Raw genomic sequence first — 230686 nt, forward strand, 5'->3', positions numbered from 1 at the left:
TCAATTGTCATTGCCATGGCAGGCGCTGCACTTGTCGGGATGCTGGTGGAACGGATTGCCTATCGTCCCATGCGCAATGCACCCCGGATTGCTATTTTGATTACGGCAATCGGTGTTTCTTTCTTCCTTGAAAACGGGATGATTCTTCTCGTATCTCCGCAGCCCCGTACTTTCCCGGCGGTTTTTTCCGCTACGGTCTATAATCTGGGTGGTCTTGTTATCAATAACCAGCAGATTATCATTCTGGTCAGCACGGTGGTATTGATGCTGCTCCTGACCTATATCGTCAATAAAACAAAAATTGGCAAGGCAATGCGTGCCGTTTCCTATGATGCTGATGCAGCTCGTCTGATGGGTATCAACATCGACCGCGTCATCAGCATGACTTTCGCTCTTGGCTCCGCTCTGGCAGCAGCCGGCGGCGTGCTGGTCGGTATTTATTACAACTCTATCGATCCCCTCATGGGCATGGCTCCTGGTATCAAAGCGTTCGTGGCAGCAGTACTGGGCGGTATCGGAATCATCCCCGGCGCTATGGTTGGCGGGATTATCCTTGGCATCGTGGAAGCACTTGTATCCGGTTTTATTTCTTCAACGTTCCGTGATGCAGCTGCTTTTGCAATCCTGATTTTGATTCTTCTCTACAAGCCTACAGGCCTGTTCGGCAAGAACGTACGCGAGAAGGTATAAGGAGGGACAGAGATGAATGAATTAAGAAAATACGATCTCAAAACCCTCGTGCTCTGTGCCATCCTGTTTGCCATCATTCAGGTTTTGCTCGACGTGGATATTATCGGGCCTTTCTGGGAATTGAATCTGGTACTGATCGGCATCAATATTATCCTGGCAACGAGCCTCAATATGATTAACGGGTACACAGGTCAGTTTTCCATTGGGCATGCCGGCTTCTTTGCCATCGGCGCCTATATGGGAGCTATAATGACTGTAAAACTCGGTTACGGCATTGTGGTTGCCTTGATTGTCGGAACGGTTTCTGCCGGTATCGTCGGGTTCCTTGTCGGTCTTCCGACGCTGCGGCTCAACGGGGACTATCTGGCTATTGCTACGCTGGGCCTTGGCGAAATCATCCGTATCTGCATCCTCAATATCGACTATGTCGGAGGTGCGGCAGGACTGATGGGGATTCCCCGTCTGACCACTTTTGCCATGACGTTCTGGATTATGGTTGCCATCCTGTTCTTTATCAAGAACTTCAAAAATTCGGCTCCCGGCCGTGCCTGCCTGGCCATCCGTGAAAATGAAATCGCTGCGGATACCATGGGCATTGACACTACCAAATATAAGGTAATGGCCTTTACGCTCGGTGCTTCTTTTGCCGGAACGGCAGGAGTGCTGTTCTCCCATTATTTCTTTATTGCGCATCCTGCTTCCTTTACTTTCATGCGTTCTTTTGATATTTTGACCATGGTAGTACTCGGAGGACTGGGTTCCATGACAGGATCCATCACGGGGGCTGTTCTGCTGACGTTTATTTCGGCAGCACTGTCTGACTTCCCGGAATGGCGTATGCTGATTTATTCCATTGCCATGATCGTCCTCATGCTGCGTCGTCCGCAGGGACTGTTTGGCGACAAGGAATTGTCCCTCAGTATGTTCCGTCGTTTAAGAGTAGGAGGTAAGAAAAATGCCGAATGAAGCTAAACATCTCCTGGACCTGCGGAACGTATCGATTGTATTCGGCGGCCTGCGGGCTGTATCCAACGTCAATATGTATATTGACGAACATGAACTGGTCGGACTTATCGGACCGAACGGTGCCGGCAAGACGACGGCTTTCAATATGATTACCGGCGTGTACGTGCCGACTGAAGGCGAGATTGAATTTGACGGGAAACTGGTTAACGGGAAAAAGTCCTATCAGGTCACACAAATGGGCATGGCCCGTACCTTCCAGAATATCCGTCTGTTTTCTGAACTGTCCGTGCTGGACAATGTAAAAATTGCTTTTAACATGCACGTCCATTATAACCTCCTTGAAGCTGTCATCAGGGATCAGAGATACTTCAGGGAAGAAGCGGAAATTACAGAAAAAGCCATGCAGCTTTTGAAGATTTTCCACTTGGAAGAGCATGCCGATGATATGGCCAAGAACCTGCCTTACGGGGCGCAGCGCCGCCTGGAAATTGCAAGAGCCCTGGCGACTGAGCCGAAACTTTTACTCCTTGATGAACCGGCAGCCGGCATGAACCCTCAGGAGACGCATGAACTGATGGAAATGATTCGCTGGCTGCGGGATAATTTCCATTTGGCCATTCTGCTGATTGAGCATGATATGAGCCTTGTTATGGGCGTATGCGAACGGATTTATGTACTTGAATACGGCATCTGCATTGCTAATGGGACTCCGGAAGAAATCCGCAGCAACAAGCGTGTTATTGAAGCTTATCTCGGCGGGGAGGTGTCATAATGCTGAAAGTAAAAGATCTTAACGTATATTATGGTGCCATCCACGCTGTAAAAGGCATCAGTCTGGAAGTCGGAGACGGAGAGATCGTAACTCTGATTGGCTCCAATGGTGCCGGCAAGACGACTACGCTGCAGACGATTTCCGGAATTTTGAAACCCAAAACCGGCTCCATTGAATTTAACGGAGAGGAACTCGTAGGCGTTCCGGCCCATAAAATTGTGGGTAAAGGCCTTGTGCATGTACCGGAAGGGCGTCACGTTTTTTCCAATATGACGGTCATGGAAAACCTGGATATGGGGGCTTATCTTCGGGCCGATAAAGACGGTATTGAAAAGGACCGCAAAAAAGTCTTTGAATTATTTCCCCGTCTTTATGAACGCCGTGAACAAATGGCAGGTACCTTATCCGGCGGCGAGCAGCAGATGCTGGCTATGGGACGGGCGCTGATGAGCAAGCCGAAAACACTGCTGCTGGACGAACCTTCCATGGGGCTTGCACCGCTTCTGGTAAAGGAAATCTTTTCGATTATCAAAAGTATTCACGAACAGGGCACGACTGTTCTTTTGGTAGAACAGAATGCAAATATGGCGCTTTCTATTGCCGACCGTGCTTATGTGCTCGAAACGGGCCGCATTGTCCTGTCAGGAACGGCTGCAGAAATGGCAGCCAGCGAAGAAGTCCGTAAGGCTTATCTGGGTGGTTAAGCTCATTGATCAGCACTTTTCCAGGAGAAAGGGGTAGCACCATGAAAGTCGAAGAATTGATGACCAAAGTTGTAAAAGTAGTAAAAGCTGATCAGTCCCTGCTTGAAATCAGGGAACTGATGCTGAATAATAACTTGCGCCGGATTCCGGTCGTAGATAAGGAAGGCCATCTGAAGGGTATCGTGACCGACGGGGATGTATCCCGGGCTACACCGTCCGATGCCAGTACACTGGACCGGTATGAAGCCAATTATATTTTGGGCAAACTGAAAGCCCAGGACTTAATGACAAAAGCGGTCATTACTGTGAAAGCGGAAGACGGGGTAGAAACCGCGGCCTATCTGATGTATAAGAATAAAATCGGGGCATTGCCGGTCGTCAATGAGAATAATGAGATTGTCGGGATTATTTCCGATACGGATATTTTCAAAGCCTTCGTTGATCTGTTGGGATATGCGAAGACTTCGACCAAGATTACTATCGATACGCTCGACCGGGTGGGCGTTCTCGCCGATTTGACCCAGATTTTCAAGGATCGCGGCGTCAATATTATTTCTGTTATTACCCGCAAGCTTGGACCGAAACGGGCAGCCGTTACTGTGCGCGCCAATCTGACCAATGCCATGGACATCATTCAGACAATCAGGGATGCCGGATTTGTGATTACCGAAATCTCGACACTGAAGGTGGATGACAGACATGAAAGCTGACACAGATTACAAAGTAGGAGACATCGTGCGGATGAAAAAAGCCCATCCCTGCGGATCCTATGAATGGGAAATCCTGAGAACAGGTATGGACTTTGGCATCAAATGCCGCGGCTGCGGACACTTTGTCATGCTTCCGAGACAAAAGTTCGAAAAAAACGTGCGCGATGTACTGCTGCACAAAGAGTAATAAAAGAGGCTGTGAAACAATGAGCAATTACTGTTTCACAGCCTCTTTTTTGCAGTCTGCAGCCTGACAGATCAGCGACCTGTTAGCGGCGGCTTTACTCCTTGTGTATTTTCTTATATTGCTTTTCCACAGCGGCACCGACATATTCGCCATATGTATCTTCCGAAGCCAGCCATCTATCTTTTTCCGCGTTATTTTCTGTCATGTATCCCTGGGGATTGATCACACAGAGATATTTTGTCAGTGCTTTTCCTTTTTCCACATCGTACTCCGTGAGGGAAATAAGCCATTTCGCCCGGCTTGTCGGGTGGTTTAGTTTTGTTTTTTCCCAAACCTCGTACTTGCGTGTGCCTGTCTTGCGGATCGTTTTGGGATTGATCCATTTCCGACCCACATTGGGCAGCGTCTTTACAAAGGTCCAGGGACCCTTGACCCGATAATAATCACGGTAGTAACGCGCATGCGTCATCGTGTCTGTCATGGCCATTAGTGGCTGCCAGGGGCCGATTTTCTTAGTTCCTGAAATCTTGCGGCCGCGGCTGTTTACTACATAGGAACTCCGCGTACGCCATTGCTTTTTCTTTAAATCATATTCATTGTGATACAGGTGTCCCTGCTGTTTTTTATCGAAAGGAATGTAACGTTCCCAGACTTTGACGGTAGTGTCGTTGTTAATCAGTTTCAAGCTGCTGACTTCAAAAGACAGTGTACCCGAAGCATCTTGAGCAATCGTTGACCAGCGGGATGCAGAAACGGGCAGGCAAAGAAGGCAGCAAAGCATTGTAAGAACCAGTATTTTTCGCAGCTGCATACCCATTCCTCCTTCACTGACTTTGGTAGTCACATTATAGCACGAAATGGGAAGCAAAAGGAGGCAGAAGTGTATACGGAAGCTTTATATCCGTCCGCCTGCCTTTCATCATTTTCGCACCGGTTCTTTTTCTAAAATTTGCAGGATTTTCAGAGACTTATGCTATAATAAGGAAAATTCGTGATGATTACTGAAGTAAAGGAGAAATACAATGAAGATTTGCCCTCAGTGTCATGCTTCCTGTGCGGATACGGATACTTTCTGTCCTAAATGTGGAGCGCCCCTGGCAGAAGAAAAAAATTCAGCGCAGCAGGCGTCTCAGGAACAAGAGAATCCGGCGATGAAGGATGCCGCAAAAGAAAATGCAGGCCAAACTACTGAAAAAAGAGCCGAGGTCATTTCAGTGACTACCCAGGAACAAGAAAGGCAAGAATACGCAGAACAGGAAAGACAGGAACAAGGAAGACAAGAATGGGAAAGACAGGAGAGAACCGATTCTAAGGGATTTTTCCAGATGGTTAAGGAAAATCTTCCCAATTCCAAAAATTGGCAGCAGATGTATCTGTCCTTTGAAGGAAGAATTTCCCGCAGCCAGTTCTTTATCCGGTGGCTGCTTGTCAACATTGTGGCTGCCGTGTTTGTTCCGCTGCTTGCCGGCGTTCTGCCTGTTTATGTGGTCTTTTTTGCAATCAGTCTGTTTATGCAGGTGTCTCTTTGCATGCGTCGTTTTCACGATGCAGGACACGGCGGTATCTGGGTTTCGGTGATGCTGATTCCTTTTGTTAACATTATGGCGGTGATCTATCTGCTCTTTGCCAAGAGTGAACCCAGGGAGAACGAATACGGTCCGCAGCCGCAGTGAGGTACTTCATGGAACAGAAAACGACACTGAAAACCTATCACATGGTAATGGGAGCCGATCTCAATCCCAGAGATAATTTGTATGCCGGAAGTTGCGCAAGGTATATGGTTGAAACAGGATTTCTGACCGTTCAGGCCTTTCTCGATTCACCACATATCGTTTGTTTCGGGCTGACGGGAATGAAATTTTTGAAACCTGTAAAAAAAGGAACTTCCGTCTGTTTCACGGGCTATATCGTATATACAGGAAAAACCAGCGTCGGGGTCTATATGGAACTTACCGAAATGCTGGGCGGCAGCAAAGCTGCGGAAGCGTATCTGACGTTTGTCCATATAGAAGAAGCTACACAGCGGCCAACGGGCCATGGCAAGACTTTGGAGAATATAGATCCGGAGCTCCTGCCGTATCAAAAAAGATACGCGGCGCTGAAGAGTGTACGGGGTTGAAATATAGCCGTAAAAAAGCGATAGACTATAGAGGGACTGTGAAAAATGAGTATCTTTTCACAGTCCCTCTGTTTTTTATACTTGCAAGGAGAGAAAGCTTTTAGTGAGGGCCTGAAAGGACAAAAAATAAAATTGTAAATAACGTAACAAAAAAATTAAAAAAGTGCTTGCTTTTTTTCTGCAAAGAGAGTATAGTATCTACTTGCCGGCGGGAAACAAACCCGATGGCAAAGCCTGCGGAGGCTCCTGACAACGAAAAATTTCAAAAAGAAATTTTAAAAAAGATGTTGACAGGGAATCGCTTCCGTGGTAATATATAAAAGCTGTCACCGATGAGGTGCTCAGCAAGGAATGAACCTTGAGAACTGAATATTGATTGACAGATGTGCGGGTCAAGTCACTTTTAGTGACGCGACCGAGTCACTTCGAGAAAACGAAGTAAAAAAACAAGAAGCTAGTATTTCAAGAGCCAAGCGGCTCTTCAAAATAATCCTATTTTGGAGAGTTTGATCCTGGCTCAGGACGAACGCTGGCGGCGTGCTTAACACATGCAAGTCGAACGAAGAACTTATTTCGGTAAGTTCTTAGTGGCGAACGGGTGAGTAACGCGTGGGTAACCTGCCCTCCAGTTGGGGACAACATTCCGAAAGGGATGCTAATACCGAATACGATCCCTCCACCGCATGGAGGAGGGATGAAAGATGGCCTCTGCTTGCAAGCTATCGCTGGAAGATGGACCCGCGTCTGATTAGCTAGTTGGTAAGGTAACGGCCTACCAAGGCGATGATCAGTAGCCGGTCTGAGAGGATGAACGGCCACATTGGGACTGAGACACGGCCCAAACTCCTACGGGAGGCAGCAGTGGGGAATCTTCCGCAATGGGCGAAAGCCTGACGGAGCAACGCCGCGTGAGTGATGAAGGTCTTCGGATTGTAAAACTCTGTTGTCAGGGACGAATGCATAGCGAATCAACAAGACGTTGTGTTGACGGTACCTGACGAGGAAGCCACGGCTAACTACGTGCCAGCAGCCGCGGTAATACGTAGGTGGCAAGCGTTGTCCGGAATTATTGGGCGTAAAGAGCATGTAGGCGGGCTCTTAAGTCCGACGTGAAAATGCGGGGCTTAACCCCGTATGGCGTTGGATACTGGGAGTCTTGAGTGCAGGAGAGGAAAGGGGAATTCCCAGTGTAGCGGTGAAATGCGTAGATATTGGGAGGAACACCAGTGGCGAAGGCGCCTTTCTGGACTGTGTCTGACGCTGAGATGCGAAAGCCAGGGTAGCAAACGGGATTAGATACCCCGGTAGTCCTGGCCGTAAACGATGGATACTAGGTGTAGGAGGTATCGACCCCTTCTGTGCCGGAGTTAACGCAATAAGTATCCCGCCTGGGGACTACGATCGCAAGATTGAAACTCAAAGGAATTGACGGGGGCCCGCACAAGCGGTGGAGTATGTGGTTTAATTCGACGCAACGCGAAGAACCTTACCAAGGCTTGACATTGAGTGAAAGACCCAGAGATGGGTCCCTCCCTTCGGGGACACGAAAACAGGTGGTGCATGGCTGTCGTCAGCTCGTGTCGTGAGATGTTGGGTTAAGTCCCGCAACGAGCGCAACCCTTATCCTATGTTACCAGCACGCAATGGTGGGGACTCATAGGAGACTGCCAGGGATAACTTGGAGGAAGGCGGGGATGACGTCAAGTCATCATGCCCCTTATGTCTTGGGCTACACACGTACTACAATGGTCGGCAACAAAGGGCAGCGATACCGCGAGGTGGAGCAAATCCCATAAACCCGACCCCAGTTCGGATCGCAGGCTGCAACCCGCCTACGTGAAGTTGGAATCGCTAGTAATCGCAGGTCAGCATACTGCGGTGAATACGTTCCCGGGCCTTGTACACACCGCCCGTCACACCACGAAAGTTGGTAACACCCGAAGCCGGTGAGATAACCTTTTAGGAGTCAGCTGTCTAAGGTGGGGCCGATGATTGGGGTGAAGTCGTAACAAGGTAGCCGTTCGAGAACGAGCGGCTGGATCACCTCCTTTCTATGGAGAACCAATCAGGACGGAGGTCCTGGTTCAATCTCTCGTCGACGCACATCTGTCCGGTCAATATTTGGTTCCCAGGGCTTGTCCCTGGAACATGAACCCTGAAAACTTCATAGAAGAGACAAAAAAAGTCTTGTATGTTGTGATGAACATGCAAGCACCTCTGATCTAAATGCGAATTTAGAAATGAGTTTAACGAGAAAAGAACCAAGGAACAAACGTTCCTTAGTACTTGAACTCGCAAGAGAAATCTAGCGAGAATTTCACGAAGAGAAATCGGATGAATCCGAGGAATGCCGAGCATGGCGAGGGAGATAATACTGAGGTATATCGACCGAGGTACGCGGAGGTATGACGAAGGAGTCGCCGATTTATCGAAGTGAAAAGATAAGTCAAGCTACTAAGGGCATACGGTGGATGCCTTGGCACTAAGAGCCGATGAAGGACGCGGTAAGCTGCGAAAAGCCACGGGGAACCGCAAGCAGGTCTTGATCCGTGGATGTCCGAATGGGGAAACCCACCAGCCGTCATGGGCTGGTATCCTTCGGGAGGGGAACCCGGTGAACTGAAACATCTAAGTAGCCGGAGGAAGAGAAATCAAACGAGATGCCCACAGTAGCGGCGAGCGAAGAGGGCAGAGCCTAAACCGGTCATCTTCGGATGACCGGGGTTACGGACCTGCATAAACCGAGTCAGGCCCAGCCGAACTACCTGGAAAGGTAGGCCAGAGAGCATAAGAGCTGCGTAGGCGAAGGGCAGAGCGAGGCGGCAGGTATCCAGAGTACCACGAAGCACGAGGAATTTTGTGGGAAGTCGGGGGGACCACCCTCCAAGGCTAAACACTTCTTAGTGACCGATAGCGTATAGTACCGTGAGGGAAAGGTGAAAAGAACCGCGGGAGCGGAGTGAAAGAGAACCTGAAACCGTATGTCTACAAGCAGTCGGAGCGCAAGCGACGGCGTGCCTATTGAAGAATGAGCCAACGAGTTGCGGGCACTGGCGAGGTTAAGCAGGAAATGCGGAGCCGTAGCGAAAGCGAGTCTGAACAGGGCGAGTAGTTAGTGTTCGCAGACCCGAAACTGTAGTGATCTACCCATGATCAGGTTGAAACGCAGGTAAAAATGCGCGGAGGACCGCACCGGTGAGTGTTGAAAAACTTTCGGATGAATCGTGGGTAGCGGTGAAATTCCAATCGAACGCAGAGATAGCTGGTTCTCCTCGAAATAGCTTTAGGGCTAGCCTCAGGCAGTAAGCACAGGCGGTAGAGCACTGATCGGGATAGGGACCATAAAGGTTACCGAACTCTGTCAAACTACGAATGGTTGTGCTGCAGAGCCTGGGAGTCAGACTACGAGAGATAAGTCCCGTTGTCAAAAGGGAAACAGCCCAGACCATCAGCTAAGGTCCCCAATGCCATACTAAGTGGAAAAGGATGTGGGGTCTCACAAACAACCAGGATGTTGGCTCAGAAGCAGCCACCATTTAAAGAGTGCGTAATAGCTCACTGGTCGAGAGGCCCTGCGCCGAAGATTCCCGGGGCTAAAGTATGGAACCGAAGCTATGGATGCGGTACTTGTACCGCGTGGTAGAGGAGCGTTCCCATCGGGCTGAAGTCGTACTGTAAGGTACGGTGGACTGGTGGGAAGTGAGAATGTTGGCATGAGTAGCGAAAAGATAGGTGAGAATCCTATCCACCGAAAGCATAAGGATTCCTGAGCAACGATCGTCGTCTCAGGGTAAGTCGGGACCTAATCCGAGGCAAAAGGCGTAGGAGATGGACAACTGGTTGATATTCCAGTACCGGCTGCGATTGTTTGAGCAATGGAGTGACGCAGGAAGGCAGGTCCGCGCGAGAATGGTAGATCGCGTGCAAGCGTGCAGGCTGGTGCACAGGCAAATCCGTGCACTGAGGCCAAGGCGTGATGCGGAGGGAACTTGTTCCCGAAGGGGCTGGGCCTACGCTGCCGAGAAAAGCTTCTAGTGAGAGAGCAGCCGCCCGTACCGTAAACCGACACAGGTATGCGGGGAGAGGATCCTAAGGTGCGCGGGAGAACCCTCGTTAAGGAACTCGGCAAAATGTACCCGTAACTTCGGGATAAGGGTAGCCACAAGCGTGAAGCGACTTGCTCGCGGAGCGCGATGTGGTCGCAGAGAAGAGGCCCAAGCGACTGTTAACCAGAAACACAGGTGCCTGCGAAAGAGAAATCTGATGTATAGGTGCTGACACCTGCCCAGTGCTGGAAGGTTAAAGAAGGATGTCCGGGTTCGACCCAAAGCATTTGACTGAAGCCCCAGTGAACGGCGGCCGTAACTATAACGGTCCTAAGGTAGCGAAATTCCTTGTCGGGTAAGTTCCGACCCGCACGAAAGGTGTAACGATTTGGGCACTGTCTCAACGAGGGACCCGGTGAAATTGAAATACCTGTGAAGATGCAGGTTACCCGCGACTGGACAGAAAGACCCCATGGAGCTTTACTGTAACCTAATATTGGGTTCTGATATTCGACGCACAGGATAGGTGGGAGACTTGGATGCATGCCCTCCGGGGTATACGGAGTCACCGTTGGGATACCACCCTTTGAATATCGGGATTCTAACCGCAGGAGCAACGATCCTCGGGACAGTGTTAGGCGGGCAGTTTGACTGGGGCGGTCGCCTCCTAAAGAGTAACGGAGGCGCCCAAAGGTTCCCTCAGCGCGGACGGAAACCGCGCGGCGAGTGTAAAGGCAGAAGGGAGCTTGACTGCGAGCCAAACACGGCGAGCAGGTACGAAAGTAGGGCTTAGTGATCCGGTGGCATCCTTGTGGAAGGGCCATCGCTCAACGGATAAAAGCTACCCTGGGGATAACAGGCTAATCTCTCCCAAGAGTCCATATCGACGGGGAGGTTTGGCACCTCGATGTCGGCTCATCACATCCTGGGGCTGAAGTCGGTCCCAAGGGCTGGGCTGTTCGCCCATTAAAGTGGTACGTGAGCTGGGTTCAGAACGTCGTGAGACAGTTCGGTCCCTATCCATCGCGGGCGTAAGAGATTTGAAGGGGGCTGCTCCTAGTACGAGAGGACCGGAGTGGACGGACCGCTGGTGTACCAATTATCCCGCCAGGGGTATAGTTGGGTAGCTACGTCCGGAACGGATAAACGCTGAAAGCATCTAAGCGTGAAACCATCCCTGAGATGAGATCTCTCACGGAGTGATCCGGTAAGACACCTTGAAGATTACAAGGTTGATAGGCAGGATGTGGAAGCACAGCAATGTGTTAAGCTGACCTGTACTAATATGTCGAGGGCTTGACTTAAGCTCGAGATAGAAGATGTAAGAAGTCTCTTCATGAAGTTTTGAGGGCTCATGCCTTCAGTAAATCCGGTGATGATAGCCAAGGGGATCCACCTGTTCCCATGCCGAACACAGTAGTTAAGCCCTTGTACGCCGAAAGTACTCGACTGGAAACGGTCCGGGAGGATAGGGCGTTGCCGGTTGGATTGACTCCTGAATGACGAATGTCGTTCAGGAGTTTTTCTTTTGCCTGAAAAAGCTAGAACACGAGTTTATCTTTGTGTAACTTATATTAAATTTCTTTTAATTCCTTTTTTCCTTTACTTGTGAATTTCCTTTTGGAATGCTATACTTTTCGTGATGTAAATAAATTATATTTATAAATAAAAAATATTTTTAGTATACAGAGATACATTTCTTGATGGGATTGGAAAGAAGGGGATTTTATGGAGAAAAAAGTGAAAATTAAGATACTTCTGGCTGTGCTTGGGCTTTCATGTCTGTACGTGCCACCTGTTTTTGCGGATCCGTTGAATTTGACTAACAATTCAAATGATGTTTCTTATCCGATTATTCTTTCTGCTAGTAATGGAAATGCGGGAGATAATTCTATCGTAGCTACAACAGGGAAGAATACGATTACTGCTTCTTCGGGTTCTTATGCTGTCCATACGTTTACTGATTCCTCACAGAGAACAAATCCTGTCAATCTTACCATAGAGGGCAAAACGGGTAATGAAATTATTTCGGAGAGAGGCTCAGGTGTTGTGGCTGGTTACTATGATGTCGAGGGGAGTACGTCTAATTTTGGTTATGGCGGAACCCTTAAGGTGATTGCAGATACAGGAGATAACGTAATTCAGGGGAACGGTGATCAAGGATATGGTGTGGCTGCCATTAACTCTATCGATGCGAACTCCGGTGTTACCATTGAATCAGTGACGGGCAATAACAAAATTACGGGATCTGCCGATGCGGCTGCAGCTGCAAATGGTATCCTCATTATAAAGGCGGACCAGAGCTCTAACTATTTAGAGGGAAACAGATCAGACAACCTGACTGTTGACAGCGAAGGCCATGCACTTCATGTGTCTAACCCAAACAATACCTTTAATTCCACGGACCGCGGCGTGGGGTATAGTCTCATAGAGGTGGATGCCGGTACATCCAATACATTCATTGGTAATTATGATATGGCTATCGTCGCTAATGGCGAGAATGCGACGGCCAATATTTCCGCCGGGACGACCAATACGGTTAAACTTGAAGGCAATGCGCAGCGCACGGCTGGCGGCACAGGAATTTCTCTTGGCAGTGACAATGTTTGGGCCGATTATGCTACAGATACGGCTGAAACGGCCGCTATCTTTGCAGCAAACGGTGGTACAGTCAATTTGAGTGGACAAGAGGGAAATACCATTACCGGCGGGGATATGGGTATTTGGGCATTGACGCAAAACCAGAAAGATGTTGATGAAGATGTTGCCGCAACGGTGACCGTGACTTCAGAAGAGGGAACCAACACGGTGTCCGGTTCCATCTATGGGATTTTGTCTGATCGTTCTTTCGACGGCGAGATAGATTCTTCCCATGTACAGATGATTACGGGGCTTTTTGAAAGTGAAGAAGTAATATATAATGGCGAAACGCATACGGAATACCATTTAGGAAATGCCGTCAAGCCGGCTCCTTCTGTGACTCTTGAAGGGATTAATAATAAAATAACAGGGACGAATGGCGCCGGCGTGCGGGCTGATGATGGAGCTAATGTCTCAATTATAGCTGGACAAGATAATACTATTTCCGGGCCTATAGGAATTCAGTCAGAAGATAGAAGCAGCGTGTCAGTCACAGGACAAAGAAACAACACTATCAGCGGCAGTAATGTTGGGCTCTATGCGAAAAGTCAGATAACATATTGCAATTTTTCAAGTGGAGGGGCCTCTAGCCATGGGTACTGGACACATTATATTGACCCTTCTTCTATCTCGATAACTTCTAACGGCGGTACGAATTTAGTCGAAGGAACGAATATTGGAATCCATGTGACTCGGACTCTTAATAGTACGGGAAGATACTCTAGAAATAGCGACTATGATTACAATAATAAACAGTATAATTATTATCTTGTTTTCAGAGAGGGGAATTCTCCAGGCTCGACGGTGCTGCTGGATGGGGTAAATAATGAAGTTTCCGGGAAGATAGGAATCAAGGCGGAAAACGATGCCACGGTGACTCTGAAGGCCACAAGAGAAAATAAAGTATCCGGCAGCGATGCAGCTATTGTGGCACTGACAGGCAGCAAGACGACGGTGTCTGGCGGTAGTGCGGATATTGTCGGTGATTTGCTTGCGGCTCATGGTTATACTTATATTCAGCACGGTTTGGGTTCATTGCCGGAGGAGACGCGGCAGTATCTTTCTACTATTGATATAGGATATGGCGCCGACAGCACTGTCAATGGCGATATGAGAGCTTATAAAGCAGGTAGCATCACAGTGGCTCCGGCAGAAGGGGAAATGGGTTCTATCGCGATTACAGGGAATGCCTATGCCTATGGATCCGATAGTGACCTTCCAGCATCAATAGATACCAGTGACATCGGTCTTGTTATACCTGATGAAATCTATTATGGCAATGAAATTAATACGGATACTCCGGCAACCGGTACCGTCGACATTACGCTCTCTAACGGTTCCACTTGGAGCGGTACGGCCGATACGGGACTTATGGCATACCAGGATGGAGATATAACGGAAGACAAGATTGGCACAGTCAACTTGGAGCTCAATGACACTTCCATCTGGACCATGACCGATTCCAGCGCTATTACGGATCTTTCCGGAAATGGAGGGACAGTCTACTATCATGACGGCGGCGATGCGCTTCAAGTCGATACTGTCACCGGCTCTCACACCTGGGCTTTGGACCTCAACTATGATGATCATTCACAGAGTGACATGATTTACGTGGTAAACGGCACGTCCGATACCCAGACACTCGTCGTAAAGAACCTGAGTGAACTAAACAGCCAGATGGATGACGGCGACGCCGTGCGCTTTGCCACGGTGAAAAATTCCGGGGGCGGATTCAAGGAAGGGACATCGTATTATCTGACAGACGGTCTTTATAATGATACGCTGACCATCGATAACCGTACGATTTCTGAAGATCCTGATGCGGATGAAAATTACAACGGCGGTAATAAGCCGTCACAGGAAACAGTCGCCAGCCTCTATGGCGGTGACGATGCTACGAACATTTATCTCGTTAAGACGGTCGATGCAGAGGAGAATGCCGGTGCTGTTACTCCGGATAAATCCCGCGACATCGTATGGCGCTACGTAACGGATCTGGATACCTTTACGAATCGTACCGGTCAGAGCCAGTACTTCACGCCCGGCGCGGACCAGGGCGGCTGGGTTCGCCTGAGATACCGCAATCTCGGCGTTGATGGTGTCGGCGAAGTGGACGGCAATACGTATGAACTGGGATATACGGCCGTAACCCGCCAGAATGACGAACGGAAGGACCGCTTCAGTGCTTCTGTGTCCTATGGCAAAGAAACGGGCAGCTGGGAAGGCTATGGCGGCGACCTCGAAATCCGCGATTTTACGGTCAGCCTGTTTGATACGCATGAATATTATCCGAGCGCCGAAGAGATGGCAAAGAAACCGGCCTGGAAGCAGGGCACTCACAGCTACTGGGATAACTACTTCAAGTATCATCATGTGAAGACCGAATACGGTGCTGTCGATCATCATACGGGCCTCAAATATGACGGCGACTACAGCCAGAACGTGTACAGTCTCTCTACCGAATACGGGCGGATCAATAAGCTCGACGAAAAGTGGAGCATTGTACCGCAGGCGCAGCTGCAGCTGTCGTATCTCGGCGGCTATGATTATGTGGACAGCCAGGATATCCACGTGGACGGCGACCACGACTGGAGCCTTATCGGCCGTCTTGGCTTTGACCTGGTGGATTATCTCGACAAGAAACAGGATAACAAGATCTATTTCAAGGCCAGCCTGCTGCATGAATTCTTCGACGGCAACGACGTGACCGTGAGTGCGCTCGGTGACAGTCTCCGCCATGAAGGCGACCTGAGCGGAACCTGGGGCGTCATCGGTCTGGGCTACAGCTCCAGGATCGGTGAAAAGCAATACTTCTATCTGGATGCGGAACGCTACATCGGCAACGACTTTGACAGGACGTACAACATCCGTGCCGGCGTGAACTGGAAGTTCTAAAGAACTGCTGGTTGTGTGTCGCGGGTCGTAATGCAGGCTGAAAATCAAAAAACTAACATCTTAAAAAAAGGAATGTCGCAAAAAATGCGGCATTCTTTTTTATGCTTCAAAACATTTACAAACTTCCCGTCACTCACTGCATTCAGACAGTAACAAATCATTGATATATTTTGATTAAATAGAGATATCTCATAGAGATGTCTCTATAATTTATATGCGACATTAAGTATTAGAAATTGTTAGAATATTCATTTAAACTAAAAATCAATAAAGATGCATCGGTGCTTGTTTTGTTTATAGAAGGGAGTACGCAATGGAAGAAAAAAGAGATCAAGTTCCTTATTGCAGCGGCAGAAATTTTCCTAAGGTCACAGTTCCTCAAAACGCCTGCGACTGTCATCATCATATTTATGATCCGGTTCATTTCGCATATCAGCCGACGGACGTCCGCAATCAGCCTCCTGCGACGGTTGACGTCTACCGGATGCTGCAGCGGAAACTGGGGCTTACGCGAAATGTCATTGTGCAGCCTTCTGCTTATGGAACGGATAATCGCTGTACTTTGGCAGCGCTCAAAGAAATGGGAAAGCAAAAGACGCGGGCCATTGTGGTAGTGGATGCCACGATTACGGAACGGGAGTTAAAGGATTATGACGACCTCGGGGTCAGAGGAGTCCGGTTCAACATTAATTGTGGTTACGATGGCAATTGGACCAAAATCCAGGAAATCTGTGAAAAGATTGCTGCTTTTCATTGGTGTGCCTGTTTCTGGATGCCTGCAGATCTCTTGTGGGACGCACGGGATGTGATTGAGAATCTTCCCTGCACGGTAGTTCTCGATCACCGGGGCCATCTGCCAAGCAATATGGGCATGCGGCACTCGGCTTTTTCTCTTATCTGCGACTGGCTGAAAAGTGGAAAGGTTTATGTAAAATTGTCCGGTTTGTATATTGATACGGTGACCCCGGATTACAGCGATACCATGAAAATCGGAAAAGCATTTACAAAGATGAATAGTAATCAAATTCTTTGGGGAACTGATTGGCCGCATCCTTCGTGTTATTCCAAACTCAGACCAATGCCGGATGATGCGTATATGCTGGATTGCTTGATGGATCAGGCCGGTACGGAAGAGAATTTCCGAAAAATCCTGGTGGATAACCCGGCAAAACTTTTTGGATTTTAAAGAGAAAGGATTGTAATCATGGATGAAAATAAAGGTCTGACTATTTACGGAATGGACTGGAAACTCTTTGCTTTTTTTGCCATCATTGTCATAGTTTCCGGCTGCTTGGGCATTATTCCCAACCAGATGATTGGTGGGATTGCTGTGATGTTTACTCTCGGCATTATTTTTGGGGAACTGGGAGAACGACTTCCTATATGGAATAAATACTGCGGCGGCGGTGCTATTCTTGCGTTCCTTGGCTGCGGACTTTTGACTTACTTTAATATTATGCCGAAAAATATCATAGCCATTTCCAAGGGATGGATGAGTACCTATAGCTTTTTGAACGTGTTTATCTCCATGCTGGTTGTAGGCAGTCTTTTAGGGCTGGACCGCAAATTGTTAATCAAATCCGGCTTGCTGTATCTGCCGGCACTCCTTGCTTCATTAGGTGTAGCTGCCCTTTTTGGAGTCCTTGGAGGGTATATTTTCGGAATTTCTCCTGCGGAAACGATTACTGCCTATGTACTGCCTATTATGGGCGGAGGTGCCGGAGCGGGCGCAATCCCCATGGCTCAGGTATATCAGGATGTTACCGGTAAAGACTCTTCTTCTTATTTGAGCTTTGCTATTGCTATTCTGGCAATCGGGAATATTCTGGCTATCGCTTTTGCCGTCGTTCTGGATAACCTTGGCCGCGTTTTTCCCAAATTAACAGGACACGGCAAACTGGTCAAAGCTGATTCTTCAAAGATAGAAACGGAAGAGAGTGCCGAACGGGCAAAAATTAATCTGACTATGGACGATATTGGCTCGGCCATATTCCTTGTCGGAGGATTCTTTGTGCTGGCTCAACTGATGGCTAAAAAGATTCTTCCTTCAGTATTTGGAGTTGCAATTCCTAATTTTGCCTATTTGATTATTTTTGCAGCGCTGGCTAACATTTTGAATCTGATACCGGAACGAAACAAACTGGCTTGTCAAAAGCTGCAGGTTTTTTGCGGCAATAAACTGGTGTGGATTCAGATGGCTGGCTGCGGGATTACTTTAATCAACTTCAAGCAAATGATTAGTGTAATGAGTCCTGCCAACTTGACGATGGCGCTGCTGATCGTCGTAGGATGTATTATTGGGTCAGGTGTATTCGGGTATCTGGTCGGTTTCTATCCTATTGAATCGGCTATTACTGCCGGTCTTTGCATGGCTAATATGGGCGGTGCCGGTGACCTTGCCGTATTGGGGGCTGCAAAACGTATGGAACTCATGAGCTATGCTCAAATTTCTTCTCGTATCGGCGGAGCCATTGTACTTTTGGTCGGTAGTTTTATTTTCCAATTCTTATAAGCGGTAAAAAGAGGTTATAACCATGAGAAAATTCAGAACGGTTTATATGCGCGGCGGTACAAGTAAAGGCTGTTTGTTTCATCGGGAAGACTTACCGACAGATCCTAAGGAATGGGATTCTATTTTTCTGCAGGTAATGGGAAATCCTGATCCGAAGCAAATGGATGGTATGGGAGGGACAGTCTCTTCCAACAATAAAATCGTTGTGATTTGGAAGAGCCAGGAACCAGATGTAGATATTGAATATCTTGTCGGACAGGTTATCGTTGGGAAGAGCCAGGTGGATTATAAATCAAACTGCGGCAACATGACGGCCGCGGTGCCGGCTTATGCTGTTGAAGAAGGTATGGTTCCGATTGTAGAGCCGGTTACGATGGTTCGTATGCTGAACAAAAATACAGATAAAAAAATCAATGTTACGGTTCCTATCGATCCAGAAACGCATACCTTTGCCCAGAACGGAGATTGTCATATTGCCGGTATCGATGGTAACGCCGCAGAACTAAGGGTTAATTTCCTGGACCCTGCCGGTTCCAAAACCGGGAAACTGCTGCCGACCGGCCGCGTACTGGAGGGCCTGGATATTGATGGTAAACGCATTGAGGCCACCCTCGTAGATGTTTCGAATCCTTTGATTTTGGTTCGGGCAGAAGATGTAGGGCTCATGGGAACGGAGCTGCCTGCTGAGGTTGATGCCAATAAAAGAGCTGCCACATTGCTTGAAAAAATTCGCGGTACCGCTGCTGTCATGATGGGTTTTGCCAGAAATTTGGAGGATGCCAAAGCGAATTCTCCAGCGGTACCTAAAGTAGGCGTTTTTACCGGCCCGAAGACGTATAAAGGGATTGGCGGCGATACGATAGAGGCAGCTTCGATGGATGTATGTGTCCGCGTGATTTCCGTTTTTAAATGCCATAAAGCATGTCCGCTTACAGCTGCTAATTCAGTGGCAGTAATGTCCAAGCTGAAAGAATCCATCATCGATAAGACGCTGCATACCGCTGATGCACTTGCTGAGGGTGTCCGCATTGGCCATCCAAGCGGTGTCATGACGCAGTATGTGGATATGGAAGAAAGTAACGGAACGGTAAAGGTGAATGGGGTCGCCGGGCAGCGTACGGCGCGCCGCATTATGGATGGCTTTGTTTACGTTAGAAATTGAGGGACAGGAGTCTCGACCTGATAGATGACTTTTAAAATAAAGGGCTGCCGCAAAAACGCGGCAGCCCTTTATTTCTGCTGGTTATATGTTCTCTAAGGACGTATCTTTGAATTCATTTCTTAATAGCTGAATTAAGTATAATTCAGCCTTATTAAGATATGTTTCTTCTTTGTATAAGATAGAAATTTCTAGTTTTAAGGGATTTTCAGCATATTTATAACAGTACTTCTGATATTCCGGCCCCAAGATTTTAACGCAGCGGCCCGGTACGATTGTATACCCCAGGCCTCCGGCCGCCAGCTGGGCAGCAGCAATGCTGCTTTCTACTTCCAAAATCGTGTGAGGAATGATTTGCGCTTTTTCGAAAACATAGGTTACTTCTTTTGTGATGGAATGCCGCTTTTTGATTCCTATATAAGGTAAAGCAGCAATTTTTTTCAAATCCAAGATACGTTTATTTTTGTTCAGATACATTGCGTCCATAAAAGCATTTTCGGCAGCAATGAGCTGAACCGGCTCATCATAGAGCTTTTCTTTGGCGATTTTAATGGGGGCATCACTGTTCCATGGGCACACGATAAAGGAAACTTTGTCGGTCTTCAGCATTTCAATCAAATCGTCAGTGCCGGCTTCCTTCATTATGATTTCTGAGTCCGGATATTTACGGCGAAACTCAGGAAGGATATAAGGGAGCATATAGCCTCCTCTTTCTGCCGGTATTCCCATATGAATCCGGCCTGACCCGCTGTTTTTTAAATCGGCAAGGCGGTTGTATAATTCTGTATTTTCCCGCAAAATAGAACGAGCTGTGTTGACGTAGAGGCGCCCCGCTTCCGTAAGGGTAATCGGCTGGTGTGATCTTTCAAAAAGTTTCAGGCCGACTTCTTTTTCTATCTGGGAAATGGCATAACTCAGGGATGGTTGGGCAATATATAGCTTGCGGGCTGCTTTTGTTACGCTTTTACATTCAGCTACGGTAATGACGTACTGAAGCTGGTGCAGATCCATAAGTTATAAGCCTCCTTCTATTATATCTGCAGCGGTTCGCAATCATAATCTATGGTTTACTGTTTAGTCCCATCGGTCATCGCTTCCGCTTCTTCCACACTCTCCCAGTTCATGCGCAGTTCCGGAGGACGTTTGACGTTATGGTCCGTCTTCTGGGTAAAACCGCGGCCGAAGACTTCGTTGGCATCCTGGATGGTCATAAAGGCGAATGGATCGTAGTCACGGACAATTTTTTTGACGCGTGCGACCTGCGTCAGCTTCACGACGCAGAAAAGAATCTGACGTTTATGATGGGTATAGGCGCCTTCTGCGTTGATGTAGGTAACGCCGCGGTCGATGGTCTTCATGATGGCTTCGGCGATTTGTTCATTTTTTTCGCTGATGATGAAGACGTTTTTCTTATAGTTAAAGCCATCGGCAAAGGCATTGCTGACTTTGGCTACGAAGAAATAGGCTATTAGTGTATACAGGGCAGGTTCAATGCCAAAGAGAAAAGCTTCCGAACAGAGCAGGATCACATTGATGGCAAAGCCGGTCGTACCGATTTCAATGGAATAAAATTTCTGTACAATCGCTCCGATGATATCCGTTCCGCCCGTACTGCCTCCGACCCGGTACAGGATTCCAAGCCCCATGCCGTGCAGTGTACCTGCTGCGATGCAGGCGAGCATCGGATTCTGGACGACTTTGGCCGTGCTGAGGAAGGAAAAGATATGCAGGAAGAAGGAAAGGCTGAGCGTGCCGTAAATGCCGCTGATGAAGTAACTGCGGCTCATGAGTTTATAAGCCATGAAAAACAGCGGAATGTTGATGACAATATTGGTCACGCTGACGGGCCAGCCGAATAAGTAGTAGAGAATCATACCAAGCCCTGTAATGCCGCCGCTGAGGAGTTCATAGGGCATGAAGAAGGCATTCATGGCAATTCCGGAAAGGCACGTGCCAAGGGTGATTGTGAGATAGCGTTTGCATTGCTGCTTTATTTTTGTGTCCACGTAAACCTCCTATGACAGTTCCTAGGCTTTGCGAAGTGACAGCAGGACAATCGACAGCAGCACCAGGATGATGCCGGCCAGATTGATCATACCGGGCCACTCCCCGTAGACGATGACACCCAAAAGGGCGGCTACGACAGTTTCTACGGAAGCGATGACGGGAACAATACTATTTTCCTGAATTTTCTGGACGCCTAAATAATACCATAAATAGGCAAGACAGGTGGGAATCAAGGCATAGAAAAATCCGATTGTGAGCAGGATCGGTTTACCTGCCGGGAGCCATTCGTCAGGGCGTACAAAAAACAGCAGGAAAAGAGCCGCAAACAAGTAACTGTAGGTACTCATGACAAATGCATTTGTCCGGCTGCCTGCAATTTTTCCGATAACGGAAGTCAGGGAATAGCAGAACCCGGCTCCGATTCCGTAGAGAATCCCGGCTGCCGAAAGTGTCTGCGGATCAAAGGACCCGCCGGTAACAGCAAGAATGCAGCCGACAACGTCGAGTACAAGCGGCAGAATCTTGTGCCGGCCGATTTCTTCGTGAAACAGCACATGCGCCTCGATGGCAGCAAATACCGGAGCTACGTTCAGCAGGACAGCGCTTGAAGTAACGCCGGCTTTCACGATGGCCTGGCAATAGAAAATATTATAGATGCCCTGGCAGATAAGCCCCAACAGGGCACAGACTGCCAATGTCTTTTTATCTATACGTAAGCTTTGGATACCACAGCGTACTGCGGTCATCACAAACATAATCCCCGCGGCAAAGAGACTGCGGAGAAAGCTCGTGAGGGTCGCCGAGGCTCCTTCCTGCGCCATGGCCATCACGAAGAAGCCGATGGAGCCCCAGACGGCAGCACCAATGAAGACCTGAAGATACCCTTTTTGCTCTGTCTCTAATGATTTCATAATGACTCCTTTTGTGCATAAGATTCACTATACCACGAAAACGAGAAAGTTGAAACAGGGCAAAATGGATTCAACGCTTTTCTTTTGGCACCGGGCTTGAAACCTTGTTCGACTGCCGCATGCCAGCAGCAGAAAACAGGTGATTGACTTCATTGCAGCATCTCTCGTAACAAATGTAACGGTCATATTTGTGGTAAAATTAATCTGTAAATTTGCATTGACAGCGAATTTGATAAATTTTACACTAATAGAATACTATAAAAATTTATGTAGAACTTACGATAAGAAAGGAAGTCTATGGGATGGAAAAAGAGATGCCCGAATTGATTACGGTGGAATCCGCACGGGACAGTCACCGGTGGGTGGCCATTACGGCTCTGCTGCTCGCTATCGGTGTTATTCTGCATACCATCAGCCCGAACGTGGGCGGTGTTACACCAAACTGGACAATTGCCATGTATTCGATTACGACGAATCTGACGCATCCGGGAATCTTGCGCGCTCTTGGCACTGGTTTTGTGGCTGGTCTGACTATTATACCTTCGTCCAAGTCCGCTTTCCCGATGGGCAATATTGCCAGTGAGCTTGCCGGCTCATTGACGGCCTGCCTGATTGTGAAGGCTTTTGTAGCGGTTCATTTGGGCAAGTTCAAACTGCTGCCGATTATTATCGGTTTTTTTGCAACGCTCGTCAGCGGTTCCGTATTTACCAATATTCTCTGCGTGGTTCTGGGACTGCCCTTCTCCACCTGGCTCAAGGTTATGCTGCCTGTCGTTACGGTAGTCGCGGTGCTGAACGCAGTGATTACGCAGGTGCTTTACAAGCCGGTTGAGAAAGTATTCTACACGACGGGAGGCAGCCAGGATGAGTGAGACAGCAATTCAAGTCACCGGGTTTTACTACGCCTACCCGAAAAGTGACCTTATGCTGAAAGATATTAACCTTACTATCGAAAAGGGCAGTTTTACCGCGATCGCCGGACCCAGCGGCGCAGGCAAGACAACGCTCTGCCGGGTGATGACGGGAATCGTGCCATACTATTATGGCGGCCGTTATGCAGGTAAGGTCGAAGTATTGGGCGAAGATATCAAAGGAAAGAAAATTTCCGATGTGGCTATGCGTGTCGGCATCATGCTGGATGACTATGAAAGCCAGATGGTTTCTCTGACAGCAGGGGAAGAAATCAGTTTCGGCCTGCTGAACCATGGCTTCAGCCCCGATGAAGTGGATGCCCGCGTCAGTGAGGCGTTAAACGAAGTGGGACTGCCGGGCCGTGAGAATTACCAGCTGGATGAACTTTCCGGCGGGCAGCGGCAGCGTCTTCTTCTGGCCTCCGTACTGGCAACGCGTCCGGAAGTCCTGATTCTGGATGAACCGGTATCCGCTATGGATCCGGACGGGGCCCGTTCTCTCTACGAATTGGTTTACCGCCTTCATCAGCAGTTTGAGATGACGGTCATTGTAGTAGAACATGACCTTAATTATCTGCTTCCGTATATGACCCATCTGGTACCCCTGGAAGACGGCAAAATAGCAGTGTCCGGGCCTTATGAGGAAGCGGCCCGTGAGGCCTTTGAGCATCCGACGCTCTACAGCAATCTGCCGGAGTTATGGCAGGTCAAGCTGGGCCTTGAAAAGAAGTATCATGTGAAGCTGGGCGAGTGGCGCGGTGAAGAGGAAGCCATGGCCGAACTTCAGAATAAATTTAAAGGGGGTGCCCAGGCATGATTGAAGCAAAAGCAGTCAACTTTGCTTACCGCCGCGGTATCCCGGTGTTGAAGGATATCACGTGCACCATTGCCGACGGGGAAGCTGTGGCCCTTTTGGGGCATAACGGCAGCGGCAAGACGACGCTGAGCCGTCTTTTTATGGCGCTGAACCATCCCCGGAGCGGGCAGGTACTGGTCGACGGCAATGATATCATCAATTTTGAACCGGCCGATCTGGCGGATAAAATCGGCTATGTATTCCAGAACCCGGATTTGCAGATTTTAGGGGATACGGTGTATGAAGAAGTGGCCTATGGCCTTAAAAATAAAAAACTCCCCAAATCGGCGATCGATCGCCAGGTTCGGGATGCGGTCGACGTCATGGGGCTCACGCCTTTCCTTGACCGGTACCCGCGTTCCCTGTCGTTTGGACAAAAACGCCGTCTTGGCGTTGCTACCGCTCTGGCCCTGCAGCCTAAGACACTGATTCTGGACGAAATTACGAACGGCCAGGATGAACAGGAAAAGCAGCATATGATGGCTTATCTGGGAAAGCTGCAGGAAGAACGCCATATGACGCTGATTCTGATCACCCATGACATGGATATTGCGAGAACTTACACCACACATAGTCTGGTGCTCAAAGACGGGGACCTCGTGTATGACGGGTCCACGCAGGAACTTTTTGACGGAAAGCGTCCTGTGGAGGAATGGGGCTTGAAACAGCCCGCGCTGTCAAAGATCTGTGCACTGCTTAAAGTGAAGGGTGTCCGTACACCGGAGGAACTCTGCAGCCGTCTTGTACCAAAGGAAGGGGTGAAGTAAGATGAAATTAACTGCCTTTACCCGTCTGATTCTGGTGCTTGCCGTGACCGCCTGGGTATTTCTGCTTCCGATTCCGGCTGTGGCGACGATCCTCGCCCTGGAACTTGTAATCCTGCTGTACATCAAACGTGATCGTATGACTATGGCTGCTATCGGGACCCTGACTGTGTTTACAGCTATGATGGTGGTGCTGCAGCTGCTTTTTGGTTCCAAGCTTTATGTAGCTCTTACGGGCGGTCTCCGGATGTTCGTCATGACGACGGCCTTTCTCTGCCTTCTCGCCTCGACAAAAATTCAGGATATTGCCCAGGCTCTCGTCGAAAAGTTCCATATGCCCTATGAATACGCCTTTATGCTGACTACGGCTCTGCGTTTTGTGCCAGACTTCTTGTCTGACAGCGCTGTTACGCTGGATGCCCAGTCCTGCCGCGGTTATTCCAACCGGGGCAATGCACTGAAACGGCTCTTTGCGTACCTTGCCGTAGTGAAGCCGCTCGTGATGAGGGCTGTAGCTAAGTCTGACACGCTGGCGCTTTCGATGGAACTTAAGGGATTTGGCCCGAATACCTACAAGAATCGCCGCCCAATGAAACTGGGTCTGTTTGATTATGTAGTACTGTTCATTACGATTGTGCTTTGCGCTTATCCGTTCTGGGCCAAGAAAATAGGATTGTAAATTTAAAAGGGATTGTGAAATAGTGAACGTTCATTATTTTACAATCCTTTTTTCGCCGCCCGCAGTTCGTTTAAAACAGCTTCTTGAACCCAATATGCCGTCTGCCGTCCCTTTCAAGATTTTACTGCGGCAGTTTGTCCCTATGATTGTACTCATTATGATTCCCCGTCTGCTTGTCACTGGTCAATAAGGTAAATTTTTGAAACTACAAATTGGACGAAAGTATACGAAGTTTTCGTAAAGATACATAAAATTTTCATATTTTTCTCCGAAAATATTGTATAATAGAATAAACTGTTACTCTGAGCCATTTTTGTACACTGAAAATGAGCTGGAATGGCCAGTCCAGTTTTTTGAATTATTTGTCGCGAAGGTGGTGAGACCATGTCCATGCTGGAAGATATCAAAGCGGCGGAAAAAGCTGCCGATGAAGCTAAAAAGGAAGCGCAGACCGAAGCCCGTGCTGTAATGCGTGATGCCCAGGCAAAAGCCAATGCCGAAGCAGAAGCAATGATTGCTGACGCCCGTAAACAGGCGAAGGAAACCGTAGCCAAGGCGGAAGCAGAGGCAAAAGAAAAAGCACAGGCCCTGATTGCCGACAGTCAGGCCAAAGATGCCGAGGCGGCAGAAAAGGCTCGCACGAAGGTCGATGAAGCGGTGAAGTACATTATGGAAAAGGTCGTGATTGAATGTTAGTTCCTATGCAAAGACTAACGCTCTACGCCTTGAAATCCGACCGTGATGCACTTCTCCTGGCTCTTCAGAAGGATGGCAGCGTGATGCTGGATCCCGATGGGGAGAAAAGCGGAGGAACGGGAGCGGAGGCAGTGAGCTCCCAGCTTGAAAAAGCAAGCCTCGTCCTGCGCTTCATGGAGAAAAACGGAGGTAAAAAACCTCTCATTACACCGCGTCAGGAAGTTTCCTATGGTGATTTCCTGAAAACCAGTGAGGAAGGCCGCTCGGTGACAGAAAAGGTGGATACCCTTTCCAACCGAATTGCGGCAATGGACAGTGAGGCCGCAGCCTTGAGAACGCAGGCTGAAAGTCTGGAGCCCTGGAAGGATCTGGAGATTCCCCTGGAACAGCTGGGACTTACAGAAACAACCCGTATTTATGCAGGATTCCTTCCTGATAAAGAGGTTCCTGTCGTCCAGGATGCCATTAAGGACCTTTTGGCCGAGATGAAGCTCTATGGAATCGGACCTGACGGACAGGCTGTGGTGGTTGTTGCTCACGTGGATGCTGACAGCGACGTAAAGCGCATTTTGAAAGAAAACGATTTTTCCGAGGCCGTCCTGCCTAAGCGCAGCGGCAAGGCCGCGGAAATCATGAAGGAACTGAACGCGGAAGCAGACGAACGCCTCGCCAAGGCGGAAGCCTGGCGCAAAGAAGCGGTATCGGCAGCTTCCGGAAAGCAGCAGGTGGAATTGTATTACGATCAGCTTGCCGCAGAGGGCGACCGCCTCGCGCATAACGGGACGGAGACAGATAGTGCCTTCATGATGACCGGCTGGGTGCGTAAGGACCGGAAAAAACGTCTGGAAGAAGTGGTTTCCGGAGTTACCGATGCTTACCAGCTGGAATTCAGGGATCCTACCCCTGATGAAGTTCCTCCGACGGTACTGCAGAACAACAAACTGGTCAGACCGTACGAATCAGTAGTCCAGCTGTATTCCCTGCCGGCGGCCGGAACCATCGACCCGGACTGGATGGTGGCTCCGTTCCACTTCATCTTCTTCGGAATGATGATGTCTGATGCCGGATATGGTATCGTCATGACGATTGCTTTCTATATCGCCATGAAGAAATTCAAACCAAAAGGATTCAGCGGCAACCTTACAATGGTTGCGTTCCTGGGCAGTATTTCTACAATCCTCTGGGGCGCACTGTTTGGCGGCTGGTTCGGTGCCGAGTGGCATCCGCTGCTCTTTGTGCCGATGAATGAACCGACGAAAATGCTGGCTCTCTGCTTCCTGCTGGGTGCCCTTCATCTGGTTGCCGGGATGTTGACCAAGGCTTACATGATGATTCGTGACGGCGACGTCGCGGGCGCGTTCTTTGACGAATTCAGCTGGCTCATTATGTTTGCCGGATTCCTTCTCATGGCGTTGCTGCCGGGCCCTGTAGGCAAGTACATGGCCATTTTCGGTGCTGCCGTGATTGTATTGTTCGGCGGGCGTGACCGCAAAGGAATTTTCGGCCGTCTGATCGGCGGACTCCTGAGCTTGTACAATATCAGCGGATATCTGAGTGACCTGCTCAGTTATTCCCGTATCTTTGCTCTGGGTCTTTCGACCGGCGTTGTCGGTATGGTCATTAATACTCTTGCAAGAATGCTCAGTTCGGCCGGTTCTCTCGGTACGGTGGGGGCAGTAATTATCCTCATCGGCGGGCATTTCTTCAACATCTTAATCAATATTCTGAGTGCCTTTGTGCACAGCAGTCGTCTGCAGTACATTGAGTTCTTCGGAAAATTCTTCGAACCTGGCGGCCGTGCTTTCCAGCCCCTGGCATTCCGGACCAAGTATACGGACATTGTGAAATAACTCATTACAAGGAGGAAATAAACTATGATTACTTTAGGTACAGCCTTGGCTTTTGGTGGTGCTGCTCTGGCAGCCGGTTTTGCGGGTGCAGGCAGCGCTATGGGCGTTGGTATTGCCGGTGAAGCGGGCAGCGGCGTCGTCAGTGAAGATCCTGATAAATTCGGCCGTGTACTGGTGCTGCAGGCACTGCCTGGCACGCAGGGCATTTACGGCCTGCTGATTGCTTTTATCATTCTGCTGAATCTCGGAGTTATCGACGGTAATATCAAAGAGCTGACCACTCCTCAGGGGTGGGCCTTCTTCTTTGCGGGCCTGCCAATGGCTATCGGCGGCTTCCTGTCCGCTATTTATCAGGGCAAGGCTGCTGCTGCCGGTATTTATCTGACCGCAAAGCGCCCGGAAGAAACCGGTAAAGGTATCATTATGACCGCTATGGTTGAAACGTACGCTGTATTGAGCCTTCTGATTTCCTTCATCATGGTCAGCGGCATCAAGATCTAAGTGAGGGGGATGCGTTGTGGCAGGCAATAAGATTATCGAAAAGATAGAAGAGGAAGCGAGACAGAACGCAGCTGCCATCAAGGCTTCGGCCCAGAAGAAGGCAGAGGCGGAAAGTGCCCGCATCCTGGCAAAAGCCAAAGCTTCCGTAGAAGAAATTACCAAGAAAGCTCAGACGGATGCAGCGGAAGCGGCAGGCCGCCTGACGCTGGTTGCTGAGCTGCAGAACCGCAAGGCTTCGCTGGCAAGCCGCCGCGAGGTTTTGAAGGAAGCGTTTGACAAGGCAGCCGATGCGCTGGCTCATTTGCCGAAGGAACAATGGGAGAAACTGATTCTCCAGATCATTACTACGTCCGATGTGACAGGGCATGAAGTGCTGTATGTTCCTGCCAAGGATCGTGACGCCTATGAAAAGGGATTCCTGGATACGATCAACAAGGCCCTCAAGGACCAGGGCAAAGCAGGTAAACTGACCCTGGCCAAGGAAGCGGCCCCTATTGACGGCGGCGTTTTCCTCCAGGGTGAGGACTGCGATTTTGATGGCTCTTTTGCCACGCTGCTGGAAGATGTTCGCACCGAGGAGGAGTATCGCGTAGCAGAGATCCTGTATGGTGCGGAGGTGAAGTAATATGCCCCAGCCCAGTTATGAATTTGCCCTGGGCCGTATCGGGGTTCTGTCCACGCATTTGCTGAGTACCGCTCAGGTCCGCCGGATAGCCGAGGCTGGCAGTGCCAAAGAGGCACTGAAGCTTCTGCTGGAGACCGGGTACGGTGAAAACGTGGCAACGGAGCAGGAAATCGCGCAGGGCGATGTTGATTTGATTATCCGTGACCAGCTGCAGCTGACGCGGAAGAGAATCAAGGAACTGACCCCGGATCCGGAACTGACGGGACTTTTCCTCCTGCCGGTCGATACTCATAATATCAAGGCACTGCTGAAAGCCCGCCTTTTGGGCACGAATGCCGATGCTATCCTGCGGGACGGAGGAAACTTTCCTCTGGATACACTGAAGGATATGATTCAGACAAAATATTATGAGGATCTGCCGCCGGTTTACCGGGATGTGATGAACAAAATTGAAAGCGGTTTTACCCGCGGCGAAGCGGATCCGCTGGTTTTCAGTGCGATGGTGGACGGTGCTATGTTTACGCATGCGCAGCGCGTACTGGATGCTCGTAAGGAGAAAGGCTTCATTCGTGATTTCTTCTCCCTTTGGGCGGATTTCCAGAATACGCTCAGCGTAATCCGGGCCCAGAACATGCATTGGAGCCTGAATCAGCTTAAGACGGTGCTGCTTGACTGTGGTTCCATTGAGAAATCTGTTTTTGAAGACAGTCTGTCTACACCGCCGGAACAGCTCGGTGCACGTCTCAGTCAGGGTGCACATGGCATGCAGCTGAATCAGGCCATCAACGAATTTGCCCAGACCAACGACATCGGGGTAATTACCAAGCAGATGCAGGAAGGTCTGATGCATATTATCCGCAATGCCAAGTGGCAGGCTCATTCCCTTGGACCTATCGTAGGGTACCTCATGGCCCGGGAAGCAGAAGCCGAAGCACTCCGCCTGATCTTCGGGGCACTGCAGGGTGGTTTCGAACCGCAGCTGCCCGAAATGTACGCGTAAGATGATGAGAGGCTTGGGAGGCGTAAGATGAAGAAAAATAAAATAGCAGTCGTCGGTGATCCCAGCTCCGTCATGATCTTCAAGGCGGTCGGCTTTGATGTGTTCTATGAAGAAGAGCCGGACAAGATTAAACGGCGGCTCCACAAATTGGCCGATGAAGGCTACGTGGTCATCTATATTACGGAAACCGCAGCCCAGGAGGCCGGTGACGTAATTGAAGAATATGCTACGGCAACCTATCCCGCCATCATTCCGATTCCTGCAGGGAACCGTTCCCTCGGACTTGGGATGAAGCGTGTGAAGGAAAATGTGGAAAAAGCCGTAGGTGCCGACATTCTATTCAAAGAAGGGTAGGGATATAACCGATGAGCGGAAGGATCGTAAAAGTATCCGGCCCGTTGATCGTTGCTGAAGGCATGAAAGACGTCCAGGTCAACGACGTGGTTCGTGTCAGCGACAAGAAACTGATTGGCGAGGTCATTGAATTAAGAGACGATAAGGCTTCTATCGAAGTCTATGAAGAAACGGCCGGCCTCGGGCCGGGCGAACCGGTAGAATCTACTGGTTCCCCGCTGTCTGTCGAACTGGCTCCTGGTCTGATTGAAAGTATCTTTGACGGGATTCAGCGTCCGCTGGAAGAAATCTACAAAAAAGCCGGCGACCGCATTACCCCGGGTATTGATGTGCCGAAGCTGGACCGCGAGAAAAAGTGGACCTTCGTTCCTGTTGCCAATGTGGGCGACGAGGTCAGCGGTGGCGATGTCATCGGTACGGTTCAGGAAACACCGGCCGTACTGCATAAAATCATGGTACCGCCCGGAAAGAGCGGTACAGTAGAGTGGGTCTACAGCGGTGACGCAACCATTCTGGATCCGGTCTACAAATTGAAAGAAAAGGACGGCACGGTCAAAGAGTATCCGATGCTCCAGACCTGGCCTGTTCGTAAGGCAAGACCTTACAAAGATAAATTAGCGCCTGATGAACCGATGGTTACCGGTCAGCGTGTTATCGATACGCTGTTCCCGATTGCCAAAGGCGGTGTGGCTGCTATTCCTGGGCCTTTCGGTTCCGGTAAGACAGTTACGCAGCATCAGCTGGCAAAATGGGCCGATGCCGATATCATCATTTATGTAGGCTGCGGCGAACGCGGCAACGAAATGACGGACGTACTGAACGAATTCCCGGGATTGAACGACCCGCGTACGGGACTTCCTCTGATGAAGCGTACCGTACTGATTGCTAATACGTCCGATATGCCGGTAGCAGCACGTGAAGCTTCTATTTACACGGGCATTACCATTGCGGAGTATTTCCGTGACATGGGCTACAAAGTCGCTATCATGGCAGACTCGACGTCCCGCTGGGCAGAGGCCCTGCGTGAAATGTCGTCCCGTCTGGAAGAAATGCCAGGTGAAGAAGGCTATCCTGCTTACCTGTCTTCCCGTCTGGCCGAATTCTATGAAAGAGCCGGCGTAGTAGACTGCATCGGTAAGGAAAAACGCGTAGGCGCTGTTTCCGCTATCGGTGCTGTATCGCCTCCTGGCGGCGATATTTCCGAACCGGTATCCCAGGCAACCCTGCGTATCGTCAAGGTCTTCTGGTGTCTGTCTTCGGAACTGGCTTATGCCCGTCACTTCCCGGCTATTGATTGGCTGCAGAGTTACTCCCTCTATTCCGATCGTCTGCGGAAATACTATGACGCGCACGTAGCGCCTGACTGGTCGAAACTGGTGGGCGAGACGATGAATATCCTTCAGGAAGAAGCTAACCTGAACGAAATTGTTCGTTTGGTTGGTATTGATGCACTGGGCTTCAAGGATCGTATCACGATGGAATGTGCACGTTCCATCCGTGAAGACTTCCTGCATCAGAACTCTTTCGATGAAATTGATACGTACACGTCTCTGGAAAAACAGTATGATATGCTCAAACTGATTATTTCCTGGTATGAAAAGGCGCTGTCCATGGAGGACAAGCACGTGCCGCTCGATAAGCTGATTGAAATGCCGATTCGTGAACAGATTGGCCGTGCCAAGTACATTCCGGAAAAGGAACGGAAAGAGAAATTTGCCCAGCTGAACAAAGATCTGGATGAAGCATTTGCTCAACTGACGGAAGAGGGTGACGACAATGCGTAAGGATTATAAGACAATCCGGGAAGTTGTTGGCCCTCTGATGCTGGTCGATCACGTTTCCGGTGCCAAATATGATGAACTGGTCGAAATCAGGGAAAGTGACGGCTCAAAGCGTGACGGTCGTGTCCTGGTGGTTGATGGTGATAAAGCGCTGGTGCAGCTCTTTGAAAGTGCTTCCGGACTGCAGCTGAGCAGTTCCAAGGCACGTTTCCTGGGGCATGGGATTCAGCTTGGTGTGTCCCCGGACATGCTGGGCCGTATCTTCGACGGAATGGGCCGCCCGATTGACGGCGGTGCCCCGATTATTCCGAAAGAATACCTCGATATCAACGGTGTACCTATGAACCCGGCTGCCCGTGACTATCCGTCCGAATTCATTCAGACGGGTGTCAGTGCTATCGATGGCCTGAATACGCTGGTCCGCGGGCAGAAGCTGCCTGTGTTCTCCGGTTCCGGCCTGCCGCACGCCCAGCTGGCTGCTCAGATTGCCCGTCAGGCTAAGGTACTCGGCACGGATGAAAAATTCGCCGTTGTCTTTGCCGCAGTAGGTATTACTTTCGAAGAAGCAAACTTCTTCATGGAAGACTTTAACCGTACCGGCTCCCTGAGCCGTGCCGTCATGTTTATCAACCTGGCTAACGACCCGGCTGTAGAACGTATTTCTACGCCGCGTATGGCTATTACGGCTGCTGAATATCTGGCTTTTGAGATGGACATGCACGTTCTTGTTATCATTACGGATATTACGAACTACGCCGATGCACTGCGTGAAGTCTCCGCAGCTCGTAAAGAAGTTCCGGGACGCCGTGGTTATCCAGGTTACCTGTATACGGACCTTGCCACGATGTACGAACGTGCCGGCCGTATCCGCGGCAAGAAGGGGTCTATCACGATGATTCCTATCCTGTCCATGCCGGAAGATGATAAGACGCACCCGATTCCTGACCTTACCGGATATATTACGGAAGGACAGATCATCCTGTCCCGTGAACTTTACCGCAAGGGCCTGAAACCTCCGATTGATGTACTGCCGTCCCTGTCCCGTCTGAAGGATAAGGGCGTCGGCAAGGGCAAGACGAGAGAGGACCATGCAGATACGATGAACCAGCTGTTTGCCGCTTATTCCCGCGGGAAATCGGCTAAGGAACTGGCTACCATCCTGGGCGACTCGGCCTTGAGTAAGGTAGATAAACTCTACGCCAAGTTTGCCGATGCCTTCGAAAAGGAATATGTATCCCAGGGCTACGAAACGAACCGCTCCATTGAAGAAACGCTGGATATCGGCTGGAAACTTCTCGGTATCCTGCCGCGTTCCGAGCTGAAGAGAATTCGTGACGAATACCTGGATAAGTACTACAAACCGGCAGAAGGCAGCGAGGGGGAATAACCCATGGCTACGACTGTGAACCCGACCCGAATGGAGCTGACGCGGCTGAAACGCCGGCTCGCAACCGCTATCCGGGGACATAAACTGTTAAAAGATAAACGCGATGAAATGGTGCGGCAGTTTATGATTTACATTCGCCGCAACCATGAACTGCGCATCAAAATGGAAAAGTCACTGAAGAATGTGTCTCAGCACTTTGTCCATGCCAAGGCGGAAATGGGTTCCCTTTATATGAGTGAAGCCTTGATGTATCCGGCCCGCAGTGCGCAGTTTGAAGTCGGTGAGAAAAACGTCATGAGCGTGGATGTGCCGACTTTGACCTACACGGGCGCGACTGCCGACGACACGACGAACGTGCCGTATGCTTTCACGTTTACTTCTCCGGAACTTGATACAGCCGTTATGGATCTTACCACGTCCCTGCCGGAACTGCTGGAACTTGCCGAAGTGGAAAAGACCTGCAATATGCTGGCGGACGAAATCGAAAAGACGAGACGGCGTGTCAATGCTCTCGAATATGTTATGATTCCTGAAATGCAGAAGAATATCAAATACATCACGATGAAACTGGCAGAAAACGAACGTGCCAGCACGGTTCGTTTGATGAAGGCCAAGGAAATGATGGCAAAACAGTGATTGTATAATGCAGATCTGCCTTTCAAGGGGCTGTCGCTTGCTGCGGCAGCCCTTTTTGCAGATGTAGGGAAATAAACAAATGCGAGTCATGAAACGCAGGCTTGGTTTTTGAGAGCTTGCGGTACTGATTATCAATATACTTCCTGTGTATAGTCTACGATTTAAAGTAAGCATTAGCTATTTCATCCCTAATCTCGTATAATACAGCCAACAAGGAATAGATGAGGAGGGTGATTGCTGTGAATCGCCGTCAATTTACGATCTCTACGCTGGTTATTTCGCTGCTTTTTGTAATCGGTGTATATCGTTATATGCCTTGCCTGCATGAAATTCTTTCTTATTTTAAGGTACCTGTCTGTCTGCAGGTACAGGCTGCCAGGAAAGGTCAGAAAGTAATCAGAAATACGGTCGTACCGCAGCTTGATAAAGGTAAAAATGCCTTGGCGGCCATCCGCGTACTGCCGAAGACTTCCAGCCAGCCAACGGCTCAGATAATCCAGGCATCCGGAACGCAGAGCCTTTCTATTTCCAATCAGCTGACGACGCCGGCAGGCGAGCCGCCGGTTATTTTGAGCCATTTCACCAAGGAGAGCCCGGCGTCTCTGAAACCGGTGCTGCGCTGGGAAAAAGTCAAGGGTGCCGTAGTTTATGAAGTCCAGATGGCCCGTGGGGAAGAGATCTTTGAGGATAACGCCTATATTTATATCAATGGCTATAATGCTTCTCTTCCGGAAGGGTATGATGCCCCTTCCTTCCGGTGGCGCGTACGAGCCCTCAATTTGGACCGTACAGCGATTTCGCCTTATTCAGCCTGGGAAACGGCCTACGTAGATTCCAAGATTCCTGTCTTTCAGCGGCCCGTGCCCCTGAATGTCTATAATCAGGAAAAAGGAACTACTCTTTTGTATCCGGTCTATGACTGGATACCGGTCAAAGGTGCGGTTTCTTATGAGATTGAAATCTTAAATAGTCTTCCGGCCCGCAGTGATGTGAGGGCTCCTATTTCACAGCTGATGGGGCGTGGTACTACGGAATCGGGAGAGTGGTACGATAATGATAAACGCGTTTCCACTTCTCCGATGTACTGGCGCGTCCGCGGCCTTGATGCGCAGGGACGCCCGGTTGGATTCTTTTCCGTTCCGCAAAAAATGGTGACCAATCCGGATGATAATTGGGAAGTTGCCACGCTGGGAGACAGTATCTACCATGGCGGCGGCAGCCTTACCTATAGTCCCAACGACTGGGAATACAGCTTTCAGTATTTCTTAAAATTTGATTCCATCAATCTTGCTCAAAGCGGGGATACAAGTGAAGATACGGCTAATCGTTTTGAGGCGGATGTCGTACCGTTTCACCCGCGCTACCTTATCATTATGACGGGTTCCAACAGTCTGCGTGCCGGTGTCGACCCGGACGACGTGATCAATGATCTGGAAACCATTAAAAATAAGGCTGAGGAGAATGGAATTCATCCGATTTTTATGACCCTGCCTCCTATCAATCCTGCTAATATCCAAAAAGCTTTTAAGGAACCGACCGCAGAAGATTGGCAGGAACGGTTTGCGAAGGTTAACGCCTGGATTCGTCAGCAAGTTCATATTGATTTAGCCGGTAAAATTGACGAAAATAAAGAATTGCCGACAGAACTTGCGACTGACGGACTGCACTTGGATACGGACGGGAAAAAATTGATGGCTGAGGCTGTAAATGAGCAGTGGGACCGGGTGATTGCCTCATTTGGTAATTAATAATAGTGCAAGTTTATTCAAAACTTTTCTGCTTTGACGGCAGGAATAAGGAGAATTAATTTATGCAGCGAATTCACACCTTGTTTTCGGTAGGTTTATCTTTGTTTATGATATCCGGATTAGGCTTTCTGCCCGAATTTGGTCCTTTCTGCAGTGCGAAAAAAAGCGCGGTGGCGGAGGCAAAGGCGTACAGGGTGCCTACATCTCTTACGGATCCGTCCGTAATTAGTGCTTCCGGAACGCAGCCCATGAATGTATCCAATCAAATCACCACGCCGGCTGCTCAGCCGCCGGTTGTGCTTTCTCGCTTTACAAAAGAAAAACCGGCTTCGCGGAAACCGGTGCTGCGCTGGGAAAAAGTGCAGGGTGCCGTGGTTTATGAAGTCCAGTTGGCACAAAACCAAAGAATTTTCCTGACGGACGATGAAATTTTCATCAATGGATATAATGCAGTGCTGCCATCCTCTTTTACTGGAAATCAGTTTAAATGGCGTGTGCGGGCCCTGAATCTGGAGCGGCAGCCTCTGACTCCTTTTTCTGATTGGCAGACGGCTTACGTGGATTTGCGGATTCCTGTTTTGCAGCGCCCTGTACCGATGAATGAATTTAATAAGGGCAATGGTACCACGCTGCTTTATCCGGTATATAACTGGATCCCTGTAAATGGAGCCAGAACTTATGAAGTTGAAATCTTAAATAGTCTGCCGCAGCGGGCAGACACAGCAGCTCCTGCATCCCAGATTATTGGAAGAGGGAAATCCACGGGATTTGACTGGTATGATGATCATAAGCGCGTTTCCACTTCTCCGATGTACTGGCGCGTCCGCGGTCTGGACGGGCAGGGAAAGCCGGTAGGCCTTTTTTCCGATCCGCAGCAGATGGTCACAAACCCTTATGATAACTGGGAAGTAGGTACGCTGGGAGACAGTATTTATCACGGCGGCGGCAGTCTTTCTTATTCTCCGTCTGACTGGGAATACAGCTTTCAGCACTTTCTGAAATTTAATTCCATCAATTTGGCGGAGAGCGGGGACACAAGCGCGGCTACCGCGGAACGGTTCGACCGCGATGTCCTGCCATTTCATCCTAAGTACCTTATCATTATGACGGGAACGAACAGCCTGCGTGCCGGGACTGATCCGAACGATGTCATCGCCGATTTGCAGACAATCAAGGACAAATGCGAGGCAAACGGTATTCATCCTGTATTTATGACCCTTCCTCCGATCAACCCTGCCAATATTAAGCGGGCTTTTGGGGAACCGACAACGTGGGACTGGATGAAGCGTTTTGCCGCGGTCAATGCATGGATTCGTCAGCAAGTCCATATTGATCTCGGCGGTAAAATCAATGAATATCAAGAGCTGCCGACGGAGCTGGCCCTTGATGGAATTCATCTGGATACCTCCGGAAAGAAACTGATGGCTGAAGCTGTCAATGAACAGTGGGACAGTGTCATAAAGGTATTTGAGTGAGGAGCCGCGCAGAAAAGGGCAAATCGTAAACTGGTTAAAAGACTAAAGAACAGAGTGAAGCGACGAAAAACCGTTTCACTCTGTTTTTTATTGAGGCTGTCTGCCAAATGCAATTTACTGTCCATCGCAGGCTTTCGCCTAACAATCCGTCTCTTCATTTTTCTTTTCTTTTTTTCATTTCCGTGCTACAATTTTTCTATATTATTTATAAAAAAAGAGGCACAGTATGGCTACTGTTTTTAATTTTTTTCCACTGCCGGAAAAGGGCCCGCTTTATCGTCAGCTGGCAGGCTATTTCCGGAATGAAATTACAGATGGTCATTTTGCGGCAGGTGATTTGCTGCCGTCGATTCGCACTTTAATGCGTGACCTCAAAATGAGCCGGACTACAGTGGAAAATGCCTATGAGCTTTTGATTGACGAAGGGTATGTTCAAAACCTCCCAAGCAGGGGATATCAGGTAGCTGAGTACCATCCTGTTAATAAGGATGAGAAGCAGCAGGTATCTGACACTGCGATTCCGCTATCGCGGTCCATTCGTTATAATTTTTCTAACCGCTACGTTGACGCAGCTGCCTTTGATGCAGCCATTTGGCATCGCTGTCTGAATAAGGTACTCAGGGAGCCGGAAGCGATTGCCGGATATGGTGATCCTCAGGGGGAAGAAAGACTTCGGGAAGTCCTGGCTCGTTACAGTTATGAAGCCCGCGGCGTCGTCTGCCACAAGGACCAAATTCTCGTGGGAGCCGGTCTGCAGGCTCTTTTGATGCCTGTCCTGCCGCTTCTGCCCGTCCGGGAAAAGCGCATCGGTTTTGAGGCACCGGGCTTTCCCCAGGCTGAAGAAGTGGCCCGCCTTATGGGCTGGGAACCCGTCACGTTTGACCCCGGAGAACCGCAGGGACACTGGCCGGAAGTCCTGATGATCAGTCCGACAAACCCTTACAAAGGACGTTCCCTGTCCAAGCTGGAACGCAACAACCTGATTGTGGCCACACAGCTCGAACGAGTATATCTGCTGGAGGATGACTACAACGGAGAGTTTCGGTACCTGCATCGCCCCGTGCCGGCCCTGCATAGTTTCGGCAACCGGGAGCAGATTTTATATGTAGGATCTTTTTCCCGGATTTTGCTGCCTTCCCTGCGTATCAGTTATCTGGTACTCCCGGAAAAATTGCTGCCTGCATATCGCCGTGTTTCTTATCTTTTCAACCAGACCTCGTCGACGATGGAACAGCTGGCTCTCGCTCATTATATTGAAGAAGGGCATTTAGCGCGGCACGTAAAAAAATTACGGAAGCGGTATCTGGAAAAAAGTGCTTTGCTGCAGGCAGCTTTGGAAGCTGTTTTTGGGGATAAGGCACGGATTGTCCGGCTGGAATCAGGTCTCCATCTCCATATTGCCCTGCACTGTCAGGGAGATGCCGAGACACTGGCCCGCAAGGCACTTGACGGAGGCGTCATGGTGATGCCGGTAAGAAACGGCAAGAAAGAAAATCCTGAATTTTTACTGTCGTTTGCCGGCATTGCCCAGGAAGATATCCGTCTCGGCGTCGAAGCACTGAAAAAAGCATTGGAGGAGTAACACGGCAAGCGAATAATCAGAAAGGGAAAGAATAGCCGTTTTCTCTTGTTGCCCTTTTGCGGGAAGTTTTTTATAATGAAAAGAACAATTGACATCCTCCCACGAATAAATTCGTAGGATTCCTGAGTGACTAACGCCCTCTGCTACCCTGCGATAGTCTTACGAGGACTCCTGCAGCTGGACGATGCCCCGCCCAGTATTGTTTACTTCAGGCCGATTCAAGTATTCGCAGGCCTTCCTGATGGATATTACGGGCAGCATTCCTGTCCCTGTCATGATGTGAACCACAAGCAGGGCAAACCCATTCGCGAATACGGAGATCTTTCATCTCAGGATTCTTATAGCTGCATTCCGAGCAGAGTTGGCTAGACGGGAAGTATGGATCTACTTTAACGATTCTTGTACCAACCTGTCTGCCTACATAAGCGAGGATATTCTCGAACTCAGAAAACCCGTAGTCCATAACCTTTTTCCCGTGGCCTTTCTGCATGAACTTCATATTCAAGTCCTCAAGACAGATGACTGCGTAGCGGGAGCATAATTCTCTTGCCAACTGCCAGTGAAAAGCATTACGCTGATTCGCAATCCTACGATGCAGACGACCCAATTCCTGGCGAGCCCTGCACCGATTGTTTGACTGCATACGTTTCCTGGACAGCTTGCGATTGGCACGGGCAATTTCGTTCCTGGCTTTGCGGAAAAATCCTGGTTCCCGGATATCTTCCTCCGGATTTTCAGCTATGAGCATTTTGCCATTGAAACCGAAATCGAAGCCGACGCTTTTACCTGTTCGTGCTCCTACTTCGATATCCGGCAATTCGCAGGTGAAATAGAGATAGATATCACCAAGGCTGTCCCGTTTGATAGTCAATATCTTAATTTTGCCTTCGATGTTGCGGCTTTTCGCATAGCGGTATTTCTGTTTTGCGATATAGACAATACCATGCTCCTGATCCAGTTTCCAGCCAGCCTGTTTGAGCGTATAGGATTTATACTTTCGTACCTTGCGGAATCCTGGTGGTGCCGTCTTCCGCTCCCGCTTCAGGTTTTCCCAGAAAAGCTTATAGCCCCTGTCAATGCGTTGAGTAACATCTTGCAAGGCTTGCGAGCCAATCTCTTTCAGATAAGCAAAACGCGGTATTTTCTTAAGCTTCGTGAGATGCTTCTGGAGCGCATAGAGGTTCAATGACTTATGGTACAGTTTCCAATATCTCTTATGCAGGGCGATGCAATGGTTATAGGCTATTCCGGCAGCATCAATCTGCCGATGCAGTTTTTTGTTCCGCTTAGCACGGAACAGCTTGAACCCGAATGTCCTGACCATTGCTTTTCACCCCCTGGTTTTTTGAGTATCCATATAGCGTTTAATCGTTTCGCTGCTAACATTGCCGGCCGTCGAAACAAAATAGCTCCTGGTCCATAATGACGACATACCACTCAGTTGAGGAAATTCATTTCGAAGTCGATGGGAGGAAGCTCCTTTCACCTTCCTCATAATTTCGGCAGGGGACTGCTTCGGCCAGCACCTTAAAAACAAATACACATGGTCGATATGGCATTCCATGGCAAGGATTTCAATTTTAAGTTCCTCGCATATCTGCCGTGTCAGCTCCTTGAATCTCTCCTCGACATGAGGAATCAAGAATATCTTGCGACGGTATTTGGGACAGAATACAAAATGATAGTTGATGAAAGATACTGTTGTTTTTGTCCTGAAATATTTATTTTCCATGATATTAATATAACACGTTAGTAGATAAAAGCAATTAAACATCTACAAGCATGCAAAATATCATTTTGTTTTTAGTGGACGAGTTTCATCCCATGGTTAAAACCAAGGGATTTCACTCGCTGGAGATTTGTAAAGGAGGGCTTTGCCCATGAAAAAGCAAATGGCCGCTGCGGCACTTCTGGCACTTTGTCTTGCCGGATACTCCGCAGGTGGGGAGGCGGCTCAGTTTTTTGCCCAAAAGTATGGCTTTAGTGCGGCCGGCACGCTGCAGCCGGCACTTGCCGTTAAATTTGATAAAGATACAGCTCGTCCGATTACGGGTTCTCTGGTTGCGCAGGACGGCGGCCGCCGCGTGATGACGCTCGCTTATCTGGACGGTGGAAATATCAAGCTCTGTACGTTTCAGCGGGGCGTGAATTATCTAATGTATAAACTCCATTTCCGGGAAGGCAAGGAGGACTTGCTGGTTCTTTCCTACGGATCCAAGGGAGCAGGGCGCACTATGTTGGAAGATGTTTCCGTCATTGGCAGCGATGCCATGGGGTACGTTCGTCTTCTGCCGATAGCCGGGTTTAATCCGGTTGAAGTCTTCAACAGTCCGCTGCAGATTCGCGGCAATGAAGCTGTTCTGTTCCTGGATTCAGCCGCTAAGGTCATGCGTATTGCCTGGGATGAACAAGGCGGTCAGTACGTAGTAAAGTAATTAATATCGTCCGAGAGACAAATCGTAAAAAATTTAAAATACGCTTTTGGTCTATGGCATATAGCCTAGTAAAGTGGATTGTGGCTAGTGGAGAGAGTGGTTAGCACCGGAGTGCTGGCAGCTGCTTTGGCGGATTCTTGAGATAAAATGCAGCGGGCAGCTAGTAAAAAATAAAGGCGCTTTTGGCTTATGGCATTTAGCCTCGCCTGCAGCAGTGTGTTGAAGGTTTTGATTCAAATAAATATGATGTAAAACCTGAAATTTAGCAGATAACCTAAATTTCAGGTTTTATTTTAAAAAGGTGCTTTTAGCCTTTTGCTTATGGCATTTAGCATTGAATTGGTACTATCTTCCGCCACTTTCGTGGCCTCCTCCTTCCGACTGCGTGGAAGGAGATTCCAAAGGGATACCCAACCTGACGGTTTGGTTTAATGAAAGGCCATTTTTCTTCCACGGGCGGGCTGCGGAAAGCGTGAATAAGGGGCTGTCGCATTTTGCGACGGCCCCTTTTGTATCAAAAACAAGGTAAAAGCAAGGCGCGGCCTCATTGAATGAGACCGCGCCTTGGTGTAGAATTTAAATATGCAAAAAAACGGTTCTTCACGTTTTTTTCGGGAGTATACCTCTTACGGTTGGAATTGAGAGGTAGCGAATTAACGTGAAAAAGTACTCATCATCTCTGTATCCGTAAGCTCTTCTTTTGGCCACTTTTATCTTGTTGTTGAAGCCTTCAAGCTTCCCTGTGTTTATCGGGTACAGGGCATGGTTCACCAGTCCGTCTATCCTTGGCAGCTTAATCCTAGCAAACCTAACCAGGGCCGGAATCCCGCTGCCCAGTGCTGCTTCAAACCAGCGCTTCCATCCTGCAAGAGCCTTGTCATAGTCCCTTAATTCATAGAGGGCTATCATCTCTTCCTTCATGGAATAACATATTGCCAGCTCCTCGTGCTCTGCAAAGATGGCCTGCAACGCTTCTTTGCTCTTAGGATTCAACTTATCTTCATTGGTGAGTAACGGCCAGCGGACTTTCTTCAATGTGCGGTAGTTCTTCTTTTCTTCGGATATCCGCTCTTTTAAAACCGGCTTGTCTTCAGCACTTGCGTCTTTTAATGCTTCTTGCATGTTTCTGGCTTTATCCCTATGCATTCTGGCCTCATCAAGTCTTACTACACCTAATACTTCCTTCCCGAATTGAGCCTGCATGTGGTAACGATAATACACGACCTTAGCTTGCGGCAGATGTTCTTGTACCAGCTTGTTGTAGGAAGCGTTCATATCCATGGCGACTGCCTTGACCTCTGTCAGCTATCGCCCAACCTCTGCCGACCCAGAGAATATAACCTGTCGCTAAATCCATGACGCAAGTGGCATAAGTGTGTCCCTTATGGATAGCAAACTCATCGATGGCCAGAAAACGGGGCTTGTAAGAGGTCAGCTCCAATTCCATTTCATATTTATCGAGAGATTCGTCCATGAGCTGTTTGTGGACATAACGAATCGTGCTCCAGTGAATTCCTGACATCTTGGCAATTGCATTGGCAGGGATTCCATTACGAAGCAGCGTCTCAATCCAAAGGGAAGCCCTCATGGTAATGCGAGTCCCGGGATATTTAAAGGGAATAGGCTCAGTGATGGTTGCATGGCAGCAGGAGCAACGGAAGCGATGCCCTTCAAAGCGGATCATCCTGGTATGCTCAGGATACGCAGGGAAGCTTTTCAAGTAGATGGAAAATGGCTCGTAAGAATACATTTTCTGACCACATTTAGGACAACAGAAGTCGGTATATTTCTTTTCACTGCAAATAACAATCTCCTGGCTGTCATCAAAAGGGTCTTCCGACATGAAGACATTGTAAAAGACATCTTGACATTCTGCATTATTTTGAATAGTGTAATTAGTAAAGGACATTTTCTTCTCCCAAGGTATGGTTTCGTCGCTTATATTTTGGAGGAGTTAATGTCCTTTTTCAATAGTCAAATGTCTTCTAGTCCACAAATTTCCGTGAAGAACCAAAAAAACAAACCTACACAAAAGGATTATACAAAAATTGGCAGTTCTTATCAACTTTTTCTTCCTCTAAATTTTGAAGTACAAATCCCTAATGACGATCCTGTTCGCTTGGTGCGTGCCATGGTAGAAGGGATGGATGTAAAGGCATTGTATGACACGTATTCTCATGTCGAGAATAAATTAACGTCACCAATTCAGCTGCTGGAAATCGTCATTTATGCATGTATGGAAGGAATTCGTGGTTCGCGTAAGATAGAGCAATCCTGTAAAAGAGACACTCATTTCATGTTCCTCTTAGATGGGAAAAAAGCTCCGGATAATGCAACCATTGCAAGATTTTGTTCCCTCCATCTAAAACCATGTATCAAGGAGCTCATGATTCAGATGGATAAATGGCTGCTGGCTCGCGGGTTCATCACGCTGGATAGCCTGTTCATCGATGGGACAAAAATTGAATCTGTGGCAAACAAATACAAATTTGTTTGGAAAAACAGAATCTTAGGCAGCCAGAACAAACTCATAGAGAAACTGGAGCAACTGGTTCCCGAAATCGAGGAACGTTTCGGGATCAAGGTCTGTTACGGAAACACTTTCCACATCCGTCATTTAAAGAAGCTCCTAAAAAAACTGCTTGTCATAAAGCGGGCTGAGGGAATCGAGTTTGTTCACGGATGTGGGAAAAGAAAGACCATCCTACAGAAGTACTATGAGATTTTAGCTAACTATCTCAAACGCCTTAAGGTGTATACGAAGCAGCTTCATATCTGTGGGGAACGGAACAGCTTTGCCAAAACAGACCCGGATGCTACCTTTATGAGGATGAAAGAAGACGCCATGCTTAATGGCACCTTAAAGCCGGGATACAATGTCCAATATGCAAACAATTCCGGTTTTACCTTGTTTGCAGATGTGAGTGCGCATCCCACAGATATGCGGACACTCATTCCTTTTCTTGAAGGATTTGAAGCCCACTTCGGTCAGAAATTTGCAAACATTGTAGCCGATGCAGGCTATGAAAGCGAAGAGAACTTGGTCTGGCTGAAGAAGAATCAGTATACTTCATATATCAAGCCTAACAATTATGAAAGAAGCAAGAGGAAAAAGTATAAGAACGACATCGGCAAAGCAGAAAACATGACATATTTGCCTGATCAAGACATGTATATCTGTAAAGGTAGGAGACTGCTGAAAGTCAGCAAAGTAACCCAGGTAAAGAACCGGTCAGGATATGTGTCAGAGAAAACATATTACGAATGTAAGGACTGCAGCGGTTGTCCCTACAAGGAACAGTGCATCCATGGGAACAATTGCAGGACACCCATGGAGAAAAGAAACAAGAAATTAGTGGTCTCGAAGAATTTTGCTGCATTGAGGGCAGAATCCCTGAAGAACATTACTTCCGAATATGGTAAGGAACTGAGGATGAACCGCAGTATACAGGCAGAAGGAGCCTTTGCGGATCTCAAGGATTCATTAAACGTCAGAAGACTAGAAACCCGAGGCAAAGGAAATGCCCTGGTAACAGTGGGAATATGTGCCATGGCACGGAATGTCCTGAAGGTTCATCACAAAGTTCAAGACGGCAAAGAGGATTTGCACTTATATCCGCTGAAAAAAGAGGCCTAAAAGAACCTACAAAAAGAGCGCTCGAAAAAAGCAACTTAGGGTTGCTTAATTTCGTGCGCCCTTTTTTCATCTCAAAACATATTCAACTAAAAAGTAAGGCAAATTGGGGCCTTTAGCAAGTTATTTCAGGGATTAAAAATCGGTCACTTGCGACAGCCCCTTTGTTCTTCAAGAATTAATCTTATCTATATTCCATTACATCTTTCAATGCTTTTTTCGGCACATAATAGTCACGGTTGGCGTCTACGTAATAATCGAGATTTCCGTCTGCCTTGACCGGTACCATAGTGCTCTTGTGAGCCGGATAACCTAACCCGATGGTTAGAATGACTTCCTGATCTTCGGGTACTTGCAGCAGTTTTTGGATTTTTGCGCGGTCTATAGCTCCCAGAAGTACGGTACCTACCCCTTGGGAAATGGCAAGGAGGGCTATGGTATCAAAAGCAATGCCGGCATCGGCAAGGCTGAATGGGTTTGCATTTTTTTCACGGGTCATGACAATGAAGGCAACGGGCTGCTCACCGGGTTTCGGCGTACCGATTTCCTTAGGCAGGGCTGCTGCATAGTGGAGCAGCGGCTGCATGGCGCTGACATTCTCCTTGCTTTCTACGATATAGTAATGCCAGGGCTGGCCGTTGCGGGCGTTTGTTCTCTTGCGTGCCGTATCGACAAGGGTCGTCAGAAAATCCTTACTCAGCGGTTCCTGTTTGAAACGACGGTAGGTCCGGCAGATTTCATAAAGATCAATCAGTTCTTTTAGTTCCATGAAAAATCACTCCTTTGTTTTTTTCTTGGCTTTGCATTGTTCGCAGTAGCCGAAGACGGTCAAATCGTGGCCGACAATTTCGAAATGGGTCTTTTTCGCAAGTTCCTCATTGAATGTTTTGAGCGGGCAGCCGTGAATCGGGATAACTTTGTGACAGCCCAGACAAATGAGGTTATGGGTATGACTCATGGTAAAAAGCAGAAATCCGGATTTACGGGTTCCGGGAATCCGGACTTTTTCCGTAATCTTACGGTCGGTAAAAGTTTCCAGGGTACGATAGACTGTGGAAAAATTAAGCGTCGAACCTTTTGAAACAAGCGATTCATAGATTTCATCTGCCGTCAGAATTTCCTGGCGGGAAAGCAGCAGATTCAGGACTTGTTTACGGGGCGTTGTAAGTTTCAGGTTATACTGGCGAATAATGGCATCGGCTGTAAGCGTTTCTGTCATGAACGAACACCTCCCTGACGGCTTTGCCGGATCTCCTCACCGGCGATGACGAGGAGGAGAACGAGTACGGAAGCAATAGCCGTGATGCCGCCCGGTGCCGCTCCTACTTCGTAGGAGATGACGAGGCCGGCCATGATATCAATGAAGCTGAATACTACGGAAAGCAGCAGCGTGCGGTTGAAACCCTGGTGGAACTGGAGCGCCGTAGCTACAGGCAGTGCAATGAGCGAACTCATTACGAGAATGCCCACGATACGGATGGATACGGAAATCGTGGCGGCGACCAGGAGAGCGAAAATATAGTTAATTGCACGGCGGTGGACACCTGAAATGCGGGCACCGTCTTCGTCAAACGCGAGCATGACAAGCTGCGGGTACAGCGCACGAATTGTAATTACGGACACGGCCGTTAAAATGGCTACCGTGACGACTTCACCATGGCTGACAGTCAGGATACTCCCAAAGAGGAAAGAATCGATATTGGCTTTTACGAGGCCGGAACTGACGAGGGTAATGGCGATGCCGACAGAGAGCGACATAACGATGACCAGGGTCAGCTCAGCATAGCGGCGAAACTTTTCTCTCAGGATTTCAATCAGGAGACCAAAACAGGAAGTCAGGCAGAAGGCACTGACAATGGGACTGGTCTGGAACAGGAATCCGGCAGCTACACCGGCCAGGGAAGCGTGACTCAGGGCGTCGCCGATCATTGAATAGCGGCGCAGGACCAAAAAGGTGCCGATGAGCGGGCAAAGCAGGGAAATGAGCAGGGAAATGACGAAGGCATTCCGCATGAAAGCATATTCAAACATGGTGACGGCCTCCGTTCTCCTGCAGATATTCTTCAATATATTCTTCCGGCGTACAGAAGTGCCCGCGGCCATTTACCATATGAAAAAAGGTGGAAGCATTATGGGCGGCATAACGAAGATTATGCTCGACCGTGACAATGGTGACACCTTGCTTTTCGTGCAGGTCATGAATCAGCGGGTAGAGCTGATCCTGGGATTTCAGGTCCATCCCCGTCGAAGGTTCATCCAGAATGATGAAATCCGGCTCCCCGATAAGCGCCTTGGCAACCAGCACGCGCTGGAACTGTCCACCCGATAGAGCACCAACAAGATGACGGCGGAATGGCACCATATTGACCTTTTCCAGAGCGGCCGTGACAGCATCTTTGTCCTTGACCTTAAGGACGCGGCGCTGAAAATCGAGAAGTTCGTCCACCGTAATCGGAAACTGGCGGTTAATCAGGTCAGTCGGCTGGGGGACATAAGCTGTCCGGCGGAAGGTGCATTTGATGGAACCGTGCTTTGGTTTCAGGAGGCCGAGCATGACTTTGATGAGCGTGCTTTTGCCGCTGCCGTTTTCACCGACAACGGCGACATAATCACCGTCATGAATGGTCATGGTCAGATCCTCGAGCAGGTAAGGCCCGTTTTCATAAGCAAAATCTATGTGATTCAGAGAAATCATGAAAAGCTCCTTTCGTGTTGCTTTCCTATTATAGACAAAGCTAAACGGAAATGCAAGGCACTTGCATTTGTTGACGAGTAAAAGACTTCGTGTTAGAATAGCCTTGCTCTTGCAAATAATTTGCAATAAAACAATACGGAAAGTTTCACGGTGAGGCTTTAGATATGAAGAAATTGGCTGCTTTTTTATGTATTTTGTTTGTGCTGCTGGCAGCAGGGTGTACATCAGAAAAAGAAAAGAAAGTGAATGATGACGGCCGGATGGTCGTTGTTACGAGTTTTAATGCCATGAAAGAGTTGACACAGGCCGTAGGCGGAGAATATATCCGGGTCGAGACACTCGTGCCGGACGGGACGGGGCCGCATGGATTCCAGCCCACTTCGGATCAGATGAAAATGGTCCACCGGGCGAAGGTGCTGGTCGTCCATGGCCTCGGCATGGAACCATGGACGCAGGATGTGGTAAAGGCTGCAGACAATCCAGGACTTGTAGTTGTAGAAGCATCTCAGGGAGTGCACACGATTCCGCTTGTGGATGCGGAAGAAATTAAGGAGCATGGGGCCTATGACCCCCATGCCTGGCTGAGTCTCAAGGCGGCACAGGTTGAGGTAAGTAACATTGCTTCTGCGCTCATCAAGGCTGATCCCGTCCATAAAGAAATCTACCGGCAGCAGGCGGAAGCCTATAGCCGCAAATTGGAAGCTCTTTATCAGGAATATAAAAAACGGATGGCGCAGCTGCCCGGCAGGGAATTTGTGACGGGACATGCGGCATTCGGATACCTCTGCAGGGATTTTGATCTTAAGATGAACAGCATAGAATCTGTTTTTGCTGAGGGAGAACCGAGTGCTAAACAACTGGTCCGGCTGCTGGATTACTGTAAAGCGCATCATATCCGGACAATTTTTACGGAAAGTGGAGTCAATCCGAAGACATCCCTGACGCTGGCCAGAGAAATCGGTGCTGAAACCGTACCTATCTATACGCTTGAAACAGCGGAAAATGGCAAAGATTATCTGACGCGGATGCGGGAAAATCTGGAACAGATTTACGAGCACTTGAAGTAAGTAAGGAACGTGGCCAGCAACCTGTGACCTGCGTAAAAGGACCTGTGAAAAAATAAATTCATTTTTTCACAGGTCTTTTAATTATTTCTTTAAATATTCATCTACGTACTCAATAAACAGCTGCATTCCTTTGTTGAGCTGATATTGACTGCGGTAATACATCCATGCGTCGTACGGTACGGGCTCACCTTTCACTGATTGAATAGGTGTCACACAGAGGTCAGGTACTTCCCTGGCACATATTTCCGGCAGCAGGGAGAATCCAAGGCCCTGCTGCACCATTTTAATTGCTGAATCCATGGAAGCCGTCTCTATGCGGGTTCTCGGTTTTTCCCGGAATTTTGAATACCCCCAGTTATCCGTAAGGCTCCTGAGTGCCGTATTGCTGATACAGTGGATACACGGAGTCTGCGGCAGTTTGTCCAGGGAAATCGGATCCTTGCTGAACAGACACAGATTCGAGGACCATATTTTTCGTTTTTCCTCAGCCCAATTGAAATCGGAGTGAATGATGCAGACATCAAATTTTCCCTTTAGAAAATCTCCATAGCAGGTGGATCCGATACCAGATCTTACCGAGACTTCGACACCGGGATTTTCTTTGGTAAAACCACTCAGCAGCTGCGGCAGTTCGTATCTTGTTACAAATTCGGAGCAGGCAATTGTAAGGGAACCAAAGGTTTCTCCGACCGGGGAAGAAATCATATTCTTCACTCTGCGGTATCCATCATTGGTTTGATCTATGAATCGCATCAGCACTTCTCCCTGTGGGGTAAATACAATCCCTCTGGGCTGCCGGATAAAGAGCTGACAGCCGAATTCGGCCTCCAGACGCTTCAGCCGGTCACTGATGGCGGGCTGAGAGATAAACAGGCGTTTTGCAGTATGGGTAATGTTTTTCTCTTTATACAGAGTTTTTAATAGTACAAAATCTTTATCATCCATCTGTTTTATCCCTCTTTCTTATTTAAAGCTGATTTTTCATTATTATATACTAAAAATTATCATTTGAGACGCGTAGATATGTGAAAAAACTGAGACATCAAATTTTAAAATGATAAAAGATAAAATTTAATAAAATATTTTAATAATGAGTTCATCCGCTTTTCAATGCGAAGAATAATAGATTAAATTAACAGTTAACTTAGAACTTAATAAATTTCAGTAATATCTTCAGACTTGTTTAAATATAACTCTTTTCGTTTACAATTTATTCCAAGTTTTTTCATCCAGTCTTCATCTGTGTGACTTATGATGTCCCCAACAAAGCAAATAAGGGGGTCATCAATATGACTGAGATGAACAAATGGGAAACAATTAAAGGAGCAGCTGGAAAAACAGTTCAATGGACGCGAAGCGTCATTACTCCTAAAAGAATTAAAAAATGTGTAACTATTTTAGTACTTCTTGCTGTAGTTGGCGGCGTTGGCAGCCTGGGCGCCATGAAAGTAAAAGCACAGCGCCGCGTCGCTGAAGACACAGCTCGTACGGAAATGCTGCAAAAGGTTGCCGCTCAGCAGAACCGCAGCGTGCTTTCAACGGACGAAGTAAAAAGACAGGTCGCTGATCTTCTGGGAGCCGATCCGGATACTTTGAATTTTGAACGGATCAGCCTCAGTGATAAGCAAAAGGATTTCGGCAAGGATAGAAAAAGATTTGAGAAACGTGACAGGGATAAGGAGGACAAGAGAGAAGATAAGAAAGATGATAAGAGAGAGAATCGCAAAGAGCGCCGCTCCGGCGATAATGACAGACCCGGGAAAGACAACAGACCGGGTGCACAGCAGCGTGACTTCAACCGCGGTCCTGGAAAGGCAGGTCAAGGGAACCAGTCCGGCCGCGGTCCTGGGATGGCGGGCCTGGGTATGATGCCTGGCCAGCCTGTACCGAATGCCGCAGCTCCGAATGCCGCAGCTCCGAATGCAGTGGCTCCGAACGCAGCGGCACCGCAGCAGCAAGCGCCTGCGGCAGACGGAAGTACAGCACAAAATGCTGAAGTACCGAATGCTGCACTGCAGGCACCAGCTGCACCGCTTCCTCTTATGGGAAATGTCCCTCAGGGACCTTTTGGAGTGCCGGGACTGCGCAGGAATGGGCAGCAGCCTCTTGTGTACAACGTGTCGGCTGTCAAGGACGGAATGACGTATCGTCTTGCTCTTGACGCGGAAACGGGGAAGGTTCTTGGCAGCAAAGTACATCAGACTTCCCTGCTGGAAAGATTCCTCTTTTGAATAATTGAACAAGGGGTTGCCGCACAGCGCGGCAACCCCTTGTTTCGCAGCCGGCAGCCAACGGTTTTTAGAAAGGCTGCGGGTTTTAACAAAACGGAGCGCGAAACACTTTCCATCGCTTTGCTTTTATTCTTTCAAGCCGTTTACGGTTTGTTTCCGACGGTGCGACCAGCGGCCTGCGGCCAGCAATCAGCGTCTTTTTACCTGAGCATGCTTTTGAGGCATACTACAGCATGATAAACAAGTATTGGAATGAAACCGGCTTCTCCTTTATACTTTAATTGTAAGGAAATTACGAATGATAGTACTGCAAGTTAAGATAAGGAGAGGATTCAGATATGAAGAAAATCGTTCAAACCGCCGGCCGTGACGCACTGGGTCAATTTGCTCCGCTTTTTGCGGAAGCAAACGATGATTTCTTGTTTGGTAAAGTATGGAATGATCCGTCTGTAGATGTAAAGACGCGTTGTCTTCTGACGGTGACGGCTCTTGTAGCTTCTGGAATGACAGACAATTCTTTGAAGTACCATTTGCAGAATGCTAAAAATCACGGAGTGTCCCGTGAGGAAATTGCAGGTGCATTGACGCATGTAGGTTTCTATGCCGGGTGGCCAAAGGCCTGGGCAGCTTTTAATATGGCCAAAGAAGTGTGGAAGGACGCAGCACCGCTATCCGCCAAGGATCGCTTCCAGCAGGAAATCATGTTCCCCATCGGGGCTCCGAACGACGGCTTTGCTCAATATTTTGTCGGCCAAAGTTATCTGGCTCCGGTATCCACGGAACAGGTCAAAATCTTTAATGTGACGTTTGAACCGGGCTGCCGCAACAACTGGCATGTGCATCATGCCGATAAAGGCGGCGGACAACTGCTGATTTGTGTAGGCGGCAAGGGCATTTACCAGGCCTGGGGTGAAGAACCTGTGGTCATGACGCCTGGCACAGTTGTCAATATTCCGGCGAATGTGAAGCATTGGCATGGTGCTGTAAACGATTCCTGGTTTGCACATCTGGCAATGGATCCTGCCGGTGAAAATACATCCAACGAATGGTTGGAGGCCGTATCCGATGCAGATTATGCTAAAAGCTGTGAGAAGGCTTCCGAAATTTAAATGACTCTCCTCTGGCATCCCCGGCGGAGAGCGAAAGAAGGTCATCATAATGAAAAAAATTATTCTGTTTCTGTTAGGATTCGGAACAACAGGTGATGATTGGCTCCGCTAAGGGGCAGGGGAAGTCATGCGGCTGGAAAGGAGACTGCATGATGAAGAAAGCGGTAATGGTTCTATTGACTTGTATGCTGATGGTTTCCGGGGGTACTGTAAAGGCAGCGGCCGCAGAAGCGGTACCGCAGCAGCGCGAAAAAATTGTACAGACAGCCGGGCGGAAGCAGCTTGGTTCTTTCGCCCCGATTTTTGCCGAAGCCAATGATGATGTGCTCTTTGGTAAGGTATGGAATGATCCTTCTGTTGATTTGAAGACCAGATGTATCATTACGGTTACATCCCTCGTTTCTATGGGAGTTACGGACAGTTCTCTGAAATACCATTTGCAAAATGCCAAGAATCACGGCGTAACCCGTGAGGAAATTGCCGGTGTGCTGACACAAGTCGGTTTCTATGCCGGCTGGCCGAAAGCATGGGCAGCATTTAACATGGCAAAGGAAGTATGGCCGGAAGAGACTTCCGCAAAAAAATAAAGGAGAAAGATCATGAAAAAAATAATCGGGTTATTGGCAGTGCTGTTTACAGTGTTTGCTGTGGGCTGCTCCAGTGCCGGCAGCCAGTCAGCTTCCAAGAGCGAACCGGCAAAGGCAGCTCCGGCTGCTTCTGCTGCTAAGCAGGGTGAAGTGGCCGTTGTCTATTATTCCGCTACAGGTAATACGCGGAAATTAGCGACGACTGCGGCTAAGGCACTTAAGGCAGATCTTATCGAAATTAAACCGGCCCAGCCATATACGGACGCGGATTTGGATTATAATAATCCTGAGAGCCGTGTATCCAAGGAACATAAAGATGGCAAAGTCCGTCCGGCCGTAGCTAATCAGGCGGATTTGTCCAAGTATAAGGCCGTTGTGGTAGCTTATCCGATTTGGTGGGGTGAGGCACCGTCCGTAGTTTATACATTTGTTGAAAATGCAAAGCTGTCCGGGAAGAATGTGGGTGCTATTTGCACTGCATACTCCAGCCAGATTGGCGACAGCGGTGAAAACGTGGCTAAAGCAGCCGGCGCTAAGTATGTAGGCGGCCAGCGCTTCAGCCCGAATGCTTCTGAGGCAGAAATTCAGAAATTCTTCTCCGGAAAGCTGTAAGAGAAGTTTTCGTCGGTTGGCTTCCTATCAGAATGGAGGAAGGGACTGTGAACAATGAGCAATCATTATTTCACAGCCCCTTTTTGTATTGTCACCCGGCAGGCTGAGGTTCATAAATCAAAAGACACTGCGCAGGCAGGTGCTGTACGGGGTACTAGTACAGGCTGCTTTTGCAGTGTCTTTTGTTGTGAATGAAGATAAGACTTCATTCACGCAGAGTAGAGATCCTTCGTGGAAGATGGCTCTTCCACATAGAGGGCGGAATCAATTTTTATGAAGCTCCACTGGACTGCCTGTTGACTTTGAACAAGCAGCAGGAAAATCAGGCAATGGGTGGTTCTTCTTACTCATTCTTGTCATTATCATGCAGCCAAGGCATCATATCGCGCAGCTTGGCACCGACTTTCTCAATCGGATGTTCTGCATGCTGACGACGCATTGCCAGGAAGTGAGCGCGGCCGCCGGCACGATTTTCCAGCAGCCATTCTTTAGCGAAGGTACCATCCTGGATTTCGGACAAAATTTTCTTCATTTCCTTCTTGGTTTCGCTGGTAATGACTCTGGGTCCGCGTGTATAATCGCCAAATTCTGCCGTGTCACTGATGGACTTTCTCATCTTGGCCATGCCGCCTTCATACATCAGATCGACAATCAGCTTCATTTCATGGAAGGTTTCGAAGTAAGCAATTTCAGGCTGATAGCCGGCTTCGCACAGCGTTTCAAAACCATTCTGAATCAGGTGGGTAACGCCGCCGCACAGCACGGCTTGTTCACCGAACAGGTCGGTTTCGGTTTCTTCCTGGAAGGTCGTTTGGATGACGCCGGCACGGGTTCCGCCAATACCGCGGGCATAAGCCAGGGCGATATCAAAGCATTTGCCGGTAGCATCTTGTTCTACCGCGAAAACGTCAGGCACACCGCCGCCTTCCACGAAAGTACGGCGAACCAGATGGCCCGGGCCTTTCGGAGCAACCATGAAGACATCTACATTGTCTGGAGGGACAATCTGTTTGAAATGGATGTTGAAGCCGTGAGCAAAAGCCAGGGCGCTGCCCGGTTTCAGGTTCGGACCGATTTCGGCTTTGTAGACATCGGCTTGTTTTTCATCCGGAATCAGAATCATCGTAATATCTGCCGCTTTGACAGCATCGGGTACAGAAGCTACTTTCAGACCTGCTTTTTGGGCAATCTCAATGGATTTACTGCCTTTATACAATCCGACCGTCACATCGATGCCGCTTTCTTTCAGGTTCAGCGCATGGGCGTGGCCCTGACTGCCATAACCAATGATAGCGACTTTCTTGTCCTTGATTACATCCCAGTTAACGTCCTGATCATAAAATACTTTTGCCATGTTTTTTCCTCTCCTTTTCTGATGGCTGATTTGTTGGTGTCAGGGCTGGAATGATACATAAAAAAACTCCGTCCCTTCTAAAGGGACGGAGTAAAGTTCCGCGATACCACCCTGATTCCCGGTGCATTACTGCTTCCGGGCACTCTGCAACGTACCAACATACGCGTTCCCTCTAACGTGGGACCACCGTAAGCGCCTACTGAGAAATCCTTTTCAGCACTTCTCCTCGGGAACCAGTTTCACTGCTCTGTCCTCATCGGCTCGCACCTGCCGCCGACTCTCTGAAGATGGACTGGAGAAGCTACTCTTTCCGTCATCGGATTTGTCATATTTGCTCTTTTTGAAGAGCTTGAGTGCATTCTACAAAAACAAATTCTTTCTGTCAAGGATTTTTTCAAAAAAGTTTATAACAAAGTGAATCTGCGGGAGAGTATTACATATAAGTGTAACGTTAGTTACGTTTTCGTGCTATCGTCTGACTGGAATCCTGCCGCCGGCAGGTCTTGACGCGCCGCTGCCATAAATCGGGCGGGCCGGACGACGACGTGGCTTAACCGTGGTTATCACAGATTGGTTCGGCCGGGCCGGACGGACGAGATACGGGGTGGAAGACCTCTTCTGCGTGCTGCGCTGGACAGCGCTTGGCGATTTTACTGCTGTTGGCAGTTTAGCAAGCTTTACGGGCGGCGCTCCGAAAGGATCTACCACTACGATACGAGGATTATGGGGCAGGTATGGCCGTACAGTCGGACTTGCGGGCAGCGTCGGAGTAAAGTTTCCCAGTGTTGTTACTGGTTTCCAAACGGTAAGCTGCGTGGCAGCAAGGGCCGAACTCGTCATAGGAAAAAGACTTCCGCCGCCCGTTTCCGCAGCCATTTGTTCTGACAAATCACGGTGATAGGGCTGCAGGAAACCGGTGGAAGCTGCCGGTGATACGGGATTAGTTACGAAGGTTTTGCCGTCATGGGTGACTACGCGGGAACGGCGTGACAGATCGCCGTAGGACGCCCCGGAAGATAACCCACGGGCGGGAACCAGCAGGACTGCGGACGCCAAAAGGCAGCACAGCACTGTAGTATAGCGATGAATGTTCATGACAGCACCTCCTTTCTGGCTGCTGGAGATAAGCAGGTCATTCATGCTGCCGGCTGCTTAGCAGGCTTTTCCTCATTTTGCCTATGCACAGCAGCATGATATAATATAACTATTCTAAATTATACTATTATCATACCAAATAGGAGTGATAAACTCATGGCATTTTTGAAAAAAATCCTTTTTTTGACAACAGGCGGTACCATCTCTTGTCAGGTTACTGATGACGGTCTGGAACCGACTTTGTCTGGGAATGATATCTTGAACGCAGTCCCTGAACTGCGCCGTTTGGGAGATATTACCGTACAGGATCTGACTCTTGTAGACAGCAGTAATATCCATCCGGAACAGTGGTCTGACTGGGCCGGGGTCATCGGAGATAATTATTCGGAATATGATGCGTTTGTCCTGACACATGGAACCGATACAATGGCCTATACCGCTTCCGCACTGTCCTATATGCTGATCAATCTTGGCAAACCGGTTGTCCTGACGGGGTCACAGGTGCCGCTGAGTATGACAAACAGCGATGCCCGCAGCAATCTGGAACTGGCCTTCACCGTTGCAGCCAGCGGACTGCCCGGAGTATTCATTGCTTTTGGCAATAAAGTCATCAAAGGGGTATGCGCTAAAAAAATCTTCACCCGTAATTTCAACGCCTTCGAAAGTGTCAATGAATCGCCTGTGCTGTATTTTGGCAAGGATGGTGTCAGAAAAAATCTGCCGAGCCGTGAAGTCGTCGGCGGCTTCCGTGTAGAAAATAAAGTGGAGCCGAAGGTGATGGCGATTACCGTTACGCCGGGACTTAAACCGGATATCATTGATTACGCGGTGGCAAGAGGTTATAAAGGACTCGTACTCGAATGTTACGGCGCCGGTGGTGTCAATACGGCAAAGGACAACTTCCTGCCGGCTATCCGCCGGGCTATTAAAGCCGGCGTGCGGATTATCTGTGTATCTCAGTGCCTTTTTGACGGCGTGGATCTGTCTCTTTACCCGATGGGCATTCTGGCTGCTCAGGCCGGCGTGGAATCGGGCGGACCGATGACGCTGGAAGCAGCGCTCACCAAACTCATGTGGGCTCTTGCCAACAACCCGGTGGAAGAAGAGTAACAAAACGAACAGCGGAAAAGGTGATTTTGTGTTTAATGCAGACTCACCTGTCAGATTGCTTCCACGGGCGGGATGCGTAAAAGAGGCTGTGAAAAAAATAAAAAGCGCTTCTGGCATTTGACCTATGGCATTTAGCCTCGTCTGCAACAGCGTGTTAAAGCTTTTGATTCAAGTGAAATATGATATAAAACCTGAAATTTAGCAGTTAATCTAAATTCCAGGTTTTATTTTTATAAGTTCAAAGAAAAATACCTTGGTCATTTTGCTTCCACGGGCGGAATGCGGACGGCGGGCTGCGGAAAGCGTGAAACAGGGGCTGGGAAAGAATACGTATGCATTTCCCAGCCCCTTTGTTTAGCTATTGGTTCTTGAGGACGTTATCCCCTCGTACTATTTATTTGTCTCCTGCGCTGCGCGTGCAGCACGATATGCTTCTACGCGCTGACGAAATGTTGTTTTAGTCTGAGTATCTTTGGAAGATGTTTTCGTTTCCTGCTTTACTTTTTTATCCTGTTTTTCTTTTAGCTCCTTTGCCTCTCTGGCTTCCTTCTCCTGCTTCTCTTTTTGCTCTTTTTCTTCTTTTGCTTTCTTTTTCAGAAGCTTGTCATCTTCAGGCTTAACGGCCGCGTTGAGATTCTGAACCCAGGCTGCTTCGTTATCGCCTGCAGTAAAGCGCATAATGCGGGTCCCGCCAAAGTAAAGATCGGAACCGTCACTGGAGGCAGAGAGAACCGTTTCAGGCTGATCGTGGTACACTTTGGCAAGTCTGCCTGCAACAGTATAAGAACGTTCGCGTGCACTCATGGAAGAAGTGGCGGCCGGCTGACCGATGGTCTTTTTATTGACCACAACAGCACCGGACTCTTTATCCACTGCCACGTGGTCACCGCTGAATTCATACATCCGTTTTGCATAACGGTCGCGGCGTGCTTCGTTGCCCGGGTGATCGGAAGGATTGAATACGGAGCCCAGGAAAGACTGTTTCCGCGTTCCCATTTTTTCGATGACGCGCTGCCACAGGGCGGCACCGGCTCCGGGGTTGTAGCCGGCCTTGGAGGCATAGTCAAAACCGAGTACGTCCGCTCTTTTTTCCATCGGCAGAGTAATCATTTTAGCCGATCCCATATTGGCCAGCACATTGGCTCCGACGGCCTCCAGCATGTTGCCCTGGGAGCCGGCAACCGCGGCCAGAAGAGCCAGCGGGAAAGTCTTTTTCACACCGTTTGCCGGGTCATTTTTCTGACCGTGTCCAAGTTCGTGCCCCACGACAAAGGCAACTTCATCTTCATTGTAGTCCAGCATCTTAAAGAGGCCGATATTCACGGAAAGATTGTGGCCCAGCGTGCAGTAGGCATTAAAATTCTCGTTATTGTTGACAAAATAGTTATACGGTTTTTCGGCGAGCTTCGGATCTTCCTTACCGATGACCGTGGTCAGACGCCCCATGACGCGGTCCAGCATGGCGTTGGCCGCATAATCGTCAGAAACGCCTTCTTTGTCTTTCATCGACTGCAGAAATTCATGACGGCCCTTTCCATCGAGGTAGTTTACCTGATCGTTTAACATGGAATATTCTGCCGTGACGCCGATCATAGCACCGATTGCATCACCCCAGTCAAATGCATGTACTGTGGCAGGTGCCGCGGCTCCGCCAAGGGTCAGCATGACAGCTGCCGCAAGCGCGACCGCGCGCTGTTTAAACTTAAATTTCTTTACCATCGTAATCTCCTCCTATTGCGCAGGAAAGAACAATTTTGTTTTCTTTAATGATAATACAAACTGCCGGGTTTCGCCATAAAGAAGTCGAAAAATTTTGTGAAATATAACCTGCTGATGAATCTGATTTTTCTGTTAACATTTCCCCGATAAAGTAATCTCGTATGATGATTTCCGGCACTGTTTTATTGCCGCTTCTTTTACCTTTTCATCAAAAATACACTTGTATATGTTATAATTTGAATTAAATAATTGCAAAAATTGTTTTTTTTATAAACAAATTTTAAAAGCTTATTCCATAATGGGGAAAAGAAGGTGGCGCGAAAATGAAATTAGCCAAACTACGTTCGCAATATCTGCATAAATTAACAGAACGATTCGGAGGACGATCCCGCAGGAGTAATCCGGAACCGGAAAAACCACAGGAAGCGGAAGCTCCTCAAAAGAGCCTGAAGGACATCCTTCCGCCGCCTGACCAATATCGGGAACTGGCTATGCGCTTCTTCGAGGCCTGGCAGAAAGACCGGCAGAAAAAAATCAAGATTTGTTTGTTCGGCCAGCCCGGTGCAGGGAAGAGTTCCCTTGTTAATGAACTGACAGGGAAGAAACTGGCGAAGGTCAGTGAAGTAACGGATACGACCCAGGAAGCACAGATCATCGAGACGGATGATGTAGTCTATGTGGATCTGCCGGGATATAATACGGCCCGTTTCCCTGCTCATTCCTATTTTTCGACGTTCGATCCGCTGCAGTACGATTTGTTTCTTTGCGTGTTTGCCGGTAAATTATCCGATGCGGATACGGATTTCTTCAACCGACTGACGAGCCTTGGACGGGTATGTATTTTTGTCCGTAACAAAAAAGACGGACTTCCGCGTAATGAGGAAGAATTGGCGGATGCAGAATATGCAATCCGTAATGACGTGTTCCATAAAGTAGGACCGCAGGCCACTATTGTTTTCACAAGCTGCCGCAAGAACTGGGGTACGGCCGAAACGCGAGGCATACCGGAGCTGCAGAGCGCTATCATAGACCATTTGCTGCCGGCCCGGCGTGACCGCTATGTTCGCCATATCAAGGCCTATACGGAACAGACCCTTTTGGCGAAACGCCGTGCTGCTGATAAGCTGGTGCGCCGTTACACCGCTCTTGCCGCGGCAAATGGACTTAATCCTGTCCTGGGCATGGATGCGACGATTGATGAGCACATTTTGAGAAATATGTACCAGGGCATTCGTGACGCCTTCAGTCTTGGTGCCTGGGATGTACCTCCGGAAGGCAAAGCACCGGCCCTCATCCGTAAAATGGCCGGCGGCGTGACCGGAGAACGGTTGTCCAAGGCGCTGGGCCTGCTGCTCCGCAAAAAGGCCGGCGAGCGGGCTGCCAAATTGCTCCCCGTTGCCGGTGCAGCCACAGCTATGGGCATCAATGCCGGAAGTATGTACTATATAGGCAAACAATATGTCCGGACGTGTTATGACTTTGCGGATAAGCGTCTGCAGACAGAAATCCAGTGGGGTGCGCATGACAAGTGAAATTGATTCTTTGAAAGAAAAATTGAAAACTATAGATGAGGAGAATGTGACCATCGTTCTGTTCGGCCAGCCGGGCAGTGGTAAATCGAGCCTTATCAATGCTGTCTGCGGACGAAAAGCCGTGGAGACCGGGGAAGAAACGGATACGACGAAGGATGCCGTGGTCGTTGAAAACGGCGACGTGACTTTTATCGATTTGCCCGGATACGGGACAGCTGGTTTTCCGGAAGAGGCGTTTTTGGAGAAATTCCAGCCTTTTCAGTACGACTTGTTCCTCTGCGTCTTTTCCGATAAACTGCGGGCTGCCGATACGCGGCTTTTCAGACTTCTGGAAGCCATGAAAAAGCCATGCATCTTTGTCCGCAACAAGATCGATCTTATCTATGAAGAAGGCAGGACGCTGGAGGAAAGCGAGGCATCCATCCGGCGGGATATTGAATTCCAGCTTGGACGGAACGATTTTGACCTTGTCTTTGTTTCTACACGCAAGGATGACTGCCAGGGTATCGGCCACTTAAATGACGTTATTTTGAGTAAAATGGATGAGGCCCGGCGGGAAAAATATATCCTTACGGCAGAAGCCAAGACGAGGGAACAACTGGAAGAAAAGAAAAAAGCGGCGATGGGCTTTGTCCGCCGCAGTTCCACCTATTCGGCCTATAACGGACTGAATCCGCTGATGGTTCTTGATGTGACGGTGGATCTCATGATTTTGTATCAGATGTATACATCTATCCGGCAGGCTTTCGGCATTACGCCGGCTATGATTCGGGAAAGCAAACAGCTTTCGCTGAAAGATAAAAAACTGATCCTCGGCGGAATGAGCCGCGAAGGAATTCGCATGATCTTAAAAAATGCCAGCCGTCAGCTGGTGGCCCGGACATTTTTAAAAGTCGTACCGGTAGTAGGACAGGCAACGGCTGCCTTTATCGGCTACAAGCTTGTTTCCAAGACGGGCCGTGATTACGTGAATGCTTGTTATAAACTGGCGCAGGAGCGGCTGCTCAAGGCACTGGATGCCAAACGTCAATAAAAAGACAACAGGCTGCAGGACGTTAGAGTGCATAGTGCCATCAGAACAAGAAAGGGATGGGGAAGCGATGAGTGAATATCTGCCTGAAGCGTATGAGGAAAAATTGAAGGCTCTCAACAAGACCATCTGGGAAGCGGCGGAATTAAAGTTTGCTGAAAAAAAGTCTGCCCGTGCTATGATGGAATTCCTGAAAGAGGAAGGATTCACGGTGACGCAGCCCGTTTCTTACCTTGATACGGCCTATGTCGCAGAATATGGCAGCGGTCATCCGATTATTGCCATCTTGGCTGAATTTGATGCACTTTCCGGGCTCAGCCAGGAACTGGATGCGGCAGAAAAGAAACCCCGTCCGGGCTGCACTACCGGCCACGGATGCGGACATTGCCTCCTGGGGACGGCTGCAGTGGGGGCGGGCCTTCTGCTCCGGGATTATTTAAAAGCTCATCCGGGCGCCGGCACGGTTCGTGTCTATGGGTGCCCTGCCGAAGAAGGCGGCAGCGGCAAGACGTATATGGCCCGGGAAGGCTGCTTTGATGATGTGGATGCGGCTTTCACCTGGCACCCTGCAACTCAGAACAGTGTGGCTACAGGCAGTAACCAGGCTAATATTCAGGCAGCGTTTACCTTTACGGGACGGGCTGCTCATGCGGCAGGGGCACCCCAAAATGGACGTAGTGCCCTGGATGCCGTGGAACTGATGGACGTAGGCGTCAATTATATGCGGGAACATATGGCGGATTATGAACGCGTCCATTATGCAATCCTTGATACCGGCGGTGTGTCTCCGAATGTAGTTCAGCCTACGGCTGAGGTACTCTATCTTATTCGGTCGAAGACGAACGCTGAAACCAAAAAATTGTATGACCGCGTTGTCAATATTGCCAAGGGTGCAGCGTTAATGACAGAAACGACGGTATCCGTCCGCTTTGATAAAGCTGTTTCCAATCTCGTCCGGAATGATGTACTGGCGAAATTGATGTATGATACGATGGTTGAAGTCGGGGCTCCGAAGCGTACCGAGGCCGAAAAAGCTTATTACGACAAATTCCAGGCAACTGTGCCGGAATTCAACGTGATTCATGATCCCGGCATGACGCCGGTGCCGGATCCGACGATTTTGGAAGAACTGATCAGTAAGGATCGGTACGGAGAATTTATCGTGCCGTTCATGCCCAACTCAATTACCATGATGGGCTCCTCCGATGTGGGCGACGTCAGCTATGTGACGCCAACAGCCCAGATGTATGCGGCTACTTTCCCGGTCGGGACCAGTGCCCATACCTGGCAGTGGGTGGCAGAAGGGCAGAGCAGTACGGCGCTCAAGGGGTGCTTCTACGCTGCTAAAGTGATGGCAGAAAGCGCCCGTAAGGCAATGGAACAACCGCAGCTGATTGCCGATGCCAAAGCAGAGCTGAAAAAGCGGCTGCACGGTGAGAAATATGTTTGCCCGATTCCTCCTGAGATTATGCCTACGAAATACGCTAAGTAAATTAAAAAGGGCTGTGAAAAAATAAAAAGGCGCTTTTGGCTTTTAGCGCATGGCATTTAGCCTCGTCTGCAGTAGTGCGGTAAGGCTTTTGATTCAAATAAAATAATATAAACCTAAAATTTAGCAGATAACCTAAATTTTAGGTTTTATTTTTATAAGTTCGTTCAAAAATGCCCTGGCAATTTTTCTTCCACGGGCGACACGCGGCCAGCGACCTGGTGTGCTCCCCGTCAAGCGGAGACTAAAACATTTCAAAATCCTGCTTAAAAATGTATCATTTCTTACATATTCTTAAACAGCACTGGCATAGAAATTGTGGAACGCCATCGGGGACATTCTCATCAGTTTACGTTGAGTTCTCTTTGTATTGTAATATAGAATGTAATCCCGGATATCCCACTCCAGTTCTTCGATACTGTAGTATGTATGCATATAGATTCTTTCCCGCTTTAACATTCCCCAGAACCCTTCCATTGGGGCATTATCAAGGCATCTGCCGGTTCTGGACATACTTCTTGTTAAGTTGTACTGTTCTGCCATTTCCAGATATTCATTGCTTGTATATTGAAAACCCTGGTCTGTATGGACCAATGGATGTGCATTGGGATTCTGTTTGAAGGCTTTCCTGAAAGTCTCCATAACAAGAGGTGTATCATTACGGTCACTCATCGCATAGGATACAATTCTATGGTCATATAGATCTAAAATCGCGCTTAAATAGAGATGTTTAACAATATAAGTTCCACTGACAGGGCCTGGAATGTTAAGCCGGAATTCGGATACATCTGTCACCCACTTCTGGTCAGGCATGTCTGCATGGAATTTCCTGTTCAGTACGTTCTCTGCTTTGCGTGGACTGTTCTTGCCTACACGGCTATGGGTGCAGCCTTTTGGTCTCCATTTAATCTGGGAATGAATATGCAGCTTACGAAAAAGACGGTAACACCGTTTATCAGAGATATCGATGTTGCATTCTTCCCTTAATTTATCAGCCATCATGCGGTATCCCGCTTCAGGATATTTAATATGAAGCCTGAGAATATGGCAGCAGATCCCCTTGTTTATGAGCTCATTCAGGCTAAGGGGCGTCTTGCGCCAGCTATAGTAGGCAGAGGGGGAAACGTGCAGGATAGCACAACACTTTTGCACGGAAGCCCCATTTTCCTCGCAAACCTCTTGAATCGCTTCATACTGCTTACGATTACGAGTCAACGAAAGCGATTCCTTTTCGTCAACTCGTCCAGTTTTTTTAGAAGCAAAATCTCCAATTCGAGATCCTTGACTTTTTGTCTCAGGCGCACCAGTTCCTCATCTTTTGTTTCCTTGTGGGAAGGATCCATCGGCTTCTTCTTGGGTCTACCCTGATGGTTGGCCAGTCCTGAATTCCCGTCCTTTTCGTAGCGTTTAACCCAGTTGTAGACCTGACGATAGGAATAACCGTATTTTTCGGCTACAGAACGGTAATCACGGTTGGATTCCAGACATTCCTTGACGATTTTGCAGCGTTCTTCAAGGGTACTTGCCTTACCTTTCATGGATTTATCACATCTCTCTTGATAAGCGTAAGAATCTAATTCTCCATGAATATTATAATGCTTAACCCAGTCTGCAAGAACCCTGGGGGAACGGATCTTGTATTTCTTACAGATTTGAATGTAGCTGCCTTTACCATTCAGATAATCCTTAACGGCATTTTCCATAAGGGAAAGGGGATAGGTTTTCTTTCCCTTTTTCGGGGAAAAGGCTTCTGCACCCTCGTTCTTGTAATTCATTACCCAAACAGAAACGTTCTGCCGCCGGATACCAAGCTTTTTAGCCACTTGGTAGGTGTTGGATCTGTGTTCAAGGATATCTTTGACAGCGTTAAGTTTAATCTCAGGAGAGATGAATTTATTATTGCTCTTTACCATGACATGCCTCCTTAAAACATTGACATAATTTTTTTCTCCGTCTTAAGGGGAGCATATCAACCGGCGACCTGCGTAAAAGGGGTTGTGCAATAATGTGTACGCATTATTGCACAGCCCCTTGGTGCTACTTCAAATCCAGGCTGTCGGCCGTTTCTTTCAGAATGCGTGCCGATTCATGCAGAGCTGCACTTTCTTCTTCGTTGAGGGAAAAAGGCAGGATCTTTTGAATGCCGGTCTGGCCGATAATAGCAGGCACGCTCAGTGTGACGTCATTGAGGCCGTATTCGCCTTCCAGGTAGCAGGAGACCGGCAGTACGCTTCTCTCATTCCGGACAATGGCGGAACAGATATAACGCACGGCCATGGCAATGCCGTAATAAGTGGCTTTTTTGCGTTTGATGATTTCGTAGGCACTGTCCTTGACGGATTGGGCCAGGCGGTGCATAGAGGCCTGATGTTCATGGAAGCCGCGGATTTCGCAGAACGTGTTGAGGGGGATACCGGAAACATAAGCACTGCTCCAGACTGGAATTTCGCTGTCGCCGTGCTCCCCGATGATATAAGACTGGACACCGCGGTAATCAACGTTGAGGTGTTCTCCGATGAGGTACTTCAGGCGCGCCGTATCCAGCACTGTGCCGGAACCGAAGACACGATTGCGGGGGAAGCCGGAAAGCTTCAAAGCCACATGGGTCAGGATATCTACCGGATTGGAGACGATAAGGAGAATTCCCTGATAATCCCGTTTCGCAATTTCCGGGACAATCGTACCCAGGATGGCCGCATTTTTCTTTACCAGATCCAGACGCGTTTCTCCGACCTTCTGACTGGCACCGGCCGTGATGACAATGATGGCGGCGTCCATGATATCATCATAGCCGCCTGCATAGATATTCATTGGAGAGAGGAAAGTCATGGCATGGTTGATATCCATGGCTTCGCCTTCGGCACGTTCCCTGTGTGCATTGACGAGAACGATTTCCGAGAACAATCCCTGTTCCATAATCGTATAGGCACTGGTAGAACCGACCATACCGGTTCCGATGATGGCAATTTTCCGCATATTGATGGCTTTTGACATGGTTTTCCTCCTAAATGTATTTATTTTCGTTACAGTATTATTACTACGAGTATTTTAGAAAATCATTTTCCATAAATCAATAGCAAAACATATATTGAGACTAGCAAAAGTAGTTTGAAAATTACAAAGAAGCTGATTGCTCAGGGAGGATATCGGCAAAGATCGAAATAAGGTAATGGATGGTGCGCTGTGAAAAAAAACAGGCAGCCTTCTCCCGATTTTGGCATGGCATGAATGCAGCGGCTGCCTTTCTCTATTCTTTTGTTTCCGGCGTTTCGAAAAATGCAGAAAAGGGTCCTGCTTTGGCTCGGAACGCATCTATAATATTTCCTTTTTCGCCGCACGGCGTGAGACTTAGAACGTCTTGAATGAGAAACCGCAGCCCCATGCTTTACGGCAATCGGCGGCGCGGCTCTTGTTCCCCCAAACCCTGTAAAGTATGGTATAATAAGGGACGCAAAGGGGACTGAATTTGGATTTCAGTTCCGTGATATGGAACGGAGCGATATTTTAGGAGGTCTTACGATGAACAAATCGCAACCTATCGGCGTCATCGATTCCGGCGTTGGCGGCATGACCGTACTGAAATGGCTGCAGGAAAAGATGCCCCATGAGCACTTCATTTTCATAGGAGATACAGCAAGGACTCCATATGGTGATCGTTCTCGTGAAGAGATTATCAAGTTTGTCAGTGAGATGACGGACTATCTGGAACGCAGGCATATCAAAGAGCTGGTCGTGGCCTGTAATACCATTACCGTCCTTGGTACCGATGTCATCCGTGGTTCACACGATTTCGGCGTCATTGGCATGGACAAAGGTTCCCGTATGGTAGAAGGCGTCACAAAGAATAATCTTGTGGGCTTTATGGCGACGGATTTTACAGTTTCTACGGGAGCCCACAAAGCTGAGATTGAGCGGCTTGATCCGGAAGTCAAGGTATTCGGGCAAGGCTGCCCCAAGCTTGTGCCGCTGATTGAAAACGGTGAGTTCCATACGCCTGCGGTCAAAGCTGCAGTGAAGGAGTATGTAGATTTACTGAAACAGCATCATGTGGATACGGTGCTGCTGTCTTGTACGCATTATCCTTTTCTTCAGGATGAAATCCAGGCAGCTTTTGGCAGCGGAGTGACGATTCTCGATCCCGCGGAAATGACAACAGCGGATGCTATGGAAGACTTGAAGGAAAAAGATTTGCTGAATCCGGATGGTGACGGCCGCGCCGATGTCTGCTTCACGGCGGATCTTGAACGGGCAAAAGGTCTGGCTGCCCATATGCTGGACATGAATCGCTGCGATTTCCATCTGATTGATTTAAAAAAATAAGGGAAATGCTTGCGAATTTTGCAGAATTATGATAGAATCATCCCGTTGATGCTACTGTAGCTCAGTTGGTAGAGCGGCTGATTCGTAATCAGCAGGTCGCAGGTTCAAATCCTGTCGGTAGCTCCAGATGCAAGAACGGGCTCTCGAAATATCGAGAGCCTTTATTTTTTTGTCTTTATTTCCGTGATATCATAGAGACTGTAATCGGTGAAGCCCTCAAGGCTTTCGGCAATCGGGTCAGGAAAGGGGACATACCTCATGAATATTACAGTATACTGCGGTTCTTCTTTCGGCAATCGGGACAGTTACCGGGCAGCGGCTCAGGAGCTTGGCCAATGGATAGGCTCGCAGGGACATACCCTGGTTTTCGGCGGCGGAAAAATTGGCCTGATGGGGACGCTGGCAGATGCAGTGCTCGCTTCCGGCGGAAGGGTCATTGGTGTGATTCCTGAGTTTCTGCATACGCCGGAAAAAACACATACAGGCCTTACTGCTCTCTATACGGTGCCTTCCATGGCACAGCGCAAGGCGAAGATGATTGAGCTGGGGGAGGCTTTTATCGCGCTTCCGGGCGGCCCGGGTACTTTGGAAGAAATCTCAGAGGTAATTTCGCTGCGCCGCCTGGGAAAGACCGACGCACCCTGTTTCTTTTATAATGTGGACGGGTATTATGACCTGATGGAAACCTTTTTCCAACAGATTAATGACCGGGAATTCCTGGCGTATCCTTATACCGAAATCGTGCACTTCCCGACTTCACTTGCGGAACTTGCGGCACACCTTCCTGCAAAGAGTGGAAATTCGTGAATCTCCGGTCACCGAGGGAACGGATGTTTTTCCTATGATTTCCATTCGCTCCATGGTAAAATAAAAGGACATATAAAACGGTATGCAGTACCTTTTAATTAAGTACGAAAGGACTTTTTGTAATGGCAAAATCAACTCATAAACCTAATCTCCAGATTCTCCAGGGCGGTAATGAATCAACAATGTCGGAAAAGGATAAGGCCGACCAATTCCTTGATACTTTCCTGGCTCAGCTGCCTGACAAGGGAAATCCCTTGCCATTTTTGGAGGCAATCAAGGCTGAGTTCGGACAGGATCCGTCATGGCAAGCTGTAATGCCCCGCCTTGACCGGCTGATTGAAGAGGCTAAGGCTAAACAGCAGAATAAACCCCGTCCGACAGCCGGCGCTCGTGAAGAGTTTGCTTCCCGCTGCAATGAAAAAATCGAAGAGGCAGATCAGCTGATTGCCCGTAAAGACATGGCAGGGGCTGCCAAAATCATTTTCCCGCTGTTGGAAGAATTTGAGATGAACGGATTTTATGACGATAAAAAGGGAATGGAACTGTGCTCTCCCTGCGCCCCTTATGAATTTCCTCTCTTCCTTTCCCGTCATTACTCCTTATACGACAACGATAACTACGAATTCGTAGAAATTCCTGTCAGCACACTGTACGCAAAAATGGGTGCTATCGTCTGGGCTGCCGACAATGAAGAAATGGCGTCCGATCTCTTTGAACAGAGCATTGCCTGGAACCCCGTGTCGGCTCCGACATACCTGATGTATGCAGCACTGGAACAAAGTTATAAGCATTATGATAAAATGCTGACGATGACCAAGGCAGCTCATCAATGTGCCGTGCAGACGGAGATTATTGCCCATTGTTTTCTCAATTACGGCACCTACTATCAGCACCGGAAAAAGCCTCTCTACGCGCTTGCTATGTTCCGTATGGCTCGGAAATATTTCGGAGAACAGAAAGACGAAAATCTGGATCAGACCATCAGGGAGTGCGAAAAGAATCTCGGTAAGATTATCTCGGAAACGGATTCGGAAAATGAAGCACGGGAAATTTGCCGCCGCCTGGAAGTTTCCTTTGGTATCAGCGAATTCGTAGCGAGCGTGATTTGTACGAGTGTGGAAGAAGGCATTAAGGGAGATGCCCAATTGCCGCTGGAAACCTTCGGACCTATGCTGGAAAAGCTGAATTACGAAGGCGACGAGGCTGAAATCATTGAATTGATTGCTCAGACAAGACAAAAGTACGCTGCTTATAAAGAAAAACATTAAAAGACTGAAAAAATGAGGAACTGCTGCATCATATAGTTGCGGCAGCTCCTCATTTTTCAGATTAACAGTAGGCATTGAAAAGTAAAAGGCGCATTTGGCCTTTAGCATCTTGCATTTAGCCTCGTCTGCAGCAGTGTGGTAAGGCTTTTGATTTAAATAAAAAATAAAAACCTAAAATTCAGCAGATAACCTGAATTTTAGGTTTTATTTTTATAAGTTCGTAGAAAAATGCGCTGGCAATTTTTCTTCCACGGGCGACCTGCGGCCAGCGACTGACGACCTGCGAAAAAAGGGGGCTGTCGCATTTTGCGACGGCCTCTTTTGTATCAAAAGCAAGGCGCGGCCTCATTGAATGAGACCGCGCCTTGGTGTAGAATTTAAATATGCAAAAAAACAAACCTACACAAAAGGATTATACAAAAATTGGTAGTTCTTATCAACTTTTTCTTCCTCTAAATTTTGAAGTACAAATCCCTAATGACGATCCTGTTCGCTTGGTGCGTGCCATGGTAGAAGGGATGGATGTAAAGGCATTGTATGACACGTATTCTCATGTCGAGAATAAATTAACGTCACCAATTCAGCTGCTGGAAATCGTCATTTATGCATGTATGGAAGGAATTCGTGGTTCGCGTAAGATAGAGCAATCCTGTAAAAGAGACACTCATTTCATGTTTCTCTTAGATGGGAAAAAAGCTCCGGATAATGCAACCATTGCAAGATTTTGTTCCCTCCATCTAAAACCATGTATCAAGAAACTCATGATTCAGATGGATAAATGGCTGCTGGCTCGCGGTTTCATCACTCTGGATAGCCTGTTCATCGATGGGACAAAAATTGAATCTGTGGCAAACAAGTACAAATTTGTTTGGAAAAACAGAGTCTTAGGCAGCCAGAACAAACTCATAGAGAAACTGGAGCAACTGGTTCCCGAAATCGAGGAACGTTTCGGAATCAAGGTCTGTTACGGAAACACTTTCCACATCCGTCATTTAAAGAAGCTCCTAAAAAAACTGCTTGTCATAAAGCGGGCTGAGGGAATCGAGTTTGTTCACGGATGTGGGAAAAGAAAGACCATTCTACAGAAGTACTATGAGATTTTAGCTAACTATCTCAAACGGCTTAAGGTGTATACGAAGCAGCTTCACATCTGTGGGGAACGGAACAGCTTTGCCAAAACAGACCCGGATGCTACCTTTATGAGGATGAAAGAAGATGCCATGCTTAATGGCGCCTTAAAGCCGGGATACAATGTCCAATATGCAAACAATTCCGGTTTTACCTTGTTTGCAGATGTGAGTGCACATCCCACAGATATGCGGACACTCATTCCTTTTCTTGAAGGATTTGAAGCCCACTTCGGTCAGAAATTTGCAAACATTGTAGCCGATGCAGGCTATGAAAGCGAAGAGAACTTGGTCTGGCTGAAGAAGAATCAGTATACTTCATATATCAAGCCTAACAATTATGAAAGAAGCAAGAGGAAAAAGTATAAGAACGACATCGGCAAAGCAGAAAACATGACATATTTGCCTGATCAAGACATGTATATCTGTAAAGGTAGGAGACTGCTGAAAGTCAGCAAAGTAACCCAGGTAAAGAACCGGTCGGGATATGTGTCAGAGAAAACATATTACGAATGTAAGGACTGCAGCGGTTGTCCCTACAAGGAACAGTGCATCCATGGGAACAATTGCAGGACACCTATGGAGAAAAGAAACAAGAAATTAGTGGTCTCGAAGAATTTTGCTGCATTGAGGGCAGAATCCCTGAAGAACATTACTTCCGAATATGGTAAGGAACTGAGGATGAACCGCAGTATACAGGCAGAAGGAGCCTTTGCGGATCTCAAGGATTCATTAAACGTCAGAAGATTAGAAACCCGAGGCAAAGGAAATGCCCTGGTAACAGTGGGAATATGTGCCATGGCACGGAATGTCCTGAAGGTCCATCACAAAGTTCAAGACGGCAAAGAGGATTTGCACTTATATCCGCTGAAAAAAGAGGCCTAAAAGATACAAAAAGAGCGCTCGAAAAAAAGCAACTTAGGGTTGCTTAATTTCGTGCGCCCTTTTTTCATCTCAAAACATATCCAACTAAAAAGTAAGGCAAATTGGGGCCTTTAGCAAGTTATTTCAGGGATTAAAAATCGGTCACTTGCGACAGCCCCCTTTTTTAAGGTTCTTCACGGAAATTTGTGGACTAAAAGACATTTGACTATTGAAAAAGGACATTAACTCCTCCAAAATATAATCGTCGAAACCATACCTTGGGAGGAGAAAATGTCCTTTACTAATTACACTATTCAAAATAATGCAGAATGTCAAGATGTCTTTTACAATGTCTTCATGCCGGAAGACCCTTTTGATGACAGCCAGGAGATTGTTATTTGCAGTGAAAAGAAATATACCGACTTCTGTTGTCCTAAATGTGGTCAGAAAATGTATTCTTACGAGCCATTTTCCACCTACTTGAAAAGCTTCCCTGCGTATCCTGAGCATACCAGGATAATCCGCTTTGAAGGGCATCGCTTCCGTTGCTCCTGCTGCCATGCAACCATCACTGAGCCTACTCCCTTTAAATATCCCGGAACTCGCATTACCATGAGGGCTTCCCTTTGGATTGAGACGCTGCTTCGTAATGGAATCCCTGCCAATGCAATTGCTAAGATGTCAGGAATTCACTGGAGCACGATTCGCTATGTCCACAAACAGCTCATGGATGAATCTCTCGATAAATATGAAATGGAATTGGAGCTGACCTCTTACAGGCCCCGTTTCCTGGCCATCGATGAGTTTGCTATCCATAAGGGACACACTTATGCCACTTGCGTCATGGATTTAGCGACAGGTTATATTCTCTGGGTTGGCAGAGGTCGGGCGATAGCTGACTTCGAGCATTTCTTCAAGGAATATGATCAGACGAAGCTGACAGAGGTCAAGGCAGTCGCCATGGATATGAACGCTTCCTACAACAAGCTGGTACAAGAACATCTGCCGCAAGCTAAGGTCGTGTATGATCGTTACCACATGCAGGCTCAATTCGGGAAGGAAGTATTAGGTGTAGTAAGACTTGATGAGGCCAGAATGCATAGGGATAAAGCCAGAGACATGCAAGAAGCATTAAAAGACGCAAGCAATGAAGACAAGCCGGTTTTAAAAGAGCGGATATCCGAGGAAAAGAAGAACTACCGCACATTGAAGAAAGTCCGCTGGCCGTTACTCACCAATGAAGATAAGCTGAATCCTAAGGGCAAAGAAGCGTTGCAGGACATCTTTGCAGAGCACGAGGATCTGGCAATATGTTATTCCATGAAGGAAGAGATGATAGCCCTCTATGAATTAAGGGACTATGACAAGGCTCTTGCAGGATGGAAGCGCTGGTTTGAAGCAGCACTGGGCAGCGGGATTCCGGCCCTGGTTAGGTTTGCTAAGATAAAGCTGCCAAGAATAGACGGACTGGTGAACCATGCCCTGTACCCGATAAACACAGGGAAGCTTGAAGGCTTCAACAACAAGATTAAAGTGGCAAAAAGAAGAGCGTACGGATACAGAGATGATGAGTACTTTTTCACGTTAATTCGCTACCTCTCAATTCCGACCGTAAGGGGTATACTCCCGAAAAAACCGTGAAGAACCTTTTTTAATTACTCGTTTTTGTCATTATCATGCAGCCAAGGCATCATATCACGCAGCTTGGCACCGACTTTTTCAATCGGATGTTCTGCATGCTGACGGCGCATTGCCAGGAAGTGTGCACGGCCGCCGGCACGGTTTTCAAGGAGCCATTCCTTGGCAAAGGTACCATCCTGAATGTCTTTCAGAACTTCCTTCATAGCCTTCTTGGATTCCTGGGTAACGACTCTCGGACCGGAAACATAATCGCCGTATTCAGCCGTATCACTGATGGATTTTCTCATCTTGGCCATGCCGCCTTCATACATCAGGTCGACAATCAGTTTCATTTCATGGAAGGTTTCGAAGTAAGCGATTTCAGGCTGATAGCCGGCTTCGCACAGAGTTTCGAAACCATTGGTGATCAGCTGGCAGACACCGCCGCACAGAACGGCCTGTTCACCAAAGAGGTCGGTTTCGGTTTCTTCCTGGAAGGTCGTTTGGATAACGCCGGCACGAGTACCGCCGATGCCGCGTGCATAGGCGAGGGCCAGGTCAAAGCATTTACCCGTAGCATCCTGTTCTACGGCAAAGACATCAGGCACACCGCCGCCTTCTACAAAGGTACGGCGAACCAGATGGCCCGGGCCTTTCGGAGCAACCATGAAGACATCTACGTTTTCAGGCGGAACGATTTGTTTGAAATGGATGTTAAAACCATGAGCAAAAGCCAGAGCACTGCCCGGTTTCAGATTCGGACCGATTTCGGTCTTGTAAACATCAGCTTGTTTTTCATCCGGAATCAGGACCATCGTGACATCAGCTTCAGCAACGGCTTCAGCAACGGGTTTTACTTCCAGACCGGCTGCTTTGGCTTTTTCGATGGACTTGCTGCCCTTATACAGGCCAACCACAACGGAAACGCCGCTTTCTTTCAGGTTCAGCGCATGGGCATGTCCCTGGCTGCCGTAACCGATAATAGCAACTTTCTTATCCTTCAAAACGCTCCAGTTTACATCTTGATCATAATACACTTTTGCCATGATTCATTACCTCCGTTTAATTATTTTTGGCAGATTTTTATGTTGTAGGGAAATAAAAAATCCGTCCCCCGCACTGCGAGGGACGGATTTAAAATTCCGCGTTACCACCCTGATTCCCAGCCGGTTACCCGGACTGAGCACTCTACTACGTACTAACATACGCGTTTCTGTTAACGGTGAAAAGCCGTCTGTGCTTAATAAGGCTTCAGCACATCTCCTACGGGAGGATTTTCGCTAATCTGTGATTTACCGGCTTTCACCAGCCGCCGGCTCTCTGCAAATCAACCTGATCGGTTACTCTTTCCCATCATCGGATTTGGATATGAAGTTTTGTCCACTTGGAGAAGTCATCTCTCGATGAACACAAACGCATTCTAACGAAAAACTTTTAACTTGTCAACGGATTTTTAAAATATTTTTTTGAAAGTGTAATAAAAACGAGAATAGTGTTAAAAATAATACAATAGTGAAGGACACAAGCGTCACTAACAGTCAAACTGCAGTCAGAAATTCGTCAAACTGGCACAGTAGTTTTTCGTGAAAGTCTGCATCTGCGCGGATATATGCCTTACTTTCTTCCCAGATACCACCGCACAAACTGATGGGCAATGCGTCCGTTGCGGCCGGAGTGTTCCATTTCCCACCGTACGCCTTCAATGCGCAGCGTTTCAGGCGGCAGAGTAATCCCGGCCTTTTTCAGTTCGTTGTCGATCATTGCGAGGTATTCGTCCTGGGTCGGGGTCGAATAATACAGATGCAGGCCGAAACGGTCAGACAGGGAGATGGATTCATTCGTGCTGTCATCACGGTAAACTTCGTCCAGTTCGTCACTGCGGTCTTTCCACGTTTCCTTGAGCAAGTGACGGCGGTTTGAGGTAGCGCACAGCATGATATTCGAGGGCTGCGGAGAAACGCCGCCGTCCATAGCGGATTTCAGATATTTGTATTCAGTTTCATTCTCATCAAAGGAGAGGTCGTCAAAGAAGAAAATAAACTTTTTGCTTTTCAGGACACCCAATTTTTCCATCAGTTCCTGCAGCAGGGGAAGCTGGGTCCGGGTGACCTGGACGAGGCGCAGTCCTTCCTCACTGAAACGGCTTACAAGCGCTTTGATGGAAGTGGATTTGCCCGTCCCGCGGGCCCCCGTCAGGAGCACATTGTTGTAAGGACGGCCTGCCAGAAAGGCTTCCGCATTAGCGAGCAATTTCTCCTTTTGAGCGGCATATCCGATGAGGTCATCCCAGGCAAAAGGCGGAAAGGGGTCAATTCCGATGAAATGCCCCTCATCATCCAGACGGAAAGCGGTATAACGGGCAAGCGGCCCGCGTCCGCAGTGGATGTAGTGATTAATCAGGGCACCGGCAGCCTCTTCGGCATTTTTCTGGCTCAGTAATACATTTTGCAGCTTTTCACGATATGCCGGTACGCTGCCGCCGGCCGGTTCGTAAGCGTCGAACAGATCCGTACCCATATAGGTCGAGGGTTTTTCTACCAGATAGGGCCACAGGATGGCCAGGTCAGACGCGAAAGCTTTTTGGAGGCTGCTTCCGGCACGGCCGGCCTTTTCCACGGCCTCGGCGGCAGGAAAATTGCCTTCTGCAAGCAGATAAATCAGATAGGCCTGTACCGCATTTCCGGTGAGCGGCAGGTCTTCTGCTTTTTGCAGCAGCAGAGAGGCTGCTGCTGCCTGGGCGGCAGTCAGTTCGGACGCCGGAGCATTTTGCAGCGCCTCGATGCGGGCCAGAACCGGATCTTCCAGGAATGCGCGGCAGGCGGCGAGGCCATTCAGACTTTTGTTGTTATCCATAAGCATCATCCTCCTTCAGGTGACACGCAGGTGATACTGCAAGCAAGTTAATTTTACTTATTATAAACGCGAAAATCATGATTTTCAATGCATTCATCAGAGACTGCAGGCTGCTTTTTTGTCAGGAATTTATCATTCCTAAAAAGAATGGTAAAAATGAAAAATGACCATTTTACTGAATATTTGTAATCCTCTATAATGACAATTGAAGGAAGCCTAACGAATGTGATGGTAGGCACGAAGAGCCGAAAGAAAAGCCTTCATGGACGGCAGTTCCGATTGCCCGTGGGAAACCAAGACGTAGGTACTGCGCAGGAAAGGCGTTCCGTCGGCGTAAATGATAGGCTTCAAATTTCCTCTGAAAGTATCGAGACAAATCTTCGGAAGAATCGACCATCCCGTTCCCTTCTGGACCACATCCCGGCAGGCGTCAATGCTGCTGAGCCACATGGCAGCATCAGGCAGCGGCAGGTGATGCTCGAAAAACCAGCGGTCAATATGAAACATCGTATCCGAATCTGTCCGGTGGCCGATATAAGGCTCTTGTTTCAACATCTCCTGGGAAAGGGGATGGGTACTGACAAGGTAGAAGGGCTCCGAATCTAAAAGAATGCGGGTGTCCGACCACTTATATTCTCCGCGGATGACGGCCGCATCGAGCCGGCGGTTCAGAAGATCGCTGTAAAGTCTTTCGCTGTGACCGTCAATGACCGAGAGATGCACATAGGGGTACGCTTTTACGAAGCGCTGCAGCAAGGCCGGGAAATGATGGTTCATGTAGTTCAGGGAAAGCCCGATAGTGAGCGACCCGGTTACGGCATTTTCCGGAGCTGTGACAGTTTCACGAAAGCGGCTTTCAAGCTGCAGGATATCCCGGCAGAGTTTGACAAAGAGTTCTCCTTCCCGCGTGAAACCGACACCTTTGCGGGAACGGGTCAGGAGCTTGCAGTGATATTCCTCTTCCAGCGACTGAATCATCTTCGTCAGGGCTGACTGAGTGATAAAAAGTTCCTTGGCCGTGTGCGTAATATTTCGGTTTTCGTAAAGACGCAGAAAATATTCAAGTTTTTGAGTGTCCATGACAATTCCTTTCAGGAATGAAAAATAAAATATTTAGATTCTAATCAGAATGATTTTAACACAGAAAAAACGCGGGTGTCAAAACGCGGAAAACAGCATTGGCAAACAAACCGCACTGCGGTTTGTATATAAAAAATAAATTTTGTTGTGTAATTTTTAAGTCTTTAATCACTGTAGGGTTGAAGTGATCTTGCATTCAAGGAGGCAATGTAAAATGGCAGTAAGAAAGTTTCCGTGTGTGTATATGAGAGGCGGTACGAGTAAGGCCGTAATTTTCCACAAAGAGGACCTTCCGGCGGACAAATCCCAGTGGGATGAAATTTTCCTGAAGGTAATGGGAACTCCGGATGTCAAGCAGATTGACGGTATGGGCGGCACCGTTTCCTCAACGAGTAAAATCGCAATTATTTCCAAGTCGGAACGGCCTGACGCCGACGTAGATTACACTTTCTGCCAGGTGGATATCAAGCAGCCGACACTGGGCTGGAATGCCAACTGCGGCAATATCTCCTCGGCTGTAGGACCGTACGCAGTAGATGAAGGGCTGGTCAAAGCCGTGGAACCGGTTACTGTCGTTCGCGTTTTCAATACGAATACCAAGAAAATCATTGAAGAACATGTCCGCGTCAAGGATGGTCATGCAGAAGTATATGGAGATGCTTCCATCAAGGGCGTACCGGGAACGGGTTCCCCGATTGACATGTACTTCCTGGATCCGGCCGGTGCTGCTACGGGTAAGCTCCTGCCGACAGGCAACAAAAAAGATACACTCGATGTTCCGGGCTATGGACCGATTGAAGTCTCTATCCTGGACTGCTCTAATCCGGTTGTGTTCATCCGTGCAAAGGATCTGGGCATCAAAGGGACGGAGCTCACCGAACTGAATGCCAATAAGGACGTAATGGAGCATATCGAACGCATCCGTGACCTCGCTGCCGTGAAATGCGGCCTTGTAGAAAAATGGGAAGATGCCCGCACAAAGAGTACTTCCATTCCGAAGGTTTCTATTGTTTCGGCACCACAGGATTACGTTAGCATGGACGGCGTGACGGTCAAGGCAGAAGACATGGATCTCTGCGTCCGCGGTATTTCCGTGGGCTCTCTGCATAAGGCTTATCCTATGACCGTGACGGTCTGCACCGGAGCCGCTGCCCTCCTGCCGGGAACGATTGTCAATGAAATCGTAAAACCCGCACCGGGCACGCATAAACTTATGCTGGGTCATGCCAGCGGGGTGACGGACGTTGATATGGAAATGGACGGCGAACGTGTCGTGAAGGGCGGCGTTCTGAGAACGGCCCGCCGCATCATGGATGGCTATGTGTATATCCGCTGAAAGGGGAGCACGAAATGATTAAATTATACAGTGAACCGACTTACGTACTGAAAAACCAATGCATCCACACGGGCGAAGAAAACGTGGGGACAACCCCGGAGGAAGCCCGCAAGGAAACCATGACCTATCAGGTTTTGAAAGCACACAATCAGACCAACGATATGAAAAACCTGAACATCAAGTTCGATTCCATGGGTGTATATGACAATACGTACGTAGGAATCCTGCAGACGGCAATTGCCAGCGGCCTCAAGGAATTTCCGATGCCCTGCGTATTTACGAACTGCCACAACTGCCTGAATGCTGTCGGCGGTACCATCAACGAAGATGTTCATAAATATGCCCTTTCTGCCTGCAAGAAGTACGGCGGCATCTTTGTACCGCCCCACGAAGCCGTTATTCACCAGTACATGCGCGAAATGATGGTCAACAGTGGTGAAATGTCCATCGTTTCCGACAGCCATACCCGTTACGGTTCCCTGGGTTCCCTGTCCATCGGCGAAGGTGGTCCGGAACTGGCCAAAGCCATGCTCGGTAAGAGCTATGCGCTGAAGTACCCGAAAGTGGTCGGTGTCTTCATGACGGGCACACCGAAACCCTGGGTCGGCCCGATGGATGTAGTTCTGTCCATTATCGGTCAGGTCTTCAAGAATGGGTTTGTCAAAAACTGCGTCCTCGAATTTGTCGGTCCCGGCGTCAAGAATCTTTCTATGGACTTCCGCAACGGCATTGATACGATGACGACTGAATCGGCTTGCCTGTCCTCTCTGTGGACGACGGACGAAAAGACCGAGGAATATTTTGCCATTCACGGCCGCCCCGAAGGCTACAAGGAAATGAAGCCGGGCCAGGCAGCCCTCTACGATAAACTGATTGAAGTAGATCTCGATACGATTGAACCGGTCATCGCGCTTCCGTTCCATCCGAGCAATGTCTACAGCCTGGATGAAGTGATCAAGAATCCGAAGGATGCTCTGGCTGTTATTGATGCGAATGCTAAGAAAACCTTTGAAAACAACCCTAATGTACATTGGGACCTTGCCGGTAAGATCCATGATGACGGTAAGCTTTATGCCGATCAGTCCATCATCGCGGGCTGCTGCTCCGGTTCCTTCGAAAACATCTACGCCGTTGGCAAGATTGCGGAACACATGAACAAGGGCGTCGGCAGCTACAACTTCAACGTGTACCCTGCCAGCCAGCCGATTATGACGGCCCTGATGGAAGCCGGCACGCTGGAAACCCTGATGAATTACGGTGTCCGTGTCAAGACCGCATTCTGCGGACCTTGCTTCGGCGCCGGCGATACACCTGCCAACAACGAATTCTCCATCCGTCATACGACGCGTAACTTCCCGAACCGCGAAGGTTCAAACCCTGCTATGAACCAATTCTCCTGTGTGGCCCTCATGGATTCCCGCAGCATTGCCGCTACTTCCTTTAACGGCGGCCGTCTGACAAGTGCTGCCGACGTCTGGGAAGATTTCACTTATCCGAAATATCATTTTAACAGCAAGATTTATGACAACACCGTTTACAATGGCTTCAAAAAGCCGGAAAAAGAGACCGAAATGGTTTACGGGCCGGATATCCGCGACTGGCCGAAGATGACGGAGCTTGCCGATGATCTGCTGCTCCGCGTGACCAGCGTCATTCGTGATGAAGTCACAACGACGGATGAACTGATTCCTTCCGGCGAAACGGCTTCCTACCGTTCCAACCCGGAAAAGATTTCCGAATTCACCCTGATTCGTAAGGATCCGAAGTATGTCGGCCGCGCCAAGGCTGTCCGTGAGTATGAACGGGCTCGTCTGGCCGGTGACAAGGCAAAAGCTATGGAATACTTTGACATCCTGAAGAAGGCCGGCATCGAGGTCGATGAAGATCGCCTGATGAAGCATACCGGCATCGGCAGCGTCCTTTATGCAAAGCGCCCCGGCGACGGCAGTGCTCGTGAATATGCTGCCAGCTGTCAGAAAGTGCTTGGTGGATTTGCCAATATCTGCATCGAATATGCTACGAAGCGCTATCGTTCTAACTGCGTGAACTGGGGCATCCTGCCTTTCACTTGCGCTGATTACAAGATTCAGCTGGAACCGGGTGAATACATCTATCTGCCGGGAATCCGCAAGCAAGTGGAAGACGGCGTGACGGAAATCAACGCAACCGTTATTTCCCCGGACGGAAAAACCAGAACCCTGAAACTCAACCTGCCTGACGTGACGGAGGCTGAAAAAGAAGTTCTGCTGGCCGGCTGCCTGATCAACTACTACAAACTCAGTAAATAACAATCCATACTTCGCCGTTAATTCCCTGAAATGTGGGAGAAAGGCAAAAAGGGAAACGGGTAGTACAATCTCCCGTTTCCTTTTTTATACATTTTGAAAGTGAAGGTGACTGAATATGCAGGCGATTTCTTTGCTTGTGCTCATTGCATCTATTGCCATCGGCTTTGTCAAGAAAATCAACGTCGGTATCGTGTCCCTGGCTCTGGGCTTTGTGCTTACTACCGCGACCGGCATGAGTGTTAAAGTGCTTGTGGCGGGATTTCCGACCAAACTGTTTCTGACACTGCTTGGAACGATGTACTTCTTCGCACTGCTGCAGGATAACAAGACATTGGAACTTCTTTCGCAAAAAATAATCGGAATTTTTCGAACCAGACCTTTTCTTATGCCTGTTGTTATTTACGTTGTTTCCTATGTCATGTCAGCAGCGGGCCCGGGCGCTATATCCGTGCAGTCCGTTATGGTTATCTTTGCGGTAAGTCTTGCCGAGCAGATGCATGCCAATCCGGTGCTGCTTGCCGTTATGGCTATTTTGGGAGCAGTCGGCGGGACTGCTTCTCCGATTGCCCTCACCGGGATTATCGTTACGGATCTGACGGCTTCGCTTAATGTGCCGGGCATTGCCACGCCGGTTTTCTACGGTGTTACGGCAGCGAATCTCTTTATTGCAGTTGTATTTTACTTTGCCTTGGGCGGCTACAAGATTCGCATGGACGCTTCCCTGGAAGCCCAGGCAAGCACGGCCTTTACCAAGAATCAGAAAGTTTGTCTGGTCGGGCTGCTGGCCCTCGTTATCATGGTCGTTATTTTCCGGATGGACGTCGGATTTGTATCTTTCTTCCTCGCTTTCGTTCTGATGCTTCTCGGTGCAGCCGATAAGAAGCGCCCGGTCAAACTTGTTCCGTGGAACGTCCTGATTCTGATCTGCGGTATCAGCGTCCTCATGAGCGTCATTAAAAAAGCCGGCGGCATCAAGCTGCTCGCCGATCTCCTGGCCTCCATGATGACGGAGGGCACGGCAGCGGGACTTATCGTGGCAACGGCCGGTTTCATGAGCTGGTTCAGTTCTGCCAACGGTGTTGTTTTCCCGACTCTGATTCCGACCTTGCCGGAAATCATTGCTAAAGTAGGCGGTAACGTTCGCCTGGTGGATATGCTCGTCGGAGTAGTCGCTGCAGCGACGGTAGCTGGTATCAGCCCGCTGTCTACGGGCGGAAGTCTGATAATGGCAACGATGGCACAGGCGGAAGATATTTCGCCGAAGAGTCTTCGAAGCTCTTTTTGAAGCTGTTCCTCCTGTCTTTCTGCGCTGTTGTCTTGGTCGTGGTATTTGCCCTGGCGGGCGGAACCAAACTGATTGTATATTGAGTCACTGCTGAAAGGAGTATGCGAATATGTTTGCTTATATAGGCTGCCGGACTACAAAGGAACGCAATGCAACGGGAAAGGGCATTTCCGTATATCAGATTGGAAGTAACGGCAAATGGAACCTGATCCAACTGGTTCCCCACCTGGTCAATCCTTCGTTCCAATGTTTTGATGAAACAGGGAAATATCTATACTCCATCCATGGGGATTTCAGTGAAATCAGCGCTTTTAAAGTCAATCGTAAGAACGGACATCTGACATATTTGAATACGGCAAATACAGGCGGCACCAACCCCGTCCATCTGACCGTGGACCGCAATAACAAATGGATTTATGTCGCTAACCTGGCGACCGGCATGGTTTCGGTCATTCCTCGTCATGAGGACGGTACCGTCGGAGATTATCTGAACCGCTACGCCATTCCGGGCAAGGAAGAGGGCCATATTTCCCATCCCCATCAGGTGCTGCAGGATCCTTCCCGGGAATACCTGATTGTTTCCTGCCAGGGCAGAAAGTATGGGTATGGGCAGGTAGACGTATTTAAAATCAACCACGATGGTACTCTGACGCGTACGGACATTGTTCACAGCCGGGAAATTGCCGAACCGCGTCATATCGCTTTTACCGGACCTGAGACCTGCTATGGAGTCAATGAAAAGGATTATACCGTGACGGCTTACCATTTTGACGCCGCTGAAGGCAAGCTGAAGCCTTTCCAGATTGTGCCGACGCTGCCGGATACTTTTACCGATGACGGATGGGCAAGCGGAATTGTGGCCGGAAAAGATGGCCGGTATGTGTACGTGTCCAACCGTAAAGCGGATTCGGTCAGTGTCTTTGCTGCGGATCCTGAGTCCGGGAAACTCAGTCTCCGGCAATGGATGCCCGCGGGCGGAAAACAGCCGCGCTTTATTACATTGACTCCGGACGGAAAGAATCTCGTTGTCGCGAACGAGCTTTCCGCCTCCATCCGGGTATATAATATTGATGAAGAGACCGGAAAGCTGATGCAGTGCGTTGAAACCATTGAAACGCCCAATCCGGTGTGTGTGACTTTTGCCGAATAAGTAAATAGGGGATCTTGTGCTGAAAGGAACGTAAAAATGAAAAATCCTGTGAAGCTCGTATCTTGTGATTTACGTGATGGACAGCAGGCCTGCATTGCCACCCGTATGACGACGCAGGAAATGCTGCCGGTACTGCAGCCGCTGGATCATTTTGGCTTTGCGGCACTGGAAGTGTGGGGCGGTGCTACGTTTGACGCGTGCATTCGTTTTCTGAACGAAGACCCTTGGGACCGGCTCAAGACAATCAAGAAGTACTGCACCAGGACTCCGCTCAGGATGCTGCTGCGCGGACAGAACCTCCTGGGGTATGCACCGTATCCGGATGATATCGTCGATAAATTTGTTACGAAAGCTGCTGAAGACGGAATCGATATCTTCCTGATTTTCGATGGCTTGAACGATGTGCGCAACGTGCGCCGGGCGGCGGAAGCTGCCTTGAAGGCCGGGAAAAAGGTCGAAGCCAACATTCAGTTCACGTCCAGCCCTGTTCATACGATAGAGTCCTTTGTCAAAACGGCGCAGGACTACGTAGACGTCGGAGCGACGGCACTGCATCTGGAGGATATGGGCGGTATGATTACGCCGCGGGCAGCTGCGGCAACGGTCAAGGCACTTAAAGAAAATTTTGATTTGCCGGTGCACTATCACGCTCACTGCACGGGCGGTATGACAGATGTCACCTATTGGGAAGTCATCCGGGCCGGAGCAGATGTCGTGGATGTGGATACAGCCGCATTTGCACTGGGGACGGGCCAGCCCTGCGCCGAGAGCATGATTGCGATGCTGCAGGGAACGGAGCGCGATACGGGACTTGATTATACAAAATTGACGCCGATTTCGGATTATCTGAAGCTGGTCAGGGCCAGTCACCCCAAGTATGAAACAAAGCTGAAAGGCGTCGATATCAACGTCGTCCGGCACCAGATTCCCGGTGGGATGCGGTCCAATCTGGAATCGCAGCTGGCCGATATGAAGGCACTCGATAAACTGCCGCAGGTGCTGGAAGAAGTCGTGAATGTACGCCGTGACCTTGGCTATCCGCCGCTGGGAACACCTTTCTCCCAGATGTGCGGTGCCCAGGCCACGATGAATGTCATGAGCGGCGAACGCTATAAAGTTATCATGAAAGAAATCAAGGACTATGTCATGGGGAAATACGGAAAAGCACCGGGACCTGTGTCGGAAACCTTGAAAAAAATGATTTTGAAGGATGGGCAGCAGCCGCTGACGTGCCGCCCGGCCGATCTGATTCCTCCCGGATGGGATAAGGCAGTTGCGGAAAGCCGCGCTTTTGCCCGCAGCGAGGAAGATGTATTGACATATGCTCTATTCCCTCAGGTGGGAAAAGAATTTTTGCAGAAAAAATATCATATCAGGAGTTAATAGCATGGAGAAAAAACAAGCCTATCATTGGAGATTGATGGAACAGGAAAATCCTGAACTCTATACGAAGGTTCAGGCCTGGAGAAACGAACTGAGCGATAATGACGTGATTCCGCCTAAATATAAGCAGCTTATCATGCTTGCCATGGCGTGCGCACTGCGCTATGAAAGGGGCATCCGGACGCATGGCCGGATGGCACTGGAAGCCGGGGCCACGAGGGAAGAACTTTATGCCACGGTAGCACAGTCCATGACGATTGGCGGCATCCCGGCCTATCGGACCGGCTGCGATGTGCTGGAAGAAATATTTGGGGAAGCATAAAAAGCACCTGGCCAAATAGAGTCCTCGGCTTGTCTCGGACGTCTATTTGGCCAGGTGTTTATACAGATGTTTTAACAGGCAGGCTGCGAAAAAAGGCGCATTTGGCTTTTGGCCTATGGCATATAGTCTTCTCTGCCACAGTGTGTTAAAACTTTTGATTCAAAGGGCGCTCCGCGGTCAGCGACCGGCGACCTGCGTAAAAGGGGCTGTGAATATAATGCATGTGCATTATTTCACAGTCCCTTTATAAATTTCACGTATAAACAGAATTTTAACTAAGAACTACCTTACTGTCACAGAATAGGAAAATTACGCTCCTGGGGCAAATTTCACGCTCATAAGACCGTTTTCTTTTATGAACTGGCTTTGCTGAATTTGTTTGCCTCTGACATAGCCCGTTTTATGTCTGCATTCCGGCTGCGAAGCTTCGCTTCAAGGGCACTGCAAAGGCGGGCAAAAGTTTCCGTCCGCAGCGCTTTCCTGGGCAGATGAATGACCGCGATGCCCTTCTTTCCGAATGATCTGGTCCGTTGGGCGGCCGGTGTCGAACCTCTTTGAAAATCGTGCTTTTTGGCATTGATTTCGATCACAACTTTCAGGGAGGGAGAATAAAATTCGGCAAAGCAGCCTTCAATCCACGTAAGGCGGTGGAAACGGCCGGGATGCTTTTTGAGAAAATGCTCCCACAGAAGGCTTTCTTCCGGTGTCATATGATTTTTTCTTGCGTCTGCGTAGCGCATGCGTTTTTCGAATAAAGGATTGGGATTGGTGTTCATATAAATTCCTCCGATTGGACTGGGATGCGGGGTGGGAATTGAGTGGGAAAAGGGCGGCGCAGTGCGGGCAGTTACCAGTTGCCCAGGTAGACAAAGTGCAGATATTTAGTGGCTTCTTCCTTGAGTGCCATGAGGGTCTGGTCCGGTGTCATGGGGATGCTGCAGTGCCAGCGCGGGAAATAGCGAGACAGATGGAGCGGCAGATCGGGAGACAGCAGGGAAAGCCACCGGGCCTCCCGGTTCATATCTTCCAGACTGTCATTTTTGCCCGGGATGACCAAGGTCGTCACTTCGACGTGGACGCCGGCATAATAGGCGGCCTTGATGTTTTCTTTGACCGATGCGAGATCTCCGTGGCACCAGTCGTAAAATTCCTGTGTAAATCCCTTGAGATCAATGTTCATGGCATCGACCAGAGGGAGCAGCTCGCGGAACTTATCCGGCTCCAGACAGCCGTTCGTCACGAGGACGACGATGAGATTCTTTGCTTTGAGCAGTGCGGCTGTTTCTTTGACAAATTCGAAACTCATCAGCGGTTCGTTGTACGTAAAGGCAAGCCCCAGATTATGGCTCTTGATGTGGTACTCTTCCGCCAGATCGGCCAGTTCCTGCGGGGTGGCCACCAGCTGTGAGGCCTCGGGGCCGGCCTGGGAAATGGTATGATTCTGACAGAAAGGACAGCGCAGATTGCAGCCGAAACTGCCGACGGATAAAATAAAGGAACCAGGATGGAAGCGGGCGAGCGGCTTTTTTTCGATGGGATCAAGAGCGAGGCTGGTAATCTTACCGTAATTTATCGATTTAATCTGCCCATCGAGGTTAGCCCGGGTCCGGCAGAAGCCAACGGCACCGGGAGCCAGTTTGCAGTGATGGAAACAGAGCGGGCAGGTAAGTGTCTCTGTATCAGCCATATCATCATCCCTTTCAAAAGACGCAGGTCATGGGCACCGGGCAGCTTTTTTAACAGGTACCATGACCGTCAGCCGATGACAATCAAAAATTCAATGGTGCCTTGTGACCGTAAACCGCCAAAGCTTGATCGGTTCTTTCGGCCCGATATTTCCCTTCTGACGAGCGATACTGATTTGCTTAGCAACTGTGTCAACGCCATCCAAATCAGGCAGGAGAAGCCCTCTGCGGCTGTCAGAAGCAGCCTGGACAATGACACCATACTTCTTAACGTCCAGAGCTTCCGGACCGGCAATGGGTTCGGGGTCTTCCAGCACATCGACGCTGTATTCCAGATCCGGCAGCTCATCGGGCCGTACCGGATAGAAGCGTGGATCCTGGGAGCAGGCGGATATCCCATTGTAGAGGATTTCCTGAGCCACATTCTTCCTCACGGGCGAAATTGTCCCGATGCAGCCGCGCAGCTGCCCGTAAAGGTGCAGGCTGACAAAAGCACCGTGACGGGCGGTCAGCATTTCCGGCGGCAGATTATCCGGGAGTGAAGCAGGGCTGCCGGTCCTGACATACGTCTCTACGCTGCGGCGCGCCAGTTTTACGTAGGGATCTTCATTGTTTTTCCGGATTTCCCGGCGGTGAAACATGACATCGTGAAGCTGTTCATACCAGTTGTTTTCCGGATCATCACCCTTGATGGTGATGGCAGCGACACCATAGCCGACACCGAAGACGTCTTCGTGGGAAAGCACCTTCGTGCTTACGGCTTTGCGGTCAAGCGCCCCCGTCATAATCCAGAAAGAGCGGAGACCGCATTCGGCCGCGCGTTCGCAGAGACTGTGATCCATTGTAAGAAGGGCCAGAAAATCGCCGCGGGCAATGGCATCCATGCAGTCACGGTCGAAAACAGGGCCTTCCGGGGCAAATCCGTAGGGCCCATCTTCCTTGAGCTTGTGGGATAAGTCGCCGCTTGCGATAAAGACGACCCGGCGGTTCAGCTTATCCGCACATTCGGCAATCGTTTTGCCCAGGCGGTAATGCTCGCCGGCAGACTGCCCGGAGAGTCCGATACGGACGACTTTGACCTGATCGAGCGGCATGAACTGGCGGAAGAAATAAAGCGGAATCATCGTGCCGTGGTCGAGCTCATCATGACGCGTAGCTTCGAGTCCGGCAGGAATTTCTTTTTCCTTGCAGGCCTTGGCAATCGTTTTGGCCAGCTCTTCATCGTAGGTTACGTGGATTTTGACCTGAGGTGCGCGGAACTGACCGAAGTCGCCGTATGCCTCCCGGCCCGGTGAGATGGGATGATAATCCAGATAGGCATCGGCATGCGGGCTTGTGATGACAAGGGTATCCGGCTTTAATTCAGCCGCAGCTTTCATGACCTGACGATACGCTTCCGTAGTACGCGCAATTTTCTTTTCTTCACCGCGTCCGATTTCCGGCAGGATAATCGGGGGATGAGGAACAACAAAAGCAGCTAAAATCGCCATGGTAACACTTCCTTTTTGAAACCAGCAAATACAAGTCAGCAAAGGGTAAAGTACTGCTATTTTCCCATCTTCCATTGTAACATAATTCTGACAGAAATTTTAACGGCGCAAGGGGGCTGTGAAAAAATAAAAAGCGCTTTTGGCTTTTAGCATATGGCATTTAGCCTAGCCCGCAGCAGAGTGTTAAAGCTTTTGATTCAAGTAAGATATGATATAAAACCTGAAATTTAGTACTTAACCTAAATTTCAGGCTTTATTTTTATAAATTCGTAGAAAAATGCCCTGGCAATTTTTCTTCCACGAGCGACCCGCGGCCAGCAACCGGCGACCAGCGGAAAAACAAAATCCCGTACGGAATGATTTTGCTCCGTACGGGATTTTTGTATTCGCAGGAATATTGCTTTAGAAAAGAAAGGAGTCTAAGATAAACTGTGGTGTGGTCACCCCTTTAAACAAAATTGTGGTCGGTACTGACCTATAGCATTTCTGTGGTTTGCTTTAAATTATCCTGTGGTCATACCTTTAACGAAGCTGTGGTTTTGCGTTTTAAAGGCAGGCGGGAAAATTAGTCTGAAAATATAAAGAAACCTCTTCCATTAAAATAGAAGCGCTTGAACTTCTATTTCTAATTAGGAGGTAAAACAAATGTCGTTAGAGCAGTTTATTTCAAAATTTTTAACGTAAAAACAACTTAGATTCAGAAGCTTATCACTGTTACCCTCGATAATGTCGTTGTTCTAGTTGATCTGTATTTGATGCTTTCAGTGTCTGAGACACTGATTAATACTCGCGATTTTACAAAAGCAAGAAACAGAATTTTGTATTGTTTCAATAAGGAGGACATTTCCATTATAATGGGTAAAAAGCCGGACTCAAAGCAGCATATGCTGCTTTGAGTCCGGCTTTGAATTTGCTTTAAATGGTGTCAAAACCACAATTTTTGGAAAGCACCCACCACAAAAATATTTAAAGCAAACCACAATTTTGATAAAGGGTACACCACAGTCGGTTTGGAGGGCCGACCACAGGAAAATTTAAATACCCGAAAAGAATATCAGAAGCTTCCTGCTTCCTTCTCAGCCAGGAATAACTTCGTCCGAACGACTCGGTGAACAGCTTCATCCACTCGTGCTTTATCAATTTTGCCGCTTTCGTAAGCTGACAGAAGTCCATCAAAGACCTCTTTCATATGGTCATAATCATGGCAGACAAGAACGATATCAGCGCCGCTTTCTACGGCACGGACACCCATTTCAGAAAAAGCATAATGCTTGGCCATCGCGCCCATTTCCATATCGTCCGTCAGGATAATTCCCTCATAATGATAGGTGCCGCGCAGCAGCGTATTCATGACAGCCGCAGAAAGACAGGCCGGTTGGCGGGCATCCAGCTGAGGAAAGGTAACATTGGAAACCATCACATAGGTGTACTCCGGATGTGTCTGGGAAATGAGTTCCCGAAAGGGTCTGCCGTCTTCCTGGTTCAGTTCCTCACGGGTCAGCGTCACGACATCCCCGTCGTCATGAGGATCGGTCTGAACTTTGCCAATGCCGGGAAAATGCTTAAGGCAGGTGGAAAGGCCCACGGAAGAATAGCCGTCAATCGCGGCTTTGGCATACGGAACGACTTGCTGCGGCGTACTTCCGTAGGAACGATTTTTAGCACTGTTCAAATCCACGACGGGCGCAAAGTTCAAAGTAAAACCAAGATTTCGAAGGGAACCGCCGGTTTTTACGGCCCACTGCTTTGTCTGTTCAGGAGAAGTCTGCCCCAGGGCGCGGGCTGAAGGCATAGCCGGCAGATAATTCTTCATGCGTCTGACATAGCCGCCTTCCTGATCAATGGCAACGAATGGCTGCAGTCCGCCGCTGGTGTTTTTCATCGTCTTTTTCAGCTCCTGATTGAGTGTGCGGACCTGGTCGGGATTTTTCAGGTTGCGGTCAAATAAGATTACATTGCCGAAAGGATATTCCTTCAGCATCACCCGTGTCTCTTCATCCAGGTGGGAACCGGAAACTCCTATCATCAGCAGCTGCCCGATTTTTTGACGAGCGCTCATCGCGGACACTGCCTTATCCGCTTTATCGTCCCAGGTCTCCGGAACGGTGCCGGGAGGCGCCGCGGTCTTTTCCTTCGGCAAAGTATGACAGCCGCTGCCGGCAGCTGTCAGCAGAAGCAGTAAAAGTATAACGAATTTTTTCATCTAAATACGGGCAGGATACTCCCGCCTCTTTGGGCGGTGGGGTGGAATGCCCGCCTCACTTTCTTAAATATTGGATTTTGACAAAAGATATAATTCCTTGATGAAGCAATTGTGACCCATTGCATATCTAAAACACTCGTCGAGCAATATGGCAAAGACACGCTTTTCGTACTGGAAGACCTGACTATTCCGTTTCCACAATGACGATACCGGCCATAATCATGATCATGCCAATCAGAGTCTGCAGGGTTGGGATTTCGCCCAGGAAGATGATGCCGCCGGCGACACTGACGGCAGGAACTGCAAGCAGGGCGGTTGAGGCTTTGCCGGCTTCGGCATGACGCAGTACGATGTTCCACAAATACTGGATGTAGGCAGAAGGAATGAAAATGCCGAAGAGTAGCGTCCAGACGGCCGTGAAGTTCCAGATGACCGGTTCCTGCGGAGTGAGAAGATAATATAAAAAGAGCGGCACGGCGCCGGAACTCATCTGCCAGCCTGTGACAGTTAGCATGTTCTGACCGGTCATTTTCAGTTTGTAGATAATATTGGCTCCGGCCCACAGCACACCGCTCAAAAGACCGAGTAGCAGGGCAGATAAGTCACCGGAGGCGGAGACACCCATCAGTATGGCGAGGCCGGCAAAACTGAGCAGGATGCCGCCGATTTTGCGGAAGGAAAGGGATTCGCCAAGAAAGAAATAGGCAAGGAGTGAAACCCATAGCGGCATACTATAGTTCAGCACGGAAACCATGCCGGCGTCCAGCGTTTTGATACTGATTTGGACGGCCAGGTTGCACAGCGTGACCTGCAGAATGCCCGCTGCCACAATCCAGGGCCAGCATTTGCGTTCCGGCTGGGGATAATGGTTCAGCATCCCAAAGAGCAGCAGCACGGCGCCTCCCAGTCCAAAGCGGACCGATACGTAGAAAGCCGGAGGGAAGCAGCCGGCCGCCAGTTTCATGACGACCCAGTTGAGTCCCCAGCCCAGATAAATCAGGACCATTTCTTTCCAGAGCATCACGCACGTCTCCTTCCGCTGCCGGCTGCTGTTGCCGGGGATTGATTAAAAATATTTTAGCATACTATGAATGAAAAATCCGCAACCCGGGAAGGAATCACTAAGTGGTCAGTGATTAGGATTAGTGGTCAGTGGCCAGTGGCTAGTACAATAAGTAAAATATGAAATAAAGCCTGAAATTTAGGAGTTAGTCTAAATTTCAGGTTTTATTTTTTAAGTTCAAAGCAAAATGTCTTGGTCATTTTGCTTCCATGGGCGGACAGCGGACGGCTGGAATGCGGACAGCGAAAAATAGGCTGTGAAGAATAAAAATTCATTTCTTCACAGCCTATTTTTTATGCATGTCTTCTCGTCAAATGTTCAAAGAACGGGTAAGGCTTTTCTGATTTAAATTGATAATTCGGAACTGCTTCCAGGGCCTTTGCCTTGGCTGCCTGGAGATCATGGAAGACGTCCCACTTGGCGGCTGTCTGGGCCTGGCCATGGAGCCGCAGGAGATAGGATGGGTGATAGGTTGCGATGGTATCAAAGCCTTGATAGGTTTTGAACCAGCAGCCGCGCGCCCTGGAAATGCGGGCATCCGGTCCCAGCAAATAATGCAGGGCGACGTTGCCTAGTGCCACAATCACTTTAGGCTGCAGACAATCCAGTTCCTTGTACAGGAAACGCTTGGCACAAAAGTCTGCTTCTTCGATGGTAGGTGTACGGTTGCCCGTGGGCCGGCATTTGATGACGTTAGTCGTCAGCACCCGATCCCGCGTGATGCCGACGGACCAAAGTGCTTTATCGAGCAGCTGGCCGCTCGGCCCGATCAGGGGGCAGCCGTAGCTGTCCTCGACGCCGCCGGGGCCTTCGGCCACAATGACGAGGGGGCTTTCGGCCGCACCGAACCAGCCTACAGGGGCGATGCATTCGCCTCGCAGGTGGCAGGCTGCACAATCCTCCAATTCACGAGCAAGATTAGCGAGTACTTCTTCTTTTTTTGGATCTGCCACGACGGGTACCTCCCTTAGAGACACGTTTCAGAAAGATTCCGGCCAGGGTCCCTGTAAAGAGGCCGGTCGGGATGCCGATGGCGATAAGGACGGGCAGGTAGGTAATAATTGCTGTCGTTCTCATCAAAAACATAGCCACAATTAACTGGCCGCAGTTATGGGTGAAGGCTCCCAGTACACCGACACCAACTGCTGAAAACCAATTTCTGCGAATGGCTGCATCCATGGCTAGGAAGCTAAGAACTGCACCTCCGAGACCAATCAGAAAGCCCGGTGTGAAAAGGCCTGTAAACAAAAGGCCTGTAATCAGGATGCGCGTCGCTAAAAAGAGGGCACCGCGTTTTGTCCCGTACAGGTACAGGACGATGATCGTGACACAGTTGGCAAGACCTAAGCGGAAGCCGGGAATGGGCAGCAGGTAACCGGATGCCATTTCTACAAGACGCAGGGCAATGGCAGCGGCCAGCAGGACTCCCAACTGGGTAATATCCCGGGTCGTTAGTTTACCGGACGATGGCGTCATTCGCATTCTCCTTTTCCTTGTCGTTTGTAGTGAGCGTAATCAGGATTTTTTCAGGGACGCAGGCGATGGTTTGACCGCCGCGCGTGATTTTGCCCTGATGGATGCAGACTTTATCGGGACAGGGGGAAGAAAGGACGCGTGCTCCTTCCTGATCATACTGCAATACCAGCTGCCCGTCATCCACGGCGAGGGGCAGCTTTTTTTCCGAGGTTACTTTGCTGAGATCGATGCGTTGGACTACTTTTTGTTCTTTTTGGACAATCAGGATTTTTTGCTCTTTGCCTGCGCTGCCGCGCAGCGCCAGCCAGGCTGCTGCGCAGAAGACGGCAAGGATAGCAATGAGCCGTTTGTCGCTTTTTCTCATAGGTAATTTCTCCTAGCTGCCTTGCTTGAAAGAATCTTTCAGTCCCGATGATACGGTAATGGTACCGTCGGCAGCCACATAGATCATTTCAAGATCAGGCGTTGCGTCGACAAATTTCATGGCCGCGTCCGGTGTCATGACAAATAGCATGGTTGAATAATAGTCTGACATGGCCGCGGATTTAGTCACAACCGTTACGGCGTGGGCATGGCGGGCCGGCCATCCGGTCTTGGGATCGAGAATGTGATGGTAGCGGATGCCGTTCACTTCATAGTAGCGCTGATAATCGCCGCTCGTGGCAATGGCAGTACCGGAGGGTACGGTCAGGGTACCAAGCAGTTTTTCCGCATCAGCCGGGTCCTGAACGCCGATGCGCCAGGGCTTGCCGTCCGGCTTTTTGCCGATGACTTTGATGTTGCCGCCGGCATTGATAAGAGCGGAAGTGATGTTCTTATCTTTGGCAAGTTCCTGAGATACTTGTTCCACCGCGTACCCTTTTGCTACAGCCCCCAGGTCGAGCTGCGTACCGGCAGCAAGTGTCAGGGTCTTTTGATCATCAGAGAGTTCATAGTGCCCTTTTTGCGATGCATCGAGGGCCGCAGCGACTTCTTCCTTAGTCGGTACGGTACCCGCTTCTTTATGGCGGTTCCACAGCGAAATAGCAGGCCCCAGGGTGAGACTGATTGCGTCCTCGTGATGCAGAGGCTGCAGCATTTTTAAAAGGTCGTAGAGGTGAGGTGCTGCTTTTTGCGGGCCTTGTCCCGCTCTGCTGTTGATGGCATAAAGCATATCATCGCCCTGGGCCGTGTAGGAATCCGTTTCATCAGCAATCGTCTGGAAAAGCGTAAAAGCATTGTTCGTTGCTTCGGTCAGCGCTTTTTCGTCTTTACCGGTCGTCTGGATGGAAACGATGGTATCCATGACAAACCGGGTATCTTCATGTTTTTTCTCTTGAAAAAAGCAGCCTTGCAGAAGCAGGCTGCTTAAAAGAAGTATAAAACTCTTTTTTATGATGTGGTTCATTGTTGTTGACTCTGTTGTGCTTGGGCAGCCTGAGTCGGCTGTGCAGTCGCTGCAGGGTCTACAGCCGGTTTGGCAGCGGGTGCCGGTTTAGCGGCAGGGGCTTTCTTCGGCAGTTCTCTCGGCTGTACGGAAGGTTCCGGTTCAGATACCTTGGACGGGCAGCTTGCAGCAAGTTTGCAGGACTGGCATCCGGCAGCAACCGGATTCTTGACGACAACTTTGCCGCCTTCGATAGGAACCACTTTGACAAGGCACTTGCGCGGGCACTTCATAGTGCAGAGACCGCAGCCAACGCACTTGTCGTAGTCGATAACAGGGATACTGCCGTTCACGCCATCTTCAATGGTGATAGCTTGTTTCGGGCAGGTCTTGGCGCAGATACCGCAGCTGATGCAGGAAACGTTGCAGTTGGTCATAGCAGCTTTACCCTTTTCACGGTTGTTGCACTGAACCAGAACTTTGTTGGTAGCTTTCTGCATTTCAATGAGGAGCTGCGGGCAGGCCTTGGAGCAGGCACCGCAGCCAACGCACTTGTCATAGTCAAAAACAGGCAGGCCGTTTTTACCGATCGACAGGGCACCGAAGTTGCAGGCGTCAGCGCAGGCACCGAAGCCGAAGCAGCCGAAGTTGCATTTCAGGGAACCGCCGAAAGTAGCAGCTGCTACGTAGCAGTTCTTGATGCCTTCGCGGTTAGCAATCGGTTTACGGTTTACTACGCAGCCATTGCAGTGCAGGCGCGGAATCATGCGGACAGCGTTTTCGTCGTCGCCTTCATCCAGGCCCATGATGGCTTTAATTTGTTTTTTGTTTTCGGCGGAGCAGGCAGCGCATTTTACAGCACCCGGTTCCTTGCCGGAAACAATCGCATCAGCCATGGAAGCGCAGCCGGCGTAGCCGCAGCCGCCACAGTTGGCGCCAGGCAGCAGGCCGACGATCTGCCCGATACGGGGATCTTCTTCAACGGCAAATTTCTTGCTGGCCGTGGCCAGTACCAGACCGAAGACACCGCCCAGTACTGCGACCAGAATAGCAGCAGTTATAATCATAGTGTTCAGCTCCTAACTCAATGGATACCGCTCATTCCCATCATGGAGATGGACATGCAGCTGGCAGTGATCAAAGCAATAGGAAGGTTCTGCAGGCACTTGGGTAGGGCCTTTTCGTTCAGACGTTCACGGATGCAGGAGAACAGCAGGATAGCCATCGTATAACCGATGGAAGTACCGATGGAGTTCACGCAGGAATCGATGAAGTTGTAATTGCTTTCTACGTTGATCAGGGCAATACCCAGGATAGCGCAGTTGGTGGTGATCAGAGGGAGGTAAATACCCATTGCCTTATGCAGGGCAGGCATTGCTTTCTTCATGAACATTTCAACCAGCTGTACCAGCGTAGCAATGGCCAGGATGAAGACCAGGGTCTTCAAATATTCCAGATGGAACGGAACCAGGAGCAGGTGGTAGCAAGCGTAGGAAAGCATGGTAGCCAGCAGCATTACGAAGGATACTGCGGCGCTCATCCCTACAGAGTTCTTGAAGTTCTTGGACACGCCCAGAAAGGAGCACATACCAAGGAACCGGGACAAGATGATGTTGGAAACGAAGATGGAACTAAAGAGAATGCCAAAAGTACCGTTCATTAATGAGCACCTCTTTCCTTGAAGTAGTTAACTGCGGCGAATACAAAGCCCATGGTAAGGAATGCACCGGCCGGCAGAATGAAGATCAGGATAGGCTGATAGGATGCAGGCAGAACGACATGGTCGAACAGTTTGCCGGAACCAATCAGTTCACGGAAGAAAGCGATGCAGCACAGAGCGAAGGAATAGCCAATGCCCATGCCGATAGCATCGAGTGCGGAAGCAACAATTCCATGGTCGCAGGCGAAAGCTTCGGCACGACCCAGAACGATACAGTTAACAACGATCAGAGGAACGAATACGCCCAGAGCTGCATACAGCGCCGGAACAAAAGCGTTCATCAGCATTTCCAGTACAGTTACTACGGAAGCAATAACTACGATGTAGCAGGGAATGTGGATCTGGTCCGGGATGAGTTTCCGGATGGCAGCGATGATCATGTTGGTGAAAAACAGTACGAAGGTAAAGGCACAGCCCATACCGATTGCGTTTGTCAGGGAAGTACTCGTTGCCAGTGAAGGACATACACCTAACAGCTGAACGAACAACGGGTTTTCCTTGATGATACCTTTAGTTAATTCATGCAGCATATCAATCATTCCTTTCCGCCAGCATGGTTCTTCATGTAGTCCTCACGGGCCGCATTCAGACCGGAGACAACGCCTCTGGAGGTGATGGTGGCCGCCGTGATGGCTTTGACATCGTTCGGTTTAGCAGGATCTTGTTTGGTAACAACCAGAGCATCTTTCATAGGTTTACCCTTGAATTGCTCCTGCCATGCAGGGTCCGTGCTCTTGGCACCCAGACCAGGGGTTTCGCTGTGGCTCATGATTTTGATACCGGTCATTTTGTCTCCGTCCTTGGAGATGCCAAGCATGATGGTGATTTTTCCGCCGTAGCCGCTCGGGGTTACGGTGTAGATGTAACCATTGACTTTTCCGGACTTAGTGGATTGCTGCACGTCAGTGATAAGACCGCCGGGAGCCGGCAGTTTTTTCAGTTCACCAACGTCAGGAAGAACAACTTTGTAAGCGGCAAGAACATCTGCCTGATGTTTTTTAGCAATGGTATCCTTGGTGCCTTCGTTTGCGGCTGCGACCAGACCTACGCTGACGCCGCAGATGACGGCCAGGATGCCCGTGTATTTAACAAAGAGGTTACTCATTTCTTCTGACCTCCTCCGAAGGATACATTCCGTACGAAACGGTCAATCATAGGAGTGACCATGTTCATCATCAGGATAGAGTAGCAGACACCTTCGGTGTAGCTGCCACGCAGACGAATCAGAGAGGTCAGGACGCCCAGACCGATAGCATAGATGATTTTGCCTTTTCTGGTGATCGGGGAAGTTACCCAGTCAGTAGCCATGAAGAAAGCACCAATCATCAGGCCGCCGGCACACAGATGGTACAGCGGGAAGACGGAAGGATACCCCATAACGGCACCGTAAATGCCGGTCAGGATGGCTACTGTCAGCAGATAGAAGACAGGAATGCGCCAATCGATAAGTTTCTTGTAGATGAGGTACAGACCGCCAAGAACAAGGGCCGGTACACAGGTTTCACCGAGGCTTCCGCCGACATTGCCCATGAACAGGGCACCCAGATCGGGGAGCTTGGCGGCAGCAGCGGCACCGCCGCTTTGCCAGATTGTTTCAGTAGCTCTCATGACAGCCAGCGGCGTAGCAGCCGTCGTGCCGTCTACCGGAGAAATAAAGGTGGTCATCTGCTGAGGGAAAGATGCCAGCAGGATGGCACGGCCGATATGAGCCGGGTTGAAGATGTTGCAGCCCAGACCGCCGAACACAGCCTTGCCGATAACGATGGCAAAGAAGCTGCCGATTGCGGCGAACAGGGGAGAGAAGGTCGGGGGCAGGCACATAGCCAGCAGCAGACCGGTCAGAGCGGCAGAGCCATCACTGATCGTATTGGGCTTACCCATGACCTTATTTGCTAATGTTTCAAATACGATTGCAGAAATCATGCAAGTGACCATCACAATCACTGCATTCATACGGAAATAATAGATAGAAGCGAGAACTGCAGGTACCAGGGCCAGCATCACTTCTTTCATGGACTTGCTGATGGTCAGCCCGCAATGCATATGCGGGGAAGAGGAAACGAGAACCATCGGCTTTGGCTCTTTGATAGGTTCCATAGTTTATATCCAGTCCTTTCGCGTTATTTATTTACTCAGTTTATAGAACGGGTTGTGACCGCCGTCACCTTTTCCTCTGACAAACTGCTTACCCATACGGATGTATTGGACCAGAGGAATGTGTGCCGGGCAGACAAATGCACAAGAACCGCATTCGATGCAGGCGTGGCAGTAGAATCTTTCTGCTTCGTCCCAATCCTGCTTCTTGACGGCTTGTACAATTTCCGTCGGTTCCAGTCTCATCGGGCATGCATCTACGCAGCGTGCGCAGTGTACGCAGGGACCGGGTTCTACATAAACGGCGAAAGGAGATTTGCTGTTGAATACGAGCAGACCGCCGGAACCTTTGGTAATCGGATAATCCAGAGAGTTGACGGCAAAGCCCATCATCATACCGCCGGAAATAATCTTGCCGGGTTCACCTTCAAGACCACCGGCTGCCAGGTTGATGGCATCGCTGTAAAGCGTACCCAGACGGACAATGTAGTTGCCCGGCTTCTTGACGCCGTCACCGCTGATGGTAACGACTCTTTCCACCATCGGGATGTTCTTCTTCACAGCACGGTAGCAGGCCACAGCCGTTCCCACGTTATCTACGATAACGCCGGCATCGGCAGGAAGCCCGCGGTCAGGAACCGTACGGCCCGTAGCTGCGTAAATCAAATGCTTTTCAGAACCTTGCGGATACTTTTCAGCGCATACGCAGACTTCGATGTTCGGTTCATTGGCGACTTTTTCTTTCATCAGGGCAATGGCATCGGGCTTGTTGTCTTCGATGCCGATAACGCCCTTCTTTGCGCCGGAGGCCATCATAAAGTACTTCAGGCCCTGGATGATTTCATCCGGGTACTCAAGCAGGGTACGATGGTCGCATGTTACGAACGGTTCACATTCGATACCGTTCAGGACTACCGTGTCAATCGGACGAGCCCCTTCTTTAGGAGGCGCATACTTGACAGCGGTCGGGAAGGTTGCACCGCCCATACCGGCTACGCCGGCATCCCGTAATACCTGGCGGATGAGATCGGGAGTGATTTCACTGTCATCGCGGTCTTTAATCGTGTCACACAGGGTATCCTGTTTGTCATTCTTAATGACTACGCATTGGGAAATCAACCCGTTTGGACTGTAGCGATTTTCCAGTCTCATAACCATACCGCTGACGCTGGAATGGATATTCGTGCTGACGAAACCGCCTGCCTCACCGATGACCTGACCGAGCGTTACCTTATCACCAGGTTTGACAACCGGAGTTGCCGGTTTGCCAATGTGCTGGGATAGGGGAATATACACCATGTCAGGGGCGGGACATTTAGTAATGGCCACCTTGTCGGTTAAGGACTTGCTGGGAGGTACTGCGACACCACCCACAAAAGTTGCTTCTTGTGCAGACATGTAGTTCACCTCTAACCTTTCATGTGTCAACTTCAAAATAAAATTATATATTGTTAGGTAATAAAAAACAAGTATTAGACGTTAGTAAAATTGTAGATAAGCGATAATTAATAAAGGAAAATATTTTTCAAAAACGTTACAAAAATTGGTGTAAAAAAGTGTAAAATAGTTTATAATAATTAACACAATGCACATATGTCTATATAAGTGTGTGGTTTGTTCCCATAAATGAGCCATTATCATAATATATTGGAAAGAATTTTCCAGTGCTACAATAAAGAGGAGGGGCGGGACCATGTTTGGACTCTATTTCGATGACTATGATACGCCTGTTTTTCGTCCTCCCAGTGAGGCTAATAGCTTTATTCTGCGGGTAACGCGGGGGTGCGCCCATAATCAGTGTACGTTCTGCGCCATGTATAAGGATGTTGATTTTGCTGTCTGCCCGGATCAGGAAATTTCCCGGCAGATTGCGATGGCGGCCCATTATGCCAAGAATCAGGTCAGACGGATTTTTCTGGCAGACGGGGACGCGCTCGTGCTTCCTACTGAAAAACTGCTCCGGATTCTGGGTGCGCTTTATAATCTTTTTCCGAATCTGCAGCGTGTGACTTCTTATGCGGGACCGAAGGATATCCTGCGTAAAAGTGACGAAGAGCTCAGGACACTGCGGGAGGCGGGTCTCAAAATGTTGTATTTTGGCCTGGAAACAGGTGATACTGAACTGCTTCGTAAAATCAAAAAGGGTGTGACTGCCGAGGAAAGCATTGCAGCAGGACAGAAAGTCGTCCGCAGCGGCATGAAGCTTTCCATGATGGTTATTGCCGGCCTTGGCGGCAAAGCAGGCACCCATCAGCATGCCCTGGAGACCGCAAAAGCAGTGTCCGCAATTTCTCCCGATATGCTGAGCTTTCTGACCCTGCGCTTATACAAAGGTACGGAAATGCTGAGACAGTACGAGAACGGCGAATTTGAACTGCTTTCCCCAAAAGAACTGGCTGAAGAGGCGTATGAGATGCTGGCACACATCGATATCGCAGAAGGGCGCCATACGCTCGTACGCAGCAACCACATTTCAAACTATGTCAACCTGAAGGGAACCCTGCCGCAGGATAAGGAGAAGCTGCTGCAGGATTTGAAAACTGCCATTGCCCATTTGTCAAAATTGACGGATTGGGAAGTTTATACTAACATGGAGTATTGAGAGTCATTTGCGAAAAGAAGAAGTTGTAATTTGAAAGAAAAGAGGCTTTTTATGAATATTCGTAAAACGTTAACGACTATGCTGGTCGTATTCGTTGCGCTGCCTCTGTCTGTCAGTTTCGCAGCGACGAAAAATCGGCCTTTGAAAGTCGGGGATAAGGGTTGGAAGGTGAAAACCGTCCAAATCAAATTGAATACGCTGGGTATGAAGACTCCGAAGACGGGCCGCTATACCCGTGAGACGGAACGTCAGGTTCGCGCCTTCCAGCAGACTCACCACCTGAAAGTAACGGGTAAGGTGGATGATACCACCTATTTCCGGATCAACGAAGCGGCTTTTGAAAAGGAAGGTATCCACGGTATCCGGGGTAAAGATATCGTCAAGACGGCTTCCAAGTACAAAGGCGTGCCATACAGCTTCGGCGGTACGACGCCGCGGGCATTCGACTGCTCCGGTTTTGTGCAGTATGTATTCAAGAAACACAATGCGAAGCTGCCGCGCACGGCGGATCTTCAGTATCAGCAGGGGCTCTTTGTGACGCAGCGTCAGCTGCAGCCCGGGGATCTGGTATTCTTCACGACGTATGAACCGGGGGCTTCTCACGTCGGTATCTACGCCGGCAACGGACTTTTCTGGAATGCCACTTCTTCTCGCGGCGTCCAGCTGTGCAGTTTGTCTGATGATTATTGGAAGAGACGGTATTACGGGGCGAAGAGGGTACTCGTCCCAGTAGATAAAAAAAGATCATATCGCTAAATGATGAGGGAGGATCTTGATTTGTATGATAAGGGAACGGCGGAATAAAGAAAAACTGACAGGTTATTACAATAAGTTTATTGATGAGGGCATTATCGATCCTAACGTGCATCCGTGGGTTGCCGAATCCTGGCGCCGCTGCGACGCTCGTCAGCTGAACCACGAAACCATGCCGGTAGACGGCGTACGCCTGAGCCAGGAAGAACTGGCCGGCAGACTGGAACTGCACCGTGATGTGCTGCATTATGTGGATGGCTTGTTTGAACAAAACAAGCAGTATTTCAACTCCCACAACCTCTCCATGATTCTGGTGGATGAAGATGGGTACGTACTGAAGAATTATGCTCTGCCGTTTTTTCAGCGCAGTATCGAAGATATCCAGGGCATGCGCGTCCTGGAGGAGGATGTAGGTACCTCCAGTCTTTCTGTGGCACGCGCTCACAATGTACCTTTCCTGATGTTCGGCCCGGAAATGTGGATCCGCGAATGTCATTCCGGTGATGCGTGCTCCGCTCCAATCAGTGTAGAAGGTGAAGCCCGCTATTTTCTGGCTATGTTCTCTTTGGACCAGAACGAGCTCCCTTATGATATCCTGCTGAGTCTTCTGATGACGATGAAGTACTCACTGGAAAATTATCTCAGTATGTTGGAATATTGGAAAGCCAGCAGCTTGATGGCAGAAGATATTCCGGCCGCCGTGTTCTGGGTCAATCGTGACGGAAGCATCCGCTACTGTAACGAACGCGCCCGGAAACGTCTGGACGGCCATGAAAAATTGGAAGATGTCTTCCTGAATTATGAGCATATCCCTGTTCAGAAGGGATTTGAAGGTAAAAAAACAGTCCGCAAGGAAATTACCTGGATTACCCAGGATCGTACGTATGAAGATGTAACGAGCGTCCTGCCTGTTACCATCAGCGGCCGTGTCGACAGTGTGGTAGTGGTGACGATGGCTATCGAGGATTTGAAAACAACCATTGCTCACGCAACGGGATACAGCTCCCGGTACAGCCTCTACAGCATGGTCGGTAACTCCAGCGAGTTCCTGGCTTTGCAGCATAAGGCAGCCCGTGTGGCCCGCGGCGATAACAATATCCTTCTTCAGGGTGAACCGGGTACGGGCAAGCAGCGTCTGGCCCATGGCATCCATCAGGCCAGCCCGAGGGCAGCGGCTCCACTTATTACGGTCCGCGGTCACGAAGGCAATGAAAAAGAATTGGAAGAAGAATTCTTTGGTCACGATGACGGTGCCGGCCATGTAACGCCGGGCAGTCTGGAACTGGCTAACGGAGGAACACTGTTCCTGGATGAAATCGAGAAGTTTCCGACGGCCCTGGGCGATGTACTGGCAGATGCCCTGAAAAATGGTGTCCTCAATAAAGAAACCGGCGTCCGCCGTAAATTCAACGTGCGGGTCATCGCCGCCTGCGATTCTAACTTGAAACGGCTTACTGATAAGGGCCTGTTCTCCAGAGCCCTCTATGAACTCGTCATTGGTACGGTAATCCGTGTTCCGCCGCTGTGGGAACGCGGGGAAGATGTGGAAATCATTGCCAATCATATCCTTACGGAAATGGCAGCACGGCATAATCTGCCGGCTAAGACCCTTTCGAAGGAAGCCATGCAGCTTCTTAACACGTGCCATTGGCCCGGCAACATCAAACAGCTGCAGGGTGTTATTGAGCAGGCATTCTTCCATACGGCGGGCAGCGTAATCGAAGCTGATCAAATCAAGCTGCCGGGTGAACATCGCATTGAAAAGTCCTGGAAACATGATAAGGATGCCTTTATTGCTTCCTGGAAACAGGCCGGCGGTAATATCAGTAAACTGGCACTGATGCTGGATGTCAGCCGTGTTACGCTTTACCGGTACCTGAAGAAGTACGATTTAGGGCCTAAGAAAAACAAATAAAAAGCGGCTGAAAAAGTCGGGAAGATGCGCTTTGCAATACGACAAAACGCATCTTCTGTGATTTTAGGGGATTTTTAATCCTGCGGAAATTCGTTTTACGAATACGCTGCGCATTGAAGCCTATACTAGAATAAACAAGAAATCATAGGGAGAAAATTGTAATGAGACTCAGAAAGAAACCTTGGATGGCTCAGGCTCTGGAAGCTTATACAGGCAAAGAACTTCTGGAAGAGGGACTGGAGGAACATAAGGGACAATGGTCCGCTTTTATGGGCGGACGGCCGATTCGTCTGGAAATTGGCTGCGGTAAAGGCAAATTTCTGGCCACTCTCAGCGGAATGCATCCGGATATTGCATTTTTAGGGATGGAAAGCCAGCGGGATGTGTGTTACTATGCTGTCAAGAAACTGCGGGAGCAGAAACTGGATAATGCCCGTGTGCTTCGGGCCGATGCTGCTCATTTGCTTGACTGGTTTGAGCCGGGTGAAGTGGATATGATTTACCTCAATTTCAGTGATCCCTGGCCGAAGGCCCGTCATGCCAAGCGCCGTCTGACTTTCCACACGTTCCTGGCGGAATACAAACAGATTCTTAAGCCGCATGGTCATTTGCGTTTTAAGACGGATAATGATGATTTGTTTGATTTTTCCCTTGAGGAATTTAATAATTTCGGCGTGCAGATTGTAGCTCTTACACGGGATCTTCATCAGTCCGATATCTTGAATGAGGCTACTACGGAATATGAAGATCGTTTCAGTGGTCTGGGCAAAAATATTAATTTCTGTGAGATTGTGTTTTAACATAGAAAAGGAGCTAGAAAAAGATGTTGCGTAAGCGTTTCCTGATCTGGGATAACCCTAAGGATGCTATGGTGGCCTTTGTGCTTTTTTTAATGGGCCTTGGGGCTATAAATGTATTCAGCGCCAGCTTTGTCATGGCTGCCGCTTCAGGGTCGCCTTACCACTATTTGTTTCGTTATTTGATTTTTGCTGTCATCGGCGTTGCCGTGATGATTTTTCTCGGCAGGAAGGATTATCATATCTGGCTGAAACATGATCATCTCATCTATGGTTTCTGCCTGGTAATGCTGCTTGCGGTAGAGGTACTGGGCCGGTCGGTCAAAGGTGCCCAGCGCTGGATTATCATCGGACATTTTTCCTTCCAGCCGTCAGAAATTGTCAAGCTGGCCATTATCCTTGTGGGGGCCGCCTGGCTTGGCAAGATGATGGACAAGGGAGTCCGGCCCCAGCTCTTTTCACACACGATGCCGCCTATTCTCTTTATGACGCGTAAAGCAGTCCCCATGATTGCCACGTTGATTCCGGCAGCGCTCGTTTTTCACCAGCCTGATATGGGCACTGCAGCAATTATTCTTGCACTTATACTCATCATGTATTACCTTGCGGGGCTGGAAAAATGGGAGATAGGATTGATATTTCTGCTGCTTGCAGCCGCTGTCGTCATGGCCGTTAAGATGTTTCCGTACCGACTGAACCGCATTTATGTCTGGCTGGATCCATGGAAAGATGCCCAGAATTATGGATATCAGGCTGTTCAGTCATTCGTGACTATTGGCAGCGGCGGACTTATCGGCGATCCGGTGGGCATGGGATCCGGTAAGTTTTTCTACCTGCCGGAAGCACATACGGACTTTGCTTTTGCTATTTTTTGCCAGGAAATGGGCTTTATCGGTGCAGTGGCGCTGATTCTGCTCTTCTCTTTGCTCTCTCTTGCAATTTTCAATATTGGCCGGAATACGCAGGATAGAAGCGGATTCCTTCTCGTGACGGGGGTTAATTTCCTTGTCGTCGGACAAGCTTTTGCTAATATGGCCATGGTAACGGGAATTCTCCCCGTCATCGGTGTGCCCCTTTCCTTTATCAGTTACGGTGGTACCAGTCTGATTGTGAGTCTGGCTGCCATTGGCCTCGCTATTTCGGTGTACAGGGATGAAGTGCGCCGTGAAGAGGCCGAAATACCGAAGAAACCACCGGTACCGGTCTATCATGATTCCCATTATGTGGGACACAGACGTCCCGGCGGGAGGTGGTCACGGTGAAACTGAAGTTTCCGCACCTGGGAAAGAAGAAAGAAACGAAACCGGAAGAAACTAAGAATTCGGTGCCCCGCTGGCATCATCCGGGAGCGAGTGAATATCGGACCTTTCTCAGAAAAGAGGGTGTACGGGGAGATTTTCATCCCCAAAATAAGATTTTGAAACTGGAACCGGACAAGGGACTGCTCAGTCAGGGCAAGAACCGGGCTCGTCATATTGTTTTTGTCGTCGGAGCTGTACTTGTCGTAATTATAGGCCGACTTTTCTATCTGCAGGTTATTGACCGGGCCAACCTTCAGCAAAAAGCGGTCGAGCAGATCAGCGGGGAACATATGGAAGTTTCTCCCCGCGGCAGTATTGTGGACCGCAACGGGGAAGAACTGGCTGTCAGTATGATCAGCCAGTCCCTCTACGTGGACCCGCAGGAAGTTCGCGACAATCCGGAAAATTTCCCGGGCGGCAAAGCCCCCATTCGTGATCCCCGCCGCGTGGCGGCTCAAAAGCTGGCTCCAATTCTTGGGATGGAAGAAAATGACCTTTTTGAGCGTATCAGTTCGCCGGATCTCCGCTTTGTCTGGATCAAGCGTATGCTGGATCCTTATGAAGAACTGGAAGTCAAAAAGATGCTCAAGGAAGAAAAGCTTACAGGCTTCCATTTCCAGGAAGAAAGCAAACGTTATTATACAAAGAACAAACTGGCGGCCCAGCTTCTCGGCTTTGTCGGTATGGACGACAAAGGACTGGAAGGCATTGAATCGTCCATGGACGATGTGCTCAAGGGCAAGCCAAAGAAACAGAACAACTTCTTCGATGCTAAGGGCAACCGCATCGGCAAATCCGGGTTTAATGAGGTCATTACACGCCGCATGAACACAGTGGAACTTACAATCGATGCGAATATGCAGTTTATCCTCGAAAGAAGTCTGGACGATGCTATTGCCCGGACCAAGGCCGCCAGTGCGGCTGCCATCCTGATGGACCCGAATACAGGGGAAATCCTGGGGATGGCCAGCCGGCCGACCTTTGATCCGAACGATTTCAGTGAGGCCAACCAGGAAGCCTTTAAGAACAGGGCTGTCAATATCATTTATGAACCAGGTTCTGTCTTTAAACCTATCATGGGCTGCGCCGGGCTGATGGAAGGCATTATCACGCCGGATACTCCCTTTGACGACCAGGGATCCATTGATGTCGGCGGACGCCGGATCCGTAACTGGGATGGTCACGGCAGAGGACATATAAAATTTGAAGATGTTATCAAGTTTTCCATCAATACCGGTATGGCGGCCTTAGGCCTCAAGCTGGGCGGTGAAAAAGAAACGGAATATGCCAAGAGTTTCGGTTTTGGGGCACCGACGGGTACGGATGTACCAGGTGAACAGAGCGGCATCCTTTATGATCCGAAAGATATGGTACCTTCCGATGTGGCTACCATGGCTATCGGCCAGGGCATTGCCGTAACACCGCTCCAAATGATTCGTGCCATCTGTGCGATTGCCAACGGCGGGAAACTGGTGCGCCCCTATGTGGTGCGCCGTGTCATCGCGCCGAACGGTGAGGTCATCGAAGAGACTAAACCGCAGGTAGATCGTCAGGTCATCAGTGAAGAAGTAGCCGCAGAAATGCGGGATATGATGGAAAAAGTAGTTTCTGAAGGCGGCGGCAGGACTGCTCAGATTAAAGGCTATAAAATTGCCGGTAAGACGGGTACGGCTGAAAAATTGTCTCCCAAGGGAGGCTATATTCCCGGTGTTTACATCGCTTCATTTGTCGGATTTGTACCTAGTGATCATCCGCAGTATGCCATGCTGATTATGCTCGATTCCCCGCAGGGGGCTTTCTACGGATCTCAGGTTGCAGCGCCTATCTTTAAGGACACGCTGCAGCAGATCCTGGTGGCCAAGGGCGTACAGCCGAGTGATTCACGGGATCTTCCTTCCGTTGAATCCCTGACTTTGAAGAATCAGCCTGAACCTGTTGAACTGCCGGAACTTACGCCGGACGAGGAAGGAAATGTAAAACTGCCGAAACTGGAAGGTTATACCATCCGCCAGGTACAGACAATCCTCTACGGAGGCGGACTTTTCCTGGTACCGGAGGGCAGCGGAATCAGCTGGAAGCAGGATCCTCCGCCGGGCACGGTACTTCATGCGGGAGACACGGTGACCGTATCGTTCCGCTAGCGGGCAGCTGTTTTCCGGGGAATGAACCGGAGATAGCTAAACGGTGAGAAATCGAACCAGAAACTGGTAAATCTTGCCGCAGTTCGTATCTCGGCTGCCAGCGGCGGTCCGAGTGGAAAAGCTATTCTTTCCGGCCTTCTCCGTTTGCCATAGCTGCTTTCTTTGTAGTAAAATAAACCGACGCAGTAATGGGATGCAGATTCCATTTTGACAGACAATTTCTGATAGGAAACGGTGAAGCTGTGCCAATCCCGGCTGCGTAGCTGATGAGGAGGATGCAAGTTGAAAAGAACGCTCGTTCTCAGAGGAAAACCGGTTGCTGATGAAATTCGCAGCAGTTTGAAGGAAGTTTTTGCGAATTCGGAAGCCACGCTGGCAACCTATATTATTGGAGATGACCCGGCGGCCCATGTCTACAAGCGCAGTTTGATCAAATGTGCCCATGGGCTTGGCGTCAATACCCGTGATGTTGAACTGCCGGCTGATATTTCTCAGGAAGAAGCGGAAGCTGAGCTGATAAAACTCAGCGAGGACCCGACTGTGACAGGCATCTTGCCGCTTATGCCGGTACCGCCGCAGATCAGCCAGATGGCTCTGATGAATTGTATCGATCCCAGGAAGGACATGGACTGCCTGCATCCGCTGAACAGCGGGGAGTTCTATCTGGGCATCAGTCCCTGGGGACCCTGTACGCCAAGAGCCTGCATGAAAATCATAGATTACTACCATATTCCGCTGGTAGGCCGGCGCGTTGTCATGGTCGGCTACGGAGACGTAGTTGGCCGGCCGCTGACTTTAATGCTGGTCGATCGTCATGCCACAGTGACGGTTTGCCGCTCTAAAACAAAAAATCTGCCCAACATTTTGAGTCAGGCAGATATAATTTTCAGTGCTGTCGGAAAACCGAACCTGATCACTGAAGATATGGTGCGGGAGAACTGTGTACTGATTGATATCGGACTGTCCTCCCAGGACGGGAAACTGGTCGGTGACATCTCAGAAGGAGCAAAGCTCCATAAGGCAGCGGCATATACGCCGGTGCCCGGCGGTGTCGGTGTACTCAGTAACCTGATGGTCATGGAAACACTGACCCGCAATCTTTAAGTGGATTAGTCGTTGTATTTGGCAGCGAGCTTGGCCATGAACTTATCCTTTTTAACGAGGAAACGTTCGTGGGAGCCTTGCCCGATAATGCCATGTTCGTCGGAAGCTGTGACCTTGAAGGAAAGCTTTCTTCCATCCACGCCGACCAGGACGGCTTTGGCAGTGACTTTTTTACCGACGGCCGTAGGTGCATCGTGAGAAATGGAAACACTGATACCGACGCTGGTCGTGTCTTCATCGAGACACGGATCTACAAGTGCGCAGGCGGCTTTTTCCATGAGACCCAACAGGGCGGGCGTAGCATAGACATCGAGAGATCCGCTGCCCATGGCCTTGGCCGTATTCGTGTGCATAACCATTTCACTGGCTTCGGCGGCTGCACCGATTCTAAGTTCTTTCATGAGATTCACTTCTTTCCATAAAGTTTATTTTAGTTTACCGCAATCATTGTATTCGTTTTCCTGCGTGAAAGCAAGTTGAGCGCAGCGCAAGGAGGGGGTAGCGCGCATGCTGTTTTTTGATATTTATGCCAATCATCCTGATGAAGCAGAAGCCATTATCGATCAGGACCGTCATGTAACTTACGGAGAACTGCGGAGACTCGTTGATCAGTGGGCCGGCGTGTTCCAGAAAAAAGGTGTTCAGCCGGGTGACCGGGTAGGTCTGTTCAGTAAAAACTGTATTGATTTTATTTTGACGTATTTTGCGGTAGTGCGTGCCGGCGGGGTTGTTGTACCTATTAACTTCCAGCTGGTTCCGCGCGAAGTGGCCTATATTGTTCATGATGCAGGTATCAAGCTGCTTGTTGTTAAAAAACCGATGGCGCTGGAAGATCCCCTGAAAGAGATGGGCGGCCCTGAATGCGAGCAGGTTACGTTTGCTGAGCTTGAACAGGCTCCTGCGGAAACGCTGAAGGAAGTTCCGATGCAGCCGGATGATAACTGCAGCATTATTTATACATCCGGTACGACGGGCAGCCCGAAAGGGGCCATGCTGAGCCATACGGACCTGTGTGCCAATGCCCGGGATTTCACCATGGCTGTCCCATACAATGAAAAAGATACGGTCTTGTGTCTGCTCCCGATGTATCATTGCTTTGCCTGGACCGTGTGTGTTGCCAGCACCCTTCTGCACGGCGGACGCATTGTCATTCAGTCCGTTTATAACTTCAAGACCGCCATGCGGCTTGTGAGAAAACATAAAGTTACGGTGTTTACCGGTGTACCGGCTGTGTTCCGTCTGCTTTGTGAAAGCCGTGACCTCGAGTCGGTGGAATCGGTGCGCTTCTTTATCAGTGGTGCCGCACCGCTGGGCCTTGATCTCGGCCGCACGTTTGCTGTGAAATACGGGCGCCCCGTCTTTGAAGGGTATGGCCTTTCCGAAGCATCTCCGGTTGTTACTTTTAATTATCCCGGAAAAATCAAGATCGGTTCCATCGGAGTACCTATTCCGAACGTACAGGTGAAAATTGTCAGCCCCGACGGTAAGGAAATGGAACGCTGCGAACGCGGCGAAGTACTCGTCAAGGGACCTAACGTCATGTTAGGATATCTGAACCGGCCTGAAGAGACAAAGAGTACAATCGTTGACGGATGGCTTCATACTGGTGATGTGGGATATATTGACGAAGACGGTTTTGTGTTCCTTGTTGACCGGATCAAAGATCTCATTATTTCCAGCGGTGAAAACGTATATCCCCGGGAAATCGAAGAGGCCGCCTGCAAGTTTGAAGGCATCGCGGAAGCGGCTGTCATTGGTGTCCCGGATAAACTTCGCGGTGAATCAATCTGTATCTATGTGGTGCCGCAGGAAGGCATAAAGCCGAATCTGAAAGCGCTGCGTCAGTATTTGCTCGGTCAGGTTGCTCCTTATAAAGTCCCTCGCGAGTATTTTCTCGTTTCCGAGCTTCCGCGCACGGGACTTGGAAAAGTGCGCAAACCCGAACTGCGTAAAAAGGCGATTGCCGTGCTGTCGGAAAACAGGCTTGCCGGGAGGGTTTTATGAAAAAGCTGCTTGCAGCGCTCTGCGTATTGCTGGCCTGCCTCGTAAGCGGGTGTGCCAAGGGTGTCATTACTTTGGAAGTCACACGTCTCGGGGCAGCTGACGTGACGTGCCGCCTGACGGCACTTCCGATTTTGCAGCCGACGGCGCAGACTTTTGAGGAAGATTTCAGGAAGGACGGCTATCAGGTTCGTCCGGTGGATGATGGTGATTATAAGGGCTTTGAGGCTCATAAGCATTTCAACCAGCTGAAAGATATCAAAAAATCCAAGGTGCTGCGCACGTTTAATTTCAAGACCTGGGAAGAGGGCGCCCGCGGGGCACTCGGACAGGCGGATACGGGTAACGGCATTAATCCGGACGCAAAAGGCGCCACGAATGATGTACGGCCGAAATTGCCTGACAAAGAAGAAAAACCGATTGTGACGATGCACAGCGGACTGCTTTTTGACACGATTGACGTGAATACTACGATGGCCCTGGAATCTAAGGAAAGCGTCAAGGATGAAAACGTCAAGGCCGTATTGAAGAACCTGATGAGCCAGTTTGACCTGCGGTTTGTGCTTAAACTGCCGACTCGTGTGGATCAAAGCAATGCCACTAAAGTCAGTGATGACGGGCGTGTCCTCGTCTGGAAGATTCCGATGGGAGAAGATACGCCGCTTCAGGCGTCTGTGACTTATCTCAATCCCGTTAAAGCGGCCGGCTGGGTGGTCGTGCTGCTTGTCATCGGTGGTGTGGCAGCTGCTTATTCGCGTAAACTGCGCCGGCAAAAAGCTCTGGAGGAATGGACAAAGAAACAAGAAAAAAGTGATCATATATTGCCGCTTCCAGAAGAGCAAATCGATGATAATAGCGAGAAAGACGCTCATAAAGACGAAAAATTGTAAGTATATGTTACAAAATCAACAAATTTTTGCCAAAATTCCTATGTTATGCTAAAATACAGAAAAAAGGAATGGAGGGTAAAAAATGGCAGCGGAATTCATAAAATTAAAACAGCTTATTATATTCGTCGGAGAAGATTTTTTCTGTGGAGACAGACCTTTTTATAAGGTCATGCTGGATGTAGCAGCAAAGTATAAACTTGCCGGCTGCACAGTGTTCCGCGGCCTTCAGGGCTATGGCAGCCGTGTACGCGGCCGTGAGAGAAGAATGCTCATCAGTGTTTCCGATGCAATTAATCTGCCAGTCATCATCACGATCATCGATACGGAAGCACAGATTAACAGAGTCATTCCTTTCCTGCAGGAAAATCTGACCCATGGTGTTGCAATTGTTGACGATGTCAACATGCTGGCTACTGATTTTGTGAAAAAACGTTTCAGTAAAGCTGTGGAAGATCGTGAAAATCCTGCACTGCAGGAGTAAATCAGAATTGAAAACAAAATCAGCCGGTACTTGTATACAGGTGCCGGCTGATTACTTTTTAGATTTTGTCTCTTTGCTGAGATAGGGAAGTACAAAAGTGGGCTGCCGCGTTTTGCGGCAGCCCATTGTAAAGGAAAGAAGAAAGATAAAAGAAAGATAAAAGAAAGAAGAAAGAATAGAGAAAATATTTTATTTAACAGCAAGCTGCTGACCTGCTCCTTTGACAGTGACAATGAGAACCTGTCCGGGCTGGATGGCCTGGGTTTGGTCCAGTTTATTTTCTTTGACGATACGATCAATCACTTCGCGGACGTCTTCACCGTCGGCAGTCCGACGGCTGGCAATGCTCCAGAGACTGTCGCCGGAGTAGACCATGACGCGTTCTTTGTGGAATTGTACAGTGTCTTCTTTTGAGAATGCAAAACCAAGGCAGAAAAGTCCGGCCATGACCAAAAGTAAAAGACAGCTCAAACGTTTCATGATATTCACTCCTATCTAACGAACTTTCGTTCGGTTATTTGCATAATATCACTATGAATGTAATTTTACAAGAGAAAAAAACAAAAATTTGTTCGTTTTTATAACTAAAAAGCGTACAAGTCCTGAAAAATGACCACTTTATAAAAAATAGTTGCAAAGGTATGAAAAAAGTGATATAAAGATTAATTTTCTGACGATACAGCGGTCATCGAAAGGGAAATGAAGCCATATTAGTATAGATTTGAGGATGTTTCGGGCCACTGCCGAAAATGCAGCAGAAAAAATCGGATACTGCCGCAGAGGAAAGAATGAGTGTAAATTTGCATCTTCGTAAATTGGAAAAAGCGTGACAACAGTCTGTGCATGAGACTTGTCTTTAATCGCCCACAGTGCTGTTTTTCCCAATTGTCACAATTTTCCACATGCGGTATGGTATAATGTCACTAAAGAATGTCCACAAAGTGAGACAATATAGGAGGGATTCCTTATGAGTGAAGAAACCCGTGAATTTGACAATGAGAACCAGGCTGCTGCCGATCAGGCTGCAGAAGCTGCAGCGGACAAGGCTGCAGAGAATGCCGCTGATACTTCGGACGATGTTGTGGAAGCAGAAGCTGAATCCATTCCGGAAGGTACCCTTGTCAAGACAGAAACAGAACTTGATCCGCAGGACATTGAGAAAGAAGCCGAGAGCATCTGCCGCTGGGGTGCTGCCCGTGCCAGTGTCATTGTTATGACGCCGTTTTTAGGTTCCCTGGCCCTGATGGCAAACGAAGTCTATATGGTTGTCCGCCTGGGTGATCTGCGCGGTATTGAATTGGAGTCGAGCGCTATCACCGGTCTTATCAGTTCCCTGGGCGCTTCTTTTGTCGGACAGACTCTCTTTACTCTGATTCCGTTCCCGCCGCTTCAGGTTCCTATGGGCGTGGCAATTACTTATGCCGTAGGTAAGGCCGCCAATGCCTGGCTGAAAGCCGGCCAGCCTAAAGATATGGAACGGATCCGTGAAATCTTTGAAGAGGCCAAAAAAGAAGGATTGGCCCGCTTTAAAGAATTCAAGGAAGATCCTACCCGCAACCTGCCTCTGGGCGATGAGACAAAGCTGAAAATGAAGGAGAAAGCTCGTCCCATCTTCGATAAGATCAAAACGACAGCAGATGAAGCTGCTGATAAGGTTTCCAGCACTTATGAGGATATCCGCAATAGTAAGGAAGGCCCGAAGGGCAAGGTGGCTTCCGTGATGAATAACGTTGAGGAAGTTGCGGACAGTGTAGCAGAAAAACTGCAGCCTTATAAGGAAATAGCCACTCGTTGGATTTCCGTTCAAACCTGGGAGCAGCTGAGAAGCGGTGCCATTGTAGTCCCGTACCTGGATTTGTCCAAGGGAATCAGTGAAGCCTTGAAAGACAGCGATTTCAAACTGGCAGGATGCTCCTATTACGGCGATCATAAGCTTTCCCTCTCCGTAGAAAATGAAAAATACGGTACCATTACGGCCGTAATCGGTATTGAAGGATTTGCCCTCAATAATACGGCCTCCTACGGGCGTTTCAAGATTTATGATTTTGCAGTTGCTGATAATAAGCTTGGCGAATTGGTCGTCAAGCTGCTGGGTACGAGAATTATCATGTCCCTCGTCAATGCTGTTTTCAATATGAAAACAGTAAGCAAGGATGACCTGATCTGCACATATAATCAAAATACGTTAACAGTTGACTTTACAGACGTTATTAGAAAGAATAAAGTATCACAATACAAAATTGCGGACAGAAACTTGTTCGATGTTGTTCAGCTGACTGCTCTTGTACCCGATGAAAAAGGTATTCATGTATGCAGCAAATGGACAATTAAAAAATAAACAGGAATTTTTGAAAGGGCAGGAATTTAGACCTGCCCTTATTTTTTGTTCTGTTTGTCCTTTCTGGACCGGCAATTGTTTATTTGCCACATACAAAATTGAATGAAAAATCATAAAGATAATGAAAATAATAAAAATTGTATAGATTTTAAATTGTAAAGAGTCTATAATGAAAGGGTAAATGAAAAAGCGAAACTAAACTTTCGCAGAAGGGGGTTAATGTAATGATTAGCTTTTTTGTGTGTCTTGCTATCCTAATTCTTGGCTATTTCATTTACGGCGGGTATGTTGAGAGCTGCTTCCGTCCTCCTATCGATGACAGAAAGACTCCGGCATACAGACTGGAAGATGGCGTTGACTATGTCCCGATGGACACGCCGCGCGTATTCCTTATCCAGCTGCTGAACATTGCTGGCCTGGGTCCTATCTTTGGTGCTCTGGCTGGTGCAATGTGGGGTCCTGCCGTATTCCTGTGGATCACCTTCGGTACGGTGTTTGCCGGCGGTGTCCATGACTTCATTTCCGGCCTGCTGTCCGAACGTAATGACGGCGCCAGCATCGCTGAAATCGTAGGTAAGTACCTTGGCCCTACGATGAAGACGGTTATGCGTGTCTTCTCTGTTGTCCTGTTGATCCTTGTAGGTGTTGCCTTCACGACTGGCCCTGCCGGCCTGCTGACGAAGATTACGACTCAGAGCTTCAACTTCTGGCTGGTTGTTCTGCTGATTTACTATTTCGTCGCAACCTTCCTGCCAATTGATAAAGTCATTGGCAGACTGTATCCGGTCTTTGGCTTCTGCCTGATTTTCATGGCAGTCGGCGTTTGTGTAATGCTCTTTGCTAAAGGTTACAACATTCCTGAAATTGCTTTCGTCAATATGCATCCGAAAGGAACTCCGGTTTGGCCGATTATGTTCATCACCGTTGCCTGCGGTGCTATTTCCGGTTTCCATTCCACTCAGTCTCCTCTGATGGCTCGCTGCATCAAGAGTGAACGTGAATGCCATAAGATTTTCTACGGTGCTATGGTTTGCGAAGGTATCATTGCTCTGATTTGGGCTGCAGCTGGCTGCTCCTTCTACAATGGTACTTCCGGACTGGCTAAAGCTTTCGTCACCTACAAAGGTGCCGGCGGCGTTGTCTATGATATCTGCAAAGGCCTGATGGGCGGTGTTGGTACCGTTATCGCTATGATCGGTGTTATTGCCTGCCCTGTATCTTCTGCTGATACGGCATTCCGCAGTGCTCGTTACACCATTTGCGACTGGTTCCGCATTGATCAGAAGACTATTGCAAGCCGTCTGAAACTTTCTGTACCTATCATCCTGATTGGTGGTATTCTGACTCAGGTTGACGTAACCATTCTTTGGAGATATTTCTCCTGGACGAACCAGACTCTGGCTATGTTTGTTCTGTGGGCCGGTGCTATGTACCTGCTGGCTAACAAGGGCAACTACTGGATTGCTCTGATTCCTGGTACCTTCATGAGTGCAGTATCCTGCACCTACATTCTGATGGCTAAGGAAGGCCTTGGTCTTTCTACTACCGTCGCTTATCCTGCTGGTATCGTTGTCGCTATCATTGCAAACATCCTGTTCTGGAAGCGCGCAAAGAGAGTTGAAAAGGGCGAAATCGATCTGGCTGATAAACCTGTTGAAGGCTGATTGCTTTACAAGACACGAAAAACTGCGGTGCGAATGCACCGCAGTTTTTTTTATAATAAAATAATTCAGGAGGTTTTTGCTTTACTCCTGCAATCAGCTTCCGCATAGTCGGAAGCTGGGGAAACTTATTGAGGCAGAGGATTGTCATCAATCAGGGCAACCGGCACAGAAAATTTATCATTTTATAAAGGCGTTTTATTTGCAGCGTTCACTATGTGGGCACTCACCAAATCATAAAGAATTCATAAGAAAATTCACAAAAAAAACACAAAGTATTTATAATATATTCATGTTTTCTTCATAATTTAGATTTAAATTTATACCAATGACTGAAGAGTCAAGTTCTTTTAAATTGATGTCAAAAAGGAAAACGAGGAAAGAAGGCATTGGTATGAAGAAGAAGGTAGTTGTTGCTACGCTGATGGCACTCGTTGCTGGGGCTTCTATCGCCAGCGCAGCACCGCAAACAACTTGGGATCAGGGAGAATGGCAGCTCGATTTGGGCGCCTGGGATCCGAAAGCAAAAACCTATGGACATGACAGCGAGACGAAATGGAATTTCTATGGTGGCCTGGGTTACGGTATTTCCGATAAATGGGCTCTGCGCTATGACTATCATGGCCTGAAGACCGACGCCGGTGATTTCGATACCGATGGCGATGAACACGAAGTTAATCTGCTGTACAGCCTGGGCAAGAACGTTGCTCTGTTTGCCGGCTGGAACCGCATCAACAATGACTTTGGACATGGCTTTGACGAAACCAACAACGTGGCTCAATTTGGTGTAGCTACGAAGTTTGATCTTGCTAAGAACCTGGCTCTGTACGCTGAAGGCGCACTGGGCACGAAGAGCACTTCCCTGTGGGAAGCTGGTCTTTCTTACACGATCAATGATGACTGGGACATCAACGCCGGTTACCGTTATGTTGATACCGAACTGAATGATGACCACAACATCAAATATCGTGGCTTCCTGGTAGGTCTGTCCTATCGTTTCGGCGGCCATAAGGCAGAAGCTGCTCCTGTTGTTGAAGAACCGGCTCCTGTAGTAGAAGAACCGGTTGCTGAACCGGCTCATGTCTACAATGATTACTATCTGGACAGCATCCACTTCGCTTCTGACGAAGATCAGCCGCTTGCTTCTGAAAAATCTAAGATGGATAATATCGTTAAGGTAGCTAAGGATCATCCGGATTCCACCTTCAAACTGGTTGGCAATACGGACTCCGATGCTTCTGATGCTTACAACGAAGACCTGTCCAAGCGCCGTGTTGACAACGTAGCTCAATATGTTGCAAACAACGGTGTTTCCAGTGATCGCCTGACCCTGAACTATAAGGGCGAAAAGGATCCTGTTGCTTCCAACTCTACTGAACAAGGCAAGGCTGACAACCGCCGTGTTGATGTTTGGGAACACAAATAATTTAATAGAATGATGCCGCTTCGGCGGAGAAAAAAATCGTCTCAGGAATTTTCCTGGGACGATTTTTTTAATTAAATAAAGCAAACCGACAAAGGAGGTTTGCCTTTCCTCTGCCACCTCCTTCCACAAAGTCGGAAGGAGACGGACCACGAAGTGGTGGAAGAAAGTTCCTTAGTAAGCCAAGCCATTGGTTTGGCAATCCGCTAAACCGACGAAGGAGGTTTGCCTTTCCTTATCTCCAATTAGGGTACTAGGTTTCAATGCGGCCGGCGGCAAGCGACCCGCGACCAGCGAAAAAGTGACTATGGAATAACGAACAATCGTCGTTCCATGGTCACTTTTTATAAAATATTTACTTTTTGGTTGTTGTTACTTCGATGAAGCTGAGATCGGTTCTCGAATCGTGGCTGCCAGTCATCTTACCCGTTTCCGGGTCAATGATGATGGCGTTTACGTCGCCCATATAAGGTTTCACTGTCAGGTGATAGCCGCGGGCTTCAAGGTCAGCCTTATCCTTATCGGATAAACCGTTATCCGGTTCCAGCCTGATCTCGTCAGGCAGCCACTGCATGTGGAAGCGAGGTGCGGAGACGGCTTCATTGACGGGCATTTTGTGATCAATGACGTTGGAGATAACCTGGAGAACCGTCGTAATGATGCGGCTGCCGCCCGGGCTTCCGACGACCATGAAAATCTTTCCATCTTTGGAGATGATGGAAGGGCTCATGGAGCTGAGAGGCCGTTTGTAGGGGGCAATCGAGTTGGCATCGCCGCCGATAACCCCGTACATATTAGGAACGCCAGGCTTTGCTGAGAAGTCATCCATCTCGTCATTAAGGAGGAAACCGGCACCCTCTACAGCAACACCGCTTCCGTACCAATCATTGATGGTGTACGTGACGGAAACTGCATTGCCCAAACGGTCAACTACGGAATAGTGAGTGGTCTGTGTGCCTTCTTTAATCGGGCCCAGGCCAGGTTTTACAAGGCTGCTCGGCGTAGCCTTTGTAGCATCGATGGTTTCATAAAGTTTTTTGGCATACGCTTTATCAGTGAGTTCTTTTACCGGGACATCGACGAAATCAGGATCTCCGAAATACTCGCTCCGGTCCGCGTATGCGCGGCGCATCGCTTCTGCCATGATGTGGATAGTTTGCGGTGTCCCGAATCCGCTCTTTTGGATATCCGCATTTTCCATGATATTCAGGATTTCCGCAATGATGGGCCCTCCCGATGAAGGCGGAGCCATGGAAATAATCTTATATCCGCGATAGGTGGTCTCACTGGGCTTGCGCCATACCGGTTTATATTTGGCCAGGTCATCAGCTGTGATGAGCCCGCCATTTTCTTCCATATCCTTTACAATGAGCTTAGCCGTTTTTCCTGTGTAAAAATCACGCGGATCATCGGCAATACGGCGCAGGACTTTGGCCAGATCCTTCTGTACAAAGAGTTCGCCTTCCTTATAAAGGCTGCCGTCCTTGTGGAGGAAATATTTGCGGGATGCTTTATAAGGTGTGAAGCGTTCTGTTCCGACATCTTGTAAAGTTCCAGCCATGTTTCTTGAGACAGTAAAGCCTTTTTCTGCCATTTCGATAGAGGGAGCAATCAGTTCTTTCAGGCTCTTGGTTCCGTATTTATTGAGCATCTCGCTCATACCGGCGACCGTCCCGGGGACACCGACGGAAAGGTAGCCTACGCGGCTCTTGCTGCTGTCGACATTTCCTTCGTCATCCAGGTACATGTCACGCGTAGCCTTGCCCGGTGCGACTTCACGAAAATCAAGGGCCAGGTCTTCTCCGTCTTTCAAATGGATGACGGCAAATCCACCGCCGCCGATGTTGCCGGCATTGGGGTGACAGACGGCAAGGGCGTATCCTACGGCAACCGCTGCGTCGATAGCATTTCCACCCTTATTGAGAACGTCTTGCCCAATCTTGTCGGCCAGAGGCTGGGAAGAAACGACCATGCCCGAACCGTTACTGGTTAAAAGTTCGTTTGCCGGAGCGGCCATGGTGACTGATGAGCCTAAGAGCGACAGGACCAGCGCCATCGCTGTAAAGGCTTTCTTTCTTCCCTTTGCTTTTGCACAAGTAAACATACAATATCCCTCCTTATTAGAGCAAAACAAAAAAGAAGATATCTGACGATTAAATTATAATGTAAAGTCAGATGGAGAACAAAGGGAATGCAGTAGTAAGGGAAAATATCGGGAAAAGCTGTAATAAAAGATACACAGATGCACAACTGAAAAAACAGTGGATTCGCCCGTACAGTAATCTTTTTTTCAGAGGGGGATTTCTTTTTGACGGGACCATATTATAATGGAGTGGTAAGGACTAGAAAGGAGCGAGTCACTATGGAAACCGAAGAACTGCAGCAAAAGATTGAGACTTTGGCCCAGTGGGTCAGAGATAGCGACAATATTGTCTTTTTTGGCGGTGCCGGCGTTTCGACAGAAAGCGGGATACCTGACTTCCGTAGTGTGGATGGCTTGTATCATATGAAATATAAATTCCCGCCGGAGACGATTTTGAGTCATACATTTTTCTGTGAAAATACCGAGGAGTTTTATCGTTTTTATCGTGATAAAATGCTGTGCCTCGACGCGCAGCCCAATGCGGCACATAAAAAATTGGCTCAGTGGGAACAGGAAGGCAAACTAAAGGCTATTGTGACACAGAACATCGATGGGTTACATCAGGCGGCGGGCAGCAAGAATGTATTGGAACTGCACGGCAGTGTGCATCGGAATTATTGCACAAAGTGCCATAAATTCTTTGATGCTGCTTACATGAAGCAGACGACGGGAATTCCGCATTGTGATAAGTGCGGCGGACTCATTAAACCGGATGTTGTCCTCTATGAAGAAGGGCTTGATATGGATATCCTGGAGGCTGCAGTGCGTTTCATTTCTGACGCAGATATGCTGATCATCGGGGGCACTTCACTAGTGGTTTATCCGGCAGCCGGGCTGATTCGTTATTACCGCGGTCATAAACTCGTACTCATTAACAAGGGGAGTACGACTTATGACCAGGATGCTGATCTCATTATTCCGGATGCTATCGGTAAGGTCATGTCACAGCTGCCTTGATACGTCTGTACAGGACTGCCTTGATGGAGAGATGATAACCGGACGTATCGTTCCGGAAAAACTGCCTGTTTTATAGGCAGTGCCGATTTTCAAGCATTTTTCTTTACGGCTCAATTTGTGCTATAATGGGCACATGATACTATTTGGGGGTAATGACCATGTTAGATTTGAAATTTGTCCGTGAACATACGGATGAGGTAATCGAAGCCTTGAAGAACCGCCATACCGAAGTCGATATGGATGCGTTCAAGAAACTTGATCAGCAGCGTCGTGATTTGCTGCAGGAAGTGGAAGCAGATAAGAGCCTGCGCAACAGTGTTTCCGCGGAAATCAGCAAGATGAAGAGGAATGGGGAAGACGCTTCCGAGAAGATTGCTGCGATGCGGGAACTGGGCGATAAGATTGCCGAAGGCGATAAGAAGTTAAAAGATGTGGAAACCCGCCTTCATGATATTATGCTGACTATCCCGAATATGCCGGCTCCGGACGTACCCATCGGCAAAGACGATTCCGAGAACCCGGAAGTCCGCAAATGGGGTGAACCGACTCATTTTGATTTTGAACCGAAGGCCCATTGGGATATCGGGGAAGAACTGGGCATTCTTGATGCAGAACGGGCCGCTAAAGTATCCGGCGGCCGCTTCTACTATTATCTTGGCCTCGGTGCTAAACTGGAACGTGCGGTCTATAACTTCATGCTGGATCAGCACACTCAGAAAGATGGCTATACGGAAGTGATTCCGCCCTATATCGTTTCTCGGGAAACCATGACCGGTACGGGCCAACTGCCTAAGTTCCATGAAGATATGTATCGTCTTGACGGTATGGAAATGTACCTGATTCCGACGGCTGAAGTTCCTCTTACGAACTACTACCGCGATGAAATTATTGATGGCTCCAAGCTGCCGATTTACCTGACCGCTATGACGCCTTGCTTCCGTGCTGAAGCAGGTTCTGCCGGTCGTGATACGCGCGGTTTGATTCGTCAGCATCAATTCCACAAAGTGGAAATGGTCAAATTTACCAAACCGGAAGATTCTTATGATGAACTGGAGAAACTCACCAACAACGCAGAAGATATCCTGAAAGCGCTGAAACTTCCGTATCATGTCGTTTGCCTCTGCACGGGCGACCTCGGCTTCTCCGCTGCAAAGTGCTATGATCTGGAAGTCTGGTTCCCGGCACAGCACAAATATCGTGAGATTTCTTCCTGCTCCAACTGCGTGGACTTCCAGGCAAGAAGGGCCAATATCCGCTTCCGCCGCGACAGCAAGTCCAAACCGGAATACGTCCATACCCTCAACGGTTCCGGCCTCGCTGTTGGCCGTACGGTGGCCGCTATCCTGGAAAACTATCAGCAGGAGGACGGCAGTGTCGTAGTTCCTGAGGTTCTCAGACCATATATGGGTGTAGACGTCATTACGAAACGCTGAGATAGTAAGAAAAACGTTACAAGAAAAAGCTGTGAGAAGATGATTTTTCATCTTTTCACAGCTTTTTTATATAATGGAATCCAGCTATAAAAATAGTGAAAAAATCCTCTGCCCCTGATTTTCTTCAGGATGAGTTCCTCCTATTTTACGGGAAGTCATGAACTTGACTTAAAAATGCTCAAGAAGCATCGTTTTTTCGAAAAATGTATAAAAATTCATTGTGATTTTTTTGCAACATATACTTAAACTATTAAAATTACGCATAAATGTGTATGGATGGACAGAAAAAGCAGCACATTTTGCAGAATAATCGGGGCCCTTCATTGAGACCTATGTGAGAATATTCATTTTTCTGCCTTCTTGGATTTAAGTTTTTGGACGAATGAGGGCGTAAGAGCTTGATTGAGGCCGATTGAGCGAGTAAATGGAATAAAGCCTATATATACATAAAATTTAGCTTTTTTTAAGGATTTTTTATTGTTTTTCTTTTATCTCCTCTAAACTCCTTCATTTTCCTCAAATTTCCTATTGTGTTTTCTGCGCTCTGATGTATAATAAACTACGAAAAAAAAGAGCGTCACCAGACGCAAAGGAGGACGGATAATGAACGAACAAAGTTTTTTCCAATTGTCTCAAGATGCAGTAACTCAGTTAGCTGAACGCTATGGTACTCCCTTACTGGTGCTTTCTTTAGAACAAGTTGAGAAAAACTATGATATTCTGCAGAACCATTTTCCGCAGATGAAAATTCACTATGCAATGAAAGCCAATCCGGATCTGCGGATCCTGGAGACGATGATAAATAAAGGTGCTGAATTCGATGTCGCCAGTGACGGAGAAATCAATCTGCTGTCCAGCATCGGCGTGTCCGGTGACCGGATGATCTATGCTAACCCTATTAAGACCGAAAGTGGTCTGAAGGCCTGTGTGGAAGCCGGTGTGACCCGCATGACTTTTGACAGCGAAACCGAAATTGCGAAGATTGCCAAGTTTGTACCTCACGCAACGGTTCTGCTGCGTCTGCGTATCGATAATCCCAAGGCTCATGTGGACCTTAACAAGAAATTTGGTGCACCTCGCGACAGAGCTATTGCTCTTATGCTGAAAGCCCGCGAAGCAGGCCTTGATATGGCTGGCATTGCCATTCATGTCGGCAGTCAGGTGACGGTGGCAGATCCGTACCTGCACGCCTTTGACATTGTTAAAGGACTTCAGGAAGAAGCTGCAGGCTACGGCCTGGAGCTGCCAATCCTGGATATTGGCGGCGGTTTTCCGATTCCTGAAACGGGCGTTCATTACAATTTGTCAGCCATGCTCGACCAGATTGCTGCCCGTCTGTATGAAGATTTTCCGGATAAGGAAATCTGGAGCGAACCGGGCCGTTATATGGCCGGAACGGCACAGAACCTGATTACAAAGGTTATCGGCGTCAACGAACGGAATGGCCAGACCTGGTATTTCCTGAATGACGGGATTTACGGAACTTTCTCCGGTGTGATTTTCGATCAGTGGGATTTCAAACTGATCAGCTTTAAGGAAGGCCGCAAAATTCCGGCAACCTTTGCCGGCCCGAGCTGTGATTCCCTTGATATTATGTTCCGCGGTAAGATGACGGAACCGCTCGAGGTCGATGACCTCCTGCTTGTACCTGTCTGCGGCGCTTACACGTCTGCTTCCGCAACTACCTTCAACGGTTTCAAGAAAGCTCGTACGGTAATTTGGGAAGAAGTTCGCAAGGAACTGGGCTTGGAGCAGCAGGAACAGCTGTCCCTGGCTGTGTGATGTAGAATTTAAAAAAGGTACTGTCGCATTTTATGCGGCAGTCCTTTTTTATTTTCAGTTCAAATCAGAAGATTGAGCAACTGGTACCGCTCTGTCAAAGACCGAATCTAAGAAGTGCAGCCAATGGCCATTTTGCAGAATTCGTCTATCTATGGGTTGACGCTGCGTGGTATAATGACACGCGGAGAGGATGATTATTTTTATGCGAAAAATGAAGTACTTCTTTTTATTAATGATTGCGGCAGCGCTTGTAATAGGCGGCTGCGGCGGTAATACAAAACGGCAGGTCAATATACAGCCGGAAGATTATCCGGGATGGGTACAGGTGAAGGCCGGCGATGATGCTACGTTTGCAGTGCCGCCGCAGCTGGCGCCTGAGACGGATGAATTTCGTAATAATCTCATGAGGAGTCAGGATACGGATCTTTTTGTGAAGACGATTTTATCTCGTGATGAGATGATTGCCAAAGCAAATGGCAGTGCAATGCTCGTTTCGACGGACTTTACCAAGACACCGTGGGAACCGGGAACCCATTATGCCCGCGTGACTTTTCAGACGCTTACCAGTCCCATGAAAATGCCCCGTTACGGACAAAATCTGGGGATGGATGAAAAAGCTATCAAGGAATTCGATAAGGCAACACAGGAGGGTGTGCAATTTGCCGTAAGCCGCAGTCTTCCGGAAGGATATAAAATTGAATGCCGCAACTGGACACCGATGAAAACACAGATTGTCAATGGTATCGAGCATCTTTACGTGACTTATGACGAAGTGATTACGCGTGACGGCCAGCCGGTGATGATACTGAATGTTCGCCGCTGGACATTCCTTAACAGTGACCGGCTCCACGTACTTATTGCATATACTAACGCAGCCGATAAGACGTATTGGGAGGATCCGCACCGTAATATTTCTAACCTTGTAAAAACCCTTGTCATTACACCTTCCTGTGTGGAGGAAGAAGATAGCGGAATCCTGGGTAAGATAAAAAGTTTATTCTGATGAAAAAAGAAGCTGTGAAAAGCGCTTTTGGCTTTTTGGCATATGGCATATAGCACAGTAAAGTGGATAGTGGCTAGTGGAGAGTGGTTAGCATTGTAGTGCTGGCAGCTATTTTGGCAGATTCTTGAGATAGAATGCAGCGAGCAGCTAGTAGAAAATAAAGGCGCTTTTGGTTTATGGCATTTAGCCTCGCCTGCAGCAGTGTGGTGAAGGTTTAGATTCAAATAAATATTATGTAAAACCTGAAATTTAGCAGATCACCTAAATTTCAGGTTTTATTTTTTATAAGTTCAAAGAAAAATGCCTTGTCATTTTTTTCCACGGGCGGGATGCGGACAGCGGGCTGCGGAAAGCGTAAAAAAGAGCCGGTTATTTGCAAAACAATGAGTGTCTGTAGAATATTTTCTACTTTTTCACTAGCCCTTTCCTTTTACTTAACTTATAATGGAGACGGTAAGATTAATGATAAATATCAGCGCTCATACTTTGTCCCACGCGGAAAGGGAGGAGATCTACGTATGAAAAATATTGGATTTATCGGAACCGGCATCATGGGAAAATCGATGCTTCGTAACCTTAAAAAAGCAGGCTACACGATGCACTGCTATGCTCGTCACCCGGAGAAGGTGGCAGATCTGAAAGCAGAAGGCGTTACGGTTCATCCGACCATTGCCGAATGTGTCAAGGCCTGCGATATCATGATTACTATCGTCGGGTTCCCGAAGGATGTGGAAGAGGTATATTTTGGCAAGGGCGCTATTTTTGAAAGTGCTCATGAGGGAATGTACATCATTGATATGACAACGACGAGTCCGACACTTTCCAAGAAGCTCTATGCTCAAGGGAAAAAGCAGGGCCTTCATGTGATGGATGCTCCTGTGACCGGCGGTGATACCGGGGCTCGAAACGGGACCCTTTCTATTCTGGTCGGCGGTGATAAGGCTGATTATGAAAAGATGCTGCCTGTATTCAAAGGGATGGGGACCAATATCAACTACATGGGTGCAGCCGGAAATGGACAGCACGCCAAAATGGCAAATCAGATTATGATTGCCGGTGCCATGTCAGGTGTTTGTGAAGGCCTGAATTATGCCAAAGCAGAGGGCCTTGACCTTGAAACGCTGCTTAAGGCTGTTTCTACGGGCGCGGCCGGCAGTGCTCAGCTCAATGCTTTCGGAGCTAAGATGATTCAGGGCGATTTTGCACCGGGATTCTTCCTGAAGCATTTTATTAAGGATATGCGTATTGCTGTGGAAGAATCCGATGCCGTGGGCCTCAAATTAAACGTTTTGAAGCAGGTGCTTTCGGAATATAAGGAACTGTCCAAGGAAGGGCTGGACAGCGAGGGAACTCAGGCGCTTTATAAGTATTATCAAAAATGATTTTTAAATGAATCCAGGGGCCGTGAAGAAATGAAGTTTTATTTGGGTATTTAAATTTTCCTGTGGTCGGCCCTCCAAACCGACTGTGGTGTACCCTTTATCAAAATTGTGGTTTGCTTTAAATATTTTTGTGGTGGGTGCTTTCCAAAAATTGTGGTTTTGACACCATTTAAAGCAAATTCAAAGCCGGACTCAAAGCAGCATATGCTGCTTTGAGTCCGGCTTTTTACCCATTATAATGGAAATGTCCTCCTTATTGAAACAATACAAAATTCTGTTTCTTGCTTTTGTAAAATCGCGAGTATTAATCAGTGTCTCAGACACTGAAAGCATCAAATACAGATCAACTAGAACAACGACATTATCGAGGGTAACAGTGATAAGCTTCTGAATCTAAGTTGTTTTTACGTTAAAAATTTTGAAATAAACTGCTCTAACGACATTTGTTTTACCTCCTAATTAGAAATAGAAGTTCAAGCGCTTCTATTTTAATGGAAGAGGTTTCTTTATATTTTCAGACTAATTTTCCCGCCTGCCTTTAAAACGCAAAACCACAGCTTCGTTAAAGGTATGACCACAGGATAATTTAAAGCAAACCACAGAAATGCTATAGGTCAGTACCGACCACAATTTTGTTTAAAGGGGTGACCACACCACAGTTTATCTTAGACTCCTTTTTATTTCTTCACGGCCCCTTTTCGCTTTTCGCCGTCTGCAACCAGCGACTATTTGTTGGTAAATACATATGTCCTTCTTGTATAAACAACAAGTAACTATTCATAAAGCAATGTAAGATTAAGTAAATATTTTCAATATAAAAATAACATTCTGAAAAATCTACCGTTTTTTATTGAAGTTGTTAGGTGAATTATATATAATAAAGGGAGGCTCATAATGGTGTGCGCTATTTGAAAAGCTGCGCTCCATTATGCTGTCATATTTGTATCCTGCAAAAAGAAAGATGAGTCATAACGGCAGTTTTTTTGTTTTGTTTGACTCAAGAAAACTTAAGGAATTGTTTTTAACGAGTGATTGAGTTGCTGAAAAACAGTACTAAAAAATGTACATAAAACAAGACTTAACTCTGTCTGCAGCAGTGAATTGCCATATTTTTACGAAATCTTTACAAATTGACTGCATCCATGTATGGTCTTAATACTTGCATTCCACTTTATGTGGGTTTTAACCTGGATTTTCCGGCTGCAAACGCGTTCCGGACAAGATGGCCCGAGTTGCCATTATTGATGTCAGCGTTCTTGGGAACAGGTCAACTGTTTTTTAGCGCTTTCACGGTATTTGGAAACATATCAACGATTTTATAGTTCTCGGGAACAGATCAACTCAAATCATTTCATGGTTAAGCCTTTATCGATAGCTTCCTGAATAATCTTATGACAACAAACCCCCAACGGATTGTTTTCTTTACAATTAGGATTTTTCATTGCTCCTGTTATGGCATTTATTTCTTTTACGGTTTTCGCACCATGCTTTACAACTGCTTCAATTACCTGACCTTCTGTGACTTCGCTACAATAACAAGCATACTTAGGATCTGCATCTTTCTTAAACCAGACAGGAACTTTAACTTGTTCTTTTAAGAATCTTACCCCATTATCAACGTTATAGTAGACAACACTACAATCTCCATTCATGCAAATCTTATATTGCTCCCCATCTACTAACTTGAGATAATCGTCTGTTACTAAGTGCTCAACGGTCACTTTACTAACAGAAATTCCTCCTTTATTGCATACCGGGCAATTATCCTTAGTTTGATCTATTTTCTGTGTATTGCACTCATGGCAACATTCATTAACATTGTTCATTATATATCCTCCTCGTCTTTGCTTCGCATTAAAAGAAGATGCACACTGCCTGCTATCAAAATTCGCCGATTAAGATGAATTCTACTCCCAATCGGCGATAAAAAAACTATATTTTCGTAATACTACAGATTTTTAACATTCAAGGCTCTAAAAGCATTTAATACTGCAATGATAGTTACACCTACATCTGCAAATATAGCTGCCCACATAGTAGTTATTCCAAAAGCACTCAAAATAAGAACAATTATTTTTATTCCAATAGCAAATACTATGTTTTGATTTGCAATTTTTAATGTCTTTTTAGAAATCTTCATTGCAGTAGCAATTTTCGATGGCTCATCAGTCATAATTACAATATCAGCAGCTTCAATGGCTGCATCAGAACCTAAACCACCCATTGCTATTCCAATATCTGCACGAGCTAATACAGGTGCATCATTGATTCCGTCACCGACAAAGGCGAGTTTACCTTTTGTGGATTTTTGTGAAAATAATTCTTCTAGTTTTTCAACTTTGTCTGCTGGCAATAGTTCTGCATAAACCTTATCAAGACCAAGCTCTTTAGCAACTTTTGAACCAACACTTTTATTATCACCTGTCAACATAACTGTTTGCTTAATATTAGCTGCCTTAAGTTCCTTGATTGCTTGTGCTGAATCTTCCTTTACCTCATCGGCAATTACAATGTAACCTATATATTTATTATTAACAGCAACATGTACAGCAGTACCGATCAGCTCTCCCTTGAAATAAGGGATATCCATCATTTTCATAAGTTTGATATTTCCTGCCATAACCTTTTTGCCATCTACTGTTGCAATAACACCATGACCTGATATCTCTTCTACATCTGAAATACGTCCATTGTCTATTTCTTTGCCATATGCACGTTTCAGTGAAAGTGAAATCGGATGATTGGAATAGCTCTCCACATATGCAGTTAATTCAAGTAGCTCTTCTTTGGAAACTCCTTCTGGATGAATTTCCTGTACATTAAATACACCTTTCGTTAGTGTACCTGTTTTATCAAAAACAACAATCTCTGTTTGAGCCAATGCTTCAAGGTAGTTACTACCTTTAACTAAAATACCTTTTTTTGAGGCTCCACCTATTCCACCGAAGAAACTCAAAGGAATTGAAATAACTAAAGCACACGGACAGGATACCACAAGGAATGCTAGTGCTCTATATATCCAATCACTAAAAGTCGCCCCGTCTATAACAAGAGGCGGTATAATAGCTAGAAAAACTGCAATTATAACCACAACTGGTGTATAATATCTCGCAAACTTAGTAATAAATTGTTCTGAATTGGATTTTTTACTACTTGCATTTTCAACTAAATCAAGAATTTTGCTTACAGTAGATTCTCCAAATTCCTTGGTAACCTCTGCTGTAATAACTCCATTAATATTGATGCAACCACTCAGGATATCACTTCCTACTTCTACTTCACGAGGAACAGATTCACCAGTAAGTGCCGATGTGTCAATCATTGAACTTCCCTCTATTACCTTGCCATCAAGAGGAATTTTTTCTCCTGCTTTAATTACAATAATATCTCCAATTTGTACTTCATCTGGGTCAACTTTGACAAGTTCATCGCCTTTTTTAACATTTGCATAATCTGGTCGAATATCCATAAGGCTTGCAATTGACTTTCTCGACTTGCCAACTGCATAGCTTTGAAACAGTTCTCCAACTTGATAAAACAGCATAACTGCAACACCTTCAGGATACTCACCAATAAAAAATGCACCAATTGTTGCAATACTCATTAAAAAGTTTTCATCGAAAACTTGACCTTTAAAAATATTTTTTACAGCTCTTTTTACAACATCTCCACCTACAATAATGTAACTTATTATAAAGAGAGCAATCTGTAACCATTCATTATTTAAATTAAGCAATACTGCTGTAGCTAACAAGGCTGCACCAATAATTATTCGCCATAGTCGTTTTGTCATACTAAATAGCCTCCTTTAAGCCTTTTTCATAGTTGTATCGGGTTCAATTTTTTTAACTATTTTTTCGGCCTCTGCTATTATTGTTGGCATTTTTTCATCCTCACCATCAATAACGAGTTTTGTGGTCATAAAGTTAACAGTAGCTTCTTTCACTCCATCAAGCTCATTAATAGCCTTTTCCATTTTTGCCGCGCAATTTGCACAATCTAAACCTTCAAGTATAAATTTCTTTTTCATTATTAAATCCTCCTAAATATTATTTGTAATTTTATTTTGAATACTACAAGTCTTTTTCAAATTTTCTTAAAGCATTGCTCATTTGAAATGAAGACTTAAATATCTGCCCAAATATCTTCAAAAAATATTCTATTCTACCGCATTACTACTTCTCGTTGATATGAATTAGACCTTGGTCAAATATTTCTCTTACATGATCGTCAACTAATGAATAATAATTCTTCGGCCTTTTGTTTTAATTCCTGAATTAATTTATCGTTCATAAAAATCCACCTCACTCTTAATAATAACTCTCATATAAATTTCATAGTTATATTTTACTCTTCATCGCAGCATGTCGTTGGCTTTGTAAGGCATGTACCACCACAAGCACAAGGTTTTGGCACTAATCTCACTTTTGATGGTGCCTTTCCGCGTCTTTCCCATTCGCTGCTTACTTCTTTATTAAACTCTTCATATGGTTTAAGGGGAAGACAAGTTTTACAAGCAAGGCAGGAATGCTTGCCCTGATACCCAGCATCTAACCATTGTTCAATATCTTTAAATATGGGCTCACCTTTATCAACCCCTATTTCAGTAAGATCTCCCTGTACCGCTTCTAACACATTTAAAAAGCATTCACATTTTTTACACTTTTCTATTTGTTGAACCCCGCTAAGTTTTTTTTGAATTTTATTAATTACATTGTTGTGTTCTTCCATTTTATCTCGCCCCTTTACTAAACCTTCTAAAATTACTTCCTTCTTTAACATTACTGACCCTCCTTTACTTACTTTCTTCTGAAATATGAATTAATCCCTGGTCAAATATTTGCTTTACATGTTCATCTTCAAGAGAGTAGAATACAATCTTTCCTTCTCTTCTGCTCTTTACTAGTTCAGCCTGCTTTAAGACTCTTAGCTGATGTGAAATTGCTGATTGGGTCATATTTAATAAGAATGCAATATCGCAAACGCACATCTCTGATTCATCTAATGCCCAGAGTATCTTAATTCTTGTTGAATCTCCAAAAACTTTAAATAGTTCTGCTAGATCATATAGAGTTTCTTCTTGAGGCATTTTTTCTCGCACTTTATTTACAATTTCCTCATGTATTACATCACAGTCGCATCTTTCAATTGGTTGAATTTTTTTTGCCATATTTATATCACCTCCTTATCATTCAATTGAACACTTGAATAAGCTTTCATATATATTATAAAACCTCAATTCTCCGTTTGTCAATAAAAACATATAAGTAATTGTTCAAGTGTGTTTATCTTTTAGCTTTACGGTCAAGACCGCCACCTCTAAGCGCAGCGTAGGTGGGTTTTAATCAGGTGGAGTAGACTCTCCATCTGATTCCCCGATGTTTCAGCTTGCTGAAACGAGTTCACTTATTAGATTATCCCCAAGTATAAATAGAAAAGAACCGCCCATCAAGAAGTATTTCTCCTCAATCGGCGGTCAAATTCGTTTTATTTTTCTATATCAATTTCTACACCAGATTTAAATTCAATGGAGTCCCACAGTTTTTCAATCTGTTCCATACTCCATACATACTGTCTTTGGAATGCTGGCATAACATATTTTCCGTCTTTGATATGCTCAAGAGCCTCATAAATCGTAATGCTGTTATCAATTAAAACGCTCATCGTTATGCCTCCTCTACATAAAAACTGTTCTTATATTTCATAAGGGTTTCTTCTACTTCATCCCAGATCCAAACTCGGTCACCGTCATCCTCAAAAACCTTACCATGAGATTTAGGACCGTCCAGTTTCATCTGTGAATAGTTATTTTTAAAAGTAGGAACATACAAATCCGGGCGTTCTTTATCACTGCACAAACGCTCCATCATCAACAGGGTTGCTTCTCCTGCGATATGTTCTGCCATAAAGTAGGCTTTGATTATCTTATGATTATATTGGCTTGGCTTTAACGCCCACATTGGTATGCGTTGAATTGCCTTACCGTAAAAATCTTTATCTGCACTATCAGATACCCTTGTTGCCCTCGGTGTATATTCTTTCGATACATTTCCGAAAGCCTGGGCAATATACCAACGAAGGCACGAATCTGCAGCCTCGTCAGATGTTTCACCGGAAAGATTAAGCGCCATGTTAAATTTATCAAACACATCTGCGTCTACATTAAAAGATATACTTTTTCTCATCGAATAACCTCCGTCCATTTACACTTTAACATTATATATTATAATACAGATTAGTAAATTTGTCAATACTCACGGACAAATTTACACAACTCCTTTAGACAGAAAACACCCTGCATTTCTGCAAGGTGCTAACTGTAGGGAATATTTCTTTATCTTCTTACGTCCACGCTTGTGCCGGATTTGAACTCCACAGTAACCCTCTCATCATAGACCGTGATTTTCTCAATCAGTCTGCGAACCAACTGCTCATCGTATTCCGTAATGTCCTGCTGCTGTTCGGCAAGGAACTGTTGCATTTCGCTGATTCGCTTTTTCATACCCTCACGCTCTGCACCCGCCACCTGGGCATTCTGCTTTGCCTCACGAAGGCTGTATATCTCATCTGCGATGCTATCGTAGTTTCCTTTGGCGTTGGCTACCTTTAGGAGTTCCTTTTGTAGCTGTTCCAAACGGCTGTCAATTTCGTCAAGCGGAATGCCGTCTGCTCCGGTAAGCACCGCCTCGACATTTTTCTGCAAGTTTTCGCTCATGGTATCCTTTTTGCAGAGTGCCATGTTGATGGCTCTTACCACAAGGTTCTGCAATTCTGATTCGTGGATAGCATCGGCATTGCAAGTTCCCGGACCGTGTTCCATCCTGGTGCAGCAACGCCATACAACAGACTGCTTACCGTGATTGTTCCAGACAACTCTACGGTAAATGTCGCCACATTTAGGACAGTACACGATACTGGATAATGCGTATTTGCTACTGTAAACACGCTTTTTTCGATTCTTCCCACTGTGCAGATTGGCTCGTCTGACCATCTCTTCCTGCACCTGCATATAAAGGTCGCGGGGGATAATGGCTTCGTGGCTGTTTTCTACATAATACTGCGGAACCAAGCCGTTATTCTTCACTCTCTTTTTGGTAAGAACGTCCACGGTATATGTCTTCTGTAAAAGGGCATCACCAATATATTTTTCGTTTTTCAGGATTTTCTTGACCGATTCAGGACGCCACTTTGCCTTTCCGGCGGCTGTTAAAATTCCATCATCCATCAAGCCATCTCCGATTTGCTTTAGGCTTGCGCCCTGTAGGTATTCACGGTAAATTCGTTTGACGATTTCTGCCTCGGCAGGCTCTATGATGAGGTGTCCATCTTCGTCTTTGGTGTATCCCATAAAGCGATTATTCGTAAATGTATCGGCATGATAAGCACCAAGGTCTGCATCAAGGCCACGAATCGTAAGATTCATGATGGCCATCTTCCAAGTGTCCGGATTGGCCTCTTGACCATAAATTGAAATCGAGCCACGATTGCCGGAATGTGCTTGAATAAACTTCGCACTTTGTACAAACATACCGCCACTGCCACAGCAGCAATCATATACGCGGCAGTTTGAATATGGTTTCAGGATTGAAACCAGTGTGTTTACGATGCTTGACGGCGTATAGAATTCACCACCGCCTTTGCCTTCCTTTTCGGCAAACTGAGCGATACAGTATTCGTAAGTTCTACCGAGAACGTCTCGGTTACCTTCGGTCTCTCCCATATCCATGTTGGTAAAGAGGTCAACGACATCTCCGAGGACTCTCTTGTCCAGATCTGGACTGGCATAATTCTTTGGAAGCACGTTCTTGAGTTTCTTGTTGTCGGCTTCGATTGCACGCATAGCATCATCAATAACCGTTCCGATTTCCGGCTTATGTGCTGCTGCCGCAATCTTATCCCAACGAGCATCCTCCGGCACGAAGAATACGTTATCCTCAAGATATGCATCCGGATCATTCTCGAAGCCATCTCCTTCGGCTACAAGCTGTTGATACTTCTTGTCAAATGCCGTAGAGATATACTTCAGGAAAATCAGCCCAATTATTACGTTTCTATATTCGGATGCCGGAATATGTCCCCACAAAACGCAGGCCGCATCCCAGATTTGTTTTTCAAAGCCGATATTGGCAGTATTCTTTTCAGCCATTGTGTTTACCTCACTTTTCTTTTTTTCATTATTCTACCAAGCCATCGGTACAATAATCAGGACTTATTCCAATTCCTCCATCATGTGCTTAAAGTGCTGTCCCTGATTCATCACCTCGAAGATGGAATAAAAAACGCTTCTGTACTGGTCACAATCGATGCTCTCATCTACAAAGTGGAGTCCATCGTTGAAAGCATCCGACCTATTGATGTAAGACAGCATAGCTTGTGCCAGATGGTATTTTGTATAATCTGGAACGCCACCGGCAGCTTCATCCATGATCTGCTTCTTTATCGCTTCAAGCACTGTAGTGCTAAGAACAGTGCTTTCAAAGCCACACAATTGTAAAAAGTAGTATTCAAGGATTCTCCGGATCACGTTCATGAGCGGAATCGGTGCATCCAGCTTTTCATATTCTCGCCAGAGTGCCGCATAAGAATTCTGAACCGGATTGAAGTTCCTATCCTTCTCAGAGACTTTTGTGGCCTCGATTACACATTTCTCCACAGTCGAGATGTTGTTCTTCTTGTTTACCTTAAAGAACGACACGTACCGGTAATGGCTAACCCGATTGTATGTGATCTCTCTGTGGAAGAAGGCATTGTGCGTCAGGATAAATATCTGCTGAATATACTTTCCTTTATATTCGTGGTCTTCCAGTCGGACGTTATTGCTGCATACGCCCAACATTTCACGCACCAGTGCACTGACGATAAAGAGCGCACTGGAGTCCATACTGGAAACAGGATCATCTATGACCACGATCTTATCCTTGCCGGAGTCCGTCTCGGTCTGGCTGCCGCGCACCAAGTGGTAGAAGTACAGGAAAGCAATGAAGTTACGCTCACCCTCGCTGAGCTTTTCCGCAACCTTGCCATCCTCCCTGATGACCTCGTAAGTACCTTTGACGCCTTCCTTTTCGCGGAGCCGGAATCCTTCAAATCCAGAATCCTTCAGATGGGCATTGATGCTTTCCACCGTAGTCGCCGTGTTGATCACGCTGGCATTGAGTTTATTAATTTCAGCCGACAGAGCTTTATATTTCTCCTGCAGCTTTTTGACCTCTCCGTCCAGTCTCTTAGCCTCAGCCTCAATATCGCTCTTGCTCTTTGTATAGGCCGCCACTTTATCCTTCAGGATAAATGCGATTTTCTCCCATACCATATTGAAGCATTCAAGCTGCTTGTCCGGCTTGGTAGCTACGATGTCGTTATTCTCCTGAATCAGTTCATTGATACCCGCTACGACTGTATCAATATCAGAGAGAATGGTATCTGTATCTTTGAGCGCCACGGCCTCACCCGGTGTAGTCCGTTTCTTTGCTATCAGCTGCTCATTCTCTGTAATGACTGTCTCAAGCTGTGCCACCAGCTTCTCATATTCTGCAGTCTTTGCCTTCGGGAAAACGTCGTTTAGGTTATTCTTTAGTAGCTCAAGTAAAGCCTCCATTTTCCTTTTGTACTCTGCCTCGAAGGTTTCAAGTGCATCAAGCGCCTTCTGGTAACCTTCATCGAAAGCCTCTGCGATGTCTTCCTCGAAGGTATCCGGTAACTTTCTCTGACAGAACGGGCATTTACCTTCTTCGTGACCGACCACATAATCAGCATGACCTTGCTTCACCCATTCGGTCGCATTGAGCGCTTTCATGAACTGAGCAAACTGTGTCTCACTCCTGCTCGTCACTTCTTCGCCAAGATAGCTTGCACCGGAAAGATCATATTCACCTTCCAACTCGCCAGAGATTTTGAACAATGGGTACCTCCGTGCCTTTGGATCATAGGCGATATCGTATAGTTTCTGGATATCTTCCTTTTTGTGTTCGACAGCTGAATGCTTCCCGGATAAAACCTCGTCTGCAAACTGGAGCTTCTTTTTCTTACCACCCTGCGTCTGATCGAAGCTCTTTCTGATATCCTCGGTTTCATCCCAACAAGTGGTTTCAAACGTATCGCGTAACGGCTTGAGCTCACTGCTCTTCTTATCACGATCCTCAGCAGCCTGTTTACCGTCAGCAACGACACCTTTTCTTTCCTCGGTCTTATCGTCGATCTGTTTCCTTGTTTCGGCATTTTCTTCGCTGAGCGTGAACACACCCTTGAGGTCGCCATAGTTAGCCAGATTACGGTCAATAAACTCTTGATTATAAATAAGAATCGTGTAGTCGGCAGGATTTACACCATTCTGCCATTCAAGGCACTCCGGGTGCTCAAAGGCATAAGCAACTGTGCTCTTACCCGCACCGTTCTTTCCAAAAAAGAAATTGATATATGTAGGGTCTACCGTCTCACCGTGAAAAGTGGCAGCGTCCAATTTTATATTTGTTATGAGGGACTTCATCTTGTCCTGCATAGGCATTCTCCCTTCTGCCACATTTTTGCGTGCGACATTTAATCCGTGATTTTTCCACCACGTAACCATTCATCCACTTCGGATATTTTGAACTTATAACGTTTCCCAGCTCTGTAGAATGGCAGTTTTCCGTCTTTTATCCAATTCCTGACGGTATCCGTACTAACGCTGAGGTGTTCAGCTATATCCTCAAGGTTTACCCATTTTTCTGGTGTTGCTTCTTGTATTGTTTCAGATGTAATATTCTCGTTTTCGTTGCTCATGTACTCTCCTCCATCAATGTGAGTCCCCAATGGTAAATACGGGAATTTGGACTCCGCCTTCAAGCAGCTCCTGAATCAGGTCGCAGCGCTTGATTGACCAGTGAGTCCGGTTCAGTTCGTTGAATTTATCATTGCCTACAAGTTGAAGCTCCTCTAACAACTCGTTCAGTCTCCACTGCGGAACATCGAGTTTGTATCCGCAATAGTAGACTTTCACGTAATTGTCGTAGACCTTTATATCGGGCACAAACCCGTAGATCACATTCTGGCTCTCATCTGCTTTGCCATACTGATTGTTCTCAGCCATAAATAGCGATGGCATGGTTTTAATTTGAACGCGATTCTCCTCAGTCATCGGAGCAAACTTATCTATAGTTTCCTGTGTCATGCATTGATTCAAGGCTCGGTCACGCGGAATCTTAATGTATGGCCTGTCGAATTCCTCACCAGCAAGCACGAAAATGTTGTAATACTCCCGATCCACCTTTGGCGGGAGATAGATATTTCCTCCGAAATACGGCATTGACACAGTCTGCTGCGTAATCTGCATATTGATGGTGCCGTAGTTCGGGATCATCACAGCATCGTTTCCACTCTGGGAATATTGCGGCTTCCCGTTTGCCGGAAGATTCGCAGCGGATATTACTCTTATTTCATTACTCATTAGAGCCACCTCCGTGCTTACCCAGTGTCAAATTCATCGTTCCGTAATTCGTGATGACATTACTGTTGTCTCCGGTCTGCGAAATAAACAGCGGATTATTTATGATCTGCTGAATGGGAGGAGGCGTGCCAGTTTTTGCATCCTCATCTCCAAAGTCGAAATCATAATCTGCCTCTGCTTTATCTGATGGCTGTTCTGCATCCTCGTCTCCGAAGTCGAATATCTCATCATCCTCGGATAGAGCTGTTCCCGGCATACGAACATTTATTGTCTTTGTGATACTCTTACCCATGCCACCAGAATATGTTCTTGGTGCTCTGCCATTTTTCGGGCACCACATGTCATAGGTATCACGGCCTACGCTGTTGTCCTTTCTATAAACAACCACATAGTGCCATACACCCAGCAGGAATGCAGGGAGACAGACATCGTCGAGTCCGCCAAGTGCGGTCTTTTTTATTTTCTGACCGGTTTCTTCAATATAAAATCCCTCATCCGGCTTGATGCTGTCGTCCTGCTCAATCAGGTCGATCAGCGCCTTCACGAGTCTTTCGTCTTTCTTTACCTTTGTTCCGATTTCAAGGAACAGCGCAACGAACTCCGTCATCGCACCCAGTGCATCCTGATACTCATTCCGGATGCGCTCATCAAACGCCTCGATCTCCAGTGTCTCGCCAAATGGCAAATACTGACCGGTCGAGGTCTTGCAGGATTTGAAGTCGTTTGTTTTTCCTTTCAGCGCACCTTCCTTCGGTTCTTGATAGTCGGGATTGATTACCTTAATCAGCCCAATCAGAACTTCCGGATCAGAGAGGCCATCCCTCTCGCCTTTATAGTGCTGTCTTGCCTTAACGCGTTGTTTTAGCGCCTGCAACACAAGCACAAAGAAGGTGCCGCCACATAACCGTGGATTGTCACCTTTTGTCATTGATTTTCTCTCCAATTTTCAAAGTCGAACCCTAAGAACCTTACGAACTATAGTAGCCGACCTACCGAACGATTGGATAGCTCTTGTGAGTAGTCACAAGGGCAATATGGCGTCCGGGAAGAGGCTGGATATACGGGTACAGTGGTTCGTGGTGTTTCCGATTTATTCCCATCAATTCCTATTATATCAGAAATACATGTGAAATTCAAGATATCCAGATGTATTTCCAATGAACAGGCCATGAATTTCCCCACTGTGATTGCTCACTAAAAAGCAAATCACAGGAGGAAATCTTATGACAACAGAAGAAAAGACCTATTTCATCTACGTTCGCAGCACCGGCGAAAAGGTACCGGTCACCAAGGCGCAGCACGACGCCTTCTATAAGGAAGCTGACCGCATCCGCCACAAGGAGCAGAATCACGGCAGGTGCATGTGTCCCTACCGCTTCATCTGGAAATGCGACGGCGACTGTATCGGCTGCGAATATCACGCGGCAGGTGACGTCACTTCTCTGGATCAGCCTCTCCCTGATGGCAACGGCACCCTCGGTGACTATATTCCCGACCGCAGTAAGCCGATGGACGAGGTTATCGCCGACCGCATGCTCTTAGAGCAGCTCTTTGCCAGACTGCGTGAGCTTGATCCGGAGGCCGATACCATCATTCAGCTTTGGAAGGATCATCCGGAGGGCATCTTCGATCGGGCAATCGCCAGAGAGCTCGGTCGCCCGCAGAAGACCTTCGCGGATCAGATGAAGAAGTATCGCACTGACCTGCGCAGGATTACCGGCGACAAGTAATACCAAAACCACGAACCACACCATTTCCGGCCATTGTCCCACCTTGGGATGATGGTCGGAATTTTTTTATAAAATCCTCCGCTCAAATCGGCAGTTCATCTCCAGTGGAAGATGAAGGCAAGAGAACACAGCCTTCAGAAAGCGAGGTGAACATGATGTACCGCAATTATGCAGACACCGGCGGCAACGTGAACGAGGAGATCAAACTCCTGAATTCCATCAGTCACGTATCCGCCAGACTGGCAAGGAACCTCCGGGTACTTGCCGCAAGCCAATCCGAGGAAGGAGGAAAAGAAAATGTCAAAGATGGCAGAAATGGCACAAACCATCGAAGAGCTCCGCACCGCTGCTGCTTCTATTAATGCCGCAGCCGACTGGCTCTACCAGCAGTTTTCTGGAGACGACAATTCTAAGCAGCAACATTTTAAAAGTGCTGCTAAGAAGGAGGAACCCAAGCCAGAGATCAAGCTGGAGGATGTAAGAGCCGTCCTTGCCGAGAAGTCCCGTGCCGGTCATACCGCAGAGGTTCGCACCCTGCTCCAGAAGTACGGTGCCGCAAAGCTCTCAGCCGTAGACCCGGCAAATTATGAAGCCCTGTTGAAGGACGCGGAGGTAATCGGCAATGGCAGCTAAAGCACACGCGATCCTCTCCGCATCTTCATCCGATAGGTGGCTGCACTGCCCGCCATCAGCAAGGCTCTGCGAAACCTATGAGGATAAAGGAAGCGACTACGCTGCGGAAGGTACCGACGCCCATGCGCTTGGCGAATTCAAGATCAAGTCCGCTCTTGGACTTCCCGCAGAAGACCCGACCAAAAGCCTCAAATGGTATTCCGAAGAGATGGAGAACTGCGCCAGCGGCTATGCCGAATACGTTCTGGAGCAAGTCGAAGCCGCCAAGGAAACATGCAGCGACCCGGTCGTCCTGATCGAGCAGCGTGTGGACTTCTCCCGCTGGGTAGAACAGGGCTTCGGAACAGCCGACTGCATCATCATTGCAGACGGCACACTCAGGATCATCGATTACAAACACGGTCTCGGCGTTCTGGTCTCAGCAGATGAAAACCCGCAGATGCAGTGTTACGCGCTCGGCGCTTTGGAGCTTTTCGATGGCATCTACGACATCGATCAGGTTTCCATGACCATCTACCAGCCGAGACGGCAAAATGTCAGCACCTACGAAATCAGCAAGGACGACTTGTACCGCTGGGCGGATGAAGTCCTAAAGCCCACCGCAGATCTGGCATTTGCCGGTGACGGGAACTTCCTGTGCGGTGAATGGTGCGGCTTCTGTAAGGCTAAGAACGAGTGCCGCGCCAGAGCCGAAGCAAATCTGAAGCTCGCGCAGCATGATTTCAAGCTCCCGCCACTGCTTACAGATACCGAGATCGAGGTCATTCTCGGCAAGGTAGATGAACTGGTTAGCTGGGCTTCCGATATTAAGGAATACGCTCTGCAGCAGGCTCTCTCCGGTAAGGAATGGACAGGTTTCAAGATCGTCGAAGGACGCAGCAACCGTAGATACAGCAATGAGGCCGCCGTCATTGACGCGGTCGAGAAAGCAGGCTTTGACCCGTATGAGAAAAAGCTGCTCGGCGTCACCGCCATGCAGAAGCTCCTCGGTAAGTCCCGCTTTGATGAACTCCTGACGGCTTATATCGAAAAGCCACAGGGCAAACCCACACTTGTGCCGGATAGTGACAAGCGCCCGGCCATGAATACAGCCAAAAATGATTTTATGGAGGAAAACGACAATGAGTAAAAATGTAAAAATCAGCAATCCCATGAAGGTTATCACCGGTGTTGACACCCGCTGGAGCTACGCAAACGTCTGGGAGCCGAAGTCCATCAATGGCGGCACTCCCAAGTACAGCGTGAGCCTCATCATTCCGAAGTCCGACACCAAGACCATCGCCAAGATTCAGGCTGCTATCGAAGCTGCCTACAAGGAGGGCGAGGCCAAGCTCAAGGGCAACGGCAAGTCCGTTCCAGCGCTCTCTGTTTTGAAAACTCCTCTGCGCGATGGTGATGCAGAACGTCCGGACGACGAGGCCTACAAGAATGCTTACTTCGTCAACGCCAATGCAACCTCTGCACCCGGCATTGTGGACGCAGACCTGAATCCGATTCTCACCCGCTCTGAAGTGTACAGCGGCGTGTACGGCAGAGCCAGCATCACGTTTTATGCTTTCAACTCTTCCGGCAACAAAGGAATCGCCTGCGGGCTCAACAACCTGCAGAAGATCCGTGACGGTGAGCCTCTCGGCGGCAAGGCAAGCGCTGAGTCCGATTTTGCTACTGATGACGATGAAGATTTTCTCAACTAAGGAAAGGAGCGCAAAACAATGGAAAGCACAGTTATGATTTCATCCCTTCTCTGCAACATCCTGATCGGATGCTTCTGCATCGTAGTTCTGTCTTGGGCAGTGGTCGCCATCCAGACGGTGATCAATGACTTCAAGCGTGAGAAGCGCGAGGAGAAAAAGGCCGCGCAGGACGACGAATACCATATCAAGCGTATGGAATCCCTGAAATAATCCAGTAACGGCAGGCGGCTTAGGAGCAATCTTAAGCCGCTTGTTTGAATTGAGGTGAAAATCTATGCAAACACTCAGTATCGATATTGAAACCTACAGCAGCGTGAATCTGCCCAAGTGCGGCGTTTATAAATATGCCGAGTCGCCGGATTTTGAAATACTGCTATTCGGCTACAGTGCCGACGGCTCCGAGGTGACGGTCATCGACCTTGCACAGGGAGAACGCCTGCCGAAGGAAATCATAGAAGCCCTAACTGATGATACTGTCATCAAATGGGCTTTCAATGCAAATTTTGAACGGGTGTGCTTATCCCGGTATCTCCGTGATCTTGGAGTAAGCCTTGATCCCTTCCGTGATAACCATCCTCTCTCGACCGAATGCGCACGATTTTTAAATTCAGAAAGCTGGCGCTGCTCTATGGTCTGGGCGGCCACAATGGGACTTCCGCTTTCTCTGGAAGGTGTCGGTGCCGTCCTTGGCCTCGAAAAGCAGAAGCTCACGGAAGGCAAAGACCTGATCAAATACTTCTCCGTGCCCTGTGCTCCGACAAAGGCCAATGGCGGTCGCACGAGGAACCACCCTTTCCATGCGCGGGACAAGTGGGAGGCCTTCAAAAAATATAATATCCGTGATGTGGAAACCGAGATCGGCATTAAAGATCGTCTTGCCAAATTCCCCGTACCGGAGGAGGTCTGGGATGAATATCACATCGATCAGGAAATCAACGACAGAGGTGTCCGGCTCGACATGGATCTTGTAAAGGAAGCCATCGAAATGGACTCACGCTCCCGGTCAGAACTGACTGCTGCCATGAAAGATATGACAGCACTTGATAACCCAAACTCCGTCCAGCAAATGAAACAGTGGCTCTCTGACAACGGTCTCGAAACTGACAGTCTTGGAAAGAAAGTCGTGGCAGAGCTTATCAAAACTGCTCCGCCAGAACTTCAGACCGTTCTGGAACTTCGACAGCAGCTTGCCAAATCCTCCGTCAAGAAATATCAGACGATGGAGCGTGCGGTCTGTGATGACGGCAGGGCTCGCGGCATGTTCGCTTTTTACGGAGCCAATCGTACCGGACGCTGGGCAGGCAGGCTTATACAATTACAAAACCTCCCGCAGAATCATCTCCCGGATCTGGCCGACGCACGCGCTCTTGTAAAATCCGGCGACTTTGATGCCGTGAAACTCTTATATGAAGACGTCCCGGACACCCTCTCTCAACTGATTCGGACAGCGTTCATCCCGAAAGACGGTACGCAGTTTTATGTTTCCGACTTCAGCGCCATCGAAGCAAGAGTCATCGCGTGGTATGCCGGTGAGACGTGGCGTCAAAAAGTCTTTGAAACCGGAGGTGACATCTACTGCGCCAGTGCCAGTCAGATGTTCCATGTTCCGGTTGAGAAGCATGGCATTAACGGCCATCTGCGTCAAAAGGGCAAAATTGCGGAACTCGCGCTCGGCTACGGCGGCTCGGTCGGAGCCTTAAAGGCAATGGGCGCTATAGAGATGGGACTTTCCGAAGATGAGCTTCCTCCGCTGGTGGATGCGTGGCGTCAGACAAATCCCAACATCGTAAAATTCTGGTGGGATGTCGACAGCGCTGTCATGGAGGCCGTGAAGTATAAACACACAACCAGCAGCTATGGGCTTACTTTCTCCTGCCGTTCCGGGATGCTCTTTATTACGCTACCCTCCGGACGGAACCTCGCCTATGTAAAGCCAAAGGTCGGTACGAATAAATTCGGAGGCGAGTGTATTACCTATGAGGGCATCGGCAGCACGAAAAAATGGGAACGGCTCGATTCATACGGGCCGAAATTCGTGGAAAATATCGTGCAGGCAACCTCCCGCGACATTCTCTGCTATGCCATGAAGACGCTGCGCTGCTGCTCCATCGTCATGCATATTCACGACGAACTGGTCATTGAAGCAGACCCTCGCATGTCACTTGACGTTCTCTGTGAACAGATGGGCAGGACTCCACCGTGGGCAAAAGGCCTGAAGCTCCACGCAGACGGTTACACCACGCCCTTCTACAAAAAAGATTAAAAATCGTCCGCTCAAATCAGGCGTTCATCTCCAGTGGAAATTGGAGGTGGACGCCTTTAAGTCTGCCCGGAAAGGAGGACTTTTGAGTGAGCAACGATTATCGCAACAGCGAAGGCTATCCTGACCCAACTGCAGGTGAAGCACTCTCCCGGATTGCTGCAAATGAAAAGCAGTCCCTTCGTGCTTTCCGGCCTATCGTCTACATCTGCTCTCCGTTTTCCGGAGATGTGGAGACAAACGTAGCTGCTGCCAGACGCTACAGCCGCTATGCCGTGGACAAGGGATATATCCCTATCGCACCGCACCTGCTATTTCCGCAGTTCCTTGATGATGACAATCCGGAAGAACGTGAGCTTGGTCTTTTCTTCGGAAATGCCCTCATGAGCAAGTGCGCTGAGATCTGGGTATTCGGCAGCCGCATCTCATCCGGTATGGAAGCAGAAATCAAACGCGCCAAGTGGAAAGGCTACCACTTGCGCTATTTCACAGAAGAATGTCAGGAGGTTTAACGCTATGTATGAAATTAAAGAAAGTCGCAGAGAGCTTTTTGATGGCACTGAGATCACTACCTACACCCGCGATGTGGTAAGTGCCAATATCCTGCAGGTCGAAGCCGGAACAACCGGTTACAAAGGTGGCGACACCGGCCACGGCGGACGCACCTATTTCCGCATTTCCGATGAATCCAGCACAGATATCCATGTCACACCTTTCATGGACAGATTCGGCTGCAACGGTTTTGAAGTTATCCTTGGCGGCGACTGCGAACTGGAAACCATGATCCGCGCCCTGAAATTTATCACGAAGGTGCTGGAGGAAGAATCGGAGGAGGTGTACGACTGATGTTTACCCTGTATAGTGCTGATTTTATCGGCAATCCCGGAAACTGCTCCTACCCGCATAAGACCGTTGTCATGGACGCAGACAGTATGAGAGCTGCAGTCGGTCACGACTATGTGTGTGCGGAGTACAAGAATCACTACCGCAACAGCGACAACTTTCTCTCCGCCGACTGTCTGCCCGTGGACTGTGATAACGACCATTCAGAAGATCCGAAAGATTGGATCACACCGGCAGACGTGCTGGAGGCTTTTCCGGGAGTAAGCCTTGCCATCCATTACAGCCGTTTTAATCAGCGCGAGAAAAACGGCAAACCTGCAAGGCCAAAGTTCCATGTGCTCTTTCCCATCGACCGGGTGACGGATGCATCCCTCTATAGCGATATGAAGAAGCTGGTCAATTCCATATTCCCGTATTTCGATACGAAGGCACTGGATGCTGCTCGCTTCTTCTTCGGAACACAAGAACCGGATGTGGAGCTCTATCCCGGTCGCATGAACCTCACGGAATTTTTGAACGACGACGAGTTTGATGCAGACCTTCCCGGCGGGCATGAAAAGGACGTCGTGATCCCGGAAGGAAGCCGTAATGCTACCATGTCCCGCTTTGCCGGTATCGTCATAAAGAAATACGGCGATACGGAAAAAGCCTACCAGAGTTTTTTGGAAAAGGCTGCGACCTGCGTGCCACCTCTGGATAACAGCGAGCTTAATACCATCTGGCACAGCGCCCAGCGTTTTTACTCCAAGATCAGCCGTGAGGACGGTTATGTCCCTCCGGAAGTCTATAACGACAAGAACAGCTATAAGCCGGAGGATTTTTCCGATGTGGGACAGGCTGAGGTGCTCTCGAAGTATTTTGCAAACGAGCTGCGCTACTCACCGGCCACACACTTTATCCGATACAGCGATCACTACTGGCAGGAAACAGAACCCGGCGCACAGGCTGTCGCTCATGAACTCACCCGCAGGCAGCTCGCAGAAGCCAATCGCAATATGATGGAGGCTTTGCAGAAGCTCAAAAACTGTGGTGCGCAGGAAATCCTCGATAACACATCCAAATCAAAGGCCGAACAACTGATGAACGATGAGCAAATGGAGGCCTATCAGGAGTTCCTTGCTGCAAAGGCCTACCAGAGCTTTGCCGTTCGCAGGCGCGACTCCAAGAACATTACATCAACCCTCAAAGAGACGCACCCGATGCTGGAAATCTCACCAAGGGATCTGGACGCGGACTGCTTCCTGCTCTGCACACCGGAGGCAACCTATGACCTAAGAAAAGGCATGGCCGGAGCCCGCGAACACTCTGCAGATGACTTTATTACGAAAATCACGTCCGTGTCACCCGGCACTAAGGGAGCGCAGCTCTGGCAGGATAATCTGGATTTGATTTTTCAGAAGGATCAACAGCTTATCGACTATGTACAAATGATCTGCGGCCTTGCTGCTATCGGGAAGGTTTTTGTGGAGGCACTCATCATCGCATACGGTGACGGACGCAACGGCAAGTCCACCTTCTGGAATGCCATCTCCCGCGTGTTGGGACTCTACAGCGGAAACATATCCGCAGACACCCTGACTGTCGGCTGCCGCAGAAACATCAAGCCGGAAATGGCTGAGGTCAAGGGTAAGCGCCTGCTGATTGCTGCGGAAATGCAGGAAGGCGCAAGGCTCAACGACTCCACTGTCAAGCAGCTCTGCTCCACAGACGATGTGTTTGCGGAGAAAAAATATAAAGATCCGTTTTCCTTCAAGCCCTGCCACACGCTGGTGCTGTATACGAACCACCTGCCTCGCGTCTCCGCCTCCGATGACGGTATCTGGCGCAGGCTTATCGTGATCCCGTTCAATGCCAAGATCGAAGGCAAGGCCGACATCAAAAATTACGGTGAGTACTTGTATGAAAATGCCGGTGAAAGCATTCTGGCATGGATCATCGAAGGAGCTAAAAAGGTCATCGCGCTGGACTACCAGATTCCGGTACCGGACTGCGTGACGAAGGCCATCGATGAATATCGCAGCCAGAACGACTGGTTCGGACATTTTCTGGATGAGAAGTGCGATGTAGATGAGTCCTTTAAGGAAAGCTCCTCGGCGCTCTATCAGGCATACCGCAACTACTCGCTGGATTGCAATGAGTATGTTCGCAGCACGGCAGATTTTTACTTTGCGCTGGAGAAGGCCGGATTTGAGCGGCTGACACTGAATCGGAAGCGTTATTTCAAGGGCTTAAAGATTCATGAGGTGAGCGGCGCAGAGGAAGATTTTCTGCAGTAATCCGGGACTATGACAAGGTGTATCAAGGTCTTATATAAAAACTCTCTTAGGCCTAAAAAAATAGCTCTAAGAAAAAGTTTGGTAAATACCATTGATACACCTTGCACATCCCCTGAAATTAACGCCTGACGGAGGTTTGCAATGATAGAAAAACAGATAGAAAACAAGTTAACTATGGCGGTGAAAAAGAACGGCGGCATTGCACTTAAGCTGGTGTGTCCCTCTTTCGTAGGAATGCCCGACCGCCTGATCTTACTCCCTGACGGCCATATCGGCTTCGCAGAGCTGAAGGCACCCGGCAAAAAGCCACGCCCACTCCAGCTTTCTCGCCACAGGCTGCTGCGGGAGATGGGCTTTGCGGTATATGTCATTGACGATCCGGAGCAGATTGGAGGGATGATCGATGAACTTCAATCCACATGATTATCAGGACTATGCCATCCGCTATATTGAAAAACACCCTGTGGCCGCAGTCCTTTTAGATATGGGACTTGGAAAGACGATCATCAGTCTGACGGCAGTATATGACCTGTTGTTTGACAGCTTCGAAGTGCATCGCGCTTTAGTGGTAGCTCCCTTAAGAGTCGCCCGCGATACATGGCCAGCAGAAATCCAGAAATGGGAGCACCTTGCCGGTCTAACCTATGCGGTCGCAGTCGGGACACCGAAGGAGCGAAAAGCCGCTCTCATGCAGCAAGCGGATATCACGATCATCAACCGTGAGAACCTGCAGTGGCTCATTGACGAGTCCGACTTTCCCTTTGACTTCGATATGGTGATTATCGATGAGCTGTCGTCCTTCAAAAATCATAAATCCAAGCGATTCAAGTCGCTGATGAAGGTACGGCCACGGATTCACCGGATTATCGGCCTGACCGGCACTCCTTCCTCCAACGGTCTCATGGATCTGTGGGCAGAGTTTAAAGTGCTGGATATGGGCGAGCGCCTCGGACGCTTTATCACGCAGTACCGGACAAATTACTTCATGCCAGACAAGAGAAATGGCGAGATCATCTACTCCTATAAGCCACTGCCCTATGCGGAGGACGCTATCTATCGGAGGATCTCGGATATCACGATTTCCATGAAATCTACCGACCATCTGAAGATGCCGGAGCTGGTTTCAACAGAATATGAAGTGCAGCTCTCCGATTCCGAGCGCAGCCGTTATGATGATTTGAAACAGGAGCTCATATTGCAGCTCCCTGATGGTGAGGTGACTGCTGCCAATGCCGCGTCACTTACGGGCAAGCTCTCCCAGCTTGCGAACGGTGCCATATATGCCGATACCGGTGAGGTCATCGAGTTCCACGATAGGAAGCTGGACGCTTTGGAGGATATTATCGAGGCCGCCAATGAAAAACCGCTCCTTGTGGCCTACTGGTTCCGGCATGACTTTAGCCGCATCAAGAACCGCTTCAATGTCCGGGAGATCAAGACCAGCCGCGATATTGCTGACTGGAATGCGGGAAAGATTCCTGTAGCAGTCATCCATCCGGCCTCTGCCGGTCACGGTTTGAACCTTCAGGCCGGAGGCTCCACCCTTGTGTGGTTCGGCCTTACATGGTCTCTGGAATTATATCAGCAGACCAACGCCCGTCTCTGGCGGCAAGGTCAAGAATCCGGCACTGTCGTGATCCAACACATTATTACCAAGGGCACCATCGACGAAAGGATCGTAAAGGCGCTATCCAAGAAAGAAATGACGCAGACCGCACTGATTGATGCAGTCAAGGCTGACCTTGAGGTGGTGTGATGGCCGATCCTTATGAAAATCTCGCCAACGCCATCGTGCTACAGGCAGTAAAGGATTACCGGGACGCCCTGAAGCGCCTGAAAAAGAAGCCCGGTAATCAAACTGCCATGTTGGACGCAATGGAATGTGAACGGTTCTTCCGCTCCGGCTGGTACAAGACCTTAACAAGTGTAGACGGCGAGTATCTCATACAAAAACTACGAGAGGAGGCGAAGCCCTTATGACAGTAAAAGAATATCTCCATCAGGCCTACCGCCTTGATCAGAGAATCAAGTCCGACACGATAGAAGCACAAAACCTGCGTGAGATGGCAGGCAGCGTGTCGGCTATCCAATATGATAAAGACCGCGTGCAAACATCACGAAATACGGAAGCTCCCTTTGTCCGGACGCTTGAGAAACTGTGGACACTGGAAAAGAAAATCGCCGGTGAGCTGGAAATGCTATCAGACCTCAAGAAACAGATACGGGAGGTCATTGAGGCAGTGCCTGATACCGACGAGCGCATGGTACTCAAGTACCGGTACATCCATAACTATACATGGGAGCAAATCGGGGTGGAGCTCTGTGCAGATGCCCGTACCATTCGCCGCTGGCATGGCAAGGCGCTTCTTCATGTGACGCTTCCGGATGATCCGATTATCATTTGAAATGCGCCCGAAATGTCCTGCTTTGTCCTAAGATGTCCACCCGTCCTTTATGATAGTATATAATCAGCAAAACAGAATAAAGAACAGCTGCACACGCAGCACACGAGCCTTGCGGGAACACCCTGCAGGGCTTTCTTTATGCCCTGAAAGGAGGCACGGCTTATGCCAAGAAAACCACAACGACCGTGCCGCTATCCCGGATGTCCACACCTTACGGACGGCGTTTATTGTGAAGAGCACGCAAAGATCATGGATCAACACTACGAGAAGTTCCAGCGTGGCTACTCTACCGGCAAACGCTACGGCAGAGCATGGAAACGAATCCGTGACCGCTACGTTCACAAGCACCCGCTTTGTGAGCAGTGCTTAAAGGAAGGACGCTACGTCGCGGTCGAGGAAGTCCACCACATCGTGCCGCTTGCTGACGGAGGATCGAATGACGAGTCCAACCTTATGAGTCTTTGTCGTTCGTGTCACGAGAAGATTCACCGCGAGCGCGGCGACCGGTAGGGCGGTCAAAATCTCTACGACCCTTTTCCCCGGAAAACGGCGCGGGGTCTTTTACGCAAAAATTGCAATTCAAACAGGGTATTAAACCCTGCACCACAGAAATGGAAGTGATCGACATGGCGAAAGACGGAACCTATCGCGGCGGGCGGCGTGTCAAAGCTGGCTCCAAGCCGGACGCCCTCGCCGACAAAATTATGAAAGGCGCACCTGCAAAGCGTATGGAGCTGCCGGACTTCACTGACGACATGACCGACTTCGATGTTGACGACATCGGTGACAGCGTGGAGCTGGAAGGCATGGATATGCCAAGCCCGGATGATTACCTCTCTGCTCTTCAGAAGGACGGTAAGCCCCTCGGTGCAGATGAAATCTATAAGGAAACATGGCTGTGGCTCAAGGAGCGCGGCTGCGAGAGGCTGGTAAACAAGCGCCTGCTTGAAAGCTACTCTGAGGCCTTTGCCCGGTATATCCAGTGCTCCGAAGCTGTCAGCAAATACGGCATGCTCGGAAAGCACCCGACCACCGGCGCTGCAATTGCGAGCCCATTCACACAGCTTTTGATGAATTTTCAGAAGCAGGCCAACCTGCTCTGGTATGAGATTTACGACATTGTGAAGCAAAACTGCACCGAGCCATTTGAAGGTAGTCCGCAGGACAGCGTGATGGAGCAGCTGCTTCGAAGCAGGAGGAATATGTAAATGAACACACAGAAATTAGAACAGGTACCTATTGATAAACTGGTGCCCTACGCCCGGAATGCCCGGACACATAGCAAGGAGCAGATCGCACAGCTCCGGGCTTCTCTCAGGGAGTTCGGCTTTGTGAGTCCTGCTGTCATTGATGCGGACTATAACATCCTCGTCGGCCACGGTCGCATTACGGCTGCCCGCGAGGAAGGATATGAAACCGTGCCCTGCGTCTTTGCAGAAAACCTGACGGAAGCACAAAAGCGTGCGTATATCCTTGCGGATAATCAGCTGGCGCTCAACGCAGGCTGGGATGAGGAAATGCTGTCGGTCGAATTGTCTGATCTGCAGGATCAGTCCTTTGACCTATCTCTCCTCGGCTTTGATGCCGGTGAGCTGGATAAACTGCTCGGCACCGGAAGCGAAAAGGACATCGCCGATGATGATTTTGACCTCACCGCTGCCCTTGAGAAAGCTTCCTTCGTAGAGCCCGGCGACATCTGGACGGTTGGCAAGCATAGAGTCATGTGTGGAGATGCCACCTCTCCGGAAGATGTGGAAAAGCTCATGGACGGCAAGAATGCAAACCTTGTTCTGACCGATCCGCCCTACGGCGTATCCTTCAAAGCCTCGGATGGTCTTACGATCAAGAACGACTCTCTCAAGGGCGAGGAATTTTACAAGTTCCTGCTGGCAGCGTTTAAGAACATGGCTGACCACCTCGAAAAAGGCGGAGCCGCTTACTGCTTCCACGCGGATACTGAAGGGCTCACTTTCCGAAAGGCATTCATTGACGCAGGTTTCCATCTCGCCGGTGTGTGTATCTGGGTAAAGAACAGCCTCGTGCTCGGTCGATCCGATTATCAATGGCAGCATGAACCTGTGCTCTATGGTTTTTTGCAAAACGGCAAGCACCCGTGGTATTCCGACCGCAAGCAGACCACCATCTGGAACTACGATAAACCAAAGCGCAATAAGGATCACCCGACCAGCAAGCCGCTGGATCTTCTGGGCTATCCCATCCAGAACTCCTCTCAGGAAAATTCTGTAGTTATTGATACCTTCGGCGGCTCCGGTTCCACACTGATGGCCTGCGAGCAGCTGAACCGCGTCTGTTACATGATGGAGCTCGATCCGAAATACGCCTCTGTCATCCTTCGCCGTTACGTGGAGGATACCGGCGATGAGGAAAATGTGTATGTAATAAGGAACGGCGAAAAGCTCCTCTATTCCGCTCTGGCAAAGGAAGTCGAGACTTCTCCGACGGCGGGTGTATAATACACAATTTCTGCCCGGATTCTTCGGCAATTTTCTACCTCAGAAAATGTCGGAAATCGCTTGATAAATAAGGCTTTCAGAGTGATGTATATACATGCCAAAAGGCACAGCCTAAAACCTTAATTTCACAAAGGAGGAACACACTCATGAAAGCAAATTACAACGTAACCGGAAACGACAGAAAAGCATTGGTCGCAGCCATCGAAAACCTCACCGGCGACAAGGCGATCTACATGCGTATGCCGACCTGCGCTTACGAGATCGGCGACGTCACGGTCGACAAGGAAGGCAGCGTAACCTGCGAGGACGCAGACAAGCTGGAGCGCATCATCCACAGCCTGATCGCGGATGGCTTCACACCGGAGGATACCGAAGAGATCGAAAGCGACGATGAAGCCACTGGCCTTACGGTCAGCCTCCCGATCGACAAGGTGGCGGTCGGAAACCTCACCAACCTCCTCACAGCCAAGGAAAGCCTCATCAAGAAGGCACTCGGCATTGACGACCTTGGCATCGAGGTCACAGAGGATACGGTCAGCTTTCCTTGGTTTACTGAGATGCCGGAGCCGGACGTGGTCAAGGCCTACACCCACTTCATTGCATCCCTTGGCAAGATGAGCCGGGATTTGAAGCGCATCAGTGCCACTGAAAAGGAAGTTGACAACGAGAAGTACGCATTCCGCTGCTTTCTCCTGCGGCTTGGCTTCATCGGAAACGAATATAAGGCAGAGCGCAAGATTCTCCTTAAGAACCTCTCCGGCAACTCCAGCTGGAAGAACGGCGCACCGGAAAAGGAGGTGGCAGCATGCGAATGATCACGAAAGAGCAGCTTGAAGCGCTCCGCTCCCGCTACCCGGCAGGCACCCGCGTGGAGCTTCTCCAGATGGACGATGTACAGGCACCGCCCATCGGCACCAAGGGAACCGTTACGGGAGTCGACGATACCGGGAGCCTTATGGTGAACTGGGACAACGGCTCCGGCCTGAATGTCATCTACGGTATTGACCGTGTGCGAAAGGTGGTGGACTGATATGGACGAAAAGGTAAAGGAGCAGATCCTCGCCATACGGGATACCGGCCTTACAAATATGTTCGATGTGAACACGGTGCAGCGGCTGGCCTATGAACGGGACTTCTACGAGCTGGTTTTATACCTTGAGGATCACCGGTCTGAATACGTGAAATTCATCATGTCCGGCGAGGCATAAACTACACAATTTAGGCCTCAAATGTTCCCGCAGGATTGTCACATATATTTCGATAAATAGCTTGCTATTACAGGCGTTCAGAGTGATATATGTACATACCAAAAGGGAAAACAACCACAAGGAGGAACCACCATGAAGTACACAATCGAAGCCATAGAAAACGCGAAGCCCGGAATGTGCTGGGAAGAAATCGGATGCCAGTGGACACTGGGACAGGCCTACCTTTACAGTAAGGAAGCTGGAAACGACCTGCCGAACTTCGCCGAAGTCATCTGGGATTACGACATCGAAGCGATCCTTGCAGATTGCCGGAAGCTCGGAGTGAAGGAATTCACCATCAGCTCCACCTTCTCAAGCCTTATCGAGACCATTGCAAAGTTTGAGGAGCTCGGCTGCACACTGGACGGAATTGTAAAGGTCAAGGAGCGCTACACCCACTTCGGAAGCGACGAGCACGCCCTCATCCCGGCTTTCAAGATGACGGTAAAGGAGGCGTAAGGAAAATGTGGAGCGAAGGAGTTATCGGCATCCCGGATGCCAAGGACAAGGAAAAATACACCAAGTGTCACTACTGGGTAAAACACTACGACGAGCCAAGCGAGACCTACGGCATTAACGGAGGCAGGATCAGCAAGCTCATGATCAAGATTGACGGCGAGACCGTTTGCAACTACGACAGAGGCTGGGACATTCATCCCACCTGCAAGGAAGCAGAGATAGCGCTTTGCATCCTGCTGGATAACCACAACTAAACATTAAACCCTGAATATGAATATTCCGGGAGACTGAGCCAGAAGGCTCTTTCTCTCGTACTGATACCGGATCGCTTAAGCGGTCTTTTATTTTGCCCTGAAAGGAGGCGGCCACCGTGCCAATGCGAAAACTGAAAAACTATAAGCCGACCCGCTTCATGGCAGAGACTTCTCACTACAGCAAGCAGATGGCGGACTTCGCTGTGATGTTCATCGAGCAGCTCACCCACACCAAAGGCACATGGGCAGGAAAACCCTTCGAGCTCATCGACTGGCAGGAACGAATCATCCGCGACCTGTTCGGTGTCCTGAAGCCGAACGGTTACCGTCAGTTCAATACGGCCTACATCGAAATTCCAAAGAAGATGGGAAAGTCAGAGCTGGCTGCCGCGGTCGCCCTGCTTCTTTGCTGCGGTGACGGTGAGGAACGCGCCGAAGTCTACGGCTGCGCTGCCGATAGACAGCAGGCCACCATCGTTTTTGATGTTGCTGCGGATATGGTAAGGATGTGCCCGGCGCTTAATCGGCGCGTCAAAATACTGGCCTCCCAGAAACGGATCATCTATGAGCCTACCAACAGCTTCTATCAGGTGCTCTCCGCTGAGGCCTACAGTAAGCACGGCTTTAATATCCACGGCGTGGTATTCGATGAGCTGCACACCCAACCGAACCGGAAACTCTTTGATGTAATGACAAAGGGCTCCGGTGATGCCAGAATGCAGCCGCTGTATTTCCTGATTACCACTGCAGGGAATGACACAAACACCATCTGCTATGAAGTCCACCAGAAAGCGCAGGACATCCTCGACGGCAGGAAGGTCGATCCAACCTTTTATCCGGTCATTTACGGCGCGGAACCTGATGAGGACTGGACTGATCCGGAGGTGTGGAAAAAGGCAAATCCCTCTCTCGGTATCACGGTCGGCATTGACAAGGTAGAAGCGGCCTGCGAATCGGCAAAGCAAAACCCCGGTGAAGAGAATTCCTTCAGGCAGCTGCGCCTTAATCAATGGGTAAAGCAGGCTGTACGCTGGATGCCAATGGATAAATGGGACGCCTGCGCCTTTCCGGTCAATGAGGATGACCTCGAAGGACGTGTCTGCTATGGCGGTCTTGACCTGTCCTCCACTACGGATATTACATCTTTTGTGCTGGTATTCCCGCCACGGGATGAAGACGACAAGTATGTGATCCTCCCGTACTTCTGGGTGCCAGAGGATACGCTGGATCTTCGCGTGAGACGCGATCATGTGCCCTACGATACTTGGGAGAAGGAAGGCGTGCTGCAGACTACCGAAGGCAACGTCATCCATTATGGTTATATCGAGAAATTCATTGAACGCCTCGGCGAGCGCTTCAATATTCGCGAAATAGCTTTCGACCGCTGGGGAGCAGTCCAGATGGTTCAGAACTTGGAGAACATGGGCTTTACTGTCGTGCCCTTCGGACAGGGCTTTAAGGATATGAGCCCGCCCACAAAGGAGCTCATGAAGCTGACACTTGAGCAAAAGCTCGCCCACGGCGGTCATCCTATTCTCCGCTGGAATATGGATAACATCTTCATCCGTACTGACCCAGCCGGAAATATCAAGGCTGACAAGGAAAAATCTACAGAGAAGATCGACGGAGCCATCGCCACCATCATGGCGCTTGACCGTGCGATCCGCTGCGGCAATGACAACGGTGCTTCTGTCTATGACGACAGAGGCATTTTATTTATCTGAAAGGCAGGTGATCAATATGAGCATATTTTCAGGACTGTTTCGTTCAAGAGATAAGCCTACCAATTCAACAACCGGAAGCTCCTACCGCTTCTTCTTCGGCGGGACGACCTCCGGCAAGGCTGTAACGGAGCGCTCCGCCATGCAGATGACGGCGGTCTACTCCTGCGTGAGGATTCTGTCCGAGGCAATTGCAGGCCTGCCGATACACCTCTATCGATACGGCGAAGGCGGCAGCAAGGAAAAAGCGATAAATCATCCGCTATACTTCCTGCTTCACGATGAGCCAAATCCGGAAATGACATCCTTTGTATTCCGGGAAACATTGATGACGCACCTACTCCTGTGGGGAAACGCCTACGCGCAGATCATTCGGAACGGCAAAGGTGAAGTGGTCGCGCTCTATCCTTTGATGCCAAATCGTATGACGGTCAACCGTGATGAAAACGGAGAGCTTTATTACGAATACCAAACATCGCAGGACGAAGCGCACACGATGAACGGCAGTCGTGTGAGGCTCCAGCCGTCCGACGTACTGCATGTTCCCGGCCTTGGCTTTGACGGCCTTGTAGGCTATTCTCCCATTGCCATGGCCAAGAACGCCATCGGCATGGCCATCGCCTGTGAGGAATTTGGGGCCAAGTTCTTTGCCAACGGGGCTTCTCCCAGTGGCGTCCTGGAACATCCAGGGACCATCAAGGATCCTCAGCGGGTCCGGGAAGCCTGGCAGTCCCAGTTTGGAGGCAGCAGCAATGCTGGCAAGGTGGCCGTGCTGGAAGAAGGCGTGCGCCCAGATGGGCGTCATTGATAGTAGTGTTTGGTACTACCACCCACAATCATGGGTGAGTTGACCTGTCTTACCGCAAAGTGAAAGCTGATACGGGAACATAGCACGACAGGAAAGCGGTAAGTTACTCAAAGGCTAAAGGGTACGACTGAACCGCCACAACAATCGGATATGAGGTTTAAGGTATCTACTGAACGTGAGACTTGAGTGTCCATTTCCGAGGGGAATTGGGAAATTAGCCTGTTACCCATTCCGTGACTGACTGTCTTTACATCCTTCAAAGGCGGCATGATTGCGAATGTCACGGCACGAGCAGGAGAACCTGTGTTAAAGAGTCTAAAGCGGAACCGATAATTCGAGCATACCAAGCAATGACGCTAACTGGGGATACCCTAAAGGCGGATGCCGAAAGGCTATAGTCTATAGGACTTGAATACCGCCCATGGGTACGGAGCGTTCGTAGTAGTCCGAGAGAGTTAATAGCTCTTACATGGCGAAGGAACGCAGCTTATGCAACTCTAAAAGGAAAGGTGAAAGGGAGGAGAAACCTCAATGAAACCAACATCTGAAATTTTAGAACGAATGTACAGAAATTCTGAAGAGCATTCAGACGGTATCTACACGCGGCTCTATAGGTATCTTTTGCGAGAGGATATTTACATGACCGCATACAAGAACCTTTACGCAAACAAGGGCGCAGGAACTGAGGGTGTGGACAATGATACGGCTGACGGTTTTGGAAAGGAATATGTGAATCAGATTATTGATGAACTGAAAAACCAAACCTATGAGCCAAAAGCGGTAAAACGTGTCTACATTCCTAAGCGCAACGGAAAAATGCGTCCATTAGGTATTCCGTCATTCAGAGACAAACTGATACAGGATGCGATACGGCAGATACTTGAAGTAATCTATGAGCCTGTTTTCAGTACTCATTCGCACGGATTCAGACCGAATAGAAGCTGTCACTCAGCGCTGAAAGAAATCAGCCGTTCTTTCCGCAGTACGAAATGGTTTGTCGAGGGAGACATTAAGGGATGCTTTGACAACATTGACCACACGGTTCTGCTGAATCTGCTTTCTGAGAAGATTAAGGACAGCAAGTTCATAAATCTGATAGGAAAGTTTCTGAAAGCGGGCTACATGGAAAATTGGGAGTACCACAAGACATACAGCGGAACTCCGCAGGGCGGCATTCTTTCCCCGATTCTTGCAAATATATATCTGCATGAGTTGGACAAGAAAGTAGAAGCCATGCAGAAAGAATTTAATGCGCCTGCTGATTATGCCTATACACCTGCATACGGCAAAAAGGTGAGAGGAATTGTCAAATTGCAAAAGCGTTACGGCGAATGCGTTGATGAAGCGGAAAAGAAAGAACTGTTAAAACAGATTCATAAGCTTGAAGTGGAAAAGCGCAGATTGCCATACAAGGACGCTTCCGACAAGAAAATCGCCTATGTACGCTATGCTGATGATTTTATTATCGGTGTCAGCGGAAGCCGTGAGGATGCGGAGCGTATAAAGCAGGAGCTTACGTTGTTTGTGGCAACAAGATTAAAACTGGAATTGTCTGACGAGAAAACAAAAATCACGCACAGTTCCGGCAATGCTCATTTTCTCGGATATGACATCAACGTGCGCAGATGTCAGGAATCCAAAAGGAAAACCAATGGGGTTTTACAGCGGACGCTTAATAACTCTGTGGAATTGCTTATTCCCATGGAGCGGATTGAGAAGTTCATGTACGACCGTGAGATTGTCATTCAAGGTAAGGACGACAAACTCATCCCATGGCAAAGAAACTCAATGGCGGGTCTTACTGACCTTGAAATTGTAGATACCTATAACTCGCAGACTCGTGGAATCTGTAATTATTACTGCATAGCCAGTAATTTCTCAAAGCTGACGTATTTCGTTTATCTGATGGAATACAGCTGTCTGAAAACACTTGCTAAGAAACATAAAACCAGAATATCAGGCATAAAGAGGATATTCAAGTGCGGAAAGTCGTGGGGCATTCCTTATAAAACGAAGAAAGAGAAAAAGCGCATGATGATTGTGAAATTCTCGGACTTCAAACGAGGAACTGTCTTTGACGAACCAAGCATTGATACGGTGAAGAACCATATCCATTTCAACACAAGAAATTCTCTTGAAGCCAGGTTGAAGGCTTGTAAATGTGAATTATGCGGTGCGGAAGGTGATGGCATTGCTTTTGAAATTCATCACATCAACAAGATGAAAAACCTCAAAGGTAAGGAGCAATGGGAAATGGCGATGATTGCAAGAAAGCGGAAAACACTTGTTGTTTGTAAAGAATGCCATAAGAAAATCCATCATTCGTCATAGTGTAAATGGAAAGCCGTGTACATCGAGAGGTGTAAGCACGGTTTGGGGAGAGGCTTGTGCAAACCGACATTGGAAACAATGCACGGCGGCACTTGCCTACTCTACATGAAATATACGCCTATCTCCATCTCACCGGAACAGGCGCAGTTTTTGGAGACAAGGAAGTTCCAGATCAATGAGATCGCACGTATCTTCCGCATCCCGCCTCACATGATCGGCGACCTTGAGAAATCGAGCTTCTCAAATATCGAGCAACAGTCGCTGGAATTCGTAAAATACACGCTCGACCCGTGGGTATGCCGCTGGGAACAGTCCATGCAGAGAGCCCTGCTCTCTCTGGATGAAAAGAAGGAATACTTCTTTAAGTTCAATGTGGACGGGCTTCTCAGAGGCGACTACCAGAGCCGCATGAACGGTTATGCGGTCGGACGTCAGAATGGCTGGATGTCCGCTAACGATATTAGGGAGCTTGAAAACCTCGACCGTATTCCGGAGGAGGAAGGCGGCGACCTGTACCTGATCAATGGCAATATGACCAAGCTCAAGGACGCAGGCATTTTTGCGGTCTCGGCACAGACGCAGGAGGAAGCTGATGAAACGAAGGAAACACAAACCGAACCGGAACCCGAAGACGGGCGCACCCGGTTCAGAAAGAAGGAGGCACTATGACCAGAAAGTTTTGGAACTGGGTGCGAAACGAGGAGCCGGACAGTTTTGGCTCCGACCGAACACTCTACCTCGACGGGGAAATTTCCGATGAGACATGGTTCGGCGACGAAGTAACACCCAAGCTATTTAGTGATGAACTGCATGCAGGCGATGGAAACATCACCCTCTGGATCAACTCTCCGGGCGGTGATGTTTTTGCTGCTGCGCAGATCTACAACATGCTGATGGATTACCCGCATGATGTGACGGTCAAGATTGACGCTCTTGCTGCTTCGGCGGCATCTGTTATTGCTATGGCCGGAACAAAGGTCTGCATGAGCCCCGTGGCCATGATGATGGTACACAACCCTGCGACCATCGCCATCGGTGATACCGAGGAAATGCAGAAAGCCATCGACATGTTAAACGAAGTCAAGGAATCCATTATGAATGCCTACGAAATCAAGTCCGGGCTTTCCCGCCACAAGATTTCACAGCTCATGGATGCTGAGACATGGATGAACGCCAAGGAGGCCGTGAAGCTCGGCTTTGCTGACGAGATTCTGTTCAGGGATGGTGAGAAATCTGTCCCGGAGGATACGGCTGACGCGGAGATGCTTTTCTCCCGCAAGGCTGTCACTGATTCGCTGCTTTCCCGACTGATTCCTAAGAAGAAGCCGGAAGCAAATAAACACATGGTACCAGTAACCGATCTTGAGAAGCGCCTTTCGCTTCTCGCACATTAAAGGAGGAATTTTACTATGACTCAGATTATGGAACTCATGGACAAGAGAGCGAAGGCATGGGAGGCCGCTAAGGCGTTTCTTAATAGCCACTCTCAGAACGGCGGCATGGTTTCTGCGGAGGATGCCGCAACCTACGACAAGATGGAAAAGGAAGTCACCGACCTCACCAAGGATATCGAGCGCCTGCAGCGTCAGGAGCAGATCGACAAGATGATGAGTGCACCGACTTCTACTCCGCTCACCGGAAAGCCCGGTGTAAAGGATGAACCGGAGGATAAGCCCGGCAGAGCTTCTGCAGCCTACAAGAAGGCCTTCTGGGACAACATCCGTCATCCCGGCAATCCTGCAATCCGCGATGTACTTGAGGAAGGAACCGATGCAAACGGCGGATACCTTGTTCCGATTGAATTCGAGCACACCCTTGTTCAGGCGCTTAATGAAAACAACATCATGCGTACTATCGGCTGCAAGGTCATTACCACACAGAACGAACGCAAGATCCCTGTGGCAAATGGCCACACGCAGGCGGCGTGGACTGCCGAGAACGGTGCCTACACCGAGAGCAATCCGACCTTCGCTCAGACCAGCATTGACGCTTTCAAGCTGACTGACCTCATCAAGGTGTCCGACGAGCTGCTTTCCGACAGCTTCTTTGATATTGAGGGCTACATCTCTGAGGAATTCGGTCGCGCCTTCGGTGAAGCTGAAGAGGATGCCTTCATCAACGGTGCTGTGCAGACCGGCCAGACGGCTATCGACAGACCTACTGGCCTGTTCATCCCTTCTGCCGCTGGTGGTGCTCCTTCCGGCGTTACCGCAGCTTCCGCTACGGCAATTACCGCCGATGAGCTGATCAGCCTTGTGTACTCTCTCAAGGCTCCTTATCGCAGCAAGGCGAAGTTCCTCATGAACGATGCCACTGTCGCAGCTATCAGAAAGCTCAAGGATCTGAACGGCGTCTATGTATGGCAGCCTGCACTTACTGCCGGAGAGCCCGACAGACTGCTTGGCTATCCGCTCTACACCTCTCCGAAGGTACCTACAATGGCCGCAGGCGCAAGAGCCATCGCATTCGGCGACTTCTCCTGCTACTGGATCGCTGATAGAGCCGGTCGCACGATCAAGCGTCTCAACGAGCTTTACGCTACCAACGGTCAGGTCGGCTTTACCTGCACGGAGCGTGTTGATGGCAAGCTGATCCTTTCCGAAGGCATCAAGATTCTCGACATGAAGGCAACTTCCGGTTCTTAAGACAGGGAGGTGAACGACCGTGGCTTTGATTTCAACTGAAGATGCGAAGGCCTATCTGCGCGTAGATTCGTCGGATGAGGATGCCACGGTCGGTATCCTCTTGGCCTCCGCAATTCGCTTATGTATTGATATTGCAAGACTTACGGATAATCAGTGGGAAGTGATCGACTCCGATGCCGCTTCTTCTGATGAATATACCGAGGCGGAGCTGTCTGCAATCCGTGAAACCATGAAGGTCGCTATCCTCTATACCTGTGCCTATCTCTTTGAGCATAGGGAGGAAGCCGACCACCATGCTCTTACCATGACACTGCGCTCTCTTCTTTTTGCAATACGGGAAGGAGCGTTTTCATGAATATAGCAGCTATGAGGGTGCGAGTCACCTTCCAGAAAAATACGGTCATCGTCGACAAATACGGAAACCACAAAACCGGCTGGGCGGATTATTTTTCCTGCTGGGCGACTGTCGGCACGAGCTCCGGTTCCGAATCTTCCGGTGTAGTCATCAATCCGGAGGAATCGCTGGACTTCACCTGCCGCTACTGCTCTGAGCTTGCGGATGTGGAATCGACAAAATACCGGATCATCGCGGAAGGCCGCACCTACAACATCACCTATGTGAATCCGATGGGCTATAAGCATAACAGCCTGAAATTCAACTGCAAGCTGGAGAAGAACGCATGAGTAGAAATGTATCAATAAGCGAGATGGGCGACGCCATTATGGAGGAACTCGAAAAATATTCAAAGCTCGCTACAGATGACCTGAAGGCTGCAGTGAAAGAGACTGCCGCTTCCGTCCGCAAGGATATTCAGACTGGCGCTCCGGTCGATACCGGCAAATACAAGAAAAGCTGGTCGGTCAAGAATATGCATGAGGATTCACAGAGCATTGGCCTCGTGGTGCATTCGAAAAACCGCTATCAGCTGGCACACCTTCTGGAGCACGGGCATGTGAAACGTGGCGGCGGACGTGTTCCGGCGCAGCCTCATATCGCCACAGCCGAGGAGCGCGGAAACGAAAAGCTCGTCAATACCATCAAGCAGAAACTGGGAGGTGGATCATGACATACGACGATGTAATCACCATGTTAGAGGAAGCCGGTCTGCCGCTTGCCTACGACCACTTTGCCGAAGGCGAGTCACCAGACCCGCCCTTCCTCGTTTTTCTATATCCGGGCTCTGACAATATGTTCGCGGATGACACGGTGTTCAAGAAAATTGATGAGCTGAACATCGAATTATACACGGACGTAAAAGACCCGGAAACAGAAACCCAGATCGAGGACATCTTAATCGCCCACGACCTGCCTTATGAGAAATCTGAGGTATGGATCGAGTCGGAGAAGCTGTACGAGGTCTTATATCAAACACAGATCATAGGAGGTTAAAAACTATGCCTAACACGAGTAACAAGGTCAAGTTCGGCCTTAAAAACTGCCACTACGCCATTGCTACGCTTGCCGCTGACGGCACTGTCACCTTTGGTACACCCGTAGCAATGCCCGGTGCCGTATCCCTTTCGCTGGATGCTGAGGGAGATAATGATCCATTCTATGCGGACGACTCCGTATATTACATGGTTTCAAACAACAACGGCTATTCCGGCGACTTTGAACTGGCGCTGATTCCGGAGAGCTTTCTCACGGACGTCATGCACGAGACCGAAGATGCCAACGGTGTCATTGTGGAGAACAAGGACGTGGAGCCGGAGCATTTTGCTCTGCTTTTCGAGTTCTCCGGCGATCAGAGAAAGATCCGTCACTGCATGTATTACTGCAGCGCGACCCGCCCTTCCGTCACCGGCAGCACCAAGGAGGACTCTACTGAGGTGCAGACAGAGACGCTCTCCATTACGGCTTCTCCGCTCCCTTCCGGCATTGTGAAGGTCAAAACCGGCACGAACACTACAAGCACTGTTTACGACGCATGGTACAACGCTGTATATGAGCCGAGTGCTTCGGTAAGCAACGGTGACGACGGTGAGTAAGGAGGCGCAATATGGCTGTAACAAAAACAATCGAGGTTGACGGCAAGGAGGTACAATTCCGCGCCTCTGCCGCCATTCCTCGCCTATACAGAAACAAGTTCCACAGGGACATATACAAGGATTTAAACGAGCTACAGAAAGGCATCGATGAAAACGATGCAGAAAGCTCCAATCTGGACACTTTCAGTCTGGAACTTTTTGAGAACATCGCATGGCTGATGGCAAAGCATCAGAATCCTGATGTCCCGGATACTCCGGAGGACTGGCTCGACCAGTTCAACACCTTCTCCATCTATGAAATCCTGCCCCAGATCATCGAACTGTGGGGACTGAATGTGGAACAGCAGGTGGAATCTAAAAAAAACATCATCCGACAGAGCGGGAAATGACAACCCCGCTCTTTTTACTCCGGTGTGTGCAGATCGGGCTTTCCATCTCGGAGCTCGACCTGCTCACTATCGGGACTGTCAATGACATGTATGCAGAAATGAGCAACGACGATTTCAACTATCCTGCGCTCGCGACACAGGAGCAGATGGATCGATTTTAACAGGAAGGAGGTCATCGCATGGCTGACAGAATAAAAGGCATAACCGTGGAAATCGGCGGCGATACGACCGGCCTTTCCAAAGCCCTATCCGGTGTAAACAAGGAAATCAAATCAACACAGTCGCAGCTGAAGGATGTCAACAAGCTCCTGAAGCTCGACCCGACAAATACCACGCTGCTCGAACAGAAACAGAAGCTCCTACAACAGGCAGTCTCCGAAACGAAGGAAAAGCTCACACAGCTGAAGTCCGTGCAAGACCAGATGGATGCTGGACTAAAAAACGGTACCGTCACCCAGCAGCAATATGATGCATGGCAGCGTGAGATCATAGAGACAGAAAACGAGCTCAGAAGCCTCGAACAGCAGTGTAAAAATACTGATACTTCAATCACCGCGACACTCAAGGCAACCGGCACCAAGCTGCAAGAGGTCGGCGGGAAAATATCTGATGTCGGTACAAGTCTCTCGACACATGTCACGGCTCCCATAGTCGCCATCGGCGCTGCCTCCATTGCTGCCTTTAACGAGGTGGACGCTGGCCTCGACATCGTTGCACAGAAAACGGGCGCTACCGGCGATGAGCTGGAGGACATGTGCCAGATCGTAAAAGACCTCGCCACAGAGATACCGACGGACTTCGAAACTGCCGGTGCTGCTGTCGGCGAGGTCAACACCCGTTTCGGCCTGACCGGGCAGGCGCTGGATGACCTCTCGGCAAAATTCATCAAGTTTGCCCAGCTCAATGATACCGATGTTTCGACATCTATCGACAATGTATCCTCCGTCATGAACGCCTTCGGCATGGACGCTTCCGAGGCAGATAATCTTCTGGATGCCTTAAATGCTACCGGTCAGGCCACCGGCATTGATATGGATACACTGGCAAACGCCCTCTCCTCCAATGCCGCGCAGCTAAAGGAAATGGGACTCACCGCCCAGCAGGCTGCTGGCTTTATGGGCATGGTGGAAATGTCCGGCCTTGATACCTCTGCCGCTATGATGGGCTTAAAGACCGCCATGAAAAATGCAACGGCAGACGGCAAAACGCTGGATCAGGTGCTTGCGGAATTCTCTACTACTATGCAGGGAAGCGGCAGCGATGCAGAAAAGCTGCAGGCGGCCTATGACCTCTTCGGAAGTAAGGCCGGTGCCTCCATTTATAATGCCGTGCAGACCGGAAAGCTCAACCTGTCGGATTTCTCCGGCTTCCTCGGAGATTTTGAAGGCAGTGTCGAAAATACCTTCAATGAGACACTCGACCCGATTGACCAGTTTCAGATGACCATGAACTCTCTGAAGGAAACCGGTGCGGAGGTCGGCAACTCCCTGATGTCAGTTCTCGCTCCTGTCCTTAAAGAGCTCTCTGACAAGCTGAAATCCCTCGCCGAATGGTGGAACAACCTCGGAGAGCCTATGCAGCAGATGATCGTAAAAATTGCGCTCGTGGCTGCTGCAATCGGGCCGGTACTTGTAATCGTCGGCAAAGTTATATCCGCTGTTGGTACGATTATGACAATTATTCCTACTGTTACCACTGCTATGGCTGGAGTAAAGACGGCGATGGCAGGCCTGAATGCCGTCATGGCGGCAAATCCGATAGGCCTGATTATTACAGCCATTGGCCTGCTGGTAGCTGCATTTATCTACCTGTGGAACAACTGCGAGGGCTTCAGAGAATTCTGGATCAACCTCTGGGAGAAGGTTAAAGAAATCGCCATTACTGTATGGACGGCGATCAAGGACTTCTTCGTCAGTATCTGGGAGGCAATAAAGAACACCTTCACCACCGTGGTAAATGCAATCAGCAGTTTTCTTACCACAGCATGGAACACGATAAAGAGCACGGTCGAAACCGTGATGAATGCCATAAAGACTGTTATCTCTACGATCTGGAATGGCATCAAGAGCTTTTTTGAAACCATATTCAATGTAATCAAAACTGTGGTGACCACCTATTTCAATATCTACAAGACGATCATCGAAACCGTCCTGAATGTGATAAAGACCGTGGTTACTACTGTTTGGAATGCGATAAAAACAGCTGTTGAAACTGTCGTGAATGCCATAAAAACGGTCATCACCACCGCATGGAATGCCATAAAGACTACGACCTCTACGATTTTCAATGCCGTAAAGAGCGTGGTCACCTCCGTTTGGAATGGCATAAAGAGCGCGGTCATGAATGTAGTTAATACCATGAAGTCCGGCATCAGCAATGGCTTCAATGCGATCAAGAGCACGGTGTCCAATATCATAAACGGGATCAAAAATACGATCTCCAATGTGTTCAATACGATCTGGAGCACGGTATCCGGCATCGTAAACAAGCTAAAGAGCGTGTTCAACTTCAGCTGGAGCCTGCCGAAGATCAAGCTGCCGCACTTCTCCATCACAGGCAGCTTTTCGCTGAACCCGCCATCCATACCGCACTTTTCTGTGGACTGGTATAAGAAGGCGATGTCCGGCGGCATGATCTTAAAGGATGCGACCATCTTCGGCCAGAGCGGCGGCACTCTTCTTGGCGGCGGTGAAGCTGGTGATGAAGCTGTGGTCGGTGTAAGCTCGCTGCGCTCCATGATTCAGGATGCAGTAAGCAGCGCTACCCTCAGCGTTTCAGGAGATCAGCCTCTCATCAATATCGAGGAAATGAGTGTCAGAAGCGATGATGATATCCGGAAGATTTCTCAGCAGCTCAATACTCTGCTGACTGCCGGACGCAGGGCGAAAGGACTGGTGTAATATGGGATTTTCATTTAACGGAACAACCTCCCAGTCTATGGGACTTGCGACAAGGATTACAAACGAATACCGTATGCCGGAGCTTAGAAACAACACGATTACCATGCCCGGACGGCACGGCGTATTTGATTTCGGAGAAACGGTATCCGAGCGGAAGATACTGATTTCCTGCTTCATTCCTCCGGGAAGTACAGACGAACAGTTTCTTTCAAAGAAGGACGATATTATCGAATGACTGAATCCGGACAACGGCCTCTGCCAGCTCATTCTGGATAAGGAACCGGGACGAGTGTATGAAGCAAGGCTTACGTCCGGATTCTCCTTTGACCGGGCAGTCCGCAATTCCTGCACCTTCGATCTGGAATTTTTCTGCCCAGACCCTTATGGCTATGCCATATCAGATGAGACTTTTGATTTTGCGGAAAACGGAACCTTTACCGCTTCACGCGCTCTTGGGAATATCGAGTCCTACCCGGTCTACTCCTTAAAGGGTGTAATTCCTTCCGGGACGGACTCATATATCTCCATAACTACAAACGGCAGCGAGCTTCAGATCATTGGACGGCTTGCCGCCGGAGAAACATTGATTATTGACTCCGACCTTATGACAGCAAAAGTAGTTGACTCTAATGGAGAAACCCTCCGAAACGGTCTCCCGCTTCTGTCGGAGCTGAATTTCCCGGTCTTAAATACGGGAGATAACGCCATCGTGATCGCTGCGGTTGGTACAAATACTACATTTACGGAACTGAACATTCAAGCCAGAAGCCGCTGGAGGTGATATTGCATGGCTCTTAAAAATATATTGAATACCCAAGATGCCTTCACCGGCGAGTTCCCGGCTGCATGGGCTCCAGACGGTCTCTGGCGCTTTAACGAGTCCGAACCGGATGCAAATGATTATCTGGCGGATTCCTCCGGGAAGGATCGCAAGGCATATATTCATAACTGGAGCGGCACCACCGCAGATATGAAAACAGGCAATTTCGGTCGCTATTTTCAGATGAACATCAATAATCCTTCATCGGAGAAAACCTACCTGAAGGTAGAAAACGACGGCAGCATCTTTTCAAGCCTCGGTGAAACCATCGTGGTCGGCGGCTGGATGAAGCCTACGACATATTCAGTCGGCAACACCTATACTCCGATCCTGAATACCCGCTATGGTTCCGGACAGCCGATTTTCTATTTGTCGCTGATCAGAGGAAAACCGAGGATTATGCTGTATAACTCCTCCGGTTCTCTGATCCTCGATACATCGGTAACGCCATCATTTTCTCTGCTTAACGGCTACTGGTATTTTATTGCCTGCGTGATTAAGCCAAATGCCAAGACAGCGCAGTTTATCCTTGGCGATAAAAGCTCTGGCACAGTTTGGCAGTCAAGTGTGCTGACCTTTACCGGAGAGCTGAATCGTAGCTGTGTGGCAGACCTCATCTGGGGAATGCACGCGGACTCCTACTGGTATGCAGGCGGCTTTGATGACTGGTTCCTCGACTGCGATTCTGACCTTACAGCTGACGATCTTGCTGAATATTTTCTTGAATCGCTCTCTGCAAACGGCGCAAATCTAACCGGTGATGTGGACGCTCTAACGACACCGGATGTCGTTACGCTTCGAGCTGCAGACTCTGTATATCCGTCAAGTGGACAGCTCATTACCGCAGCAAGGGACTGTGGCGTGACTGGCAACGGCAGAGTTTCTGTGAAGGCAGATTACTCTCCGGGAGAGACCTCTATCTCGCTTGTGGAAACAGCCACCACAGATGACCTCTCCACTTGGACAGAGTGGCAGGCTGTCGGTGCAAACGGCGAGCTGGAATCTCCTGCAAGGAAATACATCAAATACCGCGTCACGCTTTCCACCACAAATACAGCAAGGACGCCTACACTGATATCCATCAGTCTGTACGATAATCCAAAGCCGCTCTATACCAAACTTGGTTATGCAAGACCGGTCATTCTGGACTCGGATGGGAATGTGGAAGCTGTGCTGGATAACGCCTATGACATCATCGTGACCAGTGAGATCAACGGTGTGGATGAGCTGGAATTTAAGCTGCCGTTTCAGGACAGCAAACGCACCTATATCGATAACGAAAAGACCGTGCGTATTGTCAGCGACACCTATCGCATCCGCACGATTACGGACGACAAGGAAGAAAACGGCAAGGCCATCACCACGGTCTATGCTGAGGCGGCATTCTATGATCTTGCCTACTCTGTAAAAAAGGACGAGATTACCTTTAATGCAGACACGGCTGATGTGCCGATGGCTTATGCCCTGCAGGGTACCGACTGGGATGTGGGCACGGTTAATGTCTCCACAAAGCGTACTTGGACTTGTTCTGAGAAAAACGCGCTGGCGATCCTGCGAGCAGTGCAGAATATTCACGGCGGTGACCTGATTTTCGATAACGCAAACAAGATCGTGAAGCTCCTGACCTTTTCTGGTGAGGATTCCGGCGTGCTGTTCTGCTATAAGAAAAATATGAAATCCATCCAGCGCGTCATTGATACAACCAGCCTGATTACAAGGCTTTACGCCTACGGCAAGGACGGCATGACCTTTGCTTCGATCAACGGCGGCAACGAGTATGTGCAGGACACGACCTATACCTCCGAAATACGAATTGCTACGCTGGATTGCTCGAACTTCACCAATCCATATCAGATGCTGGAATATACCAACATGCGACTTGCGGACTATGCCTCTCCGCGTATCTCCTATGTGCTAAAGGCGATGGATCTGTCGGTGTTAACCGGCTATGAACATGAAACATGGGAGCTGGGCGATACGGTCATGGTGAAGGATGACGACCTGAACCTGTCTGTAAAGACCAGAATCGTCCGCAGGGAATACAACCTGCAGGAGCCTTGGAATACCGTATTGGAGCTTTCCACCACGCTCCGGGAGCTGGGCGATTCCTCCTCACGCTGGGATAGCGCAGCCGATACTCTCGAGTCTACCGATCTGATAGACAGTCAGGAAATGAAGGATCTGGTGCCGTTTAATCACCTGCGTAATTCCAGAGCAGATTCCGGCCTTACCTACTGGCAAAACTCCGGATTTGCCGTGGATGCAGATAATGGCGTATCCGGCATGGCTTCCTTCAAATGTGAGGGCGCTCTGAATACCACAAAGAGTCTTTCACAGACCATAACACCCGCTAACCGACAATGCTATACCTTCTCAGCGCAGATTGCCTCCGAGAATCTCTCAAAAGGCACGAATGGACAGGTGGGCATCGAGGTTACCTTCGAATACGAAGATGGCACAACGGAAACACGATTTATAGACCTGATCTGAAGGAGGGATTTCTATGGCTTCATTTACACACGTGGCACAGGATATCTCTCCTCAGTATGGACGTGTCACGAAGATCACCATCCGGGTATGCGTGACAGACTGCACCGGTACGGTCTATATCACAGATATGCTCTTGCAGGGCGGCTCTATCGCGACCGGCTGGGTAGGACATGTATCAGAAATTCAATGGACGGAGGACGGATAAATGCCGGAGTTTACACGCTTTTCAGAGACAATTACAAAAAAGCAGGATAAGCGCATCGTAAACATTACGGTAAAGCCCACTGTCACAGATTGCACCGGTTCGGTCTGGTTTACCGACCTGATGCTGCAGGAAGGTGATAAAGTCACAGGCTTTGTCATCAATACCGAAACGCTTCTGGGAAAATATGATGGCGATGATGCTACAGACGGAAAGAGGTTTTATAACGGTATCGTCCGCTCCGCTGCAACCTGTGTCATCTTCAATCTCGGTTCCACCGCTGCCGGTCTTGATTACAAGGTCTATCCAATTCAGGCAATGGCTGCCGGGAGTATATCGCTTGCACTGGGTGAAGGTGCCCATAAGGCTACTTTCAACGCAGCGGCTGCTGCCGGTGATGAGTTTGACCTTTTTGCTTCTACGAGGAAGTGCCTGAAAAACGGTGCTGCAACAGCCAAGGACGGCTTTTTCCAATACTCTGCCGCCGGTGACAGCAAGCACCCTATTACTGTGGCAGATAAAAAATCGGCTCGAATCTACGTGGAATTTCAGGAAATGCAGGATGGAGGTGATGCCCAGTGAGCTATGATTATTTAAAAGGCCGCAAGTGCATGGTCTGGACATTCATGGGCAATTCCAGAATGTATCAGGCACTTGCCGCATATGGAGACCGCCTCTCACAGGTAGGTCTCTTTTCTTTTAAGGTATCGCGCACCGGTATCATCACAGAAAGCGGCGTGGCCATTTCCAATATGATGACCTACATCAACCGATGGCCGCACATTAAATGGCTGCTGACGATATCCAATGATGGCACAAACAGTATCTTTGCAGCGCTCCGCGATAACACCGACGGTGCTCAGGATACTTTCCTTTCGGAGATCGTTCGCATTATGGAAAAATACCCGTGGTGCGACGGCATCGACATTGACCTTGAGAAAGGCGACGGATATTCCACGCACGCTGCCTCTACGTCGATGTTTCGGAATATCTATAACACAGTAAAAGGCTATGATAACAGCAAACTCATGAACATCTGCCTGCCGGGTATGAATTCCATCAACGGCTCGGTCGGCGGCGAGAACTGGTGCGTTTACGGCGACCTCAACGCTTACTGTGATACGGCGGCCATCATGAGCTATGGCATGGCGTGGGCAGGCTCTGCTCCCGGTGCTGTCTCTCCAAGGGACTGGCTGGAGGGCATTTACGACTATGCGGTCACGGTCATGAATCCGGAGAAGATATTCTTCGGACTTCCCGCATACGGCTGGAACTGGCAGATTTATGATCTTCCCGCAAATCTCGGTAAAACCTATCGCGGCACATCAAATACCTACTACGCGGCAAAGAACTGGATGACCGGGCAGTACAACTTCACGGACGATGCCCCACCGCAGCCCTTCATCCCGATCCTCGCATATTGGGATGATTATGATATGGTGCCTTGGGCGCTTCCGCAAGTCTACGACTTCATGGAAGGCAGAGATGCCACAAGCTATGAGTATCCTCTGATGAACGGAACCTATAACAGGCGGCATTACCTGACGGCTTACAGCAAAGAGCAACACACAGAGTTCGGCACCATTTATGTGGATGCGGATGGAACGACAAGCTCCTACTCCGGCATTGTATCCTTTGAAAACGGCGTGGCCACTCTCGGTGATGCTGGCTCTGCCACATATACCTTTTCCGTTTCAAGCGCCGGAACCTACGACATTGCCATCCGGCTCTGCTATCCCTTCTGGGATAAAAACGGCATTTATGTTTCGATTGACGGTAATCGGATGCATTTTACGGAAAGCAGGCTCTGGTGGCCATATTGGAGAAGCACCTTCTGGACGACGCTCGCCAGCAACATTTCACTATCTGCCGGAACGCACACCATCGTGATATCCGTAGATGTAAAAGGCGTACAGTTTTACGGCTACCGTGTTTGCAGCAGCTTTTCGGAGGCTCCCTCTGCGGGCACTGCGACCTTTACGCTCTCTCCACGCCACTTTATCGACGTGGACGGCAACGAGTGTCAGCCGGACAGAGCTTTCAAGCTCACCTGCGAAATGCTGAGGCGAAAGCCGGACTCTGCCCTTATCTGGTATGAGGATTTTCGGGACTACGGTGTGCTGCAAACAAACTACTGGACGACCCTTTCAGGCTCTTGGACGGTATGGCGCGAAGATGAATATTCCGAAAGCCGCGTCTACTCCCAGCTTGACGGCTCCGGAAAGCTCGCATGGCGATACGACGGCTTTTCCGATATTCACCTGCGGGCAAGGCTGGCCTTCCCTGCGACAGGAAGTGGCAAGGCCGGAGTATTCTGCGGTGATCTGTTCTGCTGCCTGAATTACAACACACAGGCCGTTGAATTATATAACGGCAGCACGCTACTTGGAAGCTATAGCCAGACCATAGAGCGGACGGCAAATGCCGACCTTCGTACCAATCCATCCATGTACACAGTCGAGATGCGTATCCGTGGAAACAAGGTGCGTGTCTATTCCGGATCTTCCTATACGCTGCGCTTCACAGCTACAGTCAGCGGCTTTTCCGGAGGCTATGCCGGATACCGGTCAGATAACCGGACGGTCTGCGAACTTCTCCGCCTTGGCGACGCATGGACTTACGAGCCCTACGAGCGCTTTGATGTTACCTTCCCGGACGGCACAGTTACGCAGTATGGAAGGATCAGCCGGTCGAATACCACATGGGATACGGAATTTCAGGTGTTTACGTTGACCTCAGATATCGAGGAGGATGCGACACGCAGCGAGAGCATTTCTCTGGATTATGAGTTCTACCACTCCCATGAGCTTGCCCTGACCTGTGGGAACGATTATACGGTGACCATCACACCAAAGGACATCGACATCTGGATAGCAAGGCTCTTTCTCGGTGACGCAGACGGCTTTTCCATCCTCTACTATCAGGATATGGACTCGCTCGTTTACTGGGCAAATGAAGCAGCCTACCGCTGGGGAGTGAGAGGCTTTGCCATGTGGTCGCTGGGACAGGAGGATATGCGGCTCTGGGAAGCGCTGCCGAAACAGATATAACTTCATACACGGATACAGTTCACGAGGCTGTCTGCAAAATGCAGGCGGCTTTTATTTTGCACAAAGGAGGGATTTTTTCATGAAAGAATTCTGGAACACGATTCAACTGGTATTTGCCGCTGTCGGAGGCTGGCTTGGCTATTTCCTTGGCGGCTGTGACGGGCTCTTGATTGCACTTGTGATCTTCGTGGTCTGCGACTACCTTACCGGCATCATGTGTGCCATCGCAGACAAAAAGCTCTCAAGCGAGGTCGGCTTTAAGGGAATCTGCCGCAAGGTGCTGATCTTCCTACTGGTAGGCATCGGAAACGTCATTGATGTTCAGGTACTTGGACATCCGGGAGTGCTTCGAACAGCGATCATCTTCTTCTACCTGTCCAATGAAGGCCTGTCACTGACGGAGAACGCAGCACATCTCGGCCTGCCGGTACCGGAGAAATTAAAGGAGGTCTTGGAGCAGCTCCACGACCGTCACGATGAGGAGGAAAAATAATATGACGAGAAAAGGAATCGACGTCAGTCATTGGCAGGGAACCATTGACTGGAATAAGGTCAAAAAGGCCGGTATCGAGTTTGCCATCATCAAAGCTGGCGGCTCCGATGCCGGTTTTTATACGGACAGCAAATGGGAAGCAAATTACAAAGGTGCGAAGGCTGCCGGTATCCCGATCGGCGCTTATTACTTTGTCGGAAAGGACTGCGTGACTGCTGCCGCCGGAAAAGCAGATGCCGAGCGCTTCCTGCAAATCCTGAAGGGCAAGCAGCTGGAATACCCGGTCTACATGGATAACGAAGCGCAGCCTGCCTCTGCCAAGGCCGGAATCACTGAGGCCACCATTGCTTTCTGTGAGACGATGGAGAATGCCGGATACTTTGTCGGGATCTACGGCTCCGCTGTTTCCGGGTTCAAGGAGCGCATGGATGACACGAAACTCACGCCATACGCTCACTGGGTAGCGCAGTATGCGAGCAAATGCTCCTATAAGGGCGACTACGGCATCTGGCAGTATTCTTCCAAGGGCTCTGTTGACGGCATCAGTGGTAATGTGGATATGGATTACGCCTATGTGGATTATCCTGCCATCATCCGGAACGGCGGCTTCAACGGCTTTACAAAGTCTGCGTCCGATGACAGCAAGCCTGCCACTTCTGCTCCGGTCACTCCGGCAAAGACCGTAGATGAGCTGGCGCAAGAGGTGCTGGACGGCAAATGGGGAAACGGAACCGACCGCAAAGAACGCCTCACCGCTGCCGGGTATGATTATTCTGCCATGCAGGCAAAGGTCAATGCTCTGGTGAAAAAGCAGGAATCTACTCCTGTCTACTACACCGTAAAAAGCGGTGATACCCTCTCCGGAATTGCTAAGAAATACAGCACCACGGTTTCGGCGATCCAGAAGCTCAACCCGACGCTCATCAAAAACGTCAACCTTATTCTGACCGGCTGGAAGATCAGAGTGAAATAACTGAATATCCAATCTGCTATGCCTGCGAGTGTTCTTCGGAATGCCCGCAGGCTTTTTTTATTTTCCTCCGCTCAAAAAGGCAGTTCATCTCCAGTGGAAACTGGAGGTGGATATGTTATGACAGACGAAATCACAAATGTTCAATCTGGATATTTCACGCAGGAGCGGATTCAGGGCGATCTGGACTACCGTAGAGCACAGACAATCGCGAAAAAGATGCTCGATGACGGCCTCATTTCTGTGGCTGAATTCAACAAATTAACCGCCATCAATCGGGAAACTTTCTCTCCCTTGTTCGCGGAAATAATGCCGAAAATCCCTTGATATGTAGTCGCTTTAGAGTGATGTATAGACGTACGGAAAGGAGGGACTTCCCTTGAAAAAAGTCACGAAAATCGCGGAAACAGCGAGCTCGAAGGTCAAACTCAAGAAGATCAGGGTAGCCGCCTACTGCCGCGTCTCTACGGATTCTGATGCCCAGCTTGAGAGCCTTGATGCACAGAAAACCCACTACGGAAATTACATCACATCACGTGATGACTGGGAGTTCGCTGGGCTCTACTACGACGAAGGCATCACCGGCACCAAGAAGGACAAACGTCCGGAGCTCTTACGGCTCATTGATGACTGTAAGGCCGGTAAGGTGGACTTTGTTATCACAAAATCCATCAGCCGCTTCAGCCGGAACACAACGGATTGTTTGGAACTGGTCAGGAAGCTCCAAGCCCTGCACATTCCCATCTATTTTGAAAAGGAAAATATCAACACCGGCTCAATGGAAAGCGAGCTTTTTCTGGCGATCCTCTCCAGTATGGCCGAAGGCGAGTCTGTTTCCATATCAGAAAACAACAAGTGGTCAATCCAGAAACGCTTTGAGAGCGGCACCTATAAAGTCAGCTACCCACCCTACGGCTACGATTGGGATGGCGAGCAGATGGTAATTAATCCGGAGCAGGCGGCTGTGGTAAAAGAAATCTTCGCAGCGCTGCTCTCCGGCAAAGGCACCCACGCCATCGCGGATGACCTGAACCGGCGCGGCATTCCTACCAAGCGAAACGGACGCTGGACAGCCACAACCATTCGTGGGATGCTCTCCAATGAGAAGTATGTCGGCGACTGCCTTTTCCAGAAAACGTACTCGGATTCACGCTTTGTCCGGCACAACAATCACGGCGAGCAGACACAGTACATGGTCAAGGATCATCACGAGGCAATCATCAGCCGGGAGGACTTTGAAGCTGCTCACGCTTTTATTCACCAGCGGGCAACGGAAAAAGGTGTCGTCAAAGGGAGCGACAAATACCAGAATCGCTACACCTTCTCCGGGAAGATCATCTGCGGCGAGTGCGGCGATACCTTTAAGCGCCGGATACACAGCTGCACCGGATACAAATACACCGCATGGTGCTGCAGTACCCACATCAAGGATAAAGATAAATGCCACATGCTTTTTGTAAAAGACGATGATCTGAAGCAGGCTTTCGTCACCATGATGAACAAGCTGGTCTACGCGCACAGGATCATCCTAAAACCATATGTGGACGCATTGAAAAACACTTCGTCTGATGACTCGCTTCGGCGCATTCAGGAAATACAGACCCTACTGGCGCAGAACACAGAAAAGCGCGAGACGCTGACAAAGCTCATGACACAGGGCATCATCGACCCGATCCTTTTTAACAAAGAAACGAACGAGCTGCTTTCTCAGGCAGACAGTTTCCGGGATGAGATCAACGCCTTAAAAAACGCTGTTTCCGGAGATGTAACAAAGGTCACCGCAGCTACAGCGCTTTTGCACTTTACAGAAAAAGGTGGAATACTTCAGGAATTTGATGATGCTCTGTTTAAAGAATATGTGAACCGCATCATTGTGCGCTCCAGAAATGAAGTGTGCTTTGAACTGAAATGCGGTCTGACACTTCGGGAAAGGATGTGAGAACATGGGACATACACCTTACGGCTACAGCATTGAAAACGGCTGCGCCACCATTAACAAGGATGAAGCTGATAAAATACGAAAGCTCTATGAGAATTACATCTCCGGGATGGCACTGGCCAAGGCTGCTGCCGCTGCTGGCATTGAAACCTACCACGGCACGGCAAAGCGCCTGATGGAAAACAGGCACTACCTCGGAGACGATTTTTACCCGGCTATCATCGATCAGGAGACCTTTGATGAAGCTGCTGCCATCCGTCTGGAACGTGCCGGGAAACTCGGCAGGTTGAACAGGAAAAAAAACTCAAAACCTACAGCGTCTCCGACCGGCTTTCGTATGGCAGCGGCAGAGCAACATTATGAAGATCCGAGGCTGCAGGCAGAATACCTCTACAGCCTCATTGAAAGCGAGGTAAGCTAATGGGAAATGTTATGGTGATTCCGGCCAGACGGCAGGTCGGAAATACAGTAAAACAATCAGCTCTGAAAAAGCTCCGTGTTGCAGCCTACTGCCGCGTCAGCACGGATTCAGAAGAACAGGAAACAAGCTACGAGGCTCAGGTCACACACTACACCGAGTACATTCAAAAGAATTCGGAATGGGAGCTGGCGGGCATATTTGCAGACGACGGTATCTCCGGCACCAACACAAAAAAGCGTGACGAATTCAACCGAATGATCGACGAGTGCATGGCCGGTAACATCGACATGGTCATCACCAAATCCATCAGCCGATTTGCCCGAAACACTCTTGACTGCCTCCAATACATCCGGCAGCTGAAAGACAAGAACATACCAGTTTATTTTGAGAAGGAAGCCATCAACACACTGGACGCTAAAGGCGAGGTGCTGATCACGATCATGGCGAGCCTTGCCCAGCAGGAAAGCCAGTCAATGAGCCAGAACATCAAGCTGGGACTTCAATACCGCTACCAGCAAGGTAAGGTTCAGGTTAATCACAATCGCTTCCTCGGATACACAAAGGATGACAACGGGCACCTGATCATTGATCCGGAGCAGGCAGAAATCGTAAAGCGCATCTACCGAGAATACCTTGAAGGCTCCAGCATGGATAAGATCGCCGACGGGCTTATGGCTGATGGCATCCTTACCGGCGCTGGCAAGACAAAATGGCACACCAGCACCATCAACAAGATTCTCCGCAACGAGAAGTACATGGGCGACGCGCTGCTTCAAAAGACCTATACCACAGACTTCTTAACAAAAAAGCGGATCAAGAACAACGGCACCGTCCCTCAATACTACGTCGAGGGCGACCACGAAGCGATCATTCCGAAGGAGCTCTTTATGCAGGTGCAGGCAGAGCTTGTCCGCCGCCGGGTAGTCCACGTCAGCCCGACAGGCAAGAAACGCAGCTTCTCCTGCAATCACTGTTTTGCACAGATGGTTTTCTGCGGAGACTGCGGTGAGCTTTACAGGCGCGTTCACTGGAACAACCACGGCTGCAAATCCATCGTCTGGCGCTGCATCAGCCGTCTGGAACCGACCTCGGCTGAAAAGAACTGCACCAACCGGACGGTGAACGAGCTCCTGCTGCAGGAAATTACGGTCAAGGCCTTCAATCAGCTTCTCACCGAACGCGACGTGTTTCTTAAAACCTTACAGCAGAACATCGCCAAGGCTGTGGTCAACGCTGACACCCTCTCACCGGACGGCATTCAGAGCAGGCTCTTGGAACTGCAAAAGGAGCTCATCAAGAAGGCAAACAATAAACAGGACTACGATGCCATCGCTGATGAGATTTTCCGGCTCCGTGACCAGAAAGAACAATCAGAGCTTGACAGCCACCACCGGGAAGAAGCCATGAACCGGATCAAGGAGCTGCAGGACTTCATCTCCGAGCAGGAAACCGACATAACAGAGTTTGATGAGGCTCTGGTCAAAAAACTCATCGAGAAGATCACCGTCTTCGCCGACCACTTCACCGTGGAATTCAAGCCCAGCATCACAATCGATATCGAAGCGTAAAAAGGCTCCTCGCCACTGAACCCAATCAGTAGTGAGGAGCCTTATCCTTTTTTGCTTACAATAGTTTCTCTACATCCTTTGCCTTCAGCACTTTTCCTGCAGAAACAATTTTGTCATCAATCATAAGAGCGGGCATGCTCATCACCCCATATCCCATGATTTTTTCCATATCGGTGATGTACTCGATTTCAGCATGAATCCCCTTGTTTGCTACCGCCTCTTTTACTGACTTCAAAAGTGCCTCACAACTTTTGCAGCCACCGCCTAAAACCTTAATATTCATTTTACTTATCCTCCTGTTCGAAAAAGTTATAAAAACTCTTTTAATTATAACCGTAAATCACTGTGCTATATACTCTTTCAGCTCTACAATTTTCGTATGGATCTTCCGAATCGTTTCGATAAAAACTTCATCACTTGCTCCCGTTGGATCATCCAAGCCCCAATCAAATCTCTCCCTGCAAGGGAGAAATGGGCATTTAACATTGCATCCCATCGTAATAACAAAATCTACGGGTGGGATATCTGACAGAACCTTGCTGTGCTGCGTTTTTTCCATGTCAATGCCATAGATTTGCTTCATCAGGCGTACTGCATCCTGATTGATCTGAGGTTTTGTTTCTGTTCCGGCAGAGTAGCTCTCAAATACATCAGACGCAAGATATTTTCCTAATGCTTCGGCTATCTGGCTGCGACACGAGTTATGAACACAGATAAATGCTACTTTCGGTTTGTTCATTGAATTTTTCTCCTTACACCAGCAAGTACGCTATGGCATTGAAGCCGTATCCGACAATGATGATACCCACTGTGCAGATGGCTATAAATGTTCCAAGCAGCTTGGGCTTAATCGCTTTCTTCAGCATGATAAGAGACGGAAGGCTGAGCGTGGTAACCGCCATCATAAAGCTGAGAATCGTACCGAGCAATGCTCCCTTTGCCAAAAGTGCCTCGGCAATCGGAATCGTGCCGAAAATGTCTGCGTACATGGGTATGCCGACAAGCGTGGCGAGTATCACACCGAACGGATTATTGTCGCCGAGAACGGTTTCCACCCAGCCTTCGGGAATCCAGTTATGGATCACCGCGCCGATAGCCACGCCGATAAGGATATAAGGGAACACTTTCTTAAAGGTGGATGCAACCTGATCTCTGGAATAGAGCAGCCGATCCTTTACGGTAAGATTTGGAGACTCTATATCCACCTTGCTATTATTATTGCGGATAAAATCAGCAATCTGATCTTCCATGTGAAGGTTTTCTATCAATGTCCCGCCAAGAACCGCAATGACAAGACCCAGCACCACATAGGTCACGGCAATCTTCACGCCAAAGATACTGGTGAGAAGCACAAGACTCCCCAAATCCACCATTGGCGATGAAATGAGAAATGAAAATGTCACCCCAAGCGGAAGCCCTGCGCTCGTAAAGCCCATGAAGATCGGAATGGAGGAACAAGAGCAGAAAGGTGTCACCGTCCCAAGCAGAGCGCCTATTATATTTGCTCCTATTCCATGAAATCTTCCCATGATCTTCCTGCTCCGCTCCGGAGGAAAGAAACTCTGAATGTAAGAAATCAGAAAGATCAACACACAAAGCAATACTGTTATTTTAATTGTGTCATAGATGAGGAACTGTATGCTTCCGCCAATCCGACTATCCGTATCAAGTCCGGCTGTAAGCAGCAGTTTTCCAATTATGGTGTTCAGCCACCTCATCCCAAGGATCTGATCCTGAATAAAAGTCCACATTATGCAAAACTCCCTTTCGTTTTATTTGCTATCCGCACTAGCAGGAGCATGACGGGTACCTCCGTCAGAACGCCTACAGTGGTGGCGAGAGCTGCAGGGCTCGTCGTACCAAATAGTGCGATCGCCACAGCTACCGCAAGTTCAAAGAAATTTGATGCACCGATCATCCCGGCAGGAGCCGCAATATCATACGGTAATTTCAGCAGCTTGCTTGCTCCGTAAGCGATAAAGAAGATCAAAAATGTCTGAATGGTCAGCGGCACCGCAATCAGCACAATATGAAGCGGATTAGACAGAATCACCTCTGCCTGTGAACTGAAAATAATAACCAGCGTCAGCAACAGACCTATTGTTGTGGCATTGTCGAACTTATGGACAAACGTGCTCTCAAAGTAATCCGCACCTCTTTGCTTCGTGACTGTTATCCTCGTGAGGATGCCGCCCACAAGCGGAATCACAACGAACAGAAAAATGCTGACGAACAGAGTGCTGTAGGGAACAACCACATCGGAAACACCTAAAAGGAATTTTACAATCGGAACAAATGCCACCAGAATAATAAGGTCATTGGTGGCCACCTGAACAACCGTATAAGCAGGGTTTCCATTTGTAAGCGTACTCCATACAAACACCATCGCTGTACACGGAGCAGCTCCTAAAAGCACAGCTCCGGCAAGGTACTCCGTTGCCAATCCCGGAGATATGAAGGTCTTGAATACGACACACAAAAACAGGTACGCAATACCGTACATGGTGAACGGCTTGATCAACCAGTTCGTCACCCATGTGACCAGAAGTCCCTTTGGATTCTTTCCAATCTGTTTGACGCTCTGAAAATCTACTTTCATCATCATAGGGTAGATCATGACCCAGATGAGAACAGCGATAGGAATCGAAATTCCGGAAATCTGAAATCGACCGAGCGTATCAGGAATAGCCGGGATAAAATGCCCAATCAGTACTCCAATGGCCATGCAGAGCAGTACCCACACAGAAAGATAACGCTGAAATGTATTTATGCCTTTGCTTTGATTGCTCATGACTTCGCCTCCATTAGTTTTATATATTGAAATGCATCTATGTTTATGGCCTTTATATAGGCAATCCCAAGGGACTGCCTATGTTAATGAAAGATATTGATTATTCCTTTTTCTTGCATCCGCAGGATACGCTCTCGTCCGTTTCGCAGTCACATCTTGCGTAGGAACCGATCATGTCCCGGAACTCCCTGACCCCGTCTGCGGAGATGGAGTAATGCATCCATTTTCCCTCTTTGTAGTAATCTACAAGTCCGCTGTCCGCAAGGATCTTCATGTGATGCGAAAGAGTCGGCTGTGTGATATTCAGTTCCTCCAGCAGATCACATCCGCACTTCTCCCCATGCTGGAGAGCAAGCATGATCGCAAGGCGGTTCTCATCTGTGAGTGCCTTTATTTTTTTGACGTCTTCTCTGAATCCCATGATTTTCACCTCCGAGAGATGTACATATTATATCACACACATTTACAGTTGTCAATGTATGAATATAATATTGTTTCAAAAAACTCCCCGACTCTGATGGCAGTGTGGGAGCCTTTTTTCCGACATCTATCTCACAGCCACAACTACCCAACATCTAACTCGGCAACTCAACATAGTGACATCTATCGTGGCAACTCAACTCTAACACTTTTTGACCCAGATTGCCCTTCGATAAGTTACCGAGAAGCGTTTTGGCTGCCCAATGCCAAATTTGCCCGAGTGTCCGAAAGCCGCAGTATTAGCGGGCTTTCGCGGCTATTTTCCTTCGACCCTTGACATCAAACATACCATCTCAACGTGGGACGTTTTGGAAAACAGGATCATAGATAAGATAAAAAAGCAAGGAAAAACAAGGAAAGGAAATGATCAAGATGGTGAAAAAGAAATGGTTGAAGGCAGCAGCAATCCTGATGGCATGCGGTGCCCTGCTCATGGCAGGCTGCGGCGGAGGCGGCGATAAGAAAGAGGCGTCTTCTTCCGGCGGCAAGAAAATTTCGGGTAACTTGATGGTTTATACTTCCATGTATCCTGATGTCATCAATTCCCGTGTAAAACCGACCGTTCAAAAGGCATTCCCTGATCTTAAGGTGAGCTGGTTCCAGGGCGGCACGGAAAAAATCAAGACCAAGATCGGCGGTGAAATCAAAGCCGATAAAATCAGTGATGATGTGCTGATGGTGGCAGATCCGTCCTACTACATCTATTTGAAAGAAAAAGGACTGCTTCTCAATTACAAGTCTCCGGAAACGAAACATCATATCATGGAAGTGGATAAGGATGGGGCATGGGCTTCTGTCCGCGTCTGCAATATGATTATCGCTTACAACAAAGACAAACTTGCTAAAGAAGATGTTCCGACCAGCTGGGAAGATTTGACGAATCCGAAATATAAAGGCCGTATCGCTATGCCGAACCCTCTGCTTTCCGGTACTGCTTACGTAGCTGTGGGCGCGCTTGCTGATAAATTCGGCTGGGAATATTTTGATCGCCTGAAAGCCAACGGTATCCGCGTGGAAGAAGGCAACAGCGCGATTCAGAACAAGCTGCTGACCGGTGAATACATGGCGGCCATTATTCTGGAAGAAAACGTACTGAAACTGCAGCAGACCAAGAAGGAACCGCTCGAAGTGGTTTATCCGAAGGAAGGCTGCATCCTGATTTCTTCTCCTATCGGTATCTTCAAGACCACGAAGAACCCGGAAGGTGCTAAGGCTCTGGAAGATTGGTGGCTGAGCCAGGATGGTCAGAAAGCCGTAACGTCCGGCTGGATGTACTCCGTACGTGACGACGTCGATAAACCGGCAGGTTCCAAGCATACGCTGAAGGAACTCCTGAAGACGGCTCTCAAGGTCGACTGGGAGAAGCTGACCAAAGAAGAAGCGAAGATCAAGGAAGAATTCCGCACCCGCGTTCTGGATAAGTAAGCGTTTTCGAAATCTTTTTTCTGCAGCATGTTGTATTCGTCACAGGGAGTCGGAGAAAGTGTGCTTTCGCCGGCTCCCTGTTTGTCAGAGTGCCCCGGTTTTATGATGACACCGGGCAGCCTTGTCCGGTGTCACTGCCTGACCTGGGGAACAAAATGTGATAGGAGTAGTGCATAGTGAAGAAGAGTAATTTACCTCGATTAGACAGTAAATTTATTGTCATTGCACTTTCCGTCCTTGTGCTGCTGTATTTTATTGTGCTGCCTTTAGGCGTATTGATTTACGACAGTATTGTTGTGGACGGGAAATTAGATTTCAGCAGTTATCTTGCCGTTTACAGCCAAAGCGTCAATATGAGAGCCTTGACTAACACAGCCAAACTCTCCATTATCGTCATGATTCTCAGTGTTTTGATTACTTTCCCATTGGCGTGGCTGATCGGCAGAACGGACTTGCCGGGACGGCGGTATTTCAGGACCATTCTGGTAGCCAGTTACATGATTCCTCCTTATGTCGGGGCTATTGCCTGGACACAGCTCCTCAATCCCGATGTAGGATACTTGAATGAACTTTTCAAAACAATTTTTTCTCTTTCCGAGGCACCCTTTAACATCTATACCGAAGGCGGGCTGGTTTGGGTTCTGACCTTGTTCTATTCGCCCTTTGCTTTCATTACGATATCCCGTGCCATGGAAAAAATGGATCCGACGCTGGAAGAAGCGGCACGTATTGCCGGGGCTTCGCCGCTCCGCGTATTGTGGGATGTGACTTTGCCGCTGATGGCGCCGAGTGTTCTTGCCGGCGGTCTGCTTGTCTTTATCGGTGCCGGTTCCTGCTTCGGAATTCCGGCCATCGTCGGCATGCCGGGCAACGTGGAAGTGCTGACGACGCGTATCGTTTCCTTCGTCTATATGGGGGACGATACGGGTATCCGCAACGCAACAACGCTGGCTGTTTCCCTGATGATTCTGGCCAACGGTCTGCTCTTTTTCATGACCTGGCTTATGGGACGCAAGGACTATACCACCATTGGAGGTAAAAGTACACGCCCGGTTCTCGTAGAACTCGGCAAATGGAAGGGGCCTGCGACGTTTCTCGTCAGTGCCTATGCTTTTATCGCGGTGGTCCTGCCGCTTGCCTCCATTGTTGCTACGTCCCTGATGGTCAGCATTTCCAAGGGCCTCAGTCTCGACAACTTTGGCTTTGATGCCTGGAAACCGGTACTGGAAAACAGCCAGTATCTGGACTGCATCTGGCGCTCTCTGGGATATGCCTTTACGGCTGCCTGCATTGGTACGGTACTGTCCCTGTTTGTCGCTTATCTTTCGACCAAGACGAAAGTACGCGGCCGTACGCTGCCGGATATCCTTGTTATGGTCGGCGGCAGCACGCCGAGTGTTGTTATTGCTCTCGCCTTGATTATTACTTTCTCCGGCAACTTTGGCCTGAACTTGTATTCGACGATGTGGATCCTCGTCGTTTCTTATCTGGTGAAATACATGACCATGAGCGTCCGGACCATTGCTGCTTCCCTCAGTCAGGTGTCGAGCAGCCTCGAAGAAGCAGGGCTCAATTCCGGCGCCAGCTGGCTGCGGATCTGCAAAGATATCATTATGCCGCTGATTGCACCGTCCATCGTTGCCGGCTGGTTCTTGATTTTTATGCCGTCATTCTACGAACTGACTATGTCCAACCTGCTCTATGGCAGTGATACCCAGACCATTGGCGTCCTGCTGTTTGAACTGCAGACCTATGCGGATACCCAGAATGCTTCCGTTATGTCCGTTATCATCTTGTTGATTGTCATGATCGGCAACTTGATTCTGAACAAGGTATCCAAGGGACATATTGCCATCTAAGAGGAGGGAAAGATCTTGTCTCAAGTTAAACTCGAGCATCTGTATAAACGTTTTGGAGATGTGACTGCTGTCGGCGATTTTAATATTGATGTCGCCGATGGAGAATTTATTTCGTTCCTGGGGCCTTCCGGCTGCGGAAAATCGACAACGCTGCGTATGATTGCCGGTTTTGAACGCCCGACAGAAGGTACCATTACACTGGGGGATACGGTGGTAAGCAGCGCGGAAACCGGTGTCTTCATGCCGCCGGAAAAACGCGATATCGGTATGGTATTCCAGTCCTACGCGGTCTGGCCTCATATGACGGTGGAACAAAATGTCGTGTACCCGCTGAAAATCCAGGGTGTCAGCAAAGAGGAACGCAAAAAACGCGTGGAAGAGGCACTTAAAATGGTGCATCTGGAGCGCTATGGCTCCCGCTATCCTAACCAGCTGTCCGGTGGTCAGCAGCAGCGCGTGGCTCTGGCCAGAGCGCTGATTGCCCGTCCGGGCCTGCTGCTGCTTGACGAACCGCTGTCCAACCTTGATGCCAAACTGCGTGAGAGCATGCGTTTTGAAATCTCTTCCCTGCAGAAGAAGTTAGGTATTACTGTTATTTACGTAACGCACGACCAGTCCGAAGCTATGACCATGAGCGACCGCATTGTCGTTATGAATGCCGGCGTGGTGCAGCAAATCGGCCGCCCCTTTGACGTCTATAACCATCCTATCAATAAGATGGTGGCTGACTTTATCGGCCTCGTTAACTTTATTCCTGCCGATGTCCGCGGTGACCGGGTCTTTGTCAAAGGCACTGAAGTGTCTTTCCCAAATACGAAGAACCTGCCGGAGGGAGATGGCGTTATTGCTGTCCGTCCGGAAAATATTACCCTTTCCAAGACAGGCGGTATGCTGACCGGTACCGTGAACCACCGCTTCTATATGGGTGATTCCGTGGATTACCGCATCCAGGTAGGGGAACATGTCCTGCGTGTCATCACTCACGGCAGCGCTTATCACCAATGGAAAGACGGGGAACAACTCTATCTTGATTTGAGTGATATAATCTTGTTAGGGAATGAAAAGAGTAACTATATTATTACCTGACAGGAGGTTGTTCCATTGAAAAAAGAACTCGCAACGAAAAAGGCTCCTTCCGCTATCGGCCCTTATTCTCAGGGTATTGAAGCCACGGGTACGACGGTGTATGTATCCGGTCAGATTCCTATTGATCCGGCGACGGGTGAATTTGCCGGCAAGGATATCGTAACCCAGACCAAACAGTCCCTGACAAACGTCAAGAACATTCTTGCGGAAGCGGGATGCACCATGGATGATGTGGTCAAGACGACGGTGCTGCTGGCTGACATTAAGGACTTTGGTGCCATGAATGAAGTCTACGGTACCTTCTTTAAGGGAGTATGCCCGGCACGCGCCTGCTTCCAGGTTGCGGCTTTGCCGAAGGGTGCCCTTGTTGAAATCGAGGCTTTTGCTGTTAAGTAAAAAAGAGAATGTGGAGGAATGATGTTCCATTTCTCCACATCTTTTTTTTTGGCTGATTATAGACCGCAGAACATGATCTGCGTCTTTTTAAAAAGACTGCGAAAAAATAAAAAAGCGTCTTGGGCTTTTGGCATATGGCATTTAGCCTCGTCTGCAGCAGTGTGGCAGGGCTTTTGATTCGAATAGAATATGATATAAAACCTGAAATTTAGCAGATAATCTAAATTTCAGGTTTTATTTTTATAAGTTCAAAGAAAAATGCCTTGGTCATTTTTCTTCCTTGGGCGAGATGCGGACGGAGGGCTGCGGAAAGCGTGAAAAAGAGGCTGTGAAATATGTGTGAGCATTATTTCACAGTTCCTTTTCACTGTTTATGATTTGCTTCCTGCAGAGCAGGCTCTGTTTTCAGAAACAGCCATAAGAAAATTTCCCTGTCTAAACATTAGTTACCATAAACTAATCTTAATGCAAAAGCATTTCTTAACAAAATTTGGGAAAATCGGTTAAAAATAGGGAATAATATCTCTAAAATCTACAAAATTCCCTTGTGAATAGGGTAAAAAACCGTTATAATGGCTGAGTAAGAGGATTTAACTAACTAACATTATTAAATATAAGTTAGTTAAAACTACTAAACATAAAAGAGGTGCTGTATATGGAAAGAGAAGATTGGATGCATGTCGGGATGGTTGCTGGCGGTGCTGTACTTGGCCTGGCGGCCCGGCTTCTTTTGAAATCCAAGGTCATGAAGAAAGCAGCCGTATCGACGACGGCTGTGGCTCTGCGTGTTCAAAAATGCGCAGAAAAGGGAGCGGCTTCCCTGGAAGCTCAGGCAGATGATATTGTGGCTCAGGCCAGAGAAGAAAATCGGAAACGGGAAGCGGCGGAAGCCGCTGACGAAAAGGCCAGGGAAGAGGCCTTGAAACCCGTGGAAGACCAGGCCTGAATCCCTGAAACATTCCAAAAAGAAAGGATGGAACAGTCGTGAAATTTCAGATGTTACACGAAGTCCAAGACCGAATTCATATTCGGTGCTTGTCGAGTAAGGGTTCCTTCCTTCGGCACTTTGACGCACGGCAGGGTGCTGTCATCATGGAGAGCCTGGAACAGATCGGAGGGGTTCGTAAGGTCAAGCTGTATAGTGCGGCCGGAGAAATAGCCGTTTCTTTTGATCCTGCTCCATCTCTTTCGGTTCGGACGGCTCTCGTTGATGCACTGGCTCATCTTGATCCCAATGACCGGGCTTTACAAAAAGAGTACAGACATCAGGCGGATGCTCTGATTTTGAATCGGACCTACCGCAGCCGTCTCATTTCTCTCGTTTCCCGGCATTTTGCCTGCAAGTGGTTTCTGCCCTGGCCCATTCGGATGGTTCGTGCGTGGTACCACACTATCGGATTCATTCGCAGCGGAGTTAAAAGTCTCATGGCGGGAAAACTGGATGTCCCTGTCCTCGATGCGACGGCTATTACGGCGGCTATGCTCCAACGTGATCTGGGTACTGCCGGATCCATTATGCTGCTCCTTGGGATTGGTGATCTCCTGGAAGAATGGACACTCAAAAAGTCAGTTTACGATTTGGCTTCCCACATGTCCATCAATGTCGATACGGTTTGGAAAGTTCTTGCTGACGGTACAGAAATGGCAGTGCCCATTACCAGCATCAGCCGCAATGACTGTATCAATGTGAAAATGGGCAGTACGATTCCCTTGGATGGAATCGTGACAGCAGGGGAGGCCTTGGTGAATCAGGCTTCTATGACAGGAGAGTCCCTGCCGATACGGAAGAATTCCGGCAGTCCTGTTTTTGCAGGAACGGTTGTGGAAGAGGGCGAAGTCGAAATCCGTGTGACGGGAGAAGCGGGAGCGACTCGCTTCGACCGGATTGTCAAGATGATCGAGGAATCAGAGGCCTTTAAGTCAAATCTTGAGACGCGGGCCAATAACCTGGCTGACCGCCTTGTGCCATGGTGCCTCGGCGGAACGATCCTTACCTACCTGCTCACAAGAAATGTGACGCGGGCTATGGCAGTTCTTATGGTTGACTTTTCCTGTGCCTTGAAACTTTCCATGCCTCTCGCTGTTCTTTCAGCGATGCGGGAGTGCAGCATGTACAAGATAACGGTCAAGGGCGGCAAATTTCTCGAAGCCGTGGCAGAAGCTGATACGATTGTTTTCGACAAGACCGGTACGCTGACCATCGCCAAGCCTAAAGTAGCTGATATCATCTGTTTTGGCGGATACGACAGGACGACGGTATTGCGCTATGCGGCCTGTCTGGAAGAACATTTTCCTCATTCTGTCGCTAACGCTATAGTCCGTCAGGCCGCTGAGGAAGGAATTACCCACGATGAACTGCACAGTAAAGTGGAGTATATCGTAGCTCACGGAATTGCTTCGCGGGTCGATGATAAACGAATCGTTATTGGCTCTTATCATTTCATCTTTGATGACGAGCACTGCCGCGTTCCCGAAGGGGAGGAAGAACGGTTTGAAAGTCGTCCCCGCTATTATTCCCATGTGTTTATGGCGCTTAATGGTGTCTTGATGGCCATTATCTGTATCGAAGATCCGCTTCGCCCGGAAGCCCGCGACGTGATGCAGGGTCTGCGCCAGGCAGGGTTCCGGAACCTCGTCATGATGACCGGTGACAGCCGCCGGACAGCAGAAACCGTGGCCGGGATGTTGGGGCTCGACCGCTTTTATGCGGAAGTTCTTCCAGAGGAAAAGGCCCGCTTCGTCAAAGAAGCTAAGGCGGAAGGACATCGGGTCGTCATGGTAGGAGACGGCATCAATGATTCACCGGCTCTGTCGGAATCCGATGCCGGGATCGCTATCGCGGAAGGGGCCGATATTGCCCGTGAAATTGCAGATATCACCATCTCTGAACGGGACCTTCATCAGCTCATCGTCCTTAAACAGATCAGTAATCTGCTCATGAAGCGGGTTAACTTTAACTATGATTTTGTCGTCTCTTTCAATACGGCTCTTATTGCTTTGGGCGTGTTTGGCATCCTGCCGCCGGCGGCAACGGCGCTTCTGCATAACGGATCAACCATTGCCATTAGTCTCCATAGCATGACGAATCTTAAGAAAATGGCATAAGGACGAGTTCGAAGCTTTGTTATCATTTTCTTTGGGATGAATAGCGGCAGGCAGTAAGAATATGTTGATGTATACCCTCTCTATTGGGCTCCCCAGTAAAGAGGGTATATTTATGCGTCAGGAGGGACAATACCGGGAGATTCAGAGTTTTGGATATAAAAAAATAAGGATGCCTCTGCAGAACGCAGAAGAGCATCCATACGTTTGTTTATTGAATAGATCTATGCTGTCACATCACTGCCGCGTTGCCCACTGGTTTTTCAGGTGTTTTTCCATCTGCGGCAGTACAATCCACAGTACAATCGTCTTGACGACAATTCCGACGCCGCACTGAAATAGACGCGGCCATAAAAGAATCTGGAATGACGTATGGAAAAGCACGGTAAGCCAGAACGTGTTGAGCAGCAGGCTGATTCCAATTTGGGTGAGAAGAACAGCGATGAGAATATTTTTGCGGGTAACTCCGCGTTTCAGACAAATTCCGTAAAGGGCACCGTCAAGGAACGAAGAAAGAGTGAATCCCGGAAAATAGGGTCCTACGGGGAAAAGCGTCGCCCCGATAAGATCCCCTAAAGCACCCGTCAGCCCGCCGGCCAGAGGCCCTCCTATGAGGGCAGCGGCCGCGACGGGCAGAAAGCTCAGCCCAATCTTGAGATTCCACGTACGAAGGGACAAAAATCGGGCCAGGATGATTTCCATGGCTACGCAAAACCCAATCATGGTAATCCATTGAACAGGGCGCATCCGGTTTTGTCCCTTAGTCTTCATTATTTTTCTCCTTTTTCTTCCCTGGCCTTGGTGGCAAAGCCCAGCAGGTCAGAAATGAGACGGGCTGCAAGATAGCCTGTCGTGCCGCCTACGTCATCAAAAGGCGGTGCCACTTCGGTCATAACGACACCTTTCAGTTCGGTGCTGCTGCCGACAGCTTCCAGAATATCCACGGCTTCGTCGTAGTTGAAACCACCGAACATAGGGGAACCCGTGGCCGGCGCATAGACGGCGTCCATAGCATCAATATCAAAGCAGACTACAACCTGCGGTGCCAGCTTGAATTCTTTCAGGATGGCATCAATGCCCCTGCGGCGGATTTCGCGAACGGAATAGATGCCGTCGCCGTGTTGTTCGGCTTCCGCAAAATCATCCGGACCGCTGCTGCCGATGCCGCGGATACCAAGATGCAGCGTCCGTCCTACGTAAGGCAGTGTAGCTGCGTTGCGCATGGGAGAGCCGTTGAAGAACTTTTGTCCATCCAGCGGCTTGGTCCAGTCAAGATGGGAGTCGATATGTACAATATCAAACTGCCCGATTCCCTCGAGGCCCTGCAGTACAGGAAAGTCTACGGCGCAGTCACCGCCAAGCACAACCGGCAGCGCATGCTGCTTCTGGATAATCCGGACGGCTTCGCGCAGGTTGTTCATCGTGCTCATAAGGTCACCGGGAATATAATCTACATCTCCACAGTCTACCACGTGCCACTTGGCGGCGTCCATATAAAATTTCCGGCGTTCCGAATCATAGGTACCGCCTTTGCGATAGGAAAATCTCGTGGAACCGAGACGGATACCACGGGGACCGAGGCGGCAGCCTGTTCTGCCCTGGATGGCGAGATCAAACGGAGCACCGAGCACGGCAATATCTGCATTGAGATGGTAGATATCGGTGGCAAGATCGCTCTTGGCAAAAGTAGCAATGCCCGTAGGGGCCATATTCAACGGTTTTTGTAAGCTGAAGTTATCCATAGGAATTCTCTCCTTTTATACCAGAAACATTGTGATGAAGATTTCTTTCATGTTGGCCTCATTATAGAGAAGTGGAATCGGAAAAACAATCTTTTTAGACACTATTTTGCAATTTGTGCACTATAATGAAACTTTTCTTTGACTTTCACAATTTGAAACGGCTATAATGAAGATGTGAAAATCGGATGATGGACTTATTCTGAATACCGTTAACATGGGAGAAAACATGAACGAAACAGATATTGCAAAAACTCAAACTCCATCCGTGCCGCTGAACCATTCTGTGCTGCACGCGGCCAGACTGCTTGAACTCTACGCGGCACAGCGCAAGGAATCCCTGTCACTTACTGAAATCAGCAAGGCTCTGAAGCTGCACAAGACTACCGTGTACCGGCTGCTGCGTACGCTGCAGTACGCCGGCTGGATTGAGCAAAGTGAAAAAAGCGGCCGTTATCGTTTGGGTACGGGTATTTTGCTGGTAGCCTCCGCGGTTTCTGTTCATAATACGGTGCGGGATCTTTTGACGGAGGAAATCAATCACCTGGCTGATCGATTCAATGAAACCGTCGTCGTTTCAACGCTTCTCGGGCATACGGGTATCTGCACAGAAATGGCCCAGTCCCGTCACAGTCTTTCTATTACCAGACAAAAAGGATATGTGGTACCGCTTCATGTCGGTTCTTCAGGGAAAATGCTGCTGGCCATCCAGCCTGAACCTCTGCGCACACAGCTTATTGCGGAAATCTACGAGAATCGGACACAGCAGCGGCTTTTACGGAACCAAATCCTTGCCATGCTGCAGGCCGGCTTTGCCGTATCTGAAGGGGAAGTGGATGAAGGCGTGGCTGCCGTGGCAGTCCCTTTGATCCTGGACGAAAAACGCTATGTCATCAGCTTTTCCGGCCCCGTGCAGCGGCTCAAGGACATCGGTTATGAAGTCCTTCGCGACGGACTTCTCGAAGCTGCTGAACGGCTGAAGAAAAAGGCAAGTCTGCTGAGATAGAAAAAACGAGGGACTGCCGTAATATGCGACAGTCCCTCGCTTTCAGCTCTCTCTTACTCATGAAGAGAGGCCCTTGAATCCAAATCAGTACTTTACAGGAGATACTGCAAAATTCCAAATACAACGCCGCCGCAGACAACCGCGGCTCCCAGGGATTTTGTCTTGACGACGATGGGCGCAATGATGAGCGTGGTAAGGAGCGGAATATTTTCCAGGGACAGGTATAATTCGTTATTTTTCAAGAAGATATCCGGAAAGACAAGGGCTCCGAAAATAGCTGGGGGTACAAAGTGCAGCCATGCCTCGAACCAGTGCGGCAGCGTCCTTTTTTTGAGCAGTGCCATGGGGAGGTAACGCGGCAGGAATGTCGTCAGCGCCATGGCAAGAATGCACAGAATGACATAAGAGTTGCTGAAGCTGGCAGTCAGGCGGAAATCTTTTAAAGCTTCAATCATGGTGACGACCTCCCCGCAACGATAAGAAAGTCATGAGCCCGGACACAAGCAGTGAGGCCAGCACAATGTGCAGTTTGTAGGGAACTACTGTGGCCAGAAAAACGGAAAGCAGGCCGGCACCTATTCCCGTCACAACGAGGCTGCGGCTGCCCATATAGTTGGACCAGATACCCAGGAACATGGCAGTGAGAATATAAGAAACAAGTGCCAGGTTCAGATGTATGAAGGAAGAAAGGAAACAGCCAACCGCGTTGCTGACGGCCCAGGTGGACATACAGAGCAGATTGACGGCCATGGCTTCCCCGGGCTGCCAATCAATCTTTTCTTCGTAAGAGGCAAGATTGACTGCAAAACATTCATCGGTAAGCCCATAGGAAAAAAGCGTTGTGAAGGTATCGGTGCATTTCCGTACGTATGGTGCAAGAGACGAAGTAAACAGGGCATTTCTCAAGCTGACGACAAAGACAGTAAGACCGATGGAGATGAAAGAGGCACCCTGCATCATCATCGCAATTCCGATGAATTGAGAGCTGCCTCCATAAACGAGGACGCTCATGACAAACATGATGCCCGGCGTCAGCCCCGCTTTTTCTCCCAGCATGCCGCAGGCCATTCCCAGTGCAATGTAGCCGATAACGACGGGAGTGATCTTTTTGAGCACGCGTGGTGTAATTGTGATCATTGCATGCCGCAGGCCATTCCCAGTGCAATGTAGCCGATAACGACGGGAGTGATCTTTTTGAGCACGCGTGGTGTAATTGTGATCATTGCTGCACCTTCTTTTGCGAAATGATAGCTGCAAAAATTGCGTTAATTTATTATAACTTATGTAGAAAGAATTTAAAATAGAACGCTAACCTTGCAGCAACTGCCGGGAATAAGTCACTTTTTACTTGCTTATTACCAAATCCTTACGGTAGTCTGCTATACTAATAAAATAAACTGACAAATCGAAAATACTATTAATAAAATAAATCAATTATATTAAAGTTATTAATAGCTGTACATTTTTTAACCTAATGTTTTTATTTATGATATAATAATCGCTGTATTGTTACAGTTTTGATTATAAAGTTTGATTTTTTAAGCATAATTTATTTTCAGGAGTGATTTTATATGGCAACGATTAAACCTTTTGCAGCACTGAGACCTATTCCCGAACTCGTCAGCAAAATTGCTGAACTTCCTTATGATGTGATGAGCACGTCCGAAGCACGTGAGATGTTAAAGGCTAATCCGCTGAGCTTTATCCAGGTGACGCGCGCAGAGGCGGACCTTCCCGAATCAATCAAGGAGGATGATGCCCGCGTTTATGCAAAAGCCGCGGAAAATCTCCAGGCTTATATTGACAACGGACAAATGAAGCAGGATCCGACGCCCTGCTACTATATTTATCGTCAGCAGATGGGGGCCTATATCCAGATCGGTCTTGTCGCCGCTGCTTCTCTTAAGGATTATGAAACAGGAATCATCAAAAAGCACGAGCTGACCCGGGCCAACAAGGAAAAGGACCGCGTGAACCACATTCTCGCGACAAAAGCCCAGACCGGCCCTGTCTTCCTGGCCTATCGGAGCAAGGGTGTATTGAACGCGCTGCTCCTTGATTATATGGGCAATCATACACCGGTTTATAATTTTACCGGCGATGACGGCGTTCGTCATACGCTGTACGTCATCTCCGAACCGCTCACAATCCAGAAAGTGACGGAGCTGTTCCGGCAGATTCCGGCACTTTATATCGCCGACGGTCACCATCGCTGTGAAGCAGCCTATAAAGTCGCTAAAAAGCTCGGCGCTCGTCCGCATCAGACCGGGGAGGAAGCTTATAACTACGTGCTTTCCGTGATTTTCCCGGCACATATGCTGCATATCCTGCCCTATAACCGTGTCGTACGGGATTTAAACGGTCTTACGGATGAAACGCTGCTGGCCAAACTGAGCGAAAAGTTTACCATTTCCCAGGCTGAAAGGCCTGTGCAGCCGGCAAAAGTCCATGAATTCGGCATGTATGTCGGCGGCCGTTGGTATGTACTGACAGCCAAGGAAAAAATTGTGCACGATGACCCGATTGAGGGCCTTGACGTCAGCATTTTGCAAAACGAAGTGCTGAAGCCGGTTTTGGGCATCAAGGACCCGCGTAAGGATTCACGTATTGAGTTTGTGGGCGGCATCAAAGGAATCCAGGCACTTCAGGATGCTGTGGACTGCGGCGATTATGCCGTTGCATTTGCATTGTATCCGACAAGCATGGATCAGCTGATTGCCGTAGCTGATTCCGGCAGGACCATGCCCCCGAAATCGACCTGGTTTGAACCGAAACTGCGGGATGCACTGACGATTCACTTGATTGGAGATGAACAAAATGGCAAGAGTTTATAATTTTGGCGCCGGCCCTTCCATGCTGCCGCTGCCTGTTCTGAAGCAGGCCCAGCAGGAGCTCCTCGATTACCATGGAAGTGGTATGTCCGTCATGGAAATCAGCCATCGATCTGCTCTTTATGAAGAAATCAATACGAAGGCACAGGAAAATATCAAGACGCTGCTCGGGATTGACGACAATTGGGCCGTCCTCTTTCTGGGAGGCGGCGGGTCCCTGCAGTTTTCCATGCTGGCCATGAACTTTTTGACGCCCGGTAAGGTCGGCGCGTACGCTGATACAGGGAACTTTGCCCATAAAGCAATGGTGGAAGCCGCCAAGGAAGGCGAGGTTGCCATTGCCTATTCCAGCAAGGAAACCGGATATGATCGGGTGCCGAAACCAAATGAGATTCAGATGCCGCCTCAGGCAGCTTACTTGTACATTACGTCCAACAATACGGTCTACGGGACGGAATATCGTGAATATCCCGATACGGGGTGGGTGCCGCTCATTGCTGACTGCTCCTCGGATCTTCTGGCAAAACCGCTTCCGATGGAGAAGTTTTCTCTGATTTACGGCGGAGCCCAGAAAAATATCGGTCCGGCCGGTGTTACTGTCGTGATTGCAAAAAAGAGCTTTCTCCGCGGACGGGATGCTAATCTGCCTTCCATGCTGAATTATGAAAACATCATGGATCATGATTCGATGTACAATACGCCGCCGTGCTTCAACGTGTATATCGTGGAACTCGTCACGGAATGGCTGCTGAGCCGCGGTGGCCTGGAATCCCTGCAGATTGCCAATGAGCGGAAGGCTAGAATCGTCTATAACGTCATTGATACGTATCCGGAATTCTATCGCGGCAGGGCTCAGAAAGACAGCCGCAGTATGATGAATGCCACGTTCACGCTGCCGAGTAAGGAACTGGAAGCTCAGTTCCTTGCTGAAGCCGGTGAAGCCGGCATGGTCGGACTCAAAGGACACCGCGTTGTCGGAGGCATCCGGGCGTCCATGTATAACGCTATGCCGCAGGAAGGCTGCGAGCGCCTTGCTGCCTTTATGGAAGATTTTTATCACAAGAACGCATAAACGCTGCAGATTACGGGCCGCTGGTTTCTGTGGGCGTCCTGTGAAAAAATAAAAATGCGCTTTTGGCTTATAGCATATGGCCTGTAGCTTCGTATGCAACAGTGTATTAAGGCTTTTGATTCAGATAAATATTATATAAGACCTGAAATTTAGCAGTTAATCTAAATTTCAGGTTTTATTTTTTTATGTTTGAAAAAATGTCCTGGTCAATTTTTTCCACGGGCGATTTGCGGGAAGCGTGAAATGAGGGCTGTGAAATAATGCGCGTGTATTATTTCACAGCCCTTATTTTTGTATATAAAGCATAATCTTATGGAAAAGGTTTTGAAGTCCACACAAGAAAATAATAATAAGAAATTATTATTGATAATAAGCGGTAATCGTTAATTTTTACTTAACTTTTACTTAACTATCTAAAAATAACATATATTAATTATAAAATAATATCGAAAAATAATTTAAAAATTTAAAATTCGTTTAAAATAATTCTTAAAATTGTAACACTATTTATAAAAAATATCATTTTATTCAAAATGATAAAAAAACAGAAACAATAAGCAAAAAATATTGACTAAAGGGATTTTTATATTATATTGTAACAATAAAGAATATTAATTAATAGAATACTGCTTAAGATAATAAAAAACTATGAACTCGGGGGATGCCCCTTTAGTCATTTCGGCTGATGGAGACAGCTGTGATGAACTGATAAAACAATTAACCTGAAGATTATGGAGCAATAAGTCAAGTGCCGGCAGGTGCTTTTAGTCATTTCGGCCGATGGAGACGGACGTGAGGACTGACAAAAACAAATTATCTTAAGGTTATACAACAATGAGCAGCATGCAGGGAGGTGCTTTTTTATTTTTTCGGCCGGTGGAGACGGCCCGCTATAAACCAACAAATGATACCTGGGGAAAAAGTATCTGAGGAGGAACGTTAAATGAATAAGATCTACAAAGTTATCTGGAGTAAGGTAAAGCATTGCTATGTCGTAGTATCGGAACTTGCCAAAAATAACGGCAAATCAAAGGAAAAAGCAGTCGTGGGCACTTCTGCGCCCGGAAAACTGAAAAGAATTGCAGCAGCCGCTCTGACCATAGGAGCCCTGTTGCCTTTTTCTATGCCTGTAGCATGGGCTGATAACGTAGTTGTTGAAGTTCCGAAAACTCCGTCGGAATGGCAAAGTCGTTCACAAGGAAGCGGGCACAGTTATCCCTTTAGTGGTGGAGCGACCGGTTTGACTACTGCCTATCAAATTGTTGGTATAGGTGACGACGGTACTTTGATTTTTGAACAATTTTATGAACCGGGAAGTACCACAAAGAACAAGTTTAAAGTTGTACGTATTGCTGATTACAGTACACCGGGCAATACGTCAGGAACTGATACCTATTTCGGAACCCCGACAGATGCCGTTACTGGGATTGCAATCGGTAACTATGCTGATAATATTTCCTTTAATTCTACCGTTGAACAGGATGGGGTATATTACAGTGCTTCCGGTATTGCGATTGGCGACTACAGCCGGGCTAAGGAAAGGTTTGCCATCGCCTTTGGTGCAGCTGCCAGTGCTACTAATCAGGGAAGCATGGCCATTGGTACGGCTGCCGGAGCCACTGGTATGGGTGCTGTAGCTATTGGTCGACAAAGCGCTGCCACCAATGATGCCTCCCTGGCGTTAGGTACGGCCTCTTCTTCTCAGGGCACCGGATCGGTAGCGATTGGTCATTCGTCACATGCCGTTGGTGACAGAGCGATTGCGATTGGTACGACCAGTGGTAATAAGGGTCAGATTGGTACGACAAGCGGAACTCCTTATGACGAGGCCCATAATACGGAAGCGATAGGGGATCGTTCCATTGCCTTCGGTATCCAGGCAGAAACGACAGAAAATGCTGCCGATTCTTATGCCATTGGTAATGCTACGAAGATTGATGGCAGCAAAGCCATCGGTATCGGGTATCAAACGACTATTGACAATGGCAGCGTAGCCTCTACGACGGACAATAATTCCATTGCTATCGGTGCTAATACCACTATCAAGGGCGTCAATAACGTGACGGAAGGAAACTCGGTAAATGTTACAGGTTCCGGTAACGTCCTGCAGGGAAGCAGCATGACGGTCAAAGGCGACAACAACGTCGTGCAAGGTTCCGGAAACCAGATTAATGCGGATACTGCTGCGGTAGCCGCCAATGATTCCGTCGTCCAAGGTAATAACAATACCATTGAGGGCGCGAGAGATTTGGTCCGCGGTTCCAGCAATACGGTTCAAGGCTCTCATAACACAGTGGATTCTTATGGGGGCAAGGTTTACGGTGATAACAATATTGCTATCGGTGAAAGTACTGAGATTGGCAGTACTTCGCAGACTATTAGCAACGGCGTGGCTGTTGGCTATGATTCATCTGTTACAGTTGATGGCGGTATCGCTCTCGGCAGCGGGTCGGTGGCTTCGACTGCCAGTGGTGTCGTGGGTTATGATCCCGCAACCCGTGCAGCTTCTACAAAGACGGATGCTACCTGGAAATCTACACAGGGTGCAGTTTCCGTCAGCAGCGGTTCCGATGCTTCTCGCCAGATTGTTGGCGTTGCTGCCGGTACGAATGATACGGATGCTGTGAACGTGGCCCAGCTAAAAGCAAATTCCACCAAAGTTGCAGCCGGGACGAATGTGAGCGTCGAGGAGACGACAGACAGTACTACCGGTGGGAAGATTTATACGGTAAATTCCACGGGCATGCAGTCCTTTAAAGTAAACAACAACGGCTCGGAAAAGGCTACCATCAAGGATGGCAACGTTGTGAATTTCAAAGACGGTACCAACACGAAGGCCGTTGTAACCCAAACGACGGATGGCGTCAATGTCCAGTACGATTTGGGCGATAATGTGGCCACTAAGGACGACGGCCTGAAATTTGCCGGCGACGACGGCCAAAGTGACAGCACAAAAGTCATCTCCAAGAAGTTAAATGAACAGCTTGATATTGTCGGCGGTGCTGATTCCGGTACCCTGACGGAAGGCAATATCGGCGTCAATAATGTCGACGGCAAGCTGAAGATTCAGCTCAATAAGGACGTCAATTTGACAGGAACCGGTTCTTTGACAATCGGCAATATCAAATTGGCTAAGCAGTCCGGCGGCGGAGCTAATACGGCAGAAGGCCATTATCTGACCGGCCTTGACAATAAAGAGTGGGACAGCAGTAACATTGCAACCGGACGTGCTGCCACGGAAGATCAGCTGAAGAAAGTCGCTAACAGTGATAAATACGTAACAAGCGGTGCGGCCACGTATCAGGACAATGGCTCCGGTACGGCAACTCTCCAGGTGGCCAATGGTACGGCGGCTACTGTGACGGATTTACACGACTACTATGTGACAAGTGCCACCGTGAGCAATGATGGCAAGACGCTCACCATGACCCGCAACGATAATGTGACCTTTGATGTCAGCCTGCAGAGCGTCCTGAACCAGGATTATCGTCTCGTAAAGAACCCTGACAGGTCGGATGGAAAATATCCGGTCGGTGATGACGGTACCATCAATCTGAAGGTACAGAACCAGAACGGCAGCAGCGAAACCGTGACACTCTCCGGCATCGCTACGAAAAACGATGGCCTGAAGTTCAAGGGTGACGATTCCACGGTCATCAGTAAGAAACTGGGCGAACAGCTTGAGATTATCGGCGGCGCCACGGGTACATTGACTGACGGCAATATTGGTGTCAACAGCGATAACGGCAAACTGAAAATCCAGCTGAACAAAGACATCAATCTGACGGAATCAGGTTCCGTGAATATCGGCAATATCAAGCTGGCTAAACAGGCCGGCGGCGGAGCTAACCCCAACGACGGATACTATCTCACCGGTCTGGATAACAAGACATGGGATAAAGGCAACTATACATCCGGCCGTGCTGCAACAGAAGACCAGTTGAAGACGGTATCTGACGTGGCCAGCGCCTATACGAAAGTGGAAGCAGGTAACCATGTAACGGTTCAGGAAGCTACGGATGCCACGACCGGTGCGAAGACGTATACGGTCAATGCCAATCTGGAAGGCCTTGGCGGAATGGATTCCTTCAAGGTACAGGGCAACAGCGACGCGGCAAGCGAAGTCAAGATTTCCGACGGTAAGATTGTCGACTTTAAGGACAGTGATAACCTGACTGCTTCCATCAGCAAGAAGACCGATAATACGGGCGTCGAAGTCACCTATGATCTGAAAAACAATATCACCATCAACGGTAAAGACGGTGCCGATGGTCATATCGGCGTCAACGGCCAGGACGGTAAGGATGGTCAGGATGGCAAGGACGCTGTCGCCATCGATGGCAAGGATGGCCATGAAGGTCATATCGGCATCCATGGCAAGGACGGCGAAAACGGTGCAGATGGCCTTAATGCGTACAGCGATATTACAACCCATTACGGACCTGTTACGCTGAATCCTGAAAAGAACGTAACCTTGACGGATGGTACGAAGGCGGCTACGCGCCTGCATTATAAAGATCAAAATGATATTGAACACGAAGTCGCCACGATGGACGACGGTCTGAAATTTGGTGCCAACAGCGGCACCCCGAATCCGGCTTCGAATCTGCTTAACACGACAGTTAACGTACTGGGCGGCGGTGAAAAAGAAGATGCTCAGTACAGCGGTAAGAACCTGAAGACGGTGATTTCCCAGGATAGTGATGGCAATACGACAATCAATGTCCTGATGGATAAAGATATTACAGGTGACAGCGTTACCGTAGGTGAAAAGGGCGAGGCTGGTCAGGATGGCAAGGACGGCACCATCGGCGTCAACGGCAAGGATGGCTCTGCTGTTGTGATTAACGGCAAGGACGGCAGCATCGGTCTGACGGGCCCTGCCGGCAAGGATGGTATTGCTGGTAAGAGCGCCGAACTGACACTGCGTCCGGGCATCGGTGATCCGAGCCTGGATTCGGAGAAGAATCTGACTGTAACCCAGAATGGGACAACGGTAGAAAAAATGACCCGTATCATCTATTCGGATGAAAAGGGTGAGCATCAGGTTGCCACAATGGACGATGGCATGAAGTACAACGGCGATTTCGGCGATACTTCCAAGGTTAAGCTGAACAAGCAGGTCAATGTGAAAGGCAATGCTGAAAATGAAGCTGATCTGACAGATAAGAACATCGGCGTTGTATCCAGCCAGGATGGCGAAAACGGACAGCTTCTTGTCAAACTGAACAAGGACATTGACCTCACGGAATCCGGTTCCGTAACAATCGGCGGCATCAAGCTGGCAAGCCAGACAGTTGCGAACACAGTGGGCGGTTCCGAAACTGGCAGCTACCTGACAGGTCTTTCCAATACGACGTGGAATCCTGCGACGAACGGTATCGTCTCCGGACGCGCCGCCACGGAAGATCAACTGAAGACAGTGGATTCGCACCATACTATCGTAATAGCTGGAACTAATATTCAGGTGACTCCGGGAACGGATGCCGAGGCCGGCGCCACCACGTACACCGTAGCCACCGATTTGCAGAGCCTTGGCGGTATGAGCGGCTTCAAAGTTCAGGAAAACAGTGATGCTACGCACGAAGTGACCATCTCTGACGGTAAGGTTGTCGACTTCAAGGACAGCGATAACCTGAAGGCGACCGTGAAAGCTAAAGATAATGGCACGGGTGCCGAAGTGACCTACGACCTGAGCAACGATATTACTGTCGGCGGTAAAGACGGTAAGGACGGTCATATCGGCGTGGCCGGTAAAGATGGTCAGGACGGCAAAGACGCCGTCGCCATCGATGGCAAGGACGGCAACGAAGGTTATATTGGCCTGAACGGCAAAGATGGTGAAAAGGGCGCAGACGGCAAGAATGCTACGGCCGACATCATCACGCACTTCGGACCTGCCAGCCTTAATGAAGCAAAGAACGTGACCTATAACGGCGAGCCGGCGATGACGCGTATCCATTATAAAGACCAGAACGGCTACGAACACGAAGTGGCTACCATGGATGACGGCCAGGTCTATGCCGGTGACGACGGACAGGCCGATACGTCGAAAGTCATCAAGAAGTACCTGAACCAGCAGCTTGATGTAGTCGGCGGAGCCGATGCTAATAATCTCACAGAGAACAATATCGGCGTCAACAATGTGGATGGCAAACTGAAAGTCCAGTTGGCACAGGACATTGACCTGACAGCCAATGGATCTGTGAAGATCGGCGATATCAACTTGTCCAAACAGGATGTCACGAGTACAACGTCCCATGCGGAAAATGGCCAATATCTGACCGGTCTTGACAATAAGACCTGGAACCCGCAGGAAAATGGCTACGTCTCCGGACGTGCCGCTACAGAAGATCAGTTGAAGGCAGTGGCTGATAACGCTATCAGTGCTCATACAGCAGTAACGGTCGAAGGCGGGACGCTTGCCGGCAGCGGCAAAGACGCCGAGAATAAGGATGTATACACAGGTAAAAACCTGAAACTCCATGTCACAACCGTTGATGGAAAAGATACGTATGATTTGAAACTCAATGATTCCATTACCGTTGGCGGTCAGGACGGCCAGGATGGTCACGTCGGTGTCGCCGGTAAAGACGGTAAGGATGGCGTTACCATCACTGTCAAGGGCGACGATGGTAACGAAGGTCACATTGGTATGAACGGCAAAGATGGTGAAAAAGGTCAGGATGGTAAGAATGCTACAGCTGATATCATCACGCACTTCGGACCGAAGAGCCTGAACGATGAAAAGAACGTGACCATGGCAGACGGCGTGACAAAGAAGATGACGCGTCTGCATTATACCGACCAAAACGGCTTCAACCATGAAGTTGCAACCATGGATGATGGCCAGATTTATGCCGGCGACACGGGCACTGACGTGAAGCGCTACCTGAATGAAACAATTAAAATCAGGGGCGGCCAGATGGACGAAAGCAAGCTCAGTACTGCTCAAAATATCGGTGTCTATGCCGATGGCACGGATACGCTGCATCTCCGTCTCAGCAAGGATCTCAGCGGTCTTGACAGCGTGACGACGGGCAATACGGTCATCAACAATGAAGGCCTCACCATCAATAATGCGGACAACAGCAAGAAAATCACCATTAAGACCGGTGACATCAACATGGGCGGCAATAAGATTACCAACGTCGATGCCGGTGTAAATGATACGGATGTCGTCAACGTGTCCCAGCTGAAAGAAGTTGAGACGCTGGCCGGCAAGCATACCAAGGTGACGGTTGAAGGCGGTACGGCTGCCGGATCCGGAAAGGATGCTGACGGTAAGGACATATATACCGGTGAAAACCTTAAACTCCATGTCACCGATAACGATGGCCTGAAGACCTACGACCTGAAGCTGGGTGATTCCATCACCATTGGCGGCAAGGACGGCAAGGACGGTCATATCGGGGTCGACGGCAAGGATGGCCAGGACGGCGAGGATGCTGTTTCTATCGATGGTAAGGATGGTAATGAAGGTCATATCGGCCTGAAGGGCAAGGATGGCGAAAACGGTGCAGCCGGCAAGGATGCCTACAGTGACATTTCGACCCATTACGGACCGGTTACACTGAATCCCGATAAGAACGTGACCTTGACGAATGGTACGGAAGCGGCTACGCGCCTGCATTATACTGATCAGGACGGTAAGACACACGAAGTTGCTACGATGGATGACGGCCAGATTTACGGCGGCGACACGGGAACTGACGTGAAACGCTACCTGAATCAGAAAGTCAACATCAAGGGCGGCGTTACCGATGAAAATAAGCTGAGCGAGGCAGATAATATCGGCGTCGTAGCTGACGGCACGGATACTCTGAAAGTACGTCTTGCAAAGAACCTGCAGGGTATTGATTCTGTCCGGATTGGTGGCTCAAAGAATGCTGACGGTAACTGGATCGGCGGAATTTACATTGCCAACCAGAATGCCCAGTATACGAAGAACGGTGCGCCCGGGGAAATCGAAAATGGTAATTACGTGACGGGTCTCGATAACAAGAACTGGAACCCGAAGGACAAGGGCATCGTCAGCGGCCGTGCAGCTACGGAAGATCAGCTGAAGATGGTGCAGGATTCCATTACGAACGTAGACCAGGGCGGCGGCTTCGGGCTGAAGGCTGAAGACAATCAGACCGTCATGAAGAATCTGGGTGAAGCCGTTACTGTCAAGGGTGATGGACGGAACATTGAAACGAGAGTGGAAGATGGTGAAGTCAAGGTTGCCCTGAAGCGGGATATCAACGTGGATTCCGTGACGATTGGAGACAATACGGGTATTCGGCTGGACGGTGGTGGCCTGAGCCTCGGCGATGGAACCAACAATCGCCAGATTACCAATATGGGCAGCGGCGCCAGTGATCATGATGCCGAAGGCAGACCGATTTACGATGTGGATACCAACGGTGCCAACATCGGCGATGTGAAGAACATTGCTAATAGTGCTGCCGAAGGTGCCAAGGCTAAGAGCGGTAAGAACATCACCGTCCGTGAGGACAACACGGTGAACCTGAATGACCACATCGTCATGGGCGACGGCAACGGTGCGCCCGGCAGCGGCGATGCAGCAAGACAAGTCGAAATCGCAGGCAATGATGCTTCCATCCGTGCCGGCAGCGGCGATAATAAAGTGTCCATAGACGGTAAGAATGGCAAGCTCGATGTAGGCGATAACGGGAAGGGACTCCTCTCCATCGGCGGTGATGCCGGCGTGAAACTGGGCAATCAGACGATTGCAAATCACGATGACGCTGAACCGAACGCGGCCGAAGGCAAGTACCTCACCGGCCTGGAAAACAAGAACTGGGATCGTGACCATATCGTATCCGGCCGTGCCGCTACGGAAGATCAGCTGAAAGAGGTTGATCAGAGAATCAATGGCGGCCGTGTCTTCCAGGGAGATGACGGAGAAAACGTTACTGTTGGCCTTGGTGATACTATGAATCTTAAAGGCGGTGCCGATACCACGAATCTGACCGATAATAACATCGGCGTCGTGAAGGACGGCAATAACGGCGTAGCCATCAAACTGTCCAAGGATATTTCCGGCCTGAACAGCATTACCGTCAACAATGTCGATAACACCAGACATGTCACTATTAATGGCGATAACATCAATATGGGCGGCAATAAGATTGTCAATGTCCATGATGGTGATATTACCCCGACCTCGAAGGATGCCGTTAATGGCAGCCAGCTGTATCGGACCAACCAGGCGGTCAATAATATCGGCAGTGCCGTAACTCGTCTGGGTGACCGCGTCGACCACGTCGGTGCCGGTGCAGCAGCGCTGGCAGCGCTCCATCCGCTGGATTTCGATCCGGACAGCAAGCTTGACTTTGCAGCTGGTTACGGTACGTACCGCGGTGCTGATGCTATAGCTATCGGTGCCTTCTACCGTCCGAACGAAGACGTGCTCTTCAGCGTCGGCGGCAGCATGGGCGGCGGTGAAAACATGGTGAATGCCGGTGTAACCTTTAAGCTTGGCGGCAAGAATCATGTCTCCCGGTCCCGTGTAGCCATGGGCAAGGAAATCCTTGACCTGCGTCAGACTGTGGCACAGCAGAGCGGTGAAATCGAGAAACTGAAGAGCATACTCAATCAGGTGGCAGGCAGAATCCTGGCTCCTGTCCGTGAAGAAAAGCTCTTCCCGGATGTGGCGAAGAACCACTGGGCTTATGAAGCCATCAAGAAACTTTCCGAAGCGGGCCTCATTGAAGGCTATCCGGATGGCAACTTTGGCGGAGACCGCCTGCTGACCCGGTACGAATTTGCAGAAATCGTTTACCGCGCACTCATGAAGGGCGTCGATGTAGGCGACCAGCTGATTGAAGAATTCGAACCTGAACTCTCCAGAATCCGTGTGGATGCTATCCAGCGGAACAAGCAAGGCTTACCGACCATTGAACGTGTACGGCTTAACGAAAACTATCCGGAAACTTTCAACATGCCGAAACAATGATGAAATGATGTGAAGGGGCTGCGGAACAATGCTGCGCATTGTTTCGCAGCCCCTTTTCACGCTTTCCGCAGCCTGCATTCCACCGGCGGACGAAAAATGACTAAAGCATTTTTCTTCAAACTTATAAAAACAAGACCTATATTATTGTTACTTTGCCTGCAAGGTTGTACCGACTGCTGGCACCTGATTGCTGTCGTAAAAAAATTCCTGTATTTTCATGTCACAGTTCGTTCACTTGACAGCAAGTGCTTCATCAGATACAATCAAAAATGTACCCGTACGGGGTATAAAGATAAAATAAGCAGAAAGGATGAAGAAATAGATGAAAAAAGTACTGATTGCGATTGTTGTCGTAATTGTTTTGATTGCAGGTGCGCTGATGGGCACGTATAACGGCCTGGTTTCGGCAAACGAAAATGTGACTAGTCAGTGGAGCCAGGTGGAAAACCAGCTCCAGCGCCGGAACGACTTGATTCCGAACCTTGTGAATACCGTTAAAGGTTATGCAGCTCAGGAATCAAAGATTTTTACGGATGTAGCTAACGCGCGTGCCAAGCTGGCCGGTGCTAAGTCAGTGGCTGATGCTTCGGCTGCGAATAATGAACTCGATGGCGCCCTGTCTCGCCTGCTTGCGATTGCTGAAAACTATCCGCAGTTAAAATCCAATACGAACTTCCTGCAGCTGCAGGATGAACTTGCCGGCACTGAAAACCGGATTGCCGTGGCACGCCGGGATTACAACAACTCCGTACAGGCTTTCAATGCCAAAATCAAATCTTTCCCGACGAATATTCTGGCCGGGATGTTTGGCTTCACTCCTCATGATTATTTCAAGGCTGATGAACAGGCAAAGCAGGTTCCGCAGGTCAAGTTTTGATCCGCGCTGACGGAAGAGGGAAAATCAGATGAGGAATTTATTACTTGGGGTACTGCTGCTTTGTCAGTTCCTCTTTTCCTTCCTCGCTCCGGTAAGTGCGGCCCCGGCGATTCCGCCCAAACCGACAAACAATATCTATGTGGATGACCGGGCGGGTGTGCTTTCATCGCAGACCAAGAAGACGATTCTTGCCTACAGCAGGGCTCTGGAACAAAAAACAAAGGCACAGGTTGTAGTTCTGACTGTGCCGACTCTGGACGGGGCCTCATTGGAAGAATACAGTCTTGCCGTGCTCCGCGGCTGGGGAATTGGTGATAAAAAACTGAATAACGGTGTTTTGCTTCTGGTTGCTGTCAACGACCGGAAATCAAGGATTGAAGTCGGTTATGGCCTTGAGGGAACACTGCCCGATGGACTGACCGGGCGTATTCAGGACGAGTATATGATTCCGTACTTCCGTAAAGGAGACTATGACAAGGGAATCCTGAACGGCTACGCCGCCATACTTCAGACAACGGCAAAGGGCTACGGGCTGTCTGTCAAGAATCTTCCTGTCGAACGGGCACCGGATGTTCCGGACGATACTTCCCAGAGTGGGGAAATGCCGTTCTTCTTTAAACTGTTGATCCTCGCAGGCATCCTGGTGTTTATATTGCTCGACCGGGTACTCTTCGGCGGTGCTATTTTAAGAACGCTTTTCTACCTCTTCTTCTTCCGCGGCGGAGGAAGAGGCGGTGGTGGATTTGGCGGAGGCTTCGGAGGAGGCTTTGGCGGTGGCGGCCACTTTGGCGGCGGTTCCGGCGGAGGCGGCGGGTCCAGCCGCAGCTGGTAAAAACAGAAGGCTGTGAAAAAATAAAAAGCGCTTTTAGCTTTTGGCCTATGGCATATAGCCTCGTCTGCGACAGTGTATTAAAGCTTCTGATTCAAGTGAAAATATGATATAAAACCTGAAATTTAGCTGGTAATCTAAATTTCAGGTTTTATTTTTATAGGTTCAAAGAAAAATGCCTTGATTATTTTTCTTCCACGGGCGACCCGCGGCCAGCGACCGGTGACATGCGAAAAAAGGCTGCGAAACAATGATTGCTCATTGTTCCACAGCCTTTTTATAATTATCTCTTATTTATATTCGAGATCCTGGTAACCAATGTAGCAGGTTGCAGGATTCAGCAGAGCTTCGCCGGCAAAAGCATCGGTTTCAAAGGTTGCCTTATAGACAACAAACGGAGTGCCTTCCTTGTCATCCTTAACGGTTTCAACAACGATGTTCTTGGCATCAGGATAGCGAGCCGTAATAGCTGCTTTTACGTCTTCCGGAGTCTTATTTACCGTAACACTGCCCGGATAGTTAGAGCTCTTAACTTCAACTTCTTTTACTTTCTGGGTTGCACGGTCAACTTCAACTTCATAGCGTTCCAGCGTATCCGGATCCAGATATTCCAGTTCGAATTCGTCTTCGCCCGTCTTAGCGCCTACCAGCTTTGCAGCAGCAGGTACAACCTGGGATGCATTGTTGATAGCAGTTTGTTTAGCCGAAATGGTGTCGGAAACGGCAGCTGCATATACAGGGACAGCAGTACCTGCTACAGAACCGGTTACGGCAGCGGCTACCACAGCGGCAGCTACATATTTACTTAATTTCATATTTAACACTCCTCTCATAAATTCACTACGCTATATTATACAATGAAAAAAATGAATTTTTAGTGAAGAATCATAAAAAATTTGCAAACTAAGAAAAATAAAGAATTTGTTGCCATAAACTTGTATCAATTATTACGTTTTATACATCAGGGGAGAATGCTCTGAAAGCCCTTATAAATCAATGCTAATCATGTGGCATTCTAGTGCATGATTTTGTACAATAATAAGCTTGCTCTTCAGAACTATTGCTTTGCCCACAAAATGCCTTAGTTGCTATTTATGATAATATATATGTATGATACGTTTAATATAGGAAGAAGGGATTATCCATGAAGGTATTATTGGTCAATGGCAGTCCGCATCAAAAAGGAAGTACTTACCATGCTCTGGAGATTGTGGCAAAGGCACTTCAGGCAGAAGGTATCGACACAGAACTTTTTCAGGTAGGGCCGAAGCCGGTGCAGGACTGCATCGGATGCTGGCAGTGCATGAAAAAAGGGGCATGCGTCTTTACGCAGGATAATGTTAATGCTTTCGTAGAAGCGTCTCGCAAGGCAGACGGATTTGTGTTCGGAACTCCGGTTTACTTTGCACATCCGGCAGGGCAGGTACAGTCGTTCCTCAACCGTGTTTTTATCAGCGGCGGCGATGCTTTTGCCTATAAACCGGGAGCTGCCGTTGCCGTGGCCCGCAGGGCGGGTACTACAGCCTCCCTCGATGTGCTGAATAAGTACTTTGGAATTTCCCGGATGCTGACCGTTGGTTCTTCTTACTGGAACTTGATTCACGGGGCTGTTGCCGCGGACCTTGAACAAGATCCCGAGGGAGTGCAGACGCTTCGCGAGATGGGAAAGAATATGGCTTGGCTGCTCCATTGTTTGGAAGCCGCGAAAAAAGCCGGCATTGCCTTCCCGAAACCGGAAAATAAAGTGATGACGAATTTTGTGAGATAAAAAAGGAGCTTTTGGCCTTTAGCTTATGGCATTTAGCATTGGATTGGTACTATCTTCCGCCACTTCGTGGCCTCCTTCTTCCGACTGCGTGGAAGGAGGTCCCAAAGGAATACCCAACCTGACGGTTTGGTTTAATGAAAGGCAATTTTTCTTCCATGGGCGGCCAGCGATCTGCGACCCGCCGCAAAAAAGAACCTGCCACATTGTGTGACAGGTTCTTTTTTGTCAATTAGAATCGGAAATCACGTTCCCCATGTACAATTTTGTCGAGGTAAGACTCACATGTTTCACGAACCTTAGGGTTCGGAATTTTCGTGAGTTCCCGTTTGATGACGGCCTCACCTTTTCTTCTGGTATCTTCGGAAGCGTAGTCCGTAAGATATTCCTTGAGGGTGAGAAGTGCGTTGGGCTGGCAGCAGTTGGAAATTTGTCCGGTTTTGGCAAGAGACATAAAACGGTCTCCTGTGCGGCCTGCGCGGTAGCAGGCGGTGCAGAAACTGGGAATGTAGCCATCGGATAAGAGCCAATTGATGACTTCATCTAAAGTCCGGTTATCGTTGACTTCAAACTGGGAAGAATCCCGTTCCTCTTTTTCAGCATAACCCCCGACGCTGGTGCGTGATGCCCCGCTGATTTGGGAGACACCGACTTCAATGACGGAAGCACGGGTCTTGGCGGATTCACGGGTCGAAATGATGATTCCCGTATAGGGCACGGTGATCCGGAAGATGGCAACGATTTTTTTTAAGAGATCATCGGAAATGGAATTCGGGAAGGAGTCAACGGAAATATCGTCGGCCGGACGGATACGCGGGACGCTGATTGTGTGGGGGCCGACGCCGAAGACGGCTTCCAGGTGTTCCTTATGCATGAGCAGACCTGCAAAATCATAGCGATAGTTGTTGAGACCGAAGAGGACACCTACCCCCACATCGTCGATGCCGCCCGTCATGGCACGATCCATGGCTTCCGTATGATAGGCATAATCATGCTTGGGACCATGGGGATGGAGCATCTCATAGTTTTTGCGATGATACGTTTCCTGGAAAAGAATGTAAGTGCCGATACCGGCTTCCTTCAGCTTGCGGTAATTTTCCACTGTTGTAGCCGCAATGTTGACGTTGACGCGGCGAATGGCACCGTTCTTATGTTTGATGCTGTAGATTGTGTGGATGCTTTCCAGAATATATTCAATCGGATTGTTGACCGGGTCTTCTCCCGTTTCCAGAGCAAGGCGTTTATGGCCCATATCCTGCAGCGCCGTGACTTCCTTCACGATTTCTTCCTGGGTCAGTTTCTTTCGAGGAATGTGGCGGTTCTCAGCATGGTAAGGGCAGTAGACGCAGCCATTGATGCAGTAGTTGGAAAGGTACAGAGGTGCGAACAGGACAATGCGCTGCCCATAGATATGATCTTTGATTTCACGGGCCAGTTCATAGATGGCTTCCGTCACATCAGGATCTTCGTTCCTCAGAAGAACGGAGGCTTCCCGGTGGGTCAAGCCCTTCATGCCGTGGGCTTTGTCAATCAGGGAAAGGCAGTACGCCTTGTCCTTGCTTTTTTCATCTGCAAAGGCCAGGGTGGCGAGGATTTCCTCATGGTTGATGAATTCATCGGCCTTTTTGGAAGAGGGGTCGTAGATTGCCGTCATAGTGGATGATTCTCTCCTTTGGATTATTTACTTCCCAACAGTGGTTTGGAGCAAAAAAAACATGCCTGAAAAGGCATGCAAATAGAATCGGTCCATTCACTGCCTTAGTACTTGGAGGTCCTCGTACGCAGGGAGCTTTTGCCATTCTACCGTAATTCATAAAGAAGCGCAAGGGGGAAAAAATATCAAAAATATCGCAGCCCGCTTTCCGCCCATGGAAGAAAGAAGAAATATGATCAGAGCATTTTTCTTTGAACTTATAAAAATAAAACCTGAAATTTAGATTAATTGCTAAATTTCAGGTTTTATATCATATTTTACTTGAATCAAAAGCTTTAACACACTGTCGCAGACGAGGCTATATGCCATAGGTCAAAAGCTAAAAGCACTTTTTATTTTTTCACAGCCTTTTCTTTGTTAAGACAACGTCACATCAAGCACCATCATGATGGTAAATCCGAGAGAGAAGCTGAGCACTCCAATATCGGAATGGCGCCCCTCACTCATTTCGGGGATGAGTTCCTCAACAACCACATAGAGCATAGCTCCGGCGGCAAAACTGAGGAGATAGGGTAAGAGGGGTACGATAATTTCGGCAGCCCACAATGTAAGCAATGCACCGATGGGTTCTACGATTCCGGAAAGTACGCCGCAGATAAATACCGCACCTTTGGACATGCCGCTTTCCCGCAGCGGCATGGATATGATAGCTCCTTCAGGGAAGTTTTGGATGGCTATACCCAGCGACAGCGCCATGGCCCCGGCAGCTGTGATGAGCTCACTGCTTGTCACATATCCTGCATAGACCACACCCACTGCCATGCCTTCGGGTATATTGTGAATCGTAACAGCAAGCAGAAGAAGCATTTGACCGCTCAATTGAGTAGCTGGCCCTTCAGGTGTGGTGCTGCGCTGATGCAGATGCGGAATCACCCGGTCTAAAAAAAGCAGGAAAGCAATGCCAATCCAGAAGCCGATGAAAGCCGGTATAAAAGCAAACCGCCCATAGACTTCTGATTGGGCAATGGCCGGTTGCAGAAGGCTCCAAAACGAATCCGCTGTCATAACTCCGGCAGCGAATCCAATTAACCCTCGCTGTAATTTCTCATTGAGTGTTTTCTGCATAAAGAAAACACAGAAAGAACCAAGAGAAGTTCCGATAAAGGGAATCGCAATCCCCCAAAATACGTTAGCTTCCATAAACTTCAGCCAAACAGCCGGCCGAAGAAGCCTTTTTTCTGCTCATAGGGTTCTGAGGTTACTTCCAGACAGGTGTAGCCGGTTTTATTGATGGCGTCTCGCAAAACTTCTGCGGAGATGGGTTTTTCCGTGATAAAGGTGACCTGCTTTTTATGACGAGAGGCGGAAACGTGGGATGCTTCCGGAAAAGTTTTGCGCACCGTATCATTGATATGGGCTTCGCACATGCCGCAGGACATACCTTCTATATGAGCAATTGTTTTTAGCATAAGGCAACACTCCTTTGACAATAATTAGCTATAACTAACTTATGCGTAATAAGTGTATATAAATATCAATGATTTGTCAATGGACGTGTCCAGAATAGCGGCGGAGCGCTTGCCGCTCTGTAGGAAGCAATCTGAAATGTGGTTTGCTGCAATAAAAACTGACGACGATCTGCAATCTATCTCAAGAATCTGCTGAAATAGGTACTCGCACAATTGTGCTTAACCACTGGCCACTTTTTAATAAAATAAAAAACCGTGGAACGATTGTTCCACGGCTGATCTCAATTGGTGGCCCCGGAGTGATTCGAACACTCGACCTTTTGGTTCGTAGCCAAACGCTCTATCCAGCTGAGCTACGGAGTCATAACTGAACATTACTTATTATACTAGAATAAAAAATAATGTCAACATGTTTTTTCAAAATTGGTAAGGAGTTTTTGTTTTTTAAGTCACACTTTTTTTGCGTTTTTGGAGGATTAAAGCAAGGATAGCGTCTGCAAGTGGTATTTTTATCAAATGTATTATATAATTTACTACTACGTGTTTGTCGAGCGACATAATTTTTTATGATAAAGAAAGGTTAGTTTCCTATGTTATTTACAGATAAAGCAAGAATTTATGTAGAGGCAGGAACCGGCGGTGATGGTGCTTCCAGTTTCCGGAGAGAAAAGTTTGTAGCTCACGGAGGCCCTGACGGCGGCAACGGCGGGCGCGGCGGCAGTGTCTGGCTTGTCGTGGACGATAATTTAAACACTTTGGTGGATTTTCGTTATAAGAGAAAATTCGTGGCTTCTCGCGGCGGCAATGGCGGTGCCAAGAACTGTACCGGCCACAAAGCCGATGACGTGGAAGTCAAGGTGCCAATCGGCACAGTAGTCATCGATGACGCGACGGGTGTAGTGCTCGCCGATTTGTCCCACAAGGGTGATCGTTATCTGGCTGCCAAAGGAGGACGAGGCGGTAAAGGCAATGCCTGTTACGTGACGAGTACGAAACAAGGCGTTACTTTCGCCGAGAAAGGGGAACCGGGTACGAAGGGCTGGCTGCGCCTGGAACTGAAGCTGCTGGCTGATGTTGGTATGGTCGGCTACCCAAGCGTCGGTAAATCCAGTATTGTGGCACGCGTTTCGGCAGCTCGTCCGGAAGTAGCGGCTTATCATTTTACAACGCTCAGCCCGGTGCTTGGCGTAGTGCGGCTGAACCCGGAAAACTCCTTTGTACTGGCAGACCTGCCGGGACTGATTGAAGGAGCGTCCAAAGGCGTCGGACTGGGACATGATTTCCTGCGTCATATTGAAAGAACCCGGGTCATCATGCATGTAGTGGACTGCAGTGGCTGTGAAGGCCGTAATCCGGTCGAGGATTTTAAGAAAATCAACGAAGAATTGGCGCTTTACAGCGATAAGCTGGCCAAACGGCCGCAGCTTGTCGTAGCAAATAAGATGGATTTGCCGGGTGCCGAAGAAAATTATCCGGCGCTTGAAGCCTATGTCAAGTCCCAGGGCTATCCGATTATGAAGGTGTCCGCAGCAACGGGGCAGGGACTCAGAGAAGTCATGTATAAGGCCTACGAAATGGTGCAGAAAGCACCGCATGAACCTGAATTTTTGGAAATCGGACACGTTAAGGAAGTGGATCCTGATTCTTTCGAAGTTTTGACGGATACGGAAGATGCCGATTTTGAAGTCAAGGGCAAAAATATTGAACGGCTTGTGGCCATGACGAATTTTGATAATGAGGAAGCTTTATATCGTTTCCAACTAATCTGGCGGCGTCTGGGTATCGAAAAGGCTTTGAAGGATAAGGGTATCGAAGAAGGACAGTCTGTTAAGATCGGGGATATGATTTTCGATTATCACGATCAGTACTAATTCGGCTGCAGCTGAGACGCCTGTACTGATTAGCAGAAAACTATGGCGCAGTGCCGGTGAAGACAGATAGTTGTAATCACATTTTATTTTATTGATAGGAAAAGCGAGAAAGTGGTGTGGATGATGGAGCGTAAGAGTCTGACAGAAGCAAAGAGAATTGTGGTCAAAGTAGGGTCCAGTACGATTACGTACCCGAATGGGAAGGCCAATTATGAAAAAATCGAGAAATTGGCCCGCGTGATGTCCGACTTGCAGAATCAGGGAAAGCAGATGATCCTGGTTTCTTCCGGTGCCGGTGCCGTGGGTGTAGGCAAGCTGAAATTTGACAGCAAGCCAAAGGATATCCCGGGCAAGCAGGCCTGCGCCGCAGTAGGGCAGGGAATTTTGATGCATATCTACGAGCGCCTTTTTGCCGAATATGGCCAGTCTGTGGCTCAGGTGCTTCTTACAAGAGCCGATACGGTGGACCGTCATCATTATGCCAACTCCCGCAACACGTTCCAGAAGTTGCTTGAGTGGGGCGTGATTCCTGTCGTTAATGAAAACGATGTAGTGGCAATTGATGAATTTAAAATCGGCGACAATGATAATTTATCTGCGCTCGTAGCCGGTATTGTCGATGCCGACGTTGATATCCTGCTTTCCGACGTGGATGGCCTTTATACGGCTAACCCACAGACGCACCCCGATGCCAAGTTGATTCCGGAAGTTGACGAAATTACACCGGAACTGGAAAGTATGGCAGGGGGAGCCGGTTCGAAGAATGGTACGGGTGGTATGATCACCAAAATTCAGGCCGCTAAGGTCGCCAATTCTTCCGGGATTTCACTCGTGATTGCTTCCGGAGAGGATCCTGAAATTTTGCGCCGCATCCTGCGCGGGGAGCGCGTCGGTACCGTCTTTTTCCCACGGGTTTCCCATTTACAGTTCCGGAAGCAGTGGCTGGCCTTCGGGGCCCGGGTGGAAGGTACGCTCGTCGTGGACGACGGGCTTGCCGCAGCCATTCGCCGGGAAGGCAGCTGTAGTATCCTTCCTGTTGGCGTGACTGCAGTCAAGGGAGATTTTGATAATGGAGTTACGGTCAGCGTGGTCGATAAGGCCGGGCATGAACTGGCCCGCGGGCTCGTCAATTATGGATCGGCCGACTTGAAAAAGATTCTGGGATGCCAGACAAAAGATATTGAAAGTATTTTAGGATTTATCCATGCAGATGAAGTGATTCACCGGGATAATCTGGTGATTATGTAAGGAGGAGTCATCATGTACGAAAAAGGAATGGTTCGCCGCCAGGCAGAAGCTGCCAAAGAGGCTTCTGTAGATCTGGGGCTTTTGAATTCAAAGGTTAAAAATGATGTGCTGCTTGCCATGGCCGATGGACTGATGGAGTCGGAAGCAGCAATTTTGAAGGCCAACGCGGAAGATATGGCAAGTGGGAAGGAAAATGGGCTGAAGGATTCTTTCCTTGATCGCCTTTTACTGACCCATGACCGTCTGGCTCAGATGGCTAAGGGAATTCGCCAGGTGGCTGAATTGCCGGATCCGGTCGGGAAGATCCTGAGCGGTTCCAATCTGCCGAATGGCCTTACTATTATGAAAGTGACAGTTCCACTGGGACTTATCGGGATTATTTACGAAGCGCGCCCGAATGTGACGGCAGACGCGATTGCACTGTGCGTCAAGAGCGGCAATGCCGTTATCTTAAAGGGCGGAAAGGAAGCCATTCGTTCCAACAAGGCAGTCAGTGACGCTCTCATTGCGGCAGGACAGAAGGCAGGCCTGCCGGAAGGTTCCGTCCAGTTTATCAATATTAAAGAACGCGAAGCCGTTGATGAATTGATCCATCTGGATGGACTCGTTGATGTCGTCATTCCGCGCGGCGGGGCAGGACTCATTCATGCCGTTGTGAGCAATGCGTCTGTTCCGGTCATTCAGACGGGTGCCGGCGTCTGCCATACCTATGTAGATAAGGATGCCAACGTTGATATGGCTGTCAAGATTGCCCTGAACGCCAAGATAAACCGTCCGAGTACGTGTAATTCCATGGAAACGCTCCTTGTCCATAAGAATATTGCTGACAAGTTTATGCCTGTCATGTTGGAGGAATATAAGAAGGCTCATGTGACGCTGTTCGGAGATGAAAGAACGCGTTCTTACGATGCTTCCATGGCGGCGGCTACGGAAGAAGATTGGAGCACGGAATATAATGACCTGCGCCTCAGCGTGAAGGTTGTGGATTCGCTGGATGAAGCAGTAGCCCATATCCGGAAATACGGCACCGGTCATTCCGAAGCCATTGTGACGGACAATTATGAAGCAGCCCGCCGCTTCCAGCAGCGCGTCGATGCTGCCTGTGTCTATGTCAATGCTTCTACCCGCTTTACGGATGGGTTTGAATTCGGTTTTGGCGCTGAAATCGGAATCAGCACGCAGAAACTGCATGCACGCGGACCGATGGCCCTGCCGGAACTGACGACGACGAAATATTTGATCCAGGGCAATGGCCAGGTAAGAAAATAAGACAGAAAGCAGCTTGTTTCAAAGGGCATGGCAGGGGTGGCCAGAGCCTCGTATCCGCAGCGTGTCGATGCTCCGGAAACATTTGAGATAAGCTTGTAAGATGAAGGAAAATATGATGGTTTATTGTTTCTTGTTTTTCTGTTCATCTTTTATTCATAAATAGATGTTAAGATGTAACGGCAAATCGGAGAAACTCATTCTAGATAAGCGAGGTGGGGAAAACAGTGAATTTCTTTAAGAAACACAAATATCTTTTGATTTTTGTGGCAGTACTCATAGTTGCTTCCGTTGGCGGCGGCATCTGGTACAAGAATAAACAGACGAAAGATGCTATCGCCCAGATCCGTACGGACGAGGTAGCACGGGGTGACGTGCGGCATACGGTTTCCGCAACAGGCTCCCTCAGCGCTCTTGATAACGTTGAAATCAACTCCAAGATTACGGGACGTATTACCCGCGTCTATGTGAAGGAAAACCAGCATGTTACAGCAGGACAGGTCCTCGTTCAGCTGGATGATACGTCCAGACGGAAGACTATGGAAATGAAACATGCAACCCTGGTTGATAAGGAAGCTACGTACAAGCGTGACACGGCACTTCTTAACGAGGGCGCTATTTCCCAGAGCACGTATGATACGGCTAAAGCGGATTATCTTTATGCAAAAGCTGATTATGAGCAGGCTGTGTCCGACCTCAACGATACGGTCATTACGTCCCCGATTGACGGTTATGTCATCGGTAAACCGACTGCCGAAGGGCAGACTGTATCGGCCGGTATTTCTTCGCCGCAGGTTATCATGAACGTGGCGACTTTGGACAACATGCAGATCGAGCTCATGGTGGATGAATCCGATATCGGGCAAATCAAGGACGGCCAGACTGTTGAATTCACAGTCGATGCCTATCCTAACGAAACCTTTATGGGTATCATCTCCCTTATCAGCCGGAATGCAACGACGACCAACAACGTCAACTACTACACCTGTTACGTAGATGTAGACAATGTCGATGGCAAGCTCCTGCCGACCATGACGGCCCGTGCCAATGTCATCATCGGCGAAGTAAAGGACGCTCTCACTATCTCAAGTAAGTGCCTCTACTCGGACGGCTCTCGTTCCTATGTCAAAGTGCTTGATCCTAAAACGGGTGATACCCGTGAAGTGGATGTCAAAGTCCTGATGACGGGAGAAGACCGGGATGCTGTAACCGGCGACCTGAATGAAGGGGATCCCCTTGTAATCAAGACGGTTACCGTGAAGACAACGAACCGGGGAGGTCCTCCGATGTAATAAGGGCAGAGGGGGAAAAGAGACATGAACGTCATTGAATTACAGGATATAGTAAAAGCTTACGCCATGGGTGATACGACAGTGTATGCCCTGAACCATATCTCTGTTTCCTTTGAACAAGGAAAATTCACTTCCATCGTGGGGCCTTCCGGAAGTGGGAAGTCGACCCTGATGAACGTGCTGGGCTGTCTGGACAGGCCGACCTCCGGGCATTACATCCTGGAGGGCAAGGATATTGCACAGTATTCTGATGACGAACTGGCCCATACCCGTAACGCACGGATCGGGTTCGTTTTTCAGAGTTTCAACCTGTTGTCCCGCCTTACGGCAGTGGAAAATGTGGCCCTTCCCCTTGTTTATGCGGGGGTAGGTCTCAAAGAGCGCACGGAACGGGCTGAGAAGGCCCTGCAGGAAGTAGGACTTGGGGCTCGTATGTACCACAAGCCCAATGAGATGAGCGGTGGTCAGCGTCAGCGTGTAGCTATCGCCCGGGCCCTTATCAATAATCCTGCTATCATCATGGCTGATGAACCGACAGGTAACCTTGATACAAAATCTACGCTGGAAATCATCGATATCTTTGAGAAACTGAACCATTTGGGAAAAACGGTTATCATGGTCACCCATGAACCGGAGCTGGCGGATATGACGCAGCGAATCCTGACCATACGGGATGGCAAGCTCATCAAGGACGAACGGAGGGAGTGATACAATGCTTCGCGAATGCATAAAAATGGCTTTCGAGGGGATGGTCTCCAATAAACTCCGGACTTTCCTTACGATGCTGGGTATCATCATCGGCGTTGGCGCTGTCATCGCCATGGTCTCTCTGGGCCTCGGGATGCAGCAAAAAGTCAAGGAGAACATCACCAGCATGGGCAGTAACCTCCTCATCGTCATGAGTGGCGGCCGTACTGCCAACGGGCAGCGTATCACCAGCGGCAGCGGTGCTCATTTAACCTATGAAGACGCCAAAGCCATCGAAAAGAACGTCGATGGTATCAAATACGTGGCTCCTGGAGTTCAGAGCAGTTATCAGCTGGTTGCCGGCAACCAGAACTGGAATACACAAGTTCAGGGTATGCCGCCCAATATCATCGAAATCCGGAATTATACCATTAATTCCGGACGGATGTTTACGGAAAAGGAAATGACGAGCCGTGACCGTGTCTGCGTCATCGGGAAAACCGTGGCAGACAACTTGTTCCCGGAAGGGAATCCTGTGGGGAAGACCTTACGAATCAATAAGGCTCCTTTCAAGGTCGTGGGGCTCCTTAATACCAAAGGACAGTCTTCTATGGGGCAGGACCAGGATGATATCGTATTTGTCCCGCTCACAACGGCCATGCAGCGCCTCATGGGCCTCACCTATATCCGAAACATTACGATTCAGTGCCAAAACGAAAATACGATCGACCAGGTTCAATCTGATGTGGTGACGCTTCTGCGTCAGCGTCATAAGATTAAGAATGGCGAAGACGATGACTTCTCTGTCAGAAACCTGGCTGAAATCATCAAGACAGCTCAGGAAACGACGGGTTCCATCACCTTGCTGCTTGCTATTGTAGCAGCTATCAGTCTGCTCGTCGGCGGCATCGGCATCATGAATATCATGCTGGTATCCGTGACCGAACGAACCCGTGAAATAGGGATTCGTAAGGCACTCGGGGCCACCTACCATGATATCCTGCTGCAGTTCCTGGTGGAGTCCATGGTAATCGGCGTGACCGGCGGAACGACAGGAATGATTCTCGGAACTATTATCTCCGTCATTACTGCCAAGATGATTGGCTGGCCGGTTGTCGTTTCCGTGCTCGCTACCATTATTTCGGTTGTGTTCTCCGTGGGTATCGGCCTCTTCTTCGGTCTTTATCCGGCAAAGAAAGCGGCTCTGCTTGACCCGATTGAGGCACTGAGATATGAATAAGGAACCGACCCTGCGGGAAAAATGTAATGGCCTCAGAGAATGGCTGCATCGGCCCAAGACGCGATTTGATATCAAGGATCGTTTTAAAGCTTTACTGCTGCTTGTTGTTTTGACTTACATTGTGACCCGCCTATTAAAACTAATATTGAACATAGCTTAAATTGAGGGGCTGTGAAATAATGATTGTTCATTGTTTTGCGGCTCCTCATGTTTCTTCATAAGGCGCTTGGAGCTATAACCTGATTACTTTGTTTTTTAAAAGTTACTGAGTAACAGGTATATATACTTAAATTTTATAGTAATGTTCCTATATATTATCAGAAAATTCGAAATAATGACATATCACAGCAAGGTATCGTATAAAAATTATCAATATATTTTAAATAATTCGTTTTTTTGTGTATTATTTTTGACATTTTTACTACTTGTTTTTTTTAAAACAAGCAGATTTATTCTATTAGTTGACAAGACAATATGGATACTGTATAACGAATACAGTTGCTTGAGGGACTCTTAGAGTACTGTAGTAAATCGAAACGGGGGACATTTTTCCCTCTTTGTTCGTGCTCTTTCTCCCTCTTTTTGCTCCGTCGTGGGGACGGGAGCTCATATTTTTAGGAGGTGTCGTTGTATGAAGGTCGATCTGAATTCTGATTTGGGAGAAAGCTTTGGTGCCTATACAATTGGTATGGACAAAGAAATTATCCCCCTCGTAACAAGTGCTAATATTGCGTGTGGTTTCCATGCCGGAGATCCACGGGTTATGCAGAAGACTATTGCTCTTGCTCATGAAAATGGCGTAGGCCTTGGAGCTCACCCAGGCTATCCGGATCTCGTCGGGTTTGGACGCAGAAAACTTGCCGCGTCTCCGGAAGATGTATACGCTATGGTCGTTTACCAGGTGGGAGCCCTCGCAGCTTTTGCTAAAGCAGCAGGTGCCCGTCTGCAGCATGTAAAGCCTCATGGAGCTTTGTACAATATGGCCGCTAAGGATGCCGCTCTTGCTGAGGCTATTGCTCAGGCCATCTACGATGTCGACAAGGATCTCATCCTTTTTGCACAGCCTGGCACCCAAAGCATCAAGGCAGCAAAAAAATTGGGCCTTACGACTGCCTCGGAAGTCTTTGCCGACCGCAGTTACCAGGATGATGGGACACTGACGCCGCGGTCGCAGCCCGGTGCGATGATTACTGATGAAGAAGCTTCCATCAAACAAGTTCTTTCCATGGTTCTGGACCATAAAGTGACTTGTCTTTCGGGTAAGGTTATCCCTATAGAAGCAAATTCCATTTGCGTTCATGGTGATGGCCCGAAAGCGCTTCTGTTTGTACAGAAAATTCGGAAAGCATTGACAGAACACGGTGTAGAGATTGCCCCTGCAGGGTCGTTCCTTCGTTAAGGAACTCGTTCTATTACCCTTGTCAGATGGGCACCTGGTAAAAAGGAGCAACCCCTATGAAAGAATCCAACCTCAGTGTCCTTTTGGGCGCTGCATTTCTCATGGCGACCAGTGCTATCGGCCCTGGTTTCCTTACACAGACCACAGTCTTCACTAATCAGCTCAAAGCTAGTTTTGGTTTTGTAATCCTGGTAACAATCATTATCCATGTTATTACACAGATGAACGTATGGCGCATCATCGCAGTAGCGAAGAAACCCGGGCAGGATATTGCCAATGCCGTCCTTCCGGGACTGGGCTACTTCGTTTCTGCTCTTGTTGTTGCCGGCGGGCTTGCTTTTAATATCGGCAATATCGGCGGGGCCGGCCTTGGGATGAACGTTCTGTTTGGAATTTCTCCTGTTACCGGAGCCATCATCAGTACCGTTATTGCTGTCTTTATTTTCCTGAATAAGGAAGCCGGGCGTCTTATGGACCGATTTGCCCAGATTGTAGGCGGCATCATGGTCCTGCTTACTATTTATGTAGCCTTTACGAGTCATCCGCCCATCGGTCTGGCTATTTCTAAGACAATCATGCCGGATACGATTGATGTGATGAGTATCGTGACTCTCGTAGGCGGCAGTGTCGGCGGCTATATTACTTTTGCCGGAGGGCATCGTCTGCTGGATGCGGGAATCTGCGGAGAAGAAAACCTGGATCAGGTCAACCGGAGTTCCTTCATGGGTATCGGCATTACTAGTCTTATGAGAGTTCTCCTCTTTCTGGCAACGCTTGGCGTCATTGCCCAGGGCTTGACCCTGGACCCAAAGAACCCGCCGGCTTCTGTTTTCCAGCTGGCTGTCGGGGATGTTGGGTATAAGATTTTCGGAATCGTTATGTGGTCGGCAGCCATTACGTCCGTTGTAGGGTGCGCTTATACGTCCGTATCTTTTATCCGCACCTTCAGCCCCGTACTGGAAAAGTACCATCGGTATCTGATCATTGCGTTCATTATCTTTTCTTCCCTTATTTTCTCCTTCATTGGCCGTCCGGTCACCGTTCTTGTTGTCGTCGGGGCTCTTAATGGTCTGATTCTTCCGATTGTCCTTGGTGCTTTGCTCCTTGCGGCACGGAAGACTTCTATCGTAGGAAGCTATCATCATTCCACATTCCTTTACTATGCGGGATGGGGAGTCTTTCTTGTCATGCTTTGCATGGCTGGACAGACTATCGTCAAGATGCTTCCGAAACTGTTAGGATAAGGAGGCATCCATATGGAATATGATGCGAAGGCTTGGCTGAAAAATCCCCGCATTCAGCCGATTGGGGAAGCGGCCTTCATGATTAGTTTCGGGGATAAAATCGATCCGGGCATCCTGCGCTGTGCCAGCGCCCTTGTGGCCGCTCTCAAGGCTCATCCATTCCTGGGGCTTAAGGAAGTGGAAGCTTCTTATACGGGGGTAACCGTGTTCTATGATCCCCTTGTCTTGTCGCGCGAGAGTCATCTTGCCGAAGATGCCCGCCTGTCCAAGGGATACAGGGAAGCACGGGCACGGGTCGAAGCACTTCTCGACGGGCTTGATGTCACGGAAGAAAGTGCACGGGACAAGGTTCGGATTCCCGTCTGCTACGGCGGAGAGTATGGGCCGGATCTTGAGTACGTAGCCGAATATCACCATATGACCCCGCAAGAGGTAATCGATATCCACACCGGTGGGGATTATCTGGTATACATGATTGGATTTGCACCTGGTTTTCCTTATGTCGGCGGCCTTTCTCCCAAGATTGCAACGCCGCGCCGTGATACACCGCGCCTTGCTATCCCGGTGGGGTCGGTCGGCATTGCAGGATCACAGACAGGTGCCTATCCTCTTGAGACTCCCGGCGGCTGGCAGCTTATCGGGCGGACGCCTTTGGATCTTTTCCGTCCCTATGATCTCAGCCACCCAAGTATGCTCGAAGCGGGAGACCGTATTGAATTCTATTCCATTACACCGGAAGAGTACGAAAAGCTTAAGCGCGAGGAAGAAGGGAGGCGGCCGAAATGAAAATCCTTGTCAAGAAAGGCGGTCCCCTGACAACCCTTCAGGATCTGGGACGCTACGGCTACCAGAAATTCGGAGTGCTTGTAAGTGGTGCCATGGATGATGTGTCCCTGCGCCTCGCTAACCTTCTCGTCCAAAACAATCCTGGGGAAGGCGCACTGGAAATGACCATGAGCGGTCCTCTCCTTGTATTGCCGGCAGGCCTTACTTTTGCCCTGACCGGAGCGGATATGAAAGCTACTCTGGACGGGAAACCGGTACCAACCTATCGGCCTGTCTATGTTCGCAGAAAAGCTACACTTGCCTTTGGTTTTGCCCAGAACGGGTGCCGGGCTTATATGGCTGCTGCCGGCGGCTTTGACGTGCCGCCTGTCATGGAGAGCAAGAGCACTTACCTCAGAGCGAAAATCGGAGGCGTTGAAGGCCGTGCCCTCAAGGCAGGCGACGAACTTGCTATTGGTACTATCGATCCCCATCAGGCAGCTTTTGTGGGCCGTATGGAACGCAGCGCCAAGGGTGATGCTCCTTTCGTAACTGTTCCCTGGTCCATCGATGGACGCTTTGTATTCAATAAGGGCCCTATCCGGGTCACGGAAGGCCTTCAGTACGATTGGTTCAAGGAGGATAGTCTGAAGGCATTTGTCACTGAGCCTTATACTATCACGACGCAGGCTGACCGTATGGGGTATCGCCTGGATGGGACAAAACTGCAATTCAAGGAGAAACGGGATCTGATTTCCGAACCGGTTACTTTCGGAGCTATTCAGGTGCCGGCAGACGGAAAGCCAATCATCCTTATGGCAGACCGGCAGACTACGGGCGGTTATGCCAAAATCGGACAGGTCATTCTGGTCGATCTGCCTCGTCTGGCTCAGCTTCGCCCGGGTGACACAATTCGTTTTGAATGGACGACTCTGACCGAAGCAGAGCAAAATTATGCAAAACAAGAGGGTTACATGGGTGCTCTCAAAGACTCCCTTGCGGAAGCCCTGCAAAAGAAGATATAATGAATACAGGAGCTCCTGTGTAATGATGGGGGCTCCTGTTTTATTGAACTCGTCTCATCAAAGGAGTCAAAGGAGTTTGCTATGGACGAAAAAACTTTTCTTGGGGAACTGAAAGAACTTGTCAGTATTGAATCTTTTAGTAAAGATCCGGCTGGTACCTCTGCCGTGGCGGCCTGGCTACAGAAACGTCTTGATGCGGCCGGGTGGAAAACAGAACGGATTTATCTGGATGATGAGGTAGGCCCCTGCCTTAAGGCAGAATATGGTACGGGAGAACGCTACGACGTGATGCTGCTGGGCCATATGGATACGGTATTTCCGGCAGGCACTGTGGCTGACCGGCCGTTCTCCATTGTCGGAGATGAGTTTCGGGGCCCTGGTGCCGGCGATATGAAATGCGGGGATCTTTTCATGGTTCATCTGGCGGAAGAAATGGCTGCAGAAAAACCGAAAGGTCACGTCTTGCTTCTTTTCAATCCGGATGAAGAAATCAGTTCTCGCCATTCCCGTCCGGTGATTGAAGCCGAAGCGCGCAAAGCGGATCATGTGCTGATCATGGAGTCGGCACGGCCTAATGGGGACCTGGTGAATGAACGCAAAGGAATCTGCAAATATAAATTGGTATTTGACGGGATTGCTTCCCATGCCGGTGTCAATCCCGATAAAGGGGCCAGTGCCATTCATGAATGCATGCACTGGGGGGATAAGATTATCGGCCTTATGGACTGGGAAAAAGGGACAACCATCAATATCGGAACGATCAAGGGAGGTACAGCAGCCAACGTGGTAGCAGCTCACTGCGAGTGCGTCATTGACATTCGGATCAAAGACCCGTCCGAGGGCAAACGCATTGACGACGCGCTGCGGGCCTGGGCTGCGGCTCCACGGGACAGTCGGGTGAAGGTTCAGGTTATCGGCGGTATGACCAGACCGCCGATGGTGCTTCACGAAGGTTCCAAAAAGTTATGCAAACTGGCTGAAGAAGTGGCGGCCCGGCAGGGACTTTCCTTTGCCTGGCAGTCGGCGGGCGGCGGCAGCGACGGGAATCTGACGGCTGCTCTCGGTGTACCGACCATTGATGGACTGGGACCTGTTGCCGGTAATGGGCATTCTGTCAAGGAATATGGCCTTATCTCGAGCATTGTACCGCGCTTTAACTTCATGAAAGCGTTGGTGTACAGATTAATGCGGGCATAAAAAGGGGCTGTGAAAAAATAAAAAGCGCTTTTGACTTTTGACCTATGGTATGCAGCCTTGTCTGCAGCAGCGTATTGAAAGTTTTGATTTAAATAAAATATGATATAAAGGGGCTGTCGCATTTTGCGACGGCCCCTTTTGTATCAAAAACAAGGTAAAAGCAAGGCGCGGCCTCATTGAATGAGACCGCGCCTTGGTGTAGAATTTAAATATGCCAAAAAACAAACCTACACAAAAGGATTATACAAAAATTGGCAGTTCTTATCAACTTTTTCTTCCTCTAAATTTTGAAGTACAAATCCCTAATGACGATCCTGTTCGCTTGGTGCGTGCCATGGTAGAAGGGATGGATGTAAAGGCATTGTATGACACGTATTCTCATGTCGAGAATAAATTAACGTCACCAATTCAGCTGCTGGAGATCGTCATTTATGCATGTATGGAAGGAATTCGTGGTTCGCGTAAGATAGAGCAATCCTGTAAAAGAGACACTCATTTCATGTTCCTCTTAGATGGGAAAAAAGCTCCGGATAATGCAACCATTGCAAGATTTTGTTCCCTCCATCTAAAACCATGTATCAAGGAGCTCATGATTCAGATGGATAAATGGCTGCTGGCTCGCGGTTTCATCACGCTGGATAGCCTGTTCATCGATGGGACAAAAATTGAATCTGTGGCAAACAAATACAAATTTGTTTGGAAAAACAGAGTCTTAGGCAGCCAGAACAAACTCATAGAGAAACTGGAGCAACTGGTTCCCGAAATCGAGGAACGTTTCGGAATCAAGGTCTGTTACGGAAACACTTTCCACATCCGTCATTTAAAGAAGCTCCTAAAAAAACTGCTTGTCATAAAGCGGGCTGAAGGGATCGAGTTTGTTCACGGATGTGGGAAAAGAAAGACCATTCTACAGAAGTACTATGAGATTTTAGCTAACTATCTCAAACGGCTTAAGGTGTATACGAAGCAGCTTCACATCTGTGGGGAACGGAACAGCTTTGCCAAAACAGACCCGGATGCTACCTTTATGAGGATGAAAGAAGACGCCATGCTTAATGGCGCCTTAAAGCCGGGATACAATGTCCAATATGCCAACAATTCCGGTTTTACCTTGTTTGCAGATGTGAGTGCACATCCAACAGATATGCGGACACTCATTCCTTTTCTTGAAGGATTTGAAGCCCACTTCGGTCAGAAATTTGCAAACATTGTAGCCGATGCAGGCTATGAAAGCGAAGAGAACTTGGTCTGGCTGAAGAAGAATCAGTATACTTCATATATCAAGCCTAACAATTATGAAAGAAGCAAGAGGAAAAAGTATAAGAACGACATCGGCAAAGCAGAAAACATGACATATTTGCCTGATCAAGACATGTATATCTGTAAAGGTAGGAGACTGCTGAAAGTCAGTAAAGTAACCCAGGTAAAGAACCGGTCAGGATATGTGTCAGAGAAAACATATTACGAATGTAAGGACTGCAGCGGTTGTCCCTACAAGGAACAGTGCATCCATGGGAACAATTGCAGGACACCCATGGAGAAAAGAAACAAGAAATTAGTGGTCTCGAAGAATTTTGCTGCATTGAGGGCAGAATCCCTGAAGAACATTACTTCCGAATATGGTAAGGAACTGAGGATGAACCGCAGTATACAGGCAGAAGGAGCCTTTGCGGATCTCAAGGATTCATTAAACGTCAGAAGACTAGAAACCCGAGGCAAAGGAAATGCCCTGGTAACAGTGGGAATATGTGCCATGGCACGGAATGTCCTGAAGGTCCATCACAAAGTTCAAGACGGCAAAGAGGATTTGCACTTATATCCGCTGAAAAAAGAGGCCTAAAAGATACAAAAAGAGCGCACGAAAAAAAGCAACTTAGAGTTGCTTAATTTCGTGCGCCCTTTTTTCATCTCAAAACATATTCAACTAAAAAGTAAGGCAATTTGGGGTCTTTAGCAAGTTATTTCAGGGATTAAAAATCGGTCACTTGCGACAGCCCCTTTATTTTATAAGTTCAAAGAAAAATGTCTTGGTCATTTTTCTTCCACGGGCGGGAGACGGACGGCGGGCTGCGGAAAGCGTGAAAAAGGGACTGTGAAATACTACGTGTGCAGTATTTCACAGCCCCTTTTTTTATTTTTTGCTCCTGTGGGATAAACATACCATACCACAGATTTCAGGGAACGCTTCGCTGATAAATCAGATGTACAGGCCGGCACCCGGTCCTACTGGCAGTCCAGCCAGCATCCAGAGAGCCATCATGATGGTCCAGAAGCAGAGGAAACTCATGGAATAGGGGAGCATCATGGAAGTGAGCGTACCCAGACCGGCATCTTCATCGTATTTGTTCATGAAAACGACAATCATGGCAAAGTAGGACATAAGGGGTGTGATGATATTGGTAGAAGAGTCCCCAATACGGTAGGCAACCTGTGTCAGGGCCGGGGAAAGGCCGAGGCGGTACATCATGGGAACAAAAATCGGTGCCATAATGGCCCACTTTGCGGAGGCAGAACCCATGAAAAGGTTCAGGAAAGCTGACAGGATGATGAAGAGGAGAATGAGGGGAAGACCTGTAAGACCAGCCGCTTCCAGAGCGTCCGCTCCCTTGAAGGAGACGATGAGACCAAGGTTGGTCTTGCCAAAGTAGGCGATAAACTGGGAAGCAAAGAAGGCCAGAACCATGTATCCGCCCATGGATTTCATGGCGTCCGTCATGGCAGCAACAAGGTCGTGGGAGGTACGGAGTTTTTTCGTGGTCCATCCGTAGGCAACGCCGGGCACAAGGAAGAGCAGCAGGATAGCAGGGATGAGGCCATCATGGAGGAAGGCCTTGAGTGTCAATTCCCCGCTGGGTTCAGGGGAACGGAAAAGTGCATTCTGCGGGAACATGAGCAGCGCCATGACGACGACATAGACCAGAAGGGCAATCATGGCATTCCGAAGAGCCTTGTTTTCAAGATCCGTAATGGGCGTATTGTCCGGACGATATTTGCCCGTATAAGTTCCCAGATTGGGTTCCACAATCTTATCTGTGACGATGGTACCGACGATAGTCAGCAGGAATGTAGAAGCTGCAAGGAAATACCAGTTGCAGGTAGGATCAAGAGTCATATCGATTCCGGCTGCAATCAGGGCCTGGTTGGTAATACCCGTGAGCAGGGGGTCCGTAGTTCCGAGCAGCAGGTTAGCGGAAAAACCGCCCGATACGCCGGCAAAAGCAGCGGCCATACCGGCCAGGGGATGACGTCCCGCCATGGCAAAAATCAGGGCTCCGATAGGGATGACGATAACGTATCCGGCATCGGAAGCAATGTTTGACATGATACCGGCAAACAAAACGATAGGAGTCAGATACCGCGGGTTGGCATTCAGGAGGACTTTCTTCAAGGTTGTATTGAACAGCCCTGTCCATTCAGCAACGCCGACACCGAGCATGGCAACCAGTACAGTTCCCAGGGGCGCAAATCCTGTAAAGTTTTTTGTCGCGGAGTTAAACATATACCGCAGTCCATCGGGTGTGAGAAGAGAAACCGCTTTTCTTGTAACCTCGGCTTTGGCACGGGCGTCAAAGTACGTGACAGAGACACCCTGGGCAGCCACAAAATGAGAGATAACGACAACAATCAGTGCGAGCATCAAGAACAGCATGGCGGGATGGGGCAGCTTATTGCCGATGACTTCCACGCCTTTCAGGAAACCACTCATTTCTTTTTTCTTTGCTTTTGAGGAATCCGTTTGAGGATTCTGCTTTCTCATTTTTTCTTCTTGCATTTTTTTCTCCTTGTGTTCATGCGGGACCTTGAATATCCGTACCGGTCCCTTGTTTTGGTTTTGAGGACGAATTTGAGTCTGATAAAGACTGATTGCAGCGTTTTATCCCTGATGGGGTCGTTTCCCCGGGAGAAAATATCCTCCTTTCTGTAAAGTTTGTATCAGTATAATGCTATTTTACCAAAAACTTAATAATTTGAATAGTACGAAATTAACAAAAGGCAATCATACTCGTCCGCCCCATGGTAAGGGCATTTTTTGTGTAAATAGGGAAGATAGCTCCGGAAAAACTGTGGTATGATAAATAAAAACTTGATGGCAGTGTTATTGTTTCGCCAAAACAGCAGGGGAGGCAAATAGAATATGCGGGATACGTCGTTGGTTTATCTGATTGACCATGTAGGCCGTGTTCTTTTGGGACACAAACGGCGCGGAATGGGATTTGGCAAATGGAACGGTTTTGGCGGTAAGATTGAAGCCGGTGAAACGATGCGGCAGTGCGCCGTGCGGGAACTTAATGAAGAGTGTGGACTCAGCGTTAGTCCCGATGCTCTGCAGCTCGTTGCCGATTTATATTTTGACCAGCCTTCGGATGCCAAATGGTCCCACGGCGGTATGGTGTACTTTGCTCGTTCCTGGACGGGGACCCCGGTGCTGTCGGATGAAATGGAACCGAGGTGGTTTCGTCTGGAAGAACTGCCTTATGATGAGATGTGGCAGGCAGATAAGATTTGGCTGCCCATGCTGCTTCAGGGTAAGCAGCTGCGGGGTACGATTGTGTTTGCCGAAGATGGAGATACGGTCATAGATTCTGTATTTCGGGAGGTTCATCTTGACTCCGCAAAATAACTGGGTTTCGCTGCTTCTGGATTGGTTTGACCGCAGTAAAAGGGAACTTCCCTGGCGGGAAGTAAAACCGCGTAATCCCTACCACGTATGGGTTTCGGAAATTATGTTGCAGCAGACGCGGACGGAGACTGTCAAGGAATATTTTATCCGCTGGATGCAGCAGTTTCCCACGGTAGAAAAACTGGCTTCGTCAGAGGAAGAAACTGTGCTTCGCGCCTGGCAGGGGCTGGGATATTATTCACGGGCCCGTAATCTTCTGAAGGCGGCGAGGGAAATCATGATTC

General features: G+C 48.8%; 208 protein-coding genes, 2 tRNA genes, 3 rRNA genes, 1 pseudogene and 2 other annotated features (2 of these 216 cut by a window edge). Of the genes and pseudogenes, 147 read left to right on the forward strand and 67 right to left on the reverse strand.

What is annotated here, in order from left to right; translation table 11 throughout:
* The 6 genes in view from LKE33_03025 to LKE33_03050 are tightly spaced (at most 41 nt apart) and all read left to right on the forward strand, a layout consistent with a single transcriptional unit that may run on beyond the window.
* A protein-coding gene (locus LKE33_03025) for a branched-chain amino acid ABC transporter permease (protein MCH3949899.1) crosses the window boundary here: on the forward strand, window positions 1-690 show its 3' portion. It extends 204 nt beyond the left edge of the window; 690 of the gene's 894 nt are visible here — the last part of the coding sequence; the start codon falls outside the window, past its left edge; it ends in the stop codon at window positions 688-690.
* Between the two features lie 12 nt (window positions 691-702).
* The gene (locus tag LKE33_03030; protein ID MCH3949900.1) at window positions 703-1656 is read left to right on the forward strand and encodes a branched-chain amino acid ABC transporter permease; all 954 of its coding nucleotides are present in this window, start codon (window positions 703-705) and stop codon (window positions 1654-1656) included.
* Entirely contained in the window at window positions 1646-2428 is a 783-nt protein-coding gene (locus tag LKE33_03035) for an ABC transporter ATP-binding protein (protein ID MCH3949901.1), read from the forward strand. The genes LKE33_03030 and LKE33_03035 overlap by 11 nt, the downstream gene beginning before the upstream one ends.
* A complete protein-coding gene (locus LKE33_03040) occupies window positions 2428-3132 on the forward strand; it encodes an ABC transporter ATP-binding protein (GenBank protein ID MCH3949902.1) in 705 nt (234 codons plus the stop codon). Before LKE33_03035 ends, LKE33_03040 begins: the two co-directional genes overlap by 1 nt.
* A 41-nt stretch (window positions 3133-3173) precedes the next feature.
* Window positions 3174-3842, forward strand: a complete 669-nt coding sequence (locus LKE33_03045; protein ID MCH3949903.1) for a CBS and ACT domain-containing protein — start codon at window positions 3174-3176, stop codon at window positions 3840-3842.
* Window positions 3832-4029, forward strand: coding sequence for a DUF951 domain-containing protein (locus LKE33_03050; protein MCH3949904.1), 198 nt, complete (start codon window positions 3832-3834; stop codon window positions 4027-4029). The genes LKE33_03045 and LKE33_03050 overlap by 11 nt, the downstream gene beginning before the upstream one ends.
* Window positions 4030-4123: 94 nt before the next feature.
* Here the strand turns inward: LKE33_03050 and LKE33_03055 are convergent, their stop codons facing one another.
* Window positions 4124-4840: a hypothetical protein gene (locus LKE33_03055; GenBank protein MCH3949905.1), complete on the reverse strand. Its 717-nt coding sequence runs from the start codon at window positions 4838-4840 to the stop codon at window positions 4124-4126.
* Window positions 4841-5051: 211 nt separating this feature from the next.
* Here LKE33_03055 and LKE33_03060 point away from each other — a divergent pair, with 211 nt between their 5' ends.
* The 9 genes from LKE33_03060 (at window position 5052) to LKE33_03100 (ending at window position 19403) form a co-directional block, all read left to right on the forward strand.
* Window positions 5052-5702 carry a DUF805 domain-containing protein gene (locus tag LKE33_03060; GenBank protein ID MCH3949906.1) on the forward strand — a complete coding sequence of 217 codons (651 nt, stop codon included), beginning with the start codon at window positions 5052-5054 and terminating at the stop codon, window positions 5700-5702.
* 8 nt (window positions 5703-5710) lie between these two features.
* The gene (locus LKE33_03065; protein ID MCH3949907.1) at window positions 5711-6148 is read left to right on the forward strand and encodes an acyl-CoA thioesterase; all 438 of its coding nucleotides are present in this window, start codon (window positions 5711-5713) and stop codon (window positions 6146-6148) included.
* A 494-nt stretch (window positions 6149-6642) separates the two neighbouring features.
* Window positions 6643-8199 (forward strand): 16S ribosomal RNA (locus LKE33_03070).
* 393 nt (window positions 8200-8592) lie between these two features.
* Window positions 8593-11498: ribosomal RNA gene (locus tag LKE33_03075) — 23S ribosomal RNA — on the forward strand.
* 64 nt (window positions 11499-11562) lie between these two features.
* A 5S ribosomal RNA gene (gene rrf / locus LKE33_03080) occupies window positions 11563-11679 on the forward strand.
* Together the 16S, 23S and 5S rRNA genes form the textbook arrangement of a ribosomal RNA operon.
* 255 nt (window positions 11680-11934) lie before the next feature.
* Window positions 11935-15729 carry an autotransporter outer membrane beta-barrel domain-containing protein gene (locus LKE33_03085; protein ID MCH3949908.1) on the forward strand — a complete coding sequence of 1265 codons (3795 nt, stop codon included), beginning with the start codon at window positions 11935-11937 and terminating at the stop codon, window positions 15727-15729.
* A gap of 313 nt (window positions 15730-16042) precedes the next feature.
* Complete coding sequence (locus LKE33_03090) at window positions 16043-16915, forward strand: amidohydrolase family protein (protein ID MCH3949909.1); 873 nt, start codon at window positions 16043-16045, stop codon at window positions 16913-16915.
* A gap of 18 nt (window positions 16916-16933) precedes the next feature.
* Complete coding sequence (locus tag LKE33_03095; GenBank protein ID MCH3949910.1) at window positions 16934-18241, forward strand: 2-hydroxycarboxylate transporter family protein; 1308 nt, start codon at window positions 16934-16936, stop codon at window positions 18239-18241.
* Window positions 18242-18263: 22 nt separating this feature from the next.
* A complete protein-coding gene (locus LKE33_03100) occupies window positions 18264-19403 on the forward strand; it encodes a PrpF protein (protein ID MCH3949911.1) in 1140 nt (379 codons plus the stop codon).
* Between the two features lie 81 nt (window positions 19404-19484).
* On the opposite strand, the gene LKE33_03105 is transcribed toward LKE33_03100, so the two are convergent.
* From LKE33_03105 to LKE33_03115, 3 genes are read right to left on the reverse strand one after another with little or no spacing between them, the layout of a single operon-like run.
* The gene (locus tag LKE33_03105; GenBank protein MCH3949912.1) at window positions 19485-20411 is read right to left on the reverse strand and encodes a LysR family transcriptional regulator; all 927 of its coding nucleotides are present in this window, start codon (window positions 20409-20411) and stop codon (window positions 19485-19487) included.
* 56 nt (window positions 20412-20467) lie between these two features.
* Window positions 20468-21406 carry a YitT family protein gene (locus tag LKE33_03110; GenBank protein ID MCH3949913.1) on the reverse strand — a complete coding sequence of 313 codons (939 nt, stop codon included), beginning with the start codon at window positions 21404-21406 and terminating at the stop codon, window positions 20468-20470.
* A gap of 21 nt (window positions 21407-21427) precedes the next feature.
* A complete protein-coding gene (locus tag LKE33_03115) occupies window positions 21428-22318 on the reverse strand; it encodes a DMT family transporter (GenBank protein ID MCH3949914.1) in 891 nt (296 codons plus the stop codon).
* A gap of 302 nt (window positions 22319-22620) precedes the next feature.
* Here LKE33_03115 and LKE33_03120 point away from each other — a divergent pair, with 302 nt between their 5' ends.
* The 16 genes from LKE33_03120 (at window position 22621) to LKE33_03195 (ending at window position 39163) form a co-directional block, all read left to right on the forward strand.
* Window positions 22621-23190: an ABC transporter gene (locus LKE33_03120; GenBank protein MCH3949915.1), complete on the forward strand. Its 570-nt coding sequence runs from the start codon at window positions 22621-22623 to the stop codon at window positions 23188-23190.
* Entirely contained in the window at window positions 23183-24046 is an 864-nt protein-coding gene (locus tag LKE33_03125; GenBank protein MCH3949916.1) for an energy-coupling factor ABC transporter ATP-binding protein, read from the forward strand. The genes LKE33_03120 and LKE33_03125 overlap by 8 nt, the downstream gene beginning before the upstream one ends.
* Window positions 24043-24852, forward strand: a complete 810-nt coding sequence (locus LKE33_03130; protein ID MCH3949917.1) for an energy-coupling factor ABC transporter ATP-binding protein — start codon at window positions 24043-24045, stop codon at window positions 24850-24852. Before LKE33_03125 ends, LKE33_03130 begins: the two co-directional genes overlap by 4 nt.
* 1 nt (window position 24853) lies before the next feature.
* Window positions 24854-25528 (forward strand): energy-coupling factor transporter transmembrane protein EcfT, encoded by a 675-nt coding sequence (locus tag LKE33_03135; protein MCH3949918.1) that lies wholly within the window; start codon window positions 24854-24856, stop codon window positions 25526-25528.
* 384 nt (window positions 25529-25912) lie between these two features.
* Window positions 25913-26224, forward strand: coding sequence for a hypothetical protein (locus LKE33_03140; GenBank protein MCH3949919.1), 312 nt, complete (start codon window positions 25913-25915; stop codon window positions 26222-26224).
* Entirely contained in the window at window positions 26218-28074 is a 1857-nt protein-coding gene (locus LKE33_03145) for a V-type ATP synthase subunit I (GenBank protein ID MCH3949920.1), read from the forward strand. Before LKE33_03140 ends, LKE33_03145 begins: the two co-directional genes overlap by 7 nt.
* A 24-nt stretch (window positions 28075-28098) precedes the next feature.
* Entirely contained in the window at window positions 28099-28575 is a 477-nt protein-coding gene (locus LKE33_03150; protein MCH3949921.1) for a V-type ATP synthase subunit K, read from the forward strand.
* Window positions 28576-28591: 16 nt separating this feature from the next.
* Window positions 28592-29200 (forward strand): V-type ATP synthase subunit E family protein, encoded by a 609-nt coding sequence (locus LKE33_03155; GenBank protein ID MCH3949922.1) that lies wholly within the window; start codon window positions 28592-28594, stop codon window positions 29198-29200.
* Between the two features lies 1 nt (window position 29201).
* Window positions 29202-30200: a V-type ATPase subunit gene (locus tag LKE33_03160; protein MCH3949923.1), complete on the forward strand. Its 999-nt coding sequence runs from the start codon at window positions 29202-29204 to the stop codon at window positions 30198-30200.
* A gap of 27 nt (window positions 30201-30227) precedes the next feature.
* Window positions 30228-30554, forward strand: a complete 327-nt coding sequence (locus LKE33_03165) for a V-type ATP synthase subunit F (GenBank protein ID MCH3949924.1) — start codon at window positions 30228-30230, stop codon at window positions 30552-30554.
* 11 nt (window positions 30555-30565) lie between these two features.
* Window positions 30566-32338 (forward strand): V-type ATP synthase subunit A, encoded by a 1773-nt coding sequence (locus LKE33_03170; protein MCH3949925.1) that lies wholly within the window; start codon window positions 30566-30568, stop codon window positions 32336-32338.
* Window positions 32331-33722 carry a V-type ATP synthase subunit B gene (locus LKE33_03175; protein ID MCH3949926.1) on the forward strand — a complete coding sequence of 464 codons (1392 nt, stop codon included), beginning with the start codon at window positions 32331-32333 and terminating at the stop codon, window positions 33720-33722. Before LKE33_03170 ends, LKE33_03175 begins: the two co-directional genes overlap by 8 nt.
* Before the next feature lie 3 nt (window positions 33723-33725).
* A complete protein-coding gene (locus LKE33_03180; GenBank protein ID MCH3949927.1) occupies window positions 33726-34358 on the forward strand; it encodes a V-type ATP synthase subunit D in 633 nt (210 codons plus the stop codon).
* Window positions 34359-34597: 239 nt separating this feature from the next.
* Complete coding sequence (locus LKE33_03185; GenBank protein MCH3949928.1) at window positions 34598-36106, forward strand: GDSL-type esterase/lipase family protein; 1509 nt, start codon at window positions 34598-34600, stop codon at window positions 36104-36106.
* A gap of 62 nt (window positions 36107-36168) precedes the next feature.
* Window positions 36169-37581 (forward strand): GDSL-type esterase/lipase family protein, encoded by a 1413-nt coding sequence (locus tag LKE33_03190; GenBank protein ID MCH3949929.1) that lies wholly within the window; start codon window positions 36169-36171, stop codon window positions 37579-37581.
* Between the two features lie 226 nt (window positions 37582-37807).
* Window positions 37808-39163: a PLP-dependent aminotransferase family protein gene (locus tag LKE33_03195; protein MCH3949930.1), complete on the forward strand. Its 1356-nt coding sequence runs from the start codon at window positions 37808-37810 to the stop codon at window positions 39161-39163.
* 208 nt (window positions 39164-39371) lie between these two features.
* On the opposite strand, the gene LKE33_03200 is transcribed toward LKE33_03195, so the two are convergent.
* Window positions 39372-40487 (reverse strand): transposase, encoded by a 1116-nt coding sequence (locus LKE33_03200; GenBank protein MCH3949931.1) that lies wholly within the window; start codon window positions 40485-40487, stop codon window positions 39372-39374.
* Window positions 40488-40493: 6 nt separating this feature from the next.
* Window positions 40494-40895, reverse strand: coding sequence for an IS200/IS605 family transposase (gene tnpA, locus LKE33_03205; protein ID MCH3949932.1), 402 nt, complete (start codon window positions 40893-40895; stop codon window positions 40494-40496).
* A 148-nt stretch (window positions 40896-41043) separates the two neighbouring features.
* On the opposite strand from tnpA, the gene LKE33_03210 reads away from it, so the two are divergent.
* Entirely contained in the window at window positions 41044-41598 is a 555-nt protein-coding gene (locus tag LKE33_03210) for a hypothetical protein (GenBank protein MCH3949933.1), read from the forward strand.
* 600 nt (window positions 41599-42198) lie between these two features.
* Here LKE33_03210 and LKE33_03215 read toward each other — a convergent pair.
* Both LKE33_03215 and LKE33_03220 read right to left on the reverse strand, forming a co-directional pair.
* Window positions 42199-42879 (reverse strand): transposase, encoded by a 681-nt coding sequence (locus LKE33_03215; protein ID MCH3949934.1) that lies wholly within the window; start codon window positions 42877-42879, stop codon window positions 42199-42201.
* The gene (locus tag LKE33_03220) at window positions 42824-43507 is read right to left on the reverse strand and encodes a hypothetical protein (GenBank protein MCH3949935.1); all 684 of its coding nucleotides are present in this window, start codon (window positions 43505-43507) and stop codon (window positions 42824-42826) included. Before LKE33_03220 ends, LKE33_03215 begins: the two co-directional genes overlap by 56 nt.
* Window positions 43508-43576: 69 nt before the next feature.
* On the opposite strand from LKE33_03220, the gene LKE33_03225 reads away from it, so the two are divergent.
* Window positions 43577-45235, forward strand: a complete 1659-nt coding sequence (locus LKE33_03225) for an IS1182 family transposase (protein MCH3949936.1) — start codon at window positions 43577-43579, stop codon at window positions 45233-45235.
* Window positions 45236-45416: 181 nt separating this feature from the next.
* Here the strand turns inward: LKE33_03225 and LKE33_03230 are convergent, their stop codons facing one another.
* From LKE33_03230 to LKE33_03245, 4 genes are read right to left on the reverse strand one after another with little or no spacing between them, the layout of a single operon-like run.
* Entirely contained in the window at window positions 45417-46001 is a 585-nt protein-coding gene (locus tag LKE33_03230; protein ID MCH3949937.1) for a nitroreductase family protein, read from the reverse strand.
* Window positions 46002-46007: 6 nt separating this feature from the next.
* Window positions 46008-46451 carry a transcriptional repressor gene (locus tag LKE33_03235; protein MCH3949938.1) on the reverse strand — a complete coding sequence of 148 codons (444 nt, stop codon included), beginning with the start codon at window positions 46449-46451 and terminating at the stop codon, window positions 46008-46010.
* The gene (locus LKE33_03240) at window positions 46448-47263 is read right to left on the reverse strand and encodes a metal ABC transporter permease (GenBank protein MCH3949939.1); all 816 of its coding nucleotides are present in this window, start codon (window positions 47261-47263) and stop codon (window positions 46448-46450) included. The genes LKE33_03235 and LKE33_03240 overlap by 4 nt, the downstream gene beginning before the upstream one ends.
* Entirely contained in the window at window positions 47256-47927 is a 672-nt protein-coding gene (locus tag LKE33_03245; GenBank protein ID MCH3949940.1) for a metal ABC transporter ATP-binding protein, read from the reverse strand. The genes LKE33_03240 and LKE33_03245 overlap by 8 nt, the downstream gene beginning before the upstream one ends.
* A gap of 164 nt (window positions 47928-48091) precedes the next feature.
* Here LKE33_03245 and LKE33_03250 point away from each other — a divergent pair, with 164 nt between their 5' ends.
* The gene (locus LKE33_03250; protein ID MCH3949941.1) at window positions 48092-48994 is read left to right on the forward strand and encodes a zinc ABC transporter substrate-binding protein; all 903 of its coding nucleotides are present in this window, start codon (window positions 48092-48094) and stop codon (window positions 48992-48994) included.
* An 81-nt stretch (window positions 48995-49075) separates the two neighbouring features.
* Here the strand turns inward: LKE33_03250 and LKE33_03255 are convergent, their stop codons facing one another.
* A complete protein-coding gene (locus LKE33_03255; protein ID MCH3949942.1) occupies window positions 49076-49939 on the reverse strand; it encodes a LysR family transcriptional regulator in 864 nt (287 codons plus the stop codon).
* Window positions 49940-50283: 344 nt separating this feature from the next.
* Between LKE33_03255 and LKE33_03260 the strand changes: the two genes are divergently transcribed.
* The 4 genes from LKE33_03260 to LKE33_03275 all read left to right on the forward strand — a co-directional run bounded on the left by LKE33_03260 (window position 50284) and on the right by LKE33_03275 (window position 53533).
* Window positions 50284-51225, forward strand: coding sequence for a PepSY domain-containing protein (locus LKE33_03260; GenBank protein MCH3949943.1), 942 nt, complete (start codon window positions 50284-50286; stop codon window positions 51223-51225).
* 338 nt (window positions 51226-51563) lie between these two features.
* The gene (locus LKE33_03265) at window positions 51564-52334 is read left to right on the forward strand and encodes a carboxymuconolactone decarboxylase family protein (GenBank protein MCH3949944.1); all 771 of its coding nucleotides are present in this window, start codon (window positions 51564-51566) and stop codon (window positions 52332-52334) included.
* Window positions 52335-52483: 149 nt separating this feature from the next.
* Entirely contained in the window at window positions 52484-52921 is a 438-nt protein-coding gene (locus tag LKE33_03270; protein ID MCH3949945.1) for a carboxymuconolactone decarboxylase family protein, read from the forward strand.
* A 12-nt stretch (window positions 52922-52933) separates the two neighbouring features.
* Window positions 52934-53533, forward strand: coding sequence for an NAD(P)H-dependent oxidoreductase (locus tag LKE33_03275; GenBank protein MCH3949946.1), 600 nt, complete (start codon window positions 52934-52936; stop codon window positions 53531-53533).
* A 343-nt stretch (window positions 53534-53876) separates the two neighbouring features.
* Here the strand turns inward: LKE33_03275 and ilvC (LKE33_03280) are convergent, their stop codons facing one another.
* The gene (gene ilvC, locus LKE33_03280) at window positions 53877-54887 is read right to left on the reverse strand and encodes a ketol-acid reductoisomerase (protein MCH3949947.1); all 1011 of its coding nucleotides are present in this window, start codon (window positions 54885-54887) and stop codon (window positions 53877-53879) included.
* Between the two features lie 78 nt (window positions 54888-54965).
* Window positions 54966-55213 (reverse strand) — a binding site (T-box leader).
* Between the two features lie 142 nt (window positions 55214-55355).
* Complete coding sequence (locus LKE33_03285) at window positions 55356-55982, reverse strand: hypothetical protein (protein MCH3949948.1); 627 nt, start codon at window positions 55980-55982, stop codon at window positions 55356-55358.
* A 156-nt stretch (window positions 55983-56138) separates the two neighbouring features.
* Here LKE33_03285 and LKE33_03290 point away from each other — a divergent pair, with 156 nt between their 5' ends.
* Window positions 56139-57092: an asparaginase gene (locus LKE33_03290; GenBank protein MCH3949949.1), complete on the forward strand. Its 954-nt coding sequence runs from the start codon at window positions 56139-56141 to the stop codon at window positions 57090-57092.
* 390 nt (window positions 57093-57482) lie between these two features.
* Here the strand turns inward: LKE33_03290 and LKE33_03295 are convergent, their stop codons facing one another.
* Together LKE33_03295 and LKE33_03300 are read right to left on the reverse strand one after the other, a co-directional pair.
* Window positions 57483-58811, reverse strand: coding sequence for a M48 family metallopeptidase (locus tag LKE33_03295; GenBank protein ID MCH3949950.1), 1329 nt, complete (start codon window positions 58809-58811; stop codon window positions 57483-57485).
* Window positions 58795-58989: a hypothetical protein gene (locus LKE33_03300; GenBank protein ID MCH3949951.1), complete on the reverse strand. Its 195-nt coding sequence runs from the start codon at window positions 58987-58989 to the stop codon at window positions 58795-58797. Before LKE33_03300 ends, LKE33_03295 begins: the two co-directional genes overlap by 17 nt.
* Before the next feature lie 145 nt (window positions 58990-59134).
* Between LKE33_03300 and LKE33_03305 the strand changes: the two genes are divergently transcribed.
* From LKE33_03305 to LKE33_03315, 3 genes are all read left to right on the forward strand, one after another.
* Window positions 59135-60343 (forward strand): 50S ribosome-binding GTPase, encoded by a 1209-nt coding sequence (locus tag LKE33_03305; GenBank protein MCH3949952.1) that lies wholly within the window; start codon window positions 59135-59137, stop codon window positions 60341-60343.
* Complete coding sequence (locus LKE33_03310) at window positions 60333-61376, forward strand: GTPase domain-containing protein (GenBank protein ID MCH3949953.1); 1044 nt, start codon at window positions 60333-60335, stop codon at window positions 61374-61376. The genes LKE33_03305 and LKE33_03310 overlap by 11 nt, the downstream gene beginning before the upstream one ends.
* Window positions 61377-61443: 67 nt before the next feature.
* Complete coding sequence (locus LKE33_03315) at window positions 61444-62865, forward strand: amidohydrolase (protein MCH3949954.1); 1422 nt, start codon at window positions 61444-61446, stop codon at window positions 62863-62865.
* A gap of 291 nt (window positions 62866-63156) precedes the next feature.
* Here LKE33_03315 and LKE33_03320 read toward each other — a convergent pair whose 3' ends face one another.
* From LKE33_03320 to LKE33_03330, 3 genes are all read right to left on the reverse strand, one after another.
* Entirely contained in the window at window positions 63157-64077 is a 921-nt protein-coding gene (locus LKE33_03320) for an IS3 family transposase (protein ID MCH3949955.1), read from the reverse strand.
* Complete coding sequence (locus LKE33_03325) at window positions 64074-64775, reverse strand: transposase (protein ID MCH3949956.1); 702 nt, start codon at window positions 64773-64775, stop codon at window positions 64074-64076. Before LKE33_03325 ends, LKE33_03320 begins: the two co-directional genes overlap by 4 nt.
* 124 nt (window positions 64776-64899) lie before the next feature.
* Complete coding sequence (locus LKE33_03330; protein MCH3949957.1) at window positions 64900-65856, reverse strand: L-lactate dehydrogenase; 957 nt, start codon at window positions 65854-65856, stop codon at window positions 64900-64902.
* A 525-nt stretch (window positions 65857-66381) separates the two neighbouring features.
* On the opposite strand from LKE33_03330, the gene murI reads away from it, so the two are divergent.
* The 6 genes from murI (at window position 66382) to LKE33_03360 (ending at window position 72889) form a co-directional block, all read left to right on the forward strand.
* Complete coding sequence (gene murI, locus LKE33_03335) at window positions 66382-67182, forward strand: glutamate racemase (GenBank protein MCH3949958.1); 801 nt, start codon at window positions 66382-66384, stop codon at window positions 67180-67182.
* 50 nt (window positions 67183-67232) lie between these two features.
* Window positions 67233-67308, forward strand: a tRNA-Thr gene (locus LKE33_03340).
* 132 nt (window positions 67309-67440) lie between these two features.
* On the forward strand, window positions 67441-67989 hold the full coding sequence (locus LKE33_03345) for a TIGR00730 family Rossman fold protein (protein ID MCH3949959.1): 549 nt from the start codon (window positions 67441-67443) through the stop codon (window positions 67987-67989).
* 122 nt (window positions 67990-68111) lie between these two features.
* Window positions 68112-69257, forward strand: a complete 1146-nt coding sequence (locus LKE33_03350; protein ID MCH3949960.1) for a hypothetical protein — start codon at window positions 68112-68114, stop codon at window positions 69255-69257.
* A gap of 383 nt (window positions 69258-69640) precedes the next feature.
* Window positions 69641-71269: an IS1182 family transposase gene (locus LKE33_03355; protein ID MCH3949961.1), complete on the forward strand. Its 1629-nt coding sequence runs from the start codon at window positions 69641-69643 to the stop codon at window positions 71267-71269.
* Between the two features lie 270 nt (window positions 71270-71539).
* On the forward strand, window positions 71540-72889 hold the full coding sequence (locus tag LKE33_03360) for an ISL3 family transposase (GenBank protein MCH3949962.1): 1350 nt from the start codon (window positions 71540-71542) through the stop codon (window positions 72887-72889).
* A 14-nt stretch (window positions 72890-72903) separates the two neighbouring features.
* Here LKE33_03360 and ilvC (LKE33_03365) read toward each other — a convergent pair whose 3' ends face one another.
* From ilvC (LKE33_03365) to LKE33_03375, 3 genes are all read right to left on the reverse strand, one after another.
* Window positions 72904-73914: a ketol-acid reductoisomerase gene (gene ilvC / locus LKE33_03365; protein MCH3949963.1), complete on the reverse strand. Its 1011-nt coding sequence runs from the start codon at window positions 73912-73914 to the stop codon at window positions 72904-72906.
* A 75-nt stretch (window positions 73915-73989) separates the two neighbouring features.
* Window positions 73990-74234 (reverse strand) — a binding site (T-box leader).
* A 248-nt stretch (window positions 74235-74482) separates the two neighbouring features.
* Window positions 74483-75721 (reverse strand): ATP-binding protein, encoded by a 1239-nt coding sequence (locus LKE33_03370; protein MCH3949964.1) that lies wholly within the window; start codon window positions 75719-75721, stop codon window positions 74483-74485.
* 216 nt (window positions 75722-75937) lie between these two features.
* Window positions 75938-76801 carry a LysR family transcriptional regulator gene (locus tag LKE33_03375; protein ID MCH3949965.1) on the reverse strand — a complete coding sequence of 288 codons (864 nt, stop codon included), beginning with the start codon at window positions 76799-76801 and terminating at the stop codon, window positions 75938-75940.
* A gap of 214 nt (window positions 76802-77015) precedes the next feature.
* Between LKE33_03375 and LKE33_03380 the strand changes: the two genes are divergently transcribed.
* The 6 genes from LKE33_03380 to LKE33_03405 all read left to right on the forward strand — a co-directional run bounded on the left by LKE33_03380 (window position 77016) and on the right by LKE33_03405 (window position 84565).
* Window positions 77016-78137 (forward strand): 3-methylitaconate isomerase, encoded by a 1122-nt coding sequence (locus LKE33_03380; GenBank protein ID MCH3949966.1) that lies wholly within the window; start codon window positions 77016-77018, stop codon window positions 78135-78137.
* 14 nt (window positions 78138-78151) lie between these two features.
* A complete protein-coding gene (locus tag LKE33_03385; GenBank protein MCH3949967.1) occupies window positions 78152-80425 on the forward strand; it encodes a hydratase in 2274 nt (757 codons plus the stop codon).
* Window positions 80426-80540: 115 nt separating this feature from the next.
* Window positions 80541-81710: a C4-dicarboxylate ABC transporter gene (locus LKE33_03390; GenBank protein MCH3949968.1), complete on the forward strand. Its 1170-nt coding sequence runs from the start codon at window positions 80541-80543 to the stop codon at window positions 81708-81710.
* A 109-nt stretch (window positions 81711-81819) separates the two neighbouring features.
* A complete protein-coding gene (locus tag LKE33_03395) occupies window positions 81820-82860 on the forward strand; it encodes a lactonase family protein (protein MCH3949969.1) in 1041 nt (346 codons plus the stop codon).
* 36 nt (window positions 82861-82896) lie between these two features.
* Window positions 82897-84243 carry a pyruvate carboxylase subunit B gene (locus LKE33_03400; protein ID MCH3949970.1) on the forward strand — a complete coding sequence of 449 codons (1347 nt, stop codon included), beginning with the start codon at window positions 82897-82899 and terminating at the stop codon, window positions 84241-84243.
* 4 nt (window positions 84244-84247) lie between these two features.
* Window positions 84248-84565: a carboxymuconolactone decarboxylase family protein gene (locus LKE33_03405; GenBank protein ID MCH3949971.1), complete on the forward strand. Its 318-nt coding sequence runs from the start codon at window positions 84248-84250 to the stop codon at window positions 84563-84565.
* Between the two features lie 353 nt (window positions 84566-84918).
* On the opposite strand, the gene LKE33_03410 is transcribed toward LKE33_03405, so the two are convergent.
* The 15 genes from LKE33_03410 to rsxC all read right to left on the reverse strand — a co-directional run bounded on the left by LKE33_03410 (window position 84919) and on the right by rsxC (window position 99060).
* Window positions 84919-85341 carry an endonuclease domain-containing protein gene (locus tag LKE33_03410; protein MCH3949972.1) on the reverse strand — a complete coding sequence of 141 codons (423 nt, stop codon included), beginning with the start codon at window positions 85339-85341 and terminating at the stop codon, window positions 84919-84921.
* A 71-nt stretch (window positions 85342-85412) separates the two neighbouring features.
* Window positions 85413-86252 (reverse strand): AmmeMemoRadiSam system radical SAM enzyme, encoded by an 840-nt coding sequence (amrS, locus tag LKE33_03415; protein MCH3949973.1) that lies wholly within the window; start codon window positions 86250-86252, stop codon window positions 85413-85415.
* Between the two features lie 90 nt (window positions 86253-86342).
* Window positions 86343-87740 (reverse strand): AmmeMemoRadiSam system protein A, encoded by a 1398-nt coding sequence (gene amrA / locus LKE33_03420; GenBank protein ID MCH3949974.1) that lies wholly within the window; start codon window positions 87738-87740, stop codon window positions 86343-86345.
* 1054 nt (window positions 87741-88794) lie between these two features.
* A complete protein-coding gene (locus LKE33_03425) occupies window positions 88795-89943 on the reverse strand; it encodes a glycoside hydrolase family 3 protein (protein ID MCH3949975.1) in 1149 nt (382 codons plus the stop codon).
* Between the two features lie 184 nt (window positions 89944-90127).
* Window positions 90128-90964 (reverse strand): DMT family transporter, encoded by an 837-nt coding sequence (locus tag LKE33_03430; GenBank protein MCH3949976.1) that lies wholly within the window; start codon window positions 90962-90964, stop codon window positions 90128-90130.
* A 335-nt stretch (window positions 90965-91299) separates the two neighbouring features.
* Window positions 91300-91959 carry a uracil-DNA glycosylase gene (locus LKE33_03435; protein ID MCH3949977.1) on the reverse strand — a complete coding sequence of 220 codons (660 nt, stop codon included), beginning with the start codon at window positions 91957-91959 and terminating at the stop codon, window positions 91300-91302.
* Window positions 91925-92482 carry a Gx transporter family protein gene (locus LKE33_03440; GenBank protein ID MCH3949978.1) on the reverse strand — a complete coding sequence of 186 codons (558 nt, stop codon included), beginning with the start codon at window positions 92480-92482 and terminating at the stop codon, window positions 91925-91927. Before LKE33_03440 ends, LKE33_03435 begins: the two co-directional genes overlap by 35 nt.
* Window positions 92463-92846, reverse strand: a complete 384-nt coding sequence (locus LKE33_03445; protein ID MCH3949979.1) for a NusG domain II-containing protein — start codon at window positions 92844-92846, stop codon at window positions 92463-92465. Before LKE33_03445 ends, LKE33_03440 begins: the two co-directional genes overlap by 20 nt.
* Window positions 92847-92858: 12 nt before the next feature.
* On the reverse strand, window positions 92859-93869 hold the full coding sequence (locus LKE33_03450) for an FAD:protein FMN transferase (protein ID MCH3949980.1): 1011 nt from the start codon (window positions 93867-93869) through the stop codon (window positions 92859-92861).
* Window positions 93866-94915 carry an RnfABCDGE type electron transport complex subunit B gene (locus tag LKE33_03455; protein MCH3949981.1) on the reverse strand — a complete coding sequence of 350 codons (1050 nt, stop codon included), beginning with the start codon at window positions 94913-94915 and terminating at the stop codon, window positions 93866-93868. The genes LKE33_03450 and LKE33_03455 overlap by 4 nt, the downstream gene beginning before the upstream one ends.
* A 17-nt stretch (window positions 94916-94932) precedes the next feature.
* Window positions 94933-95508 (reverse strand): RnfABCDGE type electron transport complex subunit A, encoded by a 576-nt coding sequence (locus LKE33_03460; protein MCH3949982.1) that lies wholly within the window; start codon window positions 95506-95508, stop codon window positions 94933-94935.
* Window positions 95508-96098 carry an electron transport complex subunit E gene (locus tag LKE33_03465; protein ID MCH3949983.1) on the reverse strand — a complete coding sequence of 197 codons (591 nt, stop codon included), beginning with the start codon at window positions 96096-96098 and terminating at the stop codon, window positions 95508-95510. The genes LKE33_03460 and LKE33_03465 overlap by 1 nt, the downstream gene beginning before the upstream one ends.
* A gap of 5 nt (window positions 96099-96103) precedes the next feature.
* Entirely contained in the window at window positions 96104-96673 is a 570-nt protein-coding gene (locus tag LKE33_03470; GenBank protein MCH3949984.1) for an RnfABCDGE type electron transport complex subunit G, read from the reverse strand.
* Window positions 96670-97665: an RnfABCDGE type electron transport complex subunit D gene (locus LKE33_03475; GenBank protein MCH3949985.1), complete on the reverse strand. Its 996-nt coding sequence runs from the start codon at window positions 97663-97665 to the stop codon at window positions 96670-96672. The genes LKE33_03470 and LKE33_03475 overlap by 4 nt, the downstream gene beginning before the upstream one ends.
* 27 nt (window positions 97666-97692) lie before the next feature.
* Window positions 97693-99060, reverse strand: a complete 1368-nt coding sequence (gene rsxC, locus LKE33_03480; GenBank protein MCH3949986.1) for an electron transport complex subunit RsxC — start codon at window positions 99058-99060, stop codon at window positions 97693-97695.
* A 295-nt stretch (window positions 99061-99355) separates the two neighbouring features.
* Here rsxC and LKE33_03485 point away from each other — a divergent pair, with 295 nt between their 5' ends.
* The 7 genes from LKE33_03485 to LKE33_03515 all read left to right on the forward strand — a co-directional run bounded on the left by LKE33_03485 (window position 99356) and on the right by LKE33_03515 (window position 108275).
* Window positions 99356-100264, forward strand: a complete 909-nt coding sequence (locus tag LKE33_03485; GenBank protein ID MCH3949987.1) for a radical SAM protein — start codon at window positions 99356-99358, stop codon at window positions 100262-100264.
* Between the two features lie 51 nt (window positions 100265-100315).
* The gene (locus LKE33_03490; protein MCH3949988.1) at window positions 100316-101020 is read left to right on the forward strand and encodes an NlpC/P60 family protein; all 705 of its coding nucleotides are present in this window, start codon (window positions 100316-100318) and stop codon (window positions 101018-101020) included.
* 25 nt (window positions 101021-101045) lie between these two features.
* Entirely contained in the window at window positions 101046-102932 is a 1887-nt protein-coding gene (locus LKE33_03495) for a sigma 54-interacting transcriptional regulator (GenBank protein MCH3949989.1), read from the forward strand.
* 161 nt (window positions 102933-103093) lie between these two features.
* The gene (gene trmB / locus LKE33_03500; GenBank protein ID MCH3949990.1) at window positions 103094-103732 is read left to right on the forward strand and encodes a tRNA (guanosine(46)-N7)-methyltransferase TrmB; all 639 of its coding nucleotides are present in this window, start codon (window positions 103094-103096) and stop codon (window positions 103730-103732) included.
* A 23-nt stretch (window positions 103733-103755) separates the two neighbouring features.
* The gene (locus tag LKE33_03505) at window positions 103756-104991 is read left to right on the forward strand and encodes a rod shape-determining protein RodA (GenBank protein ID MCH3949991.1); all 1236 of its coding nucleotides are present in this window, start codon (window positions 103756-103758) and stop codon (window positions 104989-104991) included.
* Window positions 104988-107171 carry a peptidoglycan glycosyltransferase gene (locus tag LKE33_03510; protein ID MCH3949992.1) on the forward strand — a complete coding sequence of 728 codons (2184 nt, stop codon included), beginning with the start codon at window positions 104988-104990 and terminating at the stop codon, window positions 107169-107171. The genes LKE33_03505 and LKE33_03510 overlap by 4 nt, the downstream gene beginning before the upstream one ends.
* 282 nt (window positions 107172-107453) lie before the next feature.
* Window positions 107454-108275, forward strand: coding sequence for a bifunctional 5,10-methylenetetrahydrofolate dehydrogenase/5,10-methenyltetrahydrofolate cyclohydrolase (locus LKE33_03515; GenBank protein ID MCH3949993.1), 822 nt, complete (start codon window positions 107454-107456; stop codon window positions 108273-108275).
* Window positions 108276-108280: 5 nt separating this feature from the next.
* On the opposite strand, the gene LKE33_03520 is transcribed toward LKE33_03515, so the two are convergent.
* Window positions 108281-108676: a thioesterase family protein gene (locus tag LKE33_03520; GenBank protein MCH3949994.1), complete on the reverse strand. Its 396-nt coding sequence runs from the start codon at window positions 108674-108676 to the stop codon at window positions 108281-108283.
* A gap of 106 nt (window positions 108677-108782) precedes the next feature.
* Between LKE33_03520 and LKE33_03525 the strand changes: the two genes are divergently transcribed.
* From LKE33_03525 to LKE33_03535, 3 genes are all read left to right on the forward strand, one after another.
* Window positions 108783-110279: a long-chain-fatty-acid--CoA ligase gene (locus LKE33_03525; GenBank protein MCH3949995.1), complete on the forward strand. Its 1497-nt coding sequence runs from the start codon at window positions 108783-108785 to the stop codon at window positions 110277-110279.
* Window positions 110276-111166: a hypothetical protein gene (locus LKE33_03530; protein MCH3949996.1), complete on the forward strand. Its 891-nt coding sequence runs from the start codon at window positions 110276-110278 to the stop codon at window positions 111164-111166. Before LKE33_03525 ends, LKE33_03530 begins: the two co-directional genes overlap by 4 nt.
* An 82-nt stretch (window positions 111167-111248) precedes the next feature.
* Window positions 111249-111647, forward strand: a complete 399-nt coding sequence (locus tag LKE33_03535; GenBank protein MCH3949997.1) for a DUF190 domain-containing protein — start codon at window positions 111249-111251, stop codon at window positions 111645-111647.
* 189 nt (window positions 111648-111836) lie between these two features.
* Here the strand turns inward: LKE33_03535 and LKE33_03540 are convergent, their stop codons facing one another.
* The gene (locus LKE33_03540; GenBank protein ID MCH3949998.1) at window positions 111837-112127 is read right to left on the reverse strand and encodes a LysM peptidoglycan-binding domain-containing protein; all 291 of its coding nucleotides are present in this window, start codon (window positions 112125-112127) and stop codon (window positions 111837-111839) included.
* A gap of 487 nt (window positions 112128-112614) precedes the next feature.
* On the opposite strand from LKE33_03540, the gene LKE33_03545 reads away from it, so the two are divergent.
* From LKE33_03545 to LKE33_03555, 3 genes are all read left to right on the forward strand, one after another.
* Window positions 112615-113985, forward strand: a complete 1371-nt coding sequence (locus LKE33_03545; GenBank protein ID MCH3949999.1) for a hypothetical protein — start codon at window positions 112615-112617, stop codon at window positions 113983-113985.
* A gap of 224 nt (window positions 113986-114209) precedes the next feature.
* Window positions 114210-115649, forward strand: a complete 1440-nt coding sequence (locus tag LKE33_03550; GenBank protein ID MCH3950000.1) for a carbon starvation protein A — start codon at window positions 114210-114212, stop codon at window positions 115647-115649.
* A 391-nt stretch (window positions 115650-116040) separates the two neighbouring features.
* Window positions 116041-117072, forward strand: a complete 1032-nt coding sequence (locus LKE33_03555) for an outer membrane beta-barrel protein (GenBank protein ID MCH3950001.1) — start codon at window positions 116041-116043, stop codon at window positions 117070-117072.
* A gap of 352 nt (window positions 117073-117424) precedes the next feature.
* On the opposite strand, the gene ggt is transcribed toward LKE33_03555, so the two are convergent.
* Window positions 117425-119173, reverse strand: coding sequence for a gamma-glutamyltransferase (gene ggt / locus LKE33_03560; GenBank protein MCH3950002.1), 1749 nt, complete (start codon window positions 119171-119173; stop codon window positions 117425-117427).
* A gap of 258 nt (window positions 119174-119431) precedes the next feature.
* On the opposite strand from ggt, the gene LKE33_03565 reads away from it, so the two are divergent.
* The 5 genes from LKE33_03565 to LKE33_03585 all read left to right on the forward strand — a co-directional run bounded on the left by LKE33_03565 (window position 119432) and on the right by LKE33_03585 (window position 125769).
* A complete protein-coding gene (locus LKE33_03565; protein MCH3950003.1) occupies window positions 119432-120169 on the forward strand; it encodes an NAD-dependent protein deacylase in 738 nt (245 codons plus the stop codon).
* A gap of 158 nt (window positions 120170-120327) precedes the next feature.
* Entirely contained in the window at window positions 120328-121602 is a 1275-nt protein-coding gene (gene serS / locus LKE33_03570) for a serine--tRNA ligase (protein ID MCH3950004.1), read from the forward strand.
* Window positions 121603-122205: 603 nt separating this feature from the next.
* Entirely contained in the window at window positions 122206-123384 is a 1179-nt protein-coding gene (locus tag LKE33_03575; protein MCH3950005.1) for a type III PLP-dependent enzyme, read from the forward strand.
* Window positions 123385-123586: 202 nt separating this feature from the next.
* Window positions 123587-124387, forward strand: coding sequence for a hypothetical protein (locus tag LKE33_03580; GenBank protein ID MCH3950006.1), 801 nt, complete (start codon window positions 123587-123589; stop codon window positions 124385-124387).
* A gap of 518 nt (window positions 124388-124905) precedes the next feature.
* Window positions 124906-125769 carry an NAD(P)-dependent oxidoreductase gene (locus tag LKE33_03585; GenBank protein ID MCH3950007.1) on the forward strand — a complete coding sequence of 288 codons (864 nt, stop codon included), beginning with the start codon at window positions 124906-124908 and terminating at the stop codon, window positions 125767-125769.
* A 1346-nt stretch (window positions 125770-127115) separates the two neighbouring features.
* Here LKE33_03585 and LKE33_03590 read toward each other — a convergent pair.
* The 11 genes and pseudogenes from LKE33_03590 to LKE33_03640 form a co-directional block, all read right to left on the reverse strand.
* Entirely contained in the window at window positions 127116-127595 is a 480-nt protein-coding gene (locus LKE33_03590) for a (2Fe-2S)-binding protein (protein ID MCH3950008.1), read from the reverse strand.
* Between the two features lie 122 nt (window positions 127596-127717).
* Window positions 127718-129799: pseudogene (gene cadA / locus LKE33_03595) on the reverse strand (cadmium-translocating P-type ATPase).
* Between the two features lie 317 nt (window positions 129800-130116).
* Window positions 130117-130551, reverse strand: coding sequence for a hypothetical protein (locus tag LKE33_03600; GenBank protein ID MCH3950009.1), 435 nt, complete (start codon window positions 130549-130551; stop codon window positions 130117-130119).
* Between the two features lie 13 nt (window positions 130552-130564).
* Window positions 130565-130939, reverse strand: a complete 375-nt coding sequence (locus LKE33_03605; GenBank protein ID MCH3950010.1) for a metalloregulator ArsR/SmtB family transcription factor — start codon at window positions 130937-130939, stop codon at window positions 130565-130567.
* 317 nt (window positions 130940-131256) lie between these two features.
* Window positions 131257-131433 carry a DUF262 domain-containing protein gene (locus LKE33_03610; GenBank protein ID MCH3950011.1) on the reverse strand — a complete coding sequence of 59 codons (177 nt, stop codon included), beginning with the start codon at window positions 131431-131433 and terminating at the stop codon, window positions 131257-131259.
* A 2-nt stretch (window positions 131434-131435) separates the two neighbouring features.
* Window positions 131436-131954, reverse strand: coding sequence for a hypothetical protein (locus tag LKE33_03615; GenBank protein ID MCH3950012.1), 519 nt, complete (start codon window positions 131952-131954; stop codon window positions 131436-131438).
* A gap of 149 nt (window positions 131955-132103) precedes the next feature.
* Entirely contained in the window at window positions 132104-133915 is a 1812-nt protein-coding gene (locus LKE33_03620) for an N-6 DNA methylase (GenBank protein MCH3950013.1), read from the reverse strand.
* 63 nt (window positions 133916-133978) lie between these two features.
* Window positions 133979-136264 (reverse strand): AAA family ATPase, encoded by a 2286-nt coding sequence (locus tag LKE33_03625; GenBank protein ID MCH3950014.1) that lies wholly within the window; start codon window positions 136262-136264, stop codon window positions 133979-133981.
* Between the two features lie 38 nt (window positions 136265-136302).
* Window positions 136303-136527 carry a helix-turn-helix domain-containing protein gene (locus tag LKE33_03630; protein ID MCH3950015.1) on the reverse strand — a complete coding sequence of 75 codons (225 nt, stop codon included), beginning with the start codon at window positions 136525-136527 and terminating at the stop codon, window positions 136303-136305.
* A gap of 13 nt (window positions 136528-136540) precedes the next feature.
* Window positions 136541-137191, reverse strand: coding sequence for a hypothetical protein (locus LKE33_03635; protein ID MCH3950016.1), 651 nt, complete (start codon window positions 137189-137191; stop codon window positions 136541-136543).
* Window positions 137184-138119 carry a hypothetical protein gene (locus LKE33_03640; protein MCH3950017.1) on the reverse strand — a complete coding sequence of 312 codons (936 nt, stop codon included), beginning with the start codon at window positions 138117-138119 and terminating at the stop codon, window positions 137184-137186. Before LKE33_03640 ends, LKE33_03635 begins: the two co-directional genes overlap by 8 nt.
* A gap of 295 nt (window positions 138120-138414) precedes the next feature.
* Between LKE33_03640 and LKE33_03645 the strand changes: the two genes are divergently transcribed.
* The 48 genes from LKE33_03645 (at window position 138415) to LKE33_03880 (ending at window position 178202) form a co-directional block, all read left to right on the forward strand.
* Window positions 138415-138921, forward strand: coding sequence for a hypothetical protein (locus LKE33_03645; protein ID MCH3950018.1), 507 nt, complete (start codon window positions 138415-138417; stop codon window positions 138919-138921).
* Window positions 138922-139073: 152 nt separating this feature from the next.
* Window positions 139074-139283 carry a hypothetical protein gene (locus LKE33_03650; GenBank protein ID MCH3950019.1) on the forward strand — a complete coding sequence of 70 codons (210 nt, stop codon included), beginning with the start codon at window positions 139074-139076 and terminating at the stop codon, window positions 139281-139283.
* On the forward strand, window positions 139219-139554 hold the full coding sequence (locus LKE33_03655) for an rRNA biogenesis protein rrp5 (protein MCH3950020.1): 336 nt from the start codon (window positions 139219-139221) through the stop codon (window positions 139552-139554). Before LKE33_03650 ends, LKE33_03655 begins: the two co-directional genes overlap by 65 nt.
* Window positions 139544-140683, forward strand: a complete 1140-nt coding sequence (locus LKE33_03660; protein ID MCH3950021.1) for a DUF2800 domain-containing protein — start codon at window positions 139544-139546, stop codon at window positions 140681-140683. Before LKE33_03655 ends, LKE33_03660 begins: the two co-directional genes overlap by 11 nt.
* The gene (locus LKE33_03665) at window positions 140676-141248 is read left to right on the forward strand and encodes a DUF2815 family protein (protein ID MCH3950022.1); all 573 of its coding nucleotides are present in this window, start codon (window positions 140676-140678) and stop codon (window positions 141246-141248) included. Before LKE33_03660 ends, LKE33_03665 begins: the two co-directional genes overlap by 8 nt.
* Before the next feature lie 18 nt (window positions 141249-141266).
* The gene (locus LKE33_03670; GenBank protein ID MCH3950023.1) at window positions 141267-141458 is read left to right on the forward strand and encodes a hypothetical protein; all 192 of its coding nucleotides are present in this window, start codon (window positions 141267-141269) and stop codon (window positions 141456-141458) included.
* Between the two features lie 64 nt (window positions 141459-141522).
* Complete coding sequence (locus LKE33_03675; GenBank protein ID MCH3950024.1) at window positions 141523-143511, forward strand: DNA polymerase; 1989 nt, start codon at window positions 141523-141525, stop codon at window positions 143509-143511.
* An 86-nt stretch (window positions 143512-143597) separates the two neighbouring features.
* Entirely contained in the window at window positions 143598-144020 is a 423-nt protein-coding gene (locus LKE33_03680; protein ID MCH3950025.1) for a hypothetical protein, read from the forward strand.
* A 4-nt stretch (window positions 144021-144024) separates the two neighbouring features.
* On the forward strand, window positions 144025-144354 hold the full coding sequence (locus LKE33_03685; GenBank protein ID MCH3950026.1) for a hypothetical protein: 330 nt from the start codon (window positions 144025-144027) through the stop codon (window positions 144352-144354).
* Window positions 144354-146627, forward strand: a complete 2274-nt coding sequence (locus LKE33_03690; protein ID MCH3950027.1) for a phage/plasmid primase, P4 family — start codon at window positions 144354-144356, stop codon at window positions 146625-146627. Before LKE33_03685 ends, LKE33_03690 begins: the two co-directional genes overlap by 1 nt.
* Before the next feature lie 141 nt (window positions 146628-146768).
* The gene (locus LKE33_03695; GenBank protein ID MCH3950028.1) at window positions 146769-147050 is read left to right on the forward strand and encodes a VRR-NUC domain-containing protein; all 282 of its coding nucleotides are present in this window, start codon (window positions 146769-146771) and stop codon (window positions 147048-147050) included.
* A complete protein-coding gene (locus LKE33_03700; GenBank protein ID MCH3950029.1) occupies window positions 147031-148383 on the forward strand; it encodes a DEAD/DEAH box helicase in 1353 nt (450 codons plus the stop codon). The genes LKE33_03695 and LKE33_03700 overlap by 20 nt, the downstream gene beginning before the upstream one ends.
* The gene (locus LKE33_03705; GenBank protein ID MCH3950030.1) at window positions 148383-148607 is read left to right on the forward strand and encodes a hypothetical protein; all 225 of its coding nucleotides are present in this window, start codon (window positions 148383-148385) and stop codon (window positions 148605-148607) included. Before LKE33_03700 ends, LKE33_03705 begins: the two co-directional genes overlap by 1 nt.
* Complete coding sequence (locus LKE33_03710; GenBank protein MCH3950031.1) at window positions 148604-149032, forward strand: RNA polymerase subunit sigma-70; 429 nt, start codon at window positions 148604-148606, stop codon at window positions 149030-149032. The genes LKE33_03705 and LKE33_03710 overlap by 4 nt, the downstream gene beginning before the upstream one ends.
* A 162-nt stretch (window positions 149033-149194) precedes the next feature.
* Window positions 149195-149542 (forward strand): HNH endonuclease, encoded by a 348-nt coding sequence (locus LKE33_03715; GenBank protein MCH3950032.1) that lies wholly within the window; start codon window positions 149195-149197, stop codon window positions 149540-149542.
* A gap of 116 nt (window positions 149543-149658) precedes the next feature.
* Complete coding sequence (locus LKE33_03720; protein MCH3950033.1) at window positions 149659-150240, forward strand: P27 family phage terminase small subunit; 582 nt, start codon at window positions 149659-149661, stop codon at window positions 150238-150240.
* Window positions 150241-151506 carry a site-specific DNA-methyltransferase gene (locus tag LKE33_03725; GenBank protein ID MCH3950034.1) on the forward strand — a complete coding sequence of 422 codons (1266 nt, stop codon included), beginning with the start codon at window positions 150241-150243 and terminating at the stop codon, window positions 151504-151506.
* A 146-nt stretch (window positions 151507-151652) separates the two neighbouring features.
* Window positions 151653-152321: a virulence protein gene (locus LKE33_03730; GenBank protein ID MCH3950035.1), complete on the forward strand. Its 669-nt coding sequence runs from the start codon at window positions 151653-151655 to the stop codon at window positions 152319-152321.
* Window positions 152312-152536, forward strand: coding sequence for a DUF4314 domain-containing protein (locus LKE33_03735; protein ID MCH3950036.1), 225 nt, complete (start codon window positions 152312-152314; stop codon window positions 152534-152536). Before LKE33_03730 ends, LKE33_03735 begins: the two co-directional genes overlap by 10 nt.
* Before the next feature lies 1 nt (window position 152537).
* Window positions 152538-152714: a DUF5049 domain-containing protein gene (locus tag LKE33_03740; protein ID MCH3950037.1), complete on the forward strand. Its 177-nt coding sequence runs from the start codon at window positions 152538-152540 to the stop codon at window positions 152712-152714.
* A gap of 132 nt (window positions 152715-152846) precedes the next feature.
* The gene (locus LKE33_03745; protein ID MCH3950038.1) at window positions 152847-153212 is read left to right on the forward strand and encodes a hypothetical protein; all 366 of its coding nucleotides are present in this window, start codon (window positions 152847-152849) and stop codon (window positions 153210-153212) included.
* Window positions 153213-153217: 5 nt separating this feature from the next.
* Window positions 153218-153466 (forward strand): hypothetical protein, encoded by a 249-nt coding sequence (locus tag LKE33_03750; protein ID MCH3950039.1) that lies wholly within the window; start codon window positions 153218-153220, stop codon window positions 153464-153466.
* A 122-nt stretch (window positions 153467-153588) separates the two neighbouring features.
* Entirely contained in the window at window positions 153589-155190 is a 1602-nt protein-coding gene (locus tag LKE33_03755; protein MCH3950040.1) for a terminase large subunit, read from the forward strand.
* A gap of 16 nt (window positions 155191-155206) precedes the next feature.
* Entirely contained in the window at window positions 155207-155995 is a 789-nt protein-coding gene (locus LKE33_03760) for a phage portal protein (GenBank protein MCH3950041.1), read from the forward strand.
* Between the two features lie 639 nt (window positions 155996-156634).
* A complete protein-coding gene (gene ltrA / locus LKE33_03765; protein ID MCH3950042.1) occupies window positions 156635-158326 on the forward strand; it encodes a group II intron reverse transcriptase/maturase in 1692 nt (563 codons plus the stop codon).
* Window positions 158327-158380: 54 nt separating this feature from the next.
* Window positions 158381-158995 carry a phage portal protein gene (locus tag LKE33_03770; GenBank protein MCH3950043.1) on the forward strand — a complete coding sequence of 205 codons (615 nt, stop codon included), beginning with the start codon at window positions 158381-158383 and terminating at the stop codon, window positions 158993-158995.
* Complete coding sequence (locus LKE33_03775; protein ID MCH3950044.1) at window positions 158992-159720, forward strand: Clp protease ClpP; 729 nt, start codon at window positions 158992-158994, stop codon at window positions 159718-159720. Before LKE33_03770 ends, LKE33_03775 begins: the two co-directional genes overlap by 4 nt.
* Before the next feature lie 15 nt (window positions 159721-159735).
* Entirely contained in the window at window positions 159736-160971 is a 1236-nt protein-coding gene (locus tag LKE33_03780) for a phage major capsid protein (GenBank protein ID MCH3950045.1), read from the forward strand.
* Between the two features lie 19 nt (window positions 160972-160990).
* Window positions 160991-161326 carry a head-tail connector protein gene (locus LKE33_03785; GenBank protein MCH3950046.1) on the forward strand — a complete coding sequence of 112 codons (336 nt, stop codon included), beginning with the start codon at window positions 160991-160993 and terminating at the stop codon, window positions 161324-161326.
* A complete protein-coding gene (locus LKE33_03790) occupies window positions 161323-161655 on the forward strand; it encodes a phage head closure protein (protein ID MCH3950047.1) in 333 nt (110 codons plus the stop codon). Before LKE33_03785 ends, LKE33_03790 begins: the two co-directional genes overlap by 4 nt.
* A complete protein-coding gene (locus LKE33_03795; GenBank protein ID MCH3950048.1) occupies window positions 161652-162038 on the forward strand; it encodes an HK97 gp10 family phage protein in 387 nt (128 codons plus the stop codon). The genes LKE33_03790 and LKE33_03795 overlap by 4 nt, the downstream gene beginning before the upstream one ends.
* Window positions 162035-162361 carry a hypothetical protein gene (locus LKE33_03800; protein ID MCH3950049.1) on the forward strand — a complete coding sequence of 109 codons (327 nt, stop codon included), beginning with the start codon at window positions 162035-162037 and terminating at the stop codon, window positions 162359-162361. Before LKE33_03795 ends, LKE33_03800 begins: the two co-directional genes overlap by 4 nt.
* 5 nt (window positions 162362-162366) lie before the next feature.
* Window positions 162367-162960, forward strand: a complete 594-nt coding sequence (locus LKE33_03805; protein MCH3950050.1) for a phage tail protein — start codon at window positions 162367-162369, stop codon at window positions 162958-162960.
* A gap of 11 nt (window positions 162961-162971) precedes the next feature.
* Window positions 162972-163349, forward strand: coding sequence for a hypothetical protein (locus LKE33_03810; protein ID MCH3950051.1), 378 nt, complete (start codon window positions 162972-162974; stop codon window positions 163347-163349).
* Entirely contained in the window at window positions 163346-163510 is a 165-nt protein-coding gene (locus tag LKE33_03815; GenBank protein ID MCH3950052.1) for a hypothetical protein, read from the forward strand. Before LKE33_03810 ends, LKE33_03815 begins: the two co-directional genes overlap by 4 nt.
* 18 nt (window positions 163511-163528) lie before the next feature.
* Window positions 163529-166249: a phage tail tape measure protein gene (locus tag LKE33_03820; protein ID MCH3950053.1), complete on the forward strand. Its 2721-nt coding sequence runs from the start codon at window positions 163529-163531 to the stop codon at window positions 166247-166249.
* A gap of 1 nt (window position 166250) precedes the next feature.
* The gene (locus tag LKE33_03825; GenBank protein MCH3950054.1) at window positions 166251-166484 is read left to right on the forward strand and encodes a phage tail family protein; all 234 of its coding nucleotides are present in this window, start codon (window positions 166251-166253) and stop codon (window positions 166482-166484) included.
* 54 nt (window positions 166485-166538) lie between these two features.
* Window positions 166539-167030, forward strand: a complete 492-nt coding sequence (locus LKE33_03830) for a phage tail family protein (protein MCH3950055.1) — start codon at window positions 166539-166541, stop codon at window positions 167028-167030.
* Window positions 167031-167036: 6 nt separating this feature from the next.
* Window positions 167037-169559 (forward strand): phage tail protein, encoded by a 2523-nt coding sequence (locus tag LKE33_03835; protein MCH3950056.1) that lies wholly within the window; start codon window positions 167037-167039, stop codon window positions 169557-169559.
* Window positions 169560-169572: 13 nt separating this feature from the next.
* Entirely contained in the window at window positions 169573-169764 is a 192-nt protein-coding gene (locus LKE33_03840) for a hypothetical protein (GenBank protein ID MCH3950057.1), read from the forward strand.
* Window positions 169765-170343, forward strand: coding sequence for a hypothetical protein (locus LKE33_03845; protein ID MCH3950058.1), 579 nt, complete (start codon window positions 169765-169767; stop codon window positions 170341-170343).
* Complete coding sequence (locus tag LKE33_03850) at window positions 170340-172811, forward strand: glycosyl hydrolase family 18 protein (protein ID MCH3950059.1); 2472 nt, start codon at window positions 170340-170342, stop codon at window positions 172809-172811. The genes LKE33_03845 and LKE33_03850 overlap by 4 nt, the downstream gene beginning before the upstream one ends.
* Window positions 172812-172890: 79 nt before the next feature.
* On the forward strand, window positions 172891-173304 hold the full coding sequence (locus LKE33_03855) for a phage holin family protein (protein MCH3950060.1): 414 nt from the start codon (window positions 172891-172893) through the stop codon (window positions 173302-173304).
* Window position 173305: 1 nt separating this feature from the next.
* On the forward strand, window positions 173306-174277 hold the full coding sequence (locus tag LKE33_03860) for a LysM peptidoglycan-binding domain-containing protein (protein MCH3950061.1): 972 nt from the start codon (window positions 173306-173308) through the stop codon (window positions 174275-174277).
* A gap of 117 nt (window positions 174278-174394) precedes the next feature.
* The gene (locus LKE33_03865) at window positions 174395-174601 is read left to right on the forward strand and encodes a hypothetical protein (protein MCH3950062.1); all 207 of its coding nucleotides are present in this window, start codon (window positions 174395-174397) and stop codon (window positions 174599-174601) included.
* Window positions 174602-174653: 52 nt separating this feature from the next.
* Window positions 174654-176213, forward strand: a complete 1560-nt coding sequence (locus tag LKE33_03870; protein ID MCH3950063.1) for a recombinase family protein — start codon at window positions 174654-174656, stop codon at window positions 176211-176213.
* Window positions 176214-176217: 4 nt separating this feature from the next.
* Complete coding sequence (locus LKE33_03875) at window positions 176218-176634, forward strand: recombinase family protein (protein ID MCH3950064.1); 417 nt, start codon at window positions 176218-176220, stop codon at window positions 176632-176634.
* The gene (locus LKE33_03880) at window positions 176634-178202 is read left to right on the forward strand and encodes a recombinase family protein (protein MCH3950065.1); all 1569 of its coding nucleotides are present in this window, start codon (window positions 176634-176636) and stop codon (window positions 178200-178202) included. The genes LKE33_03875 and LKE33_03880 overlap by 1 nt, the downstream gene beginning before the upstream one ends.
* A 55-nt stretch (window positions 178203-178257) precedes the next feature.
* Here the strand turns inward: LKE33_03880 and LKE33_03885 are convergent, their stop codons facing one another.
* From LKE33_03885 to LKE33_03905, 5 genes are all read right to left on the reverse strand, one after another.
* Window positions 178258-178485 (reverse strand): thioredoxin family protein, encoded by a 228-nt coding sequence (locus tag LKE33_03885; GenBank protein ID MCH3950066.1) that lies wholly within the window; start codon window positions 178483-178485, stop codon window positions 178258-178260.
* Between the two features lie 57 nt (window positions 178486-178542).
* Window positions 178543-178941 carry an arsenate reductase ArsC gene (locus tag LKE33_03890; protein ID MCH3950067.1) on the reverse strand — a complete coding sequence of 133 codons (399 nt, stop codon included), beginning with the start codon at window positions 178939-178941 and terminating at the stop codon, window positions 178543-178545.
* Between the two features lie 13 nt (window positions 178942-178954).
* Entirely contained in the window at window positions 178955-179920 is a 966-nt protein-coding gene (locus tag LKE33_03895; GenBank protein ID MCH3950068.1) for a permease, read from the reverse strand.
* A gap of 32 nt (window positions 179921-179952) precedes the next feature.
* Entirely contained in the window at window positions 179953-180993 is a 1041-nt protein-coding gene (arsB, locus tag LKE33_03900; protein MCH3950069.1) for an ACR3 family arsenite efflux transporter, read from the reverse strand.
* A 100-nt stretch (window positions 180994-181093) separates the two neighbouring features.
* Window positions 181094-181414 (reverse strand): metalloregulator ArsR/SmtB family transcription factor, encoded by a 321-nt coding sequence (locus LKE33_03905; GenBank protein ID MCH3950070.1) that lies wholly within the window; start codon window positions 181412-181414, stop codon window positions 181094-181096.
* Between the two features lie 422 nt (window positions 181415-181836).
* Between LKE33_03905 and LKE33_03910 the strand changes: the two genes are divergently transcribed.
* The 6 genes from LKE33_03910 to LKE33_03935 all read left to right on the forward strand — a co-directional run bounded on the left by LKE33_03910 (window position 181837) and on the right by LKE33_03935 (window position 189344).
* Window positions 181837-182898 (forward strand): ABC transporter substrate-binding protein, encoded by a 1062-nt coding sequence (locus LKE33_03910; protein MCH3950071.1) that lies wholly within the window; start codon window positions 181837-181839, stop codon window positions 182896-182898.
* A 176-nt stretch (window positions 182899-183074) separates the two neighbouring features.
* Window positions 183075-184757 carry an iron ABC transporter permease gene (locus tag LKE33_03915; GenBank protein MCH3950072.1) on the forward strand — a complete coding sequence of 561 codons (1683 nt, stop codon included), beginning with the start codon at window positions 183075-183077 and terminating at the stop codon, window positions 184755-184757.
* Window positions 184758-184772: 15 nt separating this feature from the next.
* Window positions 184773-185843, forward strand: a complete 1071-nt coding sequence (locus tag LKE33_03920) for an ABC transporter ATP-binding protein (GenBank protein ID MCH3950073.1) — start codon at window positions 184773-184775, stop codon at window positions 185841-185843.
* A 15-nt stretch (window positions 185844-185858) separates the two neighbouring features.
* Window positions 185859-186239, forward strand: a complete 381-nt coding sequence (locus LKE33_03925) for a RidA family protein (protein MCH3950074.1) — start codon at window positions 185859-185861, stop codon at window positions 186237-186239.
* A gap of 655 nt (window positions 186240-186894) precedes the next feature.
* Window positions 186895-187185: a DUF1490 family protein gene (locus LKE33_03930; protein ID MCH3950075.1), complete on the forward strand. Its 291-nt coding sequence runs from the start codon at window positions 186895-186897 to the stop codon at window positions 187183-187185.
* Window positions 187186-187223: 38 nt separating this feature from the next.
* Complete coding sequence (locus LKE33_03935) at window positions 187224-189344, forward strand: heavy metal translocating P-type ATPase (GenBank protein ID MCH3950076.1); 2121 nt, start codon at window positions 187224-187226, stop codon at window positions 189342-189344.
* 234 nt (window positions 189345-189578) lie between these two features.
* Here LKE33_03935 and LKE33_03940 read toward each other — a convergent pair whose 3' ends face one another.
* Both LKE33_03940 and LKE33_03945 read right to left on the reverse strand, forming a co-directional pair.
* Window positions 189579-190112 (reverse strand): folate family ECF transporter S component, encoded by a 534-nt coding sequence (locus LKE33_03940; protein ID MCH3950077.1) that lies wholly within the window; start codon window positions 190110-190112, stop codon window positions 189579-189581.
* A complete protein-coding gene (locus tag LKE33_03945) occupies window positions 190112-191083 on the reverse strand; it encodes an arginase family protein (protein ID MCH3950078.1) in 972 nt (323 codons plus the stop codon). Before LKE33_03945 ends, LKE33_03940 begins: the two co-directional genes overlap by 1 nt.
* A gap of 226 nt (window positions 191084-191309) precedes the next feature.
* On the opposite strand from LKE33_03945, the gene LKE33_03950 reads away from it, so the two are divergent.
* Window positions 191310-192086 carry an IclR family transcriptional regulator gene (locus LKE33_03950; protein MCH3950079.1) on the forward strand — a complete coding sequence of 259 codons (777 nt, stop codon included), beginning with the start codon at window positions 191310-191312 and terminating at the stop codon, window positions 192084-192086.
* Window positions 192087-192178: 92 nt separating this feature from the next.
* Here the strand turns inward: LKE33_03950 and LKE33_03955 are convergent, their stop codons facing one another.
* The gene (locus LKE33_03955; protein ID MCH3950080.1) at window positions 192179-192541 is read right to left on the reverse strand and encodes an AzlD domain-containing protein; all 363 of its coding nucleotides are present in this window, start codon (window positions 192539-192541) and stop codon (window positions 192179-192181) included.
* Window positions 192534-193223, reverse strand: a complete 690-nt coding sequence (locus tag LKE33_03960; GenBank protein ID MCH3950081.1) for an AzlC family ABC transporter permease — start codon at window positions 193221-193223, stop codon at window positions 192534-192536. The genes LKE33_03955 and LKE33_03960 overlap by 8 nt, the downstream gene beginning before the upstream one ends.
* Window positions 193224-193657: 434 nt before the next feature.
* On the opposite strand from LKE33_03960, the gene LKE33_03965 reads away from it, so the two are divergent.
* The 5 genes from LKE33_03965 (at window position 193658) to LKE33_03985 (ending at window position 207662) form a co-directional block, all read left to right on the forward strand.
* Window positions 193658-194920, forward strand: coding sequence for a DUF1015 family protein (locus LKE33_03965; GenBank protein MCH3950082.1), 1263 nt, complete (start codon window positions 193658-193660; stop codon window positions 194918-194920).
* Complete coding sequence (serC, locus tag LKE33_03970; GenBank protein MCH3950083.1) at window positions 194904-195989, forward strand: 3-phosphoserine/phosphohydroxythreonine transaminase; 1086 nt, start codon at window positions 194904-194906, stop codon at window positions 195987-195989. Before LKE33_03965 ends, serC begins: the two co-directional genes overlap by 17 nt.
* Before the next feature lie 943 nt (window positions 195990-196932).
* Window positions 196933-205953 carry an S-layer homology domain-containing protein gene (locus tag LKE33_03975; GenBank protein ID MCH3950084.1) on the forward strand — a complete coding sequence of 3007 codons (9021 nt, stop codon included), beginning with the start codon at window positions 196933-196935 and terminating at the stop codon, window positions 205951-205953.
* Between the two features lie 322 nt (window positions 205954-206275).
* On the forward strand, window positions 206276-206830 hold the full coding sequence (locus LKE33_03980) for a LemA family protein (GenBank protein ID MCH3950085.1): 555 nt from the start codon (window positions 206276-206278) through the stop codon (window positions 206828-206830).
* Window positions 206831-206858: 28 nt separating this feature from the next.
* Entirely contained in the window at window positions 206859-207662 is an 804-nt protein-coding gene (locus LKE33_03985; GenBank protein ID MCH3950086.1) for a TPM domain-containing protein, read from the forward strand.
* A 287-nt stretch (window positions 207663-207949) separates the two neighbouring features.
* On the opposite strand, the gene LKE33_03990 is transcribed toward LKE33_03985, so the two are convergent.
* On the reverse strand, window positions 207950-208474 hold the full coding sequence (locus LKE33_03990) for a hypothetical protein (GenBank protein MCH3950087.1): 525 nt from the start codon (window positions 208472-208474) through the stop codon (window positions 207950-207952).
* Window positions 208475-208803: 329 nt separating this feature from the next.
* Here LKE33_03990 and LKE33_03995 point away from each other — a divergent pair, with 329 nt between their 5' ends.
* Entirely contained in the window at window positions 208804-209427 is a 624-nt protein-coding gene (locus LKE33_03995; protein ID MCH3950088.1) for a flavodoxin family protein, read from the forward strand.
* Between the two features lie 229 nt (window positions 209428-209656).
* Here LKE33_03995 and hydG read toward each other — a convergent pair whose 3' ends face one another.
* The 4 genes from hydG to LKE33_04015 all read right to left on the reverse strand — a co-directional run bounded on the left by hydG (window position 209657) and on the right by LKE33_04015 (window position 212910).
* Complete coding sequence (gene hydG, locus LKE33_04000) at window positions 209657-211078, reverse strand: [FeFe] hydrogenase H-cluster radical SAM maturase HydG (GenBank protein ID MCH3950089.1); 1422 nt, start codon at window positions 211076-211078, stop codon at window positions 209657-209659.
* 417 nt (window positions 211079-211495) lie between these two features.
* Window positions 211496-212278, reverse strand: coding sequence for a ZIP family metal transporter (locus LKE33_04005; protein MCH3950090.1), 783 nt, complete (start codon window positions 212276-212278; stop codon window positions 211496-211498).
* A gap of 5 nt (window positions 212279-212283) precedes the next feature.
* The gene (locus LKE33_04010; GenBank protein MCH3950091.1) at window positions 212284-212547 is read right to left on the reverse strand and encodes a cation transporter; all 264 of its coding nucleotides are present in this window, start codon (window positions 212545-212547) and stop codon (window positions 212284-212286) included.
* Between the two features lie 286 nt (window positions 212548-212833).
* Window positions 212834-212910: transfer RNA gene (locus LKE33_04015), tRNA-Arg, on the reverse strand.
* Between the two features lie 227 nt (window positions 212911-213137).
* Here LKE33_04015 and obgE point away from each other — a divergent pair.
* The 12 genes from obgE to LKE33_04075 all read left to right on the forward strand — a co-directional run bounded on the left by obgE (window position 213138) and on the right by LKE33_04075 (window position 227621).
* Window positions 213138-214418: a GTPase ObgE gene (gene obgE, locus LKE33_04020; GenBank protein ID MCH3950092.1), complete on the forward strand. Its 1281-nt coding sequence runs from the start codon at window positions 213138-213140 to the stop codon at window positions 214416-214418.
* A gap of 120 nt (window positions 214419-214538) precedes the next feature.
* Window positions 214539-215666, forward strand: a complete 1128-nt coding sequence (proB, locus tag LKE33_04025; GenBank protein ID MCH3950093.1) for a glutamate 5-kinase — start codon at window positions 214539-214541, stop codon at window positions 215664-215666.
* A gap of 12 nt (window positions 215667-215678) precedes the next feature.
* A complete protein-coding gene (locus LKE33_04030; protein MCH3950094.1) occupies window positions 215679-216935 on the forward strand; it encodes a glutamate-5-semialdehyde dehydrogenase in 1257 nt (418 codons plus the stop codon).
* Window positions 216936-217159: 224 nt separating this feature from the next.
* A complete protein-coding gene (locus tag LKE33_04035) occupies window positions 217160-218224 on the forward strand; it encodes an efflux RND transporter periplasmic adaptor subunit (protein MCH3950095.1) in 1065 nt (354 codons plus the stop codon).
* Between the two features lie 24 nt (window positions 218225-218248).
* A complete protein-coding gene (locus tag LKE33_04040) occupies window positions 218249-218932 on the forward strand; it encodes an ABC transporter ATP-binding protein (GenBank protein MCH3950096.1) in 684 nt (227 codons plus the stop codon).
* Window positions 218933-218936: 4 nt separating this feature from the next.
* Window positions 218937-220151 carry an ABC transporter permease gene (locus LKE33_04045; protein MCH3950097.1) on the forward strand — a complete coding sequence of 405 codons (1215 nt, stop codon included), beginning with the start codon at window positions 218937-218939 and terminating at the stop codon, window positions 220149-220151.
* Window positions 220152-220782: 631 nt separating this feature from the next.
* Window positions 220783-221550, forward strand: a complete 768-nt coding sequence (locus LKE33_04050; GenBank protein ID MCH3950098.1) for a LamB/YcsF family protein — start codon at window positions 220783-220785, stop codon at window positions 221548-221550.
* A gap of 56 nt (window positions 221551-221606) precedes the next feature.
* Window positions 221607-222794, forward strand: a complete 1188-nt coding sequence (locus LKE33_04055; protein MCH3950099.1) for a divalent metal cation transporter — start codon at window positions 221607-221609, stop codon at window positions 222792-222794.
* A gap of 12 nt (window positions 222795-222806) precedes the next feature.
* Window positions 222807-223580: a 5-oxoprolinase subunit PxpB gene (gene pxpB, locus LKE33_04060; protein ID MCH3950100.1), complete on the forward strand. Its 774-nt coding sequence runs from the start codon at window positions 222807-222809 to the stop codon at window positions 223578-223580.
* Window positions 223577-224584, forward strand: a complete 1008-nt coding sequence (locus LKE33_04065; GenBank protein ID MCH3950101.1) for a biotin-dependent carboxyltransferase family protein — start codon at window positions 223577-223579, stop codon at window positions 224582-224584. The genes pxpB and LKE33_04065 overlap by 4 nt, the downstream gene beginning before the upstream one ends.
* Before the next feature lie 81 nt (window positions 224585-224665).
* Window positions 224666-225781 (forward strand): M20 family metallopeptidase, encoded by a 1116-nt coding sequence (locus LKE33_04070; GenBank protein MCH3950102.1) that lies wholly within the window; start codon window positions 224666-224668, stop codon window positions 225779-225781.
* 211 nt (window positions 225782-225992) lie between these two features.
* Window positions 225993-227621, forward strand: coding sequence for an IS1182 family transposase (locus tag LKE33_04075; protein ID MCH3950103.1), 1629 nt, complete (start codon window positions 225993-225995; stop codon window positions 227619-227621).
* A 357-nt stretch (window positions 227622-227978) separates the two neighbouring features.
* Here LKE33_04075 and LKE33_04080 read toward each other — a convergent pair whose 3' ends face one another.
* Window positions 227979-229553, reverse strand: coding sequence for an AbgT family transporter (locus tag LKE33_04080; protein ID MCH3950104.1), 1575 nt, complete (start codon window positions 229551-229553; stop codon window positions 227979-227981).
* Between the two features lie 363 nt (window positions 229554-229916).
* On the opposite strand from LKE33_04080, the gene LKE33_04085 reads away from it, so the two are divergent.
* Both LKE33_04085 and mutY read left to right on the forward strand, forming a co-directional pair.
* Window positions 229917-230402 carry an 8-oxo-dGTP diphosphatase gene (locus LKE33_04085; GenBank protein ID MCH3950105.1) on the forward strand — a complete coding sequence of 162 codons (486 nt, stop codon included), beginning with the start codon at window positions 229917-229919 and terminating at the stop codon, window positions 230400-230402.
* Window positions 230386-230686, forward strand: the 5' portion of a protein-coding gene (gene mutY, locus LKE33_04090; protein MCH3950106.1) for an A/G-specific adenine glycosylase. It continues 770 nt past the right edge of the window; the window shows 301 of its 1071 coding nt (coding positions 1-301); it begins with the start codon at window positions 230386-230388; the stop codon falls past the right edge of the window. Before LKE33_04085 ends, mutY begins: the two co-directional genes overlap by 17 nt.

Origin of the sequence: Acidaminococcus sp. (assembly GCA_022482815.1) — a bacterium.
GTDB lineage: Bacteria > Bacillota > Negativicutes > Acidaminococcales > Acidaminococcaceae > Acidaminococcus.

What these genes read in the sequence shown, in the direction of transcription:
- tnpA (MCH3949932.1), bottom strand. Translation starts at nt 40,895, where the DNA reads ATGGAAAATAAATATTTCAGGACAAAAACAACAGTATCTTTCATCAAC.
- LKE33_03275 (MCH3949946.1), top strand. Translation starts at nt 52,934, where the DNA reads ATGAAAAAAATAATCGGGTTATTGGCAGTGCTGTTTACAGTGTTTGCT.
- LKE33_03550 (MCH3950000.1), top strand. Translation starts at nt 114,210, where the DNA reads ATGATTAGCTTTTTTGTGTGTCTTGCTATCCTAATTCTTGGCTATTTC.
- LKE33_03200 (MCH3949931.1), bottom strand. Translation starts at nt 40,487, where the DNA reads ATGGTCAGGACATTCGGGTTCAAGCTGTTCCGTGCTAAGCGGAACAAA.
- amrA (MCH3949974.1), bottom strand. Translation starts at nt 87,740, where the DNA reads ATGGCGATTTTAGCTGCTTTTGTTGTTCCTCATCCCCCGATTATCCTG.
- amrS (MCH3949973.1), bottom strand. Translation starts at nt 86,252, where the DNA reads ATGGCTGATACAGAGACACTTACCTGCCCGCTCTGTTTCCATCACTGC.
- LKE33_03980 (MCH3950085.1), top strand. Translation starts at nt 206,276, where the DNA reads ATGAAAAAAGTACTGATTGCGATTGTTGTCGTAATTGTTTTGATTGCA.
- LKE33_03035 (MCH3949901.1), top strand. Translation starts at nt 1,646, where the DNA reads ATGCCGAATGAAGCTAAACATCTCCTGGACCTGCGGAACGTATCGATT.
- LKE33_03160 (MCH3949923.1), top strand. Translation starts at nt 29,202, where the DNA reads ATGCCCCAGCCCAGTTATGAATTTGCCCTGGGCCGTATCGGGGTTCTG.
- LKE33_03990 (MCH3950087.1), bottom strand. Translation starts at nt 208,474, where the DNA reads ATGAAATTAAGTAAATATGTAGCTGCCGCTGTGGTAGCCGCTGCCGTA.
- LKE33_03330 (MCH3949957.1), bottom strand. Translation starts at nt 65,856, where the DNA reads ATGTCAAAAGCCATCAATATGCGGAAAATTGCCATCATCGGAACCGGT.
- LKE33_03220 (MCH3949935.1), bottom strand. Translation starts at nt 43,507, where the DNA reads ATGTCCTTTACTAATTACACTATTCAAAATAATGCAGAATGTCAAGAT.
- LKE33_03525 (MCH3949995.1), top strand. Translation starts at nt 108,783, where the DNA reads ATGCTGTTTTTTGATATTTATGCCAATCATCCTGATGAAGCAGAAGCC.
- pxpB (MCH3950100.1), top strand. Translation starts at nt 222,807, where the DNA reads ATGGAATATGATGCGAAGGCTTGGCTGAAAAATCCCCGCATTCAGCCG.
- LKE33_03135 (MCH3949918.1), top strand. Translation starts at nt 24,854, where the DNA reads ATGAAATTAACTGCCTTTACCCGTCTGATTCTGGTGCTTGCCGTGACC.
- arsB (MCH3950069.1), bottom strand. Translation starts at nt 180,993, where the DNA reads ATGAGCAATCAAAGCAAAGGCATAAATACATTTCAGCGTTATCTTTCT.
- LKE33_03310 (MCH3949953.1), top strand. Translation starts at nt 60,333, where the DNA reads ATGACAAGTGAAATTGATTCTTTGAAAGAAAAATTGAAAACTATAGAT.
- LKE33_03620 (MCH3950013.1), bottom strand. Translation starts at nt 133,915, where the DNA reads ATGGCTGAAAAGAATACTGCCAATATCGGCTTTGAAAAACAAATCTGG.
- LKE33_03150 (MCH3949921.1), top strand. Translation starts at nt 28,099, where the DNA reads ATGATTACTTTAGGTACAGCCTTGGCTTTTGGTGGTGCTGCTCTGGCA.
- LKE33_03195 (MCH3949930.1), top strand. Translation starts at nt 37,808, where the DNA reads ATGGCTACTGTTTTTAATTTTTTTCCACTGCCGGAAAAGGGCCCGCTT.
- LKE33_03285 (MCH3949948.1), bottom strand. Translation starts at nt 55,982, where the DNA reads ATGAACATTCATCGCTATACTACAGTGCTGTGCTGCCTTTTGGCGTCC.
- LKE33_03520 (MCH3949994.1), bottom strand. Translation starts at nt 108,676, where the DNA reads ATGAAAGAACTTAGAATCGGTGCAGCCGCCGAAGCCAGTGAAATGGTT.
- LKE33_03460 (MCH3949982.1), bottom strand. Translation starts at nt 95,508, where the DNA reads ATGAACGGTACTTTTGGCATTCTCTTTAGTTCCATCTTCGTTTCCAAC.
- murI (MCH3949958.1), top strand. Translation starts at nt 66,382, where the DNA reads ATGAACAAATCGCAACCTATCGGCGTCATCGATTCCGGCGTTGGCGGC.
- LKE33_03490 (MCH3949988.1), top strand. Translation starts at nt 100,316, where the DNA reads ATGAATATTCGTAAAACGTTAACGACTATGCTGGTCGTATTCGTTGCG.
- LKE33_03095 (MCH3949910.1), top strand. Translation starts at nt 16,934, where the DNA reads ATGGATGAAAATAAAGGTCTGACTATTTACGGAATGGACTGGAAACTC.
- LKE33_03060 (MCH3949906.1), top strand. Translation starts at nt 5,052, where the DNA reads ATGAAGATTTGCCCTCAGTGTCATGCTTCCTGTGCGGATACGGATACT.
- LKE33_03030 (MCH3949900.1), top strand. Translation starts at nt 703, where the DNA reads ATGAATGAATTAAGAAAATACGATCTCAAAACCCTCGTGCTCTGTGCC.
- LKE33_03350 (MCH3949960.1), top strand. Translation starts at nt 68,112, where the DNA reads ATGGCAAAATCAACTCATAAACCTAATCTCCAGATTCTCCAGGGCGGT.
- LKE33_03580 (MCH3950006.1), top strand. Translation starts at nt 123,587, where the DNA reads ATGCGAAAAATGAAGTACTTCTTTTTATTAATGATTGCGGCAGCGCTT.
- LKE33_03445 (MCH3949979.1), bottom strand. Translation starts at nt 92,846, where the DNA reads ATGAGAAAAAGCGACAAACGGCTCATTGCTATCCTTGCCGTCTTCTGC.
- LKE33_03720 (MCH3950033.1), top strand. Translation starts at nt 149,659, where the DNA reads ATGGCGAAAGACGGAACCTATCGCGGCGGGCGGCGTGTCAAAGCTGGC.
- LKE33_03590 (MCH3950008.1), bottom strand. Translation starts at nt 127,595, where the DNA reads ATGAACAATGTTAATGAATGTTGCCATGAGTGCAATACACAGAAAATA.
- LKE33_03905 (MCH3950070.1), bottom strand. Translation starts at nt 181,414, where the DNA reads ATGGGATTCAGAGAAGACGTCAAAAAAATAAAGGCACTCACAGATGAG.
- LKE33_04065 (MCH3950101.1), top strand. Translation starts at nt 223,577, where the DNA reads ATGAAAATCCTTGTCAAGAAAGGCGGTCCCCTGACAACCCTTCAGGAT.
- LKE33_03755 (MCH3950040.1), top strand. Translation starts at nt 153,589, where the DNA reads ATGCGAAAACTGAAAAACTATAAGCCGACCCGCTTCATGGCAGAGACT.
- LKE33_03610 (MCH3950011.1), bottom strand. Translation starts at nt 131,433, where the DNA reads ATGAGCGTTTTAATTGATAACAGCATTACGATTTATGAGGCTCTTGAG.
- LKE33_03295 (MCH3949950.1), bottom strand. Translation starts at nt 58,811, where the DNA reads ATGGTAAAGAAATTTAAGTTTAAACAGCGCGCGGTCGCGCTTGCGGCA.
- ilvC (MCH3949947.1), bottom strand. Translation starts at nt 54,887, where the DNA reads ATGGCAAAAGTATTTTATGATCAGGACGTTAACTGGGATGTAATCAAG.
- LKE33_03355 (MCH3949961.1), top strand. Translation starts at nt 69,641, where the DNA reads ATGCAAAAAAACAAACCTACACAAAAGGATTATACAAAAATTGGTAGT.
- LKE33_03430 (MCH3949976.1), bottom strand. Translation starts at nt 90,964, where the DNA reads ATGCTCTGGAAAGAAATGGTCCTGATTTATCTGGGCTGGGGACTCAAC.
- LKE33_03400 (MCH3949970.1), top strand. Translation starts at nt 82,897, where the DNA reads ATGAAAAATCCTGTGAAGCTCGTATCTTGTGATTTACGTGATGGACAG.
- LKE33_04085 (MCH3950105.1), top strand. Translation starts at nt 229,917, where the DNA reads ATGCGGGATACGTCGTTGGTTTATCTGATTGACCATGTAGGCCGTGTT.
- LKE33_03120 (MCH3949915.1), top strand. Translation starts at nt 22,621, where the DNA reads ATGGAAAAAGAGATGCCCGAATTGATTACGGTGGAATCCGCACGGGAC.
- LKE33_03725 (MCH3950034.1), top strand. Translation starts at nt 150,241, where the DNA reads ATGAACACACAGAAATTAGAACAGGTACCTATTGATAAACTGGTGCCC.
- LKE33_03090 (MCH3949909.1), top strand. Translation starts at nt 16,043, where the DNA reads ATGGAAGAAAAAAGAGATCAAGTTCCTTATTGCAGCGGCAGAAATTTT.
- LKE33_03575 (MCH3950005.1), top strand. Translation starts at nt 122,206, where the DNA reads ATGAACGAACAAAGTTTTTTCCAATTGTCTCAAGATGCAGTAACTCAG.
- LKE33_03940 (MCH3950077.1), bottom strand. Translation starts at nt 190,112, where the DNA reads ATGAAGACTAAGGGACAAAACCGGATGCGCCCTGTTCAATGGATTACC.
- LKE33_03995 (MCH3950088.1), top strand. Translation starts at nt 208,804, where the DNA reads ATGAAGGTATTATTGGTCAATGGCAGTCCGCATCAAAAAGGAAGTACT.
- LKE33_03955 (MCH3950080.1), bottom strand. Translation starts at nt 192,541, where the DNA reads ATGATTGAAGCTTTAAAAGATTTCCGCCTGACTGCCAGCTTCAGCAAC.
- LKE33_03360 (MCH3949962.1), top strand. Translation starts at nt 71,540, where the DNA reads ATGTCCTTTACTAATTACACTATTCAAAATAATGCAGAATGTCAAGAT.
- LKE33_03660 (MCH3950021.1), top strand. Translation starts at nt 139,544, where the DNA reads ATGGCAGCTAAAGCACACGCGATCCTCTCCGCATCTTCATCCGATAGG.
- LKE33_03795 (MCH3950048.1), top strand. Translation starts at nt 161,652, where the DNA reads ATGAGTAGAAATGTATCAATAAGCGAGATGGGCGACGCCATTATGGAG.
- serS (MCH3950004.1), top strand. Translation starts at nt 120,328, where the DNA reads ATGTTAGATTTGAAATTTGTCCGTGAACATACGGATGAGGTAATCGAA.
- LKE33_03535 (MCH3949997.1), top strand. Translation starts at nt 111,249, where the DNA reads ATGGCAGCGGAATTCATAAAATTAAAACAGCTTATTATATTCGTCGGA.
- LKE33_03635 (MCH3950016.1), bottom strand. Translation starts at nt 137,191, where the DNA reads ATGAGTAATGAAATAAGAGTAATATCCGCTGCGAATCTTCCGGCAAAC.
- LKE33_03805 (MCH3950050.1), top strand. Translation starts at nt 162,367, where the DNA reads ATGCCTAACACGAGTAACAAGGTCAAGTTCGGCCTTAAAAACTGCCAC.
- LKE33_03945 (MCH3950078.1), bottom strand. Translation starts at nt 191,083, where the DNA reads ATGGATAACTTCAGCTTACAAAAACCGTTGAATATGGCCCCTACGGGC.
- LKE33_03555 (MCH3950001.1), top strand. Translation starts at nt 116,041, where the DNA reads ATGAAGAAGAAGGTAGTTGTTGCTACGCTGATGGCACTCGTTGCTGGG.
- LKE33_03130 (MCH3949917.1), top strand. Translation starts at nt 24,043, where the DNA reads ATGATTGAAGCAAAAGCAGTCAACTTTGCTTACCGCCGCGGTATCCCG.
- LKE33_03370 (MCH3949964.1), bottom strand. Translation starts at nt 75,721, where the DNA reads ATGGATAACAACAAAAGTCTGAATGGCCTCGCCGCCTGCCGCGCATTC.
- LKE33_03165 (MCH3949924.1), top strand. Translation starts at nt 30,228, where the DNA reads ATGAAGAAAAATAAAATAGCAGTCGTCGGTGATCCCAGCTCCGTCATG.
- LKE33_03290 (MCH3949949.1), top strand. Translation starts at nt 56,139, where the DNA reads ATGGCATTTTTGAAAAAAATCCTTTTTTTGACAACAGGCGGTACCATC.
- LKE33_03325 (MCH3949956.1), bottom strand. Translation starts at nt 64,775, where the DNA reads ATGGTAAAGAGCAATAATAAATTCATCTCTCCTGAGATTAAACTTAAC.
- proB (MCH3950093.1), top strand. Translation starts at nt 214,539, where the DNA reads ATGATGGAGCGTAAGAGTCTGACAGAAGCAAAGAGAATTGTGGTCAAA.
- LKE33_03210 (MCH3949933.1), top strand. Translation starts at nt 41,044, where the DNA reads ATGAAAAAGCAAATGGCCGCTGCGGCACTTCTGGCACTTTGTCTTGCC.
- LKE33_03895 (MCH3950068.1), bottom strand. Translation starts at nt 179,920, where the DNA reads ATGAGGTGGCTGAACACCATAATTGGAAAACTGCTGCTTACAGCCGGA.
- LKE33_03390 (MCH3949968.1), top strand. Translation starts at nt 80,541, where the DNA reads ATGCAGGCGATTTCTTTGCTTGTGCTCATTGCATCTATTGCCATCGGC.
- LKE33_03745 (MCH3950038.1), top strand. Translation starts at nt 152,847, where the DNA reads ATGAAGTACACAATCGAAGCCATAGAAAACGCGAAGCCCGGAATGTGC.
- LKE33_03775 (MCH3950044.1), top strand. Translation starts at nt 158,992, where the DNA reads ATGACCAGAAAGTTTTGGAACTGGGTGCGAAACGAGGAGCCGGACAGT.
- LKE33_03145 (MCH3949920.1), top strand. Translation starts at nt 26,218, where the DNA reads ATGTTAGTTCCTATGCAAAGACTAACGCTCTACGCCTTGAAATCCGAC.
- LKE33_03250 (MCH3949941.1), top strand. Translation starts at nt 48,092, where the DNA reads ATGAAGAAATTGGCTGCTTTTTTATGTATTTTGTTTGTGCTGCTGGCA.
- LKE33_03385 (MCH3949967.1), top strand. Translation starts at nt 78,152, where the DNA reads ATGATTAAATTATACAGTGAACCGACTTACGTACTGAAAAACCAATGC.
- LKE33_03050 (MCH3949904.1), top strand. Translation starts at nt 3,832, where the DNA reads ATGAAAGCTGACACAGATTACAAAGTAGGAGACATCGTGCGGATGAAA.
- LKE33_03750 (MCH3950039.1), top strand. Translation starts at nt 153,218, where the DNA reads ATGTGGAGCGAAGGAGTTATCGGCATCCCGGATGCCAAGGACAAGGAA.
- LKE33_03065 (MCH3949907.1), top strand. Translation starts at nt 5,711, where the DNA reads ATGGAACAGAAAACGACACTGAAAACCTATCACATGGTAATGGGAGCC.
- LKE33_03975 (MCH3950084.1), top strand. Translation starts at nt 196,933, where the DNA reads ATGAATAAGATCTACAAAGTTATCTGGAGTAAGGTAAAGCATTGCTAT.
- LKE33_03215 (MCH3949934.1), bottom strand. Translation starts at nt 42,879, where the DNA reads ATGGATATGAACGCTTCCTACAACAAGCTGGTACAAGAACATCTGCCG.
- LKE33_03485 (MCH3949987.1), top strand. Translation starts at nt 99,356, where the DNA reads ATGTTTGGACTCTATTTCGATGACTATGATACGCCTGTTTTTCGTCCT.
- LKE33_03405 (MCH3949971.1), top strand. Translation starts at nt 84,248, where the DNA reads ATGGAGAAAAAACAAGCCTATCATTGGAGATTGATGGAACAGGAAAAT.
- LKE33_03890 (MCH3950067.1), bottom strand. Translation starts at nt 178,941, where the DNA reads ATGAACAAACCGAAAGTAGCATTTATCTGTGTTCATAACTCGTGTCGC.
- LKE33_03650 (MCH3950019.1), top strand. Translation starts at nt 139,074, where the DNA reads ATGATGTACCGCAATTATGCAGACACCGGCGGCAACGTGAACGAGGAG.
- LKE33_03540 (MCH3949998.1), bottom strand. Translation starts at nt 112,127, where the DNA reads ATGAAACGTTTGAGCTGTCTTTTACTTTTGGTCATGGCCGGACTTTTC.
- LKE33_03715 (MCH3950032.1), top strand. Translation starts at nt 149,195, where the DNA reads ATGCCAAGAAAACCACAACGACCGTGCCGCTATCCCGGATGTCCACAC.
- LKE33_03170 (MCH3949925.1), top strand. Translation starts at nt 30,566, where the DNA reads ATGAGCGGAAGGATCGTAAAAGTATCCGGCCCGTTGATCGTTGCTGAA.
- LKE33_03380 (MCH3949966.1), top strand. Translation starts at nt 77,016, where the DNA reads ATGGCAGTAAGAAAGTTTCCGTGTGTGTATATGAGAGGCGGTACGAGT.
- LKE33_03875 (MCH3950064.1), top strand. Translation starts at nt 176,218, where the DNA reads ATGGGACATACACCTTACGGCTACAGCATTGAAAACGGCTGCGCCACC.
- LKE33_03665 (MCH3950022.1), top strand. Translation starts at nt 140,676, where the DNA reads ATGAGTAAAAATGTAAAAATCAGCAATCCCATGAAGGTTATCACCGGT.
- LKE33_03375 (MCH3949965.1), bottom strand. Translation starts at nt 76,801, where the DNA reads ATGGACACTCAAAAACTTGAATATTTTCTGCGTCTTTACGAAAACCGA.
- LKE33_03615 (MCH3950012.1), bottom strand. Translation starts at nt 131,954, where the DNA reads ATGAGAAAAAGTATATCTTTTAATGTAGACGCAGATGTGTTTGATAAA.
- LKE33_03735 (MCH3950036.1), top strand. Translation starts at nt 152,312, where the DNA reads ATGCGAATGATCACGAAAGAGCAGCTTGAAGCGCTCCGCTCCCGCTAC.
- LKE33_03240 (MCH3949939.1), bottom strand. Translation starts at nt 47,263, where the DNA reads ATGTTTGAATATGCTTTCATGCGGAATGCCTTCGTCATTTCCCTGCTC.
- LKE33_04075 (MCH3950103.1), top strand. Translation starts at nt 225,993, where the DNA reads ATGCCAAAAAACAAACCTACACAAAAGGATTATACAAAAATTGGCAGT.
- LKE33_03265 (MCH3949944.1), top strand. Translation starts at nt 51,564, where the DNA reads ATGAAGAAAATCGTTCAAACCGCCGGCCGTGACGCACTGGGTCAATTT.
- LKE33_03930 (MCH3950075.1), top strand. Translation starts at nt 186,895, where the DNA reads ATGGAAAGAGAAGATTGGATGCATGTCGGGATGGTTGCTGGCGGTGCT.
- LKE33_03270 (MCH3949945.1), top strand. Translation starts at nt 52,484, where the DNA reads ATGATGAAGAAAGCGGTAATGGTTCTATTGACTTGTATGCTGATGGTT.
- LKE33_03865 (MCH3950062.1), top strand. Translation starts at nt 174,395, where the DNA reads ATGACAGACGAAATCACAAATGTTCAATCTGGATATTTCACGCAGGAG.
- LKE33_03825 (MCH3950054.1), top strand. Translation starts at nt 166,251, where the DNA reads ATGGGATTTTCATTTAACGGAACAACCTCCCAGTCTATGGGACTTGCG.
- LKE33_03455 (MCH3949981.1), bottom strand. Translation starts at nt 94,915, where the DNA reads ATGATTATAACTGCTGCTATTCTGGTCGCAGTACTGGGCGGTGTCTTC.
- LKE33_03450 (MCH3949980.1), bottom strand. Translation starts at nt 93,869, where the DNA reads ATGAACCACATCATAAAAAAGAGTTTTATACTTCTTTTAAGCAGCCTG.
- LKE33_03600 (MCH3950009.1), bottom strand. Translation starts at nt 130,551, where the DNA reads ATGTTAAAGAAGGAAGTAATTTTAGAAGGTTTAGTAAAGGGGCGAGAT.
- LKE33_03605 (MCH3950010.1), bottom strand. Translation starts at nt 130,939, where the DNA reads ATGGCAAAAAAAATTCAACCAATTGAAAGATGCGACTGTGATGTAATA.
- LKE33_04080 (MCH3950104.1), bottom strand. Translation starts at nt 229,553, where the DNA reads ATGCAAGAAGAAAAAATGAGAAAGCAGAATCCTCAAACGGATTCCTCA.
- LKE33_03885 (MCH3950066.1), bottom strand. Translation starts at nt 178,485, where the DNA reads ATGAATATTAAGGTTTTAGGCGGTGGCTGCAAAAGTTGTGAGGCACTT.
- LKE33_03410 (MCH3949972.1), bottom strand. Translation starts at nt 85,341, where the DNA reads ATGAACACCAATCCCAATCCTTTATTCGAAAAACGCATGCGCTACGCA.
- LKE33_03045 (MCH3949903.1), top strand. Translation starts at nt 3,174, where the DNA reads ATGAAAGTCGAAGAATTGATGACCAAAGTTGTAAAAGTAGTAAAAGCT.
- LKE33_03545 (MCH3949999.1), top strand. Translation starts at nt 112,615, where the DNA reads ATGAGTGAAGAAACCCGTGAATTTGACAATGAGAACCAGGCTGCTGCC.
- LKE33_03855 (MCH3950060.1), top strand. Translation starts at nt 172,891, where the DNA reads ATGAAAGAATTCTGGAACACGATTCAACTGGTATTTGCCGCTGTCGGA.
- LKE33_04045 (MCH3950097.1), top strand. Translation starts at nt 218,937, where the DNA reads ATGCTTCGCGAATGCATAAAAATGGCTTTCGAGGGGATGGTCTCCAAT.
- LKE33_03565 (MCH3950003.1), top strand. Translation starts at nt 119,432, where the DNA reads ATGGAAACCGAAGAACTGCAGCAAAAGATTGAGACTTTGGCCCAGTGG.
- LKE33_03315 (MCH3949954.1), top strand. Translation starts at nt 61,444, where the DNA reads ATGAGTGAATATCTGCCTGAAGCGTATGAGGAAAAATTGAAGGCTCTC.
- serC (MCH3950083.1), top strand. Translation starts at nt 194,904, where the DNA reads ATGGCAAGAGTTTATAATTTTGGCGCCGGCCCTTCCATGCTGCCGCTG.
- LKE33_04010 (MCH3950091.1), bottom strand. Translation starts at nt 212,547, where the DNA reads ATGCTAAAAACAATTGCTCATATAGAAGGTATGTCCTGCGGCATGTGC.
- LKE33_03440 (MCH3949978.1), bottom strand. Translation starts at nt 92,482, where the DNA reads ATGACGCCATCGTCCGGTAAACTAACGACCCGGGATATTACCCAGTTG.
- LKE33_03505 (MCH3949991.1), top strand. Translation starts at nt 103,756, where the DNA reads ATGTTGCGTAAGCGTTTCCTGATCTGGGATAACCCTAAGGATGCTATG.
- LKE33_03115 (MCH3949914.1), bottom strand. Translation starts at nt 22,318, where the DNA reads ATGAAATCATTAGAGACAGAGCAAAAAGGGTATCTTCAGGTCTTCATT.
- rsxC (MCH3949986.1), bottom strand. Translation starts at nt 99,060, where the DNA reads ATGTCTGCACAAGAAGCAACTTTTGTGGGTGGTGTCGCAGTACCTCCC.
- LKE33_03910 (MCH3950071.1), top strand. Translation starts at nt 181,837, where the DNA reads ATGATCAAGATGGTGAAAAAGAAATGGTTGAAGGCAGCAGCAATCCTG.
- LKE33_03800 (MCH3950049.1), top strand. Translation starts at nt 162,035, where the DNA reads ATGACATACGACGATGTAATCACCATGTTAGAGGAAGCCGGTCTGCCG.
- LKE33_03260 (MCH3949943.1), top strand. Translation starts at nt 50,284, where the DNA reads ATGACTGAGATGAACAAATGGGAAACAATTAAAGGAGCAGCTGGAAAA.
- LKE33_03125 (MCH3949916.1), top strand. Translation starts at nt 23,183, where the DNA reads ATGAGTGAGACAGCAATTCAAGTCACCGGGTTTTACTACGCCTACCCG.
- LKE33_03685 (MCH3950026.1), top strand. Translation starts at nt 144,025, where the DNA reads ATGTATGAAATTAAAGAAAGTCGCAGAGAGCTTTTTGATGGCACTGAG.
- LKE33_03705 (MCH3950030.1), top strand. Translation starts at nt 148,383, where the DNA reads ATGGCCGATCCTTATGAAAATCTCGCCAACGCCATCGTGCTACAGGCA.
- LKE33_03880 (MCH3950065.1), top strand. Translation starts at nt 176,634, where the DNA reads ATGGGAAATGTTATGGTGATTCCGGCCAGACGGCAGGTCGGAAATACA.
- LKE33_03230 (MCH3949937.1), bottom strand. Translation starts at nt 46,001, where the DNA reads ATGGAACTAAAAGAACTGATTGATCTTTATGAAATCTGCCGGACCTAC.
- LKE33_04005 (MCH3950090.1), bottom strand. Translation starts at nt 212,278, where the DNA reads ATGGAAGCTAACGTATTTTGGGGGATTGCGATTCCCTTTATCGGAACT.
- LKE33_03960 (MCH3950081.1), bottom strand. Translation starts at nt 193,223, where the DNA reads ATGATCACAATTACACCACGCGTGCTCAAAAAGATCACTCCCGTCGTT.
- LKE33_03700 (MCH3950029.1), top strand. Translation starts at nt 147,031, where the DNA reads ATGAACTTCAATCCACATGATTATCAGGACTATGCCATCCGCTATATT.
- LKE33_03345 (MCH3949959.1), top strand. Translation starts at nt 67,441, where the DNA reads ATGAATATTACAGTATACTGCGGTTCTTCTTTCGGCAATCGGGACAGT.
- LKE33_03810 (MCH3950051.1), top strand. Translation starts at nt 162,972, where the DNA reads ATGGCTGTAACAAAAACAATCGAGGTTGACGGCAAGGAGGTACAATTC.
- LKE33_03475 (MCH3949985.1), bottom strand. Translation starts at nt 97,665, where the DNA reads ATGGAACCTATCAAAGAGCCAAAGCCGATGGTTCTCGTTTCCTCTTCC.
- LKE33_03790 (MCH3950047.1), top strand. Translation starts at nt 161,323, where the DNA reads ATGAATATAGCAGCTATGAGGGTGCGAGTCACCTTCCAGAAAAATACG.
- LKE33_03425 (MCH3949975.1), bottom strand. Translation starts at nt 89,943, where the DNA reads ATGAAAAAATTCGTTATACTTTTACTGCTTCTGCTGACAGCTGCCGGC.
- LKE33_04050 (MCH3950098.1), top strand. Translation starts at nt 220,783, where the DNA reads ATGAAGGTCGATCTGAATTCTGATTTGGGAGAAAGCTTTGGTGCCTAT.
- LKE33_03835 (MCH3950056.1), top strand. Translation starts at nt 167,037, where the DNA reads ATGGCTCTTAAAAATATATTGAATACCCAAGATGCCTTCACCGGCGAG.
- LKE33_03465 (MCH3949983.1), bottom strand. Translation starts at nt 96,098, where the DNA reads ATGCTGCATGAATTAACTAAAGGTATCATCAAGGAAAACCCGTTGTTC.
- LKE33_03815 (MCH3950052.1), top strand. Translation starts at nt 163,346, where the DNA reads ATGACAACCCCGCTCTTTTTACTCCGGTGTGTGCAGATCGGGCTTTCC.
- LKE33_03710 (MCH3950031.1), top strand. Translation starts at nt 148,604, where the DNA reads ATGACAGTAAAAGAATATCTCCATCAGGCCTACCGCCTTGATCAGAGA.
- LKE33_03585 (MCH3950007.1), top strand. Translation starts at nt 124,906, where the DNA reads ATGAAAAATATTGGATTTATCGGAACCGGCATCATGGGAAAATCGATG.
- LKE33_03255 (MCH3949942.1), bottom strand. Translation starts at nt 49,939, where the DNA reads ATGGATGATAAAGATTTTGTACTATTAAAAACTCTGTATAAAGAGAAA.
- LKE33_03040 (MCH3949902.1), top strand. Translation starts at nt 2,428, where the DNA reads ATGCTGAAAGTAAAAGATCTTAACGTATATTATGGTGCCATCCACGCT.
- LKE33_03740 (MCH3950037.1), top strand. Translation starts at nt 152,538, where the DNA reads ATGGACGAAAAGGTAAAGGAGCAGATCCTCGCCATACGGGATACCGGC.
- LKE33_03140 (MCH3949919.1), top strand. Translation starts at nt 25,913, where the DNA reads ATGTCCATGCTGGAAGATATCAAAGCGGCGGAAAAAGCTGCCGATGAA.
- LKE33_03950 (MCH3950079.1), top strand. Translation starts at nt 191,310, where the DNA reads ATGAACGAAACAGATATTGCAAAAACTCAAACTCCATCCGTGCCGCTG.
- LKE33_03860 (MCH3950061.1), top strand. Translation starts at nt 173,306, where the DNA reads ATGACGAGAAAAGGAATCGACGTCAGTCATTGGCAGGGAACCATTGAC.
- LKE33_03305 (MCH3949952.1), top strand. Translation starts at nt 59,135, where the DNA reads ATGAAATTAGCCAAACTACGTTCGCAATATCTGCATAAATTAACAGAA.
- LKE33_03395 (MCH3949969.1), top strand. Translation starts at nt 81,820, where the DNA reads ATGTTTGCTTATATAGGCTGCCGGACTACAAAGGAACGCAATGCAACG.
- LKE33_03730 (MCH3950035.1), top strand. Translation starts at nt 151,653, where the DNA reads ATGAAAGCAAATTACAACGTAACCGGAAACGACAGAAAAGCATTGGTC.
- LKE33_03105 (MCH3949912.1), bottom strand. Translation starts at nt 20,411, where the DNA reads ATGGATCTGCACCAGCTTCAGTACGTCATTACCGTAGCTGAATGTAAA.
- LKE33_03630 (MCH3950015.1), bottom strand. Translation starts at nt 136,527, where the DNA reads ATGAGCAACGAAAACGAGAATATTACATCTGAAACAATACAAGAAGCA.
- LKE33_03180 (MCH3949927.1), top strand. Translation starts at nt 33,726, where the DNA reads ATGGCTACGACTGTGAACCCGACCCGAATGGAGCTGACGCGGCTGAAA.
- LKE33_03190 (MCH3949929.1), top strand. Translation starts at nt 36,169, where the DNA reads ATGCAGCGAATTCACACCTTGTTTTCGGTAGGTTTATCTTTGTTTATG.
- LKE33_03530 (MCH3949996.1), top strand. Translation starts at nt 110,276, where the DNA reads ATGAAAAAGCTGCTTGCAGCGCTCTGCGTATTGCTGGCCTGCCTCGTA.
- LKE33_03655 (MCH3950020.1), top strand. Translation starts at nt 139,219, where the DNA reads ATGTCAAAGATGGCAGAAATGGCACAAACCATCGAAGAGCTCCGCACC.
- LKE33_03235 (MCH3949938.1), bottom strand. Translation starts at nt 46,451, where the DNA reads ATGACAGAAACGCTTACAGCCGATGCCATTATTCGCCAGTATAACCTG.
- LKE33_03625 (MCH3950014.1), bottom strand. Translation starts at nt 136,264, where the DNA reads ATGCAGGACAAGATGAAGTCCCTCATAACAAATATAAAATTGGACGCT.
- LKE33_03225 (MCH3949936.1), top strand. Translation starts at nt 43,577, where the DNA reads ATGTCTTCTAGTCCACAAATTTCCGTGAAGAACCAAAAAAACAAACCT.
- LKE33_03670 (MCH3950023.1), top strand. Translation starts at nt 141,267, where the DNA reads ATGGAAAGCACAGTTATGATTTCATCCCTTCTCTGCAACATCCTGATC.
- LKE33_04030 (MCH3950094.1), top strand. Translation starts at nt 215,679, where the DNA reads ATGTACGAAAAAGGAATGGTTCGCCGCCAGGCAGAAGCTGCCAAAGAG.
- LKE33_03055 (MCH3949905.1), bottom strand. Translation starts at nt 4,840, where the DNA reads ATGCAGCTGCGAAAAATACTGGTTCTTACAATGCTTTGCTGCCTTCTT.
- LKE33_03780 (MCH3950045.1), top strand. Translation starts at nt 159,736, where the DNA reads ATGACTCAGATTATGGAACTCATGGACAAGAGAGCGAAGGCATGGGAG.
- LKE33_03640 (MCH3950017.1), bottom strand. Translation starts at nt 138,119, where the DNA reads ATGACAAAAGGTGACAATCCACGGTTATGTGGCGGCACCTTCTTTGTG.
- LKE33_03245 (MCH3949940.1), bottom strand. Translation starts at nt 47,927, where the DNA reads ATGATTTCTCTGAATCACATAGATTTTGCTTATGAAAACGGGCCTTAC.
- LKE33_03495 (MCH3949989.1), top strand. Translation starts at nt 101,046, where the DNA reads ATGATAAGGGAACGGCGGAATAAAGAAAAACTGACAGGTTATTACAAT.
- LKE33_04055 (MCH3950099.1), top strand. Translation starts at nt 221,607, where the DNA reads ATGAAAGAATCCAACCTCAGTGTCCTTTTGGGCGCTGCATTTCTCATG.
- ltrA (MCH3950042.1), top strand. Translation starts at nt 156,635, where the DNA reads ATGACCGCATACAAGAACCTTTACGCAAACAAGGGCGCAGGAACTGAG.
- LKE33_04040 (MCH3950096.1), top strand. Translation starts at nt 218,249, where the DNA reads ATGAACGTCATTGAATTACAGGATATAGTAAAAGCTTACGCCATGGGT.
- LKE33_03695 (MCH3950028.1), top strand. Translation starts at nt 146,769, where the DNA reads ATGATAGAAAAACAGATAGAAAACAAGTTAACTATGGCGGTGAAAAAG.
- LKE33_03965 (MCH3950082.1), top strand. Translation starts at nt 193,658, where the DNA reads ATGGCAACGATTAAACCTTTTGCAGCACTGAGACCTATTCCCGAACTC.
- LKE33_04070 (MCH3950102.1), top strand. Translation starts at nt 224,666, where the DNA reads ATGGACGAAAAAACTTTTCTTGGGGAACTGAAAGAACTTGTCAGTATT.
- LKE33_03100 (MCH3949911.1), top strand. Translation starts at nt 18,264, where the DNA reads ATGAGAAAATTCAGAACGGTTTATATGCGCGGCGGTACAAGTAAAGGC.
- LKE33_03175 (MCH3949926.1), top strand. Translation starts at nt 32,331, where the DNA reads ATGCGTAAGGATTATAAGACAATCCGGGAAGTTGTTGGCCCTCTGATG.
- LKE33_03840 (MCH3950057.1), top strand. Translation starts at nt 169,573, where the DNA reads ATGGCTTCATTTACACACGTGGCACAGGATATCTCTCCTCAGTATGGA.
- hydG (MCH3950089.1), bottom strand. Translation starts at nt 211,078, where the DNA reads ATGACGGCAATCTACGACCCCTCTTCCAAAAAGGCCGATGAATTCATC.
- LKE33_03470 (MCH3949984.1), bottom strand. Translation starts at nt 96,673, where the DNA reads ATGAGTAACCTCTTTGTTAAATACACGGGCATCCTGGCCGTCATCTGC.
- LKE33_03820 (MCH3950053.1), top strand. Translation starts at nt 163,529, where the DNA reads ATGGCTGACAGAATAAAAGGCATAACCGTGGAAATCGGCGGCGATACG.
- LKE33_03690 (MCH3950027.1), top strand. Translation starts at nt 144,354, where the DNA reads ATGTTTACCCTGTATAGTGCTGATTTTATCGGCAATCCCGGAAACTGC.
- LKE33_03645 (MCH3950018.1), top strand. Translation starts at nt 138,415, where the DNA reads ATGACAACAGAAGAAAAGACCTATTTCATCTACGTTCGCAGCACCGGC.
- LKE33_03675 (MCH3950024.1), top strand. Translation starts at nt 141,523, where the DNA reads ATGCAAACACTCAGTATCGATATTGAAACCTACAGCAGCGTGAATCTG.
- obgE (MCH3950092.1), top strand. Translation starts at nt 213,138, where the DNA reads ATGTTATTTACAGATAAAGCAAGAATTTATGTAGAGGCAGGAACCGGC.
- LKE33_03845 (MCH3950058.1), top strand. Translation starts at nt 169,765, where the DNA reads ATGCCGGAGTTTACACGCTTTTCAGAGACAATTACAAAAAAGCAGGAT.
- LKE33_03760 (MCH3950041.1), top strand. Translation starts at nt 155,207, where the DNA reads ATGAGCATATTTTCAGGACTGTTTCGTTCAAGAGATAAGCCTACCAAT.
- ilvC (MCH3949963.1), bottom strand. Translation starts at nt 73,914, where the DNA reads ATGGCAAAAGTGTATTATGATCAAGATGTAAACTGGAGCGTTTTGAAG.
- LKE33_03985 (MCH3950086.1), top strand. Translation starts at nt 206,859, where the DNA reads ATGAGGAATTTATTACTTGGGGTACTGCTGCTTTGTCAGTTCCTCTTT.
- trmB (MCH3949990.1), top strand. Translation starts at nt 103,094, where the DNA reads ATGAGACTCAGAAAGAAACCTTGGATGGCTCAGGCTCTGGAAGCTTAT.
- ggt (MCH3950002.1), bottom strand. Translation starts at nt 119,173, where the DNA reads ATGTTTACTTGTGCAAAAGCAAAGGGAAGAAAGAAAGCCTTTACAGCG.